The sequence below is a fragment of the Corynebacterium pelargi genome, from assembly GCF_014635485.1.
GTDB lineage: Bacteria > Actinomycetota > Actinomycetes > Mycobacteriales > Mycobacteriaceae > Corynebacterium > Corynebacterium pelargi.
Genome location: NZ_BMCX01000001.1, coordinates 1 through 230686, shown reverse-complemented (window position 1 = coordinate 230686; position 230686 = coordinate 1). Strand labels below are relative to the sequence as shown.

205 protein-coding genes and 2 tRNA genes (1 of these 207 cut by a window edge) are annotated in these 230686 nt (G+C 58.0%); 136 read left to right on the top strand and 71 right to left on the bottom strand.

The features are described from left to right. The 3 genes from IEU99_RS01035 to IEU99_RS01025 form a co-directional block, all read right to left on the bottom strand. A protein-coding gene (locus tag IEU99_RS01035; RefSeq protein ID WP_128889734.1) for an aminotransferase class I/II-fold pyridoxal phosphate-dependent enzyme crosses the window boundary here: on the bottom strand, positions 1–230 show its beginning. The gene continues 958 nt to the left of window position 1, outside the view; the window shows 230 of its 1188 coding nt (coding positions 1–230); the start codon lies at positions 228–230; the stop codon falls past the left edge of the window. Further along, positions 227–940, bottom strand: a complete 714-nt coding sequence (locus IEU99_RS01030; protein ID WP_128889735.1) for a 6-carboxyhexanoate--CoA ligase — start codon at positions 938–940, stop codon at positions 227–229. Before IEU99_RS01030 ends, IEU99_RS01035 begins: the two co-directional genes overlap by 4 nt. A 129-nt stretch (positions 941–1069) precedes the next feature. Beyond that, positions 1070–2272, bottom strand: a complete 1203-nt coding sequence (locus IEU99_RS01025) for a glycosyltransferase family protein (protein ID WP_128889736.1) — start codon at positions 2270–2272, stop codon at positions 1070–1072. Between the two features lie 98 nt (positions 2273–2370). Between IEU99_RS01025 and IEU99_RS01020 the strand changes: the two genes are divergently transcribed. The 11 genes from IEU99_RS01020 to IEU99_RS00970 all read left to right on the top strand — a co-directional run bounded on the left by IEU99_RS01020 (position 2371) and on the right by IEU99_RS00970 (position 15098). Next, a complete protein-coding gene (locus tag IEU99_RS01020; RefSeq protein WP_128889737.1) occupies positions 2371–3252 on the top strand; it encodes an acyl-CoA thioesterase in 882 nt (293 codons plus the stop codon). Between the two features lie 106 nt (positions 3253–3358). Next, positions 3359–4111 carry a YebC/PmpR family DNA-binding transcriptional regulator gene (locus IEU99_RS01015; protein ID WP_128889738.1) on the top strand — a complete coding sequence of 251 codons (753 nt, stop codon included), beginning with the start codon at positions 3359–3361 and terminating at the stop codon, positions 4109–4111. Positions 4112–4238: 127 nt separating this feature from the next. Then, the gene (gene ruvC, locus IEU99_RS01010; protein ID WP_128889739.1) at positions 4239–4766 is read left to right on the top strand and encodes a crossover junction endodeoxyribonuclease RuvC; all 528 of its coding nucleotides are present in this window, start codon (positions 4239–4241) and stop codon (positions 4764–4766) included. A gap of 46 nt (positions 4767–4812) precedes the next feature. Beyond that, positions 4813–5418 carry a Holliday junction branch migration protein RuvA gene (gene ruvA / locus IEU99_RS01005; protein WP_128889740.1) on the top strand — a complete coding sequence of 202 codons (606 nt, stop codon included), beginning with the start codon at positions 4813–4815 and terminating at the stop codon, positions 5416–5418. Positions 5419–5473: 55 nt separating this feature from the next. After that, positions 5474–6559 (top strand): Holliday junction branch migration DNA helicase RuvB, encoded by a 1086-nt coding sequence (ruvB, locus tag IEU99_RS01000; RefSeq protein ID WP_128889741.1) that lies wholly within the window; start codon positions 5474–5476, stop codon positions 6557–6559. Between the two features lie 22 nt (positions 6560–6581). After that, on the top strand, positions 6582–6944 hold the full coding sequence (gene yajC / locus IEU99_RS00995; protein ID WP_128889742.1) for a preprotein translocase subunit YajC: 363 nt from the start codon (positions 6582–6584) through the stop codon (positions 6942–6944). A gap of 232 nt (positions 6945–7176) precedes the next feature. Further along, a complete protein-coding gene (gene secD, locus IEU99_RS00990; protein ID WP_128889743.1) occupies positions 7177–8982 on the top strand; it encodes a protein translocase subunit SecD in 1806 nt (601 codons plus the stop codon). A 2-nt stretch (positions 8983–8984) separates the two neighbouring features. After that, entirely contained in the window at positions 8985–10091 is a 1107-nt protein-coding gene (secF, locus tag IEU99_RS00985; protein WP_128889744.1) for a protein translocase subunit SecF, read from the top strand. 306 nt (positions 10092–10397) lie between these two features. Next, positions 10398–12035 (top strand): ABC transporter substrate-binding protein, encoded by a 1638-nt coding sequence (locus IEU99_RS00980; protein WP_128889745.1) that lies wholly within the window; start codon positions 10398–10400, stop codon positions 12033–12035. Positions 12036–12106: 71 nt separating this feature from the next. Then, positions 12107–12670 carry an adenine phosphoribosyltransferase gene (locus tag IEU99_RS00975; RefSeq protein ID WP_128889746.1) on the top strand — a complete coding sequence of 188 codons (564 nt, stop codon included), beginning with the start codon at positions 12107–12109 and terminating at the stop codon, positions 12668–12670. Positions 12671–12857: 187 nt separating this feature from the next. Beyond that, a complete protein-coding gene (locus IEU99_RS00970; RefSeq protein WP_371869464.1) occupies positions 12858–15098 on the top strand; it encodes a RelA/SpoT family protein in 2241 nt (746 codons plus the stop codon). Between the two features lie 60 nt (positions 15099–15158). Here IEU99_RS00970 and IEU99_RS00965 read toward each other — a convergent pair whose 3' ends face one another. Next, entirely contained in the window at positions 15159–15935 is a 777-nt protein-coding gene (locus tag IEU99_RS00965) for a peptidylprolyl isomerase (protein ID WP_128890811.1), read from the bottom strand. A gap of 263 nt (positions 15936–16198) precedes the next feature. Here IEU99_RS00965 and tpx point away from each other — a divergent pair, with 263 nt between their 5' ends. From tpx to hisS, 3 genes are all read left to right on the top strand, one after another. Then, positions 16199–16696, top strand: coding sequence for a thiol peroxidase (tpx, locus tag IEU99_RS00960; RefSeq protein ID WP_128889749.1), 498 nt, complete (start codon positions 16199–16201; stop codon positions 16694–16696). A 101-nt stretch (positions 16697–16797) separates the two neighbouring features. After that, a complete protein-coding gene (locus IEU99_RS00955) occupies positions 16798–17436 on the top strand; it encodes an MBL fold metallo-hydrolase (RefSeq protein ID WP_128889750.1) in 639 nt (212 codons plus the stop codon). 113 nt (positions 17437–17549) lie between these two features. Beyond that, positions 17550–18830 (top strand): histidine--tRNA ligase, encoded by a 1281-nt coding sequence (gene hisS / locus IEU99_RS00950; protein WP_229718332.1) that lies wholly within the window; start codon positions 17550–17552, stop codon positions 18828–18830. Between the two features lie 77 nt (positions 18831–18907). Here hisS and IEU99_RS00945 read toward each other — a convergent pair whose 3' ends face one another. Genes IEU99_RS00945 through ypfJ form a run of 3 tightly spaced genes read right to left on the bottom strand, consistent with a single transcriptional unit; the run spans position 18908 to position 21000 of the window. Then, positions 18908–19474 (bottom strand): CE1759 family FMN reductase, encoded by a 567-nt coding sequence (locus IEU99_RS00945; RefSeq protein WP_128889752.1) that lies wholly within the window; start codon positions 19472–19474, stop codon positions 18908–18910. A gap of 35 nt (positions 19475–19509) precedes the next feature. Continuing rightward, a complete protein-coding gene (locus tag IEU99_RS00940; RefSeq protein WP_128889753.1) occupies positions 19510–20100 on the bottom strand; it encodes a TetR/AcrR family transcriptional regulator in 591 nt (196 codons plus the stop codon). Positions 20101–20115: 15 nt separating this feature from the next. Beyond that, complete coding sequence (ypfJ, locus tag IEU99_RS00935) at positions 20116–21000, bottom strand: KPN_02809 family neutral zinc metallopeptidase (RefSeq protein ID WP_128889754.1); 885 nt, start codon at positions 20998–21000, stop codon at positions 20116–20118. Positions 21001–21182: 182 nt separating this feature from the next. Here ypfJ and aspS point away from each other — a divergent pair, with 182 nt between their 5' ends. From aspS to nusB, 15 genes are all read left to right on the top strand, one after another. Then, positions 21183–22979 carry an aspartate--tRNA ligase gene (gene aspS, locus IEU99_RS00930; protein ID WP_128889755.1) on the top strand — a complete coding sequence of 599 codons (1797 nt, stop codon included), beginning with the start codon at positions 21183–21185 and terminating at the stop codon, positions 22977–22979. A gap of 342 nt (positions 22980–23321) precedes the next feature. Next, a complete protein-coding gene (locus IEU99_RS00925) occupies positions 23322–24575 on the top strand; it encodes a phosphotransferase (protein ID WP_229718331.1) in 1254 nt (417 codons plus the stop codon). Next, positions 24568–25902: a replication-associated recombination protein A gene (locus IEU99_RS00920; protein WP_229718330.1), complete on the top strand. Its 1335-nt coding sequence runs from the start codon at positions 24568–24570 to the stop codon at positions 25900–25902. Before IEU99_RS00925 ends, IEU99_RS00920 begins: the two co-directional genes overlap by 8 nt. A 101-nt stretch (positions 25903–26003) precedes the next feature. Further along, on the top strand, positions 26004–28679 hold the full coding sequence (gene alaS, locus IEU99_RS00915) for an alanine--tRNA ligase (protein ID WP_128889758.1): 2676 nt from the start codon (positions 26004–26006) through the stop codon (positions 28677–28679). An 85-nt stretch (positions 28680–28764) separates the two neighbouring features. Next, positions 28765–29334, top strand: a complete 570-nt coding sequence (gene ruvX, locus IEU99_RS00910) for a Holliday junction resolvase RuvX (protein ID WP_229718329.1) — start codon at positions 28765–28767, stop codon at positions 29332–29334. 88 nt (positions 29335–29422) lie between these two features. Beyond that, positions 29423–30571 carry an endolytic transglycosylase MltG gene (gene mltG / locus IEU99_RS00905; RefSeq protein WP_128889760.1) on the top strand — a complete coding sequence of 383 codons (1149 nt, stop codon included), beginning with the start codon at positions 29423–29425 and terminating at the stop codon, positions 30569–30571. A gap of 3 nt (positions 30572–30574) precedes the next feature. Further along, a complete protein-coding gene (locus IEU99_RS00900) occupies positions 30575–31420 on the top strand; it encodes a shikimate dehydrogenase (RefSeq protein WP_128889761.1) in 846 nt (281 codons plus the stop codon). Between the two features lie 71 nt (positions 31421–31491). After that, the gene (locus IEU99_RS00895; protein WP_164931154.1) at positions 31492–31923 is read left to right on the top strand and encodes a prepilin peptidase; all 432 of its coding nucleotides are present in this window, start codon (positions 31492–31494) and stop codon (positions 31921–31923) included. Positions 31924–31989: 66 nt separating this feature from the next. Beyond that, positions 31990–33207, top strand: a complete 1218-nt coding sequence (aroC, locus tag IEU99_RS00890) for a chorismate synthase (RefSeq protein ID WP_128889763.1) — start codon at positions 31990–31992, stop codon at positions 33205–33207. Positions 33208–33232: 25 nt separating this feature from the next. Further along, positions 33233–33886 (top strand): shikimate kinase, encoded by a 654-nt coding sequence (locus IEU99_RS00885; RefSeq protein ID WP_128889764.1) that lies wholly within the window; start codon positions 33233–33235, stop codon positions 33884–33886. A gap of 93 nt (positions 33887–33979) precedes the next feature. After that, complete coding sequence (aroB, locus tag IEU99_RS00880; RefSeq protein WP_128889765.1) at positions 33980–35053, top strand: 3-dehydroquinate synthase; 1074 nt, start codon at positions 33980–33982, stop codon at positions 35051–35053. A 148-nt stretch (positions 35054–35201) separates the two neighbouring features. Next, complete coding sequence (gene aroQ / locus IEU99_RS00875) at positions 35202–35642, top strand: type II 3-dehydroquinate dehydratase (RefSeq protein WP_128889766.1); 441 nt, start codon at positions 35202–35204, stop codon at positions 35640–35642. Positions 35643–35754: 112 nt separating this feature from the next. Further along, on the top strand, positions 35755–36849 hold the full coding sequence (locus tag IEU99_RS00870; RefSeq protein WP_128889767.1) for a M24 family metallopeptidase: 1095 nt from the start codon (positions 35755–35757) through the stop codon (positions 36847–36849). A 150-nt stretch (positions 36850–36999) separates the two neighbouring features. Then, a complete protein-coding gene (gene efp, locus IEU99_RS00865) occupies positions 37000–37563 on the top strand; it encodes an elongation factor P (RefSeq protein ID WP_123960144.1) in 564 nt (187 codons plus the stop codon). 10 nt (positions 37564–37573) lie between these two features. Next, on the top strand, positions 37574–38269 hold the full coding sequence (gene nusB / locus IEU99_RS00860; RefSeq protein WP_229718328.1) for a transcription antitermination factor NusB: 696 nt from the start codon (positions 37574–37576) through the stop codon (positions 38267–38269). Positions 38270–38372: 103 nt separating this feature from the next. Here the strand turns inward: nusB and IEU99_RS00855 are convergent, their stop codons facing one another. After that, positions 38373–39758 carry a TIGR01777 family oxidoreductase gene (locus IEU99_RS00855; protein ID WP_128889769.1) on the bottom strand — a complete coding sequence of 462 codons (1386 nt, stop codon included), beginning with the start codon at positions 39756–39758 and terminating at the stop codon, positions 38373–38375. 323 nt (positions 39759–40081) lie between these two features. Between IEU99_RS00855 and pyrR the strand changes: the two genes are divergently transcribed. The 9 genes from pyrR to rpoZ all read left to right on the top strand — a co-directional run bounded on the left by pyrR (position 40082) and on the right by rpoZ (position 50022). Next, positions 40082–40657, top strand: coding sequence for a bifunctional pyr operon transcriptional regulator/uracil phosphoribosyltransferase PyrR (gene pyrR, locus IEU99_RS00850; RefSeq protein WP_128889770.1), 576 nt, complete (start codon positions 40082–40084; stop codon positions 40655–40657). Then, positions 40654–41592, top strand: a complete 939-nt coding sequence (locus tag IEU99_RS00845; RefSeq protein ID WP_128889771.1) for an aspartate carbamoyltransferase catalytic subunit — start codon at positions 40654–40656, stop codon at positions 41590–41592. Before pyrR ends, IEU99_RS00845 begins: the two co-directional genes overlap by 4 nt. Further along, positions 41592–42938 (top strand): dihydroorotase, encoded by a 1347-nt coding sequence (locus tag IEU99_RS00840; RefSeq protein WP_128889772.1) that lies wholly within the window; start codon positions 41592–41594, stop codon positions 42936–42938. Before IEU99_RS00845 ends, IEU99_RS00840 begins: the two co-directional genes overlap by 1 nt. A gap of 10 nt (positions 42939–42948) precedes the next feature. After that, on the top strand, positions 42949–44175 hold the full coding sequence (carA, locus tag IEU99_RS00835; protein WP_128889773.1) for a glutamine-hydrolyzing carbamoyl-phosphate synthase small subunit: 1227 nt from the start codon (positions 42949–42951) through the stop codon (positions 44173–44175). A gap of 30 nt (positions 44176–44205) precedes the next feature. Next, entirely contained in the window at positions 44206–47550 is a 3345-nt protein-coding gene (carB, locus tag IEU99_RS00830) for a carbamoyl-phosphate synthase large subunit (protein ID WP_128889774.1), read from the top strand. A 111-nt stretch (positions 47551–47661) separates the two neighbouring features. Continuing rightward, positions 47662–48480, top strand: a complete 819-nt coding sequence (gene pyrF, locus IEU99_RS00825; protein WP_128890812.1) for an orotidine-5'-phosphate decarboxylase — start codon at positions 47662–47664, stop codon at positions 48478–48480. A gap of 320 nt (positions 48481–48800) precedes the next feature. After that, on the top strand, positions 48801–49121 hold the full coding sequence (gene mihF, locus IEU99_RS00820; RefSeq protein WP_123960152.1) for an integration host factor, actinobacterial type: 321 nt from the start codon (positions 48801–48803) through the stop codon (positions 49119–49121). Positions 49122–49124: 3 nt separating this feature from the next. Continuing rightward, on the top strand, positions 49125–49697 hold the full coding sequence (gene gmk / locus IEU99_RS00815; protein ID WP_128889775.1) for a guanylate kinase: 573 nt from the start codon (positions 49125–49127) through the stop codon (positions 49695–49697). A 40-nt stretch (positions 49698–49737) separates the two neighbouring features. Continuing rightward, entirely contained in the window at positions 49738–50022 is a 285-nt protein-coding gene (rpoZ, locus tag IEU99_RS00810) for a DNA-directed RNA polymerase subunit omega (protein ID WP_123960154.1), read from the top strand. A 147-nt stretch (positions 50023–50169) separates the two neighbouring features. Here the strand turns inward: rpoZ and IEU99_RS00805 are convergent, their stop codons facing one another. Next, the gene (locus tag IEU99_RS00805; protein WP_128889776.1) at positions 50170–50610 is read right to left on the bottom strand and encodes a DUF2231 domain-containing protein; all 441 of its coding nucleotides are present in this window, start codon (positions 50608–50610) and stop codon (positions 50170–50172) included. A 184-nt stretch (positions 50611–50794) separates the two neighbouring features. Here IEU99_RS00805 and coaBC point away from each other — a divergent pair, with 184 nt between their 5' ends. From coaBC to secG, 20 genes are all read left to right on the top strand, one after another. Next, positions 50795–52060, top strand: a complete 1266-nt coding sequence (coaBC, locus tag IEU99_RS00800) for a bifunctional phosphopantothenoylcysteine decarboxylase/phosphopantothenate--cysteine ligase CoaBC (protein WP_128889777.1) — start codon at positions 50795–50797, stop codon at positions 52058–52060. Positions 52061–52260: 200 nt separating this feature from the next. Then, positions 52261–53490 (top strand): methionine adenosyltransferase, encoded by a 1230-nt coding sequence (gene metK, locus IEU99_RS00795; RefSeq protein WP_128889778.1) that lies wholly within the window; start codon positions 52261–52263, stop codon positions 53488–53490. A gap of 72 nt (positions 53491–53562) precedes the next feature. Then, positions 53563–55587 carry a primosomal protein N' gene (locus tag IEU99_RS00790; protein ID WP_128889779.1) on the top strand — a complete coding sequence of 675 codons (2025 nt, stop codon included), beginning with the start codon at positions 53563–53565 and terminating at the stop codon, positions 55585–55587. Between the two features lie 102 nt (positions 55588–55689). Further along, positions 55690–56199 carry a peptide deformylase gene (gene def, locus IEU99_RS00785; protein ID WP_128889780.1) on the top strand — a complete coding sequence of 170 codons (510 nt, stop codon included), beginning with the start codon at positions 55690–55692 and terminating at the stop codon, positions 56197–56199. A gap of 60 nt (positions 56200–56259) precedes the next feature. After that, positions 56260–57198: a methionyl-tRNA formyltransferase gene (fmt, locus tag IEU99_RS00780; protein ID WP_128889781.1), complete on the top strand. Its 939-nt coding sequence runs from the start codon at positions 56260–56262 to the stop codon at positions 57196–57198. Next, positions 57195–58709: an RsmB/NOP family class I SAM-dependent RNA methyltransferase gene (locus IEU99_RS00775; protein ID WP_128889782.1), complete on the top strand. Its 1515-nt coding sequence runs from the start codon at positions 57195–57197 to the stop codon at positions 58707–58709. Before fmt ends, IEU99_RS00775 begins: the two co-directional genes overlap by 4 nt. 10 nt (positions 58710–58719) lie before the next feature. Next, positions 58720–59391 (top strand): ribulose-phosphate 3-epimerase, encoded by a 672-nt coding sequence (gene rpe / locus IEU99_RS00770; RefSeq protein ID WP_128889783.1) that lies wholly within the window; start codon positions 58720–58722, stop codon positions 59389–59391. Then, positions 59381–60451, top strand: a complete 1071-nt coding sequence (ribD, locus tag IEU99_RS00765) for a bifunctional diaminohydroxyphosphoribosylaminopyrimidine deaminase/5-amino-6-(5-phosphoribosylamino)uracil reductase RibD (RefSeq protein ID WP_229718327.1) — start codon at positions 59381–59383, stop codon at positions 60449–60451. The genes rpe and ribD overlap by 11 nt, the downstream gene beginning before the upstream one ends. Then, positions 60451–61092, top strand: a complete 642-nt coding sequence (locus tag IEU99_RS00760; protein ID WP_128889784.1) for a riboflavin synthase — start codon at positions 60451–60453, stop codon at positions 61090–61092. The genes ribD and IEU99_RS00760 overlap by 1 nt, the downstream gene beginning before the upstream one ends. Before the next feature lie 11 nt (positions 61093–61103). Then, positions 61104–62387: a bifunctional 3,4-dihydroxy-2-butanone-4-phosphate synthase/GTP cyclohydrolase II gene (locus IEU99_RS00755; protein ID WP_371869457.1), complete on the top strand. Its 1284-nt coding sequence runs from the start codon at positions 61104–61106 to the stop codon at positions 62385–62387. A gap of 13 nt (positions 62388–62400) precedes the next feature. Continuing rightward, positions 62401–62871 (top strand): 6,7-dimethyl-8-ribityllumazine synthase, encoded by a 471-nt coding sequence (gene ribH, locus IEU99_RS00750; protein ID WP_128889785.1) that lies wholly within the window; start codon positions 62401–62403, stop codon positions 62869–62871. Positions 62872–62984: 113 nt separating this feature from the next. Beyond that, the gene (locus IEU99_RS00745; RefSeq protein ID WP_128889786.1) at positions 62985–63518 is read left to right on the top strand and encodes a PH domain-containing protein; all 534 of its coding nucleotides are present in this window, start codon (positions 62985–62987) and stop codon (positions 63516–63518) included. 13 nt (positions 63519–63531) lie between these two features. After that, positions 63532–65583, top strand: coding sequence for an excinuclease ABC subunit UvrC (gene uvrC / locus IEU99_RS00740; protein WP_128889787.1), 2052 nt, complete (start codon positions 63532–63534; stop codon positions 65581–65583). Positions 65584–65593: 10 nt separating this feature from the next. After that, positions 65594–66493: an RNase adapter RapZ gene (gene rapZ, locus IEU99_RS00735; protein ID WP_128889788.1), complete on the top strand. Its 900-nt coding sequence runs from the start codon at positions 65594–65596 to the stop codon at positions 66491–66493. Between the two features lie 20 nt (positions 66494–66513). Beyond that, on the top strand, positions 66514–67485 hold the full coding sequence (locus IEU99_RS00730; protein WP_128889789.1) for a gluconeogenesis factor YvcK family protein: 972 nt from the start codon (positions 66514–66516) through the stop codon (positions 67483–67485). A 205-nt stretch (positions 67486–67690) separates the two neighbouring features. Next, positions 67691–68677 carry a DNA-binding protein WhiA gene (gene whiA / locus IEU99_RS00725; RefSeq protein ID WP_128889790.1) on the top strand — a complete coding sequence of 329 codons (987 nt, stop codon included), beginning with the start codon at positions 67691–67693 and terminating at the stop codon, positions 68675–68677. A 486-nt stretch (positions 68678–69163) separates the two neighbouring features. After that, positions 69164–70168: a type I glyceraldehyde-3-phosphate dehydrogenase gene (gene gap / locus IEU99_RS00720; RefSeq protein ID WP_128889791.1), complete on the top strand. Its 1005-nt coding sequence runs from the start codon at positions 69164–69166 to the stop codon at positions 70166–70168. Between the two features lie 260 nt (positions 70169–70428). Beyond that, positions 70429–71643 (top strand): phosphoglycerate kinase, encoded by a 1215-nt coding sequence (locus IEU99_RS00715; RefSeq protein WP_128889792.1) that lies wholly within the window; start codon positions 70429–70431, stop codon positions 71641–71643. 67 nt (positions 71644–71710) lie between these two features. Further along, entirely contained in the window at positions 71711–72490 is a 780-nt protein-coding gene (gene tpiA, locus IEU99_RS00710; RefSeq protein ID WP_128889793.1) for a triose-phosphate isomerase, read from the top strand. 131 nt (positions 72491–72621) lie between these two features. Further along, positions 72622–72855: a preprotein translocase subunit SecG gene (gene secG, locus IEU99_RS00705; RefSeq protein WP_128889794.1), complete on the top strand. Its 234-nt coding sequence runs from the start codon at positions 72622–72624 to the stop codon at positions 72853–72855. An 81-nt stretch (positions 72856–72936) separates the two neighbouring features. Here the strand turns inward: secG and pgl are convergent, their stop codons facing one another. The 5 genes from pgl to tkt form a co-directional block, all read right to left on the bottom strand. Beyond that, positions 72937–73650 (bottom strand): 6-phosphogluconolactonase, encoded by a 714-nt coding sequence (pgl, locus tag IEU99_RS00700; RefSeq protein WP_128889795.1) that lies wholly within the window; start codon positions 73648–73650, stop codon positions 72937–72939. A 25-nt stretch (positions 73651–73675) separates the two neighbouring features. Beyond that, a complete protein-coding gene (locus IEU99_RS00695) occupies positions 73676–74644 on the bottom strand; it encodes a glucose-6-phosphate dehydrogenase assembly protein OpcA (RefSeq protein ID WP_128889796.1) in 969 nt (322 codons plus the stop codon). A gap of 70 nt (positions 74645–74714) precedes the next feature. Next, positions 74715–76274 (bottom strand): glucose-6-phosphate dehydrogenase, encoded by a 1560-nt coding sequence (zwf, locus tag IEU99_RS00690; protein ID WP_128889797.1) that lies wholly within the window; start codon positions 76272–76274, stop codon positions 74715–74717. Between the two features lie 89 nt (positions 76275–76363). Further along, on the bottom strand, positions 76364–77446 hold the full coding sequence (gene tal, locus IEU99_RS00685; RefSeq protein ID WP_128889798.1) for a transaldolase: 1083 nt from the start codon (positions 77444–77446) through the stop codon (positions 76364–76366). 144 nt (positions 77447–77590) lie between these two features. Further along, positions 77591–79687, bottom strand: a complete 2097-nt coding sequence (gene tkt / locus IEU99_RS00680) for a transketolase (protein WP_128889799.1) — start codon at positions 79685–79687, stop codon at positions 77591–77593. A 738-nt stretch (positions 79688–80425) separates the two neighbouring features. On the opposite strand from tkt, the gene IEU99_RS00675 reads away from it, so the two are divergent. Continuing rightward, a complete protein-coding gene (locus IEU99_RS00675; RefSeq protein WP_128889800.1) occupies positions 80426–81337 on the top strand; it encodes a heme o synthase in 912 nt (303 codons plus the stop codon). Between the two features lie 124 nt (positions 81338–81461). Here the strand turns inward: IEU99_RS00675 and IEU99_RS00670 are convergent, their stop codons facing one another. From IEU99_RS00670 to mptB, 5 genes are all read right to left on the bottom strand, one after another. After that, positions 81462–81635, bottom strand: a complete 174-nt coding sequence (locus IEU99_RS00670; protein ID WP_128889801.1) for a PLDc N-terminal domain-containing protein — start codon at positions 81633–81635, stop codon at positions 81462–81464. A 214-nt stretch (positions 81636–81849) separates the two neighbouring features. Then, complete coding sequence (locus IEU99_RS00665; RefSeq protein ID WP_371869456.1) at positions 81850–82794, bottom strand: COX15/CtaA family protein; 945 nt, start codon at positions 82792–82794, stop codon at positions 81850–81852. Positions 82795–82968: 174 nt separating this feature from the next. Next, complete coding sequence (locus IEU99_RS00660; RefSeq protein WP_128889802.1) at positions 82969–83748, bottom strand: ABC transporter permease; 780 nt, start codon at positions 83746–83748, stop codon at positions 82969–82971. 4 nt (positions 83749–83752) lie between these two features. Then, positions 83753–84685 (bottom strand): ABC transporter ATP-binding protein, encoded by a 933-nt coding sequence (locus tag IEU99_RS00655; RefSeq protein WP_128889803.1) that lies wholly within the window; start codon positions 84683–84685, stop codon positions 83753–83755. A gap of 6 nt (positions 84686–84691) precedes the next feature. Beyond that, positions 84692–86530, bottom strand: coding sequence for a polyprenol phosphomannose-dependent alpha 1,6 mannosyltransferase MptB (mptB, locus tag IEU99_RS00650; protein ID WP_188358267.1), 1839 nt, complete (start codon positions 86528–86530; stop codon positions 84692–84694). Positions 86531–86765: 235 nt separating this feature from the next. On the opposite strand from mptB, the gene IEU99_RS00645 reads away from it, so the two are divergent. The 9 genes from IEU99_RS00645 to IEU99_RS00605 all read left to right on the top strand — a co-directional run bounded on the left by IEU99_RS00645 (position 86766) and on the right by IEU99_RS00605 (position 96373). Continuing rightward, complete coding sequence (locus IEU99_RS00645) at positions 86766–87485, top strand: helix-turn-helix transcriptional regulator (protein ID WP_128889804.1); 720 nt, start codon at positions 86766–86768, stop codon at positions 87483–87485. Then, positions 87482–88915 (top strand): Fe-S cluster assembly protein SufB, encoded by a 1434-nt coding sequence (gene sufB, locus IEU99_RS00640; RefSeq protein ID WP_123960184.1) that lies wholly within the window; start codon positions 87482–87484, stop codon positions 88913–88915. The genes IEU99_RS00645 and sufB overlap by 4 nt, the downstream gene beginning before the upstream one ends. Positions 88916–88920: 5 nt before the next feature. Next, on the top strand, positions 88921–90105 hold the full coding sequence (gene sufD / locus IEU99_RS00635) for a Fe-S cluster assembly protein SufD (RefSeq protein ID WP_128889805.1): 1185 nt from the start codon (positions 88921–88923) through the stop codon (positions 90103–90105). A 42-nt stretch (positions 90106–90147) separates the two neighbouring features. Next, a complete protein-coding gene (sufC, locus tag IEU99_RS00630; protein ID WP_128889806.1) occupies positions 90148–90906 on the top strand; it encodes a Fe-S cluster assembly ATPase SufC in 759 nt (252 codons plus the stop codon). Further along, entirely contained in the window at positions 90903–92174 is a 1272-nt protein-coding gene (locus tag IEU99_RS00625; RefSeq protein WP_128889807.1) for a cysteine desulfurase, read from the top strand. Before sufC ends, IEU99_RS00625 begins: the two co-directional genes overlap by 4 nt. Positions 92175–92177: 3 nt before the next feature. Then, positions 92178–92630 carry a Fe-S cluster assembly sulfur transfer protein SufU gene (gene sufU, locus IEU99_RS00620; RefSeq protein ID WP_128889808.1) on the top strand — a complete coding sequence of 151 codons (453 nt, stop codon included), beginning with the start codon at positions 92178–92180 and terminating at the stop codon, positions 92628–92630. Between the two features lies 1 nt (position 92631). Continuing rightward, positions 92632–93009 (top strand): metal-sulfur cluster assembly factor, encoded by a 378-nt coding sequence (locus IEU99_RS00615; RefSeq protein WP_128889809.1) that lies wholly within the window; start codon positions 92632–92634, stop codon positions 93007–93009. Positions 93010–93123: 114 nt separating this feature from the next. Then, positions 93124–94755: an ABC-F family ATP-binding cassette domain-containing protein gene (locus IEU99_RS00610; RefSeq protein ID WP_128889810.1), complete on the top strand. Its 1632-nt coding sequence runs from the start codon at positions 93124–93126 to the stop codon at positions 94753–94755. 124 nt (positions 94756–94879) lie between these two features. Continuing rightward, entirely contained in the window at positions 94880–96373 is a 1494-nt protein-coding gene (locus IEU99_RS00605; RefSeq protein ID WP_128889811.1) for a peptide MFS transporter, read from the top strand. A 127-nt stretch (positions 96374–96500) separates the two neighbouring features. Here the strand turns inward: IEU99_RS00605 and IEU99_RS00600 are convergent, their stop codons facing one another. After that, a complete protein-coding gene (locus tag IEU99_RS00600; protein ID WP_128889812.1) occupies positions 96501–97586 on the bottom strand; it encodes a M24 family metallopeptidase in 1086 nt (361 codons plus the stop codon). 65 nt (positions 97587–97651) lie between these two features. Between IEU99_RS00600 and IEU99_RS00595 the strand changes: the two genes are divergently transcribed. Continuing rightward, positions 97652–97882: a hypothetical protein gene (locus IEU99_RS00595; protein WP_128889813.1), complete on the top strand. Its 231-nt coding sequence runs from the start codon at positions 97652–97654 to the stop codon at positions 97880–97882. A gap of 21 nt (positions 97883–97903) precedes the next feature. Here the strand turns inward: IEU99_RS00595 and IEU99_RS00590 are convergent, their stop codons facing one another. From IEU99_RS00590 to acnA, 5 genes are all read right to left on the bottom strand, one after another. Next, positions 97904–99268: a PFL family protein gene (locus tag IEU99_RS00590; RefSeq protein ID WP_128889814.1), complete on the bottom strand. Its 1365-nt coding sequence runs from the start codon at positions 99266–99268 to the stop codon at positions 97904–97906. Between the two features lie 21 nt (positions 99269–99289). Next, on the bottom strand, positions 99290–99559 hold the full coding sequence (locus IEU99_RS00585; protein ID WP_128889815.1) for an ACT domain-containing protein: 270 nt from the start codon (positions 99557–99559) through the stop codon (positions 99290–99292). Positions 99560–99642: 83 nt separating this feature from the next. Next, positions 99643–100368 (bottom strand): glutamine amidotransferase, encoded by a 726-nt coding sequence (locus tag IEU99_RS00580; RefSeq protein WP_128889816.1) that lies wholly within the window; start codon positions 100366–100368, stop codon positions 99643–99645. A gap of 52 nt (positions 100369–100420) precedes the next feature. Beyond that, complete coding sequence (locus IEU99_RS00575; RefSeq protein ID WP_128889817.1) at positions 100421–100999, bottom strand: TetR/AcrR family transcriptional regulator; 579 nt, start codon at positions 100997–100999, stop codon at positions 100421–100423. Positions 101000–101089: 90 nt separating this feature from the next. Next, positions 101090–103909, bottom strand: a complete 2820-nt coding sequence (gene acnA, locus IEU99_RS00570) for an aconitate hydratase AcnA (protein ID WP_128889818.1) — start codon at positions 103907–103909, stop codon at positions 101090–101092. Between the two features lie 359 nt (positions 103910–104268). On the opposite strand from acnA, the gene IEU99_RS00565 reads away from it, so the two are divergent. The 3 genes from IEU99_RS00565 (at position 104269) to IEU99_RS00555 (ending at position 108340) form a co-directional block, all read left to right on the top strand. Continuing rightward, entirely contained in the window at positions 104269–104742 is a 474-nt protein-coding gene (locus tag IEU99_RS00565; RefSeq protein WP_128889819.1) for an Rv1476 family membrane protein, read from the top strand. Between the two features lie 540 nt (positions 104743–105282). Then, complete coding sequence (locus IEU99_RS00560) at positions 105283–107001, top strand: DIP1281 family NlpC/P60 protein (RefSeq protein ID WP_229718365.1); 1719 nt, start codon at positions 105283–105285, stop codon at positions 106999–107001. A gap of 229 nt (positions 107002–107230) precedes the next feature. Then, positions 107231–108340 (top strand): ferrochelatase, encoded by a 1110-nt coding sequence (locus tag IEU99_RS00555; protein ID WP_128889821.1) that lies wholly within the window; start codon positions 107231–107233, stop codon positions 108338–108340. A gap of 10 nt (positions 108341–108350) precedes the next feature. Here the strand turns inward: IEU99_RS00555 and IEU99_RS00550 are convergent, their stop codons facing one another. Beyond that, on the bottom strand, positions 108351–109085 hold the full coding sequence (locus IEU99_RS00550) for an Rv1486c family protein (RefSeq protein WP_128889822.1): 735 nt from the start codon (positions 109083–109085) through the stop codon (positions 108351–108353). Between the two features lie 34 nt (positions 109086–109119). Here IEU99_RS00550 and IEU99_RS00545 point away from each other — a divergent pair, with 34 nt between their 5' ends. The 3 genes from IEU99_RS00545 to IEU99_RS00535 are packed head-to-tail and all read left to right on the top strand — an operon-like array spanning position 109120 to position 111666. Continuing rightward, entirely contained in the window at positions 109120–109962 is an 843-nt protein-coding gene (locus tag IEU99_RS00545; protein WP_128889823.1) for a DUF3097 domain-containing protein, read from the top strand. A gap of 57 nt (positions 109963–110019) precedes the next feature. Next, positions 110020–110448, top strand: a complete 429-nt coding sequence (locus IEU99_RS00540; protein ID WP_128889824.1) for an NfeD family protein — start codon at positions 110020–110022, stop codon at positions 110446–110448. Between the two features lie 3 nt (positions 110449–110451). Then, positions 110452–111666, top strand: coding sequence for an SPFH domain-containing protein (locus IEU99_RS00535; RefSeq protein WP_128889825.1), 1215 nt, complete (start codon positions 110452–110454; stop codon positions 111664–111666). Here IEU99_RS00535 and IEU99_RS00530 read toward each other — a convergent pair whose 3' ends face one another. After that, the gene (locus IEU99_RS00530) at positions 111667–112212 is read right to left on the bottom strand and encodes a MarR family transcriptional regulator (protein ID WP_128889826.1); all 546 of its coding nucleotides are present in this window, start codon (positions 112210–112212) and stop codon (positions 111667–111669) included. It lies immediately after the preceding gene. 20 nt (positions 112213–112232) lie between these two features. After that, the gene (locus tag IEU99_RS00525; RefSeq protein WP_128889827.1) at positions 112233–112934 is read right to left on the bottom strand and encodes a TVP38/TMEM64 family protein; all 702 of its coding nucleotides are present in this window, start codon (positions 112932–112934) and stop codon (positions 112233–112235) included. Between the two features lie 226 nt (positions 112935–113160). On the opposite strand from IEU99_RS00525, the gene IEU99_RS00520 reads away from it, so the two are divergent. From IEU99_RS00520 to meaB, 3 genes are all read left to right on the top strand, one after another. Further along, positions 113161–114972 carry a methylmalonyl-CoA mutase family protein gene (locus tag IEU99_RS00520; RefSeq protein ID WP_128889828.1) on the top strand — a complete coding sequence of 604 codons (1812 nt, stop codon included), beginning with the start codon at positions 113161–113163 and terminating at the stop codon, positions 114970–114972. Between the two features lie 6 nt (positions 114973–114978). Next, complete coding sequence (gene scpA / locus IEU99_RS00515; protein WP_128889829.1) at positions 114979–117189, top strand: methylmalonyl-CoA mutase; 2211 nt, start codon at positions 114979–114981, stop codon at positions 117187–117189. Positions 117190–117302: 113 nt separating this feature from the next. Further along, positions 117303–118406 carry a methylmalonyl Co-A mutase-associated GTPase MeaB gene (gene meaB, locus IEU99_RS00510; protein ID WP_128889830.1) on the top strand — a complete coding sequence of 368 codons (1104 nt, stop codon included), beginning with the start codon at positions 117303–117305 and terminating at the stop codon, positions 118404–118406. A gap of 45 nt (positions 118407–118451) precedes the next feature. On the opposite strand, the gene IEU99_RS00505 is transcribed toward meaB, so the two are convergent. Further along, positions 118452–118537: transfer RNA gene (locus IEU99_RS00505), tRNA-Leu, on the bottom strand. Positions 118538–118738: 201 nt separating this feature from the next. On the opposite strand from IEU99_RS00505, the gene IEU99_RS00500 reads away from it, so the two are divergent. Further along, positions 118739–119275 (top strand): YbhB/YbcL family Raf kinase inhibitor-like protein, encoded by a 537-nt coding sequence (locus IEU99_RS00500; RefSeq protein WP_128889831.1) that lies wholly within the window; start codon positions 118739–118741, stop codon positions 119273–119275. Further along, positions 119268–119621, top strand: a complete 354-nt coding sequence (locus IEU99_RS00495) for a hypothetical protein (RefSeq protein WP_128889832.1) — start codon at positions 119268–119270, stop codon at positions 119619–119621. The genes IEU99_RS00500 and IEU99_RS00495 overlap by 8 nt, the downstream gene beginning before the upstream one ends. A gap of 61 nt (positions 119622–119682) precedes the next feature. Here the strand turns inward: IEU99_RS00495 and IEU99_RS00490 are convergent, their stop codons facing one another. The 3 genes from IEU99_RS00490 to IEU99_RS00480 are packed head-to-tail and all read right to left on the bottom strand — an operon-like array spanning position 119683 to position 122745. Beyond that, a complete protein-coding gene (locus IEU99_RS00490; RefSeq protein WP_128889833.1) occupies positions 119683–120795 on the bottom strand; it encodes a quinone-dependent dihydroorotate dehydrogenase in 1113 nt (370 codons plus the stop codon). 48 nt (positions 120796–120843) lie between these two features. Continuing rightward, positions 120844–121833, bottom strand: a complete 990-nt coding sequence (locus IEU99_RS00485) for an NHL repeat-containing protein (RefSeq protein WP_128889834.1) — start codon at positions 121831–121833, stop codon at positions 120844–120846. A 30-nt stretch (positions 121834–121863) separates the two neighbouring features. Further along, positions 121864–122745 (bottom strand): aldo/keto reductase, encoded by an 882-nt coding sequence (locus IEU99_RS00480; protein ID WP_128889835.1) that lies wholly within the window; start codon positions 122743–122745, stop codon positions 121864–121866. A gap of 52 nt (positions 122746–122797) precedes the next feature. Here IEU99_RS00480 and IEU99_RS00475 point away from each other — a divergent pair, with 52 nt between their 5' ends. The 10 genes from IEU99_RS00475 (at position 122798) to IEU99_RS00430 (ending at position 136161) form a co-directional block, all read left to right on the top strand. Further along, positions 122798–123649, top strand: coding sequence for an undecaprenyl-diphosphate phosphatase (locus tag IEU99_RS00475; protein ID WP_128890817.1), 852 nt, complete (start codon positions 122798–122800; stop codon positions 123647–123649). Positions 123650–124019: 370 nt separating this feature from the next. Continuing rightward, positions 124020–125306 carry a cysteine--1-D-myo-inosityl 2-amino-2-deoxy-alpha-D-glucopyranoside ligase gene (mshC, locus tag IEU99_RS00470; protein WP_128889836.1) on the top strand — a complete coding sequence of 429 codons (1287 nt, stop codon included), beginning with the start codon at positions 124020–124022 and terminating at the stop codon, positions 125304–125306. A 9-nt stretch (positions 125307–125315) separates the two neighbouring features. Continuing rightward, positions 125316–125702 carry a hypothetical protein gene (locus tag IEU99_RS00465; protein ID WP_128889837.1) on the top strand — a complete coding sequence of 129 codons (387 nt, stop codon included), beginning with the start codon at positions 125316–125318 and terminating at the stop codon, positions 125700–125702. Between the two features lie 47 nt (positions 125703–125749). Next, entirely contained in the window at positions 125750–129334 is a 3585-nt protein-coding gene (gene metH / locus IEU99_RS00460; protein ID WP_128889838.1) for a methionine synthase, read from the top strand. Then, positions 129327–130007: an HAD family hydrolase gene (locus IEU99_RS00455; protein WP_164931155.1), complete on the top strand. Its 681-nt coding sequence runs from the start codon at positions 129327–129329 to the stop codon at positions 130005–130007. The genes metH and IEU99_RS00455 overlap by 8 nt, the downstream gene beginning before the upstream one ends. Before the next feature lie 40 nt (positions 130008–130047). Next, complete coding sequence (locus tag IEU99_RS00450) at positions 130048–130311, top strand: phosphoribosyl-ATP diphosphatase (protein WP_128890818.1); 264 nt, start codon at positions 130048–130050, stop codon at positions 130309–130311. Positions 130312–130331: 20 nt separating this feature from the next. Next, positions 130332–131177: an ATP phosphoribosyltransferase gene (gene hisG, locus IEU99_RS00445; protein WP_128889840.1), complete on the top strand. Its 846-nt coding sequence runs from the start codon at positions 130332–130334 to the stop codon at positions 131175–131177. Positions 131178–131379: 202 nt separating this feature from the next. Then, a complete protein-coding gene (locus IEU99_RS00440; protein ID WP_128889841.1) occupies positions 131380–132687 on the top strand; it encodes an anaerobic C4-dicarboxylate transporter in 1308 nt (435 codons plus the stop codon). An 89-nt stretch (positions 132688–132776) separates the two neighbouring features. Further along, entirely contained in the window at positions 132777–134348 is a 1572-nt protein-coding gene (gene aspA / locus IEU99_RS00435) for an aspartate ammonia-lyase (RefSeq protein WP_128889842.1), read from the top strand. 163 nt (positions 134349–134511) lie between these two features. Next, positions 134512–136161 (top strand): formate--tetrahydrofolate ligase, encoded by a 1650-nt coding sequence (locus IEU99_RS00430; protein WP_128889843.1) that lies wholly within the window; start codon positions 134512–134514, stop codon positions 136159–136161. A gap of 41 nt (positions 136162–136202) precedes the next feature. Here the strand turns inward: IEU99_RS00430 and IEU99_RS00425 are convergent, their stop codons facing one another. Continuing rightward, the gene (locus tag IEU99_RS00425) at positions 136203–137024 is read right to left on the bottom strand and encodes a RecB family exonuclease (protein WP_128890819.1); all 822 of its coding nucleotides are present in this window, start codon (positions 137022–137024) and stop codon (positions 136203–136205) included. Between the two features lie 51 nt (positions 137025–137075). Between IEU99_RS00425 and IEU99_RS00420 the strand changes: the two genes are divergently transcribed. The 14 genes from IEU99_RS00420 (at position 137076) to IEU99_RS00355 (ending at position 153081) form a co-directional block, all read left to right on the top strand. Next, positions 137076–138347, top strand: a complete 1272-nt coding sequence (locus IEU99_RS00420; RefSeq protein ID WP_128889844.1) for a M18 family aminopeptidase — start codon at positions 137076–137078, stop codon at positions 138345–138347. Positions 138348–138353: 6 nt separating this feature from the next. Beyond that, positions 138354–139190, top strand: coding sequence for a tRNA (adenine-N1)-methyltransferase (locus IEU99_RS00415; RefSeq protein ID WP_128889845.1), 837 nt, complete (start codon positions 138354–138356; stop codon positions 139188–139190). 52 nt (positions 139191–139242) lie between these two features. After that, a complete protein-coding gene (gene arc, locus IEU99_RS00410; RefSeq protein ID WP_188358266.1) occupies positions 139243–140829 on the top strand; it encodes a proteasome ATPase in 1587 nt (528 codons plus the stop codon). After that, entirely contained in the window at positions 140822–142345 is a 1524-nt protein-coding gene (dop, locus tag IEU99_RS00405) for a depupylase/deamidase Dop (RefSeq protein WP_128889846.1), read from the top strand. The genes arc and dop overlap by 8 nt, the downstream gene beginning before the upstream one ends. A gap of 25 nt (positions 142346–142370) precedes the next feature. After that, the gene (locus IEU99_RS00400) at positions 142371–142556 is read left to right on the top strand and encodes a ubiquitin-like protein Pup (protein ID WP_128889847.1); all 186 of its coding nucleotides are present in this window, start codon (positions 142371–142373) and stop codon (positions 142554–142556) included. 3 nt (positions 142557–142559) lie between these two features. Further along, on the top strand, positions 142560–143990 hold the full coding sequence (gene pafA / locus IEU99_RS00395) for a Pup--protein ligase (RefSeq protein WP_128889848.1): 1431 nt from the start codon (positions 142560–142562) through the stop codon (positions 143988–143990). Continuing rightward, positions 143971–144960: a helix-turn-helix transcriptional regulator gene (locus tag IEU99_RS00390; protein WP_164931156.1), complete on the top strand. Its 990-nt coding sequence runs from the start codon at positions 143971–143973 to the stop codon at positions 144958–144960. Before pafA ends, IEU99_RS00390 begins: the two co-directional genes overlap by 20 nt. Next, positions 144957–145931, top strand: a complete 975-nt coding sequence (locus tag IEU99_RS00385; protein ID WP_128889850.1) for a WYL domain-containing transcriptional regulator — start codon at positions 144957–144959, stop codon at positions 145929–145931. Before IEU99_RS00390 ends, IEU99_RS00385 begins: the two co-directional genes overlap by 4 nt. A 66-nt stretch (positions 145932–145997) precedes the next feature. After that, positions 145998–146270, top strand: coding sequence for a Sec-independent protein translocase subunit TatA (gene tatA, locus IEU99_RS00380; protein ID WP_123960231.1), 273 nt, complete (start codon positions 145998–146000; stop codon positions 146268–146270). 115 nt (positions 146271–146385) lie between these two features. Beyond that, positions 146386–147492 (top strand): twin-arginine translocase subunit TatC, encoded by a 1107-nt coding sequence (gene tatC, locus IEU99_RS00375; RefSeq protein ID WP_128889851.1) that lies wholly within the window; start codon positions 146386–146388, stop codon positions 147490–147492. Positions 147493–147528: 36 nt separating this feature from the next. After that, on the top strand, positions 147529–150276 hold the full coding sequence (locus IEU99_RS00370; protein WP_128889852.1) for a DEAD/DEAH box helicase: 2748 nt from the start codon (positions 147529–147531) through the stop codon (positions 150274–150276). A gap of 23 nt (positions 150277–150299) precedes the next feature. Next, positions 150300–151589, top strand: coding sequence for a precorrin-6y C5,15-methyltransferase (decarboxylating) subunit CbiE (gene cbiE, locus IEU99_RS00365; RefSeq protein ID WP_229718325.1), 1290 nt, complete (start codon positions 150300–150302; stop codon positions 151587–151589). Then, positions 151589–152362, top strand: a complete 774-nt coding sequence (gene cobM, locus IEU99_RS00360) for a precorrin-4 C(11)-methyltransferase (RefSeq protein WP_128889853.1) — start codon at positions 151589–151591, stop codon at positions 152360–152362. The genes cbiE and cobM overlap by 1 nt, the downstream gene beginning before the upstream one ends. Beyond that, on the top strand, positions 152350–153081 hold the full coding sequence (locus tag IEU99_RS00355) for a cobalt-precorrin-6A reductase (protein WP_128889854.1): 732 nt from the start codon (positions 152350–152352) through the stop codon (positions 153079–153081). Before cobM ends, IEU99_RS00355 begins: the two co-directional genes overlap by 13 nt. On the opposite strand, the gene cobJ is transcribed toward IEU99_RS00355, so the two are convergent. Genes cobJ through IEU99_RS00340 form a run of 3 tightly spaced genes read right to left on the bottom strand, consistent with a single transcriptional unit; the run spans position 153078 to position 156381 of the window. Further along, positions 153078–154562, bottom strand: a complete 1485-nt coding sequence (gene cobJ, locus IEU99_RS00350) for a precorrin-3B C(17)-methyltransferase (RefSeq protein ID WP_128889855.1) — start codon at positions 154560–154562, stop codon at positions 153078–153080. The two genes, IEU99_RS00355 and cobJ, sit on opposite strands and share 4 nt — an antisense overlap. After that, positions 154559–155209, bottom strand: coding sequence for a precorrin-8X methylmutase (locus IEU99_RS00345; protein WP_128890822.1), 651 nt, complete (start codon positions 155207–155209; stop codon positions 154559–154561). Before IEU99_RS00345 ends, cobJ begins: the two co-directional genes overlap by 4 nt. Before the next feature lie 11 nt (positions 155210–155220). Further along, complete coding sequence (locus IEU99_RS00340; RefSeq protein ID WP_128889856.1) at positions 155221–156381, bottom strand: ferredoxin-like domain-containing protein; 1161 nt, start codon at positions 156379–156381, stop codon at positions 155221–155223. A 326-nt stretch (positions 156382–156707) separates the two neighbouring features. Here IEU99_RS00340 and cobN point away from each other — a divergent pair, with 326 nt between their 5' ends. The 4 genes from cobN (at position 156708) to IEU99_RS00320 (ending at position 163263) form a co-directional block, all read left to right on the top strand. After that, positions 156708–160364, top strand: coding sequence for a cobaltochelatase subunit CobN (gene cobN / locus IEU99_RS00335; protein WP_128889857.1), 3657 nt, complete (start codon positions 156708–156710; stop codon positions 160362–160364). Positions 160365–160425: 61 nt separating this feature from the next. Continuing rightward, positions 160426–160950: an FxsA family protein gene (locus IEU99_RS00330; RefSeq protein WP_128889858.1), complete on the top strand. Its 525-nt coding sequence runs from the start codon at positions 160426–160428 to the stop codon at positions 160948–160950. A 22-nt stretch (positions 160951–160972) separates the two neighbouring features. Next, entirely contained in the window at positions 160973–162463 is a 1491-nt protein-coding gene (lnt, locus tag IEU99_RS00325) for an apolipoprotein N-acyltransferase (RefSeq protein ID WP_229718324.1), read from the top strand. After that, positions 162460–163263 carry a polyprenol monophosphomannose synthase gene (locus tag IEU99_RS00320; protein WP_128889859.1) on the top strand — a complete coding sequence of 268 codons (804 nt, stop codon included), beginning with the start codon at positions 162460–162462 and terminating at the stop codon, positions 163261–163263. The genes lnt and IEU99_RS00320 overlap by 4 nt, the downstream gene beginning before the upstream one ends. Before the next feature lie 87 nt (positions 163264–163350). Here IEU99_RS00320 and IEU99_RS00315 read toward each other — a convergent pair whose 3' ends face one another. After that, complete coding sequence (locus IEU99_RS00315; protein ID WP_128889860.1) at positions 163351–163743, bottom strand: RNA polymerase-binding protein RbpA; 393 nt, start codon at positions 163741–163743, stop codon at positions 163351–163353. 98 nt (positions 163744–163841) lie between these two features. Here IEU99_RS00315 and IEU99_RS00310 point away from each other — a divergent pair, with 98 nt between their 5' ends. The 6 genes from IEU99_RS00310 to IEU99_RS00285 all read left to right on the top strand — a co-directional run bounded on the left by IEU99_RS00310 (position 163842) and on the right by IEU99_RS00285 (position 170796). After that, positions 163842–164168: a hypothetical protein gene (locus tag IEU99_RS00310; protein WP_128889861.1), complete on the top strand. Its 327-nt coding sequence runs from the start codon at positions 163842–163844 to the stop codon at positions 164166–164168. Between the two features lie 10 nt (positions 164169–164178). Next, positions 164179–164871: a YceI family protein gene (locus IEU99_RS00305; protein ID WP_128889862.1), complete on the top strand. Its 693-nt coding sequence runs from the start codon at positions 164179–164181 to the stop codon at positions 164869–164871. Further along, entirely contained in the window at positions 164868–165041 is a 174-nt protein-coding gene (locus tag IEU99_RS00300; RefSeq protein WP_164931157.1) for a hypothetical protein, read from the top strand. The genes IEU99_RS00305 and IEU99_RS00300 overlap by 4 nt, the downstream gene beginning before the upstream one ends. A gap of 152 nt (positions 165042–165193) precedes the next feature. Then, positions 165194–166342, top strand: coding sequence for a low temperature requirement protein A (locus IEU99_RS00295; protein ID WP_229718323.1), 1149 nt, complete (start codon positions 165194–165196; stop codon positions 166340–166342). A 53-nt stretch (positions 166343–166395) separates the two neighbouring features. After that, positions 166396–169317: an FAD-binding and (Fe-S)-binding domain-containing protein gene (locus tag IEU99_RS00290; RefSeq protein ID WP_128889863.1), complete on the top strand. Its 2922-nt coding sequence runs from the start codon at positions 166396–166398 to the stop codon at positions 169315–169317. Positions 169318–169476: 159 nt separating this feature from the next. Next, positions 169477–170796 carry an MFS transporter gene (locus IEU99_RS00285; protein ID WP_229718364.1) on the top strand — a complete coding sequence of 440 codons (1320 nt, stop codon included), beginning with the start codon at positions 169477–169479 and terminating at the stop codon, positions 170794–170796. A gap of 33 nt (positions 170797–170829) precedes the next feature. On the opposite strand, the gene IEU99_RS00280 is transcribed toward IEU99_RS00285, so the two are convergent. Continuing rightward, positions 170830–172086 carry a class I SAM-dependent methyltransferase gene (locus IEU99_RS00280; RefSeq protein WP_164931158.1) on the bottom strand — a complete coding sequence of 419 codons (1257 nt, stop codon included), beginning with the start codon at positions 172084–172086 and terminating at the stop codon, positions 170830–170832. Between the two features lie 242 nt (positions 172087–172328). Here IEU99_RS00280 and IEU99_RS00275 point away from each other — a divergent pair, with 242 nt between their 5' ends. Further along, entirely contained in the window at positions 172329–173687 is a 1359-nt protein-coding gene (locus IEU99_RS00275; RefSeq protein ID WP_128889865.1) for an NAD(P)/FAD-dependent oxidoreductase, read from the top strand. A gap of 274 nt (positions 173688–173961) precedes the next feature. Here IEU99_RS00275 and IEU99_RS00270 read toward each other — a convergent pair whose 3' ends face one another. Further along, a complete protein-coding gene (locus IEU99_RS00270; RefSeq protein ID WP_128889866.1) occupies positions 173962–174543 on the bottom strand; it encodes a class I SAM-dependent methyltransferase in 582 nt (193 codons plus the stop codon). 82 nt (positions 174544–174625) lie between these two features. Between IEU99_RS00270 and corA the strand changes: the two genes are divergently transcribed. Both corA and IEU99_RS00260 read left to right on the top strand, forming a co-directional pair. Further along, a complete protein-coding gene (gene corA, locus IEU99_RS00265; protein ID WP_128889867.1) occupies positions 174626–175687 on the top strand; it encodes a magnesium/cobalt transporter CorA in 1062 nt (353 codons plus the stop codon). A 113-nt stretch (positions 175688–175800) separates the two neighbouring features. Next, complete coding sequence (locus IEU99_RS00260; RefSeq protein ID WP_128889868.1) at positions 175801–176376, top strand: DUF3887 domain-containing protein; 576 nt, start codon at positions 175801–175803, stop codon at positions 176374–176376. A gap of 103 nt (positions 176377–176479) precedes the next feature. On the opposite strand, the gene IEU99_RS00255 is transcribed toward IEU99_RS00260, so the two are convergent. Continuing rightward, on the bottom strand, positions 176480–176968 hold the full coding sequence (locus IEU99_RS00255; protein WP_128889869.1) for a PaaI family thioesterase: 489 nt from the start codon (positions 176966–176968) through the stop codon (positions 176480–176482). 63 nt (positions 176969–177031) lie between these two features. On the opposite strand from IEU99_RS00255, the gene gnd reads away from it, so the two are divergent. The 5 genes from gnd to IEU99_RS00230 all read left to right on the top strand — a co-directional run bounded on the left by gnd (position 177032) and on the right by IEU99_RS00230 (position 183836). Then, on the top strand, positions 177032–178483 hold the full coding sequence (gnd, locus tag IEU99_RS00250) for an NADP-dependent phosphogluconate dehydrogenase (protein WP_128889870.1): 1452 nt from the start codon (positions 177032–177034) through the stop codon (positions 178481–178483). A 15-nt stretch (positions 178484–178498) separates the two neighbouring features. Next, complete coding sequence (locus IEU99_RS00245; RefSeq protein WP_128889871.1) at positions 178499–179938, top strand: DEAD/DEAH box helicase; 1440 nt, start codon at positions 178499–178501, stop codon at positions 179936–179938. Between the two features lie 9 nt (positions 179939–179947). Then, entirely contained in the window at positions 179948–181378 is a 1431-nt protein-coding gene (locus tag IEU99_RS00240; protein ID WP_128889872.1) for a hemolysin family protein, read from the top strand. After that, positions 181375–182427: a hemolysin family protein gene (locus IEU99_RS00235; protein ID WP_128889873.1), complete on the top strand. Its 1053-nt coding sequence runs from the start codon at positions 181375–181377 to the stop codon at positions 182425–182427. Before IEU99_RS00240 ends, IEU99_RS00235 begins: the two co-directional genes overlap by 4 nt. 68 nt (positions 182428–182495) lie before the next feature. Beyond that, on the top strand, positions 182496–183836 hold the full coding sequence (locus IEU99_RS00230) for a VWA domain-containing protein (protein ID WP_128889874.1): 1341 nt from the start codon (positions 182496–182498) through the stop codon (positions 183834–183836). A 70-nt stretch (positions 183837–183906) separates the two neighbouring features. Here the strand turns inward: IEU99_RS00230 and glpK are convergent, their stop codons facing one another. From glpK to secA2, 8 genes are all read right to left on the bottom strand, one after another. Then, entirely contained in the window at positions 183907–185442 is a 1536-nt protein-coding gene (gene glpK, locus IEU99_RS00225; RefSeq protein WP_128889875.1) for a glycerol kinase GlpK, read from the bottom strand. Positions 185443–185481: 39 nt separating this feature from the next. Continuing rightward, positions 185482–186222, bottom strand: coding sequence for an MIP/aquaporin family protein (locus IEU99_RS00220; RefSeq protein ID WP_128890826.1), 741 nt, complete (start codon positions 186220–186222; stop codon positions 185482–185484). A 5-nt stretch (positions 186223–186227) separates the two neighbouring features. Next, a complete protein-coding gene (locus IEU99_RS00215) occupies positions 186228–187952 on the bottom strand; it encodes a glycerol-3-phosphate dehydrogenase/oxidase (protein WP_128889876.1) in 1725 nt (574 codons plus the stop codon). Positions 187953–188344: 392 nt separating this feature from the next. Then, positions 188345–188908, bottom strand: a complete 564-nt coding sequence (locus IEU99_RS00210; protein WP_128890827.1) for a MerR family transcriptional regulator — start codon at positions 188906–188908, stop codon at positions 188345–188347. A gap of 139 nt (positions 188909–189047) precedes the next feature. Then, the gene (locus IEU99_RS00205; protein WP_164931159.1) at positions 189048–189656 is read right to left on the bottom strand and encodes a bifunctional nuclease domain-containing protein; all 609 of its coding nucleotides are present in this window, start codon (positions 189654–189656) and stop codon (positions 189048–189050) included. Between the two features lie 16 nt (positions 189657–189672). Next, positions 189673–190401, bottom strand: coding sequence for a transcriptional regulator FtsR (gene ftsR, locus IEU99_RS00200; RefSeq protein ID WP_229718322.1), 729 nt, complete (start codon positions 190399–190401; stop codon positions 189673–189675). Between the two features lie 94 nt (positions 190402–190495). Beyond that, positions 190496–190927 (bottom strand): oxoglutarate dehydrogenase inhibitor Odhl, encoded by a 432-nt coding sequence (odhI, locus tag IEU99_RS00195; RefSeq protein ID WP_128889878.1) that lies wholly within the window; start codon positions 190925–190927, stop codon positions 190496–190498. 154 nt (positions 190928–191081) lie between these two features. After that, entirely contained in the window at positions 191082–193376 is a 2295-nt protein-coding gene (gene secA2, locus IEU99_RS00190) for an accessory Sec system translocase SecA2 (RefSeq protein ID WP_128889879.1), read from the bottom strand. A 204-nt stretch (positions 193377–193580) separates the two neighbouring features. Between secA2 and IEU99_RS00185 the strand changes: the two genes are divergently transcribed. From IEU99_RS00185 to IEU99_RS00175, 3 genes are all read left to right on the top strand, one after another. Then, positions 193581–194759, top strand: a complete 1179-nt coding sequence (locus tag IEU99_RS00185) for a bifunctional alpha/beta hydrolase/OsmC family protein (RefSeq protein ID WP_128889880.1) — start codon at positions 193581–193583, stop codon at positions 194757–194759. 1 nt (position 194760) lies between these two features. Beyond that, a complete protein-coding gene (locus IEU99_RS00180) occupies positions 194761–195144 on the top strand; it encodes a YchJ family protein (RefSeq protein WP_128889881.1) in 384 nt (127 codons plus the stop codon). Between the two features lie 78 nt (positions 195145–195222). After that, positions 195223–195296: transfer RNA gene (locus IEU99_RS00175), tRNA-Pro, on the top strand. A 1164-nt stretch (positions 195297–196460) separates the two neighbouring features. Here the strand turns inward: IEU99_RS00175 and IEU99_RS00170 are convergent. Together IEU99_RS00170 and IEU99_RS00165 are read right to left on the bottom strand one after the other, a co-directional pair. Next, positions 196461–196955, bottom strand: a complete 495-nt coding sequence (locus tag IEU99_RS00170) for a helix-turn-helix domain-containing protein (RefSeq protein ID WP_128889882.1) — start codon at positions 196953–196955, stop codon at positions 196461–196463. A gap of 459 nt (positions 196956–197414) precedes the next feature. After that, positions 197415–198326 (bottom strand): hypothetical protein, encoded by a 912-nt coding sequence (locus IEU99_RS00165; protein WP_128889883.1) that lies wholly within the window; start codon positions 198324–198326, stop codon positions 197415–197417. A 280-nt stretch (positions 198327–198606) separates the two neighbouring features. On the opposite strand from IEU99_RS00165, the gene IEU99_RS10955 reads away from it, so the two are divergent. From IEU99_RS10955 to IEU99_RS00115, 10 genes are all read left to right on the top strand, one after another. Beyond that, positions 198607–198963 carry a phosphatase PAP2 family protein gene (locus IEU99_RS10955; protein ID WP_206731204.1) on the top strand — a complete coding sequence of 119 codons (357 nt, stop codon included), beginning with the start codon at positions 198607–198609 and terminating at the stop codon, positions 198961–198963. Continuing rightward, on the top strand, positions 198917–199252 hold the full coding sequence (locus IEU99_RS00155) for a phosphatase PAP2 family protein (RefSeq protein WP_206731205.1): 336 nt from the start codon (positions 198917–198919) through the stop codon (positions 199250–199252). The genes IEU99_RS10955 and IEU99_RS00155 overlap by 47 nt, the downstream gene beginning before the upstream one ends. Positions 199253–199339: 87 nt before the next feature. Next, a complete protein-coding gene (locus IEU99_RS00150; RefSeq protein ID WP_128889886.1) occupies positions 199340–199594 on the top strand; it encodes a type II toxin-antitoxin system Phd/YefM family antitoxin in 255 nt (84 codons plus the stop codon). A gap of 1 nt (position 199595) precedes the next feature. Continuing rightward, positions 199596–199853 carry a Txe/YoeB family addiction module toxin gene (locus IEU99_RS00145; RefSeq protein WP_128889887.1) on the top strand — a complete coding sequence of 86 codons (258 nt, stop codon included), beginning with the start codon at positions 199596–199598 and terminating at the stop codon, positions 199851–199853. A 323-nt stretch (positions 199854–200176) separates the two neighbouring features. Further along, entirely contained in the window at positions 200177–200269 is a 93-nt protein-coding gene (gene kdpF / locus IEU99_RS11055; protein WP_025402953.1) for a K(+)-transporting ATPase subunit F, read from the top strand. Beyond that, positions 200266–201918 (top strand): potassium-transporting ATPase subunit KdpA, encoded by a 1653-nt coding sequence (gene kdpA / locus IEU99_RS00135; protein ID WP_128889888.1) that lies wholly within the window; start codon positions 200266–200268, stop codon positions 201916–201918. The genes kdpF and kdpA overlap by 4 nt, the downstream gene beginning before the upstream one ends. After that, the gene (gene kdpB, locus IEU99_RS00130; RefSeq protein WP_128889889.1) at positions 201915–204008 is read left to right on the top strand and encodes a potassium-transporting ATPase subunit KdpB; all 2094 of its coding nucleotides are present in this window, start codon (positions 201915–201917) and stop codon (positions 204006–204008) included. Before kdpA ends, kdpB begins: the two co-directional genes overlap by 4 nt. A 36-nt stretch (positions 204009–204044) precedes the next feature. Then, positions 204045–204641 carry a potassium-transporting ATPase subunit KdpC gene (kdpC, locus tag IEU99_RS00125; RefSeq protein WP_128889890.1) on the top strand — a complete coding sequence of 199 codons (597 nt, stop codon included), beginning with the start codon at positions 204045–204047 and terminating at the stop codon, positions 204639–204641. Positions 204642–204697: 56 nt separating this feature from the next. After that, positions 204698–207325: a DUF4118 domain-containing protein gene (locus tag IEU99_RS00120; protein ID WP_128889891.1), complete on the top strand. Its 2628-nt coding sequence runs from the start codon at positions 204698–204700 to the stop codon at positions 207323–207325. A gap of 22 nt (positions 207326–207347) precedes the next feature. After that, complete coding sequence (locus IEU99_RS00115) at positions 207348–208070, top strand: response regulator transcription factor (protein ID WP_268234347.1); 723 nt, start codon at positions 207348–207350, stop codon at positions 208068–208070. Positions 208071–208146: 76 nt separating this feature from the next. Here IEU99_RS00115 and IEU99_RS00110 read toward each other — a convergent pair whose 3' ends face one another. After that, positions 208147–209394: an alpha/beta hydrolase gene (locus IEU99_RS00110; RefSeq protein WP_128889892.1), complete on the bottom strand. Its 1248-nt coding sequence runs from the start codon at positions 209392–209394 to the stop codon at positions 208147–208149. Positions 209395–209504: 110 nt separating this feature from the next. Here IEU99_RS00110 and IEU99_RS00105 point away from each other — a divergent pair, with 110 nt between their 5' ends. Continuing rightward, positions 209505–210290, top strand: a complete 786-nt coding sequence (locus tag IEU99_RS00105; protein WP_164931161.1) for a class I SAM-dependent methyltransferase — start codon at positions 209505–209507, stop codon at positions 210288–210290. On the opposite strand, the gene der is transcribed toward IEU99_RS00105, so the two are convergent. The 20 genes from der to IEU99_RS00005 all read right to left on the bottom strand — a co-directional run bounded on the left by der (position 210287) and on the right by IEU99_RS00005 (position 230526). Then, a complete protein-coding gene (gene der, locus IEU99_RS00100; RefSeq protein ID WP_128889894.1) occupies positions 210287–211801 on the bottom strand; it encodes a ribosome biogenesis GTPase Der in 1515 nt (504 codons plus the stop codon). The genes IEU99_RS00105 and der overlap by 4 nt on opposite strands. Then, on the bottom strand, positions 211801–212511 hold the full coding sequence (cmk, locus tag IEU99_RS00095; RefSeq protein WP_128889895.1) for a (d)CMP kinase: 711 nt from the start codon (positions 212509–212511) through the stop codon (positions 211801–211803). The genes der and cmk overlap by 1 nt, the downstream gene beginning before the upstream one ends. 3 nt (positions 212512–212514) lie before the next feature. Next, on the bottom strand, positions 212515–213414 hold the full coding sequence (locus tag IEU99_RS00090; protein WP_371869455.1) for a pseudouridine synthase: 900 nt from the start codon (positions 213412–213414) through the stop codon (positions 212515–212517). Positions 213415–213472: 58 nt separating this feature from the next. Then, positions 213473–214012: an SMC-Scp complex subunit ScpB gene (scpB, locus tag IEU99_RS00085; RefSeq protein ID WP_128889896.1), complete on the bottom strand. Its 540-nt coding sequence runs from the start codon at positions 214010–214012 to the stop codon at positions 213473–213475. Positions 214013–214081: 69 nt separating this feature from the next. Beyond that, a complete protein-coding gene (locus IEU99_RS00080; RefSeq protein WP_128889897.1) occupies positions 214082–215659 on the bottom strand; it encodes a cation:proton antiporter in 1578 nt (525 codons plus the stop codon). Between the two features lie 42 nt (positions 215660–215701). Further along, complete coding sequence (gene bioD, locus IEU99_RS00075) at positions 215702–216376, bottom strand: dethiobiotin synthase (protein ID WP_128889898.1); 675 nt, start codon at positions 216374–216376, stop codon at positions 215702–215704. Continuing rightward, complete coding sequence (locus IEU99_RS00070; protein ID WP_128889899.1) at positions 216373–217659, bottom strand: adenosylmethionine--8-amino-7-oxononanoate transaminase; 1287 nt, start codon at positions 217657–217659, stop codon at positions 216373–216375. The genes bioD and IEU99_RS00070 overlap by 4 nt, the downstream gene beginning before the upstream one ends. 269 nt (positions 217660–217928) lie before the next feature. After that, positions 217929–218543: an AAA family ATPase gene (locus IEU99_RS00065; RefSeq protein ID WP_128889900.1), complete on the bottom strand. Its 615-nt coding sequence runs from the start codon at positions 218541–218543 to the stop codon at positions 217929–217931. A gap of 155 nt (positions 218544–218698) precedes the next feature. After that, positions 218699–219496 carry a segregation and condensation protein A gene (locus IEU99_RS00060; protein WP_128890831.1) on the bottom strand — a complete coding sequence of 266 codons (798 nt, stop codon included), beginning with the start codon at positions 219494–219496 and terminating at the stop codon, positions 218699–218701. A 46-nt stretch (positions 219497–219542) separates the two neighbouring features. After that, positions 219543–220415 carry a ParA family protein gene (locus tag IEU99_RS00055; RefSeq protein WP_128889901.1) on the bottom strand — a complete coding sequence of 291 codons (873 nt, stop codon included), beginning with the start codon at positions 220413–220415 and terminating at the stop codon, positions 219543–219545. 250 nt (positions 220416–220665) lie between these two features. Beyond that, on the bottom strand, positions 220666–221586 hold the full coding sequence (gene xerD, locus IEU99_RS00050) for a site-specific tyrosine recombinase XerD (protein ID WP_128889902.1): 921 nt from the start codon (positions 221584–221586) through the stop codon (positions 220666–220668). A 7-nt stretch (positions 221587–221593) separates the two neighbouring features. Beyond that, positions 221594–222244, bottom strand: coding sequence for an NUDIX domain-containing protein (locus IEU99_RS00045; protein ID WP_188358264.1), 651 nt, complete (start codon positions 222242–222244; stop codon positions 221594–221596). Positions 222245–222336: 92 nt separating this feature from the next. Continuing rightward, a complete protein-coding gene (locus tag IEU99_RS00040; RefSeq protein ID WP_128889903.1) occupies positions 222337–223362 on the bottom strand; it encodes a copper transporter in 1026 nt (341 codons plus the stop codon). Positions 223363–223383: 21 nt separating this feature from the next. Continuing rightward, on the bottom strand, positions 223384–224577 hold the full coding sequence (steA, locus tag IEU99_RS00035; protein WP_128889904.1) for a putative cytokinetic ring protein SteA: 1194 nt from the start codon (positions 224575–224577) through the stop codon (positions 223384–223386). Between the two features lie 153 nt (positions 224578–224730). Further along, a complete protein-coding gene (gene recN, locus IEU99_RS00030) occupies positions 224731–226464 on the bottom strand; it encodes a DNA repair protein RecN (protein WP_128889905.1) in 1734 nt (577 codons plus the stop codon). Between the two features lie 143 nt (positions 226465–226607). Further along, positions 226608–227525, bottom strand: a complete 918-nt coding sequence (locus IEU99_RS00025) for an NAD kinase (protein WP_128889906.1) — start codon at positions 227523–227525, stop codon at positions 226608–226610. After that, positions 227525–228346: a TlyA family RNA methyltransferase gene (locus IEU99_RS00020; protein ID WP_128889907.1), complete on the bottom strand. Its 822-nt coding sequence runs from the start codon at positions 228344–228346 to the stop codon at positions 227525–227527. The genes IEU99_RS00025 and IEU99_RS00020 overlap by 1 nt, the downstream gene beginning before the upstream one ends. A gap of 18 nt (positions 228347–228364) precedes the next feature. Then, positions 228365–228544 (bottom strand): hypothetical protein, encoded by a 180-nt coding sequence (locus IEU99_RS00015; protein WP_128889908.1) that lies wholly within the window; start codon positions 228542–228544, stop codon positions 228365–228367. A gap of 12 nt (positions 228545–228556) precedes the next feature. Then, the gene (locus IEU99_RS00010) at positions 228557–229543 is read right to left on the bottom strand and encodes an HAD-IIA family hydrolase (protein WP_128889909.1); all 987 of its coding nucleotides are present in this window, start codon (positions 229541–229543) and stop codon (positions 228557–228559) included. Beyond that, the gene (locus IEU99_RS00005; RefSeq protein WP_229718320.1) at positions 229540–230526 is read right to left on the bottom strand and encodes a tetratricopeptide repeat protein; all 987 of its coding nucleotides are present in this window, start codon (positions 230524–230526) and stop codon (positions 229540–229542) included. The genes IEU99_RS00010 and IEU99_RS00005 overlap by 4 nt, the downstream gene beginning before the upstream one ends. Positions 230527–230686: the final 160 nt, after the last annotated feature.

The following is a 230686-nucleotide window of genomic DNA, read 5'->3' as shown; positions in this document are numbered from 1 at the left end:
TAGGTAGCGATGGCGTTTTGGGCAGCCCGTTGCAGTGCCGGGTGCATGCCAAGGCCGGCATAATCGGAGGAGGCGAATTGCCAGACCCGCTGGCCGTTGATCTCGCACTGAAGCTCGGTGCTGGAAAAATCCCGGACGTGGCGTTCAAGGCCGCGGGCTTGCCAGGCAAGGTTGCTTGCCTGCGCGAAGGCCTCGATGCTGCGCTGTGTACCTGTGTGCTGTTGCGTCATTGCACCATCACCGCCTGTTGCTCAAGAAATGCGCGTGCTTCCTCTGCACGCTGCTGTGGGTTATTGCCGCCATCGATGATAAAAACTCGACCTCCAGAAGGATGCCCGAAGGCTTTGGCATGAGGGATGCGGAAGTACACCCCACCGCGAGCGAGGTAGCCCGTGGTGTAGGTGGGGTCATCTGAAATGCACAATTCGGCCACCATATGCGGGCAGGCTGCCACTTTGGAGGCCAAGGTAAGCGCCTCGTTGTGGTACTGCTTCGAGCCTGGGTGCGCGGGCTGGTCTGCCTGGGCGCTGCCGAAGGTAGAAGCACGCACTCCTCGTTGAGGATCCGGGTCAAGGCGTTGGCCGGTGTTGGCATCGACAAGCGCTGCACCCCGTAGACGCCGCAGGGCATAAAGCATCTCGATGGCAGTGGGTGCCGCTGGCAGATCTGCCAGTTGCTGCAGCATCCATTGTTGTGCCTGGGCTTGGTCTGCGCAGGGGATTTCTTCTACTTGCAGCCTTGGCACAAAGCGCACCTGATCGTGGATCTGGGTGATCTTGAGGTGGAAGTCATCCGGGCTTCCGTGGGGATGATTGATCGCGCGCAGCAGGTATGCCTGGGCAATGGCATTGGCTTGTTCGAGGTCGGTGCAGATCGTTTCCGCCCCGGAGGTGTGGACGCCCTGTTTACTGGCGCGCATCTTCACGCTATAAAAGCTCACAAAGGCTTAGTCTAGCTTCGTAGCTGACTTGAAAAGGCTAAACGTTGTTCAAGTTTGAGCCTGTCCCAATGAGGGCACCGAAGCGCCAAGGTTTCCAGACGTCGCATTGAGGTCTTCGACACGGCCCTTCTAGGCATGAGCGCCGAGCCTGTCTCGGTCAAGGCCACGCGCGCGCTGCTGGCGAAGGTGGACAGCCGCAACGACGACCATGGCAACAAGCAGGAGATTCCTTAACACCAGCATCACCGCTGCAAACGCACCGTCGAAAGGCACATGATCAATTCGATCGTAGGTCATCGGATACACCAAGGTGGTGCAGGCCTGGCAGAGCAAACACAGCAGCGCCAGCGTTTTTGCCGTACCGCGTGACTGGAGCAGATACCCCACCACAACCAGCGGAGCCAGCCACAGCAGGTACTGCGGAGAAAGCACCTTATTGGCGCACAGCAGCACCAGCAGCACCAGAATCATCCACGCAACCTGCAGTTCTTGGCTGCGCACGCCCTCGCGCAGCACGCTCCAAAGCCACCAGAGCACCAAGATGGCGCAACCGAGCATGAGTAAAGAAGACACCAGTTGCATCGCAGTATCGCCAGGCCCGGTGATTTCAAAGCTTTTCGACGCCGCGTACTCCACCCGATAACGCTCGGGGCTGAACAGCGCTCCCAGCATGAGGGGAGTAGCTGCCACCGACTCGATTTGCAGGCCGCGAGCACCCTGATAATCAAAGGGGCTCAGCAGGCGCGCAAAACCACCGGTGGCGATGGTGAGCAAGCCTAAGATTGCGACGGTACTCAGAAAAGTAGCGATCTGCATCCTGGTCGCGCGTGAATATAAACGCCCGCCAATGGCAGGAATGAGCGCAAAAGGCCATAGCTTCATCATCGCCGCCGTGGCAAGCAGGATGGCGCTGCGTTTGCGGTAGCCGAACAAGGCCGCCATGCCGACGAACACTCCGGGCAAAATATCAAAGCGCCACAGCAGCACCTCCGGCATCAGCACACCGGTGGCGATCCAAAACGCCTTCGGCCCTGCGCTGGTGGCATGACGCAGCACCAGGTGGAACATCAGTGCGTCCACGCTCAGGCACATGATGCTAAACAGCACGATAAACGCCGTCTGGTTGTCTTTGCTGAGCAAAAACAGCAGACGCAAAGGCCACACGGCCACGGCTGGGTATTCTCCAAGCGCAAGTGTTTCGCCGCTGCTGAGTTCTTCAAAGTAGTACTGAGGATCGCCCTGCGTCCAGGGATTTCGGAGGGCCAGTGCTACTACCGCGATGCGGCTGAGCACCCAGAAAAACCACCAGCGTCGATTGGAAATTGCTTGCACCTGGCTGATTCTATCTATAAACCCTGCGTACTTGGATAAGCTTTGGATCAATTGCCCTGTATCGAGCGGGTCATTGTGGAGGAAGGAAGCCGAGAGGTATGAGTGTAATTTTCGATGTGCTTGAGCTTGAGACCATTGATAAGGATATTTTCCGAGGCAGTGTCGTTCCCTCTAACTTCAAGCGCACCTTCGGCGGCCAAGTTGCTGCACAGGCATTGGTAGCAGCCACCAACACGATCGAAGATAAAGCCGTTCACTCCCTGCATGGTTATTTCGTCGGCCCCGGCGACGCTCGTAAACCCACCGTCTTTTTGGTCGAGCGGATCCGCGATGGCAGGTCTTTTGCCTCGCGCCAGGTTCGCGCCATCCAAGACGGGGAAACCATCTTTGTTATGCAGGCCAGCTTTCACCGCACCGATGATCGCGGCATCGAGCACTCTGACCTTATGCGTGAAGTGCCTGCGCCCGAAGCGGTAACGATGGATATGGACCAGATTCCTAAAAGCTCCAGGGTGGTGCTTGAAGAGTGGAGCGATTGGGATATTCGCAAGGTGGCCGATGAAGACTTCAAGCACAATCCCTATACCGCCAGCCAGCAGGTGGTGTGGTTTAAGTCGAAAACGAAGCTTCCCGACGATCCAACCTTCCACGTCTGCACCTTGGCGTATATGTCGGATATGACCTTGCTGCACTCCTCATTGGTGCCGCACCCCAATCACCCGGTGCAAATGGCATCACTGGATCACGCGATGTGGTTCTTGCGTCCCTTCCGTGCTGATGAATGGCTCCTCTACGATCAAGTCTCGCCTTCGGCACACGCTGGTCGTGCGCTCACGCATGGTCGCATCTTTAATCAACAGGGCGATTTAGTGGCGGTCACAACGCAAGAGGGGCTCACCCGCACGCTTGCCCAAGGCAAAGCCGAAATCCCGATCGCCGGGCTGGACAATAGCGAGGATTCCCCAAACCAGGTTGGTTGATGCCCGACGCGCCTGGGTCTGCTTCCTGCATGAAAGCCACTCGGGCGTATAATGGCGCCGGTTCAAAACTTTATTCCGTATTACCGCAGTTATAGAAGGGGAAATTATGTCAGGGCACTCAAAATGGGCTACTACGAAACACAAGAAGGCGGCCAATGACGCCAAGCGAGGCAAAGAATTTGCCAAGCTGATTAAAAACATTGAGGTAGCAGCCCGTACCGGTGGTGGCGACCCCGCCGCCAACCCCACCCTGGACGATATGATCAAGAAGGCCAAGAAGGCCTCGGTTCCCAACGACAATATCGAGCGTGCCCGCAAGCGCGGTTCCGGTGAGGAAGCCGGTGGCGCTGATTGGCAGACCATCTTTTATGAAGGCTATGGCCCCAATGGTGTGGCCGTCATGATCGAGTGCCTTACCGATAACCGCAACCGTGCCGCGAGCGAAGTGCGCACCCGCATGACCAAAAACGGTGGCAACATGGCCGAAAACGGTGCGGTGTCGTACCTCTTTAGCCGCCAGGGTGTAGTCCTCGTTGAGCAAGGCGATCTCAGCGAAGACGATGTACTCATGGCCGTGCTGGACGCAGGCGCTGAAGAAGTGAATCAGGTAGGCGATAAGTTCGAAATCCTGTGTGCACCCGGCGACATGGTTGCAGTAAAGGCAGCCCTGAGCGATGCAGGCATCGAAGTCGATGAAGCCGACCAAGATTTCCGTGCCTCCGTGGAGGTGGATCTTGGCGTAGCGGATGCTCGAAAGATTCTTCGCCTTATTGATGCGCTGGAAGAATCCGATGACGTGCAAAATGTCTTTACCAACATGAGCCTGAGTGATGAAGTGCTCGCTGAGCTTGAAGATTAAGCCCTAGCACTCCACGTACCGGGGTACCGACTACAGCGTTCGGTACCCCGGTTTTCGCAACTCTGTGCTAATTTAAGAGGGATTGTGGCGCCGCAAGCGCCCAAAGCCACACACAGAAAGTGAGTTCATGCCCAAAGGTCTGAGAGTAATGGGGATAGATCCTGGTCTGACCCGCTGCGGGCTCTCAGTAGTAGACGCCGGACATGGCCGGCAGGTCATACCTGTGGCAGTAGGAGTGGTCAGAACCCCGAGCAACGAGCAACTGACCCAACGCCTGCTAGAACTCAGCGAGGCCGTCAATGAGTGGCTCGATGAATACCAACCCGACGTGGTGGCCCTGGAACGCATCTTTGAACGAGGCAACGTCTCAACCGTCATGCATACCGCCCACGGCGTTGGCGTATTAATGCTGGCCGCCGCGCAACGTGGCCTGGAGGTGCATATGTACACCCCCAGCGAAGTGAAAAAGGCCGTGACGGGAAATGGTCGGGCCGACAAGAAACAAATGACCGCAATGATCACCCGCATTCTTGGGCTCAGTGAACCGCCAAAACCAGCCGATGCCGCCGATGCGCTTGCCCTTGGGGTATGCCATTGCTGGCGAGCCTCCACACTGGGATACGAACAGCGACTCCGATCCAATACCTTGAAATAGCGCTACAGCAGCCAACCACCAACTCGACAAAGAAAGCGAAAGCACCATGATTGCCTATCTAAGGGGCACCATCAGCGAGATTGCGCTCGACCGAGCAGTTATTGAATGCTCCGGGGTGGGATATGAGGTGTGGTGTAGCCCCCGAACACTAGGGCGCCTGCTGCGCGGCGAGGAAGCCAAGGTCATCACCAGCCAAGTCATCAGAGAAGACCAGCACCTGCTCTATGGATTCCTGGAGCAGGAAGAAAAAGAGATGTTCATCTTGTTGCAGTCAGTCTCTGGACTGGGCCCGAGGCTCGCGCTTGCTGCCCAGGCGGTGTTTAGCTGCGAGGAGATTGCCCAACACATCCGCAACGGCGATGCCAAGGCCCTCCAACAAATCCCCGGTGTAGGCAAACGCACCGCGGAGCGAATGGTAGTAGACCTCAAAGATAAGGTTGGCAATTACGCCAGCGCCGAAGCCCCAACACAGGCTTCAGTCCAAACCGGCGCGCAGCCGGGAGTGGCCGAAGCGGTATTAGAAGCGCTCATCGGCCTCGGCTTTAGCGAAAAAGTTGCTCAACCCGCCTTAGATGCGGTGCTCAAAGAAACTCCGCAATTGGATGCTTCTAAAGCCCTGCATGCCACATTGAACGTCTTGGGCAGAAGATAAGCTTGAGCCTTAAAGCGCATATTTGGAATGCGGAGAAGGGAAGTACCCGCCAACTATGGCCAATATAGAAAAGACTGAATTCAACATCGCAGGCTCAGCGAATCAACCCAGCCCTGCGCAACAACGTGATGCCGTAGAACCCACGCAGCAAGACGGTGAGCGCGATGTTGAAAGTTCCTTGCGCCCAAAAAGCATCGAGGAATTCATTGGCCAACCCAAGGTGCGCAATCAACTCAATTTGGTGCTCGGTGGCGCGAAACACCGCGGCGTAGCACCAGACCATGTTTTGCTTTCCGGCCCGCCTGGCCTCGGCAAAACCACTATGGCAATGATCATTGCCTATGAGTTGGGGGCAGGGCTGAGAATGACCTCCGGCCCAGCGCTGGAGCGCGCAGGCGATCTAGCCGCCATGCTTTCCAACTTGATGGAAGGCGATGTGCTGTTTATCGACGAGATTCACCGTATGGCCAGGCCAGCAGAAGAAATGCTGTATATGGCCATGGAGGATTTCCGGGTTGATGTGATTGTGGGCAAAGGCCCAGGGGCCACCTCAATTCCGCTGGAATTGGCGCCTTTTACCCTCGTTGGTGCGACAACTCGCTCGGGTATGCTCACCGGCCCGTTGAGGGATCGTTTCGGCTTTACTGCGCAAATGGAGTTTTACTCCACCGAGGATCTGACCAAGGTGGTCTTGCGCGCCGCGAATATCTTGGGCGTGAGCATTAGCAATGACGCCGCCCGCGAAATCGCCTCCCGCAGTCGTGGCACACCGCGTATTGCCAACCGTCTGCTGCGTCGCGTTCGAGACTTTGCTGAAGTACATGCCGACGGGCGTATCGACCTTGGGGCGGCCAAAGCAGCGCTATTGGTCTTTGATGTAGATGAGCGTGGGCTTGATCGCCTGGATAGGGCAGTGCTCGATGCCCTGATTCGTGGCCACGGCGGCGGCCCGGTTGGTGTGAATGCCCTAGCGATTGCCGTAGGTGAGGAACCAAGCACCGTGGAAGAAGTCTGCGAGCCCTACTTGGTGCGAGCCGGAATGATTGCAAGAACACCGCGTGGCCGTGTCGCTACCGCGGCAGCCTGGTTGCACCTCGGGCTGCAACCACCGGAGGGAACCCTGGGCATGCTCGATCTTTAAGGATCTGGCACACTAGAACACTATGAATCTTTTACTTCTGATCCTCCTGCTGGTCGTGCTGATCCTGCCAACGCTGATGATGCAGCGCCGTCAGCGCCGTGAACTGGCTCGTATCCACCAGGTGCAAGAAGAACTGGTGATCGGCGATCACGTGCTTAGCAATTCCGGTTTGCACGCTATTGTTCGTGGCATCGACGAGACCACCGTGGAGCTCGAAACCTCTCCTTCGAACATCAGCGTGTGGGAGAAGGCAGTGATTGTTCGCAACCTCACCCGCGAGGAACGCGATAGCGTCCAAGCCCAGCAGGCCACCCAGCCTGCAGCGCAGCCCGAAGAAGCTGAACTGCAAAGCGAACAGGATCCAGGCGAGCAGCCACAGCGCTAAGCCCAACGTCTTGTGTCATCAGCGGTTGTAGGAAAACTAAAACCTACAGCCGCTTTTTGTATGTCCATTGCGTGTTTCTTTGGTACGCGTGTACGCGGATCTTAGGTCATGTCGTAGTATGAGCCGTTGAGATAACACCGGAACCCACGCAAGTGTGCAGACACCCTAGCTGCGCTTGCGTACAGGTTCCTCGGGCGTTACTGGATAGCGCAAGAACAAGGGAGAATTCGCATTGCCTTCGCAACAACGCGCAGGGGCAAAATGGAGAACATGGCCCAAACGTGCCATCGCTCTTTTTATTGCCGTACTTGCTGTCATCTATGCACTGATCTTTTTCACCGGCGATGGCAGCCCAAAGCCTAAATTAGGTATTGACCTCCAAGGTGGCACCCGAGTCACGCTGGTGCCACAGGGTCAAGATCCTAGCGATGAACAACTCGCACAGGCACGCAATATCCTTGAAAACCGCGTCAATGGCATGGGCGTGAGTGGTGCCACGGTGGTGGCCGATGGCAAGACATTGGTGATTACTGTCCCAGGCACCGACACTTCCCAGGCGCGCGCCTTAGGCCAGACCTCACAGTTGCTTTTCCGCCCGGTTGCACAGCCCCAAAACCCAGATGGTGCGGCAGTGGAAAAGAACATGGTGGACATGGCCAATCGTTGGGTGTCCTTGGGCATTATCACTCCTGAGCAGGCCAATAATGCACTCAAAGAGCAGGCTCGTTTGCTTGCACAAGCTGAGGGCAAAAACGCCGACGAGGCCAAGCCAGAAAAGGTGAGCGCCAAGGAGCCTGAGGAGCCGGCGAACTCGATTGAGGCCGAGCAGCGTCGAAAAGAAATCCTTGAGGTGCTCAAGAAGGATCGCCAATCGACTGATCCCAATGTGCAGATCGCTGCGAGCAGCCTCATGCAATGCGAACCTGGCAAGCCCGATCCGCTCCAGGGTGCCGATGATCCCTCCAAGCCACTCGTGGCCTGTGCCCCCGAGGGAGAGAACGCCGGCGCAAGGATCTACATCTTGGATCCAAGTCCCTTGCTCATCGGCCAAGATGAGCCCAATGGCAAGCGCCTCACCGGTGATGAGATCGACACCAACCGCCCAATCAATGGTGGTTTGAATCCTCAAACCGGCGAGATGGAAATCAACTTCTCCTTCAAGTCCGATAATGGTGACCAGGGCTCGGCTACTTGGGCCAAGCTGACCAGCGACTACCTCAACCAGCAGGTAGCTATCACCTTGGACTCGAAGATCATTTCTGCTCCCGTGATTCGTTCGGCCACCCCAGTGGGCTCCGGCACGAGCATCACCGGTGATTTCACCCAGCAGCAGGCACAGGAACTGGCCAATAACTTGCGCTATGGTGCGCTGCCGCTGAGCTTTGCAGGTGAAAACGGCGAGGCCGGCGGTACCACCACCACGGTGCCGGCATCACTTGGTGCGGCCTCCTTAAAGGCCGGTCTGATTGCCGGCTTAGTAGGCGTCCTGCTGGTGGCGCTGTACTCGCTGGTGAACTACCGATTCTTCGGCGTGATCTCCATGGTGGCCTTGAGCGCATCCTTCGCCTTGGTCTACGGAGCTTTGGTGCTCCTCGGTCGCTGGATCGGCTACTCGCTTGATCTCGCGGGTGTGGCCGGTTTGATCATTGGTATCGGCACCACCGCTGACTCCTTCGTGGTGCTCTACGAAAGAATTAAAGACGAAGTGCGTGAGGGCAGAACCTTCCGTTCGGCAGTGCCACGCGGTTGGGATCGTGCAAAGCAGACCATCGTTACTGGTAACGCCGTGACCTTGATCGGTGCTGTGGTGATCTACTTCCTGGCCGTGGGCTCGGTGAAGGGCTTTGCCTTCACCCTCGGATTGACCACGCTCTTCGACTTGTTCGTGGTATTCCTCTTTACCGCTCCCTTGGTTATCTTGGCCTCCAGAAAGCCCTGGACTGCTCGCCCGAGCGCCAACGGTCTTGGCAGGATGTTCAAAATCAGTGAGCAGAAGCGTCGACAAGCTCAGGCAGCCGACACCGAAAAGGAGCGTTAAATATGAGCAACAACCTGCTAAGTAAGCTCTACACCGGCGACGGCGGCCTCGACTTCGTTGGCCAACGCCGGAAGTGGTACGCCATTACCGCGGGCATTTTGCTGGTGTGCCTTGTCGCCATTGGTATTCGTGGTTTCAGCCTCGGTATTGACTTCGTTGGCGGCACCAAGATGAACATGCCTGCGGCTCAGCTCAATACCCAGCAAGTAGAACGCACCTTTGAGGATGCCACTGGCATCACGCCCGAGCAGGTGCAGATCGTTGGAGCGGGCGATAGCCGCATTCTTGAGATCACCTCTGAGCGGCTCAACCAAGACCAAATTGATGCCGCACGAAATGCCCTTTACGAGCAGTACAAGCCGGAAAATGCCTCCGGGGAGCAAACCCCGGACGCCATTGGTGATTCCACCGTCTCTGAATCCTGGGGCTCGACGATCACCTCCCGCATGCTGCTGGCCATGGGCGTGTTCCTAGCCGCGGTCTTCATCTACATCGCGCTCAGGCTTGAAAGGAAGATGGGCGTAGCAGCCATGCTTGCGCTGCTGGTGGACCTTGTGGTGATCGCCGGCATTTACTCGCTGGTGGGCTTTGAAGTAACCCCGGCGACCGTGATCGGTTTGCTCACCGTGCTTGCCTTCTCCCTGTACGACACGGTGATCGTCTTTGACAAGGTTCGTGAACTTACCGCCGGTTATCTGGGCAATCGCCGTCGCACCTATGGTGAGCTAGCCAATGAGGCCGTCAACCAAACGGTGATGCGCTCGATTTCGACCACCATCATTTCCGCACTGCCGATCCTTGCGCTGATGGTGGTGGCCGTGTGGCTCATGGGCGTTGGCACCTTGAAGGATCTTGCACTGGTGCAGCTCATCGGCGTGGTTGAAGGTACGTTCTCCTCGATCTTCCTTGCAACGCCGCTGCTGGTATCGCTCAAGGAACGCGAAGCGAAGGTAAAGGCACATAACGCCCAGGTGCTTCGTGCCCGCGAGCATGTAGAAGACCCTGAGGATGAGGCTATCGACGAAGCGATCATCCACGATCGTCTCGACACAGAGAAACCTCAGACGCCTCCGTCGACGGGAGCCACCTGGCGCCCAGGTCAAGGCTAACGCCACCTGCTATCTCACCCCGCTTATGCGGGGTGTTTTGCATATGCCAACAGCGAAGTGGTGCAAGGGGATTACACCTGATTCGGGAAGCAGAACTTTTGGGTTTTATACTGAACAGGATTGCTATCATGCGGAGGCTTCGATGGCTTGCACAGCGCTTAGGCTACGACTTGAACACACCAAAAGTGGTAGCAGCTTTTTCGGCCTCGGCGCTGTGAAAGCTCACCGCATATGCGCATTAGCCAAGACGTTGCGCACCAACTGCAACGGCCTTGAGGCCGGGAAAAGAAAGGTGGTTGCCCCTTAGTGACTGTCGTATTGGCATCTTCCACGCGGGCACGCCGGATGCGCACTTCGCTTGCTCTTTTGGCCACAACGCTTGTTACCGCCCTGAGCGTTCAAGCATGCGGCAACGATGAACCCGAAGGTCGAGACACCCCAAGCAATGAACTTTTCGGCTACGCCGTGGATTCGCCACTAGAAACCACCAACGCCGGTAGCTCCCTGGGGGCGTCCATCGATGCGCAGGCCTTAAGCAGCAGACTGTATCCAGGACCTTTTACCCAAGGGCCAAAAGGGCAGTGGATTCCAAACCGCGACCTAGCAGAAGGCCACCTGCTTCCTGGAGTGCAGCAACGCGCTGAGTTCAAGATCAACGAGAAGGCGAAGTTCTCCGATGGTGCGGCTTTGACCTGCGACTCATTCCTGCTCGCTTTCCGCGCTGGAACCATGCCCTCGCTATTCCACTCCTACATGCCGTTGATGAACGAAGTGGAAAGCGTGGAATGCCAACCCAATAGCCGGGTGGTGGACGTGGTGTTCAAACAGGGCTTTGGTCCTCGATGGCGCCAGATTTTCCCCGCTGGAACACTCCTGCCTGCCCACGCGATTGCCAGGGAAGCCGGGCTGAGCATGGAAGAACTCAATGCTGCCTTAATCAATCAGCAATGGGGGATGCTCGAAGGAGTCGCCGAGGCATGGAATAAGGGCTATGAGCTCGAAGATTTCAATCCCTCGCTGCAACAAAGCCTCGGGCCTTATAAGATCCGCTCAGTTGGCGAGCAAGGCGAGGTGGTCCTCGAACGCAACGAGTACTACGCCGGCGCACCTGCTGAGGAACCAGAGTTAGTGGTGTGGCCCAGGGGATCTGATCTGCAACAACTGCGCAAGGATGGCGTGCTTCGCGTTGCCGATACCACCAGCTTGAATGAACTGTCGTGGCTTGACCGCGACAATGTAGAACGCCCAGTAGAAGTCGCAGCGATGGAAGGCGTGATGACGGATTCTCTGCTGCTTTCGGATACGGGGGTGTTTGCAACGGCAGAAAACCGCAAAGCCTTCGCGGCGTGTATCGACCAAGCAGCCGTGGCCAAAGCCTCCGAAAAAGCCAGTGGCGTGGCAGTGACCCCGGTGGTAACTCGGATGCTTCGGGCAGGCGACCCATCGGCATCGCAGCTCAAAGACATCACAGAGCCGCACCTGCGCACCAATATCGATGAGGCGAAGGCCCTCCAAGGCGTCACGATCAATATTGGCTATACCGGACCGGATAAGCGCAAGGCCGATATGGTCAAGGCGATTGCCAAGTCCTGTGAGCCCGCCGGGATCGAAATCGTGGATGCCTCCAAGCAGGGCGGCACCTTTGATCAATTGCGCTGGGTTGGGGCAGATGGCACCGGCGCCTATCACCCCAATGCCACCCTGGACGCGCTGCTATTGGCGGTAGACCCAGTGAGTGACTTTAGCGGGGTAGCGAAGTCGAGCGCAGACATCGAAGGCCTGCGCAAAGACGAAGCCGACTCCTGGGAAACGATCAGCACCGTGCCACTAGCAACCCAACCGCGGGTGCAAATGTATGACCGCGATGTCTTGCACGTTGTGCCCAACACCAATGCCGCCGGCGTTGGTTGGAATATGGATCGCTGGAGCAGCAAGCAGCCATAAGCCCTCTTTTTTGATCAACCACAATGAGCACCAGGCGTAGAACCCACCAAAAGGAAGAAACGGACCCCAAGATGACAAGCAAGGAACCTCGATATAGCAGCGCGATTGACGCACTCAAGCAAAAAACACGCCTGGTGCCTGATTTCCCCGTCGAAGGTGTGCTCTTTGAAGATCTCACCCCGGTGCTGGCTGATCCTGAGGCGTTTCGCTTGATTATCGACGACGTCGCTGCCGAAGCGGCGAAAGCCGAGGTCGATCTGATCGGCGGTTTGGATGCCCGTGGCTTCCTGCTTGGCTCAGCAGTGGCGTATTGCACCGATAGCGGCATTTTGGCTATCCGCAAGAAGGGCAAGTTGCCTCCACCGGTGCATACCCAAAGCTACGATCTTGAATACGGCAAGGCAGCCCTTGAACTGCCCGCTGAAAACCTCGATCTTGATGGAAAGCGCGTGATGGTCGTCGACGACGTGCTGGCCACCGGTGGCACCTTAAGCGCGGCCATTAAGTTGATTGAGCAATGTGGTGGTGAGGTAGTGGGCTGCGCCGTAGTGTTAGAGGTAGCCGGTTTAGGCGGCCGAGAACGTCTAGGGGATGTGCCCCTGTACGTGGTAAACCAGCAAGCAACTGAAAGTTAGCTCCAAAGCAATAAGGAAATAGTGGCGATTTGAGCGCTGTGTGCCACCACACGGTGGTAGCAACACAGCAGGGCATAAGGAAACGAAGGCCGCATCTACGCGGAGTAGATGCGCTCATTTGCCACACATAGCGGGAAGGAGCTTGGGCGTGACGGTGGAGAAGAAGACGCAAAAACAGCCAACCACCATGCGGAGCATGTCGGCGCGTTTGGCTCGGAGTCTTACGGGCACACGCGTGCGTATTAATCCGGTGCTTGAGCCACTGATGGCGATTCACCGCGAATTTCACCCGAAGGCCGACGCCGAGTTGCTGGATCGCGCCTATGCCACGGCAGAGCGCTTGCATGAAGGGGTGTTCCGCAAGTCCGGCGATCCGTACATCACGCACCCGTTGGCGGTTGCCACGATTGCAGCCGAAATTGGCATGGACACCACCACCTTGGTGGCGGCGCTTTTGCACGACACGGTGGAAGACACCGACTATTCCCTCGAAGACCTCACCAAGGATTTCGGCGAGGAAGTAGCAAGGCTTGTCGACGGCGTTACGAAGCTCGATAAAGTCGCACTCGGTGCCGCCGCTGAGGCGGAAACGATCCGCAAAATGATCGTGGCGATGAGCGAGGATCCGCGCGTGTTGGTCATCAAGGTTGCCGACCGACTGCACAACATGCGCACCATGCGCTTCCTGCCCCCTGAAAAGCAGGCAAAGAAGGCGCGCCAAACCCTCGAAGTGATTGCGCCCCTGGCGCACCGTCTTGGTATGGCCAGCGTGAAATGGGAGTTGGAGGATCTTTCCTTTGCCATCCTCTATCCCAAGAAGTACGACGAGGTTGTGCGCTTGGTGGCCGATCGCGCCCCCTCGCGAGATCGCTACCTCAAGGAAGTTTCTGCAGAACTTCAGCAGGCCTTAAAAGACAATCACATTGATGCTGAGGTGATGGGCAGGCCGAAGCACTACTGGTCCATCTACCAAAAGATGATTGTGCGCGGCAAAGACTTCGACGAGATCTTTGATCTGGTTGGCCTGCGCATTCTGGTCGACACCGTGAACAATTGCTACGCAGCCATTGGCGTGGTGCACTCTTTGTACTCGGCGATGCCGGGGCGTTTCAAAGACTATATTTCTTCACCAAAATTTGGCGTGTACCAATCGCTGCACACCACGGTGATGGGCAACGGTGGCAAACCCATCGAGGTGCAGGTTCGCACCCACGAGATGCACTTCAACTCTGAATACGGCATCGCGGCGCACTGGCGCTATAAGGAGCTCAAGGGCTCCAAGGGTGATCAGGCTGAAATTGATCAGATGTCCTGGATGCGCCAGTTGCTGGATTGGCAAAAAGAAGCCGCGGACCCCAATGAGTTCCTCGATAGCCTGCGCTACGACCTCACCGCGAAGCAGATCTTTGTGTTTACCCCCAAAGGCGATGTGGTCAATCTTCCCGTTGATTCCACACCGGTGGATTTCGCCTACGCCGTTCACACCGAGGTAGGCCACCGCTGCATCGGTGCGAAAATCAATGGCAAATTGGTCGCGCTGGAATCCAAGCTCAAATCCGGTGACCGCGTAGAGATCTTCACCTCCAAAGACCCGAACGCCGGCCCGAGCCAGGATTGGCGTGACTTCGTGGTTTCGCCTAGAGCCAAGACGAAGATCCGTCAGTGGTTTGCCAAGGAACGTCGCGGCGAATACCTCGAAGCCGGCCGCGATGCGCTGGCGGCGGAAGTCCAGCGTGGTGGCTTGCCCATGCACAGGCTTTTTACCGCTTCCACCATGAAGCAGGTTGCCACCGAGCTGCACTATCCCGATATTGATTCGCTCTACACCGCGATCGGTTCGGGCAATGTCTCGGCAGCGAATGTGGCACACCGGCTCATGGCACGTTTTGGTGATGCCGATGATGCCGTAGATACGCTCGTCTCGCGCACCCCGCTGAGCGAGCTGGTGCACCCCGAACACAAGGGCACGAACTCGCAGGCAGTGTTGGTACAGGGAAGCCCCGATGTGCTGGCCAAGCTCGCCAAGTGCTGCATGCCCGTGCCCGGCGATGAAATCTTCGGTTTTATCACCCGCGGCGGTGGCGTATCGGTACACCGCGTCGATTGCACCAACGCCAAGAAGCTCAAAGAGGAGCAAGAAAGGCTTATCGACGTCTCCTGGGCCCAAGAAGGCGGCGGCACCGCTTTTGCTGCCACCTTGCAGCTCGAAGCGCTCGACCGCGATGGCCTGCTGATGGATCTCACCCGCGTGATCAATGAGCAGCGCGTAGTGGTGGTGGCGATGAACTCCCACACCGCCGATGATCACGTGGCGGTCGTTCGTTTCACCTTCTCTGTTTCAGACACCAAGCAGCTCGGCACGTTGATGAACCAACTGAGAAACATCGAAGGCGTCTTCGACGTCTACCGCGTCACCGCCGGCGGCTAAGGACGACAGCGCCCCAAGCACCGAGAATGATGCTTGGGGCGTTGTGTTTTTTTGAAAAAGCTACTGCACCTTCGCGGAGGTGATCTTCACTTCCTTCTTCGGAGCGCCTTCGCTACCGCCACCATCAACGCCTTCGGCGGCTACGGCATCAAGGGTGTCGAGGCCGGGCTGCTCGATCTTGCCAAAGTAGGTGTAGGCAGGAGGCAGGGGAGAGTCACCGTAGTTCAAGAAGAACTGTGAACCATTGGTGTCCGGGCCGGAATTAGCCATGGCCACCGTGCCGCGCGGATACACCACGGGGCTTGCTTGATCTTCAGCCTCATCGGTGGGGTACTCATTGGCAAAGCTAAAGCCCGGGCCACCAGTGCCTTGGCCAGTGGGGTCGCCACACTGCAAGATGTGCAGACCCTCGGTGACCATACGGTGGCAGACCGTGTCATCGTAGAAACCAGACTTTGCTAGGTGCTCGATGGCATTGACGGTACAAGGAGAAACCGCACGATCCAGGCTCAGCGGAATCTCACCGGCGGTGGTGTCAAAGGTGATATTGACCGTGCCCGTGGCAGCGACGTCCTTCGTCTTTGGCTTATCTACCTTCTTTGCGGCCTCGCCTGCGTCTGGGTACTGGCAGTCGACGGTATCGCCGAGAGCAGTCTCGCGGCTCAGTGCCAACACATTGCTTTGAGGGGTTTCTTCCTCTTCTTCGTTGAAGTACTGGTAACCAAAGTAACCACCAACCAACAACACGGCGACGGCAGCAACGCCACCAATGGCCATGGGCGTCGAACGTCCCTGTTTACGCTCATTACGCTTTACCTGATGTTCGAGCTTTTCCATCGCCTCACGGCGGCGTTGTTCGTTGCTCACTGTCAACTCCTCTACTTGATTACCATCCACAGGCACTCGCGCTTGGCGCAATTACCCGGGCAAGAATGCCCACCCAGCATAGCCTTAAAGCTCAAGCAAGAAGGCATCACTCGGGCTATTCGCGTGGCGCAGCAGAAGGCACTGATCGGGAATCACCATCGGTGGGGATCTTTTTTGGAGATAAGTGCCAGCTAGAGGTGGCGCGATACCAGCACAGCACCTAGGCTTGGCACATGGCATTGACACATTTCCAAGGCAACGAAGCAAACACCAACGGCAACCTCCCGGAAGCAGGAAGCACGCTTCCCGAGTTCACCCTCGTCGGCACCGACCTTAAGGAACTCGGCAACAAAGATTTCGCCGGCAAGCGCCTGGTGCTCAATATCTTCCCCTCGATTGACACCGGCGTGTGCGCCGCCAGTGTTCGCGAGTTTAACCAGCGAGCAGCGGCACTCGATAACACCGTCGTGCTGTGTGTATCCGAGGATCTTCCCTTCGCACTGGCTCGATTCTGCGGTGCAGAAGGCATTGACAACGTCGTCAGCGCATCTGGTTTCCGCACGAGCTTTGCCCAAGACTTCGGCGTGCAGTTGCAGGACTCTCCGCTGGAAGGCTTGATGGCTCGCGCCGTTGTCGTAGCCGATGAAAACGGTGCTGTACTCCATGCACAGTTGGTAGAAGAGATCGGCACTGAGCCCGACTATGACGCCGCCGTGGATGCCTTAGCATAAGCATCCAAAACACCCTAGGGAGCAACCCCGACGCCTTCGATGGCGTCGGGGTGTTCTCGTTTTCTTCTTGCCTGACGCGCCATACAGCTACAGTGGCAAAGGTGGATATTCTCGGATTCGTCGCAGGACCGTACCAAACCAACTGCTACGTCATCGATGATGGCGCCAAGCTCACCGTCATAGATCCCGGGATGCGTGCGCAGCCCGTCGTCGAGCAATTTATGCGCGAAAAGGGCCGAACGCTTGAACAAGTCGTGTTAACCCACGGCCATATCGATCACACCCGGGACGCAGCAGCGTTGGCTAATGCCTGGAGTGCCCCTGTGTGGATCCACGCTGATGATGCCTTCATGCTTGAGGCCGGGGACGGGGTTTCTGAACAGTCGAAGGTGCTCTTCGAGGCAGCATCAATGCCTCAAGCCAATGATCTGCGATATCTAGAGCACGCCCAGAGCATCGAACTTGGTGGCCAGACCTTTGAAGTGCGCCATGCACCAGGACATTCTCCCGGTTCGGTGCTCTTTGTAGGCCAACAGCTATGTTTTAGCGGCGATGTCGTATTCCAGGGATCGATCGGGCGCACAGACCTGCCTCAATCAGACCCAGCGGCGATGCAGGAGACGCTGCGCGCGGAAGTGTTGCAACTTGATCCGGCGCTGCAAATTCTTCCCGGCCACGGCGCAGCAACGACGGCACGCGCGGAATTTGCCCAAAACCCCTTCCTCCAAGCACTCAAGTAGAACGAGCCTGAACACACCGATGCGCCCCTAAGCTCGTGTCGCAGGCCTGAGCGAAACACCCTTGCTTAAGCCTGCCAACGATGGAAAATTTCCGGGGCGTTAAGATAGTCGGCGTGACTAACGCGAAGAAGCTCCCCACCATTGCCGCCCCCAAAGGCGTGCCCGACTACCTGCCGCCCCAATCGCCTACCTTTTTGCAGGTACGCGATACCTTTGCGCACCAATCGCACCTGGCGGGATACGAGCACATCGAGCTGCCGGTGTTTGAAGATACGCACCTGTTTGCCCGCGGCGTCGGCGAATCCACCGACGTGGTGAGCAAGGAGATGTACACCTTTGCCGACCGCGGCGATCGTTCTGTCACTCTTCGCCCCGAAGGCACCGCAGGTGTGATGCGCGCAGTGATCGAGCACAACCTCGACCGCGGCCAATTACCCGTCAAACTCAGCTACTACGGGCCATTTTTCCGTTATGAGCGCCCTCAAGCTGGCCGCTACCGCCAACTCCAACAGGTTGGTGTTGAGGCCATCGGCGTCGACGATCCTTATTTGGATGCCGAGGTTATTGCGCTTGCCGACGCAAGCCTTCGCGCCATCGGCCTGGAAGGATACCGCCTGGAGCTAACAAGCTTGGGCGATGAAAGCTGCCGGCCTGCCTACCGCGAGAAACTGCAGGAATTCTTATTCAAACTCCCACTCGATGAGGCGACCAAAGAGCGTGCCCGGATCAATCCGCTTCGCGTGCTCGATGATAAGCGCCCCGAAGTTCAGGAAATGACCGCCGATGCACCACTGATGGTGGACCACCTTTCCCCGGAATCCCAGCAGCACTTCGAAACGCTCACCGGCGTGCTTGAGGATCTCGGCGTCGCCTTCACCATTAATCCTCGACTGGTGCGCGGCCTGGATTACTACACCAAGTCCACCTTCGAATTCGTCCACGATGGGCTTGGCGCACAATCTGGCATTGGTGGCGGCGGCCGATACGACGGACTCATGGCCCAACTGGGTGGCCAGGAACTTTCCGGTATTGGCTACGCCCTCGGTGTGGATCGTTGCCTGCTTGCTCTAGAAGCAGAAAACAAGCAGTTTGGCCGGCAAACCCGAGTCGACGTCTACGGCGTGGCCATGGGCGAAGACGCCAAGCGTGCCCTGATGCCAATGCTGAACACCTTGCGTGCAGCGGGGATCCGCTGCGATATGGCCTTTGGCGATCGTGGCCTAAAAGGCGCGATGAAAGGCGCCGACCGAGCCGGCGCTGCATGCGCACTTGTTGTCGGCGATCGGGAATTGGAACAAGGTGTTGTCGCGGTGAAGAACCTTCGCGAGCACACCCAAGAAATGGTGGAGCAACACGCGCTGGTGGACTACGTCCAACGCCTCGTTGCCTCCTAGACATACACCCAATAGGTGAGCCCTCAGCCTTTCGTGGCTGAGGGCTCATGGCGTTTAAAAAGAAAGCGCTTCAAGCATCAGATTTGATGCGTGCCCTTCTGGTACTCGGGGATCATCAACATAGCGAGCTCATTAGCTGCTCGGTGGATGCGGTTATTCAGCGCGGGCAGGGCTTCTTCGGTGGTGTCTTGAGGGGTGACCAAAATTGCCGTGGGAACAATCGCTGCTTTGAGGTAGCTAAACAGTGGGCGGACTGCGTGCTCAAGCACCAAGGCGTGACGCTGGGAGCCTGCATTTGCAGCGATGATTACCGGGATTTGTTTGATGTCTTGAGGCTGCAAGGCATCGAAGAACATTTTGAACAGCCCGGAGTAGCTGGCTTTGAACACAGGGGTTACGGCGATGAGAGCGTCGGAAGACTTCACCTGTTGGATCGCACGCTGCAGCGCCGGTGTGAGCTCACCATTGTGCGTCATGCAGTGTGCGAGGTCGAAGGCAAGATCTTTAAGGCTTAATGCATGCACCTCAAGATCAGAGCCGCAACCTTGCACCGCCTTCTGAGCGGCCTCGGCAATCGTATTGCCAAGTGCGAGGGAGCTGGATGGCTCGCCAAGACCGCCGGAGATAATCGTCAAAGTGCGCATGGCTGCATAGTGTAGGCGCGGGGCTGTGAACAGGGCTAACTTTGCACAGCCTTGGCAGCCACTCCGTGGCGACACCCTGCAAGAAAAATATTCAACAAGTCTTGCTGGTCTGCCTCTAAATCGGAGTGAACGCCACCATCGTGGCTGCCCAATAGGCGCACGATGCCGTTATAAAAGGCCAAGGCCTCAATACTGGGGTGGATGACCTCGACAGCCTTAAGCTCTTGTACCACCTGCGTGAGCAACTCCAGCAACCTTGCCCTCGCATCGAGCGAAGCCTGATTGAGTTCGTGTTCCTCGGCGCTAAGCAGCGTCGGGATCACCGCGTTGAGACCGATGGTGTTAATCAAGGTGAGCAAACGGCTCAGCATCGCCTCACCTTCGGCTGCTGTCTTCGGTTCGAGCTCTACGAGCTGCTCCAGATCGCTAATGCCTTGTACGGCGATATCCAAAAGGATCTGATCGACCAACGCTGCTCGGGTGGGGAAGTGGCGGTAGACCGTGGCGATGCCAACACCTGCTCGCTTCGCCACTGCCTCTAAGGTCATAGCATCGCCTTGGCGTAAGAGCAGGCGTGCGCCAGCAGCAAGAATATTTGAGCGGCGCCGTTGCGCGTCAATTCGCATGCGGTTCTCCTGGTGTCAGCGATACGCGTTGCGATCCAGATAATCGCAACTTGCCATCGAACCAGTGCGGTATCCCTGCAAGAACGCCTCTTGACGCTGTTGAGAAGAGCCGTGGGTAAATGACTCAGGGTTTACATCACGACCAGCTCGTTGCTGAATATTATCGTCGCCTACTGCCCGGGCAGCATCAATTGCCTGCTCAACCTGGCTTTGGGTGATGGGTTCAAGAAACGCATCTTCGCCCTTATCGGCAAAATGACCCCAGACGCCTGCGTAACAGTCGGCCTGTAATTCGATCTTCACAGCATTGGAATCCGGGCCGGGGTCGTTGTAATCAGAAAGCCCCAAGGTACCCTCCAAGCTTTGAATATGGTGGCCGAATTCATGCGCCACGATATATTCCTGGGCAAAGGGAGCATTTTGGCCGCCATAGCGTTCGAGGGAATCGAAGAAGCTGACGTCAAAGTAGGCAGTGTGATCCCTAGGGCAATAGAACGGCCCTGTAGAAGATGAGGCAAGACCACAACCGGTGGAGGTCTGAGCATCAAAGACCACCAAGTTGGGTTTGCTATAGGTGATATCCGCTTGTTGCGGAAGCTGAGCGCTCCACACCTGGTTCAAAGAGATGCCGGTGAATTCGACGCGGCAATCGGCATAGCGGTTCGCGTCGTCGGAGGTCTTGCAGTGCTCCAACTGGCCTGGGGCAGTTTGCTGCTGTGGCTGTTGTTGAGAGTCTGATCCGATGAGCCCGCCGAGCTGGGAAGGGTCGCCGCCCATGAGGAGGAAAAGGCCGACTAACAATAAGGTGCCCACGCCGCCGCCAACAGCAATGCGTCCACCGCCACCGCCGCCGGTACGAGCGAGGTTTTCTGGCTTATCGATGCCACCACGAAAGGTCATGTGCTGATCATGCCACAGCTTGCGCAATATCTAATGTTGCGCCCTCAGCAGTGGATTCGAGGGCTAGAGGCCAGTGGCTGCGACTGAGAGGGTAGGATCAATGCCTTAGTATGCCTTTATGCGCCCGAGTCGCGTGACACGGGGCGCGAGAACACAAAAAAGGGAAAGGATTTGGTGCCGAAGTGCTTCGCACAGATTTCGCGGGTGACCTCCGCAAAGAGGCGGTCGGACAAACCGTTACGCTCAGTGGTTGGGTAGCGCGCCGTCGTGATCACGGCGGTGTGATCTTTATCGATTTGCGTGATGCCTCTGGTGTGGCTCAGGTTGTTTTCCGCGATTCTTCCGTGGCGGAGCAAGCACACCACCTGCGCAGTGAGTTCTGCGTGAAGGTCACCGGTGTGGTGGAAGCACGACCCGAGGGTAGCGAGAACCCCAACCTGGCTTCGGGTGCGATTGAAGTAAGCGCCACTGAACTTGAGGTACTCAACGAGTCTGCGGCGCTGCCCTTCCAGATCGACGATCCCTCCCAGTCCGGTGAGGTAGGCGAGGAAACTCGCCTGAAGTATCGCTACCTGGATCTGCGTCGCAGCAGCCAGAACAACGCTTTGCGCCTGCGCTCCAAGGCCAACCAGGCGGCTCGCCGCGTGTTGGATCGTCACGATTTTGTGGAGATCGAAACCCCCACCTTGACTCGTTCCACCCCGGAGGGCGCCCGAGACTTCCTCGTGCCCGCGCGCCTGAAGCCAGGTTCCTGGTACGCGCTGCCGCAGTCCCCGCAGCTATTCAAGCAGCTTCTCATGGTTGCCGGCATGGAGCGTTACTACCAGATCGCCCGTTGCTATCGTGATGAGGATTTCCGTGCCGACCGTCAGCCGGAGTTCACCCAGCTCGACGTGGAGATGAGCTTCGTTGATCAAGAAGATGTGATCGCGCTAGCAGAGGAGATCCTCAAGGAGCTGTGGAAGCTGATCGGCTACGAGATTTCCACTCCGATCCCTCGCATGACCTACGCCGAGGCCATGAAGAAGTACGGCTCTGACAAGCCCGACCTGCGCTTCGATATCGAGATCACTGAGTGCACTGAGTTCTTCAAAGACACCACCTTCCGCGTGTTCCAAAACGAATACGTTGGCGCTGTGGTCATGGACGGTGGTGCATCCCAGCCTCGCCGCCAGCTCGACGCATGGCAGGAGTGGGCAAAGCAGCGCGGCGCTAAGGGCTTGGCCTACATCCTCGTCGGCGAAGACGGCGAACTCTCCGGCCCTGTAGCAAAGAACATCACTGAGGCTGAGCGTGCCGGCATCGCCGAGCATGTGGGTGCAAAGCCGGGTGACTGCATTTTCTTCGCCGCCGGCGATACCAAATCCTCCCGCGCGCTGTTGGGTGCAGCTCGTGGTGAGATCGCCCGCAAGCTCGACTTGATCAAGGAAGGCGACTGGGCCTTTACCTGGGTTGTCGATGCGCCACTATTCGAGCCCGCTGCCGATGCCACCGCATCCGGCGACGTGGCACTTGGCCATTCCAAGTGGACCGCTGTGCACCACGCCTTTACCTCGCCCAAGCCCGAGTGGATGGATAGCTTCGACGAAAACCCCGGCGAAGCTACCGCCTATGCATACGACATCGTGTGCAACGGCAATGAGATCGGCGGCGGCTCTATCCGTATTCACCGTCGTGATGTGCAAGAGCGCGTATTCAAGGTCATGGGCATCACCGATGAGGAAGCACAGGAGAAGTTCGGCTTCCTGCTCGAAGCCTTTGCCTTCGGTGCACCGCCACACGGCGGCATCGCCTTCGGTTGGGACCGCATCGTCTCGCTGCTCGGCGGCTTTGAGTCCATTCGTGACGTCATTGCCTTCCCGAAGTCCGGCGGCGGCGTGGATCCCCTCACCGATGCTCCCGCACCGATTCCGCTGGAGCAGCGCCGTGAAACCGGTGTGGATTTCAAGCCGAAGAAAAAGCAGGAAGCTGAAAAATAAGCGAGCGCTCATAGTGTAAAGATCCTTGGCCTTTCCTAGGCGCCGGTGCCCCTCGGGGCAGTGGCGCGGCAGCTTTGCTGGTATAGGCATCAGCCAATATGGGTGATAGGGTAGGCCATTGATTGCCGATGGATTTGCGTACGATCGCAATCCACTCAAGGCTCACGGAAGATACCGTGAGCCTTGCATCGTGTTCAGACAGAGCACGTGAGCGTGCCGAGGTTTGTCCAAAGCCGAGGCACCTGCGCACTGAGATTCGGTGCGCCCGGGCTGGCCGCCTGTGCCTTCAGTGGCGCGGTGGCCGCTACAAGCTCGAATTGTCAATGGAGATGGAGCATAGGCGTGCAAGAAGAACAACCGCAGCTCGACGCCATCGTGAGTACCGCCGAGGACTTGCTCAGCAAGCGCCTGGGTGGAGTGCAAAAGCTAAAGGATGTCACCCGTTTAAGTGGCTCGGGCAGTGCCGTGGTGGCTCGGGCGAAAGTAGCGCCTTCACCCTTCTTGCAGGCACGTTCCGTGGTGATTAAACACGTCCCAGAAACCGAGGAGTTAATCGACGCCTCGATGTTTATGCGCGAGGTGATTGCCTATCAATTCACCACATCCCTCAACGCCGATGTGCGCCCAGGTCCGGTGCTTTTGGCCTACGATGTCGATGCCCACATCATCGTCATCTCCGATTCAGGTGATGGAGACACCTTCGCAGAGCTGCTTTCTACTTCCAAGGAGGCGCTGCGAACGGAGATTCTGCGCAACCTTGGTGAGTCGCTGGGCAAAATGCATGCCGGCACGGCCACAAAAGAGCAGCACTTCGATATTTTGCTGCGAAGAATGCTGCAAAAGCACCCGGAAATCCAGCACATGCACAGCTTCCGGGAACACCTCCTCGGCTTGTCCATCGAGGTAGGCATGAAGATTGTGGCTCAAGCAGGCATTGCTGTGCCGGAGATTGTCGCAGAGATGGCCGCCGAGTCGAAGCGCCGCCTAATCCGTGGCCAGCACCGTGCCTTTACGCCATTCGATCTATCGCCGGACAACATCATCGTCTCCGAGAGCACCCACTTCCTGGACTATGAGTGGGCCGGTTTCCGCGATGTCACCTTCGACATCGCCTGCGTGATCGCCGGTTTCCCCCAATTTTTAAGCTCGCGGCCGATTAGCGATGACGAAGCAGACACGCTCATCGATGCGTGGGTGGATGAGGTGGGCGACCTCTGGCCAAATGTTCGCAACCACCAACGCCTCCAGGCACGCATCTTGATCGCGCTCGTTGGATGGGCCTTCTCCAGCCTCGCGATGATGCACATCGGTTCGATGACCACGGCCTTTGGCGATTTGTACCAGCTCGCTCAGGACGAGGGACTGAAGGCTATCGACGCCGATGCAGTGCTTGGCATGCTCGAGCACTACCAGTTCAACATCCTGCAAGAAGCAATTGATGGCCACGAGGATTATGACCTCATCCGCCAGGATCTCTATGAGACTTTCGAGTCCGTCCAGCGCTTTGCTCTCCGAAACGCCGATTATCGTTTCCCGGTGGTGGGAGAATTTGCGGGCGCAGTAGTAGAAGCGTTGCGCGTGGATCGCCGTGGATAGCCTTTTCGACGCCCACCGACCGCAATCCCCAACGCCCGATATAGGCAGCAACGCGCCCCTTGCTGCCCGAATGCGTCCTCAACGCCTCGAAGATGTCGTAGGCCAGCAGCATCTTTTGGGTGCGGGCAAACCCTTGCGCCGATTGATCGAGGGCTCTGGGGATGCCTCGGTCATTTTGTATGGCCCTCCTGGCACGGGAAAAACCACGCTTGCATCACTGATTAGTGCTGCAACCGGGCACCATTTTGTTGGGCTTTCTGCACTTAATGCTGGTGTAAAGGAAGTCAGGGACGTCATTGCTGAGGCCAGGAAGCGCCAAATCCATGGCGAAAAGACGGTCTTATTCATCGATGAGGTACATCGCTTTTCTAAGACCCAACAGGATGCTCTTTTAGCTGCGGTGGAAAACCGCGTGGTGCTCTTGGTGGCAGCCACCACGGAAAACCCTTCGTTCTCCGTTGTGGCCCCGCTTCTATCGCGTTCGCTGATCTTGCAACTGCGTTCGCTTGATGATGCCGATATCCGAAAGGTATTGCAGCGAGCAATCGAGGATGAACGCGGTTATCGAGGCGAGCTGGAAATCAGCGAGGACGCCTTGGAGCAGTTGGTGCGTCTGGCAGGCGGGGATGCTCGGCGATCCCTTACTTACCTAGAGGCCGCTGCCGAAGCGGTGCCGCCTGGGGGTGTGTTGGACGCCGCCACAGTAAGTGCACACATTGATAGGGCAGTGGTGCGCTACGACCGGGATGGGGATCAGCACTACGACATCACCAGTGCTTGGATCAAATCCATTCGCGGTTCCGATGTAGATGCGGCGCTGCACTATCTTGCGCGGATGATCGAGGCAGGAGAAGACCCCCGTTTCTTGGCGCGTCGGCTGGTGATTCACGCTAGCGAAGACATCGGCATGGCAGACCCAAGCGCCTTGCAAAGCGCTATCGCCGCAGCCCAAGCGGTGCAACTGATTGGCATGCCGGAGGCAAGGATCAACTTGGCGCAGGCCACGATCCATTTGGCTACCGCGCCGAAGTCCAATGCCGTGATCCGCGCCATCGATGCTGCATTGGCAGATGTGCGCAAAGGCCATACCGGCCCTGTGCCACCTCATCTTCGTGATGGCCATTACGAGGGTGCGAAGGCCATGGGCAATGCGGTGGGCTATCGCTATCCTCACGATGATCCAAATGGGGTGCTAGCCCAGCAGTACCTGCCCGATGGCCTTGAACAGGCTCGGTATTACCAGCCCAGCGAGCACGGCGAGGAACGAAAGCTTGCTGCGCTTTGGCCGAGGCTGCGCAAAATTATCCGTGCAAAGCATGAGGGCTAATCTGCGGTAGAGTACTGCTGTACTTGCCTGCCTGATAAGAAGGGTGGGCGCTGAATAAAGAACCACTTACGAGAAGAAGAAAGCTAACGAGGCGTTTCGCTGTGCAAACCCATGAGATTCGGGAACGGTTTACTCAACACTTCGTCCAATCAGGCCATGAGGCGGTTCCGAGTGCCTCACTGATTCTTGATGACCCGAACTTGTTGTTTGTCAATGCTGGCATGGTGCCGTTTAAGCCCTACTTCCTCGGGCAGCAAAACCCTCCATTCCCGCAGGGCAAGGCCACCTCTATTCAAAAGTGCGTGCGCACCCTGGATATTGAAGAGGTGGGAATTACTACCCGCCACAACACCTTCTTCCAGATGGCCGGCAACTTCTCGTTTGGTCAGTACTTTAAAAAGGGTGCAATCGAGCACGCCTGGTCGCTGCTCACAGGCGATGTTGAGCAGGGCGGCTATGGCTTAGATCCGGAGCGACTCTGGGTGACCGTCTATCTCGATGACGATGAAGCCGCAGAGATTTGGGAGCAGCACATCGGTGTTCCCAGCGAACGCATCCAGCGTTTGGGCATGGCCGATAACTACTGGTCCATGGGTATTCCCGGCCCTTGTGGCCCTTGCTCTGAGATCTACTACGACCGCGGCCCTGCCTATGGCAAAGAAGGTGGCCCCATCGCAGATGACAACCGCTACATGGAGATTTGGAATTTGGTCTTCATGGAAAAGGAGCGCGGCGAAGGTATTGGCAAAGGCAACTTTGAAATCCTCGGTGATCTGCCGAAGAAGAATATCGACACCGGCCTCGGTGTGGAGCGCGTAGCTTGTATCTTGCAAGGCGTCGACAACGTCTACGAAACTGACCTGCTTCGCCCCGTTATCGATGTGGCGGAGGAAGTCACCGGTACGAAGTACGAGGATCCGAACACCGACCGGATCAATGACATCCGCTTCAGGGTCATTGCCGATCACTCCCGTACCGCCATGATGATCATCCTGGACGGTGTAACACCTGGCAACGTTGGCCGCGGCTATATCCTGCGTCGTTTACTGCGCCGCATTATTCGTTCGGCTCGTCTGCTTGGTGCCCAGGGTAAAACCATGGAACGTTTCATGAACACCATCATGGACACCATGACGCCTTCCTACCCTGAGATCGCTGATCAGCGTGAGCGTATTCTCAAGGTGGCCCTGGCTGAGGAAACCGCCTTCCTGCGCACCCTCGAATCCGGTACGCACCTCTTTGAGCAGGCCGCAGGCCAAGTCAAGGCTCAAGGTGGCGCGACTCTATCGGGCCAAGAAGCCTTTACGCTGCATGACACCTATGGCTTCCCCATCGATCTGACCCTGGAAATGGCCGCGGAGGCAGGCCTTGAGGTGGACGAGGATGGCTTCCATAAGCTCATGGATGAGCAGGTTGCCCGTGCCAAGGCCGACTCGCAGGCCAAGAAGCACGGTCACGCAGATCTCAGCGTCTACCGCCAGTTCGTTGATGAGCACCCCACGGAGTTCACCGGATTCGATGAGCTCAATAGCAACTCGAAGGTATTGGGCCTGATCCGCGACGGACAGCAGGTTCAAGAAGCCGCCGAGGGCGATGAAGTGGAAGTGATTTTGGACGTCACTCCGCTGTACGCCGAAGCCGGCGGCCAGTTGGGCGACCGCGGCACTATTGAAGCCGGTGGCACCCTGCTGCGGGTTGGCGACGTGCAAAAGGTTGGCAAGAAACTTTGGGTACACAAGGCCACCGTGGAGCAGGGCGGATTGATCGTCGGCGATGATGTGCAGGCATTGGTGGACCCGGCGTGGCGCCACGCGGCGCGCCAGGCGCACTCTGCCACCCACCTCATCCACGCCGCCCTGCGCGAGGTGCTCGGCCCCACGGCGGTGCAGGCAGGTTCGATGAATAAGCCTGGCTACTTGCGCTTTGACTTCAACTACACCGATGCGCTGAGCCCTAAGCAGCTTGAGCAGATCCAGGCGATCACCAACCAGGCAGTGGATACCGACTGGCAAGTCAATACCATCGAAACCTCTTTGGATGAAGCAAAGGCCATGGGCGCGATGGCGCTGTTCGGTGAAAACTACGGCGACTTGGTGCGCGTCGTAGAAATCGGTGGGCCATTTTCCATGGAGCTGTGCGGTGGCACTCACGTCTCGCACTCCTCGCAGATCGGCCCGGTGGCGGTGCTGGGAGAGTCCTCGGTGGGATCCGGTGTCCGCCGCATCGAGGCCTATTCCGGTTTGGACTCCTTCCGCTACTTGTCCAAGGAGCGCGCCCTTGTCGAAGGTGTCGCCAGCTCGCTGAAGGCAAAGTCCGAGGAAGTTCCAGAGCGCGTCGCGGCCTTGACCCAGAAGCTCAAGGAAGCCGAAAAGACCATCGCCGAGCTGCACCGTAAGCAACTGTTGGCTGGTGCTAATGAGATGCTGGCCTCTGCAGAAGACGTAGCTGGCACCACGTTCTTGCATCAAGAGCTCCCAAAGGGCACCGAGGCAAAAGACCTGCGCACGCTGGCTACCGAGCTCAAGCAGAAGCTGGGTGGCCAACCAGGTGTTGTGGTGCTTGTGGCTGAAGACGCACGTTCCCGCGTGCCGTTTGTGGTGGGCTTGAATAAGGCCGCTGTGGATCAGGGCTTCAGTGCCAAGGAACTCGCTGGTGTGCTTGGCCAGTACATCAAGGGCAACGGCGGTGGCAAAGCCGATATGGCCCAAGGCTCCGGCAGCGAGATCGCCGGTTTCTCGCAGGCAGTCGATGCCCTGCGCGAAGCGCTTACTCGCTAAGGTTTTCTCGCACGGTCGCTGCTGTATCTTTACAGGCAGCGGCCGTGTTTTGTCGTCATTGTTGTTGCAGACCTCGGGAGTAGCAGTGTTTGATCAATCTCCGCAGCCGGATCGCCCGGGCATCGCCGATCCAGGACCGGGCCGCAGACTCGGCATCGACGTGGGAACGGTTCGCATCGGCGTTGCCGTGTCCGATAGCGATGCGCGCATGGCCACGCCCGTGGAAACTGTTGCTCGTGTCACAGGTTTTCGCGATGAAGACGGTGCCGATATTGAGCGAATTCTCAAGCTGGCGCTGGAATATCAGGTCGTAGAGATTGTCGTGGGTCTGCCACGCACCCTCGGTGGCCAGGGATCTGCCAGCGCCCAGCACGCCCAGCTCATTGCCAAGCGACTTCGCGGGCGCGTCGAAAAGCTCAAACAACAAGGCAGCTTGGCAAAGGGTACAAGGGTCCAGCTTGGCGACGAACGCCTGAGCACCGTAGTAGCCAGCCAAGCCATGCGAAGTTCCGGGGTTTCGGCAAAAAAGGCTCGTTCGCGCATTGATCAAGCAGCCGCTGTGGAGATCCTGCAGAGCTGGTTGGATGAAAGATCGAGCGCAATGCGGAGGCAATCGCCCAAACCCGGACCGATAAAAGGTATCGTTAGAGACTGATCTGCAACATTGCATAGGCGCGACTATGCGTTAAGACCCCGGTGGCAACACCTAGACTCCGGGATGTGCGAAGAAAGGTGCTCCATTAATGCGAATGGAACCGAAGTATGTGAAGCGACGCCAACGCGGTCTAGCCGTTCTGGTTGCTGCCTTAGTGCTTCTTGTGTCCGCCGTGGTGTATATCGGTGTGAATATGAACTCCGGCAAGAGTGACTTCGAAGGCCAAGGCAACGGCACCACGGTGCTCGTTGAAGTCCCAGAGGGTTCCAGCATGTCGCAGCTCGGGCCTGACCTGGAATCCAAGGGTGTTGTGGCAGACGCAGATACCTTCGCCTCAGCCGCCTATAGCAATAAAGCAGCAGCGGAGCTCAAGCCGGGCTTTTATAAGCTTCAAGAGCAGATGAGCGCCAAGTCGGCAGTCAATGCCTTGCTCAGCGATGATAACCGCGTGGAGATGCTCGATATCCCCGGTGGCGCAACGCTCATGGACGTAAAAGTTGTTGCAGGCGATACCCGCTTCGGCATCTACTCGATGATCTCCCAGGTGTCTTGTGGGCAACCAGAAGGCAACTGCATTAGCACCGAAGAGTTGCAGCGCGTTGGTGCCACCGCTGATCTGCAAGAACTCGGCGTGCCCGACTGGGCGATTGAGCCAGTTCAAGCACGCGGCGATGATCCGCGCCGCCTCGAAGGCCTGATCGTGCCCGGCCAATACGTTGTAGATCCCACCGCCGATGCCTTGTCGGTGCTCAAAGATCTGATTAGCCGCTCGGCAAAGTCCTATGCAGACACCGACCTGGTCAATCGCTCCAAGGCAGTAGGCCTGAGCCCTTACGAGATGGTCACGGCTGCATCCCTGGTTGAGCGTGAGGCACCCGAAGGCGACTTTAATAAGGTTGCGCGAGTGATCCTGAACCGCCTGGAAGAGCCCCAGCGCCTCGAATTCGACTCCACGGTGAACTACGACCTCTCCGAGCAGGAAGTCGCCACCACGAATGAGGATCGCGCACGCGAAACCCCATGGAATACCTACGCGATGGATGGCCTGCCGGCCACCCCCATTGCCAGCCCATCGATCCAAGCCATCGAGGCCATGGAAAACCCGGCAGAAGGCGACTGGCTCTACTTTGTCACCGTGGATAAAGACGGCACCACCGTCTTCACCAGGAACTTCGACGAGCACCAAGAGGCCACCAAGGAGTCGCTGGACAACGGCGTGCTCGATAGCAACCGCTAAAAGATGACCCACACGCAAAACACAGAACCCAGCATTACGCACAAGGCCGTGGTGCTGGGTTCGCCCATTGAACATTCGCGATCCCCACTGCTGCACAACACCGGGTATCAAGCACTCGGCATGCACCACTGGCGCTATGAGCGCAAAGAATGCACAGCAGAGCAACTTCCGGGATTGCTCGATCAACTCGACCCAAGCTACCGCGGCTGCTCGGTGACGATGCCGGCGAAATTTGCCGCACTGCAGGCTGCATCCAAGGTCAGTGATCGTGCGCAAGCCATCGGATCGGCCAACACCCTGGTGCGCCAGGACGCCGGCTGGTTTGCCGATAACACCGATGTTGATGGTGTCGCAGGAGCACTCAAAGAGCTTGGCGGCGGCAGTTTTAATGCCAAACGCGCGGTGATCATCGGTGCCGGAGGTACCGCACGGCCCGCTGTATATGCGCTGGCCACCCTCGGGGTAGAAGCAGTGCTGATGATCAACCGCAGCAACCGCGAGGCGGAATTTCGCGATCTTGTGCAAAATCTTGGCATCAGCCTGGATTTTCGCTCAATCGATGAGGTGGCCAAGGCCGTTGAGAGCGCAGAGGTGCTGGTATCGACGGTGCCTTCCAAGGCCATTGCAGACCGTGCCCACACCATCGCACGGGTTCCGCTGCTCGATGTGATCTATGATCCCTGGCCAACACCGCTGATGCAGGCAGCTTCGACACACGGAGTGCCCGTGGTCGGTGGCCATGTAATGCTTGCCGAACAAGCCTACGGCCAATTCGAGCAATTCACCGGCCAACCAGCGCCCAAAGAAGCGATGCGAAGCGCCTTGGAGCGCGATCTCGGTATCGGTTAAGCATCACCTGATCTTTCGCCTTTTTGCCCTTCCGGCTGAGGAACATGGCGAAGCCGGCTACAGTAACGCCCATGGGGATATGGGGTTTGGTGTACGCCTCGTGGGCGATCTATTTAAGTGCGTGGGATATCCAACAGCAGCGTTTGCCAAATCATGCGACGCTGCCCGCCGCCGTCGTTGTTGGGGTGTGGCGGGCAGTGCAAGATCCGGCCTACCTTGTGCCCGGGATTGCCTGGTTTGCCCTCTACGCGATCCTGGCCATGCTCATGCCAGGCGGGGTAGGAGGCGGTGACCTCAAACTCGCACCAACACTTGGGTGGATCCTTGGGCCCCTGGGTTTTCAAACGGTGCTCCTTGCCATCGTTGTGGCGTCCCTTTTGAGCCTATTGCTCGGCATTGCGTATCGCTGCAGTGGGCAAAGAGGAAGCGCAGGTATTCCTCATGGGCCGGGCATGCTGCTTGGAGCGGCCCTGGCCTATGGTTTCAGCGCGCATGGTTTTTAGCTCCCCGTGGGGGTTGCTTGGGGGAGTAATGCCATGCGCATTATCAGACCGTGGCATAATTCCACCATGCTTCGATGGACAACTGCTGGAGAATCGCACGGTCAGGCACTGATTGCCATGGTGGAACATATGCCTGCTGGCGTGCCGATTACGCGCGAAGATATTAGCGCTCAACTCGCTCGACGCCGCCTTGGCTACGGGCGTGGCGCCCGCATGAAATTCGAAGCGGATGAAGTCACGCTGCTTGGTGGAGTGCGCCATGGCTCAACGATGGGTAGCCCCATTGCCATCATGATCGGCAATACCGAGTGGCCGAAGTGGACCACCATCATGTCGGCTGACCCAATTGATCTTGAAGACGAAGACGTAGCCGCAGCGATGGCCTCTGGTCGCGGTGCACGCCTGATGCGTCCGAGGCCTGGGCACGCCGATTTTGCTGGCATGCTCAAGTACGACTTGGACGAGATCCGACCGGTGCTTGAGCGCGCCTCTGCCCGAGAGACAGCAGCACGCGTAGCCGCAGCCACGGTTGCCCGTAATTTCCTCAGGGAAGTCCTCGGTGTTGAGGTCTTTTCCCACGTCGTGTCCATCGGAAACTCCGAACTGCATAATCCGGGTGATCAAGAAGCCCTTCTGCCGGGCGCCTCGGATATCGAGGCTATTGATGCCTCACCAGTGCGCGCCTTTTATGCCGATGCCGAAGCCTCGATGATTGCCGAGATTGAAAAGGCGAAGAAGCAAGGCGATACCCTCGGCGGCATCGTGGAAGTAGTCGTCGATGGCCTGCCGATTGGTTTGGGTTCTCATATCTCAGGTGAGGATCGCCTCGATGCCCAATTGGCTGCTGCACTCATGGGGATTCAGGCCATCAAGGGCGTGGAAATCGGTGACGGTTTTGAGGAGGCCCGCCGTCGCGGATCGCAGGCTCACGATGAGATGGTGCGAGATGAACAGGGTCTGCACCGCGTGACCAACCGAGCCGGTGGCCTTGAAGGTGGCATGACCAATGGTGAGGCTTTGAGGGTGCGCGCCGCCATGAAGCCGATTTCGACGGTGCCTCGTGCCCTCAAGACGGTTGATATGGGCTCTGGTGCAGCCGCAACCGGTATTCACCAGCGTTCCGATGTGTGTGCGGTGCCTGCTGCCGGCGTTGTGGCAGAGGCGATGGTCGCCTTGGTGCTTGCCCGTGCCGTGTTGCAGAAATTTGGTGGGGATTCCCTGGCCGAAACCAAACGCAATGTTGAGTCCTACCAGCAGCGCATCGCGCAACGTTTGAGCTTCTAGCCACCTAGAGCTAAGGAGGAGGCATATGAACCCCAACCCTGGGCCGTCGAAAAGCCAAGGAGCCAGCCCTTTGGTGGTGCTCATTGGGCCTCCCGGCGCTGGCAAAACCACTGTTGGGCGAAGATTAGCGCGAGCGCTTTCCACTACCTTCGTTGATAGCGATGAGCTGATCGAGCAGCAAGAGGGCGAAAGCTGCGCGCAGATCATTCAAACCCGCGGCGAGCCGGCGTTCCGCGAACTTGAGACGCGCAAGGTGGCCGAGGCGCTGCGTTCTCAGGGCGTGGTGAGCCTTGGCGGCGGGGCGGTAGAAACCGCGAAGGTTCGTCGCATGCTCCAACATCACAACGTGGTGTGGATCGATATTTCCTTAGAAGAGGGCTTGAGGCGCACCAACGACCCATCGCGGCCACTGCTGCAAAGCAAGGATCGCGCCGCGACCTATGCTGCGATGCTCCAAAGGCGCGAACCCTTGTTCAGAGAAGCCTCAAAGATTCGAGTCCGCACCCATAATCGCAGCCCACAGCGGGTAGTAGCCGACATTTTGGATGCCTTTGATGATCAGCTCGCCGAGAATAATCAGCTTGCCCGCAACCCAGGATCGGGCTTGGAAGCCGATGTGTTTCCAAACCAAGACCTTGATACACGCCAAACGATCTATCCCAACACCACTGAGGTGTAAGCGAAAAAGCTTCGGGGTGTTTTACACCCGAACGCGAGCCTGAAACACCCACGCCCATTCAAGCGAAAGCACCCCTAGGAAAGGCCATAGCCCATGCAACAGCACATCGACGTCAATGGTGCCGCCCCTTATCGGATTCATATTGGCCAGGCGCTCAGCCAAGCCGTAGCTGCCTGCGCAAAAGAGCAACAGGCGCACAAGGTGGCGGTGATATCGCAGCCGAGCATGCGTGATGCTCAAGAGCGCCTGTGCGCAACGCTGGAAGCCCAAGGCCTGAGCCCGGTAGCTATTGCCGTTCCCGATGCTGAGGCAGCCAAGACCTTGGAAGTGGCAGGCCAGTGCTGGGATGCGCTTGGTGCGGCTGGTTTTAGCCGCCGCGACGTCGTCATTGGGCTTGGTGGGGGAGCCGTTACCGACTTGGCTGGGTTTGTGGCGGCCTCGTGGATGCGCGGTATCAAGGTCATTCAGGTGCCAACCACCTTATTGGCCATGGTCGATGCAGCCGTTGGTGGCAAAACGGGCATTAACACTGCAGCCGGTAAAAACCTGGTGGGTGCGTTCCACGAGCCCGCGGCGGTGTTCATTGACCTTGACTATCTAGCAACGCTGCCCGAAGAGGAATTGATCTCTGGTTCCGCCGAGATTATCAAGACTGGCTTTATCGCCGATGAGGAGATTCTTCGCCTATACGAGTCCGATGCTCAAGCCTGTTTGCGCGTCGCTGGGCACCTGCCCGAGCTCATTCGCCGTTCGGTGGCCGTCAAAGCCGACGTTGTGGGCAAAGACCTCAAAGAATCCAGCCTGCGCGAGATTTTGAATTATGGCCACACCTTTGGCCATGCCGTGGAATTGCATCAGGATTTCCGCTGGCGCCACGGTAATGCGGTGGCAGTTGGCATGATGTTTGTGGCTCAGCTCGCCTATGGGCGAGGGCTTATCGACGCCCCTCTGGTGGATCGCCACGAGAAGATCATTGCATCTGTTGGCCTGCCTACACGCTATGCATCGGGCCACTTTGATGAACTCTTCGATGGCATGACTCGTGATAAGAAGAATCGCGACGGAGCCATTCGCTTCGTTGGTCTGGAAGGCGTAGGCAAGACCACCCGAATCGAGGGGCCAAGCCTCGGGGAACTGCGCCAAGCATACGAGGCCATCAGCGCCTAAAACGTTGAAGCTCTCAGGCTTATAAGGCCAAAGGCGCCGGTGCTAGCTAGCGCTTGAGCAAGCACCCTAGACTGGCAGGGGAGACGGGCAGTGAGCCCGAAGCCACCCGGCTAACGACGTTGCTGTGCCCGCAGTGAAAGGACAGTGGATGAGCAAGAAGATTATGGTGCTCAACGGCCCCAACCTGAATCGCCTAGGCAAGCGCCAACCCGAGGTCTATGGCAGCACCACGTTGGGCGATGTGGAAGATGGCTTAACGCACCTGGCACAAGAGCTTGGGGTGGCAGTGCAATGCCACCAATCCAACCACGAAGGCGAGCTCATCGAGTGGGTGCATCAGGCGGCCGATGAATCCATGGCGGTCATTATCAACCCTGGTGGCTTGACCCATACCTCGGTAGCGCTGCGCGATGCCCTGGCTGAAATCGCCGATGGAGAAGGCTTTATTGAGGTGCATATCTCCAATGTGCATGCCCGCGAGCCCTTTCGGCACCACAGCTATCTCAGCCCCATCGCCAAAGGCGTGATCGCTGGGCTGGGAGTGCACGGCTATGAGCTAGCACTTCGCCACCTCGCAGCGAGCAACTAGCTCTTTAGCTCGCCACCAGGTCAGGGTGTGCGCTTCTTTGGGCACATGCCCATTGCCAGCAGCAGTATCCTTGACTCAGCCACATCTCAACGCTCGAGGAGCCTTTATTTCTATGCTTTCTGATTCTCGTTTTGAAAACCGCCGCCGCGCCCTAGCCTCCCGGCTTGCAGCCAAGCGCATCGACGCCATGTTGCTCACACACCTGACCAATGTGCGGTACTTCTCGGGCTTTAGTGGATCCAATGGTGCGCTATTGGTGCAAAAGGACCTTTCGGCGCAGATTGCCACGGATGGGCGCTACACCACCCAAATTGCCCAAGAAGTACCCGACATCGAGGCGAAGATTACCCGCAAGGTAGCAACAGAGTTACTCAGCGGGCTCCAAGGCCCGAAGCGCGTGGGATATGAGGCAGGCCATCTCAGCGTGGCGGAATTCGAGCGCCTAGAAAAGGCCTGCCCAGAAGATGTTCAATTGATCCCCATCCAAGAGGTCATCGAGGATATCCGCGTGCGCAAAGACGCAGTGGAATTGGAAAAACTGCGCGAGGTAGCCACCCTAGCCAATCAAGCCTTTGAAGAGATGCTTGAGGCCGGGGAGCTGCGCGCCGGTGTACGCGAAATTGATGTGGCAGCAAGCCTCGAATACCGGATGCGACTCAAAGGAGCCGAACGCACCAGCTTCGACACCATCGTTGCCTCTGGACCAAATTCCGCCAAGCCCCACCACGGTGCAAGCGAAAGAATCATCCAAGACGGCGATATCGTCACCATCGACTTCGGCGCCTTTAAAGCTGGCTTTAACTCCGATACCACCCGTACCGTCATGGTGGGCACACCAAGCGACTTCGCCCGCGAGATCTACCAAGTGGTGCTCGAAGCGCAGCGTGCAGGGGTAGCGGCGGCCATGCCCGGGACGCCAACCAAGGACGTGGATAAGGCCTGCAGGGACATCATTCAGGCAGCCGGCTATGGAGAATATTTCGTCCACTCCACCGGTCACGGCGTTGGACTCGATGTGCACGAGGCTCCCTCGGCGGCTCAAAACTCCTCCGGGGAGTTAGAAGAAAACATGACGCTGACTGTGGAACCAGGTATCTATGTGCCGGGTAAAGGCGGAGTGCGAATTGAAGATACCCTCGTCATTCGCGCCGGTGCGCCTGAGAACCTCACCAACCTGGACAAGGAATTGCGCATCATCGAAGCGTGATGCTGCGCTGATTGTTCAGCCGAGAACACCGCACCCTCAAAGCGCACAGGGGAGTAATGCTTAAAAGCAAAATTGTTCCAGGTAGCCTGTGCAGCGTAGCCTTTATAGGCTGAGTCATTTTCTATACGTTCAAAAGGAAGTTGGAAACGCGTGGCAACTACCGCTGATTTCAAGAATGGTCTTGTACTCAAGATCGACAACAAGCTGCAGCAGATCGTTGAATTCCAGCACGTGAAGCCGGGTAAAGGCCCCGCATTCGTGCGCACCAAGCTCAAGGATGTCGTCTCCGGCAAGGTCACCGATAAGACCTTCAACGCCGGCGTCAAGGTGGAAACTGCAACCGTTGATCGCCGCGACATGACCTACCTCTACAACGATGGTCAAAGCTACGTGGTCATGGACGACAAGACCTACGACCAGCTCGAGCTTGCTCCACACCTGCTCGGCGATGCCGGACGCTTCCTTCTGGAAAACACCCGCGTCCAGGTTTCCTTCCACGATGGTGAGCCCCTTTTTGCTGAGCTGCCCGTTTCGATCGACCTGCGCGTAGAGCACACCGACCCCGGTTTGCAAGGCGATCGCTCCACCGGTGGTACCAAGCCCGCCACCCTGGAAACCGGCGCTGAGATCCAGGTGCCGCTGTTCATCGAAACCGGCAACGTGGTGCGCGTCGACACCCGCGACGGCTCCTACCTCTCTCGCGTAAACAACTAACGGCGTGGCAGTGAGCAATACACCCAACCCTTCCAAGCGCGTAGATCCAAAGCGGCGCCACGGCGCACGCTATCGGGCACGGCTGCGGGCTGTCGAGGTTTTGTACGAAGCAGAGCTTCGCGACGTTGACCCTGTGCGCATCGCTGATGACCGCAGGGAACTTGCCCAAGCCAATGTCGAAGGCATCTCCTCGGTTGCGCCCTACGGCAAAGAGATCGTCAAAGGTGCGGCCGAGGAACTCGACCGCATCGATGAGCTCATCGCTGCGCACCTGAACACCGACTGGGAGCTCGACCGCATCTCAGCAGTGGATCGTGCGGTGCTGCGCGTGGCTATCTGGGAGTTAATTTTCAACCCCGAGGTACCTAAAGAAACTGCCATCACCGATGCAGTGGAACTCGCCTCGGAACTCTCCCAGGCCGACTCGCCGAAGTACATCAACGCGATGCTCGACCGTTTGGCTTCACGCATAGAAGAGGTGCGAGCTGAAAGTGCCACACCAACGGGCACCGACGAGGTGCCCGAAGGTGAAGCCGAGGAGGCTGGCGCGGTTGATGCCGTAGATGACGCTTTCGCAACCGATGAAGCCCAAGGCGTTGTTGATTTTGGCGCCATGCAAGGCGCTGAGGACCACGGCACAGATGAAGCGGCGTTGCCCGAGCCCACCGAGCCGGCGCAAAGCCCAGAATCCAATGAGGCCCCTTAGCGCTAAGCGCTGATGCTTGCATCAAAGAAGAACCCACCTTCTGCATGAAGAAGGTGGGTTCACCGTTTTTCTACCCTAGGTATGTTGTGGCTTTGCAGCCTCGTTATTGCACCGGGGGATGCACGAGTTCTTCACCGCCAAGTTCATGGGCCAAAGCCTGAGACAACTCCGGATACCTGAAGGTGTGGCCAAGCTGCTCAGCCACCTTCGCGCTGACTAACTGGTTGGCCAGCGCCAACTCCTTTGCGCCTTCTTTACCCAAGAGCAACTTCGGTCCCAGACTTGGAATGGGCATGAAGGTCGGACGATTGAGCTGCTGGCCGAGAGCCTCGGTAAATTCCGCATTGCGCACGGGATTCGGTGCCACGGCATTGATGGGGCCTGTGGCTCGCTGATCAAAAATAGCGCGACAGTAGAGATCGCAAAGATCGTCAATGGCGATCCAGGAAAACCAGGGCTTACCGCCTTCGAGTTCTCCACCAAGCCCGACCGAAAACAGTGTCTTCATCACCGGCAAGAGGCCACCGGCACCGCTGAGCACAATGCCGGTACGGATAATGGCAACGCGCTTGCCTTCACCCTCGGCCTTGAAGGCTGCTGCTTCCCAGTCCTTCGACACTGTGGCTAAAAAGCCCTCACCCGGTCCTGCTGACTCATCCACGCTTTGATCACCGGTGTCATGGCCGTAATAGCCAATGGCAGAGGCACTCACCAATGTGTTGCAGCGATCAGAAGCCGCAACGAGCTGCGCTAATTGGGCAGTGGGGCCGACGCGGGAATCATAAATGGCCTGCTTATGAGACTCGCTGAATCGACCCATAATTGACTCTCCGGCTAAATGCACCAGCACATCGACGCCGTCGAGCAGGTCGTCTGCCGGGTGCTCTGGATCCCAGAGGCGCTGGCCATCGCCGGGATTTGAGCGAGTCAGCTCGATCACTTCATGGCCGAGGGTTCTTAACTGCGCAGCCAGGGCAGTGCCCACTAATCCGCCTGCGCCGGTCATCGCAATCACCAGCGCTTCGGTATTGCCCTGGTCTTGCCTGAGGGCATCAAAGCGGTTTTTCGCCTCGAAATCCTGGATCAGTTGGTGTTGGCGATAGGCAAAGGCACTGCTAAGTGCTGCTTTGGGCACGCGAGTGTCTAAGGAATCGGTGATCTTGGTCCAGTTTCGATTGCCTTGCTCGTCTTCGGCATCAGCAAATACGTGCACATGGCGCCACTTTGCCAGGGTGGCAATTGGTGCGGTGACACAGCGATCCGTAAAGCGATAGCCGGCAACGTAGCCGGCCAGCTCATGCTTAGCCTCCCATTTCAGGCCTCCAGGCAGGTCGAAAATCGTGGTGCCGTCTGCCAGGTTCTCGGCCTGAGTTCGCGGCTTCATTGCCAAGAATGAGGGAGTGAGGCGAATGACTGCACCCGGCCGCGAGTGCCATTGCCACACGTCCTCACGCGCAGCGGGTACGACATGGCTCATTTGTAGGGTCACGGTGGTGTCACGCTCCTTTAACAGGCTGGCCACGCAGCATGCGGTGGATGAACACAGCACGCATGTGCGCGGTGCAAGTAGTGCTTGCAGTTACCGCCGAAAGCTCCAGGCGGATCCTATTTGCTCGAGTGTAGCCGGAATCACCCAGGCATTGCCGTGGATGAGCGTGTGCTGCGCTCTTGGAGATTCCGGGGGTAGCTGCTCAAGGGAGGTGCTAAGGTGAACACTAATGCTGATTTGGCATGTTCTTGTGCTGCTTGTTGGTGGCATAAGATTCGACATCCTTTAAAGGACCGCACAGAGAGGCGGGGAAGGAGGTCACGATGAGCGAAGACGCACAGGCTACAAGCACGCTGCTGAGCAGCGAAGACGTAGCTCGTACCATCGCACGCATCGCGCACCAGATTATTGAAAAAACGGCGCTCGACGCTGAGGACGCAGCGCCAGTACTCCTCCTTGGCATTCCCTCCGGAGGGGTTCCACTCGCACACCGCTTGGCTTCAAAAATCGAAGAGTTCACCGGCGTGAGCATCCCGGTAGGTTCTCTCGATATCACCTTGTATCGCGATGATTTACGCACGAAGCCGCATCGCGCACTGCAACCCACCAGAATTCCTTCAGTAGGCGTTGATGGCACCACCGTTGTGCTTGTCGACGACGTACTCTTTTCCGGCCGCACCATCCGAGCTGCACTCGATGCACTCCGCGATTTAGGCAGACCAGAGATGATTCAACTCGCGGTCCTCGTCGACCGCGGTCATAGGCAATTACCCATTCGTGCCGATTATGTGGGCAAGAATCTCCCCACTGCACGCGATGAGGATGTGCGCGTACTCATTAGCGACATCGACGGTGTGGATGCCGTCGAGTTGTACCGACAAGGCGGCAATACACAGTGAAACACCTGCTTTCCATCTCGGATCTAAACAAAGACGAAATCCTCGGGATTATGGACGAAGCGGATCGTTTCCGCGAAGCCCTACTCGGCCGGGAAATCAAGAAGCTGCCCACGCTTCGCGGGCGCACCATCTTCACGCTGTTTTATGAAAACTCCACCCGCACGCGCTCTTCTTTTGAAACCGCGGGCAAGTGGATGAGCGCCGATGTGATCAATATTTCGGCGTCCTCGTCTTCGGTGAAAAAGGGCGAATCCCTCAAAGACACCGGCTTAACCCTTTCGGCTATCGGCGCCGATGCCATCATCATGCGCCACCCCGCCTCGGGTGCAGCGCAACAGCTTGCACAGTGGGTCGCCCCAGGTGGTGAGGGACCTTCGGTGATTAATGCCGGCGATGGTGCGCACCAGCACCCAACCCAGGCACTGCTGGATGCCGTCACGATGCGCCAGAGGCTTGGCTCCATCGAGGGCCGCAAGGTCGTCATCGTTGGCGACTGCCTGCATTCACGCGTGGTGCGATCCAATGTGGATTTGCTCAGCACCCTCGGGGCAGAAGTGGTGCTGGTAGCACCACCGACACTCATGCCCTTTGGTGTTGAGCAGTGGCCAGTGCGCACCAGCTTCGATATGGATGCAGAGCTTGGCGACGCCGACGTGGTGATGATGCTTCGAGTGCAGCAAGAAAGAATGCACGGAGGCTTTTTCCCATCCCATCGCGAATACGCGACACTCTACGGTTTATCACCCGCCCGAGAAACGATGCTGCAAGAGCACACCGTGGTGATGCACCCAGGGCCGATGCTGCGTGGCATGGAAATTTCCGATTCTGTCGCAGATGCACCCCGAACTGCGGTGCTGCAGCAGGTCAATAACGGTGTGCATACCCGAATGGCCGTGCTCTTTAGCTTGGTGGCCAGTGGGGAAGGAGCACTGTGATGAATCACGACAACACTCAAGGAGCAGACCCGATGGCAACCTCGCACTCAGAATCCCTTTTGATTCGCAATGTGCGCCCCTATGGCGAAGGCGAACCCACCAGCGTGCTCATTCGCGACGGTGTAATTGCCGAGATCGCCCCTGCTCTGGAATTCGATGGCCCAAGCATCGACGGTGAGGGCGGGGTACTGCTGCCAGGTTTCGTCGATATGCATGTTCACCTGCGCGAACCGGGCCGCGAGGACACGGAGACGATTGCCACCGGTTCTGCCGCTGCAGCCAACGGCGGCTTTACTGCGGTGTTCACCATGGCCAATACCCAGCCGGTGATGGATCAGCCTGTCATCGCCGAGGCCGTGTGGCACAAAGGCCAAGACATCGGCCTCTGCGATGTGTACCCGGTGGGCTCGATTACCAAAGGCCTGGAAGGCAAAGAGCTCACGGAATTTGGCATGATGGCCCGCTCTGCGGCCAAGGTGCGCATGTTCTCCGACGACGGCAAGTGCGTGGATAACCCCTTGATCATGCGCCGAGCCATCGAATACGCCAAGGGCTTAGACGTGCTGCTCGCGCAGCACTGCGAGGATCCGCGTTTGACTGAAGGTGCGGTAGCCCACGAGGGTGAGATCGCCGCTCGTCTTGGCCTGCGTGGTTGGCCTCGGGTGGCCGAAGAATCCATCGTGGCTCGCGACGCACTGCTGTGCCGCGATTATGGCAACCGTATGCACATCTGCCACGCCTCCACTGAAGGCACCGTGGAGCTGCTTCGCTGGGCCAAGCAGCAGGGTATCCCGATGAGCGCGGAAGTAACCCCGCACCACCTTTTGCTCAGCGACGAAAGGCTCGAAACCTACGACGGCGTAAATCGAGTGAATCCGCCCCTGCGCGAGCACAAAGATACTGTGGCCCTGCGTGATGCGTTGTTGGACGGCACCATCGACTGCGTCGCCACCGACCATGCACCCCATGGATCGGAAGAAAAGTGCTGCGAATTCGAACACGCCCGCCCCGGCATGCTTGGCCTGGAAACCTCGCTGGCGATTATCGCCCAGATCTTTGTTGAATCAGGCTTGGCTGATTGGCGCTTCGTGGCCAAAGTCATGAGCGAACGCCCCGCCGAACTGCTCAAGCTGGAGGATCAGGGCAGGCCGATTGCTGAGGGCGAGCCTGGCAACCTCACCATCATCGCCCCACAGCAACCGTGGACTGTTTCGGGCAAAGCACTTGCTTCTAAAGCATCGAATACTCCCTACGAGGGCATGAACTTTGGTGCCAAAGTCAAGGCAACAATCTTGCGCGGCAGGTTAAGCAGCCTGGATGGCAAAGCCTCAGCACCGCTGCGCTAAGCACCGCGAAATGACAACGAGCACAAAGCAATCTTTTGAAAGGCAAGAAGTCTTGAGCAACTCTCAAACAAGCCAAGCGCCGAAGCGCTACCCGGCAGCCCTCGTGCTCGCCGATGGCCGAATTTTCCGGGGCACCAGCTTTGGCAAGGTGGGCACCACCTTGGGCGAGGCAGTTTTTAGCACCGCCATGACCGGCTACCAAGAAACCATGACCGATCCTTCCTATCACCGTCAGATTGTGGTGGCGACCGCCCCGCAAATCGGCAACACGGGCTGGAATGATGAAGATGGCGAGTCCTACGGCGACAAAATCTGGGTAGCAGGCCTGGTTATCCGCGACCTTTCGGTGCGCGTATCCAATTGGCGTGCAAAGCGCTCCCTTGAAGACGAGATGATTGCCCAGGGCATCGTCGGCATCGCAGGTATCGATACCCGCGCAGTGGTGCGTCACCTACGCAACTTCGGTTCCATCGCCGCCGGCGTCTTTTCCGGCGAGGATGCCCAGCGCAGCGATGAAGAGCTCATCGCTGAGGTCAAGGAGCAGCCCTCGATGAAGGGCGCAGATCTGGCCAAGGAAGTAGCCACCGATCAGCCCTATGTTGTGGAGCCAGAAGGGGAGCAGCGCTTCACCGTGGTGGCCTACGACATGGGCATTAAAACCAATACGCCACGCAACTTTGCAAGCCGCGGCATCCGTACCGTGGTGGTTCCGGCCAACACCCCATTTGAAGAGATCCAGCAGTACAACCCCGATGGTGTGTTTGTGTCCAATGGCCCAGGCGATCCGGCCACCGCAGACGAGATGGTGGCGATTGTCCAGCAGGTGCTAGAGACAAAGATCCCCTTCTTCGGCATCTGCTTTGGCAATCAGATCCTTGGTCGCGCATTGGGGCTTGAGACCTTCAAGATGAAATTCGGCCACCGTGGCATCAATGTGCCGGTGCTCAACCACCTCACCGGCGTTATCGATATCACCGCCCAGAACCACGGCTTTGCGCTCAAAGGCGAGGCCGGCAAGCCCTTCCAGACGCCTTACGGCACCGCCCAGGTCACCCACACCTGCCTGAACGACGACACCGTCGAAGGCGTTGCGCTGGAAAATGGGATGGCGTTTTCGGTGCAGTATCACCCGGAATCCGCTGCAGGGCCACACGATGCCAACCCGCTGTTTGATCAGTTCATTGAGCTGATTGAGCGTCATGGGGCGTCGAAAAGCAATGCAGCAGAAGCCAACTAAGCCGAGATCAGGAAGATAAAAGGAAGATTTATGCCAAAGCGTAACGACTTGCAACACGTCCTGGTCATCGGTTCCGGACCGATCGTGATTGGCCAGGCCTGTGAATTCGACTACTCAGGCACCCAAGCCTGCCGAGTGCTCAAAGAAGAGGGTTTGAGGGTCACACTGATTAACTCCAACCCCGCCACGATCATGACGGACCCCGAATTCGCCGATCACACCTACGTCGAGCCGATTCAGCCGGAATATATTGAGAAGATTTTTGAAAAAGAGATCGAGCAAGAGCACCCGATCGACGCGGTGCTAGCAACGCTCGGTGGCCAAACGGCCCTCAACGCAGCGATCCAACTTGATCGCCGCGGCAGCCTGGAAAAGTACGGCGTCGAACTCATCGGTGCAGATATTGATGCGATTGAGCGCGGTGAGGATCGCCAGAAGTTCAAAGATATTGTGGCCAAAATCGGCGGCGATTCCGCACGTTCGCGCGTGTGCCACAGCATGGAAGAAGTCCATGAAACTGTGGCAGAACTCGGCCTGCCCGTCGTGGTGCGCCCTTCCTTTACCATGGGTGGCCTCGGTTCAGGCCTGGCCTTTAATAACGAAGACCTCGAACGCATCGCCGGTGGCGGACTCGCGGCTTCACCCGAAGCCAATGTGCTGATTGAAGAGTCGATTCTTGGTTGGAAAGAATACGAACTCGAGCTCATGCGCGATGGCGCCGATAACGTCGTGGTGATCTGCTCGATTGAAAACGTGGATGCCCTCGGTGTGCACACCGGCGATTCGGTCACCGTGGCCCCGGCGCTTACCCTCACCGACCGTGAGTACCAGAAGATGCGTGACCAGGGCATTGCCATCATCCGCGAGGTGGGCGTCGATACCGGCGGCTGCAATATCCAATTCGCGCTCAACCCCGAAGACGGCCGTCTGATCACCATCGAGATGAACCCGCGCGTGTCGCGCTCCTCGGCACTGGCATCGAAGGCCACCGGCTTCCCGATTGCCAAGATCGCCGCGAAGCTGGCCATCGGCTACACCTTGGATGAGATCACCAACGACATCACCGCCGTGACCCCCGCGGCATTCGAGCCGACCCTGGACTACGTGGTGGTCAAGGCTCCGCGTTTCGCCTTTGAAAAGTTCTCCGGCGCAGATGACACGCTGACCACCACCATGAAGTCGGTGGGCGAGGCCATGAGCCTTGGCCGCAACTACATCGGCGCGCTGAACAAGGTCTTGCGCTCCCTGGAAAACAAGCAGGCAGGTTTCTGGACTGTCCCCGATGAGGCCTTCGCCGGTGAGCGTGCTCAGGACGTCCAGGCGGTGCTCGAAGATCTCAAGCGCCCCACCGAAGGCCGCATCTACGATGCCGAGCTAGCCCTGCGCCTTGGTGCGAGCGTGGAAGATGTTCACGAGGCATCCGGGATTGACCCTTGGTTCCTCGCCGAGCTCGAAGCTTTGGTGCAGTTCCGCCAAGAGCTTATCGACGCCCCCGTGCTCGATGCCGAGCTGCTGCGCAGGGCGAAATTCTATGGCCTATCCGATGCACAGATTGCCGTACTGCGCCCTGAGTTTGCAGGCGAAGATGGTGTGCGACGGCTGCGCTGGTCACTAGGTATTCGCCCGGTATTTAAGACCGTGGATACCTGTGCTGCAGAATTCGAAGCCACCACGCCCTACCACTACTCGGCATATGAGCTGGATCCAGCCGCCGAGTCTGAGGTGCGCGAGCAGCGCGAAAAAGACAAGATCATCATCCTCGGCTCCGGCCCCAACCGCATTGGTCAAGGCATCGAGTTTGACTACTCCTGTGTGCATGCCGCCCTGGAGCTTTCGCGCATCGGCTACGAAACGGTGATGGTCAACTGCAACCCGGAGACTGTCTCCACCGACTACGACACCGCTGATCGCCTCTATTTTGAGCCTTTGACCTTCGAAGACGTGATGGAGGTCTACCACGCAGAATCCGAGTCGGGCAATGTCGCTGGCGTCATTGTGCAACTTGGTGGTCAGACCCCGCTTGGGCTGGCTGAGCGCCTTCGCGATGCCGGCGTGCCGGTGATCGGCACCACCCCTGAGGCCATCGACTTGGCTGAAGATCGCGGTGAATTCGGCGAAGTGCTGCGCAAAGCCAACCTGCCGGCCCCTGCTTTTGGTACTGCTACCTCCTTTGCTGAGGCCAAAGAGGTTGCCAGTGGCATTGGATACCCGGTGCTGGTGCGCCCCTCCTATGTGCTTGGTGGCCGCGGCATGGAAATCGTCTACGACGAGCAAGCCCTCGAAAGCTATATCGAGCGAGCTACTGAGATCACGAGCGATCACCCCGTGCTCGTCGACCGCTTCCTCGATTCCGCCATCGAAATCGACGTGGATGCGCTCTGCGATGGTGAGGACGTGTACCTCGCAGGCGTGATGGAGCACATCGAGGAGGCAGGCATTCACTCCGGTGACTCTGCCTGTGCACTGCCGCCGATGACCTTGGGTAAAGAAGATATTGAACGCGTCCGACGCTCCACCGAAGCCTTGGCACATGGCATTGGCGTGAAGGGTTTGATGAACGTTCAATACGCCTTAAAAGATGACATCTTGTATGTGATCGAAGCCAACCCGCGTGCATCGCGCACCGTGCCCTTTGTATCCAAGGCTACCGGCGTGCACCTTGCCAAGGCAGCGGCTCGCATCATGACCGGGTCTACCATCGCGCAACTTCAACAAGAAGGCATGATCCCAACCTCGCATGACGGCGGATCGCTGCCTTTGGATGCCCCGATTGCTGTGAAAGAGGCGGTGTTGCCCTTTAACCGCTTCCGCCGCCCCGATGGTTCCATGCTCGATACCTTGCTCAGCCCAGAGATGAAGTCCACCGGTGAGGTCATGGGTCTGGCCGATAACTTCGGTGCAGCCTACGCCAAGGCAGAAGAAGGCTCCTTCGGGGCGCTGCCCACCGAAGGCACGGTCTTTGTCTCCGTGGCAAACCGCGATAAGCGCACCTTGATCTTCCCGATCCAGCGCCTGGCCAGCTTGGGCTTTAAGATCCTTGCCACCGGCGGCACCGCCGGGATGCTACGCCGCAATGGCGTGGAGTGCGAGACGGTGCTCAAGCAGACCGAGGCTCGCGAGGGTGAAGGTAGCAAGCGCGCCATCGTCGACATGATCAATGCTGGTGAAGTTGATCTGATCCTGAACACCCCGGCTGGCTCCTCGGGTGCACGCCACGACGGTTATGAAATCCGTGCAGCCGCCGTGAACGTTGGCGTGCCGCTGGTGACCACCGTTCAAGGTGTGACTGCCGCGGTGCAGGGCATCGAGGCACTACGCCAGGGTGATATCACCGTGCGTGCGCTGCAAGAACTCGACCATGCTGTAAACGCCTAGGCCACAGGCTCGAGGCGTACTACGCCCGGTGCTGCTGTGAAGGCACCGGGCGTTTTGCTCTATCCCAAAAGAAAGAAACGGATCATCACTGTGCACACGAACACCTTCGGTATGCGCTTATTGGAAGCCACCCAACGCCACGGCAGGCTCTGCGTGGGCATCGACCCGCACGCTCAGCTTCTCCAGCAATGGGGCTTAGACAACAACGTTCAGGGTTTGGAGGAGTTTTCGCGTCGTTGCGTGGAAGCATTCGCCGGACACTGCGCCTTGGTCAAACCACAGGTGGCGTTCTACGAGGCCTTCGGTGCAGCAGGGTTTGCCGTGCTGGAACGTACCATTGAGCAACTTCGATCAGCCGGAACCTTGGTGCTTGCCGACGCCAAACGTGGTGATATCGGCACCACCATGCGCGGTTATGCCACGGCCTGGCTTGACCCCGCATCACCGCTGTACTGCGATGCCGTGACCTGCTCGCCTTATCTTGGCTTCGGCTCCTTAGCGCCAGTGTTGGAGCAGGCGCATAGCACCGGCACGGGCGTGTTCGTGCTGGCAGCTACCTCCAACCCCGAGGCACGCGAGCTCCAAGATCAACGTGACGCACAAGGCCGAAGCATCGCACAGCAGATCGTAGACGCCGCTGCCGCAGTGAATGCCGAATCAGGTGCTGCTTTCGGCAACGTTGGTGTGGTCGTTGGTGCCACCTTGGATCAGCCTCCGGCATTAGATCAGCTTCGCGGCCCGATCCTGTTGCCCGGCGTTGGAGCACAAGGCGCTACCGCAGCAGACGTGAACAGAATTTGTCGCGGCAATGAGGCACTGGCTATCCCGAATATCTCGCGTGCTGTGCTTCAACACGGCCCGGATGTAGAGGCCTTGCGTGGCGCGCTGGCGAAGGCCTCTGCTGAGTACCCCGGAATCCCAGCGCTGTAATTTCCCAGCTCAGGCGGGTGTGGCGAAGTTTATGAGCCAGGCGTTTTACCTGGGGTTTTGCGGCACATACCCCGGATTACCTAGTGTTTTGCCTTGAGGTGCTAGACTAAGTCGGACGTCAGCGCCAAGCGTTGAATGCTGTGGCCAATGAATGGCAGGTAATGCCTGGCTGCATATGTGCTGTGATTGCCGTGCAGGCACACCTGAGATGAAGCAGCGTGGGATTGTTTCCTGCTTGCAGCATCTGTGTATGGTGGAATGCCGGCGCCCACGCGCAGATCTATAACCAAAACGAACATCTTTTGAATCGGAGGAACCCCGTGGCCCTTCCCAAGTTGACTGACGAGCAGCGCAAGGAAGCCCTCGCGAAGGCTGCAGAGGCCCGCAAGGCACGTGCAGAGCTGAAAGAGCAGCTCAAGCGCGGAGACATCACCCTCAAGGAGGTTCTGGACAAGGCCTCTTCTGATGAGATCATCGGCAAGACCAAGGTCTCCGCTCTGCTCGAGTCCCTGCCTAAGGTTGGCAAGGTCAAGGCCAAGGAGATCATGGACGAGCTCGAGATCGCTCAGACCCGCCGCCTGCGTGGCCTGGGTGAGCGTCAGCGTCGCGCTCTGCTCGAGCGCTTCGGCTTCGAGGGCTAATTCATGCAGGGCGATAACCAACAGGGTCGGCTCGTGGTGCTGGCTGGCCCATCAGCCGTAGGGAAATCGACGGTGGTTCATCGCCTGCGCGAGGAAGTTCCTAACCTGTACTTCTCGGTCTCAATGACCACCAGGGCGCCGCGTCCTGGCGAAGTGCACGGGCAGGACTACTACTTCGTGTCACCGGAGGAGTTTCAAAGCAATATCGACAGTGGTCAAATGCTCGAATGGGCAGAGATCCACGGAGGTTTGCAAAGAAGCGGCACCCCTGCGAAGCCCGTCGACAAGGCAATTGCCGAAGGTCGGCCGGTATTGGTAGAGGTGGATCTTGAGGGCGCGCGCAACGTGGCCAAACTCAAGCCGGAGGCTGAAACCGTATTCCTTGCGCCGCCCTCATGGGAGGTGCTCGTCAGCCGTCTAACTGGGCGGGGGACTGAGCCAGAGGACGTGATCCAGCGCCGACTCGAAACTGCCCGCAAAGAATTAGCCAGCAGTGACGAGTTCAAACATGTAGTGGTCAATGACGATCTCGATGCAACGATCCAGCGTCTGCGCTGTATCCTCGAAGGTCGCTAAAGAACACTGCGTACGAAATAAACTTTCTTAATAAGAAAAGGTGCTTGAAAGCAACGTGATTGAGAACAACGACAGCGTGTTTGACACGCCAACCGGCATCACCGCTCCGCCGATCGACGAACTGCTCAAGCGAGTGTCCTCGAAGTATGCTCTGGTGATTTTTGCCGCTAAGCGCGCTCGCCAGATCAATAGCTACTACCAGGATGACGAGCCCGGAGTATTCGAATTCGTCGGGCCTTTGGTGACCCCCGAGGCAGGGGAGAAACCGCTGTCGATCGCGCTGCGCGAAATCGATGCAGGGCTGCTCGAGCACGAAGAAGGCTAGGACTTCACGCCTTCGACCTCTTCTCTAAGAGACAAGACCCCTGGACCGCAGACGTGGTGCAGGGGTCTTCACTGCTGCCTGGGCGTAGCGAATATCTCAGCGCAAGCGCTGCCAAGGTGCTACTACTGCCGCTTGCTACAAGGTGGTTTAGTGTGTCCAAACCAATTTCGCACCCTCGTGTCCTGCGATAACGATGCTCAACACGCTGGCGAGTGCAGCGAGAATGATCAGCATGCGCGTGAGATTCCAGATCCATGCACCAGACTTCGTTCCTATCGACCGTCCAAAGGTTGAAAACACAGCCAAGGTGGCGATGGAAGCCAGGGCGTAGGTGGCCCAGGTGACGTGATCTGCCACAGGCCCCGGATTATGTTCGCTCAGCCCTTTGGCTTCAAGTAGTCTTTCGCCTGAAATTTTCGCCAGCAGTGTGGCGGCTGCAGCAATCCATGAAACAGCAAGCGATAGTGTAGCCAGGCGTGCTTTGCCTAGGGTCCACACCAGTGCCAGGATCCCTGCGAGGGGAACGGCGACAACTGAGAGATGAACGACGAGTGGGTGGAGTGGAACTCCGTCGATGGTGATATCCATCGCTTCTTTCTAGTTCAGAAAATCCCTGCGAGCTAGCGTGGTATGCCTAACTTTTTCCCTAGGCCATCCCCGGCGCCGTATGCTCAAACCGATACCATGGCTCTTGAAAGAAAAGAGATCCAGTTACGCTCCAAGAGTTAAGGAGCCGGTGGATAGTGGTGCGATGCTATAAGGAAGTACTTTGATGGAAACAGCTTCAAGAAATATCGTCGTTGGCGTTGCTGGTGGTATCGCAGCATATAAAGCCTGCCACGTGATTCGAGCCTTTAAAGAGATGGGCGATGAAGTTCGCGTCGTGCCCACTCAGGCTGCCTTAGAGTTCGTGGGAAAGACGACCTTTGAAGCTTTGTCGGGCAATCCGGTCAGCACCACCGTCAATGATGCAGTCGACCAAGTCCAGCACGTTCGGATCGGTAAAGAAGCCGACCTGATCGTCATCGCCCCGGCAACAGCAGACCTGCTGGCAAGAATGGTGCAGGGGAGAGCAGATGATCTGCTCACCGCCACATTGCTCGTGGCTACCTGCCCGGTCGTTGTTGCCCCAGCCATGCACACAGAGATGTGGGAACACCCTGCAACTCAAGCCAATGTGGCCACCTTGCGGGCTCGGGGAATAGTCGTACTCCAACCCGCACACGGCAGGCTCACCGGCAGCGATACCGGGCCTGGCCGCTTGCTTGATCCAGAGCAGATCGTCGATTTAGCGCTGGCGGCTGCTCAGGGAAGCTCCTTTGATACCTCCCTTGCTGGCACCAAAGTGCTCATTAGCGCTGGCGGTACTCAAGAACATATTGATCCGGTGCGTTATATCGGCAACCACTCCTCCGGGCGCCAGGGCTTTGCCCTTGCAGAGATGGCAGCCCAACGCGGCGCCGAGGTCACGATGGTGGTGGCCAATAGTGACGCCCTTCCCACTCCGGCGGGTGCCACGGTGCACAAGGTCACTTCTGCGCGAGAGATGCAAGCAGCGATCATGGAGCACGCTCCCGGGCATGATGCCGTGATTATGGTGGCGGCCGTTGCCGATGTGCGCCCGGCGCACCCTGCCGATGCAAAGCTAAAAAAGGGTCGCGATGAGGCAGCCCTGGAGTCCTTGGCGTTAGAGGAAAACCCCGATATTTTGCGTGGCTTGGTACAAGCCCGTGAGCGTGGCGAGCTTGACCCCGATCTGGTTATCGCCGGTTTTGCTGCCGAAACTGGAGATGCCGAGCACACCGCCTTGGAGTTGGCTAAGGCAAAGCTTGAGCGCAAGGGATGCGATCTGCTGATGCTGAATGAAGTCTCCGGCAACCAAGTCTTTGGCCAGCAGCGCAACCGTGGCGTGCTCCTAGCTCGGGATGGCCAACAGCGCGAGGTGCCGGATGGCTCGAAGCTGGAAGTTGCTGGGGTGATTCTAGAAGAACTCCTTCGCTGCCTGGAGCGTAGGCGTACAAGTAGTCAAGACAAATAGCTGCGTTTGCTGCCGCGGCGCACGGCGCCCGCGAACTAGTGCGACCTAGTGCGACCTAGGATGCTCGCTATGCGTGCAGCCGTGTAGGCCAGCGTTCTAGGAGTAAGCACAAGGGGAGTAGACCACCCATCTTGCCAAATTAGACAGCTTGGTCTATCTTTGTTCGAAGAATCAAGCATTGCCTACAGAAAGCCAGTACCGTGAACGCCGAAACCTCTAAGCTCAGGCTCTTTACTAGCGAGTCAGTTACCGAAGGTCACCCGGATAAAATCTGTGACTCGATCTCCGACACCATCCTCGACGCACTACTCAGCGTCGATCCCGGTGCCCGTGTCGCGGTAGAAACCGTCGCCACCACCGGATTAGTGCATGTTGTGGGCGAGGTTCGCACCTCCGGGTATGTAGAGATCCCGCGTTTGGTGCGCGAGCGTCTCCGCGAGATCGGCTTTACATCCTCAGACGTCGGATTCGACGGCACCACCTGTGGTGTTTCAGTTAGCATCGGCGAACAATCGGCAGAAATCGGCTCGGGCGTGGACACCTCGCAGGAGGTCCGTGAATCTGGGTCCCAAGACGCCGAAGACCAAGCAGGCGCTGGTGACCAGGGCCTGATGTTTGGCTACGCCACCAACGAGACCCCCACGCTGATGCCGCTGCCCATCGACCTGGCGCATCGTTTAGCTCGCAGGCTGACCCAGGTGCGCAAGGAAGGCATCGTGGATCACCTACGCCCAGACGGCAAGACTCAGGTGACGTTCGCCTATAGCGAAGATGGTCGCCCCGTTGCCCTGGACACCGTGGTGGTGTCTACCCAGCACGATCCAGAGATCACCCAAGAATGGCTCAGGCAACAGGTACAAGAGCATGTGGTGGAGTGGGTCTTAGAGGATTCCGGAGTGGCTCAACGCCTCGATGTCAGCGATTACACCCTGTTGGTCAACCCTTCGGGTTCCTTCGTGGTGGGTGGCCCTATGGGCGATGCTGGCCTGACCGGCCGCAAGATCATCGTCGATACCTACGGCGGCATGGCCCGCCACGGTGGTGGCGCATTTTCCGGTAAGGACCCCAGCAAGGTGGACCGTTCGGGTGCGTATGCAATGCGTTGGGTTGCGAAGAACATCGTGGCCGCCGGTCTTGCTGAGCGCGCAGAAGTGCAGGTGGCATATGCCATCGGACGTGCGAAGCCGGTGGGCCTGTACGTTGAGACCTTCGGCACTGCCCAGCATGGTCTTGATGATGAAGCCATCCAGACTGCGGTGCTTGAAGTATTCGATTTGCGCCCAGCGGCCATTATCCGCGAGCTTGACCTCTTGCGCCCCATCTACGCCAAGACCGCTGCCTATGGTCACTTCGGTCGCGATGATTTGGATCTGCCCTGGGAGCGCACCGACCGCGTGGATGCACTCAAGGCTGCTCTCAACCTGGATTAACCACGTCCTTCGAACAGTGTTTTGGGCATGAGCCCGAAGGGCGATCGGGGGTGCTTCGCTACAATGCGCAGCATGTCCTATGCCCGCGAACCTGCGCCCGAGCAATCGGTAGCCAAAGTGCTGCCCTTGCTCGGGGTTTCGCATCTTGACCGCAGTTTCGAATACCGCCTGAGTGCAGATCAGCATGAGCAGGCGCAGCCGGGCGTCCGACTCAGGGTGAAGTTTTCCGGCAGGCTTGTCGACGCCATCCTCCTCGACCGCAGCGATGATCAAGAGCATAAAGGCTCCCTCGCATGGGTCGAGCGCGTCATTTCCCCAGAGGTGGTGTACCCGCCACAAACTCGCAAGCTGGTTGAGTCACTTGCAGTGCGCTATGCAGCAGTGACCTCCGACCTCATTCGGCTCGTGGTGCCGCCGCGCCACGCCAAAGCCGAGGAATCCGATGTCCGTAGCTCCTGGGAATCACTCGGGGAGGTTTCCGAGCCCGATCTATCAGGCTGGCTCAGTTATCGACACGGCCAAAGCTACGTCGATGCAGTACTCGCTGGCCAACCTGCTCGCGCTGCCTGGCAGATCGCCCCAGGCGACCATTGGGCGCAGCAAATTGCCACGCTGGGCACCCAAGTAGCCATACAAGGTGGCGGCGTATTGGTGGTGGTGCCAGATCAACGCGATGTGGATTTCTTGGAACAGCATTTCCGTGAGTACATGAGCGCAAAACAGGTCACCGTCTTGGGCGCAGCTCAAGGGCACCAAGCCAGGTACCGTAGGTATCTTTCGATTCTTCACGGCCAAGGCAGGGTAGTGATTGGCACCCGCAGTGCCTGTTTTGCGCCGATCCGAAACCTCAGGCTTGCAGTGATCAAAGACGACGGGGATGAAAACCTTGTCGAACCACGAGCACCCTACTATCACGCCCGCGAGGTACTGACCACCCGTAGTGCTCAAGAGCATTGTGCCTTGTTAATCGCATCGCATGCCCGCACCGCAGAGACACAACTGCTCGTGGAATCTGGCTGGTGCCATGATCTTGTTGCACCCCCGGAGGTGCTCAAGGCAATGATGCCTTCAATCCATGCGATTGAGGATTCTGGCTACGCCTTCGCCAGGGATATGCACGCCCATCATTCCCGCGTGCCCTCCATGGCGTTTCGGGCAATCCGCCAAGCGCTTCATCGAGATCGGCCCGTCTTAATCCAGGTGGCCAGAACCGGCTACATGCCGGGGTTGGCGTGTTCGCGCTGCCGTACCCCTGCTCGCTGCCGTGCCTGCAATGGGCCATTGAGCTATAGCGATAGCGAACAGCACCGCGTGCACGTGCTGAGCTGTCGTTGGTGCGGGCGCCCGGAAACAAATTTCTCCTGCGTAAGCTGCGGCAACCATCAGGTTCGCGCGCTTACACGAGGCAGTGAACGCACTGCTGAGGAAATCGGCCGGGCTTTCGCTGGTACTCCAGTAGTAGTATCCGGCGGGCAAAGAGTGATTGACCAGGTTGAAGATAAACCTCAAATTGTTGTCGCAACCCCAGGAGCCGAACCGCGCGTGTGCCAGGCGGGCTACGGTGCCGTGGTGTTATTGGATGCCTGGCTGATGTTATCGCGTGAGGATCTTCGAGCCTCAGAAGATCTAGTGGCTACTTGGGCCAGAGCTATCGCCTTGGCAGAACCAGCCCAACAAGAAGGCACCGTCGTGATTGCCGCAGAAAACGCGTTGCCAGAAGTGCAGGCACTGCTGCGCTGGGATGTTGTTGGTATGGCCCAAAGAGAACTCAAGCTTCGAGCGCAGGTGCACTTTCCGCCCGCATTCCATATGGCTGCGGTGGATGCACCCACCACGGCGCTTGAAGAATTCTTAGCTCTTGCGCATCTTCCACCAAACACAGAAGTGCTCGGGCCTGTGGATCTTCCAAGAGATATTCGCCTGCCCGGTGAATATGATCACGAGCAATTCGGTCCACCCCAAAGGATGCTGTTGCGCACCCCGCTGCAGGATCGCAATGCCTTAGGGGAAGCATTACGAAGGGCCAGGGCCAGCAAAGTGGCAAGGAAAAACGACTTGCCACTCAGGATCCAAATCGATCCGATTCGGGTTGGCTAGTCTAGAAAGCAGCATCCGGGGTGATCGCACCCTGCTGTACGCTGTAGCAACTTGCATGCATGCAGCCAGAGCACAAAGTGGCTAAGGAAAGGTCTAAACGTAGTGACAGTTCGCAATATCCGCATCTTCGGTGATCCCGTACTCACCTCTACCGCAGCAGCAGTGGAGGTCTTTGATCACAAACTCGAAACACTGATCCAAGACATGCTCGAGACCATGGACGCAGCCGGAGGCGTTGGCCTTGCTGCTAACCAAATCGGTGTACTCAAGCGGGTATTCGTTTTCGACACCACCCACACAGAGGGCGGTTTGCGCGGCCACATCATCAACCCCACCTGGAAGGCATTAGGCGAAGAAACGCAAGTGGGTCCGGAAGGCTGCCTGAGCATTCCAGATATTCAATACGATGTAGAACGTGCCCAAGACGTCGAGGTGCGCGGCGTGGACGTTCAAGGCAATCCAGTCAGCATCGTTGCCTCCGGGCTTTTGGCACGTTGCATTCAGCATGAATCCGATCACCTCGACGGCGTGCTCTTTCTCAAGCGCTTGAGCCCAGCACTGCGCAAAGAAGCCATGCGCGAGATCCGAGCAGCAGAGTGGTTCCAGCAATAACCCCACGCCGAATAACCCCAGATCCCATCAGGATTCTTTAGCAACGAGGAAGGCATATCGATGCGTCTAGTTTTCGCCGGAACCCCGGAACCAGCAGCCATTGCCCTAGAAGCGCTCTTGCACAGCGAACACGAAATTCTTGCCGTGATCACCCGGCCAGATGCCAAGCGCGGCCGCGGGCGCACGCTGCACCCATCACCGGTGAAAGCCTTGGCTTTAGAACACGGCATTGAGGTGCTCACACCTGCCAGCCTTCGACCAGGCACAGAAGACGGCGATCATCTGGCCCAGCGCCTTAAAGACTTAGCGCCCGACTGCATCCCGGTGGTTGCCTATGGCAATTTAATCGGGCCAAACTTGCTAGATATTCCACAGCATGGCTGGGTAAATCTGCACTTTTCCGTCTTGCCACGCTGGCGCGGAGCCTCTCCTGTGCAAGCCTCGATCCTCGCAGGTGATGAGCACACGGGGGCAAGTGTGTTCCAGATTGAAGAAGGCTTGGATACAGGCCCCGTGCTCGAGCACTTCAGCGAACCCATGCCACCGAGGGCAACCTCGGAGAGTTTGCTTGAGCATTTAAGCCACAAGGGGGCAACGCTCTTGGTGCACACCATGGATGCCCTCGAAGCTGGAACGGTGCAGCTAAAACCACAGCAGGGAGAAGCAAGCTACGCGGCGAAAATCACCGTCGATGATGCCCGGCTCGATTTCAGTGACAACGCCGAGGTTATCGACCGCAAGATCAGGGCATTGACTCCTCAGCCAGGCGCATGGGCATTGCTGGGGGAGCAGCGCATTAAGTTCGGGCCGGTTGAAGTGCTCGAAGATGAACCAGCATTGGATCCAGGAAGCATCAAGGTAGAAAAGCGTCGTGTGCTCGTCGGCACTGCTTCGCACGCAGTGGTGCTTGGCCATATTCAACCCCCGGGCAAAAAATACATGCCCGCTATTGATTGGGCTCGTGGACAACACGGCCTAGAAAGCAAGGTGTTCGCATGAGCCAGGGAGGCTTTCGTTCTCGTAGCAAAGGCGCAAAAGTACCGAGTACAAAGCGCTCGAACCCTCAGCATCAAGGCAGGGGAAAACAAGGCAAGGGCCAACGCCGTGCTTCCCAATACTCCAAGCGTGGCGGTTTCCTTCGCTCCGTTGATACCCCTCGTGCCGTGGCCTTTGAGGCGCTACGCCGCGTCAGTGATGAGGGCGCCTACGCCAACCTCGCACTGCCGGCGCTGATTAAAGAAGCCAAGCTAAAAGGCCGCGACGCGGCCTTTGCCACGGAACTTACCTACGGAACCTTGCGCAATCAGGGCATCGTGGATGCCGTGATCGACCACCTTGCAGCCCAAGGCATCGATTCGATTAGCCCCGAGGTACTCGATGCGATGCGTTTGGGCGTCTACCAACTGCTCTTCACGCGTGTAGAAGCCCACGCTGCTGTTGATACCAGCGTAAACATTGTGGCAGAACGTGGCCGTGAGCAGGCCAAAGGTTTTGTCAATGGCGTACTACGTCAGGTTGCACGCACCAGCCCTGAGCAGTGGATCGAACGCTTAAGCCCAGCTACCCCCTTGGCAGCCCTGGCGTTTCAGCATGCCCACCCCGCCTGGATTGCTCGAAGCTTCGCACAAGCCTTGGAGCTGGATCCCACCCTGCTAAGCCAAGACGATGCCAAGGAGCTTGCAGATGCACTTGAGGCCGACTCCGAACGGCCGGGAGTGCACCTGGTTGCCCGCCCAGGGGAGATCACTGCTGAAGAATTAGCCCTGGTCAGCGGTGGCGAACAGGGGCAGTATTCACCCTATGCTGTGAAGTTGCCTGGTGGAGATCCCGGAGCAATCGAGGCGGTGCAGCAGGGTATGGCCGCAGTCCAAGATGAGGGCAGCCAGCTTATTGCCAACGCCCTTGTCGAGGCACCCGTCGAAGGCCGCGATACAGGAAAGTGGTTGGACCTTTGTGCAGGTCCCGGCGGCAAGGCCGCGCTCATCGGCTCGCTCGCCCAGATCGATCAGGCCACCGTCGATGCCGTTGAGGTATCCAAACACCGCGCCGGTTTGGTCCGCGGTGCCGTCGAAGGGTTGCCCGTTGAGGTGCATACGGCAGACGGCCGTGAGTTCGGTACCCCAGGAAGCTACGACAGAGTGCTTGTCGACGCCCCCTGCTCGGGCTTAGGCGCGTTGCGTCGTCGGCCTGAAGCGCGATGGCGTAAAGCAGAGCGTGACATTGACGAGCTTCACCCCCTCCAGCTCGCCTTGTTGCGCCGCGCCCTCGAACTCACCCGCGAGGGGGGAGTGGTGGTCTATTCCACCTGCTCGCCGGATATCCGCGAAACTCGCCGCATCGTCGATACGGTGGTGCAGGAAGGTGCGGCTGTTGAACTCGATGCCAAGGCGCTGGTGCCTTCGATGAGCAATACCGGATCAGCCGCCTCGGTACAGATGTGGCCGCACCGTCACGGCACCGATGCCATGTTCTTCGCGGTATTGCGCAAGCCTGTAGGCGCTTCTCGCTAGACTGGGCAGCATGGCTCAACAACGCGCTCCGATCATCGCTCCTTCGATCTTGGCGGCTGATTTCACCGCCTTAGGCAAAGAAGTCGAGGCAATCGCCAGTGCCGACTGGGTGCACGTCGATGTCATGGACGGACACTTCGTGCCAAACCTTTCCTTCGGTGCTGACATCACCAAAGCCGTAGCTCGCGTGACGCAACAACCCCTCGACGTTCACCTCATGATCGAAAACCCAGAACGCTGGGTCGATCTCTACATCGAGGCGGGTGCTGCTTGCGTGATCTTCCATATCGAAGCCACCGATGACCCGGTCGAACTAGCCCGGCACATTCGGGCACAGGGTGTACGCGCGGGCTTTTCTTTAAGGCCTGGCACTCCCATTGAACCGATGCTCGAGCACCTCGAAGCCTTCGACGAGGTCTTGGTGATGAGCGTCGAACCGGGCTTTGGTGGACAATCCTTCATGCCTGATCAATTGGAGAAAGTGCGCACGCTTCGTCGCTATATCGACGAGCACGACCTTGACACCATCATCGAGATCGACGGTGGCATCAGTGAAGACACGATCGCCCAAGCCGCAGCGGCTGGATGCGATGCCTTTGTTGCAGGTTCTGCCGTGTATGGCCAGGACGATCCAGGTGCCGCCGTAGAACGACTCCGAAACCTCGCTGCCAGTGCACGATAATCCGCTCACGCTGCCGCTGAGCAGCCTCCGAAGCCACCAAGCAATTGTGGTGGAGCAACGCGACTGGTTTGCCGATGATGAGCTGCGGCGTGCGCTCGCCTTGGCGGTAGCCGCCGGCGACAAGGCCCAGGGCACCACGAGCCCTAACCCACCAGTAGGAGCCGCGGTTGTGGCCGTCGATGGTGAGATCGCCGGCGTGGGCGCCACCCAACCGGTGGGCGGCCCGCATGCCGAGGTCATGGCGTTGCGCCAAGCCGGTGCTCAAGCTGAAGGTGCCACCATGGTGGTCACCTTAGAGCCCTGTGCGCACACTGGACGTACCGGACCTTGCGTGGATGCCATCATCGATGCCGGCATCGCGCGAGTGTTGTACTGCCAAAAAGATCCATCAGCCTTGGCTGCAGGCGGTGCCAGTGCCTTAGAGCAAGCCGGTGTGGAAACGGAATACCTCGGCTTGGCCGTAAAGGCCCTTGAACCCTGGTTATACGCCCAACAGTGCAACAGGCCTTATGTCGTGGTCAAAATCGCTCAAACTGCCGATGGCTTTGTGGCAGCGGCAGATGGCACGAGCCAGTGGATCACCGGCAGCGCAGCACGCCAGGCAGGGCATCGATTTCGAGCCCAGGCCGATGCCATCATGGTTGGCACCGGCACAGTTTTGGCCGATAACCCCACCTTGAGTGCGCGCGATGCCCAAGGCAATGAGCTAGCAAAACAACCACGCCCCATCGTGGTGGGCACCCGGAGCATTCCAACAGAGTCGATGCTGTGGCAACGCGGCGTAGAGCAGTTTTCTAGCCCAACCAAGGCCTTGGAATGGTTGTGGGACCACGGCCAACGTCTTGTGCTCGTCGAAGGCGGACCAGAGCTGATCACTTCCATGGTGCAAGAAAACTTAGTGGATGAGCTGCACCTTTATCTTGCGCCGCTGCTATTGGGGGCGGGCAAAGGCAGCGTCGGGCAATTGGCTGGAACATTAGAGCACGCAACGCGGTTTTATGTAGAAGCAACCGAAATGGTTGGCCAAGATGTGGCATTGGTAATGAGGAGAGCAAGGTAGTGTTTACCGGAATTGTGGAATGCAAGGGCACAGTGGATCAGATTGAGCATCTCCACGACGCGATAAGGCTTCGGATTTATGCGCCCGAGATCCTCGGCGATGCCCATTTGGGTGATTCCATTAGCGTCGCTGGCGTGTGCCTGACGGTGGCGTCAAAAACTAAAGAGTATTTCGAAGCCGATGTCATGCAGGAATCACTCAACCGCAGCAGCCTAGGCCAACTCGGCATCGGCGATGAGGTGAACCTCGAAAGGGCCATGGCCGCCGGTGGGCGCTTTGGAGGCCACGTGGTTCAAGGCCACGTCGATGGCACCAGCGAGCTCCTCTCGCGCAGCTCAAGCGAGCACTGGGACGTGTTGAGGTTTCGTTTGCCCGCATCGCTCAAGCGCTATGTGGTGGAAAAGGGTTCCATCTGCGTATCGGGCACCTCATTGACGGTGAGTGCCTTAAGCGCTGAAACCGACCCCCAGGCAGATGGATGGTTTGAGGTTTCGCTAATTCCCACCACACTTGAGGCCACCACCTTAGGTTCGCTGCAGCCATCACAACAGGTGAATATCGAAGTGGACGTGATGGCCAAATACGTGGAGCGTTTGGCGATCTTAACCCCCGATCAATTGCTTGCTCACCCTTCGAACTAGGCTAATTCATCGTGACCCAAGCCGAACACGACTCCATCCAACTCGACTCGGTAGACGATGCCATCCAAGCGATTGCCCAGGGCGAAGCCGTGGTGGTGGTAGACAATGTCGATCGAGAAAACGAGGGCGATTTAATCTTCGCCGCCGAGTGCGCCACCCCTGAGCTGGTGAGCTTTATGGTGCGCTACTCCTCCGGCTATATCTGTGCAGCACTCGAAGGCGCGCACCTGGACAGGCTCGCCTTGCCGCCTATGGTTCGCCGCAACGAAGATCAGCGAGGCACCGCCTACGCCGTCACGGTGGATGCAGCCAACGGTTCCACCGGCATTTCGGCCACTCACCGCGCCGAAACCCTGCGCCTGCTTGCAGATCAAGCGGCTCAACCAGAGGATTTCACCCGTCCGGGACATGTGGTACCTCTTCGTGCTCGCGCTGGCGGGGTGCTGGTCCGCGATGGACACACTGAGGCCTCGGTGGATCTAGCTCGTTTGGCGGGGCTGCAGCCAGTGGGTGTGCTATGTGAATTAGTAAGCGAAGAAGATCCCACCGATATGGCGCGCTCGCCGGAATTGCGTGCCTTTGCTGATCGCCACGGGCTCAAGATGATCTCCATTGAGCAGCTCATTGCCTGGCGTGAAGAACACGACCCGGCAGGGGAACGTGAGCAAGAGGATCGCACCTTGAGCAAGGTGGTCAGTACGACCTTGCCCACCGACTACGGCACTTTTGAGTGCATCGGTTTCCGCGATGAGCGAGAGGGCACTGAACACGTCGCCTTAGTGAAGGGCAACGTGACCGGGGCAGAAGACGTCTTGGTGCGAGTGCATTCGGAATGTCTGACCGGCGATGTTTTTGCTTCCCGACGCTGTGACTGCGGCGATCAGCTCCACGCTGCGCTGAAGGCCATTGCAGAAGAAGGAACTGGGATTGTGTTGTACTTGCGCGGCCATGAAGGCCGCGGCATTGGCCTGCTGGAAAAACTGCGTGCCTACAAGCTCCAAGACGAAGGCGCCGATACCGTCGATGCTAATTTGGCCCTCGGACTACCGGCGGATGCTCGGGATTATCGAGCAGCGGCCTTGATGCTCCAAGATCTTGAGGTACAAAGCATTCGACTTTTAAGCAATAACCCCAGCAAGCAAGATAGCCTCGCCGCCTATGGGGTGCTCAGCAATGAGGTGCTTCCCCTCAAGGTGCGGGTGCATGAAGATAATTTGCACTATTTAGAAACGAAGCGGGACCGGATGGGGCATCGTCTACCCTGGTTGCCGGCATCGGATTCCCAAGACACTTAAGAAAGAGGCACTGATGGCAGTAGCAGGATTACCGCAGCTCGATCAGATTCAGACCCCTGGTTATACGGTAGGCATTGTCACCGCAATGTGGAACCAGGAAATCTGCGATCAGCTCCACGCTCGCGCGAAAGCAACAGCACAGCAAGCCGGGGCAAAGGTCATTGAGGTGCGCGTTCCGGGAGCCCTTGAGCTGCCAGTGGTGGCGCAAAAATTGGCTCGCACCTGTGATGCCGTGGTTGCCTTAGGTTGCGTGATTCGTGGCGGCACCCCGCACTTTGATTATGTGTGCGATTCGGTGACTCAGGGTTTGACTCGGGTCGCGCTCGATGCTGAGACTCCGGTGGGCAATGGTGTGCTGACGTGCAATGAGCACCAGCAGGCCGTTGATCGTGCAGGCTTCGAGGACTCCCAAGAAGACAAAGGCGCTGAGGCCACACTCGCGGCACTATATAGCGCCAAGGCGCTCAATGCGCTGCCGGGCTAATACTGGGCAATGAGGCTCTAGGATTTCTCGGTATTAAGATGGATCGGGATATCTTGGCCACCAGGTCCTGCAACGCTGCCCACAGCAATGAACATGGATAGAGAAGCGACGAGATGAGTGACGTGGAAAATTTGAGCAATCGCCGTCTCAGTGACGAGGAATTACAGCGTTATGTTGCAGCCGATGCAGCACTAACCAGCAATAAGCCTTGGACTTTGACGATTGTTTCCCGCAAGATGCGACTCTGGGCAATTATCGCCGCCACGGTGATTGTGCTGCTGCATGTATTCCTCGCAGTGGTCGTCGCCATCGGTGACACTGGCACCACCGTGACCGTGATTGACCAGTGGGGTTATTTCCTCGTTGGCGTGTTGCTTGCAGCTATCGTCTTTATCGCGCTGTGGCGTCCGCGGGTTCAGGCAAATGAAGATGGGGTAGAGGTACGCAACTTCTTGGGCACCAAGTTCTACCCATGGCTGGTTATCTACGGCCTGAACTTCCCCGAGGGCGCAAGAATGGCCCGTTTGGAATTGCCAGATTTTGAGTATGTGGCGTTGTGGGCATTGCAGGCTGCTGATGGAGCCCAGGCCGTTGCCGATGTCCAGGCCTTCCGTGCTCTTGAAGCCCGCTACATGCCAGAAGATTAGAAGATTTGCTCCCGTGACAGATCCGGCACAGTACCGTCCCGCCCCCGGCTCCATTCCCACGGAACCGGGGGTGTATAAATTCCGCGACCCATCGGGGCGCGTGGTGTATGTAGGCAAGGCGAAAAACCTTCGCGCGCGCCTATCGAATTACTTCCAAGACCTCTCGCAATTGCATCCGCGCACTCGCCAGATGGTTACTACTGCCTCCCAGGTTGAGTGGACGGTTGTTGCCAGTGAGGTTGAGGCCCTCCAACTGGAATACACCTGGATCAAGCGTTTTGATCCCCGCTTCAACGTTAAATATCGCGACGATAAAACCTATCCCGTCCTGGCCGTAAGCACAGGCGAGCGCATCCCCAGAGCCTTTTTCTATCGTGGCCCGCGGCGCAAAGGCGTTCGCTATTTTGGCCCCTATTCCCATGCCTGGGCAGTACGTGAAACGCTTGATTTACTCACCCGAGTATTTCCGGTTCGCACCTGCTCAAAGGGGGTCTACAACCGGCACGAGGCGCTGGGTCGGCCATGTCTTTTGGGCTATATCGATAAGTGTTCTGCGCCTTGTGTAGGCAAGGTCAGTGAGAAGGAGCACCGCGAGATTGTGAAGGGCTTCTTGCGTTTTATGGCAGGCCATACCGATGCGGTGGTGCGGGATTTGAGTGCCCAGATGCATGAGGCTGCAGCGGAGATGGATTTTGAACGTGCTGCACGCTTTCGGGATGATCTGCAGGCGGTGCAAAAGATCACTGAGCAGCAGGCCGTGGTGCTTGGCGACGGCACCGACGCCGATGTTGTGGGCGTGTGGGCAGATGAGCTCGAAGCAGCCATCCAGATGTTTCACGTCAGGTCTGGCAGGATTCGCGGCCAGCGTGGCTGGGTAGTGGAAAGAACCGAAGATGGCGACGAGGCTCTCGCAGAATTGCTGCAGACCTTTTTAATCCAGTTCTATTCCGATGCCGTTGAACAAGAAGAAAGTGCTGCTGGTTTAGAAGAAAAGATTGATCGCCGAGGGGTCGATCAAGAAAGCCATCAGGCGTTGCCGTGGACGCGCGATGATGGGATCCACCGCGTGGTGCCCAAGGAAGTCTTAATCGACCGCGAAGCACTGGACCTGGAACGCACCAAGGAGATGTTGAGTCGTCTTCGAGGAGCTAGCGTTGATCTTCGAGTTCCGCAGCGCGGCGATAAGCGCGCGCTGATGCAGACGGTGCAGAAAAACGCCAAGGATGCGCTCAGACAGCACAAGATGAAGCGAGTCGGAGACTTAAGTGCCCGTTCGCAGGCACTGCAAGAACTGCAAGAGGCCTTGGGGCTAGAGCAGGCACCCTTGAGAATTGAGTGCACCGATATTTCGCATATCCAAGGCACCGATGTGGTGGCATCCCTAGTGGTATTCGAAGATGGCTTGCCCAAGAAGCAGGACTATCGGCGCTATCACATCAAAGAGGCCGCTGGAGACGGGCACTCCAATGACGTTGCCTCGATTGCCGAGGTAACACGCAGGCGTTTCGCACGCCACAAAGAAGATATTCGCGCGTTGCCGGATGAGGCTGATGAGGCGCGTTTTGAAGATGAAGCGAATCCCGAACAAGATCAGCAGCGTCGCTTTGCCTATCCGCCGCAGCTTTTCGTCGTCGATGGTGGTGCACCGCAGGTGGCGGCTGCCCAGGCGGTGTTTGATGAACTGGGCATCGTCGATGTGGCGCTGATCGGTATTGCAAAGCGCCTCGAAGAAGTGTGGGTTCCCGGTGATGATGAGCCGGTGATTTTGCCGCGCAATTCTCAGGCCATGTACTTAATCCAGCAGCTTCGCGACGAAGCTCACCGCTTTGCCATCAACTTCCACCGCCAACAGCGTTCGAAGCGGATGCGCGCCTCGGAGCTCGATGCAGTACCGGGTCTAGGCCAGGTGCGCAAAAAGGCGCTGGTGCAGCATTTCGGTTCGGTGAAAAAGCTCAAAGCTGCCAGCGTCGATGAGATTGCTCAGGTGAAGGGTTTTGGAGTGAAGCTCGCCCAGGCCTGTTATGAGGCGCTGCATGGTGCTGATGGCGAGGCGTCGAAAAGCTAGACTGGCCACCATGATGATGAACCTTCGCTCCGATGTTGAACCGCGCACCGAGATTCCGCCGGTGTTGATTACTGGGTTGTCCGGTGCGGGCCTGAGTTCCGCGGCGCGGGTGCTCGAAGATATGGGCTGGTTTGTTACCCAAAATATCCCCCCGCAATTGATCGTCCATCTTGCAGAGATGATCGCCGATCCAACCTCGCCGGTAGACAAAGTCGCGGTGGTGACCGACGTGCGTTCGCGAGAATTTGTGGGCAGCCTCGAACAAATCATTGCGGAGCTTTCCGAACGCGGCATGAAGCCACTGGTGATGTTCATGGACGCCCGCGATGACGTGCTGATCAAGCGCTTTGATAATCTCCGTCGCACGCATCCGCTTCAGGGCAGTGGCACGCTCATGGTGGGCATTGAACGCGAACGCGAAATGCTGTCCGGGGTTCGCGAATCTGCAGACGTGATTATCGATACCTCAGATCTCTCCGTGCATGATCTTCGCCGCGTGATCGAACCGAATTTCTCCTCGATTGCCAATAAACGCCAGCACGTCACCGTGCAATCTTTCGGCTTCAAACACGGATCACCGCGCGATACTGACGTGATGATCGACGTGCGCTTTTTGCCAAATCCGTTCTGGGTGCCAGAGCTTCGACCCTTCCGCGGCGTGGATAAGCCCGTGGCGGATTATGTGCTCAGCCAGGACGCGGCCGAACCTTTCCTTGAGCACTTCATGGAGATGTTCGACGACATGCGCCCAGGGTTTGAGCACGAGGGCAAGAAATTCATCACCATCTCCATTGGCTGCACCGGCGGACACCACCGATCAGTAGCGATCGCCGAGGAAATCGGTCGACGCCTCAGAGATCGTGGTGATTTAGACGTCAATGTGCAACACCGCGATATTTCGCGTAATTAGCCTGCTTGGAGGCTTGAGCAATGAAAGCACTCAACTCGCCGGCTTTCGCCTGCCTTGGTGGCGGCCACGGCCTGTTCCAAACTCTGCGCGCTGTTCGCTCCTTGGAGCATCGCAGCATCAACGCCATCGTCACCGTCGCCGATGACGGCGGCTCCAGCGGGCGCATCCGTAAAGAACTTCGGCAAGTCCCGCCGGGGGATTTGCGCATGGCGCTTGCTGCCTTAGCGCCTTTCGACGACACCGGGCAGGTCTGGGAGGAGACGCTCCAACACCGCTTCGGTGGCCATGGTGCCCTCGCTGGACACGCCGTGGGCAACCTTTTGCTCGCCGGGCTTGTCGACGTCCTCGGTGATGAAATCAAAGCGCTGGACTTATTAAAGGCAACGATCCGCGCCGAAGGCAGAGTATTGCCTGTCTGTGCCCGGCCACTCGACATTGCGGCCGAAGTTTCCGGCCTGGATGATGATCCGCGAATCATGCGAGAGGTACGAGGCCAGGTGGCTGTGGCATCGACCCCCGGAACGGTGCGAAGGGTCCGGTTAATCCCTGAGCACCCCAAGGCGGCACCAGAAGCCCTCGAGGCCATCGAGCAGGCGGATATCGTAACCCTCGGGCCTGGATCCTGGTTTAGCTCCGTGATTCCGCATTTGCTTGTCGACGGTATCACCGAAGCCTTAGCCAAGACCGAAGCGATGCGTGTGGTGGTACTCAACCTCAGTGCCGAACCCGGCGAGACTGCAGGTTTTAGCGCTGAACGTCATCTGCACATCCTCGCCCAACACGATCACCGCCTGCGCGCCGATGTCGTCATTGTGGATTCTCAAATGATTCCCAATCAATCAGATCGCGTTCACCTTGAACGCGCGGCCCAAACACTCGGTGCGCGCATCGGGTTTTATGATCTGCGCGAAGAAGACGAAGACGGCATGCTGCTTGATCGCCACGACCCAGCCAAGCTCGCCTTTGCACTCAAAAGCGAATATCACCGATAAAGCATCGCGGTGCTTTGGAGTTGAGGTAGCCTAAGGCAGCACTATCACTTGCGCCCACCCGCCGCGGTGAAGGTGGGTGCAATGGCGGCAGCCAGGGTGGCTACCCACGACGGCAGCCACAACGGCAGCCAGGGCGGCTGCCCGAAGCCCAAAAAGGCTCAAGCGGGTGGCTTGAACATTTCAGTACTGGAAGAAAGTGAGACTCATGTCGGCGTTATCGGATCAGGCAAAAGCTGAGCTCGTTCGCGTTCAGGCCCAACACGGTGCAGAGCGCCTGGCCGAGCTTGCAGGCATGATCCGCTTCGGCGGCGAGTTAAGTGTGGAACAACACCGGCTGGTGGTGATTTTCCGCAGCGAACTTCAGGTGGTAGCGCAGCGTTTCGCGCTTGAGGTGCAGCATATTGTCGGATCGCTGCCGCATATTGCCGAGACACCAGCACCCAAACGCGGTTACCTCTACGAGGTGCGCGTGGAACGCGGCGCAAAAGAATTGATCCGCAGAACAGGCATGGTAAGCCCCGGAGGCCACCAGATCATCGGGCTGCCGTTGCAAGTGGTGTCCGGAACAGTGGAAGTGGCAGAAGCTGCATGGCGTGGTGCATTCCTTGCCGCCGGCAGCCTTTCGGATCCCAATCGTTCCTCCTCCCTCGATGTGGCAGCCCCCGGCCAAGAGGCAGCATTGGCATTGGTGGGGTGCGCCCGCAGGATGGGAGTGGCAGCGAAAACGCGTGAATCTCGCGGTGTTGAAAAGGTAAGCGTGCGAGACGGCGAAGCCGTAGGTGCGATGCTCTCGCGCATGGGGGCGCACACGGCACGGCTTTTGTGGGATCAAAAGCGCGTGCAGCGCGAGGCCAAGCCGAGTGCGAATCGTCTGGCCAATTTTGATGACGCGAATCTGCGCCGATCCGCTCGCGCCGCCATGCATGCAGCCGCAAGGGTAGAAGAGGCGATGGCGATTTTGGGTGACGACATCCCAGATCATCTCGCTCAAGCAGGCCAACTTCGCCTCGAACACCGTCATGCCTCCCTTGAAGAGCTAGGAAGGCTGTCTGATCCGCAAATGACCAAGGACGCAATCGCGGGGCGGATCCGTCGTCTTTTGCATATGGCGGATAAGCGCGCGGAAGAATTGGGCATCCCGGATACCTCCGCAAGGGTCAAAGGTATGGAAAAGCAGGACGAGTCCTCCTAACCCATAGGCTCCTAGCAACCACGAGTTGCTTCACGGAAGGCGCCGAAGAGTCAATGACTCTCGCGCCTTTTGTTTTTGTTTGCTTGGGTTTTGCTTGGTGTCTGCTTTGCCCGATCGGAATGTGTCTAGATTCACAATGTGCTTGGGCGTGAAGATCAGATCATACGATTCTGTGGAACGTGGTGTGGGATAAGCACCTCCATTTGAGGGGCGAAACCCCCAAACTCTGCCTAGCCAGCGGTACTAAGTTGAACTTTTTAGCAACCACACCGCCGAACGCACCCCCGAATGCATGAGGGCGTGGCGCCCGATTGAGAACCCACAGAAAACAAACTTCTGCACACTTCCGTTTTGCTCGGTACACTTCGGACTTGAGGTTGCGCCAGGAAAAAACGGAAGCAATCCGGATATAAACCAACAAAGTTGGCAACACGGAATCTTCAACCTGGCCTCCAATAACGATCACTCTATTTTGAGGAGACAACAGTGACGATTCGCGTAGGAATCAACGGCTTCGGCCGCATCGGACGTAACTTCTTCCGTGCTCTCAGCGAGCGCGGCTCGGACATCGAGGTTGTTGCCGTCAACGACCTCACCGACAACAAGACCCTGGCACACCTGCTCAAGTACGACTCCACCCTGGGTCGCCTGGGCAAGGAGGTCACCTACGACGATGAGTCGATCACCGTTGATGGCCACCGCATCCTGGTTTCTGCAGAGCGCGACCCCAAGGATCTCAAGTGGGGCGAGAACAACGTAGACATCGTGATCGAGTCCACCGGCTTCTTCACCGATGCCGAGGCTGCTAAGGCTCACATCGACGCTGGCGCCAAGAAGGTCATCATCTCTGCTCCTGCAAAGAACGAGGACGCTACCTTCGTTGTTGGTGTGAACCACACCGACTACGATCCCGAGAACCACAACATCATCTCCAACGCTTCCTGCACCACCAACTGCCTGGCTCCCATGGCTAAGGTGCTCGACGATGCCTTCGGCATCGAGCGTGGTTTGATGACCACCGTTCACGCTTACACCGGCGACCAGCGCCTGCTCGACGCTCCTCACAAGGACCTGCGTCGCGCCCGCGCTGCTGCCATCAACATGGTGCCCACCTCCACCGGTGCTGCCAAGGCCGTTGCTCTGGTGCTCCCGCAGCTCAAGGGCAAGCTCGACGGCTACGCAATGCGCGTGCCGCTGCCCACCGGCTCCGCTACCGACCTCACCTTCACCTGCTCCAAGGAAGTAACGGTTGAAGAGGTCAACGCCGCCATCAAGAAGGCTGCCGAGGGCGAGCTCAAGGGTGTTCTGGCCTACACCGAGGATCCGCTGGTATCCACCGACATCGTCACCGATGCTCACGCCTCCATCTTCGACGCTGGCCTGACCAAGGTCATCGGCGATCAGGTCAAGGTTGTGTCCTGGTACGACAACGAGTGGGGCTACTCCAACCAGCTTGTAACCCTCACCGAGTACGTGGGCGAGCGCCTCTAATCTGACTCAGAGCGCTGCATTAGGTTGCAGTACTCACCTCGAAGCCCGGGGTGTACCTCCGTGGTACACCCCGGGTTTTGTGTATAAAGAGCAACAAGATTGTTCTTTCAGCCTTTGAGGTGCAGCCCACAGCTCCAACACAGTGTGCTGGAGATGACTAGGCTCAAAGGTGTGTGCCCGCATCGCACTCTTGCCCCACGAAGCGAGAGCAGCATGCTTGCACAACAAGACGAACACGATATACAGAAAGTCTGGTTTCAATGACCGCAAAGAATCTGCAGGATCTGCTCAACGAGGGCGTAGAAGGCCGCCACGTGCTGGTGCGCTCCGACTTCAACGTACCGCTCAACGACAACCAAGAGATCACCGACGCCGGTCGTATTAACGCTTCACTCCCCACCATCAAGGCACTGGTCGAGGGCGGCGCTCGCGTTATCCTCATGGCTCACCTTGGCCGCCCCAAGGGTGAATTCAACGATAAGTACTCCCTGGCTCCGGTAGCAGAGGCACTGTCCGAGGCGCTCGATCAGTACGTTGCGTTGGCAGCAGATGTGGTGGGCGAAGATGCCCACGAGCGCGCTAATGGCCTCAACGACGGCGACGTACTGTTGCTGGAGAACGTGCGCTTTGATCCCCGCGAAACCTCCAAGGACGAAGCAGAGCGCGGCGAATTTGCAGATCAGCTCGTTGCTTTGACCGCCGAAAACGGTGCCTTTGTCTCTGATGGTTTCGGTGTGGTTCACCGCGCTCAGGCATCCGTCTATGACGTAGCCAAGCGCCTGCCTCACTACGCCGGCAAGCTCGTTGAGAAGGAAATCGACGTGCTCAAGGCCGTGGTTGAAGACCCGAAGCGTCCTTATACCGTGGTGCTTGGTGGAGCCAAGGTTTCCGACAAGCTCGGCGTGATCGAGGCACTCGCCTCCAAGGCTGACCACATCATTATCGGTGGCGGCATGTGCTACACCTTCCTGGCTGCCAAGGGCATCAACGTTCAGGAGTCCCTGCTCCAGGAAGAGCAGATTGATAACTGCAAGCAGCTCCTCGAAACCTACGGCGAGAAGATCGTGCTGCCCACCGACCTGGTAGCAGCAGAGAAATTCGACGCCAACGCCGAGAACAAGGTTGTAGCGCTCGACGCCATCCCCGAGGGCTGGATGTCCCTCGATGTTGGACCTGAGACCGTGGAGCGCTTTAAGAAGGTGCTGGTTGAGTCCAAGACCATCTTCTGGAATGGCCCGATGGGCGTATTCGAGTTCGAAGCCTTCTCCAAGGGCACCAAGGGCCTGGCAGAGGCCATCATTGAGGCCACCGAGCAGGGTGCCTTCTCCGTCGTTGGTGGCGGCGACTCGGCCGCAGCCGTTCGTTCCCTCGGCCTTGCCGAGGACGGCTTCAGCCACATCTCCACCGGTGGCGGTGCCTCCTTGGAGTTCCTCGAAGGTAAGGAACTGCCGGGCGTACAGGTCCTGGAAAGCTAACACCGCTTTTTCCCAAGTCAAGATGGCGCCTTTGGCGCTATCGCATTGAAAGGAATTCAACACACTTATGGCACGCACTCCCTTGATTGCCGGTAACTGGAAGATGAACCTCGATCACCTCCAGGCCGTAGCCACCGTGCAGAAGCTCGCTTTTGCACTGCCCAAGGACTACTACGACAAAGTCGACGTAGCCGTTACCGTTCCATTTACTGATCTGCGCTCCGTGCAGACCTTGGTTGAAGGCGACAAGCTCCAAATCACCTATGGTGCCCAGGACGTATCGCAGCACGAATCCGGTGCCTACACCGGTGAGGTGTCTGCCCAGATGCTGGCAAAGCTAGGTTGCACCTGGGTCGTTGTTGGTCACTCCGAGCGTCGCGAGTACCACCAGGAAACCTCTGAACTTGTTGCCGCAAAGGCAAAGGCAGCCCTGGGTCAGGGCATGCACCCGATCGTCTGCGTCGGTGAGCCACTCGAGATCCGCGAGCAAGGCACCCACGTTGATTACGTCGTGGAGCAGACCCGCGAATCCCTGGCTGGTCTTTCCACCGAGGATCTGGCCAACACCGTGATTGCGTATGAGCCAGTGTGGGCCATCGGCACCGGCAAGGTCGCATCGGCTGAAGATGCTCAGGAAGTTTGCGCAGCTATTCGTAAGCTCATCGCTGAGCTTGCCGACGCCTCCGTGGCCGAAGGCATCCGTATCCTCTACGGTGGCTCTGTCAAGGCTGAAACTGTGGCCGAGATCGTTGGCCAGGCCGACGTCGATGGTGGCCTCGTAGGTGGCGCCTCCCTCGATGGCGAGGCCTTTGCCAAGCTTGCTGCCAACGCAGCTTCTGCCGTTTAACATTCGGCGCTTTCTCATCCGTGCTCCAGCGAGTCGCTGGAGCACGCTTGGTTCTAATGGGTGTATAGTGTGCACGGTATGGCACCCGACTGTGCCCATTTAGCTATCTACAACATGGCAAGGATCCACCTATGGCTTTAGCTCTTCAGATCGTTCTGGTGATCGCCAGCGTGATCATGACGCTGTTTGTGCTGCTCCACCGTGGCAAGGGCGGCGGCTTGTCCAGCCTCTTTGGCGGCGGCGTGCAGTCCAATCTCTCCGGTTCTACCGTGGTGGAAAAGAACCTGGACCGAGTCACCATCTTTACTGGCTTGATCTGGATTGCTTGCATCGTCGCACTGAACCTGATTCAGGCATACGCATAACGGGCAGCACTAGACCCTAAAAAGCATTCAGCATCCCTACTGCACTTTCGCAGTAGGGATGCTGTTTTTGCTTGCTCAAGCCTATAAAGCGTTAGCAGCCACCTTCAGCACTGTGGACTTGCGTCCACGCGCTCCGGCAGCGGGAAGTTCCTCCGCGGGAGCACCTGCTCGCAACTGGGCCACGGCCTCAGCCTTTTCCTCACCGGCGACTAGAAGCCAGACATGATCGGCTGTGGCTACCGCCGGCAGGGTCAAGGTAACGCGCTGCGCAGGCGGCTTGGGTGAATCTTCAACAGCGACCACCAAACGTTCCTGCTCCTTGGTGGCATAGCTATGGGGGAAAAGAGAATTGATGTGGCCTTCACCGCCCATACCCAGCAGGTGAAGATCAAAGCCTTGGGGTGCAAACTGCGCCAAGACCTCCTCGTAGTCCTGTGCGGCGGTGGCCATATCTACCGAACCAAGCCCATAGCCATGAATATTTGCTTCTGGCACATTGGCTGCGTCGAACAGAGCGCGGCGAGCCTGCCCCTCATTGGAGTCGGGATGATCGGGGGCAACATTGCGCTCGTCACCAAAGAAGAAGTGCGCGCCACTGCGGTCGGTGCCGCGGCGCTGGAGCTCTTCAAGGGTGCCGATGCCCGCGCCACCACCGGTGAGCACGATCCGTGCCATACCGTCGTCGTAGAGGCCTTCGCCACGACGGGCACGATCGAGTACTTCAATCACGCCATCGGCGGCGGAGGAAATAACGGCAGCGAGATCGGGCAGTTCTTGGACTTCAAGCGCAGTCATGCATCATCCTTAAGTGCAATATGGCCTAAGCGCTGGGCTTATCGGCGGCGAATTCGATACGGTTGAGGCTTTTTAGGGTGTTGGCATAGGCGATATCCGGATCCAAGTGTCGCAGTTCCTCGGCCAGACAATCAGATTCCGAGCGGCGGTTGATGGCCACCAGCGCGGTATCGCGACCCGGAATGCTCAAGGCCAAGGTGGCCTGATCTTCTTGCATTTCCAGCACAACGGTGCCCGAAGCGCGGTCGAGTTCCAGGCGCTTTACTGGCACGGCGGCCTGGCCGAATTCATCAATGGCATCGTCCATATCGCAGGTATAGCGGGTTACTGCTACCCCTAGGCGATTCGCTAACCAACCCGCGGCCAACTCCACGCTCGGGTTTTCAGCGGCACCATAAACGCGCACGTCATGGACATCTTCATGCGGCAATACATCCAGCGAGGACGCAACAACGCCACGCCAAGGAGTCAGCCTTGCCCAGCAAAGGTCAGAATCGCCCGAGGTGTAGTTATTCCGGCGGTTATACAGCGCATCTGCGGGCGGATCGTTATAGGTATCGGTGATGCGACGTTGCGCGATCTTGCCAATGGGATCCTCGGCCGGGTCCACGGGAGCAGAAGAAGGCCACCACGCGACGATGGGGGTATCAGGCAACAGCAGGGGAGTGACCACATGCACTAAGTGCTTGGATACCTCACCGGCTAGTTTCATAATCACCAGTTCTGATGCGCCGGCGTCGCCACCAATGCTCACCGATGCGTCAAGGGAGGAGGCTGCATCTTCATCACCAGTGACCAGGAGGATCACCCTGGACGGGTGCTCACGGGAGGCCTCGGTGGTGGCTTTGGTGATGGCCTCAATGTCATCGCGTTCTTTCGCCACAATGATCAAGGTCAGCACGCGGCTGGTGGTGACTTGACCACCGGTTTCCCGTGCACGAACAAGCGTTTTGGAAATTTCGCGGGTATCGGTATTGGGCAATTCAAAGATCATGGTGCGCCTTTAATCCATTGTGAGGGCTACGTTAGCGGGCTTGGTTGGATGCTGGGGTAGCACAGAGCGCTTAGGGCCTGCGCCATGAACGTCCCACACGCTCGAGCATGCGGTCGGCCGAATGCGGCCCCCAGGTGCCGGCGGGATAATCCTCCGGCTCGCCGTGATCGGCCCAGAAGCGCAGGATTGGATCGAGAATCTGCCAACTGAGCTCCACTTCCTCATTGGTGGGGAACAAGCTTGCCTCGTCCAAGAGCGCATCGAGAATCAGACGCTCATAGGCCTCTGGGGATTCCTCGGTGAAGGCCTCGGAGTAGGAGAAGTCCATATTGACGTCACGGACTTCCATCGCAGATCCAGGAACCTTGGAGCCAAAGCGCATCAACATACCTTCGTCGGGCTGCACGCGAATCACCACCACGTTTTGGCCTTGGGTATCCCTGGTGCCGGCGGCGAAGGGTTGGTGTGGTGCATCCTTAAACACCAAGGCAATCTCGGTGACCCTCCGGCCTAGGCGTTTGCCGGTTCGAAGATAAAATGGCACACCAGCCCAGCGACGAGAGTTGATCTCCAGGGTGCAGGCTGCATAGGTCTCGGTCTTGGATTCGGGGTCGAAGCCTTCTTCCTCGCGCAGACCTTTGACCAATTCGGAGCCTTGCCAACCGGAGGCGTATTGGCCACGCGCGGTGGTCTTAGAGAAGGGCTCCACTGGCCGGGTGGCGCGGAGTACTTTGATCTTTTCCGACTGGAGTTGCGAGGGGGTGAAGTCCACTGGTTCTTCCATGGCAACAAGCGCGAGAAGCTGAATCAGGTGGTTTTGGATCACGTCGCGGGCAGCACCAATGCCGTCGTAATATCCCGCGCGCCCTCCGAGACCAATATCTTCGGCCATGGTGATTTGCACATGGTCGACGTAGTGGGAATTCCACAGTGGGTCGAATAATTGGTTGGCAAAGCGCAAGGCCAAAATATTCTGCACTGTTTCTTTGCCCAGGTAGTGATCGATGCGGAATACCGATCGCTCGGGGAACACCGAGTTGATGATCTCATTGAGCTCCCTGGCGCTTTCTTGATCGTGGCCAAAGGGCTTTTCGACGATCACACGTCGCCAACTCTTACCCTTCGCTTCAGCCATACCGGAGCGTTGGAGTTGGTGGCATACATCCGAGAAGAAGTTAGGAGGAACCGAGAGGTAGAAAGCCCAGTTGCCGGAGGTGGCACCGGATTCGTCGATACGCTGCAGCGTGTCTGCCAGGCGGTCGAAAGCCTCATCATCGTCGAAGTTGCCCTGCACAAAGTGCATCCCCTCGGCAAGGCGGAGCCACACGTTTTCCCTGAACTCAGTTCGAGCGCCAGCTTCAACGGCGCTGCGAATATATTCTTCGAAGTCCTCTTTGCTCCAATCACGTCGACCAAAACCAACCAGGGAGAACCCGGCGGGAAGCAGGCCACGGTTGGCAAGATCATAGATGGCTGGCAGTAGCTTCTTTTTAGCTAAATCGCCGGTGACACCGAAGATGACCATGCCTGAAGGTCCGGCAATGCGGGGCAAACGCTTATCCAAGGCACTACGCAAGGGGTTTTCCCAGCCATCGGCTTCATAATGATCGGGTAACGAGGTGTTGCTCACGAGGGGCTAACTTCTTCCTTTTTGCACGGTTGCGAACTCAGCGGAAGGTGGCGATAGCATGACCGCCACCTTTTTCAAGCTGCTAAAGCTTAGCTGAGATTTTCTTGCATCGATTCGAGCAACTCATTCCAGGCATCCACAAACTTCTGCACGCCTTCACGCTCAAGAACATTGAACACGTCTTCAAAGTCGATGCCCACAGCCGACAGCTTGGAAAAGACCTGCTCAGCTTCCTCCGCGGTGCCGCTGAGCGTATCGCCGTGGATATTGTCCGCCTCGATAGCAGCGTCGATCGTGCCCTCCGGCATCGTGTTCACGGTGTTCGGGCCGGCCAACTCGCTGACATAAAGATCGGCGGGGTAATCAGGGTTTTTCACACCAGTTGAAGCCCACAGTGGGCGCTGAACATTTGCACCTTCTGGCAGCTCGGCCTGGTCAAATGCTTCCTGGAATACCTGGTAGGCGCGACGAGCATTGGCTACGCCAGCTTTACCGCGAAGCGCAAGTGCTTCTTCGCTGCCGATGGCTTCAAGGCGGTTGTCCACCTCGGTATCGAGGCGAGAGACAAAGAAGGAAGCAACGGAGTGAATCTTCGACACATCCAGGCCCTTGTCTGCTGCGCGCTGGATACCTTCCTTATAGGCAGCGATGACTTGGCGGTACCTCGCCACAGAGAAGATCAGGGTGACATTCACGCTGATGCCCTCTGCCAGTGCGTCCACGATTGCGGGCAGCGAATCTTCGGTGGCGGGGATCTTGATCATGGCGTTGGGGCGATCAACGCGAGACCACAATTCGCGTGCCTGCGCGATGGTGGCATCGCGATCCTCGGAGATGCGGGGATCAACCTCGATGCTGACTCGACCGTCTTTGCCTTGGGTCTGCTCAAAGACCCCTTCAAATACATCGCAGGCTGCGCGCACATCGTCGATGCTCATGGCATAGACGGCTTGATCCACGCTTGCTTGCTCTGCCTTGAGGGTGGCAATTTGCTCATCGTAGGCGTTGCCCTTGGACATCGCTGCGGCGAAAATCGCGGGGTTGGTGGTAACGCCCGCGATGTGCTTGGTGCTGATGAGCTCGCGAAGGTTGCCGGAGTTAATGCGATCGCGTGAGAGATCGTCTAACCAGGTAGAAGTGCCAAGTTCTGCAAGTTGTTGAATAGCGTTCATTGAAAAAACATCGTTTCTGATTGACTCGTCTTAGGCCTTGAAAAGACGTTGCCCATGCTACCGCGTTTCACCGCGGGCATGGGCATCGTGTGCTAAGTGTGAGCAGCTTCAAGCCTCGGTGTTAAGGCTTGAGGCTTAACCTCACTAGGAGCTTTGCAGTGTTTCCTGGGCTGCAGCGACCACTGCATCGGTGGTGATACCGAACTCCTCAAAGAGCTTTTGGTAGGCAGCAGAAGCGCCGAAGTGCTCCAGGGACACGGCACGACCACGGCAACCAAGCAGTTGGTACCACGGCATAGCGATGCCGGCTTCGACGGATACGCGTGCTTGCACCTCGGATGGCAGCACCGATTCCTGGTACTCGGCATCTTGCTCAAGGAACCAGTCAAGACACGGCACAGACACGACGCGAGCTGCAACACCATCGGCTTCGAGCTTCTTGGCAGCCTCCACTGCAAGCTGCACCTCAGAGCCGGTGGCCATCAAGATCACGTCGGGAGTCTCCTTCGAAGCCTCTACGAGCACATATGCGCCGCGGACAACGCCCTCGCGTGCCTTTTCCTTGGTGCCCTCAAGCACTGGCACGTTCTGACGCGTCAGCGCCAAGCCCTTCGGGCCGGCCTTGTACTGCAAGGCGGCGCGCCAAGCAGCGGCGGTTTCATTGGCATCGGCCGGGCGAATCATGGACATATTGGGAATTGCACGCAGCGAAGCAAGCTGCTCTACCGGCTGGTGGGTAGGGCCGTCCTCACCCAGACCAATGGAGTCGTGGGTCCACACGTAGTAGGCATCCACGTTCATCAGTGCTGCCAAGCGAACAGCGGGGCGCATGTAATCGGAGAAGATCAGGAAGGTGCCGCCATAGGGGCGGGTGCCACCATGCAAGGAGATGCCGTTGAGGATTGCGCCCATGGCGTGCTCGCGGATACCGAAGTGCAGGTTGCGACCGCCGGGTTGCGCGGTCCAGGTATCAGTGGTGATCTCCTTCGGGCCGAAGGAGGGGGAGTCCTTGATCACGGTGTTATTCGAACCTGCCAGGTCTGCACTACCACCCCAAAGCTCCGGCATGGTTGCGCCGAGTGCCTGAAGCACGGCCTCCGAGGCCTTACGGGTAGCGATGCCTTTTTCATCGGCATCCCAGGAGGGGAGGTCGGCGTCGAAGTTTTCGGGCAGCTCGCGGCGCGATAGGCGATCGAAGAGCGCCTTACGCTCGGGATTTTGCTCCGCCCAAGCGTCGAAAAGCTTCTGCCATTCCTCGTGAGCCTGTGCGCCACGGTTTTGAAGCTCGCGGGTGTGCTCAATCACGCGGTCTTCCACGGCGAAGTGAGCCTCGGGATCAAAGCCGAGCTCGCGCTTGGTAGCGGCAACTTCCTCAGCACCCAATGCAGCACCGTGGACGGCGCCGGTGTTCATCATGGTGGGGGCGGGGTAGCCGATGATGGTGCGAAGGCGAATGAAGGTGGGTCGCTGCGTTTCGGCCTGAGCCTCGGCGACGGCCTGCTCGATGGCAGCGACGTCTTCGCCACCGTCAATCTCAATAACCTGCCAGCCATAGGCGCGGTAACGAGCAACAACATCTTCGGTGAAGGCGATCTGGGTGTCATCCTCGATGGAGATGCGGTTGTCGTCCCAGAAGACGATGAGGTTGCCCAGTTGCTGGGTGCCAGCCAAGGAACAAGCCTCGGCGGTCACGCCTTCTTCGAGGTCGCCATCAGAGGCGATGACGTAAATGAAGTGATCGAAGGGGGACTCACCCTCGGCAGCTTCGGGGTCGAACAGGGCACGCTCGCGACGCGACGCCATGGCCATGCCCACTGCGGAGGCAAGACCTTGGCCCAGAGGGCCGGTGGTGATCTCCACGCCGTCAGTGTGGTGGTACTCCGGGTGGCCGGGGGTCTTGGCGCCCCAGGTGCGCAGTGCTTTGAGATCTTCAAGTTCGAGGCCAAAGCCACCCAAGTACAACTGAATGTACTGGGTCAAAGAGGAGTGACCGCAGGAGAGCACGAAGCGGTCGCGGCCTGGCCAGTGCACATCGTTCGGGTCGTGGCGAAGCACGCGCTGGTACAGGGTGTACGCCAGCGGTGCCAGGCTCATGGCGGTACCCGGGTGGCCCGATCCGCAGTTTTCAACCGCATCGGCGGCCAGCACACGCACCGTGTCCACGGCCAAGGTATCCACCTCAGTCCAATCCGAGGGGTAATTGCGCTTGGTTAATGCTTGAAGTTCCGGAGCCAAAGTCACGAAAGGCCGTCCTTAATCATCGTTTAGAACATGGTGTTAGCACGACACCGCGCACCAAATAAGCCTCGCGATAGGCGGTGATCTCCTCGAAGCTCTTCCTGCCCAATGCTCTGGGCATTCGATGCAGAAGGTGACAACTCAAAGAGATCCACACCGCGCGAAGAAAAGGCGCGAAACGAGAATCGCTGCCTCCATAGTAGCGAGCGATGCCAGCTCCTGGGCATACTCCCGCCCAGCCCCGCGAGATTGAGCAGCAACTCACTGTGCGTCTTGTTGGGTAAGCACCAGATACTTCCGGTTCTTGCCCCTAAGACCGAGGCGTCGCTTTGGGTGCGAGGGTGCAACTCGGAGTGGCATTGGGGAAAGTTTCACCCAGCCAGCTAGTATGGGAACCCTACTGACTCAGATGGGTAAGTAGCGACAACCAATGCAAAGCACCACACCGAAGTGGATGCCCATGAGGTGGGTGCTTTGAAGCGGTGGCAAGCATGATCCCTGGCGGCTTTTTGGAGCCTGCAGGGATTTCACGCTGTTGTGGCGAAAGATTTTTGCTTGAGGGCGGAACTTTTTACTCAACACAGCCGACCACTAACTTTGGCCTCCTTTTGCTTCAACGAAGGGATACCAAATGCCCGTAGACTCCACCTGGAGCGCTGCTGGCAACTGCCTTGATGTGGGTACGAGCACGATGGGCACCACCTTTTGCAATAGAACCACGAGCTATGGGAGGGATTTCCCTTGGAGAGAATCAAGGCCTACCTTGCGCTGACGAAGCCACGGGTCATTGAGCTTCTCCTCGTCGCCACCATTCCCGCGATGCTGCAGGCAGATCGTGGTAATATTCACCTCGGATTAATGTTGGGCACCTTATTCGGTGGCTGGATGGGCGCGGCGGCAGCCAACACCTTTAATATGGTGGCCGACTCCGATATCGACCAGAAAATGGGCCGAACCTCCAAACGCCCGCTGGTTCGTCACACCGTGAGCAATACCCAAGCCACCGTCTTTGCCTGGGCACTCACCGTGGCCAGCTTCCTATGGCTTTGGCTTGTCTGTCACTCGCTGATCGCCGCACTGTTCGTGATGGCCACGATCGGCTTCTACATCTTCGTCTACACCAAGGTGCTCAAGCGTCGCACGCATATGAACATCGTCTGGGGCGGAGCCGCAGGGTGTATGCCGGTGGTAGTAGGTTGGGCCGCCATCGTCGATAATCTCCCGGATGGCACCCCTGCTCGTTGGTGGCAAGCCATTGTGCTGTTTTTGATTATCTTCTTCTGGACCCCACCACACACCTGGGCTCTGGCCATGAAGTACAAAGAAGATTACGCCGCAGCAGGTGTGCCCATGCTGCCGGTGGTTCGCACTGAAGAGCAGGTAACCAAGCAGATTGTGGCCTATACCTGGGCTACTGTGCTGGTCACCTTCCTGCTCATTCCCGCTGCTGGATGGCTGTATGCGGCTACCGCGATCATCGCAGGTGTCTGGTTCATTGTGGTCGCCCACAAGCTTCACCGCGGTGTCCAACACGGCACGCACGTGCGCCCGCTTCGCCTCTTCATCCTTTCCAATAACTACCTGGCTGCGCTTTTCGTTGGCCTCTCACTCGACGCGATCTTAGGCCTCGAGCAGATCTCCCACATGCTTTAAACCCCATCGCCTTCCAATGCGGGCAAAGCCAAAAACACCGCCGTTTGATGCTTTCATGCGCAAACGGCGGTGTTGTTTTTCGCCTCTCCATTGGCCTTCTTCGGAGGGCTTTGGCGCTCAAAGCTTAGGCGTTTTTGCGCAGTATGAACCAGGCGATAAAGCCGAGGATAGGAAATACCAAGCAGGCTGCTGCCCACAGTCCAACCTGTGCTGCTGATGCCTCCCTGCGCAATTCGGTGATAGTGACGTACACGGCGCTGAATACGCAAATAAAGGTCAACCAAAATATCCAATCCATAGCAGACACTCTAATGCAAGGATTGCGCTCGATTGATCTGCCTGCACCACCACACACGCCAGCGGAGCGCCGCAGGCGTGCTAAGGACACAACAATGCCGCGCAGCGTGGGTCCTTCTTCCACGCTACGCGGCTTTCGAGTTTGCACCGCAACCCCAAGTCTTCGCTTGAGCCTTCGATGCTGTGCTGCTGTGCAGCCGGCTGGGTGAGGTGTGTTATTGCACGCGAGGCTCTTGGACTTCGCGCACTTTGCCCTGGGCCCACAGCACAGCGCAGCACGCCACCACGAAGGAGCACAGGCCGATGTGAACGGGCACGGTCCAACGTGGCACGCCGAGACGGAACTGCAAAATACCGACGGCGGCTTGGACCACGATCATGATGATGAGCAACCAGCCGTTGCGTTGAAGATTCGCCGGAGCCTTCTTGGCCACCAGGGCACCGACGAGCACGATGGTCACAGCGAGGTACACGTACATCACCCATGCGTGAATATGCGCCATGAGTCCAAGATCAACGTCAAGGCGGCCTTCCATGCCAACCCCGGTATCGCCCGCGTGAACGCCGGCGCCGGTAACCATGGTGCCGGTTACCAGCACGATGGAAAGTAAGAAGGCACCGAACACGGCGAGGGCGCGCAGGGAAGAGGGGATGATGACTCGGGGAGTGCCCTCATCTGGTTGCTTTACCCGTACCCACAGCACTGCGGCGAGCCACACAAGGATCATCGAGGGCAGGAAGTGCAGGGCAACGGCCCACCATTTGAGGTCGAGGTGCACGGAGATACCGCCGATGACTGCCTGTACCACGATGCCAAAGCACTGCAGCAACGCGTAGACAATGATCTCTTTGCGTCGTTGAAGCACCGAGATGAACAAGGCGATGGCAATAGCGATCAGCGCGAAGGTCAGGAGGCGGTTACCGAATTCGATGAGCTGTTGAATCCAGGGAGCTGCACCTGCGACCGGTACAAGCGAGCCTTCGTGACAATTCGGCCAGGTATTACAGCCAAGGCCTGAACCCGTCACGCGCACAATCGAACCGGTTACGGTGATGCCACCTTGAGCCACCATGAGCAAAAAGGCCAGAAGGCTTTGAGTCTTTTGCTGCCTGAGGCGCTCCAACCGAGGTTTTTGAGCAGAAGTAGTTTGTGTAGCCACGGTCAATGATTCTACCTTGCTGCCGCGATGGCCTAGGCCTGCACCCCGGTGGCGCGTCGCGAAGAAGAAAAACTAAGCCTCAAACTCAGTTGAGCTGCGCTGATACCTCATTGTTGGAGTGCAAAAGCGCTCATGCCGGCGGTGCTAGGTTGCAGTGGAATCGGACACAGGTGGCTAATTGAACTTGAACCAGCGGCTGGCTCCAAGGCCACCGATGGCGCAATAGCCGGCCAGAATGACGAGCTGAGGTCCCGGCATTTGGCCTGCAAATGCGGTGCGGAGGCCGTCGGCAAGCGCAACGGAAGGCACCAACTCGAGGCCCATGCTCGGGGGAGTAGGGCCAATCATGGCGATTGATGCCACACCAACGAGGGCGAACCAGAGCAGATTGGCAAAGCCGAGCACGAGTTCGGAGGAAAGAGAACCGCCCATCAGCAGGCCGAAGGTGGTGAAGGTGGCAACGCCGAAGAAGAACAGGATCAGGCCGAAGATGATGCCAATGCCTTCTGGTTGCCATCCAAGGAACATCGCGGTGGAACCAAGCAGCAGCAGTTGCACGAAGCTCACCGCGAGCACGCCGATGATTTTGCCTAAAACGATGGTCCAGGCGGGCACACCACTGGCTCCGGTGCGTTTGAGGGCACCGTAGCGGCGGTCGAAGGCAAGCGAGATGGCTTGACCTGTAAAACCGGAGCTCATGGCTGCCATGGCCAAGATGGTGGGCACGATATTGTCCATCTTGGTATCTGCCACCGGGAAGAAGTAGAGCCCGATAAGGCCGGCGAGTGGGATGATGAAGCTCAGCAGCAATTGCTCGCCGTGGCGCATGAACAGCTTGGCTTCCATGATCCCTTGGGCACGCAGCATGGAGGCGACCGAGGCGCGAGTGGGATTGGGGCTGAAGGTGCCGGGTTCGAAACCTTGAGCATCGAGGGTGCGTTTCGTTGTTGCCATGGTGTTAGCTCCTGAGCTCGCGGCCGGTGAGGTCGAGGAAGATATCTTCAAGGGTGGGCGTGTCGGTATCCAAGTGGTGAATCAGCACATGCTGTTGCGCAGCGGCCTGGCAGATTGCGGCCACAAGCTCCGGGGTGGGGGTGTTGCGAAGGTGATAATGCAGCGGGCGCGTCTGCGAAACGTGCGCTGCGAGTGCATCGGGCAAGAGTGCAAGATCCAAGGGTGCTGTGGTTTGGAAGCTTATCGACGCCGCGTGATTACTCGACTGACGCAATTCATTGGGGGTTCCGCTTGCAACCAATACGCCACGGTCCATGATGGCAACTGCATCGGCAAGAGCCTCGGCCTCGTCCATGAGGTGGGTGGTTAAGACGACGGTGACGCCATCGTTTTGGAGCTGATGAATCAGCCGCCACACCACCAAGCGTGATTGCGCGTCCATGCCGGCGGTGGGCTCGTCGAGGAACACCAGCTCGGGTCGTCCCACCAGCGCCAGTGCGAGCGAAAGGCGCTGCTGTTGGCCACCGGAGAGGCGACGGTAGGTGGTTTTTCTGACCCCGCCCAGGCCAAGGAGCTCGATGAGCCATTCCACGTCGAGTGGATCTTTGCAATAGCTCGCGGTGAGCTTCAGCATTTCTTCCACGCGCACACCCGAATAGGAACCGCCGCCTTGGAGCATGATGCCTACTCGCTGCCTCAACGCATCTGGGCTGCGGCTGGGATCAAGGCCAAGGACTCGGATGTTGCCGCTGGTTGGGCGAAGGAAGCCCTCGCACATCTCGATGGTGGTGGTCTTTCCTGCGCCGTTAGGGCCGAGTAAAGCCAGTACTTCTCCGCGAGCAACGCGCAGCGAAAGCCCGTTCACGGCGGTCTTGGCTCCAAAGGATTTGGTTACCGTGTCTAATTCCAGTGCTATTTCTGCGCTTTGAGCGATCACGGCACACTAGTTTAAGCCCCGACGGCTTGGACGGTTGAATACCCACCGCAAAAACCACCAAGAAACCCCGAACGCGATGGCTGCGAAGAGATAAATACTGAGCACCGTGCCTGGTGGCAGCGAAAGACCACGGGGGAGCACGAAAAAGCTCACGAGCGCCGAATATGCGGTGACTGCCCAGCGGAAAATCACCCGATTGGCCCAGGCCGAAAGCGGGATGATGGCCCAGAGCATGTACCAGGGGTGGACCACGGGGAAGAAAATCACCAACACGAAGGTGGCTACCCCCAAACCGCCGATGGCGGCGATGGTGCCGCGGTAGGTGGCCAACAACATGCGCAGAATAAATGCTGCGGCGACTGCAAGACCGGCAGCGCGAGTTACCTTCAGCATCGCATCGGTGTGGTCGCCTAACTCAAGCAGCATGCCCAAGCCGCCACTGATGACGCCGATAGCGGTCGTAATCGACATCCAGCTTCGGATTGAGACGGCTCCGCCTTGGCCGGTGATCCACCCGAGCGGGATGCCGGTGATGAGGCTGACCAGGGCGATGGTGCACAGCAGCACCGTCGCATACGCAAGGGCGGCCAGCCCAATGGCGGTGATGTGTTTTGAACCGCGTGCGTGCAGGGCTCTGGCAAAGGACATGCCCACGAAGCCGAGGCCGATAAAGCCGGTGACTTTGACCATGCCAGCGCAACTTAAAAGCGCGCCGGAGACGATGAGGAACCACATTGAGCTTCGCACGCGACCAAGGACGATCCGATCGCTTGCCCTGAGCCCAAATTCCATGCCGGCCATGGCAAGCCCGAGCATGATTGCCTCGTTATGGATACCGCCGATGAGGTGCAGGATGGTGATTGGGTTGAGGATGCCAAGCCAAAAGGCTGCCTGCGGGGTGACATGGCACCGCAGCGCTAGTCGATGCACCGCCCAGGCTGTCAGCGCGACTCCGGCGATGGCTAGCAGGCGGTGGGCGGCCACGGCCCACACGATGCTGTCTTGAGTAAGCCAACTAATGGCCGAGGCAAGGCCCAATGCAACGGGGCCATAGGGGGAAGGGGAGTGCGCCCAGATAAAGGGCACACTCCGCGCTAAGACGTCGCCTGCTCCAAGCAGATCGATAGGGCCTGCACTATAGGGATCGAGCCCCATGCGAATGATCTTGCCGTTTGCGAGGTAGGAGTAGATGTCTTGGGTAAACATCGGCGCACTGAGCAGGATTGGAAAGGTCCATGCCACAAAGGTGCGCTTGAGCATGGAAGTAGATACCAGGCCAGCCGCGCGCTGATTTGGCCGCCATAACGCGCCGGTAAAAGGTGCCATGAGTAACCAGGCCGTGACGATCAACCCGATGCCGATGAAGCTCAATACCGTCGATGCCTGGAGCATTCTGCCCATGAGTGAACCGAGCGGAAATCCGTTATAGGGGTTTTCTCGCACCGGAAGCGCGCCGGCACCGAGGGCTCCAAGCCCAAGCAGCAATGCGCCCACTGTGCCCATCCACCGCAAAATGGCGAAACGCCGCAGTTCGGCATAGTTCAACTGCAATGGCTGCGAAGCTGCCCGCGATTTGGCAGCAGATGGGATGGGCGTTGGGTCTTCGTGGTGGGCGGGATCTAGCAGATCCGCGCCGGTGGCGGTTGCTACCAGGGTGGCGTCGGAGCTCGTTGGTGCTTTCTCGGCGATAATGCGGGTGGCTGAACCACTGGGGGCGGCATCGATGTGCAGCGTGGTTGAGCGTGATCCGGCGGAGCCTATTCGGGGTAATTCCCGGCGAAGTGCTCTCAAAGGCCGCAAGAGGGCGCGTTGGAGGGAACCGGGTTTTTTGTGCACGAGGCTCATATTAGCGAATCCCGCATCGCCTTTAGCGGGCGATGACGCGAAGCTGCAAGGCGCACAAGGTGATCGTGGATTTTCGACGCAAAATCGAATAAGGGCACCCTAACCTGCAAGTTTGTTGTTGCAGCTCGGGCGTGTTGCTGTTGGCGGAAGAAATAGCGACATATTAGTGTTGCTAAAAGGTGCACGCAGGAATTGCACCGTCGTGAGTCAAAAGCACCAAGGAGGTGAATGCCCAATGGCGAAGTCAAGTGAGAGCCTGAAAGAAACGCGAAGCGTTGAAGGCGAGACGCGGCGCCAGATCATGAGCGTGATGCTCAAAGATGCACCCGTGAGCGCCTCGACAATCGCGGCCACGCTTGAGCTCACGCCAACGGGTATTCGTCGCCATATTGACGCCCTGATCGAAGATGGCCTTGCAGAAGTTGCTCCGCCTCGCGGAAGCGCACACAAAGGCCGCGGCAGGCCAGCCAAGGCCTTCCGTCTCACCGATCAGGGGCGTGCTCAATTTGGTCATGGATATGACGAATTGGCCTTTCAAGCATTGCAAACCTTGAAGGAAACTGGTGGGGAAGCCGCTGTGCGCGCCTTTGCCCGCAAACGCGCTGAAGAGCTGCTCGCTGGCGTCGAAAAGCCTGAAACAGCAGGGGAATCTGCAATTGAGCAGATTGCCGAAAAGCTCGTCGAGGCGCTCAGCCGCCATGGGCACGAAGCCACATTGAGTAATGCTGGACATAGCGTGCAAATCTGCCAGCATCACTGTCCTATCTCAGGGGTAGCTGCGCAGTTTCCGGAGCTCTGCGAGGCCGAGCACGAAGCCATTGCCGCCCTATTGGGCCATCATGTGCAACCGTTGGCTTCAATCGCCGATGGCCACGACTTGTGTACAACCAATATTCCAATCACCCCGATAGTAAACACCCACGATCATCACCCCACAGAAAGGAGCGGTTCATGACTCAAGCGACGTCACATGCACCGCAGACCGACGACGAGATCATCGAGTCCATCGGCCCATACAACTACGGCTGGCATGACTCAGACGCCGCCGGTGCCTCGGCACGCCGCGGTTTGAACGAAGACGTCGTTCGGGATATTTCTGCAAAGAAGAATGAGCCCGAATGGATGCTTGAACAGCGCCTCAAGGCATTGCGCATCTTTGATAAGAAGCCGCTTCCCACCTGGGGTGCCGATTTGTCGGATATTGACTTCGACAACATTAAGTACTTCGTGCGTTCCACCGAGCAACAGGCCACCACCTGGGAGGATCTGCCCGAGGACATTAAAAACACCTACGACAAACTCGGTATCCCCGAGGCCGAAAAGCAGCGGCTTGTTGCCGGTGTAGCCGCGCAGTACGAGTCCGAGGTGGTCTACCACCAGATCCGTGAGGACCTCGAAAGCCAGGGCGTGATCTTCGTTGATACCGACACCGCCCTGCGCGAGCACGAAGAACTCTTCAAGGAGTACTTCGGCACCGTGATTCCTGCGGGCGACAATAAATTCTCCGCGCTGAACTCCGCAGTGTGGTCGGGTGGTTCCTTTATTTATGTGCCCAAGGGCGTGCACGTAGAGATCCCGCTCCAGGCCTACTTCCGCATCAACACCGAGAACATGGGCCAGTTTGAGCGCACGCTGATCATCGTGGATGAAGACGCCTATGTGCACTACGTGGAAGGCTGCACCGCGCCGATTTATAAGTCGGATTCGCTGCACTCCGCCGTGGTGGAAATCATCGTGAAAAAGGGTGGCCGTTGCCGCTACACCACCATCCAGAACTGGTCCAATAACGTCTACAACCTCGTGACCAAGCGCACCAAGTGCGAAGAGGGCGCCACCATGGAATGGGTGGACGGCAACATTGGCTCCAAGGTCACCATGAAGTACCCGGCTGTGTGGATGACCGGCCCTTATGCCAAAGGTGAAGTGCTCTCCGTCGCCTTCGCCGGCGAAGGCCAATTCCAAGACACCGGCGCGAAGATGACCCACATGGCACCACACACTTCCTCCAATATCGTGTCGAAGTCCGTGGCCCGTGGCGGCGGGCGCGCAGCCTACCGTGGCCTGGTGCGCATCAACGCCAACGCACACCACTCCACCTCAAACGTGGAATGTGACGCACTGTTGGTAGACAACATCTCGCGTTCGGATACCTACCCCTATAACGACATCCGTAACGATCACGTCTCACTTGGCCACGAGGCCACCGTGTCGCAGGTATCTGAGGAGCAATTGTTCTACCTCATGTCCCGTGGCATCGCCGAGGACGAGGCAATGGCCATGATCGTTCGCGGCTTTGTCGAGCCCATTGCCAAGGAGCTGCCAATGGAATACGCCTTGGAGCTCAACCGCTTGATCGAACTGCAGATGGAAGGATCGGTGGGTTAATCCACATGGCCGATGCAACTGTAAAAAACGCAACCGTCCACAACAACAAGGGCGACCTGTTCACCTCCTTTGATGTTGCAGACTTCGACGTGCCTCATGGCAAGGATGAAGTGTGGCAATTCGTGCCGCTTCGTCGCCTCCGTGGGCTCCACAATGGTGAATTCGCCGAAGGCGTAGTCCCGAACGTTGAAATCACCGTGCCCGAGGGTGCTCAGGGTGTAGAAACTGCCGTGCTCGAGCCTCAAGACGAGCGCCTGCGCCGCACCGGTGGCGCCGTGGACCGCGTAGGTGCCCAAGCATTTAGCTCCGCAGAAAAGGCACGCTATGTGCACTTCGAGAAGGATTCTCTCAACACCGAGCCAGTGACCGTGCACGTGCAGGGCAAAGGCGAAGGCGTTACCAGCTTTGGCCACCTGGTGATCGATGTAGCCGAAGGTGCAGAAGCAGTGGTGGATCTTCGCTACACCGGCTCTGGCACTCACGCCGATAACGTTGAGTTCATCATTGGCGATAACGCCAAACTCACCGTGATCGTAGATGCCTCCTGGGATGACGACGCAGTACACCTTTCCGGTCAGGCAGCAGTGCTTGGCCGCGACGCCACCCTGCGCCACAACGTGGCCGTATTCGGCGGCGAGATCGTCCGCATCGTGCCCCGCGTGCGCTTTAGCGCCCCCGGCGGCGATGCCGAGATGCTCGGCGTGTACTTCGCTGATGACGGACAGTTCTTCGAGCAGCGCCTCCTGGTAGACCACGCAGTGCCCAACTGCCGCTCCAACGTGCTGTACAAGGGTGCACTCCAGGCCGATAAGGCCTCCGATAAGCCAGAGGCACGAACCGCCTGGGTTGGGGATGTACTCATTCGCGCCAACGCACAAGGCACCGACACCTACGAGGCCAACCGCAACCTCGTGCTCACCGAAGGTGCACGAGCCGACGCGGTGCCGAACCTGGAGATCGAAACCGGCGAGATCGCCGGCGCCGGTCACGCTGCCACCGTGGGTCGCTTTGACGATGAGCAAGAGTTCTACCTGCGTTCCCGCGGCATTCCCGCAGAAGAAGCACGCCGGTTGATCGTTCGCGGCTTCTTCTCCGAGGTCATTGGACGCATCCCCGTTGCTGATATCCGCGAGGAGCTTGAGCGACGAGTGGCAGAAGAACTCGACACCCTCAAAGCCAAAACGCGCTAACCCCAACGCATCCCCAACAAAGCTGAAAGAAAAACGATACGCATGAGCACACTTGAAATTCGCAATCTGCACGCACAGGTTATTCCCGCTGACGAGAACGCCGAGCCGAAGCCGATCCTCAAAGGCGTGAACCTGACCGTGAATTCCGGCGAAACCCACGCCATCATGGGCCCCAATGGCTCCGGTAAGTCCACCTTGGCCTACACCCTGGCCGGCCACCCTCGCTATGAGATCACCGAAGGCGAGGTGCTGCTCGACGGCGAGAACCTGCTGGATCTCGAAGTAGATGAGCGCGCCCGCGCAGGCCTGTTCTTGGCTATGCAGTACCCCACGGAAATCCCCGGCGTTTCCATGGCAAACTTCCTTCGTTCCGCCGCCACCGCTGTGCGCGGCGAGGCTCCCAAACTGCGCGAATGGGTCAAGGAAGTACGTCAAGCCCAAGACCAGCTCTCCATTGATAAGGCCTTTGCTGAGCGCTCGGTGAACGAAGGCTTCTCCGGTGGCGAGAAGAAGCGCCACGAGGTGCTGCAGCTCGATCTGCTGCGCCCCAAGTTCGCGGTGATGGATGAAACCGACTCCGGTCTGGACGTGGATGCACTGCGCATTGTTTCCGAGGGCATCAACCGCTACCAGGAAGAAACCAACGGCGGCATCATCATGATCACCCACTACAAGCGCATTCTCAACTATGTGCAGCCCGATCATGTCCATGTCTTTGCCAATGGCCAGATCGTGACATCCGGTGGCCCTGAGCTTGCCGACGAGCTCGAGGCGAACGGCTACGACAAGTTCATTTCATGAGCCGCTTTAGCCTTGAAGACGGCACGCTCAACCTTGACGCAATCCGCGCCGAGTTTCCGATCCTTCAGCGCACCGTAAGAAACGATCAGCCCCTGGTGTACCTCGACTCGGGCGCTACCTCTCAGCGCCCCGAGCGGGTCTGGCGCGCCGAAGAGCACTTCGTGCTCCACACCAACGCGCCGGTGCACCGCGGTGCTTATCAGTTGGCAGAAGAAGCCACCGATGCCTACGAAGACGCCCGCGACGCCATCGCAGCCTTCGTCGGTGCCGATGGCGATGAGTTGGCTTTTTGCAAAAACGCAACGGAAGCCCTCAACCTTGTGGCCTACGTTTTAGGAGATACGAGGGCCGGAGATTTGGCGGTGGGCGAAGGCGACACCGTGGTCGTTACCGAGATCGAACACCACGCCAATCTGGTGCCGTGGCAGGAACTATGCCGCCGCACCGGTGCGCAATTGAAGTGGTACCGCGCCACCGAGGACGGACGCATCGACCTTGATTCGCTCACACTTGATTCGAGTGTGAAGGTTGTGGCCTTTACCCATCAGTCCAATGTGACCGGGGCGCAAGCCGATGTGGCTGAAATGGTGGCTCGCGCACGCGAGGTAGGAGCGTTGACGGTGCTCGATGCATGCCAGTCGGTGCCTCATATGCCGGTTGATTTCCACGCCCTTGACGTTGATTTTGCGGCCTTTTCCGGCCACAAGATGTGCGGCCCTCAGGGTGTGGGTGCGCTTTATGGCAAGCGCGAGATTCTGGCGCAGCTCCCACCATTTCTCACTGGTGGCTCCATGATCGAGGTGGTGAAGATGGAGGGATCGACCTATGCACCTCCGCCACAGCGATTTGAGGCCGGCACCCAGATGAATAGCCAGGTGGTTGGCTTAGGTGAAGCGGTGAAGTTCCTCAATGAAGTAGGAATGGAAAACATCGAGGCTCACGAGCACGAACTGTGTGCCTACGCCCTTGAACGCTTGCAAGCGATCCCCGGATTGAAGATCATCGGACCGACCTCTGCGCAGGATCGTGGTGCCGCCGTGAGCTTTGTTGTCGAGGGCTTGCATCCGCATGATTTAGGCCAGGTCCTTGATGATCGCGGCGTGTGCATCCGTGTTGGCCACCACTGTGCGTGGCCAGCCCACAGGAGCCTGAAGGTGCAGTCCACGGCCCGTGCCTCGTTTTACCTATACAACTCCAAGGAGGAAGTTGATGCTCTGGCGGAGGCCATCGTCTACGCCAAGCGCTTCTTCCAAGTAGAGGATGAGTAGATCATGAACCTTGAGTCGATGTACCAGGAAGTGATCCTGGATCACTATAAAAACCCGCATCATGCAGGGCTGCGGGATAACTATGGTGCAGAAGTTCACCACGTCAATCCTTCCTGCGGCGACGAGATCACCCTGCGCGTGCATCTCTCCGAGGATGGTCAGACGGTGGAAGATGTGTCCTATGACGCTGAAGGGTGCTCGATTTCTCAGGCGTCGACCTCGGTGATGGCTGAAGAGATCGTCGGGCAACCCGTTGCCACAGCGATGGAAAAGCTCGCTGAGTTTGAAAAGATGATTACCTCCCGCGGCAAGCTGGAAGGTGATGACGAGCTCATCGGCGATGGCATCGCGTTTTCCGGTGTGGCTAAATACCCGGCGCGTGTGAAGTGCGCCCTGCTTGGCTGGAAGGCCTTTCAAGCAGCAACATCTGAGGCATTAGAAGCACAGGAGCAATAACGTGAGCGAAGACAACGTACAAGAAAACAAAGAGCCTCAACGGCCTGAACAGTCCGAAGCCGATTTGGCGAAGGCGGCAGACGTCGAAGAGTACCTCCGTGATGTGATTGACCCGGAGCTCGGAATTAACGTGGTCGATCTCGGTTTGGTCTACGACATCTGGATGGAAAACGAGACGCAGGCTCATGTGAATATGACGCTAACGTCTCCTGCTTGTCCGCTGACTGACGTGTTGGAAGACCAAGCCCAACAGGCAGTGGTTGGCAATGGGGTAGCAGAGTCGCTGACCTTGAATTGGGTGTGGATGCCACCGTGGGGTCCGCACATGATTACCGAGGAAGGCCGCGAGCAGCTTCGAGCCCTGGGATTCTCGGTCTAGTTCATTTCCCCAAAAAAGCGCCATCGCATTGTGTGTGATGGCGCTTTTTGCTTTGCGACGGCCACTGTACCTGGTGAAACTGCGAATTTTGGCAGCCTGATAGGCTCTTGCCTCGTGATTGTCACCAATGATCTGGAAGTGCGCGTAGGCGCTCGAACCTTGCTGCATGCACCCGGCCAACATCTTCGGGTACAGCCCGGGGATCGCATCGGCCTTGTCGGGCGCAACGGTGCTGGCAAAACCACCACGATGCGTATCCTTTCCGGCGAGACTGAACCCTATGCCGGCACAGTGGTCCGAAGTGGTGAGATCGGCTATCTGCCGCAGGATTCCAGGGAAGGCAATATCGAGCAGACCGCCCGCGACAGGGTGTTATCTGCCCGTGGCCTGGATCAGATCGTGCAATCCATGGAACGCCAGCAAGAGATCATGGAGACCACCGAGCAGCCGAGTAAGCGCGACGCGGCTATTCGAAAGTACTCACGCTTAGAGGAGCGCTACCACGCCCTCGGCGGCTATGAGGCTTCTTCGGAGGCTGCGCGTATCTGCGACAACTTAGGCTTACCCGCCCGAATCCTCGACCAGAAACTCAGCACCCTTTCTGGTGGTCAGCGTCGCCGCGTGGAATTGGCCCAGATCCTTTTTGCCGCCAGCGCAGGTTCGGGAAAGTCGCAGGTTACCTTGCTTCTCGACGAGCCAACGAACCACCTTGATGCCGATTCGATCACCTGGTTGCGTCACTTTCTTACTAAGCATGAAGGTGGCCTGATCATGATCTCGCACGACGTGGAACTTCTCGATGCAGTGTGCAATAAGGTGTGGTTCCTTGACGCCGTGCGTGCCGAGGCTGATGTGTACAACATGAGCTTTGCCAAGTACAAAGACGCCCGCGCTACCGATGAGGCGCGTCGTAGGCGCGAGCGCGCTAATGCCGAGAAGAAGGCTGCGGCGCTCAAAGATCAAGCCGCGCGCCTGGGAGCCAAGGCCACCAAGGCGGCTGCAGCCAAGCAGATGCTGGCTCGTGCTGAGCGCATGATGGGCTCATTGGACGAGGTGCGACAACAAGACCGCGTGGCACATATCAAATTCCCCACACCGGCACCCTGCGGTAAAACGCCGCTGCACGCCAAGGGGCTGACCAAAATGTATGGTTCCCTCGAAGTGTTCGCTGGCGTGGATCTAGCCATTGATAAAGGATCCAGGGTGGTCGTGCTCGGATTCAATGGCGCCGGTAAGACCACGCTGCTGAAATTGCTCGCCGGAGTAGAACGCACCGATGGCGAAGGCGGCATCGTCACCGGCCACGGGCTCAAAATTGGCTACTTCGCTCAGGAACACGACACCATCGATCCCCAAAAATCGGTATGGCAAAACACCATCGAGGCCTGCCCAGAAGCAGGGGAGCAAGACCTGCGAGGCCTCCTTGGCGCCTTTATGTTCTCTGGAGAACAGCTCGACCAGCCCGCAGGCACGCTGTCCGGTGGTGAAAAAACTCGTCTAGCACTCGCCGCACTGGTGTCTTCTCGCGCCAATGTGCTGCTGCTTGATGAGCCGACCAATAACCTCGATCCAGTCTCGCGAGAACAAGTACTCGATGCGCTCCGAAGCTATGAAGGGGCAGTGGTGCTCGTTACCCACGACCCAGGAGCTGTGCGCGCCCTGGAACCAGAACGGGTCATTGTGCTCCCTGACGGCGATGAGGACTTGTGGAACGACGAGTACATGGAGATCGTTGAGCTCGCCTAAACCCAGGGCACCTGCCGGATGAGGAGGTGCCAACCCCAAGGCATAGGAGGGCTAAATCGTGTGCGCTGCGAAGCGGGTGTTATAGTCCGTTCATCTGCACGAACACACAACAAGGGAGTTTCTTGTGCGCTCCGAAACACATGAATCTGACACAGCGGCAGAACATTCTGCCGGTGAGCGCCAGTTTTTCGGTCATCCTTGGGGACTAGCCAATCTATCCGGCGTTGAGATGTGGGAGCGTTTCAGCTTCTACGGCCTCCAAGCGCTCTTGGCGTATTACCTGTACTACTCAGTTGCCGATGGCGGCCTGGGAATGCGGGAATCTACGGCACTATCCATCGTCGGCGCTTATGGTGGTTTGGTCTACCTTACTAGTGTGGCCGGCGCCTGGGTAGCAGACCGCATCCTCTCCGCAGAACGAACGCTGTTCTATTCCGCCATCTTGGTCATGTGCGGCCACATCAGCCTCGCCATCCTGCCTGGCTTCGTCGGCGTGGCAATCGGCCTGGTCTGTATTGCCGTCGGTTCTGGTGGACTCAAGACCACCTCACAGGTGGTGCTCGGCCAGCTCTATGATCGCGATGATCCTCGCCGTGACGGTGGCTTCTCCATCTACTACATGGGTGTGAATATCGGCGGTCTGCTCGGCCCGCTGATCACCAACGCACTGTGGGGCTGGAAGGGCTTCCACTGGGGCTTTGGTGCTGCGGCCATCATGATGGCCATCGGCTTGTTCCAGTACATCACCATGCGTAAGCAAACCATTAAAGATGCCGGACACGAGGTTGCAAACCCGCTTCCCAAGAGCAAGTACCTCCCGGTATTCATCGGCGCAGCCGTGGTCATCGTTGGCTTTGTCATGCTCTTTGTCACCGGCGTGCTGCACATCAATCAGCTTTCAAACATCACCGCCTTGATCGCTTTGATCATCGCCGTGGGTCTGTGGGTTGAGATGTATCGCTCCGATCTCGTCACCGCAGACGAGCGCTCCAGGCTCATTGGTTTTATCCCGATGTTCCTTGCTGGCGTCTTGTTCTTCTCCATCTTCCAGCAGCAATTCACAGTGCTCGCCGTCTACTCCGACCAGCGCCTGAACCGTAACCTCTTTGGCTGGGAAGTACCCCCAGGCATGGTGCAGTCCATCAACCCGCTGTTCATCATCATTTTCGCCGGCGTCTTCGCCTCGATGTGGACCAAGCTCGGTAATAAGCAACCCACCTACGGCGTGAAGTTTGCCCTGGCGCTGCTGGTATCGGGTCTGACCATGCTCATCTTCTTGCCCTTCGCAGGTGGCGAGGCCAACTCCACGCCGTTCTGGGTGCTGGCAGTGATCCTCTTCTTGCTCACCATGGCAGAGTTGCTGTTAAGCCCTGTGGGTAACTCGATGGCCACCCGCCTTGCCCCGGCAGCCTTCCCCACGCGTATGTTCGCGTTGTGGATGCTGAGCGTGAGCCTTGGCACCGCGCTGTCTGGTTCCTTGGCAGCGTTCTACGACCCCAACGATGCCGGAGCTGAGCGCGCTTACTTCCTGGCGCTTTGTGCTGGTGCCGCTGGCGTGGGCATTATCATGTTCCTCATGCGCGGCTGGATCAATCGCAAGTTTATCGACGTGCACTAGGCGGTTGTTCAGGCCTTCACATAAAGGCAGACCCCTTGCTTCTTAGTCCCCAACGAGCATGGCTCAGGGGAGTAGGGCAGGGGTCTGCCTTCTTTTTAATCCTGCGTACAAGAAGCAGGAGTAGCGCTTAGACCTGTTGCAGCTCGTGCGGAGTGAGGTTGATCGGGCGAGCCCCATCGGCTTCAAGGATGACGATGTCTTCAACGCGAGCACCCCATTGGCCAGGGAAGTACACGCCCGGTTCGATGGAAAAGGCCATGCCCTCGCGCAGCACCACGTCATTACCGGCGATGATGAAGGGCTCCTCATGGCAGGAAAGCCCAATGCCGTGGCCGGTGCGGTGGATGAAGTACTCGCCATAGCCGGCTTCTTCGATGATGTCTCGCACCACCTTGTCTACCTCGCCTGCACGCACACCGGGCTTTGCAAATGCCAGGCCGGCTTCCTGTGCTTTTTGGAGCACATCGTAGATTTCCTGCTGTTCAGCCGTGGGCTTACCCACCACGTAGTTGCGGGTGCAGTCGGAGTGGTAGCCGGAATCCAAAGTGCCGCCGATATCGACCACCACGATGTCGCCTTCTTCAATCACGCGATCAGAAAAGTCGTGGTGGGGATCGGCACCATGTGGTCCGGAACCGACGATGATGAAGTCCACCTCGACGTGCTCTTCAAGGATCAGCTCGCGCAGCTTATCGGCCACCTGCCGTTCAGTGATACCGGCGCGCAGCAACCGGGGAACCTCGCGGTGGACCGCGTCGATGGCTTGAGCGGCGCGCGTGAGCTCGCGGATCTCCGCTTCGTCTTTTTGCACGAAAGCTTCTGCCAGCACCTTGGTGGCGTTGACTGCCTCGACACCGCGGCGCTGCAGTTCCAGGAGGTGATCGGCGGTCATCGCTGCACTGACGGCGAGCTTGCCTGCCGGGATGAAGCTATAGGGATCTTCGCCGTCATTCCAACCACGGATCTCAATGCCGAGTGCTCCTGCCACGGAGTTCTTTAAATCGGCCACGTCGACGCCTGGGGCGAACACAAAGTCGCGTTGGCCCAACACCAGACCGGCGAAGCGTTCGTGGGTGTGCATTTTGGAATCCAGCAGGTACTCGAAGTCCGGGCCTGGGGTAATCAGGACACCGTCCAACCCAGCTTTTGCAGCCGCCTGCTTTGCCACTTCGATGCGGGAACGGAACGTGTCTAATGGAAATCCTTCAAACATGTCGCCGAGTCTAGTGCTCCTTGCTTGGCCACGTTGCACCTGCCAGGGGGCGTATCCTCGTCCACATGAAGCTTCGTGCGTGTTCTCAGAAGACTACTTGGGAGGACTTGAGCCAAACACAAAAGGCCGGCCTCCTTGTTATCGGAGGAGCCGACCTTGTGGCCAAGCTGGCTGCCTGGCATTACCTCTACCACCTGCCGGCAGAAAACATTCGTGGCAAGAAGGGCTGGTGGCTGCCCATCACCTTCATCAATGGTGTGGGCTCGCCTGCTTTCTTGATCTTCGGCCGGAAATAGGTGCGCTGAGACGTCGAAAAGCTAATTCCTGAAGCCGTGTACCGGGGCGGGGATGAAGCCACCGCGAGCGATGAATTCTTCGTTGCCAACCTTGGATACGGGAATCACGGGTGCGTAGCCGAGCAAGCCGCCGAAGTTGACTTCATCACCGGGCTTGGTGCCGGGGACAGGGATGACGCGCACCGCGGTGGTCTTATGGTTCATCACACCAATGGCGGCCTCATCGGCGATCATGCCTGAGATGTGCGCTGCGGTGGTATCGCCAGGAATGGCCACCATATCCAGGCCCACCGAGCAGATGGCGGTCATGGCTTCGAGCTTGTCCAAAGAAATATTGCCGGCACGAACCGCGTCGATCATGCCCTTATCTTCAGACACGGGGATAAAGGAGCCGGAAAGTCCACCAATGCGCGAGCATGCCATCATGCCGCCCTTTTTCACTGCGTCGTTGAGCAACGCCAGCGCGGCAGTGGTGCCGTGGGTGCCGGCCTGATCTAAGCCCATGTGCTCGAGGATATGTGCCACGGAATCGCCCAACTCGGCGGTGGGAGCAAGCGAAAGGTCGACGATGCCAAAAGGCACCCCTAGACGCTCGGAGGCCATGTTGCCAACGAGCTGACCTGCGCGGGTGATTTTGAAGGCGGCCTTTTTGATTTCCTCAGCCACTTCGTTCAGGCTTGCGCCCTCAAGCGAGCCAAGGGCACGGTCGACAACACCGGGCCCCGACACGCCAACGCTTACCACGCAATCTGGCTCCTCCACGCCGTGGAAGGCACCAGCCATGAAGGGGTTATCGCCAACGGAGTTAGCAAAGACCACGAGCTTGGCGCACGCGATGGCGTCACGGTCCTTGGTCAGCTCAGCAGCTTCTTTAATCACGAGCCCGAGCTCACGCACGGCGTCCATATTGATGCCTGCGCGCGAAGAACCAACATTGACAGAAGAGCACACCACATCGGTTTGGCTTAGCGCTTCGGGGATAGAAGCAATGAGTCGGCGATCACCTTCGGTCATGCCCTTTTCCACCAGGGCGGAATAGCCACCGACGAAGTTCACGCCTACCTTCTTTGCGGCGCGGTCGAGGGCATGAGCCAGCGGAACCGGGGATTCTTCGTGGGCAGCGGCGATCAACGCGATGGGGGTCACAGAGATGCGCTTATTCACAATCGGAATGCCGAGTTCGCGCTCAATCGCCTCGCACTCGGGCACCAGTCGTGCCGCCAATCGGGTGATCTTTGCTTCTACAGCCTCACAGGTTTCCTCCATGGAACCGCGCACGCAATCAAGCAACGAGATGCCCATGGTGACCGTGCGAATGTCCAGGCGGTATTGCTCGATCATCTCGATGGTGTCGAGGATATTGGAGGAGGAGTGCAAAGTGGTCATAGGTTGTTGCATCGCCGCCACCTAGATGGTGTTCATTGCGTCGAAGATGGCCTGCGACTGGATCCGAATCACCAGCGCCTCCTGCTCTTCCACCTGGTGCATACGCTCTTGGATGGCATCGATGCTGGTGGCCGACTCATCGAAGGAGACGTGCAGGATCATGGTGAAATAACCATCCATGATGGTTTGGGAGACGTTGTTAATATTCACTTCTAGCTCAGCACATGCCGCTGAGACTGCTGCGATAATGCCGGTGTGATCCTTACCGGTAACAGAAATGATGGCAAACATAACGAGCATCCTACTGCTAGTTATGCCTGAGCCCTATCCAGCGTGGGCGGCTTCGGAGCCAAGCCTCCGAAGCACGTAGCCTCTTAGCCGCGCTGAGCTGCGCAAATATCGAGGAAGTTGCGCATGATTTGGTTGGCGGCTTTGGTATCAACTTTGCGGGCGCGATCGGCGACCTGTTCGAACTCGGCGGCGTTGAAGTAGCCGTAGTCTTTATAAAACCCGATGCGCTTGACAAAGCCTTCTGGGGTCAGCTCTGGGTGGAATTGTGTGGCCCAGGTGGTGGCGTTGGCTCGGATGGCTTGAATAGGGCAGTGGGGTCCGCTGGCCAGCAGGGTGACGTCTGAAGATAGTTCCTCGGCACTTTCGGTGTGCCCGCTGAGTGCATAGAAGGACTCGGGCAGGCCTTGAAGGAGCGGATCGCGTTTGCCAGCTTCGCTGAGCTGCACCATGCTCGGGCCTGCTTGCTCAGGGAAGTTGCGACGAACAACGCCACCGGTGGCGTCGGTGACAAAGGAGTTGCCGTAGCAAATAAAAAGCGTGGGAATGTCAGTGGTGATCAAGGCACGCAGCTCGCGGTGCACGGTGTGCTGCCAGGGGCTGTATTCCTCGTTGGTGACATTCAGGGGGCTGCCGCCGACGATGATGCCGTCGAAGTCTTCAACGCTGAGGTCGATGGCGTCTTCTGGGTCGTCGATGATCTGGTGGGTGATCTGTTCAGGGTTGAGCCCGGTGGTGTCGAGGATGTCCTCGTATTCGGCCTGGATCACGCCTTCGCCGGTGCGAACAGAAACTAGCAGCACTTTGAGCATGTGCCCATACTAGACCTCTTGGTCTAGATTGTGAAAGTTTTGCGGGTGTACCTTAGTGCTGCACGGTGGTGTTCAGGCGTATTGATTCCTCTACAAGATCGAGCATGCTCTCAAGTCGTTCACGGCGTTCACCTGCAGCAAGGCGGGAAATGAAGCCATCGAGGACAGTTTCAAGGTAGAGGTGAAGAACGTCGATTGGCACGTCGTCACGCATGCGGCCGAGGGATGCGTTGTGTTCGAGCCTTTCGCGAACCGCTTTGTCCAGAACGCTTTGGTGTTCCTGCCACCGTGTGCGAAAGGCTGGGTCGGTGCGCAGCATGGTGGTGATCTCTAAGCGGGTGAAAAACCAGTCGTAGCGCTCGGGGTGGGCAAGCATATCGCGCATCACGTCTACCAAACCGTGCTGAGCTACCACCTCCGCCATGCGGGTGGCGTCTTCGCGGGCCAGAGCTAAAAAGAGGTGCTCTTTATCTCCAAAGTGGTGGAAGATGGCTCCGCGAGATTTGCCAACGGCCTCTTCGAGACGACGCACCGTGGCACCTTCATAGCCGTGTTCGGCAAAGCAGCGCCTGGCACCTTCGAGAATTTCTTGGCGGCGCGAGCTCAGTTCGGCGTTGCTTACCACGGGCATGGCGGTGGGCTTTCTTCTTTAACTTAGGAGAACTTGAAATAAAAAGTGCAGGGGACCGGTCTGTCCGATCCCCTGCAACGCGATCAGGGTTTAGCCCTTGATCATCTGGCGTAGCACGTACTGCAAGATGCCGCCGTGGCGGTAGTACGCAGCTTCACCGGGGGTGTCGATGCGAACCACTGCATCGAATTCGACGGTTTCACCCGACTCCTTGGTGGCAGTCACGTGAACGGTCTTCGGAGTGGTGCCCTCGTTGAGCTCCTCGATACCGGTGATATCGAAGGTCTCGTGGCCGTCAAGGCCGAGGGACTCGTGGGACTCGCCCTCAGGGAACTGCAGCGGGATCACGCCCATGCCGATGAGGTTGGAGCGGTGAATACGCTCGAAGCTCTCGGTGATGACGGCCTTCACGCCGAGCAGGTTGGTGCCCTTAGCAGCCCAGTCGCGGGAGGAACCGGTGCCGTACTCCTTGCCTGCGAGGACAACCAGCGGGGTGCCGGCTGCCTTGTAGTTTTCGCAAGCGTCGAAGATGAAGGCCTGCGGTGCGTCTTCCTTGGTGAAGTCCAAGGTGTAGCCACCGGCGACGTCGACAAGCTGGTTCTGCAGACGGATGTTGGCGAAGGTGCCACGCATCATCACCTCGTGGTTACCACGACGTGAACCCAGCGAGTTGTAGTCGTTGCGTTCCACACCGTTGGCATCGAGGTACTGAGCAGCAGGGGTGCCGGGCTTGATGGAAGAAGCGGGGGAGATGTGGTCGGTGGTGACCGAGTCGCCCAGCTTCGCCAGCACGCGAGCGCCCTTGATGTCCTGCACCGGCTTGGGCTCTACTTCCATGCCGTCGAAGTAAGGAGCCTTGCGGATGTAGGTGGATTCCTCGTCCCACTCGAAGGTCTTGCCGGTGGGGATGTCGAGGTTCTGCCACTGCTCGTCGCCCTTGAACACGTCAGCGTAGTCAGCTTCGTAGAGTTCGCGGGAGATGGCCTCTGCGATGGTCTTTTCGATTTCATCGGTGGAAGGCCAGATGTCCTTCAAGAAGACGTCGTTGCCATCTTGATCCTGTCCGAGTGCTTCGTTTTCGAAGTCGAAGTCCATGGTGCCGGCGATAGCGTAGGCGATCACCATGATCGGGGATGCCAGATAGTTCATCTTCACATCCGGGGAGATACGACCCTCGAAGTTGCGGTTACCCGACAGCACTGCGGTTGCAGCCAGATCGTGCTCGTTGATGGCGTCGGAAATCTCCTGCGGGAGCGGACCGGAGTTACCAATACAGGTGGTGCAGCCGAAGCCGGAGAGGTAGAAGCCGAGAGCCTCAAGATCCTTCCAGAGGTCTGCGCGCTGGTAGTAGCCATCCACAACCTGGGAGCCAGGAGCACAGATGGTCTTGACCCAAGGCTTTGCCTTCAGGCCCTTTTCAGCGGCCTTGCGTGCGATCAGGCCGGCACCAATCATCACCGAGGGGTTCGAGGTGTTGGTACACGAGGTGATCGAGGCGATGGCAACCATGCCGTGATCGATGGTGAACTCGCCACCGTGCGGCGACTGCACCGTGACCGGCTTGGACTGACGGCCCTTGGCAGTGGTAGCCAGGGTCTCGCCGTGGCCCTCGCGGGAGGAGTTGAAGTTCGGTGCCAGGCTCTCTTCGTCGCCGGACTGATCCTCGCCCTCGGCGCCCATGCGCACAGCCTGCAGACCTTCGTCTTCTTCGCAGATTTCGCCCTCGGCGTAGGTGGGCAGGTCCTTGCGGAACTGCTCCTTCGCCTCCGACAGCAGGATGCGGTCCTGGGGACGCTTGGGGCCTGCAATGGAGGGCACCACGGTGGAGAGATCCAGCTCGAGGTACTCGGAGTACTTCGCCTCGGGAGCGTCCTGCTCGAGCCACATGCCCTGAGCCTTGGCGTATGCCTCGACGAGCTTGATCTGCTCTTCGGGACGGCCGGTGAGGTGCATGTACTTGGTGGTCTCTTCGTCGATCGGGAAGATCGCACAGGTGGAGCCGAACTCGGGGCTCATGTTGCCGATGGTGGCGCGGTTTGCCAGCGGGATGGACTTCACGCCATTGCCGTAGAACTCGACAAACTTCTGCACCACGCCGTGCTCACGCAGCATCTCGGTGATGGTGAGCACCACGTCGGTAGCGGTCACGCCAACGGGGATCTCGCCGGTGAGCTTGAAGCCAACAACCTTAGGAATCAGCATGGATACGGGCTGGCCGAGCATGGCAGCCTCTGCTTCGATGCCGCCAACGCCCCAGCCGAGGATGCCCAGGCCGTTTTCCATGGTGGTGTGGGAGTCGGTACCAATACAGGTATCGGGGTAGGCGAGGCCGTTGTTGTCGAAGACCACGCGCGCCAGGTACTCGATGTTCACCTGGTGCACGATGCCGGTTCCGGGAGGAACCACGCGGAAGTTGGAGAAGTTCTCTGCGCCCCAGCGCAGGAACTGGTAGCGCTCTTCATTGCGCTCGTATTCGATCTCGACGTTCTTTTCCAGAGCGTCGGAGGAGCCGAAGGCCTCAACGATCACGGAGTGGTCGATCACCATTTCGGCGGGGTTGAGGGGGTTAACCTGATCGGGGTCGCCGCCCAAGGTCTTCACGGCCTCGCGCATGGTGGCAAGGTCTACCACGCAGGGCACGCCGGTGAAGTCCTGCATGAGCACACGGGCGGGGGTGAACTGAATTTCCACATTCGGCTCAGCCGAGGGGTCCCACTGTGCAAGCGCCTCGATGTGCTCGGTTGTAATGTTGGCGCCGTCCTCGGTGCGCAGAAGGTTCTCGGCGAGAACCTTCAGGGAGTACGGCAGCTTCTCCAGGCCATCAACAGCATTGAGGGCGAAGTAGTCATAGGACTTATCGCCAACCTCAAGCTTTTGCTTGGCGTTGAAGGAGTTCTTGCTTTCAGTCACAGTGAGCTCCAGTTCCTTATCGTGAATGTTGTTTCAAAACCCGAACCCCCAGCAAGGTGTGCTGGTGTGCGAGCTTACGGGCGCTGCAACATCATCGCCTCGTACCACTAAGCCTAGCGTGTTAGAGCGGGTGCAGCGTCGCCTGACGCGTATTTTAACAGTACGTTCGTTCTGTTTGGGTTTTCTAGCCCCATCTAGGTGATCGTGTCGCCTTCGGCTTCCCCCGGCGTGGTGTGCCACCTTGGCAGGCAGGCTATGCCAAGCTGATTCCAAGCATGCCTATACATACTGTTGATATACGGCACTGATAGTAAGGACGCCCGGTGATAGCCGGGCCGAACACGAGCAGGGGAGCTAGGTTGACCACTCCGCAGGAATACTTCGATCGCTTCAATGAGCCATTGAAGGATCAAGATGTTGTGTTGGAATCTCCTAATCCAGCGTTGCAACAAGAGCTCGAAGAGATCGTCAATCAGATGCATGACCGCCCCTACGGGGACATGGAGGTTTTGGTCCTCGATGATCTAGGCCAGCGCAGTGATATCTATAGGGATCTCGCCACCAAGCTGCAGGATGCTCACCAGGTGGACACGGTGGTGGTGAAGTCGCCGGATCTTGCCGTGATTGTCAGCGATGAACTTACCCGCGCTCAGATTGAATCACTGCAGCCGCCGATGTCGAATGAGCCCAATAGCGCGGTGGCTTTGCGAGCCATGCCGCAGCTTCTCGACGAGGATCCGGTCCCAGGCATCACGATGGTGGGAATTAGCGGCATCGCCATCGTGGTGGCGGCTCTGGTGACCTTCTTCCAGGCAAGGCGAAGCGCCCGCTAGTTCTTTTCAACGATTCCCTCCAATCCCCACAGTTTTAGTCAAGGCTGTGGGCTTTTCTTTTGCCTTTTTAGCTTTTCGACGAACCTCGAATCGGGGTTGCCACGCCGATACTTCCCGAAAATGTGACCAATGATACATTTATGACGATTTGGTAACAGTTTCTGCGGGTGAGCACCATATTGCGAAGTTCCTGTTGGAGTTGAGTACCAATGTTACTCGGGAGAACTACGGGGGAAGATGCAGACAAAGTGGCCAATGTGTTTTATGGTTCACTTATCGGCTCGTGAGTCGACTGTAGAACCTTGACTTTCAACTTCGGATTTCGCGCATGTGGGGAAGCACGCAGTGAGATCTCAAGAATGCAAGGACTGTTCGCGGTTGCCTTAACGAGCTGTGCAACGTGTACGACCTGCTCGGATCCACGCCGAATGCTTCATGCACGCCTGCCGCAAACCTAGGCAAGGCGAAAGTTTCGGCGTGGGGGCCGTGTGAACAGGAGAATTTGTGTCAAGTTTTGCGTCGAAGTACCCCGCGGTTCGCCTGGCGGCAGCACTTACGCTTTCGACCTCGCTCGCAGTGAGCACCGCGTTTCCCGCGGGCGCAGAGCCGAGGAACCCCTCTGATACGGAAATCGCACAGGCCACCACTGAGGCAGGTCAAGCAGAGGGACGCGTTTCCGCTCTGGTCAGCTCCGTCAGCGAATCCGATGCCGAGATCTCTCAGCTCGAAATGGAGATGGGCGGGCTGCGCGAATCGGTAAACAAGGCGCTGGTGGATTACCACGACGCCGAAACCTCCGCTGAGCAAGCTCGCGAAGGCGTGAAGCGCGCCCGTGCCAAGCTCGATCAGACGCAGTCGGAGATCGAAGAGGCCCAAAAGGTTCTCGACGAAATCTCTCGATCCGAGTATCGCCGTCAAGGTGGCAACAACCGCGGTGTCTCCGAACTCGCCGGAGCTGAAACCAGCGAAGATGCGCTCGATCGTCAAACCTTTAAGCGCGTCAACGCTGAAAAGCAGCGGGAGACCGTCGAAAAGCTCGATAAACTGCGCACCGAGCAGGCCAATGAGGAATCGAGGCTTCGCGAGGCTCGCAATATCGCCGAAGATCGCGAGAAGATTGCCAAGGAGAAAAAGGACGAGGCCGAGTCTCGGATCGAAGACACCTCCAAGCAACTCGACGAGAATATTCGCAAGCGCGCGGAGTTAGTCGCAGAACGCGATCGTGCTCAACGCGAGCTGGATAAAGCACGTGGCACCGTAAGCGCCTTGGAATCCGACCGCAAGGAATACCAGGACTACATCAAGGCCGAAGAAGAGCGGAAGAAGGCCGAGGAAGCCGCCAAGGCCGCCGAGGCAGTCAAGCAGAAGGCCCTCGAAGAGCAGCGCGCCAAGGAAGAAGCCGCGCGAAAGGCCAAGCGTGAAGCCGAGGCTGCGCAGAAGGCTCAGGCTGAAGCCGAGGCGAAAAAGGCCGCCGATGAAAAGGCAGAGGCCGAAAAGAAGGCTGCCGCAGCCAAGAAGGCCGAGGCTCAGAAACGTCTTGAAGCTGCTGAAAAGGCCGCCGAAGCCGCCAAGGCCAAGGTTGAACAAGAAGCAGAAAAGGCCGATGAGGCAAAGCAGGCACAGGATGCTTCTGAGGATAAATCCACTGAGGCAGCAGCCGCGCTCATCGAGGCATCCCAGCCCGATCACACCTCGCTTGAAGGCAATGGTGGCGGCAATGCCATCCAAAACCCTGAGGGCACCCAGGCCAGCGGCAATGAAGCTGTTGATAGCGTCCAGGTTGAGACGAACGAGTCGGTGTCCGAGCAAGCCTCTGAGACTGTCAGCGATGGATCGCGAAGCTCGCAGATTGAAACGGTGATTTCCCGCGCCATGTCGCAGCTCGGCGTTCCCTACGCATGGGGTGGCGGCAACGCTAACGGTCCTACCCGCGGTATCCGCGATGGTGGTGTTGCAGACTCCTACGGCGACTACAACAAGGTTGGCTTCGACTGCTCCGGCCTGGTGGTCTACGCCTTCGCCGGCGTGGGTATCGCCCTGCCGCACTACACCGGCTACCAGTATCAACGTGGCACCAAGGTGGCACCTGCCAATATGCAGCGTGGCGACCTCATCTTCTACGGCCCGAATGCTGAGCAGCACGTCGCCATTTACCTCGGCGACGGACAAATGATCGAGGCACCTCAATCCGGCTCCACCGTGCAGATCTCCCCGGTGCGTTGGTCCGGCATGAGCCCATATGTGGTTCGCATGATCTAAGCGAGTGTTTTTGATCTCGCATCTTTCAGCGGGCAGTGACGCGCTATGCGTGCTGCCCGCTTTGTGCTTTTCTAACCCGCGCTATCTTCTAGGCGGCGCCGAGAGTCGATCCCGATGTGGTACTGCGCCCATGAGGCCGCAGGTGCCTCATGCGTCACGGCGCCCTCACGGCGAACCGGCATAATCCAGCGATGTTGGTGTTCGAAGTGACGGTGTTACCCTATTGAACATGCAGCAACCGGACGCGATTTCGCAGGCACAATTTAGCTCTTTTGAGGATATCGATGCACTGCTGGTGCTTTCCTTCGGCGGCCCGGAGGGCGTAGATGAAGTACGTCCCTTCCTTGAAAATGTCACCCGCGGCCGCGGTATCCCTCCTGAGCGCCTGGATGAGGTGGGAGAGCACTACTACCACTTCGATGGCAAGAGCCCTTTAAATGACCTCAACCGTGAGATCATCGCCAATATCGAAGCCGAGCTTCAACGCCGTGAGATCGACCTGCCGGTCTATTTTGGCAACCGGAATTGGAAGCCCTTTGCCAACGACGCCGCCGAGCAAATGGCTCGAGACGGAGTGAAAAAGGCCGCGGTGTTCGCCACCTCTGCCTGGGGTGGTTACTCAGGATGCAGGCAATACGGTGAAGATATTGAGGCGATGCGTGAGCACCTGCAGTCCGAGGGTGTAGCGCCCATCGAGTTTCTGAAACTGCGCCAGTTCTTTGATCACCCCACCTTCATTGACGAAGAAGTCGAGGTGGTGGAAAAGGCCTTCCAGACCTGGGGGCTCACGCCCGAGCAAGCCAAAGATCAAGGCGTAAGGCTTGTCTTTACGGCACATTCCATCCCAGTGGTGGCCAATGAACATTCCGGCACCCAAGCAGACGGCTCCTTGTACTCAAAGCAAATCAAGGAGGCAGCCCGACTAGTTGCCGAACGCCTCGGCTTCGAAGACTACGACGTCGTATGGCAATCCGCTTCCGGCAACGGGCGTATCCCTTGGCTGGAGCCAGACATTGTCGATCACGCCACGCAACTGCGCGAGCAGGGTGTTGAGAAGATGGTCGTATCAGCCATTGGCTTTATCTCAGACCACATGGAAGTGGTATGGGACCTCGACCATGAGCTCCAAGACGCCGTAACTCCCCTCGGCCTAGAAGTGGTACGAGCCGATACCATCGGCCATACCGACAGCTTTGCCGCCATGGTGGTGGACTTGATTGCTGAGTCCCTTGAGGTGGTCAAGCCGAAGCACTTGGGCACTGTGCCTTCAAAGGGCTGCACCATCAATGGGGCTGCCTGCGAGGTGGGCTGCTGCCAAAACCGGAAGCGTCCGGCCTGAGGCTAGGTGCCTAGGCGTACTCGCGACCAAGCTCGATGGAGCAGTACGCCACCGCCGCCATGCGGGCATCGCGGATGGCGTTAGCAGTGCTGAGCAGTTGCGGGTCAAAGCGGTGCTCACCGAAGCCGCTGAGTACCGTCTCTAGAATTGCCGAAGCATAATCGGCTCGTGCAATGAGCTTGGCTGCACGTTCTGGCACCTCCGGTGGCAGGCCGGGGGTCTCATAAAAATCCCTCAGTGTGCCTACCCGCAGCCTCGGTTGCTGCACTCGATCTAATGCCATGCCTTGGGCGGCAATAGCCTCGGCTGCCTGATCAATAGCTCTGCGCAATTGGGTATCTGCATCGCCGGGCATGAGAAAAGACTGCAGATGCATCGGCACCTCTGCTTGCGCGAAATTCCACTGTGTTGCACCGTGATGGTTCTTGGCAATAGCCAAGGTGGCAGGGCTTGCTGGATCGTGGCGAAGCAGCAAGGCCGCCGGTGCATCGAGCTGCGCAAGCAGTGCCTGGCCTGGACCGGGGAGCACCAAGCTCAGCCAGGGATAGCGCGAAGATGGCGTGCAGTGCGCACGAAACTCGCGAAGCACATAGGCAATTTCGCCGCCATCGCCTAGGCGATGCGGGCCTCCGAGTTCGTTGAGCGCATCGATGGTTTCATCTAAAGGCAGCCTGCCGCAGACCCACTGCTGCACCCACAAGGCGATATTTTGGGCAGGGGAGTAGACATAGTGTGGCGAGTGCATAGGCGAGTCATCCTAGCCGATAAAGTAGGCGGCTATGAGCTTTGACGATCGATACAGTGGCGACATCCTAGGTGGGCATCGACGCAAGCAGGCGCCCACGTTCCCAGAAGTTCCAGCTACCCCAGATTTGGTTGTTGAAGTGCTTGCCGACGGCTTCGTCGGAGCGGTCATTGCCTTCGAAAGAACCTACGACGGGGATTTCGTTCGCCTTGAAGATCGTTATGGCCAAGAGCGCCTATTTAAAATGCGCCCGGGGGCTTTTCTTATCGACGGCCAGCGTGTCTCATTAACCCGCTACGTGCCAAAGGCGCAGTCGCAACGATCTAATTCTGGCTCTCGCCGAGTTGAACAGGTAGAGGCAAAAGTGGCCTTGCCTTCGCGCATCTGGGTTGAAGGCGTACACGATGCAGCGATTGTAGAAAAGATTTGGGGGCATGACCTTCGCGTGGAAGGCGTGGTAGTGGAGTACCTCGAGGGCCTTGATAATCTCCAGCAGCGCCTCGATGATTTCCAGCCCACTGCCCAAAGAAGGGTGGGCGTGCTTGCCGATCACCTCATTGAAGGCTCCAAGGAAAGCCGTTTGACCGAGGAAGTAGGCCCGAATGTTCTGGTGACCGGTCACCCCTTCATTGATATCTGGGCGGCGGTCAAACCCCAACGCCTCGGCCTTTCTGCGTGGCCTGAGGTGCCCTATGGCGAAGACTGGAAGCAAGGGGTCTGCCGCCGGGTGGGCTGGTCTGACCCGAAGGAAGGCTGGCGTCGGGTCTACCGCGCAGTCGAGACATTCCGGGACGTCGATGCCTCCCTGATTGGCGCGGTAGAGCGACTGGTTGATTTTGTGTGCAACCCGGAGTTGAGCAAGGAAGACCTGCTCTAAGGGGCAATAATTAGGTAGCCCTACCGCAGTGAAACCCCTGTGCGTATCCTGGCACGTGTGGGAGCACTTATTTGGTTTGTCATTGCATTAGTGCTCGCCGGCCTAGAGATGTTTGCCGGCGAGCTCACCTTTCTCATGCTCGCAGGCGGTGCCTTAGCTGCCAGCGGTGTGGGGCTTTTTGATGCACCGATGTACCTCGAAGTCATCGTCTTTGCCATTGTTTCCATCGCACTGCTAGCGGTGGTCAAGCCTGTGGCTCGCCGCAGACTGCAACAAGCGCCTGCACTCGATACCTCCCCGCGAGCAGCCCTCGGGCAAGCAGCCGAAGTGCTTGAGCCGGTAAACGCCACCGGCGGTCAGATCCGCTTTGATGGCGGCATTTGGTCGGCGCGCACGTTACACGAGGACGAACACTTCGCTGTTGGGGAAGTAGTTAATGTTGTTGATATTGAGGGCACCACGGCTGTGGTGTGGAAAGGGATTTAGTCAATGGAAGGTTTCATCTTTATAGCCGTTCTCATTGCCCTGGTGGTGCTGATTTTGGTCAAGACCATCGTGGTGATCCCGCAGGGTGAGGCAGCGATTGTAGAAAGGCTCGGCCGCTATACGCGCACCATTTCCGGTGGGATTAGCCTGCTGGTGCCGTTTATCGACCGTGTCCGTGCCAAGGTCGATACGCGTGAACGCGTGGTGTCGTTTCCTCCCCAGGCGGTGATCACCCAAGACAACCTCACCGTGGCTATTGATACGGTGGTGACCTTCCAAATCAATGAGCCTGCACGCGCCATTTATGGCGTTGATAACTACATCGTCGGTGTAGAGCAGATCTCCGTGGCCACACTGCGTGATGTTGTCGGTGGCATGACCCTGGAAGAAACACTGACCTCCCGTGAGGTTATTAACCGGCGCTTAAGAGGCGAGCTCGATGCTGCCACCACCAAGTGGGGCTTGAGAATTAGCCGAGTCGAGCTCAAGGCCATTGATCCGCCACCATCGATCCAGCAGTCGATGGAGATGCAGATGAAGGCTGATCGCGAAAAGCGTGCGATGATTCTGACTGCCGAAGGCCGCAGGGAATCCGACATTCGTACCGCCGAGGGTGAAAAGCAAGCAAAGATCCTCGCCGCCGAAGGTGAGAAGCACGCCGCGATTTTGGCGGCTGAAGCTGAACGCGAAGCCACCATTTTGCGCGCTGAAGGTGAGCGCGCTGCGCGTTACTTGGAGGCCCAAGGTGAGGCCAAGGCAATCCAAAAGGTCAATGCTGCGATCAAGTCTGCGCAGGTAACGCCGGAGGTGCTGGCGTATCAGTACCTAGAAAAGCTTCCGGAGCTTGCCCAGGGAGAGGCTTCCACAATGTGGATGATTCCTTCGCAGTTTGGCGATGCGCTTGAAGACTTTGCCAAGAAATTTGCCCAGCGCGATGATGCCGGAGTGTTCCGCTATGAGCCGGCTGAAGTAGATAAGCGCAGCGAGGATATTGCCGCTGATGACGATCACGAAGATTGGTTTAATACCCAATCCAACCCGGAGATCGCAGCGGCCGTTGCTGCTGCTAACGCGGTGGCAAATAAGCCTGTCGACGAAGAGCCGCTTCAGGAACGTCCCAAAGCAGTCGAGATGACCAACGCAGAGGCTCCACGTAACCTCGAAGCACCGCCAAGTACTTCCGCGCAGCCAAGTGCTGAGTTAGAAACAGACAAATAACTAGTGCTGTTCCAGCGCGCGCTGCCAAAGGCTTACGGCAAGCCCATACCCGGCTTGCTCGGCCTGCCAGCCCGCAGCTTGGAGGCGTTGGCTCATCGCCTGCTTGGAGATGCCAAGGGAAGCGGCGGCTTCAATTTGCGTGAGTCCTGAACGAACCAGTGATGTTGCCTCGCGGCCTTCACTGGTTCTTTTTGATAGCAAAAACTGCAGCAGTGCAAAGGTTGCTTGGATATCGGAGGAATAATCCCCGGCTGCGATATAGACATGGCCGGCGCGCGGGCGTGGTCCGAGAGCCATACGCGCTGCATGTTCGGCCTCGACACCACTGGCGGCGCCGATTGCCCAATCGCCGGCGGCAAGCAGCGCCATGGTGGCGTCGACAAGCCCTGAGGCGGTATGAGGTGAGGCGGAGATGTCTTCTACCTGGTGCACCTGGAAGGTGCCTGCGCCTTCGAGTGTGGAAAGCGCCTGAGCTGAACGACGCACCAACTCAGCGCGACGACGCTCGCGTCCTCGATAACGGGCGTAGATGCCGAGCTCATTCATGCCCTAAGACTAACAAAAGTCTATTGTTCAGCCTTGACTGGCAAGCGTGTGTCGAGCAAAATTCCGAGGATTCCCAACATTGCGAGCAAAAGCACGGCAAACAGTGCCATGGGATTGGCGCTGCCCACGAGGGAGTCGCCGAGAATCACGGTGAGCACGGTTCCGGGGAAGGAGCCGATGAAGGTAGCGATGCTAAAAGCGATCACGCCGACGGCACTAAAGGCGGCTGCGTAATTCAGGAAGGAAAAGGGAACTGCGGCAATCATGCGCAGGGAAGTCACGGCGAGCCATCCTCGTTGTTCGAGCCTGGCGTTGATCGTGTCGATTCGCGGATGCTGGAGCAATGGGATGACCAATGGGCCAAAAAGGCTACGGACCAGCAACAGCGAGATTGCTGCCGAGCAGGTGGTGGCGCCCAGCGCTAGGGCGATGCCGAGTTTTGGGCCAAAGAGCACGCCCGCTGAAAGGGTCATCACCGTTCTTGGGATGGGGAATTGGGTGATCAGCACGTAGAGCCAGAAGAAGAGGGCGGGAAACCAAGCGCCGGTATCTGTAGCCCATTGCTGCAAGGTGCCAAGGCTTGGGGCGTCGACGAAGGCCACGATGATGCAAAGAGAAATCACCGCGACGATGGCAGCAACTTGGCGCCAGCGAGGCCACGCGGAAAAAGTGTTTAATCCATCACGGGTGGCGTCGAGAACTCGCCGAAAGAAACTGCTCACGCCAATTCACCTTAGACGCCTGGCTAAAAGAGTCGGCAAATATGCGGGAAGTTCTTCTCCCAGGCGTCTAGACTGTAGCCATGTTGTGAGATGTACGAATCCTTGGCGGATTTAGCGTCTTGCGTCACATAACACCAAAACGTACTCAATAGCATCACAGTGCCGCACCAGAGGCAAGCCTCGTTCGGAGCGGCCGATCATTATGTGAGGGGAGTGGGTCTTACTCGTGACTGAAACACGATTCGCCCGAACCGAAGAATTTGAGGCCAAGGAGCAGGCTTGGTACCAAGCCGTTGCCAAGGTCTTTGCACGCGTACAAAAGAAAGATATTGCCGACGTTCCGCTGGACGTGTGGCGCAAGCTGGCAAAAACCACCTACGACGGCATTGAAGTCAATCCGCTGTATAACCGCGGGCAGGAGTTGGATGAGCAAACCCTTCCGGGCACCTTCCCCTTTACCCGCGGTGGACAGCGAGTAGGCACCGAAGAAGGTGTGGGTTGGGGTGTCACCGAGGCATTCGGCGCCAACGCCACCAATGAGCAGGTGCTCAGCGCACTGAACAATGGCACCACCAATATCGTGGCCTACGGCAACTGCGAACTCTCCTCTCTGCTCAAAGACGTCCTGTTCGAGCACGCTCCCGTTCGCCTGAATGCCGGTAAGCACACCGAGCAGCAGGCAGAAGCATTGCTGGAGCTTGCCAAGGGCCAATCCGGCGCGCCAAAGCTGCTGGAATTTGGTGCTTCACCGCTTTCGTCTGCCGTCGATGGCTCCGCCTCGGTTGACCTGGATGCCGCCATTGCGTTGGCAAAGAAGGCCAATGAGCACGACAACGTGCGTGCCATCTTGGTTGATGCGGTGTCCTTTTCTAACCAAGGTGCTACCGACGCCCAGGAAATCGGCCTGGCCCTTGCAGCGGGCGTGGAGTACTTGCGTGCGCTCAACGATGCCGGTTTGAGCATCGAAGAGGCATTGGACCAGCTTTCCTTCCGCTATGCCGTCACCGATGATCAATTCGCACAGATCGCCAAACTGCGCGCAGCACGCGCGCTGTGGGCTCGCGTGGCAGAGATCCTCGATGCCCCCGAACACGGCTCGGCCCCACAGCACGCCCTGACTGCACCAGTGATGTTCAGCCAGCGCGATCCGTGGGTGAACATGCTGCGCTCCACCGTCTCGGCGTTTGCCGCCGGTGTTGGCGGAGCCACAGACGTGGAAGTGCTCGTCTTCGACTGGGCCATCACCGGTGGCCTGCCCAAGGTTTCTCGCACCTTCGCGCACCGCATCGCCCGGAACACCAACCTGTTGCTGCTCGAAGAATCTCACCTCGGCCACGTCATCGACCCGGCCGGTGGCGCCTACTACGTTGAGCAGCTCACCACTGAGATGGCTGAGAAGGCTTGGGCCATCTTCCAGGAGATTGAGGCTGAGGGTGGTTTGCAAAAGGCCATCGAGGCAGGCAAGGTTCGCAGCTTGCTCGACGAGGCGCACGAAGCGGTACGCAAGGACATTGCTCACCGCGTAAAGAAGCTCACCGCCATTAACGAGTTCCCGAACCTCGCCGAGGCACCACTTCCGGCTGATCTTCGCGTGGAGCCGAAGCACGTTCGCCGTTGGGCTGCCGAATTCGAGGCACTGCGCAACCGCTCCGATGCCTTCATGGAAGTCAAGGGCCATCGCCCACGCGCGGTCTTGATTCCGCTCGGCCCGCTGGCCAAGCACAATGTGCGCACCGGCTTTGTGGTCAACCTCTTGGGCACCGGAGGTATTGAAGCCTTGAACCCCGGCGAGCTCACCCCAGGCACTGATGCCTTTAATGAAGCCGCGAAGTCCGCACCGATCGCCGTGATCTGCGGTACCGATGCAGAATACGAGGCCAATGGCGCAGCCGCGCTGGAGGCACTGCGCGAACAAGGCGTTGAGACGGTGCTGCTGGCAGGCGCACCTGGCCACGGCTTCGAGCCAGACGATTACTTGAACCTCAAGATCGACGCAGCCGCGAAACTTTCTGAGCTGCTCGAGAAGTTGGGAGCCTAAGACATCATGACCAAGATTCCGAATTTTGCAGACTACTCGGCTTCCGCCGAGGCAAAGGATGCTGGCGATGCGCAGGCGCTGCGCGAGCAAGTGTGGACCACACCCGAGGGCATCGATGTGCCGCGCGTGTTTACTCGCGATGACCGCGACGACACTGTAGACGCCGAGCAGCTCGACTCATTCCCGGGCATGCCGCCATTTATGCGTGGCCCATACCCGACCATGTACACCAACCAGCCCTGGACCATTCGCCAGTACGCGGGCTTCTCCACGGCTGCTGAGTCCAATGCCTTCTACCGCCGTAACCTCGCGGCCGGCCAGAAGGGTCTATCGGTGGCCTTCGACTTGGCTACGCACCGCGGCTACGACTCGGATAATGAGCGCGTCGTTGGCGATGTGGGTATGGCCGGTGTGGCCATCGACTCCATCTTGGATATGCGTCAGCTCTTCGAGGGCATCGACTTGGGCGCGGTGTCGGTGTCGATGACCATGAATGGTGCTGTGTTGCCCATTCTGGCGCTGTATATCGTTGCCGCTGAGGAGCAGGGCGTTCCCCCGGAGCAGTTGGCGGGCACCATCCAGAACGACATTCTCAAAGAGTTCATGGTGCGCAACACCTACATCTATCCGCCGAAGCCTTCGATGCGCATCATCTCCAATATCTTCGAGTACACCTCGATGAAGATGCCGCGCTTTAACTCGATTTCCATCTCCGGCTACCACATCCAAGAAGCCGGTGCTACCGCCGACCTCGAGCTTGCTTATACGCTTGCCGACGGCATCGAGTACATCCGTGCTGGTAAGGAAGTCGGACTAGACGTGGATAAGTTCGCGCCGCGTCTGTCCTTCTTCTGGGGCATTTCCATGAATACCTTCATGGAAATTGCCAAGCTTCGTGCAGGTCGCCTCTTGTGGAGCGAGTTGGTGGCGAAGTTCGATCCGAAGAACCCGAAGTCTCAGTCGCTTCGTACTCACTCCCAGACCTCCGGTTGGTCGCTTACGGCTCAGGACGTCTACAACAACGTCCCCCGTACCGCCATCGAGGCCATGGCAGCTACGCAGGGCCACACCCAGTCGCTGCACACCAACGCACTGGACGAGGCACTGGCGCTGCCCACCGACTTCTCGGCACGCATTGCCCGTAACACCCAGTTGCTGCTGCAGCAGGAATCCGGCACTGTACGCCCGGTTGATCCCTGGGCTGGTTCCTACTACATCGAGTGGCTGACCGAGCAGCTCGCCGAGCGCGCCCGTAAGCACATCGAAGAGGTGGAGGAAGCCGGTGGCATGGCACAGGCCACCATCGAGGGCATTCCGAAGCTGCGCATTGAGGAATCCGCCGCTCGTACCCAGGCTCGCATCGACTCCGGCCGCCAGGCACTTATCGGTGTGAACAAGTACGTGGTGGAAGAAGACCAAGAGATTGAAGTGCTCAAGGTTGAAAACACCAAGGTACGCGCCGAGCAAATTGCCAAGCTGGAAAAGCTGCGCGCTGAGCGTGACGAAGAAGCCGTGCAAAAGGCCCTCGATGCGCTGACCGAGGCTGCTCGCAACGAGAATAAACAGCCAGGCGATCTCGAGCAGAACCTGCTCAAGCTCTCGGTGGATGCCGCTCGTGCCAAGGCCACCGTTGGTGAGATTTCCGATGCTCTGGAAAAGGTCTTCGGCCGCCACGAAGCCGAAATTCGCACCCTGTCCGGTGTGTACAAGGAAGAAGTTGGCAAGGAGGGCAAAGTGGGCAACGTTGAGCGTGCCATCGCCATGGCTGATGCCTTCGAGCAGGAAGAGGGTCGCCGCCCCCGCATCTACATTGCGAAGATGGGTCAAGACGGCCACGACCGCGGACAAAAAGTGGTCGCCTCTGCCTACGCGGACCTTGGCATGGATGTGGACGTCGGACCGCTGTTCCAGACCCCGGCTGAAGCCGCACAGGCTGCCGTGGATGCCGACGTGCACGTCGTGGGCGTGTCCTCGCTTGCTGCAGGCCACCTCACCTTGGTGCCGGCGCTGAAAGAAGAGCTGGCCAAGCTTGGTCGTGAAGACATCATGATCGTCGTCGGTGGTGTGATTCCTCCGGGCGATTTCCAGGAGCTTTACGACGACGGCGCTGTTGCTATCTACCCGCCCGGATCCGTCATTGCCGATTCCGCTATCGACATGATGAATAAGCTCGCTGCGCAGCTTGGCATTGATCTGCCTGAGCTCGAGCAAGCCTAGGGCATGACGAGTCAGCACTAAGTAGATGCGCTCCGTGAAAACGGGGCGCATTTACCATTTCAGAAACCTTCGCACTGTTGCACAATGGAAAGTGGAATATAGAAAGGATCGCGATGTCGGATTCCAATGAATTTCTCGAACACCACCTTGGCTCACTGATGACTACTGCCGGTACTGATCTCGGAGAAGTCACCGCAGTTGCCCCGGAGGTAGTCAAGCGTGCAAGAAGAAGGATCGACGTCGACGAGCTCTTCGAGGGAGTACGGGCCGGCAATCGCACCTTGATGTCGCGGGCCATCACGCTCTTGGAATCCACTGCAGCCGCCCACAGGGTGCTCGCGCAGGAACTGCTCGTGCGACTGTTGCCCTTTAGCGGCAACGCGCTTCGCGTGGGCATTACCGGCGTTCCTGGAGTAGGCAAGTCCACCTTTATTGAGGCCTTGGGCATGCACCTGATCGAGCAGCGCAAGAAAGTGGCTGTACTCGCAGTCGATCCTTCCTCCACTCGAACCCGTGGCTCCATCCTGGGCGATAAAACCCGCATGGCCAAGCTTGCCCGCGAAGATGACGCCTTTATTCGTCCCTCGCCTTCAGCGGGCACCTTAGGTGGAGTGGCCAAGGCTACCCGCGAGTCGATGGTGGTGTTTGAGGCCGCAGGCTTTGACGTGATCCTCGTCGAAACCGTCGGTGTGGGCCAGTCGGAGGTGGCGGTGTCGCAGATGGTGGACTGCTTTACCTTCTTGGCGCTCGCCGGCGCTGGCGACCAGTTGCAGGGCATTAAAAAGGGTGTGCTTGAGATGGCCGATCTGGTGGCCATCAATAAAGCCGATGGTCCGAACCTGAAAAACGCCAAGCGCGCCGCCAGGGAGCTGGGAGCTGCCATGCGGATGGTGCGTCAAGAAGATGAACTGTGGCATCCACCGACCATGACGATGTCGGCCGTGGAGCATCAAGGCGTTGATGAGTTCTGGAATCACGTCCTTGAGCACCATCAGGTGATGCTCGAATCGGGTCAGTTTGAACACAATCGTCGCGAGCAGCAGGTGCAGTGGATGTGGTCGATGGTGCATGAGACGCTCTTGCAGCGCCTGAACACCAAGCCGAAGGTGCAGCAGGTTCGCCAGCTCGTGGAGGCACAATTGCGCGATGCGCATATAACACCCACGCTTGCCGCTGAGCGTGTGTTGCAAGCCTTTGATGCGCCAGAGTCTGAATAAGACAAAAGAAAACACCGGAACCAATGTGGTTCCGGTGTTTATTTGTGCCCGAGGGGGGACTTGAACCCCCACGTCCATTAGTAGGACACTAGCACCTCAAGCTAGCGCGTCTGCCATTCCGCCACCCGGGCAGGGTGTGAAGCTTCAGCCTTTCGGCTGGGCACCTGCATTACTATAGGGTGCCTTGCCGATCTATACAAATTGCCTGCTCAATGCCTAAAAATTTAACGTCTGAGCCTTAGTGGGTGTGCACAAGAAATTCCTTGGTGAGCTACGCCAAAGTGGTGCGCGGGAGGTAGTAATCGTCACAATAATCAGGTAGAAAAGGGGCTATGACTTCTTATGACGATCCTCGGTTCCCAGGGCCAGACCCATACGCTCCACTCAAAGATCTTCCCAGCTTTGCGCTGCACAGCGATGACTTCAACGATGGCGACAAGCTTCCAGAAGCACTCACCGCTGAGCACAATGAAACCCCGCACCTGCGCTGGTCGGATCTGCCCGAAGGCACAAAGTCTCTGGCTATCACCTGCTTCGACCCCGATGCGCCCACGGCTGCTGGCTTCTGGCACTGGGCTGTACTCAACATCCCGGTAGAGGTCACTGAGCTTCCTCACGGCAAGGCTGAGGAAGTCTTAGCTCAATACAGCCAAGTCGTCACCCTCGCCGGCGACTCCGGCACCAAGGGCTATTACGGCGCCCAACCTCCGGCTGGCCACGGGCCTCACCGCTACCTTTTTGCAGTCCACGCGGTTGATACCGAGGAGCTTGAGGTAGAAGAGGACAACACCCCCACGGTTTTGGGCTTCAATCTCTATTTCCACTCCCTAGGACGCGCCATCACCTGGGGCTGGTTCGAGAATGAGTAATGCCCTCCGAGTTGGCGGTGCCTTCGTAGCCGTAGGCGCCGCGCTCTTTTTGCTCACGCTGGTGCAGGTACTTGTACAAGGGTGGATGGTGCCCTTCCCGGTGACTTGGTCATTTATCGCAATCATCTTGGCCGCCGGTTTCCTTGGTGCGTTTGCCACCACCGATAAACGCCAGCCCGGATCGCGAATTCAGGTGAGCGCCTTGGCACTTGCTGTAGGCCTGGTCTTCTTAGGCCGGTTACTGCCTCAAGAGCCCTTGATGGTCTGGCAGCAATACTGGCTGCCTGCCTACGGTCTAGCGGCCATCGCGTGCGGCCTGGTGATCCGCCGAAGCACACTTCGCTAAGTACGCCATCAACCATCAACAAAGCCCCCGCTCGAATCAAGCGGGGGCTTTTTGGCGTAGGCTAGTCCGTTTCGATCCACGGCAGCTCGCTGCCGACTGCCTGAGCAATATTCTCAAGGTTGTGGGCGCGGAGTTGCTCGGCAATGCCAAGGTGAATATCGCGAATCCAATCGGGGCCACCGTAAATCATGCCGGTATAGCCCTGCAGCAGCGTGGCGCCAGCAGCAATGCGCTCCCAGGCCTGCTCGGGGGTACTGATGCCACCGACACCGATCAGGACCAACTGCTTGCCCACACGGGCGTAGAGGCGACGAAGCACTTCGAGGGCACGTTCAGCCACTGGAGGCCCCGAGATGCCACCGGCGCCCATGGCCTCTACTTGCTCCGGATCGCTTTGCAGGCCTTCGCGGCTAATGGTGGTGTTGGTTGCAACGATGCCGGCTAATCCGAGCTCAAGGGCAAGATCGGCCACGGCATCGACGTCCTCATCGCTGAGGTCGGGAGCGATCTTGACTAACACTGGAGAGCTTGTTGCCTGCTGTACTGCTTGAAGAATCGGCCTAAGCGAGCTCACCGCCTGCAAGTCCCTCAGCCCTGGGGTGTTGGGGGAGGAGACGTTGACCACCACATAATCGGCGAGATCGCCAAGCAGCGATGCCGAACGGCGATAATCCGCCACGGCGTCTTCGGCTGCAACGACCTTGGTTTTGCCAATGTTGATGCCCACCACATCTTGTGAGGAACGTCGGCGCAGGTTGGCGGCGACTTCCGCCGCACCGACGTTATTAAAGCCCATTCGGTTGAGAATGGCTTTGTCTTTTGGCAGACGGAACAAACGCGGGGCGGGGTTGCCCGGTTGGGGAGAAGCGGTAACGGTGCCGAGTTCTGCATACCCAAAACCGATCGCAGACCATGCATTCGGGGCTTCGCCGTTTTTATCAAAACCGGCGGCGAGTCCGAGCGGGCGCTCGAAGCGCACACCGAAGACTTCCTGGCTTAGGATCTCGTCGCGAACCGGCAGCACCTTGTGCAACAAAGCGCGAAGCGGCGAGGCGCTTTGCACTGCTCCCATGCCCGTGGAGACGATGCCGTGGATTTGTTCGGGCGACATGCGAAACATGCCCTTGAGCAGCAATCCATAGGTTTTTGAACGTAAGGGGTGGGATTGAACCATGGCAATGCAGACTTTCTTTTCAGCGACGTGGCAATAAGGAGGCGGTACCTAGAGTATTTGCAGTCCAGCACCGGATGATGAACCGGCTACGGCAACACCATTATCAAGCACCACCAAGCTGGTGGCGTTGGCCACCGCGTTGGCTTCCCGCTGCAGCTCTAGGGTGCCAGTTTGGGGCGAGTACACCACAACTTTGTTCTTGGCGGTGGAAATAGTCCAGGCCTGCTGATTCTTCTTATCCCACGCCACAGCCCAGGGGCTTTCGGGGGTGGGGATAGTTTGATGCAGACGAATGATCTCTTCAGCGCTATACAAAGCTAGCTGATCACCGACGGTATCGCTGGCAAGCAAGACGCCGTTGGTGCCAGCGGCAATCTGGCCAACGCCGGAACCAACGCGCAGAATGGGACCTTGCTTATCGTCTTGCCAGTGCACATCTTGAATGAGGGAATATTCGCGGTTAATGCGCACCACCGCATCAGGGGAATCGCCATTATCGACGACGATCATCTGGTCGGTGGTTTTTTCCACCCCAACGCTGGTTGGATCCTCGCCTTGGCGGTAGATCCAAACCTCCGATTGTTGATCATCACCGGTGATCAGGGTGCCATCAGAGGTACGCACCGCCACGGTCGCGGGGTGCTCGAGTTGCTGCGTATCGACGTTTCCCTCAGGGGAGATGATTTTCACTTCTTCGCCGCAGGCGCTGACAAAGGCGTCGTGCGCGGCGGTGACGTCACCACACGAGGCATCTAGGTCGACGCTATGAGCTTCGCGGAAGTCCTTATCCTCGATATCGCCAATCAGCAGCTTGCCTTCTGTGCGAATGGCCAGCGTGTTGCCGACATGTTCAAGATCGTCAATGGCCTTCATCGGAATCACCACACCATCGGGGTTATTTTCCGCAGGAGAAGCTGCGGGAGTGGCATTACCGACGGGGGCTTGGTCATCATTGGCGACTTCAGTCACGCTGGTGCCACAAGCAGCCAGCGTAATGGTGCACAGTGCGAGTCCAAGGGTCTTTGCAGCGATCTTCACAGCCGATAACACTACCAGCCGAAAGTTGGATTAGAGGGTGACGTCGTCAAGTGCTTTGGCAATAGCCCGGGGCAGGGTCACATTCTCGGCTGCAATCAGTTCAGCACATTGCTCATCAGTGCGTGGAGTAGCCAAAATGCTGGCCACTCCCGATTGATGGCGCACCCACGCCGCAGCAGCAATGGCCATCGAGATGCCCAAGCCCTCGGCGGCGGTGCGCAAAGCCTTCACCACGGCTTCGCTCCCAGTGAGCAATCCATGCGCTTCGGCATAGCGCTGGGGGTTTTCCTGAGCCTGAACTCCGCGCTCATAGCGGCCACTAAGTACCCCCTGAGCCAGGGGAGCACCGGCGATAATGCCCACGCCTAAATATTCCGCGGCCGGGAAAAGGTCAGTCTCTGGGGTTCGGTGCAAAAGGTGATAGGGAGTAATGGCGGCAACGACCGAGGGGCGGTGGGTAAGCGCAAGCTGCCAACCTTGATAGCCACGAACTCCCGCGTAGCGCACCTTGCCTTGGCGCACCACCTGTTCGAGGGTATCCGCCACCTCAAAGGCGGGTGTGTGCGGATCCCAGAAGCCAACACTCCATAGGTCAATATGGTCACGACCCAAGGCGCGAAGCATCCCGTCGAGCTGAGAGATGAGATTGCGACGCGAGCAATCCACCCGCCTTCCCATCGGCGCTTCGGGGTTTACCCCAGAGGCCACAGAAATGATGTCCTCAGAACCAAGCAAGCGCGACGCCATCTCAACAGCAGCAGGGGAGACGTCGACAAGCGTGCCTCCGGCATCCTTGAAGGTACGGACAATCGCTCGTGCCTGATCCCAATCGGTGCCTTTGCCCCAGGTTTCAGTACCCAGGCCGAAGGTCGAGACCCTTAATCCGCTGGCGCCAATCGTTGCTTCTCTCACGCTTAACCAGATTAGTAGTACGCTGCCCTACGTGATTGAACACAGCCAAACTTTGCATGCCGCTGCCACGAGCGATCTCTCCTGGGCGCAAACCATCGTGCTCTCCATTGTTCAAGGGCTCACCGAGTTTCTGCCTGTAAGCTCCTCTGGCCACCTTCGTATCGTCTCCGAGCTTTTCTGGGGTCAAGACGCCGGCGCCAGCTTCACTGCCGTGGTGCAGCTTGGCACCGAAGCCGCAGTGCTGGTCTACTTTGCCAAAGACATCTGGCGCATCCTCAAAGCCTGGTTCCAAGGCCTTGCCGATAAAAGCAAACGTAACTTCGATTACCGCATGGGCTGGATGGTCATCGTCGGCACCATTCCCGTGTCCTTGATGGGTGTGCTGTTTAAAGACGCCATCCGCGAAGGTGCGCGCAACCTTTGGATCACCGCAAGCGTGCTAGTGCTGTTTTCCTTCGTGTTTATCCTTGCCGAAAAACTCGGCAGCAAGCGCCGCAACTTTGATCAACTCACCATGAAAGACGCGATCATTATGGGCTTTGCCCAGTGCCTCGCACTGATCCCCGGCGTCTCGCGTTCCGGCGGCACCATTTCAGCCGGCTTGTTCGTCGGCCTCAACCGTGAGGTAGCCGCGCGTTTTAGCTTCTTGCTCGCCATTCCCGCGGTACTTGCCTCGGGGCTGTTTTCACTCCCAGACGCCTTTAACCCCGAAGCCGGCCAGGCAGCATCGGGTGCTCAGCTTCTGGTAGGCACCGGCATTGCCTTCGTGCTGGGCTATGTCTCCATTGCATGGCTGCTGCGCTTTGTCTCTCACCACTCCTTTGCTTGGTTTGCGGCTTACCGCATCCCAGTCGGCCTCGGTGTTATGGCACTGCTGGCCACCGGCGTACTGCAGCCGATCTAAGAGCGCTAACATCCCGGCGGCGCACCTAAAAGGCCTGCACCTTCACGCACCTGCGGGCCTGCACGCCCTCAAGCCCTCGCATGAATTCCCGAACAAGGCGATGCGGGGGTTTTGCCGATTTTCGGTGTTGCTTAGAGCGACCACATAGGTTCTTGGGGCAGGAAGGCAGGGCAGCAGGGCTAGAGCAGGGGGCTGGCTTGGCGTGGGGTGTGCGTGGCTTCCAGCGACACCGATTAGCACCGCGCAGTACCGCGCATCAGACACCAGCCGCAAGCACCCCAACCCCAAACCCAGCCCCAAACAGCGCAGCCCCAGGGCCGCCCGGGTCCTCGCTATAACTGTGCAACCCCAATGCAATACAGTGGTTGGCATGCATTCTTGGCCAAAGCCCGAAATAGCCACGTTGGATATCACCATCCCACCATTGCGCCTCTATGATTCTGCCGATCAGCGCATCAAGGAAGTTGAAACGGATCAACAGCCGGTGGGCGTCTACGTTTGCGGCATTACTCCATATGACTCCACTCATCTCGGGCACGCAGCGACATACCTGAGCTTTGATTTAGCCATCCGGCATCTGCTGGCCGCCGGGCACCAGGTGCACTACGTGCAAAACATCACCGACGTTGATGATCCTCTGTTTGAGCGCGCCGAACGCGATGGTGTGGACTGGCGTGAGCTTGGCACCAGCCAGATCGATCTGTTCCGCTCGGATATGGAAGCACTCAGCGTGATCCCTCCGCAGGATTACATCGGCGCGATGGAAAGCGTGGATGAGGTGGTGCGCATGGTCCAGCAACTCTTAGACGCAGGCGCTGCATATATCACCGAAGGCGAGTACGCCGATATCTACGCCTCGATTCAGGCGACGGATCACTTCGGGTATGAGTCCAATTATGATCGCGCCACCATGGAAACGTTCTTCGCTGAACGCGGTGGGGATCCGGAGCGTCCCGGCAAGCGTGATCCCCTGGATGCGTTGATTTGGCGTGCAGCGCGCGAGGGTGAGCCCTCGTGGGATGCGCCCTTTGGTGCTGGCCGTCCTGGTTGGCACGTGGAATGTTCTGCCATTGCCACCAACCGTCTTGGCCGCCATTTCGCTATTCAAGGTGGTGGGGCGGATCTGAAGTTCCCTCACCATGAGTTCTCGGCTGCGCATGCAGAGGCCGCGTTGGGTTGCCCGCGCATGGCCGGCCACTATGCCCATGCCGGGATGATTGCCCTTGATGGGGTCAAGATGAGCAAGTCGCTGGGCAATTTGGTCTTCGTATCCAAGCTCACCGCCGCAGGCCATGATCCCGCAGCCATTCGTCTTGGCGTGTTTGCGGGGCATTACCGCGCGGATCGCGATTGGTCTGACAGCGTGCTCGAAGAGGCGGAGCACCGCCTTGCTCTGTGGCGCGCAGCCTGCGTGAAGGCGGAAAGCGAGCAGGCCGCTGTGGCGCTGTGCCAGCAGGTGGCCCAGGCTTTGGCAGATGACTTGAATACCCCTCGGGCTCTTGAGCTTATCGACGCCTGGGCGCGCACCACCCTTGGCGTTGATAGCAGCGAGGTGTTCGATCAGCACAACGCAACTAGTGTTGGAGGCTCAGACCTTTCAGTTGCTGGCAACAAGGTTGTCGCGTGTGTTGATGCGCTGCTTGGCATCAAACTCTAGGAGGATGGCATGAGCAATACCCCCGAAACTCTCATTGACGCTTGGATCAGCGGCCTGGAGGAATTTGCCACTGGGGCATACCTCAAGGAAGAGGAGCGCACCTTCTGGGAACCACCCTTTCCGGTGGAGGCTCTGGGGCAGCTTCGCTCATTGTTGATGGCTTTTGTGCAGCAGCAAGGCCTAGGCCAAGGTCAGCGCAACGTGGATGCCGAGGTCTTTGATGCTGGGCTTAAGGATTTGGAGCACAGGCTGACTGAATTTAATTCTCAGCACTTCGACGCCGTGATCGAGCCTGAGGAGCATGAAGAATTAAACCAGCTCATCACCCAAATCGCCCGCTACGGTGGGGTAGAGGTGGATCATCTGGATGCGTTTCCTTTATTTGAAGAAGACTAAGCCTGGCTTGAGGTTCAGCCCCATAAACATACTAAGCTGTCTACTCGATGACTACCGCGAGCACTGCACAGCAATCTGAATTCCTCGACGCGCTACAGCGCCACGTTCTCATCGGCGACGGCGCTATGGGCACCCAGCTTCAAGGCTTCGAACTCGACCTTGAACAGGACTTCCTCAACCTAGAGGGCTGCAATGAAATCCTGAACCACACCCGCCCCGATGTGGTGGGCAGTATTCACCGAGCCTATTTCGAGGCCGGAGCCGACTTGGTAGAAACCAATACCTTCGGCTGCAACCTGCCCAACCTGGCTGATTATGACATCGCCGATCGTTGCCGAGAGCTCGCCTATAAAGGCGCAAAGATTGCCCGTGAGGTCGCGGACGATCTCGGGCCAGGCCGCGATGGGATGCGCCGTTTTGTTGTGGGCTCTTTAGGCCCTGGCACCAAACTGCCCTCGCTTGGCCATGCGCCTTTTCATCGCCTGCGCGATTATTACCTCGAAGCGGCACTCGGTCTGGTCGAAGGCGGCGCCGATGCCATCCTGATTGAAACTGCCCAGGATTTGCTACAGGTCAAAGCGGCCGTGCATGGTTGCAAGCAGGCTTTTGAGCAGCTCGGCACCTCCGTGCCGATTATCTGCCACGTCACCGTGGAAACCACCGGCACCATGCTGCTCGGCTCGGAAATCGGCGCCGCACTGACGGCCATCGAACCGCTTGGCGTAGATATGATTGGCCTCAACTGCGCCACCGGCCCCGATGAGATGAGCGAGCACCTTCGTTATCTTTCTCAAAACGCCAATATGCCCGTCTCGGTCATGCCCAATGCTGGCTTGCCTGAACTTGGCCCAAACGGTGCGGTGTACCCACTTGGCGCGCAGGACCTCGCCGACGCCTTGTTCCGCTTTGTAGAAGACTATGGCTTGCGCATGGTTGGTGGCTGCTGTGGCACCACGCCTGAGCACATCTCGGCGGTACGCGATGCCGTGGTGGGCAAGGCAACCCCGGCTCCGCGTAGCACTGCCGAACTAGATTCCGTGTCTTCGCTATATACCTCGGTGCCACTGACCCAAGACACCGGCATCACCATGATTGGTGAGCGCACCAACGCCAATGGTTCCAAGGCATTCCGTGAGGCCATCCTCAGTGGCGATTGGGAAACCTGCATCGACATTGCCAAGCAGCAAACCCGCGATGGCGCCCACATGATCGACCTCTGTGTGGATTATGTTGGCCGTGATGGCACCGAGGATATGGCCAAGCTGGCCTCCTTGATTGCCACGAGTTCCACCCTGCCGGTGATGATCGACTCCACCGAACCTGAGGTCATTCGAACTGGTCTTGAGCACCTCGGCGGTAGGTGTGCGGTGAATTCGGTGAACTTTGAAGATGGCGACGGCCCTGATTCGCGCTATCAAAAGATCATGGCATTGGTGCAGCGTCATGGCGCTGCCGTGGTGGCGTTGACCATTGATGAAGAAGGCCAGGCTCGTACCGCCGAGCATAAGATCCGCATTGCTGAGCGCCTGATCGCTGATATCACCGGCACTTGGGGCTTAAAGGAACACGACATCATCGTCGACTGCCTGACCTTCCCCATTTCTACCGGCCAGGAAGAAACCCGACGCGATGGCATTGAAACGATCGAGGCGATTCGCGAGCTCAAAAAACGCCATCCGAATATTCACACCACCTTGGGGCTTTCGAATATCTCATTCGGCCTGAACCCCGCGGCGCGGCAGGTGCTGAACTCCGTGTTCTTGCACGAGTGCGTCCAAGCCGGTTTGGACTCAGCAATTGCGCATAGCTCCAAGATTCTGCCCATGAACCGTATTGAAGATCGCCAGCGCGAAGTAGCGCTGGATATGATCTACGACCGCCGCACTGAGGATTATGATCCGCTGCAGGTGTTCATGGAGTTGTTTGAGGGCGTATCGGCTGCATCTTCTAAGGATGCCCGTGCGGAAGCGCTCGCGGCCATGCCGCTATTTGAGCGCATCGCGCAGCGCGTGATCGACGGTGAGAAAAACGGTATTGAAGCTGATCTCGATGCCGGCATGGAAGAAAAAGAGCCGTTGCAGATCATTAACGAGGATTTGCTCGCCGGTATGAAAACGGTGGGTGAGCTCTTTGGTTCCGGCCAGATGCAGCTTCCCTTCGTGCTGCAGTCGGCTGAAACCATGAAGCACGCCGTGGCGCACTTGGAGCAATTTATGGAGGCCAAAGACGACTCCGGCTCCAATGGCACCATCGTCATTGCCACGGTAAAAGGCGACGTGCACGATATCGGCAAAAACTTGGTCGACATCATCTTGTCCAATAACGGCTTTAACGTGGTCAATATCGGCATCAAACAGCCCATTGCCAATATCCTTGAGGCCGCCGAAAAGCATGACGCGCACGCCATTGGCATGTCGGGACTGTTGGTGAAATCCACGGTGATCATGAAAGAGAATCTGCAGGAGATGAATGCCGTGGCCAAGGCGCATTTCCCGGTGATTCTCGGTGGCGCCGCCTTAACTCGCGCCTATGTCGAAGACGATTTGGCTGAGATTTATGAAGGCGACGTGCACTACGCCAAGGATGCCTTCGAGTCCTTAAGGCTCATGCAGGAATTTATGGCCAGGATCAATGGCGATGCTCCCGCGGTGGATTCGGCCGAGGCCGCCAAGGCGCAGGAAAAGCGTGAAGAACGCAAGGCTCGTCGCGAGCGTTCGAAGCGCATCGCCGCTGAGCGCAAGGCAAAACTTGAGCCAGTGGAGGTGCCGGAGCGTTCCGAGGTCGCTCGCGATGTGCCAGTGGCAACCCCACCATTTTGGGGCTCCCGCGTGGTCAAGGGCATCCCCTTGGCCGATTATCTGCCACTGCTTGATGAGCGCGCATTGTTCATGGGTCGTTGGGGCCTCAAAGGCACCCGCGGAGGCGAAGGTCCAAGCTATGAGGAATTGGTGGAAACTGATGGCCGCCCCAGGCTGCGCTATTGGCTCGATCGCCTCAAAGCTGAAGGCGTACTCGACCACGCAGCCTTGGTCTATGGTTTTTATCCTGCCGTCTCGGAAGGCGACACGGTGATCCTGTTGGCGGAGCCGGATCCGAAGGCTGAAGAGGTAGCCCGTTTCGAGTTCCCCCGACAGCAGCGCGGAAAGTTCTTGTGCATTGCCGATTTCATTCGGGATCGCGAAGTGGCTGAGGCAACCGGCCAGGTTGATGTGTTCCCCATGCAGTTGGTCACGATGGGCCAGCCCATTGCCGATTTTGCCAATGAGCTTTTCGCCGCGGATAACTACCGCGATTACCTAGAAGTCCACGGAGTGGGCGTCCAGCTCACCGAAGCACTTGCCGAATACTGGCACTCGCGCATTCGCCACGACCTTGCCTTAAGCGATGGCACCTCTGCCGGAGATGAGGACGCGGAGAACCCGGAGCACTTCTTTAACCTGGAATACCGCGGTGCTCGCTATTCCTTTGGCTATGGCTCCTGCCCGAATTTGGAGGATCGCAAGACGCTGGTGGAGTTGCTGGAACCGGAGCGCCTCGGCGTGAGCTTGAGCGAGGAGCTGCAGCTTCATCCCGAGCAGTCCACCGATGCCTTCGTGCTCTACCACCCCGAGGCGAAGTACTTCAATGTTTAGCGCGATCATCTGGGACATGGACGGCACCCTCGTCGATTCCGAGCCCTTGTGGGCACGGGGCACCTACGAGATGAGCGAGGCCATGGGCAAAAGGCTCACCCCTGAGCTTCAGGCCCAAACGGTTGGGGCAAGCTTTAGTTTTACCGCGCGACTCTGCGCCGAGCATGCCGGTTTAGAGCTTTTCGACGAAGCGTATTGGCGCTCATTCGCTTTTAAGAACATGCGAGCACTGTTCGCAAAAGAACTTGAGCTGCGCCCGGGCGTGGCAACGATGCTCCAAGGCTTTCATGCCAGCGGTGTGCCCATGGCCATTGCCACGAATACTGAACGCGAAGTCGCCGATGGGGCCATTGATTTCCTCGGCCGTGACCTCTTTGAAGCCACAGTGTGTGGTGACGAAGTGCCCGAAGGAAAACCAGCACCGGATATCTACCTCAAAGCAGCAGAGCTGCTAGGCGTGGAACCTACATCGTGTCTGGTGTTTGAAGATTCCGTAGCGGGCATGCAGGCGGCTTTGGCTGCGCACACCACAGTTATCGGTTTGCCCGAGGATGAAGAAAAGTTGGTGCCAGGCGCGCACTCCATGCGGGCGTTATGTGGTGGCATCGACTTCGATTTTGAGCAGGCGAGCGATCTGGCGTTTTGGTCCGGTGCCCTTCAAAAGGGGGACTAACGCCTGAAGGCTAGGGGAGAAGGTGGCATACTTAGCCATCGTGAAAAACTTCGATTCCCTGTTTGAAGAGCTCCTCGACCGCGCCGAGACCCGACCGGAGGGTTCTGGCACCGTCAAAGCATTGGATTCAGGCATCCATACCCTCGGCAAGAAAGTGATTGAAGAAGCCGGCGAGGTGTGGCTGGCTGCGGAGCATGAATCAGACGAGGCCCTGGCTGAGGAGATCGCCCAGCTTATGTACTGGTCCCAGGTGATTATGCTCAAGCGCGGTCTGCGCCCAGAAGATATTTATAAATACCTCTAAAAAAGAAAGGCCCGAAGCACGTGCTGAAGGTTGCTATCCCCAATAAGGGCTCACTGTCTGAGGCCGCGACGGAAATTCTCAAAGAAGCCGGCTACACCGGCCGCGGCGAGTCGAAAATGCTCACCGTGCACGACAAAGCCAACGACGTTGAGTTCTTCTTCTTGCGACCCAAAGACATCGCAATTTATGTCGCAGGTGGGCAACTCGACCTCGGTATCACCGGCAGGGATCTCGCCGCCGACTCTAAAGCTGACGTCGAAGAGGTCATGACCCTGGGGTTTGGTGCATCAACATTCCGCTATGCCGCACCAAAAGATCAAGCGTGGGACGTCGAAAAGCTTGAAGGCAAGCGCGTTGCAACCTCGTATCCGAATTTGGTGCGCCAAGACCTCGCGCGCCGGGGGATTCAGGCTGAGGTGATCCGACTCGATGGCGCGGTGGAGATTTCCATCAAACTCGGCGTGGCAGATGCCATCGCGGATGTTGTCTCAACCGGCAGGACATTGCGTAAGCAGGGACTTGAGCCTTTTGGCGAGCCACTGGTTGATTCTGAAGCCGTGGTGGTAGGCCGCAAAGGCGTGGAGGTTGATCAGGAGCAGAAGGTCTTCCTGGCACGTCTTCGAGGCATTTTGCACGCCCAGCACTACCTCATGCTCGATTACAACGTCGATTCCGCGCACCTGGAAAAGGCACGAGCCATTACTCCTGGGGTTACCGGCCCGACCGTTTCGCCGCTGGCGCGCGAAGGTTGGGTAGCGGTGCGTGCGTTGGTGCCGCGTGCGAAGGCAAATCAGATCATGGATTCACTGGTCGATATTGGGGCCGAAGCTATTTTGGCCTCTGATATTCGCATCGCCAGGGTCTAGAGATTCCCCTTTGGTGGGATTGACCACGTTTCCCCCGGTTCCCAAGGCTGGGATCCGGGGGTTTTCGCATGTCACACCGGGTTTTTAGCCACTTCGTAGGGGTCGTTCAAAAGTTGCATGCATAGGTTTGCATGGCGCATGATGGGGGATGAGTGCGTAGTGGCACCAATGCTGCTACCAACGAAGAAAAGGACGCATCCTCATGGTGATCCTCCATATCCTGATCGTGCTTTTCGCGATCATTCTTGGCGTGCGCCTCGGCTCGATTGGCATCGGCTTTGCCGGAGGCCTCGGCGTACTGCTCCTTGGTATCCTCGGCGTACCAGTTACCCGAGAAGACATCCCCTTCGACGTCATCGGCATCATCATGGCCGTGATCGCCGCGATTGCCGCCATGCAACGCGCCGGCGGCATGGACTATCTGGTGCATATCGCAGAAAAAGCACTGCGCAAGAACCCCAAGTACATCACCTACGTGGCCCCGGTCGTGACGTATCTGATGACGCTGTTCGCAGGCACCGGCCACACCGCGTTTTCCACCCTGCCGGTGATCGTCGAAGTATCCAAAGAATCCGGTATCCGGCCCTCGCGGCCGCTATCGGTGGCGGTACCCGCCTCACAAATGGCCATTACCGCCTCACCCATTTCCGCAGCGGTGGTCTTTGTTGCCTCGATCCTCGAACCGATGGGGGTTGGGTATCTCACGCTGCTGGCAGTTGCTATCCCCGCGACGTTCCTATCCATTTTCCCCACCGCTTGGTTGGCCAACCGCTTGGGCAAAGATCTCGACCAAGACCCGGTGTACCAGCAGCGTCTGGCCAAAGGGCTCGTGAGCAAACCCAAGGGCCAACAAGCCTTTCATGCAAGCAGCGCAGGCAAGGCCTCGGTGTGGATCTTCCTGATCGCCATCATCTTCGTGATGGTCTATGCCACCTTGATTTCCGACCAGGTGGGCTTGATCAGCGACCCAGCACTGCCACGTAATGAGGCCATCATGTCGATGATGCTGGCCGCAGCAACCGCGATCGTGCTCTTCTGCAAAATCCCCGCCGATGAGATTCTCAAAACCCAGGTGTTCCGCTCCGGCATGTCCGCCTGCGTGTGCGTGCTCGGTGTGGCTTGGCTCGGTACTACCTTGATCAACTACTACATCGAAGACATCAAGGGCTTTTCCAATGAACTGCTCGGCTCGTACCCCTGGATGCTAGCCGTCGTGCTCTTCTTTGCCGCAGCACTGCTGTATTCACAAGCCGCCACCTCCAAGGCATTGCTGCCGGCTGCTTTGGCCATCGGCGTTTCGCCACTCACGGTCGTCGCCGCCTTCCCCGCAGTATCCGCGCTCTTCCTTTTGCCGACCTATCCCACCTTGCTCGCAGCAGTGGAGATGGACGATACCGGCTCAACAAGGATCGGCAATGCCGTGTTCAACCACCCCTTCATCATTCCCGGAACCCTCGCCATCGTCATTGCAGTGGCACTGGGCTTCCTCTTTGGTTCGGTGATGATTTAAAGAAAAGGCCAATACTTTAGACCTAGAAAGCACATGTGCCCCGTATCATTTGGGGTGCGTACCACTCCCAATACCTTAAGGAGTTCGAAATGGCGTCAAAGGCCAACAACAAAGACGTAAAAGACACCCACGGCGGCGAAGCTGAAGCTGTGGAAGAAAAGAAGTCGGCCGAACAGCAGCAGGACAAAGAACAATCCAGCCAACGTGGGGCTGCGAAAAAGGCGCAGACCTCCAAGAAGCCGAAGGTGAGAATCGAAGAGGACCTCCTCGGCGAGATGGAGATTCCCGAAGACGCCTACTACGGCATTCACACCATGCGTGCGATCGAGAACTACCAAATCTCACGCACCACCATCAACCATGTTCCGGAATTCATTCGCGGCATGGTGGCGGTGAAAAAGGCCGCGGCAAGAGCTAATCGACGCCTCCACGTCCTGCCCAAAGAAAAGGCCGAGGCCATCGAGTGGGCATGCGATCAGATCTTGGTTGAAGGCCGCTGCATGGATCAATTCCCCATTGACGTTTTCCAAGGTGGTGCAGGCACCAGCCTGAATATGAACACCAATGAGGTCGTGGCCAACCTCGCACTGGAGTACCTGGGTAAGCCCAAGGGCACCTATGACGTGATCAACCCCAATGATGACGTCAATATGAGCCAGTCCACCAACGATGCCTATCCCACCGGATTCCGCCTCGGCGTCTATGCCTGCATGTTGCGTCTGATCGACGAGATCAATGAGCTCGAGCGCGCATTCCGCGATAAAGGCTCAGAATTCGTCGACATCTTGAAGATGGGCCGCACCCAACTGCAAGACGCCGTGCCGATGACCCTGGGAGAAGAATTCCAGGCCTTCGCCCACAACCTGGCAGAAGAACAATCAGTGCTGCGCACCGCCGCAGACCGTCTGCTTGAAATCAACCTCGGAGCCACAGCCATTGGCACCGGGCTCAACACCCCGGCGGGGTATCGCCACCAAGTCACCGCAACGCTTTCGGAGGTGACTGGCCTGGAGATGAAGTCGGCTCGCGACCTGATCGAGGCCACCTCGGATACCGGCGCCTATGTGCTGGCGCACTCCGCGGTCAAACGCGCTGCCATGAAGATCTCCAAGATCTGCAACGATCTGCGTCTGCTTTCTTCTGGCCCCACGGCAGGTCTGCACGAAATTAATTTGCCACCACGTGCAGCAGGTTCCTCGATCATGCCGGCGAAGGTTAATCCGGTGATCCCCGAGGTATGTAACCAGGTGTGCTTCAAGGTCTTCGGCAATGATCTCACCGTGACCATGGCAGCAGAAGCAGGACAATTGCAGCTCAACGTGATGGAGCCGGTGATTGGCGAGGCGCTCTTCCAGTCACTGCGCATCTTGGCGAATGCCGCAGCAACGCTGCGCACCAAGTGCGTGGAAGGCATTACCGCCAACGCCGAAGTGTGCCGCGCCTATGTGGAAAACTCCATCGGTATCGTCACCTACCTCAACCCATTTATTGGCCACCACCAAGGTGATCTGATTGGTAAAGAGGCAGCAGCCACGGGGAAAACCGTGCGCGAATTGGTGCTGGAAAAAGGTCTGATGAGCCAGGAACTGCTTGATCAAGTCTTAAGCACCGAAAACCTGATGCACCCCACCTTCCGAGGCACCTTGTACCTGGAAAACTAATTCATTGTCTTGCTTGCGCACCTGCATAGAGCATGCAAGAAGCCCTCAGCGCTTCTGCCGTGCTCGCAGGTGCGTTGGCCTTTGGGCATGATGGAGAAGCAGGCCAGTACATTTTGCGCCACCCATGTGAAAGCCCACCCAAGCAGAAAGGCGTTTGATAACGATGCAATCCGATGTCGCTATTGCGCAGGCACACCAGCTCGAAGCAATTGAAACCATCGCGGCCAAAGTAGATATCCCCGAAGAAGCCGTATTGCCCTATGGACGCTCCAAAGCCAAGGTAGACCCGGCGCTGGTGCCAACCGAGCGCAAGGGCAAGCTGGTGCTCGTCACCGGTATGTCGCCAACACCCGCTGGTGAAGGCAAGTCCACAGTCCTCATTGGCCTGGCAGATGCCTTTAGCCTTCAAGGCCACCGCACCGTGGTGGCCATTCGCGAGCCTTCCCTTGGCCCAGTCATGGGCATCAAGGGTGGAGCTGCCGGCGGCGGATACTCACAGATCGTGCCGATGGAAGACATCAACCTGCATTTCACCGGCGATTTCCACGCCATTACCTCAGCCAATAACACCCTGGCCGCCATCATCGATAACCACATTCACCAGGGCAATGAGCTCGGCATTGACGTGCGACGCATCACCTGGCAGCGCTGCCAAGACGTCAATGATCGCTCGCTGCGCAACGTCGTGACCGGCTTAGGTGGCAAGGCCCACGGAGTACCCGAGCAGACCGGCTTTAGCATCACCGCCGCCAGCGAGATCATGGCCATTTTGTGTCTGGCCACCTCATTGGAAGACCTTAAAGAACGCATCTCCCGGGTCGTGGTGGCGCAAACCTTCGATGGCGCACCTGTCACCGTGGCCCAACTCAACGCCGAGGGCGCGCTGACCGCCTTGCTTCGCGACGCCATCCAGCCGAACCTCGTGCAGACCATCGGAGGCACCCCGGCATTCGTTCACGGCGGACCATTTGCCAATATCGCTCACGGCTGCAACTCCCTGATTGCTACCGACACTGCGCTACGTTTGGGCGATGTTGTACTGACCGAGGCAGGTTTTGGTTCGGATTTAGGTGCCGAGAAATTCTTCGATATTAAAGCCCGCGCCGGTGAACTCAACGTGGATGCGGCAGTCATCGTGGCAACGATTCGTTCCTTAAAGTACAACGGCGGTGCAGCCCGCGACGTACTCAACCAGGAAGACCTTGGCGCCTTGGAAAAGGGCGTGTGCAATCTCGAACGTCACGTGGAAAACATCCGCCAATTCGGTGTTGAGCCGGTCGTGGCGCTCAATGAATTTTCCTTCGACTCCGATGCCGAGCGTGAGTGGATGCATCAGTGGGCTACAAGCGCCGGTGTTCGTTTGGTAGATGTTGCCGCATGGGAGCGCGGGGGAGAAGGCGCTACAGACCTTGCTCAGGCCATCACCGAACAGTGGGATCAGCACTCCCGTAGCCTGTACGACCCAGCCGAGGGCATCGAGGCTTCAATCCGCAGTATTGCCACCAAGATCTACCGGGCCGACGATGTGGAGCTGAGCAAAAAGGCCCGCAAGGACCTTGAATATCTCAAGGCCAATGGTTGGGACACGCTACCGGTCTGTATCTCTAAGACCCAGTACTCCTTCTCGGATGATCCCCAAGCACTCGGCGCCCCCAGCGGCCATGTGCTGCATGTGCGAGAGTTGCTGCCCCGAATCGGTGCGGGCTTCATCGTTGCGCTCACCGGCGATGTGATGACTATGCCTGGTCTGCCCAAGCGACCCGCAGCCGAGAAGATCGACGTCGAAGACGGCAAGATCGTCGGACTGTTCTAGGTTTTTCGCCTGGCTGTTTCCACTGAAGAAAGCACAGCGCGTTATTTCGCCGCCGAACCTGGCCAACCAGGATATTTCGGCGGCGTTCCTCCTTGTTCGGGGCAGTACTGGTGGAAGGAGCACCATCCGCACAGGGCATTCTTCTTTGCCTGAAATTCACCGCTTTCGCCGTCGCGCTCAATGCTGGCCCACAGCTCAAGCAAGTCGCGTTCGAAATACTCCAGCTCCTCCTTGCTGGGCTGCATGTACAAAGAGTCGCAGACCTTGAGGTACATCAAGCGAAGCTGGTGTGGAATCACCCCATAGAGGCGCCAATACACCAGGGCATAAAAGCGCATCTGGAATTTGGCATCGTCGGCGTATTGGGGCTTTGGTTTTTTGCCCGTCTTATAGTCCACCACGCGCACCTGCCCGGTCGGCGCGACGTCGATACGGTCGATAAAACCTCGCACCGGCACCCCATTGGGCAAGGTGGTGTTAACAAATTGTTCCCGCGAGCGCGGATCAAAGCCCAAGGGATTTTCCATCTCGAAATAGCCGCGCAATAGCGTGCGGCACTCGATCAAGAAATCCAGCAATACATCCTCCGGCACGAGCTCGGCTAAGGCTTCGTCCTTCTCGATCATCTCGGCCCAGCGTGGTTTCAGCATCTTCACCGCTTTGGGGTAGGTGCGCTCGGGTTGGGGAAGCTCGAAGAGATCTTCTAGCACTTTGTGCACCAACGTGCCTTTGACCTGCGCAACGGTTTTTGGCTCCGGGATTTTGTCAATGGCTTTTAGCCGGTACTGCAAGGGACAACGCTGGTAGTCGGAAGCCCTCGAAGGTGACAAGGCAATGCGCATGGTTCGGCTCATAGGTTTCATCATGGTACAGGCCTGCACGGACTGAAAGTGAGCAGCGCTAGGCTAAAGACCATGACTGCACAAGCACAGGCATATGCTGATCGATTCTTAGACCTTGTTCAATCCTCGCCGAGTTCCTACCACGCGGTCGCAACCGGCATTGATTTGTTAGAAGCCGCAGGCTTCCAGGCTCAGGAGCAACAACAGCAATGGCAATCGAAGCCTGGTCGCTATTTTCTTCGCCGTGGTGGCGCACTCATTGCCTGGGTGGTGCCCGAAAACGCCGGGCCGACCACGCCTTTTCGCATCCTCGGCTCCCACACCGACTCACCAGGGTTAAAGCTCAAAATCAATGGCGATCTTCAATCAGCAGGCTGGCAACAAGCCGCAGTAGAAATCTACGGCGGCCCGATCCTCGCTTCGTGGTTCGATCGTGATTTGTGCCTTGCCGGAAGGATCGTGCTGCGCGATGGCAGCACCAAGCTTGTGCGCACAGATCCGCTTTTGCGAGTACCACACCTTGCCATCCACCTTGACCCTGAGGCCAATAAAGAGCTCAAACTTGACCGACAGCGCCACATGCAGCCGGTGTTTTCCGTGGGCCAAACTGACCACAGCATCCTCGCAGAGCTCGCCCAGGCTGCCGGTGTCGAGGAGGAGCAGATTTTAAGCCATGATCTGATCACCTGCGATACTCAGCCTCCGCAGCGCATCGGCGCTGACGGCAATTTGATCGCTTCAGGCAGGCTCGATAACTTAGCCAGCTTCTTTCCTAACCTCGATGCGCTCATTGCGGCGGCTGATCAGCCTGGCGATGCCATCATGGTCGCTGCCGCCTTCGATCACGAAGAAGTCGGTTCCCAGACCACCACCGGTGCAGCAGGGCCATTGCTCGGAGAGATCTTAGAGCGCATCCTTTTTGGCCTTGGGGCAGACTTTGAGCAACAGCGACGCTCCTTTGCCGCGTCGAGCTGCGTATCGGCCGATGTTGCCCACGCGATTCATCCGAACTATTCGGACAAACACGACAAAGTGAATTTCCCAGCCATGGGCGAAGGCCCCGTGATTAAAAGCAATGCGTTGCAGCGCTACGCCACCGATGCGCAAACACAGGCCTTGTGGTTGCACGCATCTGAGAAGGCCAAGGTGGCATCGCAGGTGTACGTGGGCAAAAACAGCGTCCCTTGTGGTCAGACCATCGGGCCGATCACGGCAACGCGCCTGGGCATCGACACCGTGGATGTCGGTATTCCGATCCTGTCCATGCACTCTGCCAGGGAGCTTGCACATTGCCAGGATTTACTGGCGTTTTCGCAGGTAGCTCAAGCCTATCTGGTAGGTTAATCGCTCATGGCTTATTCAGGACCTTTCCAACCCGGCGACCGCGTTCAGCTCACCGACCCAAAGCGCAGGCATGCCACCATCACCCTGCGTGAAGGCGAGCAATACTTCACCCACAAGGGCGCGATCCGTCACGACGACATCATCGGCCAAGAAGAAGGCACCGTGGTGAAGTCGGAACAAGGCTACGAGTACCTCTGCTTCCGCCACCTCCTGGTTGATCACGTGCTTTCCATGCCACGCGGCGCCGCGGTGATCTACCCGAAAGACTCGGCACAGATCCTGGTTGAAGGCGATATTTTCCCCGGTGCACGCGTGCTTGAAGCAGGCGCAGGTTCCGGTGCGCTTTCGATGATGCTGCTGCGCGCTGTCGGTGGTGAAGGCGAGGTGTTCTCCTACGAAATCCGTGAAGACCACCTGGAATTCGCAGAGAAGAACGTCGAATGGTACTTCGAGGGCAAGCCGGAAAACTGGCACCCAAGGCTAGGCGACGTGAATGAAGTAACCAGGGGAGACCTTGGTGGGCCTGTGGACAGGATCATCCTGGACATGCTCGCGCCTTGGGAATGCCTCGATACTGCATCGAAGCTCTTGCAGCCCGGTGGTGTGCTCATGACCTACGTCGCCACCGTTCCTCAGCTTATGAAGGTGATGGAAGGCATCCGGGAGCTGCAGTGCTTTACCGAGCCTCGCGCCTGGGAATCGCTTGTTCGCGATTGGCGAGTCGAAGGCCTTGCCACCCGCCCTGAGCACCGTATGAATGCTCACACCGCCTTCTTAGTGTGGGCGCGCAGGCTTGCCGACGGCGTGACGCCACCAAGGCCACAGCGCAAGGCTCGCCGCTAGCACACCGAACCTTAAACAGTGTTCAAGTTAGGCATACATTAGAGTAATTCGCATGGTACATTCCGCGGCAGAGGCAACAGGCGTTCAAGAGCTCAAGTCCGAACTGGCACGAGCAAGCATGGCGCGGGCACGACTGTCTGAGCGCAATTCCAAACTCGCAGAGTTGCTCAAGGCCACCCGCGATAAACTCCAGTTGCTCCAGCAGCAGCTAGAAGAACTCGCCGAGCCGCCGTCAACCTACGGCATCCTTTTAGAGTGGCATAGCCGCGCCGGGACTGCCGAGGTATTTACCGCTAATCGACGCATGCGCCTGCGGGTATCACCGCAGGTGGAAGGCGCGCAGCTCATCCCCGGTGTGCAGGTGCGCCTCGGAGAGGCAAGCCAAGTCGTCGAGGTCTGTGGCTTTGTCCACACCGGCGAATTGGCCACGCTGGTAGAAGACTTGGGCGATCGGCGCGTGCTGGTTGCCGACCACAATGGCGAAGAGCACGTCGTAGCGCTGGCAGGCCCGCTGGGAAGCCAGGGCACTCGTCGGCCTCGCGCGGGCGATACGCTCTTGGTGGATTTACGCGCCGGTTTTTGTTTCGAGGTGATTCCAAAAACTGAGGTAGCCAAGCTTGCGCTTGAAGAGATTCCAGACGTTACCTATCAGCACATCGGCGGCCTGGATACTCAAATTGAGCAGATCCAAGACGCTGTCGAGCTGCCCTTTAGCCACCCCGAGCTCTACCGGCAGTACTCCCTGCGCCCACCAAAAGGCGTGTTGCTCTATGGCCCTCCCGGCTGTGGCAAGACCCTGATTGCCAAAGCCGTTGCACATTCGCTTTCTCAGCGCATTGGCGGCTCCGGCGCTAGTTACTTCATCAACGTCAAAGGCCCGGAACTGCTGAATAAATTCGTGGGCGAAACGGAACGCCGGATTCGTTTGATCTTCGAACGTGCCAGGGAATTGGCCGAAGAAGGCCGCCCCGTCATCGTGTTCTTTGATGAGATGGAGTCGATCTTTAGAACCCGTGGCAGTGGTGTCAGCTCCGATATGGAAACAACGGTCGTGCCCCAGCTTCTGGCGGAACTCGACGGTGTAGAAAGCCTGAGCAACGTCATCGTCGTCGGCGCAACCAACCGCGAGGAGCTCATTGATCCCGCCATCTTGCGTCCCGGTCGCCTCGACGTCAAGATCCGCGTGGAGCGCCCCGATCAAGCCGCAGCGCGCGATATTTTTAGCAAGCACCTCGATCCAAGCATTCCGCTGGATGGCGAATACGCCGATAACCTCGAAGGTTTAATCGAAGCCGTGGCAGCCTACCTCTTTGCCGATAACCCCTTCGTGCGTTTGCGTTTCGACGATGGACGCTGCCAGGTGTTGCACTACCGAGACTTTGCCTCGGGCGCGATGATTGCCAATATCGTCGACCGCGCGAAGAAATCTGCCATCAAAGCTCAGATCCGAGGAGGCAAGTGCGGCATTAGCTTTGAGCACCTCCGCGATGCCGTCGATGCTGAAAACCGCGAAAATGAAGACTTGCCCAATACCGCCAATCCAGAGCAGTGGGGCAGGTTGCTGACCAAGGGCATGACCAGAGGCCGCAGGATCATTGCGGTGGATGTGCTCGCAGGAAAGGATCATTGCTATGGCTGATCGTGCTCGAGTCATCGGTGCCGAAACCGAATACGGCATTGTCACCCCAACGCAGCCTGCATTGAGCCCCATCGTCAGTTCCACTCACGCCGTGGTGGCCTATGCCTTGGCCCATAACCGATCCCAGGTGGCTCCGCGTTGGGATTTTTCTGAGGAATCCCCGCTGCGGGACTCTCGTGGTTTCGATTTGCGGCGCTACCACACGGTGCCGAGCATCGATCCTCATGCCATTGGCGTGGCCAATGCCATGTTGGGTAATGGTGGTCGCTTCTACGTCGACCACGCGCACCCAGAATATTCGGCTCCAGAGGTGACCTCCGCTGTAGACGCAGCGCGCTACGATGCCGCCGGAGATCTCTTCCTGCTTCGAGCAGCGGCACTGCTCAAAGAGTATGAGGCTACGGGCAAGTCAGTGCTGAAAGGGCATGATCCCTGCGGTGAGGTGAAGTTCTACAAGAACAACGTCGATGGCAAGGGCGCAAGTTATGGAGCCCACGAGAACTACTCCTATCACCGCGGCACGCCTTTTGATCAGCTCGCGGCTTCCTTGATTCCGTTCTTCGTTGCACGCCAGGTCTTTATTGGTGCAGGGCGCGTGGGGAAAGGCCCTCGGGGGGAGCGACCGGGCTTCCAGATCTCGCAGCGCGCTGATTATATTGAGCAGGAAATTTCGCTTGAAACCACGATGAACCGCGGGATTATCAATACCCGCGATGAATCGCACACCACCGAGGACTTCGCTCGCCTGCACGTCATTATTGGCGATGCCAATATGTCGCACACTTCAATGCTGTTGAAGTACGGCATGACCTCTTTGGTGCTCGATGCGATTGAACAAGGCGTGGACTTTAGCGATCTGAGCATCAAGAATCCCGTCGGCGAGGTCACGGGTGTTTCTTATGACCCGACCCTGCAACACCGCCTCACCTTGTCCGATGGCACGCAGAAGACCGCGCTAGAGATCCTCGATGTCTATCGCCAGCGCGTGGAGGCTCACAATGAGGACGAGCAGCGCGTGCTTGATACGTGGGATCAGGTACGCGAGGCGCTCGAAGAGGGACCATTAGCCGCCGCACACCTACTTGATTGGTGTGCCAAGTATGCCTTGGTGCGCAACTATATGGCGCGTGGTGTTGCTGAAGACGACCCGAAATTGGCGCTGATTGACTTGCAGTACTGCGATATTGACCCGGCGAAGTCGCTGTACCACGCCTTGGTGCGCAACAAGCGGATGCGCACGCTGTTTAGTGATGAACAGTTGCAGCAGGCCGCAGCTCAACCGCCTCGAAGCACTCGAGCGTGGATGCGCGGTCATGCTGTGTCACATCTTGATGTTCAAGCAGCGTCGTGGGAGCGACTCACCATTGGCAATACCACCGTGCGTATCGCCTCGCTGTTGCACCCGAATGCCCAAGACTGCCAGGGGATTGATTTTCAGGCCCAACCCGATGCGGAGGCATTGCTTGGCGTAGAAGGTGTTGAAGCCATTGAGCCTTCGGGCGAGGGACTACACTAAAGCGAGCGAAGAAAGGAAGTAAAATATGGGCGGATCGCAGGTATATTCCTCCGGCGGGGGCAAGGGTGAAGAGCCTTCGCTTGAGGCGCAGGCAGGCCAGGTGCAGATCAACACCGAGGGGGTTGATGATCTGCTCGATGAAATTGATGGGCTGTTAGAAAACAATGCCGAGGAGTTTGTTCGCTCCTATGTGCAAAAAGGTGGGCAATAAGCAATGAGCCAGCAGGTATTCGCTCGGCGCGTCACTGGCGTAGAAACCGAATACGGCATCACCTGCGTGCACGATGGTGGGGAAAAATGCCTCCCCGCCGAAGAAATTGCGCGCTATATGTTCAGGCCGGTAGTGGATAAGTGGTCGAGTTCCAATGTGTTTCTAGAAAACGGTGCTCGCCTCTATCTGGACGTGGGAAGCCACCCTGAGGTCGCTACCGCCGAATGCGATACCCTTGCTGGACTTATCGCCCAGGAGCGTGCGGGGGACAGGATCGTCGATGATCTCGCACGGCAGGCTGAAGCCAAACTCGCCAAAGAGTCCATCGGCGGCAGAGTGTATCTGCTGAAAAATAATCTCGACTCCTTCGGCAACTCCTATGGCTGCCATGAAAACTATCTCGTTGGGCGCTCCGCCGTACTCAAAACCCTCGGCCAACAATTGCTGCCGTTTCTGATTACCCGTCAGCTCATCTGCGGTGCTGGCAGCATCCAAGACGGACGCTTCCAGATTTCTCAGCGTGCGGATCACGTGTGGGAGGGTGTTTCCAGCGCTACCACGCGTTCGCGTCCGATCATTAACACTCGCGATGAACCGCATGCGGATTCTCATCGTTTCCGCCGGCTGCATGTGATTGTGGGCGACTCCAATATGTCGGAGACCTCCATGGCGCTGAAGGTGGGTGCAACCCACCTCGTGTTAGAGATGATTGAGGCCGGTATTGCCTTGCCAGTGGATGCCTTAGCCCAGGAGATGCAGGCGATCCGCGATATCAGCCGCGATACCACCGGCAGGGTAGAGGTGGCGTTGGCCGATGGCTCCACGCTGAGCGCCCTAGAAATTCAACGTCGCTATTGCCGTGCTGCTCAGCAGTGGCTTGAACAACGCCCCGATCAGGGCACTCCCACCGAAGAGATGCGCAAGGTCGTTGCGCTGTGGACGAAGGTGCTCGATGCGATTGAGGCTGGCGATCTCGATGCGATCAGCACCGAGGTGGATTGGGCCATCAAGTTGAAGTTGTTGCGGCAATTCCAGCAGCGCCTAGGGCTCGAGCAAGAAGATTTCAACCATCCGAAGCTGCAGCAGATCGACCTCGCCTATCACGATATTCGCCCTGGCCGCGGCCTCTTTCTTACCCTGGAAGCTAAGGGCACGCTCGCGCGGTGGATCGACGATGCAGCCATCGAGCGCGCAATGAACAACGCTCCGACTACCACCCGCGCCGCACTCCGAGGGGCCTTCTTGAGCCAGGCGCAGCGCCTCGACGCCCCCGTGGCATGCGATTGGGTACGGCTGAAGGTGCTCAGGCCAGAGCCACAGATCGTTGAGTTATCCGATCCTTTGCAAGCACACAGCGATCAGGTAACTAACCTGCTGGAATACATGCGCACCCATCATGGGCAGAAGGCCGAAGATGGCAGCGAAACACTCTAGCGCCAAAACGAAAAACCAGGCGGTGGCCGAGCGCGTACTGAACTTATTGGCCACCTTGGATCATCACGCCAAGCGCCACGGCGGGCCGGTGGATTCCACCTGGTTGATCGAGCGGCTGCCGGTGTATCAGCAACAACAAGATCCTGCGCGCAGGCTGTACTTGGATGTGTTGCTGCTGATCAAAGCCGGCGCCCCGATTGAGGTGTTGAGTGAATCTGGCAAAGCGCATCAATACCGGCTCAACGATGCAAATGTTCACCGCGAGGCCATCGCCTTTAGCCGTGAAGAAGCCCAGGTGGTAGCACTTGCCGCCAAGCTTGGCACCGGTACTCATATCGCTGCGTTATCGCGAGCCGGCTGGACCAAGATTGCCGCCTCCCAGGAGCATTTGACCCAAGCAAGTCCCTTGCAGGCCTTTGGCGACGATGCCGCCATTAGTGGCGAGGATTATGAGCGGATCTTGCAGGCATTTAGCAAAGATAGCGCGTTGAGTTTTCTCTACCGGCGCAACCCCAACGACCCTGCCGTTGAAAGAACTTTGGAGCCGTGGCACATCATCGCGGTGAAAGATCGCCACTATTTGGTGGGCTTTGATCTTGATAGGCAGGCTCCCAGAAGTTTCCGCATGACGCGGATAAGCCAGGTGCGTCGAAAAGCTGAAAGCAGAACACACCCGGTGCCAAGCAGGCAGGAAGCTGCCGAAATCGTGCAAAGCCTCCTTCGCCAGCAACGAAGCACCACCACCGTGCGGTTTCGCTCCAGCACCAGCAATCCTCTAAGCGAGAAGGCCCTGCGCGAGCATGGAATGTTCAAGCTTGTCGACGCCGACCGTGATGAACTCATCCGCCAAGCCGCGGCACTCTCGCCCGAAGTGGTCATCGTTGAGCCAGAAGACGTGCGCCAAGAAGTAATCGAGCTGTTAAGAAGTGCCTACCAGCATCACAATCAACAGCAAGGGGGAAAGCCATGACCTCGGCGCAATCAACGCATCGCTCGGGCAAGTTGGCGGACCTGGTGCGCGTGCTCAACCTGGTGCAGTACTGGCAACAACACCCTGGGGTGGCGCTAAGCACGGCGGCTGCTGATCTAGGCGTAGATATAGCCCAGCTCAAAGAGGATAGCTATCTGCTTACCACCTGCGGGTTTGGCCAATACCCGGATGAGCTTTTTGATCTGAAGGTGGAAAACCGTGGGGTAGAGGTGATTAATGATCTCGGCCTCGATACCCCCTTGAGGCTTACCTCCTTAGAAGCCGGATCGCTGTTGCTGGCCATGCAGACCCTGCAGCAGATGCCCGGCATGGCTCCAAGTGAGGTGGTGCAGTCGGTATCAGAAAAGCTGCGGCGCTATCTGGGGAATACCGATGCAGGCTTTGATATCTCTGCCTTAGATCAGCCACTGGAACGCAATGAGGTGCTGGCTGCGATTAATCAGGCGCTTGAGCAAAAACGCCAGCTTCGGTTCCAGTATCAAAACTCCATCGGTGAAACCAGGCAGCATCAGGTGAGCGTGGCTGCGGTGCTGAGTGCCAAGGGCGCCACCTATATCAAGGCCTATGTGGCAGATCTGGGCACGCACCGGACCTTTCGCACCGATAGGATGCAGCACGTTGAGCTCAGCGATGCCAAAGCCACCCCGCATCTCAGCTTGGAAAGCGCGCGTTTTTCACCCGAGGATCCCTTCGGGTTGCAGGCAGTACAACAGCGCGCCGAGTTGAGTGTGTTGCCGGAGGCTGCGTGGATTTTAGACCAGATTGAAACGATCGATGTGGCCTATGAAGAGCTCATTCACATCACCGTGCCGGTGGCTTCGGCGGAGTGGTTGGAGCGTTTCGTGTTGAGTAATGCCGACCGGGCGTGGGTTGATTCACCGACACAGCTTTGCCAATCGCTTGCCCAACGCGCGCTTGATGGGCTCAACGCGTATGATGAACAACCATAAACGCGCCAAAAAAGGTGCGTTGTAGCAACAACGTCGATCTGCACTCAAGGCAGAAAGGAAGCCGGCATGTCAATCGGCCCCATGGAAATTGCGATTATCGTCTTGCTCTTTGTGCTCCTCTTCGGCGCGAAGAAGCTGCCTGATGCAGCACGTTCGATTGGTCGCTCGGCCCGCATCTTCAAATCGGAGATGAAGGAAATGAGCAACGACGACGAGCGTTATGAGGCTCAACAGCGCCAAATCGATGCCCCGGCCCCCAGCCAGCAGCAGCCCCAGGTGCAGCCTCCTCAGGCTCAACAGGTGCAACAGCCCCAGAATCAGCACCCATACCAGCAATAAGAATCACCGCAGCGCCTATGTAGCAAAAATGGCTACGTAGTGCGCTCTTGGGCTGCCCGGCATCTGCACCAGGGATGTCGGGGAGCTTTTTGCAACAGCAAAGCGAAAAGAGACGATGAGCACCGGCGAAGGTTTCGAGGCACCGCGCACAAGGCTAAAAGTGGGCAAGCGCAAGGCAAAGCGCAACCCCCAGGCCGATATGTCTTTGGTGGAGCACCTCCAAGAACTCCGCACCCGCGTGGTGCGTGCTTTAATCGCCATCGCCTTCGGCACCGTGCTCGGCTTTATCTGGTATCAACAATCCTTCGGCCCCATCCCATCGCTTGGCGATATTCTGCGCGGCCCCTATTGTTCTTTGCCGGATTATTATCGCGCTGACCTTTCCAACGATGGCGAATGTCGCCTGATCGCCACTGCTCCTTTTGAGATGTTCATGCTGCGTCTTAAAGTGGGCGCGCTCGCCGGCATCGTCTTTTCCTCACCGGTATGGCTCTGGCAGATCTGGGGATTCGTCGCACCCGGCATGCTCAAAAACGAGCGCCGCATCAGCATGATCTTCTTAAGCATCGCCGTGGCCCTGTTTGTGCTCGGCACCGTAATTGCCTACTGGGTCATCGCCATCGGCCTGGAAGTCCTGCTGAGCATGGGCCGCGATGTGCAGATCACCGCGCTTTCCGGTGCGCTGTACTTTAAGTTCCTGCTGAACTCGCTGGTGATCTTTGGCATCAGCTTCGAGGTGCCGCTCTTTGTGGTGGCATTAAACATGGTGGGTGTGTTGCACTACGAGGCCGTGAAGGGCAAGCGGCGCTTTATTATGATGGCGCTGTTTGTGCTGGCCGCCATCGTCACTCCAGGCCAGGACATGGTGGGTATGACGGTGCTTGGTGGTGCGCTCTCACTGCTAGTGGAGCTTTCCTTCCAGTTCATGCGCTTTAACGACAAGCGCCGGAAGATCCATCGCCCCGAGTGGATGGATGTTGCCGATGATGAATCCACCCCGCTTGATGCCGATTCCGGCTACGTTGGCCCATCCGGCAGCGTTGGTGCCTCAGGCCCGATCGGCCCATCTGGTCCGGTTACGTCCTCCGGCAGCATCTATGGATCTGGTTCCGTGCAAAGCTCTGGGCCCATCGCAGCACCAAGTAGCATCGCAAAGCCCAGTAGTACCAGCGGTGGCGCTTCAAGCCTGCAGGATCGAAGCGATTTCGACGACGTGATCTAACTTCTTCTGCCAACACCTTGTAGCCTAAAGGGCATCATGGCTACACACCTCGAGCAATTCCAAGCCCGCCAGTCTTTCCCCCTTGATCCTTTTCAATTTCGCGCCTGTGAGGCAATCGAAGATGATCGAGGGGTCTTAGTCTGTGCGCCCACCGGTGCAGGTAAAACCATCGTGGGCGAATTCGCCGTCTACCTCGCCCTTGCTCGAGGTACCAAGTGCTTTTACACCACCCCGATTAAGGCTTTAAGTAACCAGAAATTCCATGACTTAGTAGAGGTCCACGGCGAGGAAAACGTGGGCCTACTTACCGGTGATGTCTCGATCAACCACGATGCCGATGTGGTGGTGATGACCACCGAGGTGCTTCGCAACATGCTCTATGCGCAATCAAGCACCCTTGATCGCCTGAGCCACGTGGTGATGGACGAGATCCACTTCCTTGCAGATCGCTCCCGTGGCGCGGTGTGGGAAGAAGCAATCCTGAACCTCGACGAGCATGTTCGAGTGATCGGTCTTTCTGCCACCGTGAGTAACTCAGAGGAGTTCGGGCGTTGGTTAAATACCGTTCGCGGTGACACTGAAGTGATCGTGGATGAGCATCGACCCATTCCTTTGCGGCAGTGGATGATGGTGGGCAAACGCGTGCACCCACTGTTTGAAGAAGGCACTCCTTCCGATGTGAATGAGCGTTTGGTTTCGCATATCCAGCGCATTGAAGGCGATGATCTCAAACGCGCATCCAGCGGCGGATTCCGTGCCCGCAGCGGCGCAAAAGCCCAGCACTCCTCACGCAGTGGTGCCCCAAGGCGCCAGGATCGTTATCGCCCGCTTGGGCGGCCAGAGGTGCTGGACATTTTGCAGGAGCAGGACATGCTGCCTGCCATTACCTTCATTTTCTCCCGCGCAGGCTGCGATGCGGCGCTGCATCAGTGTCTGCGTTCTCACCTGGTGCTCACCACCGATGAAGAAGCCAAGCTCATTGGAGAGATCGTGGATGAAGGCGTCGCCGAGATCCCCGAGGCTGATTTGAAGGTGCTTGGCTTCCGCCAATGGAAAGCGGCACTACAGCGCGGATTTGCGGCGCACCATGCCGGGATGTTGCCGGCGTTTCGCCATGTGGTGGAGGCTTTGTTCGTCCAAGGCCTCGTGCGAGCGGTATTCGCCACCGAAACCTTGGCGCTTGGTATTAATATGCCTGCGCGCACCGTCGTGCTTGAAAAGCTGGTGAAATACGATGGCGAAGGGCATGTTGATCTCACCCCTGGCCAGTACACGCAATTAACCGGGCGAGCCGGTAGGCGTGGCATCGATACGATCGGCAATGCTGTGGTGTTGTGGTCGCCTGCGATGGATCCGCACCAAGTAGCTGGTTTAGCTTCCACGCGCACCTATCCTCTGAACTCCACCTTTGCCCCCGGCTACAACATGTCGGTGAACCTTTTAAAGTCCATCGGTTTTGATGCGGCACACCGATTGATCGATATGTCCTTTGCCCAATTCCAGGCCGATGGTTCCGTGGTGGGGGAGGTGCGCGCTTTAGAGCAGGCCAAGCAGCGTCAGGCTCAAGGTCGCGAGAAGTTGCTGGCGCTGGTAGAGCGTCTTTCGCCACCGAGCGAGCAGCCCTTGGAGGAATTAGTCGAGTACGTCGAAATCCGCCAGCGCTTAAGTGCTGAGGAAAAGCGTGCTCACCGCCAGGCCAAAGAGGATCGCACCCTTGAGGTACGCAAGGTGCTTGCATCAGTACAGCTTGGCGACGTCCTCGCCTTACCCGCCAAACGTCGCCCACCACTTGCCGTTGTGGTGCAACCGGCCAAGAGCCAAAAGGATCCGCGCCCATTTATCGTCTTAGAAGACGGGTGGGCAGGCCGGCTTGATATCAGCCAATTCGCCGTACCACCTGTGGTGGTAGGCCAGATGCGAGTACCTCGGCCGGTGGTGGCTAAGCCAAAGAAGCACGCCCAAATGGCGGCGAAAACCTTGGCAAAGTTTGATAAGCAGCGCCCGAAGAGCCTGAAACTTACCCCCAGGCATCGCCCAAACACCGCCCAGAAGCGTTTGCGTGAGCAGATGAAGGCGCATCCAGTGCATCATTGGGCTGATCGCGAAGCCTTTGTGCGTGAAGCCGATGAGTACGCCAGTGCCACGAAGAAGATTGAGGCCTTAAACAGCGCTATTGCCGGCGCCACCGATAGCTTGGGCCAGCAATTCGATCGCATCTTAGGGCTGTTGACGTATCTGGATTATGTCGAGCTTGAGCAAGGCGAACCCCAGGTAAGCGATGAGGGCGAACGTCTAGCCAAGATCCACAGCGAATCCGATTTGCTGGTGGCCCAGTGCCTCAAGCGCGGGATCTGGAATGAGCTCGATCCAGCGGAACTCGCCGGTGTGGTGAGCATGTGCACCTTTGAAACGCGCAGGGAAACCCGGGGAGAACCAGAGGCTGCCACCGAGCCAATGGCTCTGGCCATGAATAACACCGTGCGCTTGTGGGAAGAACTCAGTGTGGATGAGCGAGCCCATAAGCTGCCCATTTCCAAAGAGCCCGACCCCGGTTTTGCTTTGGCGATGCACCAATGGACCTCGGGTGCTCCTTTGGGCTATTGCATCCAGGCAGCGGCAGCCTCGGGTGCCGAGCTTTCTCCTGGTGATTTTGTGCGCCAGTCCCGCCAAGTGATCGACCTGCTTGAGCAAGTACGAAAAACGGCCTACACCGCTGATGTGCAGCGGTGTGCCAGGCAGGCCATTGATGCCATTCGGCGCGGAGTGGTTGCCATTGGCGCCTAAGTCGGTGGGTAATATCGTGCACTATGAATGTGCCCCAGCCCCAGCATTCGACGCGAGAAGTCGAACACGCGATGCAGCCTATGGCGCGTGATCCTCAACAGTGCATCACCATTGTCGGGCTGCCTGCCGCAGGTTTTGCTGAACTGGGCGATAGTGCCCTTGATGCCTTGCGCCAGGCCGATGTGATTATCGGGTCGTGGCGCCAATTAAACCTGCTCGACGATTCGCACACCGCAGAAAAGCGCCCCTGGCCATCGCCGCTTCGTCCCGCCATTGTGCCGATGTTTGAACAACTCACACACAAAAAGGTGGTGGTCTTAGGGTCTGGGGATCCGATGTTCCACGGCATTGGCACCACCTTGCACCGGGAACTCCAAGGCTGGGAGATGCACGTGATTCCACATGCATCGAGTGCCTCTTTGGCCTGCGCTCGAATGGGTTGGGCAGTCGAGCACACCCCCGTGCTGAGCCTGACTACCGAGCCGCTGGAAGCTGTGCTGTTGTTTGCGCGCCAACACCGTCGCAGCCTGGTGCTTGGCCGTGATGAATCCTCGCCGTTGAAGATTTGCCAATTGCTGGCCCACCACGGCATTGAGGCTCGCATCAGTGTGCTCAGTGATCTTGGGAGCCAAGATGAGCAACACCAGCACGGCACCACGCTGATCCCTCCGAAGGTGGAAAGCTCCCTAAATGTCATCGCCATCGAGTTAGCACCGTCGATGCGGCTTGAATCCAAGGCGCCGGGCAGGCCAGATGATACGTTCCAGCACGATGGGCAGATTAGTAAACGCCATGTTCGGGCTTTGAGTGTGGCAGCCATTGCGCCGAGTGCCGGCCAAAGGCTTTGGGATGTCGGCGCAGGTTCTGGCAGCATCGGCATTGAGTGCCTGCGCTTGGAGCCAGAGTGCAGGGTTGTTGCTTTTGAAGCCAATGAGCGCCGCAGCGAGATGCTCAAAGCAAATGCAGCGGCCTTTGGTGTGAGCCATCGTCTGACATTGCTCGGTAGTGCACCGGAGAGCTTTGAGCAGGCTCCTTCACCCGATGTGGTGTTTATTGGTGGTGGTTTAACCCAAGCAGAGGTCTTTGATGCCTCCTGGCGTGCACTCAAGCCCGGCGGCAGGCTCGTGGCAAATGGTGTGACCAACGAATCGATGAGCATGCTGGTTGAACTGCAGCATCGTTATGGTGGTGAGCTGCATACGATCCAGATTGCTACCCAGCACCATATTGGCCGTTTTAGTGCCCAAAAGCCCGCGCTGCCGGTGATGCAGTGGGTGGTAGAAAAAGCAAATGTTGAAGGTGTGAATTCTTAATGACGGTGTATTTCATTGGCGCAGGCCCTGGCGCAGCAGATCTGCTTACTTTGCGTGCCCAGAAGCTCATTCAACGCTGCGAGGTGTGCCTTTATGCTGGGTCAATTGTGCCTCAAGAGGTCTTGGAAGAAGCCCCTGAGGGAGCACGGCTGATTAATACTGCGCGCATGCCCCTGGATTCCATCATGGAAGTGATCCAACAGGCTCACGCCGAGGGCAAAGACGTTGCGCGCCTGCAGTCTGGCGACCCATCCATCTATTCTGCGCTGGCAGAACAGGCCCGGCGTTTAAGTGCAGCCGGAATCGACTACGAGATCGTTCCCGGCGTGCCTGCTTTTGCTGCTGTTGCGGCAAGCCTTGGCCACGAGCTCACCGTGCCCACGGTGGGGCAGACGGTGATTTTAACGCGCATTTCCGGTCGCGCCTCGGCGATGCCTGAAGGCGAGGATTTAGCAACGCTGGCGCAAAGCCATGCCACCTTGTGTATCCACCTTGCTGCACACGATATCGAGCGTGTGGTGGAGGAACTATTGCCTGAATACGGAGCGCACTGCCCGGTAGCAGTGGTGGCCTTTGCCAGCCGCCCCGAAGAGACGATCTTGCGCGGCCAGCTCGGAGATATCGCCCAGCAGGTTCGTGATGCAGGTATTAGCCGCACCGCGGTGATTGTGGTGGGATCGGTACTAGGTGCCGAAGGCTTCCCGGATTCTTATCTCTACTCAGATGATCGCCCCCGCGATGCCGAAGGAAGGACGATTCCGTGCGTGCGTTAATTCTCGGTGGCACTAAAGAAGCCCGCGAAACTGCGAAGTTGCTGCAAGAGCGCGGTTGGCATGTCACAAGTTCTTTGGCAGGCAGGGTGGCCAATCCCGCCTTACCGGTAGGCGAAGTGCGTATCGGTGGTTTTGGCGGGCCTGCAGGCCTGGCGCGTTGGCTGATTACCTCCGGAGTCGAAGTGATCATTGATGCCACCCACCCCTATGCGGAGAAAATCAGCCTTTCGGCCTCTGAGGCAAGCAGAGCCACGGGCATCCCGTTGATTGGTTTGCACCGCAAGCCCTGGCGGGCACAGCCGAAGGATCGCTGGCGTGAGGTCGATTCGGTAGAAGATGCCGCTGCGCTCGTAGCGCGCGACTACCACCATATTTTCTTAAGCATCGGGCGCCAGCACTTGGCTCCCTTTGCCAATGATCCCCATAACCTCTACGTCATCCGGGCTGTAGATCCACCAAAGGTGGCGCTGCCACCGAGGAACCGAGTGATTCTTTCCCGCGGGCCTTTTAGCCTCGATAGCGAAAAGAAGCTCATGGTGGATAACCAAATTGATGTGGTGGTCAGCAAAAACTCCGGCGGCGAGATGACCTACGCCAAAATCGAAGCAGCCCGCATGCTGGGTATCGATGTTGTGTTGATTCGCAGACCAAGCCTTGCGCCGGTCACCGTTGAGGTGCACTCACCCCAAGCTGTGCTTGGGGTCGTCGAAAAGCTCTAGGTGTAGTACCTGGAGGTGTACACCCTGGTGCCCTGGGGTGCTTCATATTGGCGGGTGGTGGAGGCCCCGAAGATGACCATGGTGCGCATATCTACCACCTCCGGGTCGAAGTCGGCCAGGGGCACGATCCTCACCTGCTCGGCATCCGAGCCCACAGCTCTGGCCACGATCACCGGGGTAGAAGGCGCCTGGAATTCAGCCACGATCTCGGCCACCTTGGCTAGCTGCCAACGGCGCTCCTTAGAGGCGGGGTTATAGCAGGCGAAGGCCATATCGGCCCCGGCAAGGGCACGCACACGGCGCTCGACAATCTCAAAGGGCTTGAGCCGGTTGGATAAAGACACCATGCCAAAATCGTGCCCCAGGGGCGCACCCACGCGGGAAGCAACAGCCTGCGCTGCCGTCATCCCCGGAATGATCCGCACGGGAACCTCGATAAATTGGGGGTCTTCAGCTACCTCAAGCACAGCCGCGGCCATGGCAAACACGCCTGGATCGCCGGAGGAAACCACCGCAACCTTGCGGCCACGTTTGGCTAGATCCAAGGCCATCGCTGCGCGTTCGGCCTCAACCTTGTTATCGGAAAGGTGGCGGCGCTGCCCGGCGCGTTCCGGCACGCGGCGCACATAGGTGGAATAGCCCACAACGTCATCGGCTGTGCGCAATTCGGCCAGCACCTCGGGCGTGGTCCAGCGCTGGGCGCCTGGGCCTAAACCAAGCACGACTACTTCGCCTTGGGCATCGGCGTGCTGCGGCGAGGTAGCAGCCACCGCCGATGGCACCACGGCTACGGAGAAATAAGGTACGTCTTCGGCACTTGCCTCAAGCAGGGGGATGATGCGCTGATCGTCCATGGTGGCTCGCACCACTACATAGGCGCGATCGGCCACCTTCGCGTCAATCATGGCCTGGCGCACCGATTGGAATCGCCTGCCCAGTTTCATGACCACTGCTGCATCGACCAGCCTGAGGTGATTGGCCAGGGCTTCGGGCTCCATGGTTCCAGGCAGGATGGCTACGGTTTCTTTGTCTTCGCTAAGTGGCTGGCCGAGCACGTCGGCTGCGGCAGTAACGGAGGGGATACCGGGGATGATTTCTGCGGGGTAATCGGCAGCTAATGCGCGATGGAGGTGCTGGTAGGAGCTATAGAGCATTGGGTCGCCTAGGGCGAGCACTGCAACGGTGTGCCCCTCGGCGAGGTGGTTGGCCAAGGTGTTGGTGGCCTGGGCGTAGAAATCTGCCAGGGCTCCGGCATACCCACCGGGGTGGTCGGTGCTGCCGGTGGTGACAGGGTATTCGAGGACTTCCTGGATTTGATCTTCGCGGATATATTCCGAGGCGATGGCAGCCGCGGTAGAGCTGCCGCCGGGCTTGCAGTGATAGGCGATTACATCGGCTTCTTGGATGGCGCGTGCTGCTTTGATGGTGAGCAGTTCGGGATCGCCTGGGCCTACGCCAACGCCTATAAGCTTGGCGCTCATCGCAGAATCTCCTGCTCGGTAGCCAGGGCATTAATGGCGGCGCAGGTAATGGCTGAGCCTCCGCGACGGCCATGCACGGTGAGGTATTCCGTGCCCAAAGAAGCAGCGACTTCGCTTAGGGCTTGTTTCGATTCCGCTGCGCCAACGAAGCCCACCGGGATACCTAAAATAGCGGCTGGCCTGGGGCGTGAGGCATCGGCGGCGAGGTAGTTCAGCAGGTGGAACAGGGCTGTTGGAGCGTTGCCGATGGCCACCACAGCACCGTCGAGCATCGGTTCCCACAGCTCTACGGCTGCAGCACTGCGGGTGGTGCCGAGTTCTTTGGCCAGGCTCAAGGTGCGTTCGTCTTTGAGCAGGCAGTGCACCTGGTTATCGGCAGGCAGGCGCTTGCGGGTCACTCCGCTTGCCACCATATTCACGTCGCACAAGATTGGCGCACCGGCGTTGAGCGCACCGCGGGCGGCATGCACGAGGCCGTCACTGAAGTCGATATCTGCGGCCAGATCCACCTCTCCTGCGGCATGGATCATGCGAACAGCCACGGTTTGCTGTTGGGGATCGAAGCCATCGAGCTTGGATTCTTCGCGGATCATGGCAAAAGATTGGCGATAAATCTCGTTGCCATCAGTTTCATATTCAAAGCTCAAAGGTGAGCTGCTCATCGTTGGGCTACCTCGTATTCGCCGTCGCCGGTGGCAACGTATTCGGTGTGCGCGGACAGTGGGTGACCGCAGCGGCGGTCGCACCCCGAAAAGTGTACAAGCCCCTCGATTGCTTCACCGGAAGAAACCAAGGCTTTGGCATCGGCTTGGGTATTCGAAAGGGACTTCTCGCATCCCGGCAGGCCGGTGCAGGCGGTGACTTTGAGCCAGGGGGAGTTTGCATCAAAGATCAGCCCCTGCGGAGCCATCACGCGCACGACTGCTTCAGCATCGCCTTCGCTTAACCCGTGGATCACCAACGATGCCCAGGGAGTAATGGCGGTATCGGCGCCGATAATAGCGAGCATTTCGGCGGCCTTGGCGCTTAAGAAGCCGAATCTTAAGCCGGCCCCCAGCGCGACCGTATCGCCATCTTGGATCCATCCCACAGGGCGCGCAGAACCTTCGTGAATAGCCAAGCTGCGCTGGTGGGGTAGAAGATCAAACTCGCTTTGGAGCTTTTCGACGATCCGCTCTCGCACCTCAGCGTTTTCTTGGAGGCGCCAGGTGCGCTGCCTCATCTGCTGCCAGTGTTGTGCTGCCGCCACCATCAGCGGCACGACCTGCTTTGCATCGCCGATGCGCATGCCAGCGTCTTTGCCACCGAGCATGAGATCGAAACCATCCGGGGTGTGTTGGACGCCGAAGTCTGGGCGTTGGCTCAAGATGTCGCCGCTGCCGTTATCGAAACCGAAGAGCGTGCGGCCGGAAAGGCCGGCGACCACCTCATTGGAAAGCAGCGCGTTATCCAAAGCCTCGCTGAATTGCCAGAGTTGGGGGCTGAGGGGAGAGACGAGGATATTGCGGATCTTGTCGTGTGCTCGGGAGGGCAAAAAGCCTGCTGCTTCTACGCGTTCGCCGAAGGCTTGCTCGTCACCGACCCCGCGAAATTGCATGTTGCCACGGGTGGTGATGTGGACGGTGGCGTCGCCAAGCTCCTTGGAAATCGCTGCGATCTCGGCCCAATCCTGGCTGCGCACCCTGCCGCCAGGGAAACGGATGCGGCCAATCGCGCCATCGGCAGCGTGGTGCAGTGTCAAGGCTCCCGGGCACATATCGCCGCGGGTGCGATCTGGATGTGCCACTAATTGCATGGGCTCGCTAGTCATGTCTGCCATGCTAACGCTTAGGCAGGCGTGAGGTGCCACGGTGGTCGAATATGCCGAATACTGCGCTGATCAGGACGTATCTTCACGCAAGGCGCCAAAAAGGCCGGGGGTGAAAACTGACACACCTGAGGTTTCCGCTGTTCAGATCAGGGTGGTATCTAACACAATCTGCACTTCGCTATGCGCTAGGGTAGGTGCTACCGCGAAGCGATAATCAACACCGGTGCAATTCCGGGACGGTCGCGCCACTGTGAAAGTCAGACGATTACGCTGCTCGCCTTTGTCTGTGCATCCAACCGGGCGCGCAACCCGTTTAGAAAAGGACCAAACTCGCTGTGATCACGCTGCTTTCGACCTCCGATACCGATCTTCTTACCGCCAAGGCAGCCAATGCCGCCCCGGAAGTCGAGTATCACTTTGCCAACCCGAACCACCTGAATACCCAGCAATTAGACCAGATCATCGAAGATTCTGATGTGGTGGTGGTGCGTTTGCTCGGTGGCAAACGAGCTTGGGAAGAAGGCCTGCGCCAACTCCAGCAATCGGGCATCCCCCTGGTGGTGGTCTCCGGTGAGCTTGCGGTAGATGCCGAGCTTACCGAGCTTTCCACCCCTCCTGCCGGTGTCGTGACCACAGCGCACACCTACTTGGCTGAAGGTGGTGCCAGCAACCTTGAGCACCTCTACCGCTTCCTCTCCGACACGCTGCTGCTCACCGGCTATGGCTTTGAACAGCCACAGCACCTTCCGCTGTGGGGCACCCTGGATCACCCTTTGGTGGCCGAATCTGCTGCCCAGGCTGATGCTGGCGCGGGTGGGCCTCGCGTTGGCATTGTCTACTACCGTGCCCAGCACCTGGCCGGCAACACCGCCTACGTGGAGGCGTTGGTGGAGGCCGTCGCCGAAGCCGGTGGCCAACCGCGCGCCTTCTTCGCGGCCTCGCTGCGCCAAGCCCCCGAGGCTTTGCTTGAACAGCTTGGGCAATGCGATGTGTTGATCACCACGGTGCTGGCAGCCGGTGGCACCAAGCCCGCAACCGCAGGAGCCGGTGGCGATGATGAAGCCTGGGATGTGGCCAAACTTGCCGAGTTGAATATCCCCATCATCCAAGGCCTCGCGCTAACCAATACCCGCAAGGAGTGGGAGGACAATGATGAGGGCTTGTCTCCTCTGGACGTTGCCACCCAAATTGCGGTGCCTGAATTTGATGGACGCCTCATTAGCGTGCCCTTTAGCTTCAAGGAATACGATGCAGACGGCCTGATTGCCTACGTCCCCGATCAGGAACGTTGCAGCCGCCTGGCTGGAATTGCTGTGCGCCATGGACAGCTTCGCAGCGTGAACAACGCCGATAAGAAGATCGTGCTCATGCTTTCGGCGTATCCCACCAAGCATGCGCGTATTGGTAATGCGGTGGGCTTGGATACGCCCGTATCCACGCTCAGGGTGCTTGAGGCCTTGAGCACGGCAGGCTACGACCTGGGAGATGTGCAGGCGATTCCTGGCTATCGATCAGCCGATGGTGAGCACGATGGCGATGCGCTCATGCATGCCATCATCGAAGCCGGTGGGCACGACCCCGAATGGCTCACCGAGGAAGTGTTGGCCAATAACCCCCTCAAGCTGGCTAAAGAAGATTACTTGGCCTTCTTTAACACCCTGCCTCAAGCAATGCGTGAGGAGATGGAGGAGCACTGGGGTAAGGCTCCGGGCGAGCACTATGTGCACCCTGCGACCGGAGAGATCTACATTGCCGGCCTGCAATTTGGCAATGTTGTGGTGATGATCCAGCCGCCGCGTGGCTTTGGTGATAACCCCGTGGGCATCTACCACGACCCCGATCTTCCGGCCAACCACCACTACTTAGGCACCTACTACTGGCTGCGCGAGGTCTTTGGCGCCCACGCGATTGTGCATATGGGCAAGCACGGCAATATGGAGTGGCTGCCGGGTAAAAACGCAGGCCTTTCCCAGGAGTGCTACCCGGATCAAGCCATCCACGAGCTGCCGCTGATCTACCCGTTCTTGGTCAACGACCCGGGTGAAGGCACCCAGGCAAAACGCCGCGCGCATGCCACCTTGGTAGACCATATGATCCCGCCGATGGCTCGCGCGGAATCCTATGGCGATATCACCCGCCTGGAGCAATTGCTCGACGAGCACCAAAATATTGCCGCCATGGATCCGGCAAAGCTGCCGGCGATTCGCCAGGAGATTTGGACGCTGCTGCAAGCTGCGAAGATGGATCGCGACTTAGGCTGGGATGAGCGCCCTGAGGAAGACGCTTTCGACGATAAGCTCATGGAAATCGACGGCTGGCTCTGCGAGATCAAAGACGCAGCTATCCGCGGTGGCCTGCACATCTTGGGCGAGGCGGTACGCGGTGAAGTTCGCGTGGAGTTGGTGCTAGCCATGCTGCGCGCACGCCAACTCTGGGGTGGCGAACAGGCCGTGCCGGGCCTGCGCGAATCCCTTGGTTTGGACGAATCCGGTGACGCCACCCGCACCGAGGTTGATCAGGCAGAACGCATCGCCTATCAGTTGCTCGATGCCCTTGAGCAGCGCGACTGGACCAGCGATGCGGTAGCTGAAGTGATCGCGGAGCAGACGCTGCCAGAAGGCACCGATGCACAAGCCTTGGAGCATCTGCTGCACTTTGCCTGCCAGGAGATCATTCCGCGCCTTGATGGATCCGCGGCTGAGATTGAGCAAATCCTTCGAGCCCTCAATGGCGAGTTCATTGCGGCAGGGCCTTCCGGTTCCCCGATGCGTGGTCTGATCAATGTGCTGCCAACCGGGCGTAATTTCTACTCGGTGGATCCAAAGTCGCTGCCTTCGAGGCTTGCGTGGGAAACCGGTCAGTTGCTGGCGGATTCTTTGATTCAGCGTTATCGCGATGACCACGACGGGCAGTACCCAAGTTCTGTCGGTCTTTCGGTGTGGGGCACGTCTGCCATGCGCACCTCCGGTGATGATATTGCCGAGGTCTTCGCGCTGCTTGGTGTTCGCCCCATCTGGGACGAGGCCTCCAGGCGTGTTGTCAACCTTGAGCTGATCAGCCTTGAAGAGCTTGGTCGGCCTCGCATCGATACCACGGTGCGCATCTCCGGATTCTTCCGCGATGCCTTCCCGCATGTGTTGGCCTTGATCGACGATGCCATTCAGATGGTTGCCCAGCTCGATGAGCCTGCGTCGATGAACTACGTGCGCGCCCACATGCTCGAAGACCAGCAGGCTCAAGGCGCAGACCAGCAGCAAGCACATGTTCGTCGTATCTTCGGCTCCAAGCCGGGAACCTATGGCGCTGGCTTGTTGCAGCTCATCGAGTCCGGCCACTGGCGAGACGATCACGACCTCGCGGAGGTCTATACCAACTGGGGTGGCTATGCCTATGGCCGAGATCTTCCCGGTGTGCAGGCGGCAGATGATATGCGCAATGCTTATCGACGCATCAAGGTCGCGGCAAAGAACGTGGACTCGAAAGAACACGACATCATCGATTCTGATGATTACTTCCAATACCACGGCGGCATGGTTGCCACCGTGCGTGCGCTCAGCGGTAATGACCCCGAGGCCTATGTGGGAGATTCCACCCGCCAGGAGACAGTCAAGACCCGCACCTTGCATGAGGAATCCCGACGAGTCTTCCGCGCTCGCGTGGTCAATCCCCGCTGGATCGAGGCGATGCGCAAGCACGGCTATAAGGGCGCTTTTGAAATGAGCGCTACGGTGGATTACCTCTTTGGCTACGATGCCACCACCGGGCTCATGGAGGACTGGATGTACGAGACACTCACGCAGACCTATGTGCAGGAGCCTGAAAACCGTGAGTTCTTTGAGCAATCCAACCCTTGGGCGCTGCGCGACATCGCAGAAAGGCTGCTTGAGGCCGCCGATAGGAAGCTGTGGGAAGCACCCAGTGCGGAATCCTTAGACGCATTGCGTCAGGCCTTCTTGGATATGGAAGGCAAGTTGGAAGAAGACGGCTCCTAAAACGACACAGAAAAAGGCTTGGCTCCACACCCCGAAAACAGCTTTGAGTAGGGTAGTGGCCATGCCTTTATTCATCGCACTGCCGTACATGTTGATTGAGGCCGTGGCCTTTTGGGCCGTGGCCAAATGGCTCGGGGTCGGAACAGCACTATTGCTGCTGATCCTGTGCTTCTTCCTCGGCTTATTCCTGGCGGCCTTCGAGATGCGTGGCATTGCCCGAAAGCTTGCTTCTGGCAAGGAAGGCCCTGGCAAAGCCGCCGGCGATATCGGACTCACCGCAGCCGGTGCGATGGGCGTGGCCATGCCTGGGTTCGTCACCACCGTGTTGGGCCTGTTGCTCATCATTCCGCCCACGCGAGCAGTCGTGCGCAAATCCTTGGCAAAGAAGCTGCGCGCCAAGGTGGAAGATCTCGGTGTTCGCTCTTTCGAGGCCACCAATGCCTACCGTCAGCGCGCCAGCTACGGCAGCTTCGATCCTCGGGTCGTTGATGCCAAAGAGGATGCCCCGACCTTAGACGAGCAGTCCTTGAAGCACTGGACAGACAACGTCAGGCCTGAGGATTTCGGCACCTCCGGTGAGCGCTAACAACTCTCTTAGCACCGCACCCGTGCTGAACATTCTTTGGCGCATCATCTGCAGTGCCCTCGCCGGGGTCTGCATCTACGCCTCCTATGAGCCTTTAGGCTGGTGGTGGGCAGCACTGCTGGGCATCGCGCTGCTAATTGCCAGCGTGTACCAGGCGACCTGGCGTGTGGGCGCATTGATGGGTTTTTGCCACGCGATGGTGCTCTACGTGCTGCTGTTGCCCTGGATCGGCGAGTTCGTGGGCATCGGCCCCTACCTGGCACTGTGTGTGTTTTTAAGCCTCTTTTCTCTCGTGCTTGGCGCGGTGGCACCCGCTGTGCTGCAACTTCGCGGAGGCTTTCTAGCCTTTGCCATGGTGTACATGCTGGTCGAGTTCGTCCGCTCCCACGTCCCCTTCGGTGGTTTCGCATGGGTGCGCTTGGCCTGGGGCCAAATTGACGGCCCGGTGGCATATCTTGCCCCGCTTGGTGGCCCAGCATTGGTCAGTGCCACAACGGCGGTGTTGGGTGCGTGTATCTGGAAGGGTGTTCGAGCGGTTTTCGCGCAGCCACGACGCTTCCAGATGCTCGGTGGCGTTGTTGCGGTGTTGCTATTGCTAAGTGCCTGGCCGATGATTCGACCAGAGCGTGCCGATGATCTGGATACTGTGACTGTTGCTGCGGTGCAGGGCAATGTGCCGCGTTTGGGTCTGGACTTTAATGCTCAGCGCATGGCTGTGTTAGAAAATCACGCCAAGGCAACCATGGGCATTGATCAGCCCGTTGATGTGGCAATCTGGCCGGAAAATTCTGCCGATGTTGATCCCTTCGCTGATCCCCGGGCATCGGCGCTCATTGGGGATGCCGTCGCCGAAGTCCAAGCACCGGTGGTGGTGGGGGCTGTCACCAGGGATGACGTTGGTGCCCGCAACCAGGTGGTAGCTTTCGATGCCGAAGGCAACCCGGGGGAGTATCACAATAAGAAGTATCTGCAGCCTTTTGGCGAGTGGATGCCGTGGCGTGATTTCTTCCGCTTGTTCTCCGAGAAAGTGGATCTGGCCGGTGATTTTAAACCGGGCGATGGCGATGGCGTGATCCACGTGGATGCGGCGTTGCTTGGAAAGCGCATCGCCATTGGTATTGCGACCTGCTATGAGGTTGCCTTCGATGCTGCAGGCCGCGATGCCGTCAGGGCAGGTGCCCAACTGTTGGCAACACCGACGAACAACGCCACCTTCGGTTTTAGTGATATGACCTACCAGCAATTGGCCATGAGCCGAATGCGTGCCCTGGAACTCGACCGCGCGGTGGTGGTGCCGGCCACCAGTGGTGTCTCTGCCATCGTGCAACCAGATGGCTCGGTAGTGCAGCAGAGCAGGATCTTTGAGCAGGCTGTGTTAATTGAACAAGTACCGTTACGCAACACACTGACGCCTGCGGTGCATATCGGCCGCGGAATAGAACTTGGGTTAGTTATGATAGGTGCTATCTGTCTGTGTATTCCATGGTTGACAAGGAGCAGGAACCGCCGATGAGCAAACCCAGTGACGCCACGTTGGTGATCATTCCCACCTACAATGAGCTGGAGAATCTCCCGCTGATTACTTCGCGTGTGCGTGAGGCAAACCCTGAGGTGGATGTGCTCATCGTCGACGACAACAGCCCGGATGGCACCGGCGAAGCTGCTGATTCCCTGGCCGAGCACGACGATCACATCTTCGTGTTGCACCGCGAGGGCAAAGGCGGGCTTTGTGGGGCCTATATGGCCGGCTTCCGCTGGGGCCTGGAGCGCGATTATCAGGTGCTCTGTGAGATGGACGCCGATGGTTCCCACGCCCCTGAGCAGCTTCATTTGCTGCTCGAACAGATCGATGATGGCGCTGATTTGGTGATCGGTTCTCGCTATATCCCCGGTGGGGAAGTGGTGAATTGGCCTAAGCAGCGCTGGTTGCTGTCTAAGGGCGGCAATCTGTATATTTCCCTGGCTCTCGGTGGCGGCATTAAGGATATGACCGCTGGCTATCGAGCTTTTCGACGCCAAGTGCTCGAATACCTAGACCTGGATGCACTTTCGAATGCGGGCTATATCTTCCAAGTGGAAGTTGCTTTCCGCGTGATTCAAGCCGATTTTGATGTCCGCGAAGTTCCGATCACCTTCACTGAGCGCGAGATTGGTGAGTCGAAACTCGATGGCAGCTTTGTCAAAGATTCCTTGGCTGAGGTGACCAAATGGGGCGTTCAGCACCGCGCTGAACAGGCACAACACTTTGCCCAGGTGGTTGGCGGCCTAGCCAAACATGAGATCGCGCGTTTTCGCAAGAAGTGGATGATCTAAACTACGAGCGCTGAACACGGCAATGCCGCCTGCGGATTCCGCAGGCGGCATTGCCGTCTTGGTTTCAGATGATGGAGTAGAAGCGGGTTACTCCTTGGATTTCTCCGCCTCTGCCTCTTCCTGCTGTTGCTTCAGCAGACGCACTGCATCACGGCGACGTTTGCGGATCTGCTCGATGCGCTCTTCTAGAAGCACGTCGAGTTCTTCGATGCTGCGACGCTCGCGCAACATGTCCCAGTGCGTACGAGGCGCCTTGGCTGGCTTGGCCTCGATGCCTTCACCTTCCACCAACATGCCCATCTGGCCGTTCTTGCACAGCCAGGTGTTCGGGATTTCGGCGTCATCGGCAAAAGGAACTTCGAAAACTTCGCCTGCGTCGGTTTTGTAGCGAACCATCTGACGTGGTGCGAGGTCGTGGTCTCGATCAGTTTCGTAGCTCACTGCACCCATGCGGCTGCCGCGTAGTACACGATCTGCCATAGTGTTGGTCAGTCCTTTCCTCGACTGGCATTAAGATCTTTTACTATAACGCACGTTCGTACACACTTTGTTCCCGGACGCGCTAAAGTTGATAAGCAATGTCACCCCAAAAAGATGCCACTTGTATTTGGTGCGCAAAGCCAATGGAACCAAATTCGCGTGGCAGGCGTCGAAAATATTGCAGCCATGCATGCCGCCAAAGGGCGTATGAGCAGCGAAGTGGTAGGCAAGGGCAACGCTTGCCGGTTGACGCAGTGGTGCTCTCGGCACAGAAGGCTTCAGGCCTGAAAGATGCTCTTTTCGAGCTTCGCTGTGCAGCCGAGGATATTGCGACGGCGGCACAAGAGGGTGCAAGCTCTGAGGAGCTATCGGCATTATGCGATGAGTTGGTCAGCTTAGCTAAGCAGATTGAACAAACGAGGTAGTAGGGAAGTCATGGAAAAAAGGCGCAAGTCCGTGGTGATCACGATGGTGATCGCCATTGTTGTGTTAGCCCTGTTTGCTGTAGGTCTGGTGCTTTACCAGCTCTTTACCGGCCCCGGCATTAAAACTGAAGAGCTTGATGCCTCGAAGGCTAAGCCCGCAACCACCGACGTCAATGGTGTGTGGCACGTGGTGTATGGGCAGGCGCCTAACCATAGTTCTGTTGGCTTTACCTTCGAAGAATCTTTGCCAGCGGAAGATAAGGTGACCTCGGGCTCAACCACGCACGTTGAAGGCCAAGCGACTGTTGAAAATGAGAAGCTTGTATCCGGCCGTTTTGTTGTTGATATGACACAAGTATCGACCGACGTGGAAAAGCGTGATATCAACGTGCGCACCAAGATCTTCAAGACTGATGAGCACCCGGAGGCAACCTATGAGGTTGCAGGGCCGGTGGATCTTTCGGGCGTCGACGATCAGGCCAACGTGTCCGAGCTGAAGATCCCAGGCACCTTAAGCATTAAGGGCAAGTCTCAAGACGTTGATCCAACCTTCAAGGTGGTCCGCGATGGAGACAAGATCATTATCTCTACGACCATCAGGATCAATCGCAATGACTTCGGCGTGGAAAGCCCTGAGTTTGTGGCAGCACAGATCGCCGAGGAAGGCGATGTGAACGTCTTGCTTACCTTGGAGAAGTCATGAGTGAAAAGATGTTGCCGGCGCTATGGTTTCGTACCGTAGGTTTGGTGATCTGGGCGATCTTTTGCGCCTTCCAATCCATCTGGTGGCTCTTCGCGTTGACGGTGGTGTTCTTGATTATCACCGCGGTGCAACTGAAGAAGGCCTATACACATAAGGAAACGTCACAGTGACGTTAAAGGGGTGACCACTTGGTTGCCCCTTAATCCATTCTTATAGGCCCATCTCGCACCAAACCAGCGTTAATTGTCCGATAATGTACATTATGTCAAAATAGATCGCTGGCGATGCCCGCTCAGACTAGAACCCGGATACACTTGCCAGCGTGATCCACTACCTCAAGCCGATGCGAGCTCGCGATCCAAAGGAAGCTCACCGCACGGCCACACCCCTCGAACTCTTCTTTGATCTCGTCTTCGTCATCGCCATCTCAATCGGCGGCGGACATTTCCATCACGCCCTCATCGAAGGCCACGTCCTTCACGGAGTGATCGGCTTTGTCATGGTGTTCTTGTGCATCTGGTGGGCCTGGATGAACTTCACCTGGTTTTCTACCTCCTTTGATAACGACGACTGGCTCTTTCGCACCTTAACCTTCGTGCAGATGCTCGGCGTGCTCGTACTCGCTGTGGGATCTCAAGCTTTCTTTGACGGAGAAAACCTTCTTATTCCCATCATCGGCTTCGTGATCATGCGCATTGCCCTCGTAAGCCAATGGTTGCGTGCATCACAATGCGGAGGCGATGCAGCAAAGGCGGCCAAAACCTATGCCGCCGGGCTGACCTTCGCCCAAATCCTATGGGTGGCCTGGGCGTTTATCCCAGAGCATACCCGCGTCCCGGTGTTCTTCCTGCTCATGGCACTAGAACTTTGCATTCCGGTCTTTGCTGAGCGCGCAGGGCGAACCACGTGGCATCCCCACCACATCACAGAACGCTATGGGCTTTTCACCATCATCTTGCTTGGCGAATCCCTGCTCGGTTCAGCCCACGCCATCGCCGATGCTATTCAAGAACAACAGCACATGGCGACGTTACTGAGCCTTGCAGTAGCCGGCTTTGTCATTGCAGCCGGCATGTGGTGGGTCTATTTTTGGCCAGCACACCACAAGCAGATCCGCGGGCTTTCGAGCGCACTTCGCTATGGGTACTGCCATGCCTTTATCTTTGCAGCCGCCGGAGCCGTATCGGCGGGCATCGAAACCCAGGTGGGATATCTGAGCAGTCACAGCGAACTTGGCTTTCTCGGATCCAACCTCGCCGTCGGTATCCCGGTGGCCGTGTTCCTGCTCGGTGTTTGGGCATTGCTCCTTCGAGGCCAAACCCCAACTACCCTCCAGTGGGCTATTCCCCTAGCAGCCTTGCTCGCATTACTCTTGCCGGTGTGGGGCATCGCAGCGGTGATGGCGGTATTGATCTATCTGCTCGTTCGCACTGAAGCGGAGCTACGCGCACCCAGCACTACCAAGCACTAAGGTTAGGCTAGGCAAGGCAGCGTGAGGCGCTGGGGCTGATTACCTTAAACACCATGAAACGCTTGCTCAGCCCAAAGCCATCCACCATCGGCCAACCAGTAGGTTCTCACCCCGAACCCGATGCAGCCCCAAGCTCGCTGCGCCACGGCAGCGATGCGAAGCTTTTGAGCGAGCTCGAAGCACTGCTTGGCAAAGACCAGGTGCTTGGCCGGGCAAGCGATCTTATCGCCTATGCTTCCGATGCCTCACCCTATCGGCGTATCCCTGCAGTGGTCGTACAACCGCGCAGTGAGGCCGATATTTCCGCATTGATGCGCTATGCCAAGAAGCATCACCGCACCATGACGTTCCGCGCGGCCGGTACATCCCTCAACGGCCAAGCAGCCACTGAGGACATTCTGGTTGATCTCAAACGGCATTTCACCGGCATGCGTGTGCTCAATCAAGGCGCTCAGCTCTGGGCCAGGCCGGGCGTAATCCTTGGCGATGCGCAAGCGGTGCTGGCTCGAAGCGGCGTGATGCTCGGCCCTGATCCCGGATCGACTGCCGTTGCCACCATCGGCGGCGTGCTCGCCAATAATGCCGGTGGCATGCGCTGCAGCGTCGAACGCGATAGCTACCACAGCGTTGCCTCTATGCGTGTGGTGCTCCCTAGTGGCAATATCGTCGATACCAGCGAAAGTGATGAAACATTCGCCGCAAAAGAACCGGCGCTGCATGCGGCATTAGTGCGTATTCGCGATGAGATCCGCAGCGATGAGGCGCTGTGCAAGCTGCTTAAGAAGAAATTCTCCATCCGCAATACCAATGGCATCCGCCTCGATGCATTTATCGACGAAGAATCCCCCGTGCGGATCCTCAATAAACTCATGATTAGCTCCGAAGGCATCTTCGGGGCTATCACCGAGGCAACGATCAACACCGTTGCCTTACCCAAGCACAAGGCCATGGCCTGGGTGATGCTGCCGGATCTTCGCGATGCAGCACGATTTGTCGCCCCCATTATGCAAGCAGGTGCATTGGCATGTGAATTACTGGTCGCACCCGTCATGCAAAAGGCCGTAGGCAACTTCCCTGCCGCGGATCCAGCATGGGCAGACCTGCCGCCACAGGCCGCGGCGTTGTTGGTGGAACTTGGTGGACGCGATGCTGAAGAGCTTGAGGCCTGCATCGCCGCAACCACCGAAGCTCTCGAAGGTGCTGAGCTGTTATCTCCTTTGAACTTTGAGCGCAGCGAAGCCGCCATGCGTGGCGCATGGCAGATCCGAAATGGACTCTTCGGGCTGCTTGGATCCAACAGACCCCAAGGCACCGCGATGATTACCGAAGACGTCTGCTTCCCGCCAGAACAAGTCGGTGATGGCGCCGCAGATCTGCTCGATTTGCTTGCAGAGTTCGGCTATCCGGAAATGGTGATGGGCCACGCTGCCTTTGGCAACCTGCACTTCTTCCTACTGCCGAATCTGGCACAACAAGAAGATCGCGAACGCTACGCCGAATTCCTCGATCGCATGAGCGCCATCGTGATTGATAAGTACCAAGGATCGCTCAAAGCAGAGCACGGAACTGGTGTGAATATGGCTCCGTTTTTGCTGCGCGAATGGGGTCAGCGTGCCTGGGATTTGATGTGGGAAGTAAAAGAGGCGATCGACCCCGCAGGTGTGTTGGCACCAGATATTAAGCTCACCCGCAATCAACACCTCCACCTTGAGCATTTCAAGAGCCTTCCGAAGGTAGAAGACGAGATCAACGATTGTGTGGAATGCGGCTTCTGTGAGCCTGTGTGCCCCTCCAGAGACGTCACAATCACCCCACGCCAGCGCATCGTGCTGCGCCGAGAAATGGCGCGCCAAGCTCCCGGTTCTCCCCTGCTTGCCACCTTGCAAGAGCAGTTCCAATACGACGGCATTGATATGTGCGCAGCCGATAGCTCCTGCGCAATTGCATGCCCAGTGAGCATCGATACCGGCAAGGTGATGAAGCAGTTCCGGCAGGCCCAGGCCTCACCCATTGCGGCAAAAACGGCCCTAAGTGGCGCGAAGAAATGGGCTGTAGTGGAACAATTGGTTCGCGGTGGCCTGGTCAGCGCCAAGGTCCTTGGATCCCCCACCCTTGATCTAGCCGCCCGTATTGGCCGCAATGTCATCAACCCCGATGTGCTTCCAAGCGTGCCTGGCCCTCTGCCCTTGCCCGCTCAGGCCTTGCCACACACCACTGCTGAGGGAGCCACCGCGGTGTACTTCCCAGCCTGCATCAACCGCATGTTCGGCAATTCCGCCGAGGCCAACCCAGAGCATCTCCCCCTTCCCCGTGCTGTGGTTGAGCTCGGACGTCGTGCGGGCGCGCCTGTGTGGATTCCTGAAGATGTAGCAGGCGATTGTTGTGGCACACCGTGGTCGTCGAAAGGCTATAAGGAAGGCTTCGAATACCAGGCGCGCACCCTCGCACTGGATCTGCTGCGGTGGAGCGATGAGGGAAGGCTGCCGGTGATCGTCGATGCGGCAAGTTGCACCCACGGCATGATCACGCAGATGCAAGATGTGCTGGAGCCTTCTCTGCGTAAGCGCCTCGCAGCCGTGGAAATTCTCGACGTTGTGGAATGGCTGCACCGCACGGTGATTGAGCATCTGCCCATCGTGGAGGATTTCGGCCGAATTGCAGTCCACCCCACCTGCTCGGTCCAGCACATGCAGCAAAGTGAGATGCTGCTTGCCGTGGCGAATCGTTGCGGTCAGGCTGTGGTGCCCGAGGGCGCCGGGTGCTGCGGCAGCGCCGGTGATCGCGTCATGCTGCACCCTGAGCTGAGCAAGTCGGCCACGCAAGCCGAGGCTGAGGCACTTGAAGCCGGGAATTTTGATGCCTTTGTTGCTTCGAATCGCACTTGCGAGATGGGCCTTGAGATGGTGTGTGGCCAAGTATTTGAACATGTGGCGGTGTTGTTGGAACGAGCCTCGAGGCCGGTGGTGTCTCCTTAACGCAGGTGGAACCGGCCGCTCAAGGTGTTTCAATATGTGGGATTGCGTTCCCGGAATATAGGATGCTAATTTCGAGAGCACCCTTGTTCCTCTATCACTTTTTGGAGCACCATAGTGACCACAACCACCAGCCCTGCAAGCCAGCAGGCAGGCGCGACCATGGACGCCTCGATGCGCCGAAAGGTCATCGTCGCATCCACCGTCGGCACCACCATTGAGTTCTACGACTTCTACGTCTACGCAACGGCAGCCGTCGCGGTCTTCCCCATCCTCTTCTTCCCCGCCAACGACGATCCCACGGTTGGTCTTCTGCAGTCCTTTGCCACCTTCGGCCTGGCCTTTATCGCCCGACCCATCGGCTCGCTGCTTTTCGGCCACTTTGGCGACCGCATCGGCCGCAAAGCAACACTCGTAGGCTCCCTGCTCACCATGGGCATCGCCACCTTCTTAATCGCCTTTATCCCGCCCTATGCCCAGGTAGGCATCGTGGCACCGGCACTGCTGGCGCTCATGCGCTTCTGTCAGGGCCTAGGCCTTGGTGGTGAATGGTCCGGCGCAGCCCTGCTGGCCACCGAAACCGCTCAACGCGGCAAGAGGGCGTGGGCTGCCATGTGGCCGCAACTCGGCGCACCCTTCGGCTTCTTGCTGGCCAACGGATTCTTCCTCATCCTGGTAGCGCTCACCGGCTATAACAAAGGTGATATCGAAGGTGCATTCATGACGTGGGGTTGGCGTATCCCCTTCGCCATGTCCGCCGTGCTCGTCATCGTTGGTCTGGTCATCCGCCTCAAGCTGGAAGAAACCCCGGTGTTCCAGCAGGCAGTCGATAGCGGCAAGCGTGTGAAGGCCCCGGTGCTTGAAGTCTTCCGCACTTCGAAGAAGCCAATGATCATCGGCACCTTTGTCATGCTCTCCTGCTACACCTTGTTCTACCTGGTGACCACCTGGGTTCTTTCCTACGGCATCGCTTCGAAGGAGCTTGGTAAAGGCCTTGGCATTCCTTATATCGACTTCCTCAAACTTCAGCTCATCTCCATCTTTGCCTTCATTGCAGGTATCCCCCTGGCCGGGCAATTGGCAGATAAGCGTGGCCGCAGGCGCACCCTGACGGTGATCTCCTTCGTGATGATCGCATTCGGCTTGAGCTTCCGCTTCTTCCTTGATCCCCAAAACGCCACCGAGGCATCGGTATTGGCCTTCCTGACCATTGGCATGTTCATCATGGGCATGATCTTCGGCCCCATGTCTGCGGTGTTGCCAGAGCTGTTCACCACGAATGTTCGCTACACCGGTTCTGGCATTAGCTACAACGTTTCTTCCATCCTCGGCGCCGCGGTTGCACCCTTTATCGCCACTGCACTCGCACAGCAATTCGGTGTGCAGTCCGTGGGCTGGTATCTGATCGTGGTCTCGCTGATCACCCTTGTGGCCGTGAGGATCATGAAAGAAACCCGCGACTACGATCTCAGCGAAATCTAGGAGGCTACCTAGACCGCTCTGCGCGCCTGCAAGCTAGACCGCTCTGCGTGGCTGCAAGGTCGCGCTGATCATCACCGCATCGAGAAGCCCTGCCCTGAGCAGGGCTTCTTTGAGTGCAAGCTGGAAAATCCACAGGCGTCGATACACCGCATCAAAACCCAACGCAGCGGCTTCGCGCTGATGCGCCTCGAAACGCTCGCGCTGAAGCCGCAGCCCTTCTACGTAGTGGCCACCAAACACCAGCACCGATTGCGGCTTTAACCCTGGTTGGGCGTGAATGCTATGCAGCACTTGTTCCATGCTGCGGCCATGCCATCCAGGGGCAAGGTAGGCGCGCAGCACATCAAGCGCACTATCAAGAGGTTTCAAGGCCTCAGTGGCCACTAGCGTTTCTAAAGCCACATGCCCTCCCGGCACCAGTACCTGCTCACAGGTATGCAGCCAGGTTTTCAGCGCGCCTGGATCCATGGCCTCTACCCCATCGACGCTAACCACCGCATCAAAACGGCGGCGCAGGCGCCCCGGTTCAGGCAAAGGCCCTGGAAGGGCACATACTTCAAGAGCACCTTGGGCCTTGGAGGCGACTGCCTCAAGTTCTTCTACAAGCTCTTCATCGCAACTCATCACATCCACGGTTGCGTTGCGTGCAATAGCAGCCAGTGCCACTGCCGGAGTTTGGGCAGGCACGTCGGCAAGATAGGTGCCGGTGCCAACATCGGCCATATCTAAAAGGGTGGCCACAGCCCGCGCCTGTGCGTCGCTTTGATCAAGACGCTCCACCACTGTTGGATCGCTCAAGGTGGTGACCTCAACACCCAGTGGCTGCGCGGATTTCATCTTGCCGCGCCCGGGCGGAGGCAAGGTAATACGTTCGGTGGTGGGAACTCCCGAGCTAAACACCGAGGCATAGCTAAAAAGCCCCTCGCCTGCGCTCAGCCGAAGCAGATCGACTGGGGTGGCGCGGGCGTCGAAAAGCCCTTTGGGCCTGGCATTGCTCTTAGGGGCATAGCCGGTTTCCAAGAGGCGTTGCAGGACGTGGGGAAGGTTTGAACTTAGCCATTCACCGGCCATGTAGCTTTCGGCAAGACCCAACCAACCAGCATCGGCGATGCGCAAAAAGAGGGCATCTTCGAGCACTCGCAGGTCTGCATCTGCACCTTCGAGGCTTAAACCTGCCTGCTCGCAGGCGTAGGCAAACTCGGATTCAGCTTTCCGTGCACGGCGTCGGATACGCCCCTGCTCAGGCACGTTGGCAATAGCTGGCCAGCGCAGCGGATCAACAGTGCTCATGGGCCTCCCTCCTATGCCAAGAACGCGATTTCTCAGCGTAGTGGGCGCCAACATGAAGTGGTGGGAGCCACGCAAATAACACTCGGATCAACCCCGAACTTCGCTAACACATATCCCCAAAGTGCTTTGCTGCTAACGAAGCGCTAACATAATCGCCAATACCCTGGTGGCAATATTCACATCTTTGTGTGGAACCTAAACCTACGCAGGGCAGACGCAATTATTTCGAGGAGAATTTTTACATGTCGAGCACCCCGTTTCGACCCGATGGCGGCCGCCATCATGTAGTGATCATTGGTTCGGGCTTCGGTGGCCTGTTTAGCGCCCGCGAGCTCAAAGACGCAGACGTCGATATCACCTTGATCGACCGCACGAATCACCACCTCTTCCAGCCGCTGCTCTACCAGGTAGCAACCGGTATTCTTTCCTCCGGCGAGATCGCTACCTCCACCCGCCAGATCTTGGGCCAGCAGGAAAACCTCAACATCATGAAGGCCAATGTCACCGACATTGATACCTCCGCCAAGCTGGTCAAGGCCGAGCTGGATGATTATGTCGTGGAAGTTGAGTACGACTCCCTGGTGATCGCCGCTGGCGCCGGCCAGTCTTACTTTGGCAATGACCACTTTGCCGAATTCGCCCCCGGCATGAAGTCCATCGACGATGCCCTTGAGCTTCGCGCCCGCATCGTTGGCGCCTTCGAGCGCGCCGAGCTTACCGACGACCCCGCTGAGCGTGAGCGTCTGCTCACCTTCGTGGTGATCGGCGCCGGCCCCACCGGTGTGGAATTGGCAGGCCAGCTTGCCGAGATGGCACACCGCACCCTCTCCGGTTCTTATACCCGTATCAACCCCTCCAACGCCAAGGTGATCCTGCTCGATGGCGCACCTCAGGTACTGCCGCCATTTGGCAAGCGTTTGGGCCGCAATGCGCAGCGTTCCCTGGAGAAGATCGGCGTCACCGTCAAGCTCAACGCGATCGTGACCAACATCGACGAAAATAGCGTCACCTACAAGTCCACTGTGGACGACTCCGAGCACACCTTGGACTCCTACTGCAAGATTTGGTCTGCAGGTGTGGCCGCTTCGCCTTTGGGCAAGCTGGTTGCCGATCAGCTCGGCGCAGAGGTCGACCGCGCAGGTCGCGTTTCCGTGAACCCCGACCTTTCCGTCGGCTCCGACAAGAACGTCTTCATCATCGGCGACATGATGTCGCTCAATGGCCTGCCGGGTGTGGCACAGGTGGCCATCCAGGGTGGCGAGTACGTTGCTGATCAAATCGCAGAAGAAGCCGAAGGCCGCAGCCCCGAGCAGCGCGAACCCTTCGAGTACTACGACAAGGGCTCCATGGCCACCGTGTCTCGCTTCAACGCCGTGGTAAAGATTGGCAAGTTGGAGTTCACCGGCTTCATCGGCTGGATCATGTGGCTCGTGGTGCACCTGATGTTCCTGATCGGCTTCCGCAACCGTGTCACCGCTGCCTTCTCCTGGGGCATCAACGCACTGTCGCCCAAGCGCTGGAACCTGGCTGCTACCCGCCAGCAGCTCTACGGCCGCAACGCCATGAGCGAGTGGAATAAGAAGCAGAAGAAGGATTCCTAAATCTTCAAGCCTCAAGCTTCAACACTTAGTGCAATCTAGCTGATTCGCACACCACAACGCCCGGCTTTCAAGCCGGGCGTTCTGCGTTTGCTCCCCCACTTCTAGCCGGTAGTGTGGCGCGCCGGGACGAGCTACTGCCGCCACGCCACCATGCCGCCATGTCTGTGCCACCACGCTCGGAGGCCGAGGCGTGGTTTCGTCGACAAGCCTTTGCCACCGATGCTTTGCCACCACACTGGAGCGAAGCTGCAGGCTCAAGCGCACCTTCCAGGTGCTATTTGCTTAACACGGCCACGAGAAAATCGCTGTGCTGGCGAAAAGGTTGCAGATCCCATGAGCTAAAACGCTGTTGTACATCGAAGCCTTCGGCTTGGGCATCCTCAAAAAACGCCGGGAAGCTATAGCCACGGCCTGCACCGAAGCCGACCACAAGCCTTGAAGGCGAGCCCATGACTTGGTACAGGTATTCAAGCGCTGGCCTGCGCTGCTCAGGTGCAAGGAAGGTGAGTACATTGCCTGCGCATACGCCAAGGGTGAAGCCGCCTTGAATTTCAGGTCCTTCGGAAAGATCCCCAACGATCCAGGTGGCATCCGGGTAGCGTTGTTGAGCTTGTTGGATAAGTAGCGGATCGAGGTCTACCCCGGTAACGTCATGGCCGCGCTGTTGCAGATAGCCACCAATTCGTCCTTGTCCACAACCAGCGTCCAAGATCTTTGCCCCACGCGGCGCCATTGCGTCGATGAGTCGTGCTTCGCCAACAATGTCGTTGCCTTGCGCTTCGAGGCGATCCCATCGGGCCGCGTAGTTCTTGGAGTGCTCGGGATTTTGGCTCGTAATTTCTTTCCAGGTTGGCATATCGGCAATTATAGGTACTCGCACCCCCTCAACATTGCTCAATCAGCACCGCCTCGATGCTCTTGGCGCGAAAGGATCCTCCATGGCACGCAAGACCCAACCTCGGGTTGTAGACCGCTCCACGTTGCCCGTTGCAGAAATCACCGATCACCTTCGGGTCTACGTCGATGGCGTGCTGCAGCAGGATCATCAGGCACATCCTCCCACGCTTGAGCACATGCGCGCCCTTGAGGCCGAAGGCCATGAAGCATTTGTGTGGTTGAGCTTGTATGAGCCTTCTGAACGTCACATGATGCAGATTGCCGAGGACTTTCAGATCCACGAGCTGATTGCTGAGGATGCGGTTTCTGCACACCAGCGGCCCAAAGTTGAGCGCTACGATTCCCAGCTTTTCATGGTGGTGCGCTCGATCATTTATCGCGACCAAGACACCGTGAAAGATGCCCGCCAAATCATCGAATCTGGCGAGGTGCAGATGCTCGTTGGGCCAAATTTCATCATCACGATCCGCCACCGCACCAGGCTTCCAGGTTTGGAGTCGAGGCTTGACGACGCCGAAGAGCTCGCCACCTACGGCCCCATGGGCATTGCTTGGGCCATGTCAGACCACCTGGTGGACCACTATCTGCGCGTGGTTGAGGTCTTGAGCACGGAAGTGGATGAGCTGGAAGAGGAAGTCTTTACCCCAAATAGCCGCATCGATATTCAGACCATCTATAACCTCAAGCGCGAGATCTTAGAGATGCGCCATGCCATCGATCCCTTGGCTCCAGCTTTGCGCCAATTGATTGCCTCAAATGAAGACATGATTGGCAAGCAGTTGCGCTCGTATTTCCGCGATGTGCTCGACCACGAGATGCAGGCAAAAGATCTGGTGGCCAGCTTCGATGAGCGTCTTTCCGCGCTTATCGACGCCGGTGTGGCCATCATCAGCCTGCAACAAAACTCCGATATGCGTGCAATTTCTGCATACGTGGGCATGGCTGCCGTGCCCACGCTGATTGCCGGTGTGTATGGCATGAACTTTGACAACATGCCTGAGCTTCATACCGAACACGGGTACTTCGTGGTGCTCGCGGCGATGATCCTGGTGGTCTTGAGCCTATGGATCACCTTTAAAAAGATGGGCTGGCTGGAAAAGTAGCGCTTGCTACAGGCATAAGGAACCGGCGGCGAGGGGTTCGCAACTCGCACCACCTCCCAGTGGGTGTTAACCCTTGGTTGACACGATCTGTCAACTAATGGTTTACTGGCGCCATGGATCAGATACGCCAAGCAGCACTCGAACTGGAACGTGCTCACAAGAACCTCGAAGTAGCCGTCACTGCCGAAAGAGCGCGAGGCCGATCCTGGGCCGACATCGGCCGCACCCTTGGGGTCAGCCGACAAGCCGCTTTCAAACGCTTCGGCAAAATCAACACTCCGGAAGGAGATACCCTTATGCCACGCCCCGTACACCACTTAAAACAGACAGCTCAACGATTCTTCACCCTCGTCTCCGAGGGGCAGGAAGATCTCGCCATGGCAATGCTTAACCCCAACGTGCGCGAGGAGCTGAATTGGGATGTGATCTCACAGGTTTGGCAGACTTGCCTCGAAGAAGCAGGAACGCTGGAACACTTCTCCGACACCTTCATCACTCACCCGCAAGGCACCTCAGCGATCGCACAGGCCGGGGAACCGGAGCAGATTCTCGGGACCGCGGTAGTGGTCACCACCCTAGAACAGGAGGCCGGATCAACCACAGGCCGCATCGCCTTCGATGGCGATGACCTCATCACCGGGATCCTCTACCTCAACCCCGAAGCCCCTCTAGACCCGCTCCCCTTCTGATCTAGTCGGTTAAAAAGATCACCGCCGGGGCATACACCCCGGCGGTGACATACCCGCAAACCTTCGCCGTGATATTTGGAGGAGGTCAAGGCGGGTTTTTGGCTTATTCAGCGAACTTGTCTTTCTTTGGCGGCTCCGCCGGCTTTTGCAAGACCATCGTGCGCAGCATCGCACGAGACACCAACTTGCCGCGGTGATGCAGATGCACCTCAATTAATTGGCTGGAACGCCCAGCGTGTACGAAGCGGGCCTCCAGGTCGATCACACCGGCCGAGACGGTGGCAATGAAGTCGGCGTTGCAATTGACGCCAACGACGAGATCACCGGATGCGCGGGTAAGCCCCAAAATGGAGCCTGCCGTTTCTGCCAGGGATGAATACACACCACCGTTGACGATGCCAGCCGGTTGGAGGTGGTCGCCTGATACGTGCAACTCAGCAGCCACCACCTCGGGGGTGATTTTGGTAAAACGCATGCCGAGGGTCTTGGTGAATCCGGTAACACTTTCATTAAAGCGCTCTAATTCCTCGATGCTCATGCCCTCGGCATCGAGAGAAGACAGTGCCTTTAACATGTCCGATTGTTTGCTCATATGCCCTAATGTATCCGAATGTGTTGGATTGTGAAGCCCAAGCACTGGGGTATTGTTGGCAATATGACTGATCGCAGCAAAAAAGCACAGATTGGCGTGGTAGGCCTGGCCGTGATGGGCTCGAACCTTGCGCGCAACTTCGCACGAAACGGACACACCGTAGCGGTATATAACCGCAGCCAGGGAAAGACCGACGCCTTAATCGAACAACACGGCAATGAGGGTGACTTCATCCCCGCCTCCAGCATCGAGGAATTCGTGGATTCGCTGGAAAAGCCACGTCGCGCCATCATCATGGTGCAAGCCGGTGCCGCCACCGATGCTGTCATCGATCAACTCGCCAATGCCATGGATGAAGGCGACATCATCATCGATGGTGGCAACGCGCTGTTCAGCGACACGATTCGTCGAGAAGCTGATATCGCACAACGCGGCCTGAACTTCGTTGGCGCCGGCATCTCCGGCGGTGAAGAAGGCGCACTCAATGGCCCATCCATCATGCCCGGCGGCCCCGAATCCACCTGGGAGGCTCTCGGCCCACTGCTGGAGTCGGTAGCTGCAAAGGTCGATGGCACCCCGTGCGTGACCCACATCGGCCCCGATGGAGCCGGCCACTTTGTCAAGATGGTCCACAACGGCATCGAATACGCCGATATGCAGGTCATTGGCGAGGCCTACCAGCTCCTTCGCTACGCCGCAGGCTACAGCCCCGCCGAACTGGCAGAGATCTTCCGCGATTGGAACCAGGGCGACCTCGATTCCTACCTCATCGAGATCACCTCTGAGGTGCTCGATCAGGTTGACGCCGAAACCGGCAAGCCTTTAGTCGATGTGATCGTTGATCAAGCCGGCCAAAAGGGCACCGGACGTTGGACCGTGAAGGCCGCACTCGACCTCGGCATCCCTGTGACCGGCATTGGCGAAGCCGTGTTCGCCCGCGCCCTTTCTGGTGCCGCTGCACAGCGCGAAGCCACTGGCGAACTGCCATCGGGCACCATCCGCAGCCTCGAAGATCTCGGCGTGGATCGCGAAGCATTCGTCGAAGATGTGCGCAAGGCACTCTATGCCTCCAAGCTCATCGCCTACGCCCAGGGCTTTGACGAGATCAAGGCCGGCTCCGATGAATACGACTGGAACGTCGACCCCCGCGACCTAGCCACCATTTGGCGCGGCGGCTGCATCATTCGCGCGAAGTTCCTCAACCGCATCGTCGAGGCCTACGACAACAACCCCGAGCTGGCATCCCTGCTGCTTGACCCCTATTTCACCTCCGAGCTCTCCGAGCTTATCGACGCCTGGCGTCGAGTTGTCGTGATCGCCACCCAAGTTGGACAGCCGGTGCCGGTATTTGCCTCCAGCTTGAGCTACTACGACTCCCTGCGAGCAAAGCGCCTGCCTGCCGCCCTGATTCAGGCACAGCGCGACTTCTTCGGCGCACACACCTACAAGCGCGTCGATAAACCCGGTTCCTTCCACACCCTGTGGTCCGGGGATCGCTCCGAGGTAGAGGCTTAAGCTAGACTTCCCTCGATGACCTCTTTTCAAAGCCTTGGCTTGCCCGTGGCGATTGTGCACGAGCTGCAACGCCAAGGCATTACTTCGCCCTTTCCCATCCAAGCCGCAGCCATCCCATCTGCTCTTGAAGGCAAGGATGTGTTGGGGCGAGGCCCTACCGGTTCCGGTAAAACCTTCACCTTTGGCCTTCCCATGCTCGCCCGGCTCCAAGGTGGCGCTTCCAAACCCAAACAGCCGCGCGCCCTGGTGCTCGTCCCAACCAGAGAGCTTGCCTTACAGGTAAGCCAGCGCCTAGCTCCTTTTGCCGCCGTGATGGGCATGCGGGTGCTGGAAGTGTTCGGCGGGGTCAATATCAACCGCAACCTCACCGCTTTGGCCGCGCCGGTGGATATGTTGGTGGCCACACCAGGCCGCCTCCAAGACCTGCTCGACCGCAAGGCCATTTCCCTGGAGTCCGTGCTCATCACTGCACTCGATGAGGCAGATCAGATGGCGGATATGGGCTTTATGCCCCAGGTGCGCAAGTTACTCGATGCCACCCCCGCGCACTCCCAGCGCCTCCTCTTTTCCGCCACCCTCGACGGGGACGTCAATACGCTTGTCAAGCGCTATATGCACTCCCCCGTCACGCATTCGACCGCAGGGGTGCAGCAAGCCGTCGATACCATGACGCACTATCGCTTCGATCTGGATTCCAAAGAGCAGCGCAACGAGCTCGTGCAGCTCATCGCGGGGCGTGAAGGCAAAACCATCATGTTCATGCGCACCAAGCACACGGTGGATCGGCAGGTAAAAAAGCTGCGCCGCCGCGGTATTCATGCCGCGGGTCTGCACGGCGATAAAGGCCAAGGCAGTCGCACTCGCGCCGTCGAAGCCTTCCAATCGGGCGAAATCCCAGTGCTCGTGGCCACCGATATCGCAGCACGCGGCATCGACATTTCCGAAGTCGACCTCGTGGTGCACATCGACCCACCCGTCGAGCACAAGGCCTATCTGCACCGCGCCGGGCGCACGGCCCGCGCTGGCACCAATGGTGCTGTGCTCACGCTGGTGTTGCCGGAACAACGCAGCGATGTCGATGCGATGCTGGCAAAGGCCAAGGTAGACGCTAAGATGCTCGAAGATGCCTCTGCATTGATTGCCCTCTGCGGGGCAAAAGAAACGCACGGAGCACCCCTTCCTCCTTTTGGCGCCCAACAACCAAAGGCCGCAACACAAAAGGCGAAGGGTGCCTCACGCGGTAGATCTGGGGTTAAAAAGAGCACCGGCTCGCGCCGGCGTTCAACAGATCAAGGTCAAGGGTCCCGCAGTGCAGGTCGCCGCACCGGCAGCCTCAAGGGCAAGCAATCCCAGGGTGCACAAAGAGGTAGCCGGGATGCTGCTGGCAAGCAGCAGGGTTCTCAAAGAAAACGTCGACAATCAAGGAGCACTACTCAGGGGTTTCGCCCCAGATAATCGCCCATCATGGACATAGCCATTAGCATCGTATCTCTTATAGGCTTTATCGCTTTAACAGCAAGTACAGGCCTTTTCGTTGCGATTGAGTTCGCACTGACCGGACTAGAACGTTCCACTATCGAACACGACCTTAAAACTCGCGGCGATAACCGCGCCAAGGCCGTGAAACGAGATTTTCACAATCTCTCCTTCGTGCTCTCAGGTGCCCAACTAGGTATCACCCTCACCACCCTTGCCACCGGCTACCTGGCTGAACCGATTTTGGCGAAGTTCTTCACACCGCTGCTTGACCTGATGGGCGTGCCCGAAGAAGCCACCACTCCCATCGCTTTGGTGGTGGCGTTGCTGGTGGCTACCGGGCTATCGATGGTGTTTGGCGAGCTGGTGCCCAAAAACGTGGCCATTACCAACCCCCTTGCCACCGCAAGGACAGTGGTTGGTCCGGTGCACGCCTTTAATACTGTGTTCAAAGGCTTTATCAACCTGCTCAATAGGGCCGCCAACTTCACGGTGCGCCGAATGGGCATTGAGCCGGCAGATGAACTTGCCAGCGCGCGTTCGGCCCAGGAACTCACCGCTTTGGTGCGTAATTCCGCCGAAAGTGGCGACTTGGATGAAAATACAGCCCTGGTGCTTGACCGCTCCCTGAAATTCGGAGAGACCACCGCCGGTGAGTTGATGACTCCCCGCTCGACCGTGGACGCTCTTTCTGCAGACGACACCGTCCAAGACCTCATTGCCCTCGCGATTGAAACGGGCCACTCCCGCTTCCCCGTGATCCGCGGAGATTTGGATGACACCATCGGCGTTGTCACCTACAAAGATGCCTTCTTAGTGCCAGAGTCACAGCGCACGACGGTGACCATGCAGCAGTTGGCTCGGCCCGTGCCGATCGTGCCGGAAAGCCTCGATGGCGACACCGTGCTCGACGAGGTGCGTAAAGCCGGCTCGCAGGTGATCCTGGTCGCTGATGAGTACGGTGGCACCGCCGGGCTGATCACGATTGAAGATTGTGTAGAAGAGATCCTCGGCGAAGTCTACGACGAACACGATGATGCTGAAGCTGAGCGCGATTTCCAACGCTTCGGCTCGAACTGGCAAGTAGCCGGACTCGTCCGCTTGGATGAATTAGCAGAAAAGGTGGGCTATATCGGCCCCGAAGGCCCTTATGAAACCCTCGGTGGACTGGTCATGGCCACCTTGGGCAGGATTCCCAAGGTGGGCGATGAATTGCTCTTGCCCGAAAGCGATAACCCGATGATGGCGGAATTCGAATCCGGTATTAAGGGCCGCTGGCTCGCCAAAGTCACGCTGATGGAGGATCGCCGCGTGGAAAGCGTCATTCTTTCCCCGATGAGTTCCGAAGAGGCGGAGGCGATGCTTGCAAGCCACGGGGTAGAGAACGCCGAGCACCAAACAGGAGGATCTTCGCGATGAGTCTTTTTGTCACCATTGCCATGATCCTGGCCTTATTGCTGGCCAATGCCTATTTCGTGGCCGCAGAGTTTGCTTTGATTTCTTCTCGAAGAGATCGCATTGAAAACCTCATTAGCCAACAACGCCCAGGTGCCAAGCGCGTGCTCTATGCCATCGAGCATCTCTCGATCATGCTGGCGGCGTGCCAGTTGGGCATCACCATTTGCTCATTGATCCTCGGTAAAGTGGCCGAACCTGCGATCGCGCACTTCGTTGAGGTGCCCTTCCATTCTTTGGGGCTGCCAGAAAACCTATTGCACCCCGTATCCTTCGTCATCGCCTTGGCGATGATTACCTTCTTGCACATTTTGTTCGGCGAGATGGTGCCGAAGAATATTGCGCTGGCAGGCCCGGAAACTTTGGCGTTGTGGCTCACCCCTACCCTCTTGGTGTTCATGCACATCACCAGGCCGTTTATCGCCTTCTTTAACTGGGTGGCGCGTTTGACGCTCAAGGCCTTTGGCATCGAGCAAAAAGATGAGCTCGATGCGGGTGTGGATCCTGAGCAATTGGCCTCGATGATCTCCGAGTCGCGTTCGGAGGGATTCTTGGACGCTCAGGAACACTCGCGCTTGTCCAAGGCGCTGCAGGTGGAAGATCGCCTGGTCACGGAAATTCTGATTCCGCTTGAGCGGGTGCGAACGGTGAGCTTTGGGCGCCGCGGCCCGAGGTTAAAGGACGTAGAGGAGGCGGTCGCAGCCACAGGTTTCTCCCGTTTCCCCGTCACCGCCGCCGATGGCGCCTTCTTGGGCTATGTGCACATCAAGGATCTGTTGGATCGCTTTGAGGAAGAAGACCACGACGCGATTATCCACCGTTCTGAGATCCGCCCGCTGACGATCATTCATGCTGGTGGCACCCTCGATGAGGCCTTGCAGCTCATGCACAAGAAATCCGCACACATGGCGCAGGTACGCGACCGTGGCGAGCTGCTCGGTGTCATCACCCTTGAAGATCTGATTGAGGAGTACTTAGGCACCTTCGCCGATTGGACTCACGAACAGCGCTAGTAATCCCACACCTTGCGTCGCGAAGCCTTTAAGCTGGGTTTTAGATATCGCGGAATAAGGAACACAACGTGGGACAACATTCTTCAGGTAAGCCCAACTATCGCCTCTCTCAGGGGCTAGTGATCACGCTGCTGGCGGTGGTCTTAGTCATCGCCGCCGTGCTGCTTTGGTCAAATCAGCGCATCCGCTCCGACGAGGAACATCGAGCCCAAGCCTGCATCGAAGGAGAGCTGGTTGTTCCTATCGCCACTCACGGCATGATTGATGCCGAGTGGTTAATCAAGCGCTTTGCAGATGCCAACCCCCAAACCCAGGATTTCTGCTTAGAACCACAGCTTGTCGACGACCCCGCCCAAGCAGCACTCCTGCTCAGTGCCGAAACCGACCTGACCATAAAGGACGTCCTGGCACGGTCTGATCGCCAAGCCGCAAGCAACCAGTGGCCCATTGTTGCCACCCTCGCCGTGGGTGTAGCCGATAGAAACGGTCAACCCTGGAATCCGGAGATGGAGCTTCGCTACCCCACCTCCCCCGATGCCGTGGCCTCTGCTCTGCTCGCGGCGCAGAAATTCCAGGATTATGACTCGATATACGCGGCCATTGAACAAGATCGTGGCCTCGATATTGAGCAAGCCAGCACCCAGGATCTCCCCTATGCCACATCGCAGGGCTTTGCCGCTGATGGCTGGCAGTTCATGCAGGCAGATGGCGTCGAAATGCCGGTGCGTGGCGTCGTGCTCAACGCCAATGATCAGGTCAGCGAAGATGCCCAACGCGGCGCGGATGCAATAGTCCAAGAATTCCAACAGGATAAGGCCAAGGAACTCGACCCCACCGTGGTGGAAGTACTCAACGCTTTTGGCTCGCCGCTGCAAACCACACAGCGAAGCCAAGACACGCTCTTCCTTTTGGATACCTCCGAGGCCAGTGGCCCTTGGGCGGAACAGGCCCGTGAGGCGATTGCTGATGCCGTGGCAGCCCTCGGCACCGATCACGACGCCGCCTTGCTGAATTATTCTTCGCCCCTAAACCCTGGTGTGGTGCAAGGTTGGCGCCCCAATGTGCTTTTCGACGACGAGCTCTCCATCTCCCAGGCAGTACGAGCACTCGGAATCGGCGGTGTGCCGCAGACGCACGAAGCGCTGCTAGCGGCACTTAATATTGCCCAAGAACACGCAACGCCTACCACCGTGGTGCTGTTGAGCACCGGCAGCGTGGACGATGCTGATGTCCGTACCGCCTTGGCAGACGCCGCTCAGCGCGATATTCACGTCCACCTCATCGAATTAGGTGATCAATCTGATGCGGCCTTGGCACAGGCTATTGAAGAACATGGCGGCAGCGTGACCCGCGTAACGGATCCCGCCGAACTTGATACTGCGGTGCATCGCGCGGTGGGCTTGAGTTAGAGCCTTTTACAGGCCAAGCATAAAGCCCGAACAAGCTGCTGCTTGTTCGGGCTTTTGCCGTGGGGTTAGGCTACTTCTTTTCGCTTACTTCCCAGTCGTAGGTGCGCTCAACGGCGCGGTTCCACTCGCTGTAGAGTGCATCGACTTCTTCTGCATCCATCTTGGGCTTCCACACCTTGGCAGCATCGGTCTGCTGCTGCAGGGCCTGGAGGTTCTCCCAGAAGCCAACGGACAAGCCGGCTGCGTATGCAGCACCGGTCGCGGTGGTTTCGATGTTCTTAGGACGCTGAACGTTGGTGCCGAGCACATCAGCCTGGAACTGCATGAGCAGCTCATTCATGGTCATGCCACCATCAACGCGCAGATCGGTCAGTTCCACGCCGGAGTCTGCGACCATGGCGTCAACAAGCTCCCTGGTTTGGTAGGCGGTGGCTTCGAGCACAGCGCGGGCGATGTGCTTGCGGTTGACGAATCGGGTAAGACCAACGATCACGCCACGGGCATCGGGACGCCAGCGCGGTGCGAACAGACCGGAGAACGCGGGCACGATGTAGACGCCACCGTTATCTTCAACCTCGCGGGCAAGGTTTTCGATCGAGGGTGCGTTGGGGATCAGTTGGAGGTTATCGCGCAGCCACTGCACCAGTGCACCGCCCATAGCGACCGAGCCCTCGAGTGCGTACACAGGCTTTTCGTTTTCAAGCTGGTAGCACACGGTGGTGATCAGGCCATGCTCGGACCACTTGGGCTTCTTGCCGGTGTTCAGCAGCAGGAAGAGGCCGGTGCCGTAGGTGTTCTTGGCATCGCCTGCGCGGAAGCAGCCCTGGCCGAACATTGCGGCTTGCTGGTCACCCAGGATGGCGCGGATCGGCACACCTGCAAGGGTCCCACGCTCGCGAACGTGGCGGTAATCGCCAACGGAGGGGCGGATCTCAGGCAGCATGGACATGGGGATATCCATGGCCTTGCACAGTTCCTCGTCCCACTGGAGGGTTTCGAGGTCCATGAGCAGGGTACGAGAAGCGTTGGTCACGTCGGTGGCGTGGACGGCTGCTTCACCCTCGTCGCCCTCGGCGCCGCCGGTGAGGTTCCACAGCAGCCAGGTGTCGATGGTGCCGAAGAGGAGGTCGCCTGCTTCGGCGCGCTCGCGTGCGCCCTCAACGTTGTCCAGGATCCACTTGACCTTCGGGCCTGCCGGGTAGGAGTTGATGCGCATACCCGTTTTCTTGCGCCAACGGTCTGGGCCTTCTTCGCCAGCGAGTTCCTCACAGATCTCGTTGGTGCGGGTGTCTTGCCACACGATCGCGTTGTACACCGGTTCACCAGTGTTCTTGTCCCACACGACGGTGGTTTCGCGCTGGTTGGTGATACCTACGGCAAGAATGTCCTCGCGTGCGACATCGCTTTCGGCCAAGGCACGACCCACGGCGCGGCGGGTGTTGTCCCAGATCTCCATCGGATCGTGCTCAACCCAACCCTTCTGGGGATAGTGCTGCTCGTGCTCATACTGCCCCACGGCAACTTGGTTGGCCTCGTGGTCGAAGATGATGCAACGGGTGGAGGTGGTGCCTTGGTCAATGGCTGCCACGTACTTGGTGTTACCCATAGATTTGCTTCCTTTTCTCTAGATACCGAGCGTTATTGCTTAGACCAGCGCATTTGCAAGCACGCCGGTGAACACTGCTGCAAGCATGGGCGCCACGATCGGAACCCAGGCGTAGCCCCAGTTTGCACTACCTTTGTCCTTGATGGGTAGGGCCAGGGCGTAGGCAAGGCGAGGACCGAGGTCGCGGGCGGGGTTGATGGCGTAGCCGGTTGGCGAACCAAGCGACATACCGATACCGACCACTACGAAGGCCACTGCGAAGTACTTCAGGCTGCTGATTTCGCCGTTAGCTGGCGCGAAGGCGATCCAGGCCAGCAGGACGAAGGTGCCGATGAACTCAGTGACGGCGTTCCAGCCGTTCTTCGGGTGCGCAGGACCGGTGAAGAAGATGCCACCGGTGGTCTGGTTGGCGTGAGTGATATTGCCTTCTTCGTCGTAGTTGTTGGCGTCGAAGAGCTGCTTGAACGCTGCCCAAGCAAGCACCGCACCGCAGAAGGCGCCAAGGATTTGTCCGAGGAAGTACCAGGGAACGAGATCCCAGCCCACTCCGCCTCGGAGTGCAACCATGAGGGTCACTGCGGGGTTGAGGTGTCCGCCTGAAACATCAGCAACGGACGCACCTACGAACACGCCCATGCCCCAACCGAAGGCGATGATTAACCAGCCGGTGTTACGTCCACCGGAGGTGCGCAGGGCGTTGAGGGCACATACACCATTGCCCAGCAAAAGCAGCAGCATGGTGCCGAGGAATTCCCAGCCAAACGCCTGTGCAGCAGTAATTTCCATTAGAGATCGATTCCCTTCTCGATATTGGAGCGGGTGTCGCCAACGGCGACCATGAGGTCATTTGCGGCTTCGTCGGTAAGTTGACGTTCAGCCTCAAGCTCGGCCTCAACACGCTGAACGAAGGTGTTGAGTTCTGCCTCGCGGGTTTCTTCGTCCCAACCCAGCAGCGGTGCAATGAACTCTGCGACGGCGGGTGCGGCCTTGGTGCCACGGTCGTCGTACTCCATTGCCACGCGCAGGCGGCGGTTCAAAACGTCTTCGAGGTGCAGTGCACCTTCGTGGGTGACGGCGTAGCGAACCTCGGCCCAGATGTAGCCTTCTGCACCGTCGATGGGCTGCAGCAGGGATGCATCTTCCTTGGCAGGAGCAAGCACCTCGGAGTACAGGGATCCATAACGGCCGAGCAGGTGCTCGATGGTCTTTGCCGGAAGGTCGTTACGACGTGCGATCGCCGATACCTGGTTGGCCAGGGCGTGGTAGCCATCGGCACCCAGGATCGGGGTCTGGTCGGTGATGGAATCCGGAACCTGCTTGGGCACGTCCTTGATGGCAAGATCCACAGCGTCCTTACCAATCACGCGGTAGGTGGTGTACTTGCCACCTGCAACGGAGACCAGGCCGGGGCATACATGGGCAACGGCGTGGTTGCGCGAGAGGTTCGAGGTGGAGTCGGAGCTGCCCTCGAGCAGCGGACGCAGGCCGGAGTAGACGCCCACAATGTCGCTGTGGGTGATCTGGTGCTTCACGCGACGGTTGAGCTGGTCCAGGATGTAGTCGATATCGGCACGCGTCGGAGCCGGGTCTGGACGACCGAGCTTGTAGTCGGTGTCGGTGGTACCAACGATCCAGTACTCGCCCCAAGGAATCACGAAGAGCACGGACTTCTCGGTAACGAAGCACAGCGCTGCATCGCACTTCAGGCGATCCTTCGGGATCACGATGTGCACGCCCTTGGAGGCGTGTACGGAGAACTTGCCCTTTGCGCCGGCGAGCTTTTCAATCTCGTTGTTCCATACGCCGGTGGCGTTGATGAACACCGAGCCGCGAACCTGGGTTTCTGCACCGGTTTCGGTGTCGCGAACAACGGCTGCCACGACGCGGCTGCCGTCCTTTTCAAAGCCTACGACCTGGGTGGAGGTGCGGATATCAGCGCCGTATTCTGCGGCGGTGCGCAGCACGGTCATGGTGTGGCGTGCGTCGTCGACAAGCGTGTCGTAGTAGCGCACACCGCCGACCACGGCGTCGTCGTTGAGGCCTGGGGCCATCTTGAGCACGCCCTTGCGGCTGTAGTGCTTTTGCATGGGCACGCTCTTTGCACCGCCCATGAGGTCGTAAAGGGTGAAGCCGCCGAACATCATCACGCGCTCCCAGATGCGGTGAGTCAGCGGGAAGATGAACTTCAGGGGCTTGACCAGGTGAGGTGCAAGGGTGGACATGTTGAGTTCGCGCTCGCGCAGGGACTCTGCCACGAGACGGAAGTCGAGCATTGCCAGGTAGCGCAGGCCACCGTGGAACATCTTGGAGGAGCGGGACGAGGTACCTGCGGCGAAGTCGCGGGTTTCAATCACTGCAACGCTGAGGCCACGGGTAGCTGCATCCAGCGCGGCACCTGCACCGACGGAGCCGCCGCCGATGACGACGACATCGTAGTGCTGGTGCTCGAAGTTGTCCCACACCTTCTCGAAATATTCGGGATTGAGTGGGTGCTTGGTTGTGGACGCCATGAGGAAACCTTTCTCCGTCTGAAAGCTCGCTATGTTGGAAAACCTTCGAACTTTTCGACGGTTCCTACGGGTTGGGTTCGGTGGCGCGAACGCCACCTACTAACTGTTGTGTAGCACACAACAGTGGTGAATGTTTTACCTAGCCAACACTAGCGAATCTTTACAGATTTTTCTGTCATGTCACGCTTGGCTTACAAAAAGCGGGAAAACTTAAGGCATATAAGGCGTGGTGAGGCGCTTTTCCTTTTCCTGACAAGATTTACACTGTGACGTCTTTAACAACATGAAATTGTTTGCGCCCTGCATAAATACCCCCGTAACTACCCCCAAAAGCAGCAACCCCCAACTACCGCGAGTGGTAGCTGAGGGTTTTTTCTTAAGCGAGTGAAAAACTAGGAGGAGCGTCGCATCCTGCGCGCGGCGAGCTCATCCACGCCAATTACATTGTCTTGATCGTGCTGATCAATACGCTCAGAGGGGAATGAATCGATGGTGCCGGTCAGTTCCTTCATGATGCCGGGCAGGGCGATACCGAACACACCCTGGCCTCCGCCGAGCAAGTCGATAACCTCTTCATTGGAACGGCACTCGTACACCGTCACGCCGTCGGATACGAGGGTGATCTCTGCAAGATCGTCTACGCCATGATCGCGAAGTTTCTCTACCGCTAAGCGAATATTCTGCAGGGAAATGCCGGTATCGAGCAGGCGCTTGACAATCTTGAGCACCAAGATGTCCCTAAAGGAGTACAAACGCTGAGAACCGGAGCCGCGGGCATTGCGAATGCTCGGCTGCACCAGGTCGGTGCGCGCCCAGTAATCAAGTTGGCGATACGTAATGCCGGCAACCTGGCAAGCAATGGGCACGCGATAGCCAACCTCTTGGTCTGGCCCCATATCAAACAGTGCACCCTGCACTGCCTTGTGTTGGTTCTCGCTCACGTTTACTCCTTGCATTACCTGGCGCATCGAATGGTGCGTACTCACTGATTTTCTCTTATCGAACCCTAGGGCACAACAGCAGCACCAAAGGCGCGACACGCCGTAACTTAAACCTCAACTTGAAGCTTAGACATACTCCTACCCCATTGTCACCTTATTTACCTTCAGTCACACCCGTATCATCTGCATCATCGTCGGGGTGAGTATCACCATCGTCTTCGCGGAAGAGGTCTGACTCCTTTAAGCCCATCTGCTCCATAAAGGCCGCGAAATCCGCATCAGCCTGATCATCACCAGAAGCAGACACATGCTCTTGGTCCAGATCCTCGGGCGGTTCGATGCCGAAGTACTCTAAAAATTCCTGCGGTGGCACCTTCACCGAGGCATCCACGAGGACTTGCTCATGGACCTGCACAGCAATCGATGTGGCCTGTGAGAGCAAGAGAAGTTGGGAGGGCTTGCAATCAATCTGGACGCCATCGCCAATAACGATGGAGCAGTGATATACGCCCTGATACACGCTGTCGATCCGCAGCGCTTCGATTTTGGCGCCCGTTTTGTCTAGCAGCTCCAGCAACACATCGGTGCTGCTGGGACGGCGCGCATAGCCATCATCAGCGCCATCGCTGAGAGCCTCGCTGGCGTGATCGGGCAACCACAAGGCCAAGACACGCTGATGGGAGGTATCAAATAATAGGGTGCATGGTGCAAGCTCCGGGGATACGGTAGCGACACCAATGAAGCTGACCTCTTGATAGGTCATAGATTCCCTTCGTAATTTAAGAGAGCTCTTCTCGCAGCAAGGCCTTGAGCAGGCTTGCATGCAAAGACACCACGACCGCGCTCATCTGCTGAGAAATTTCTTCTGCGTGTTCGCGGGGGTTGTGGCCACCACGAGAACGAGCCATCGGGGTTGCAGCTCGAGCAATGAGGTCTGCTTGCCTGGAAGCAGCATTGCGCAAGGATTTCAGGTGGCGTGCATCCACGCCAAACTCCAGCAGTTGTGCCCCGAAGGCGACGATTTGCACGTCATCGGCGCTAAAGAAACCAGAAACGTCAGGCTTAATTACACCAGCCTGCACGAATTCTTGGATCAGGGATGGTTCCACGCCGGCCTTTTCGGCAACATCGGCGTCGCTAAGCCTGCGCAGCGTAGCGCCACGGAAATTATCGGCGCTGATCAGCGGCGCGCCAGAAGCCCCTTGGGAAATCGGGGTGACGGCGCCGGAATCCATAGCGTCGAGCTGCTCGCGGATCACCTTCAGCGGCAGATAGTGGTCGCGCTGGGTTTGGAGGATGTAACGAAGGCGATCGACATCTGCCTCGGTAAAGCGACGGTACCCGGATGGGGTGCGCTCCGGGCTGATCAGCCCCTCGGACTCTAAGAAGCGGATTTTCGAGAGCGTCACATCGGGAAATTCGCTTTTCAGCGTCTCGAGCACCACGCCGATGGACATGTTCTTCTTCGGCTTCGCGGTGCTGCGTTCGCGATTCGTCAGTGCACTCATGCTCTTTAAGGGACTGCTTCCTAGAAAGGTGGAAGAAACGCTGGACTGCATAGCAGCCCGACGTCTCCGTTGGGGACTATGAACTACAAGGCAGTTAAGCCTTCGGGCCTTCTAAAAAGACCAGACGGAACTTGCCAATCTGAACCTCATCACCCGTGGCGAGAGTCTCAGCGTTTTTAGGCTCACGATTCACGTAAGTGCCGTTGAGGCTTCCGACGTCGACGACCTCAAAGGATCCATCCTTCATGCGGAATTCAGCGTGACGACGCGAGACGGTCACGTCGTCAAGGAAAATATCGCTTTCGGGGTGACGGCCAGCGGTGGTGGTTTCACGGTCGAGCAAGAAACGAGCTCCCGCGTTCGGGCCTCGCTTCACCACCAGCATTCCGGCACCAGCGGGCGGAGTGACATCCGTGCCGGACTTCGACGCGGCATTCGCCCCGGACTCCATCTCCTTTAACAGGTCAGCCCTGAACACCGAGGTGGTCTCGACCTGCCCTTCGGGAGTGCCAGTGTGCTCGCTCATTCCTTATAACCTCCGAGTTCGCGCTTCTACTGTGCTACGAGCTCTACATAGAACCTGTAGCTTCGATAATGGTTTACATCATAGCGGCTTCAAGGCGATCAAGAGTGCATCGCCAGAATAGAACCCCTATTACCGCAGGCAAAGGGCCGCTTCCCTATCGGAAGATTGCCCCTATTCCGCGCAATACGCTGTTGCCGCCACCGCTGAGCGGATTGTCGCTGACCATATAGGTCCAGGTGGCGCTCGGGCGAGCCAGGCCTGCATCTTCAAGGTGCACACCAGAGGCATCGATCTCAACCGTGTCGAATGTCTCCTGGGCACGATGCAAGGCCGACTGCGCCAATTGCTTAAACTCCCTCACCGCGATGCGGTGAAATTCATCAATGGGAGTCTCACGGGCAATCGCCCGCAAGTGAATCGACTCGCGCACATCATCCATATGGGCAAGGTGATCACTCCAACCCATATCGAGGAAATACAGCAATAACTCACGGGCAGCTTGCACCATCAAGGCGTGCCCATAGCGCTGTTCTAACTCCTCTACCCGCTGAGCATTATGTTCGCGCAGCGCATCAAGGCCTGCTTCAGTATCAAGCAAGCTTGCGCGGCGCTCGTCGATGATCACGCGCTGATCTGCAAGCAGCTTGTTGTACTTCCAAGTCTGCGAGTGGATTTCGAGGAGCTGCCCTTCGGTTACTCGCTGACAGTGCTGAATAAAGTCGTACACACGCTTATCTTCAATGAGGCCATCGGCATCTGGGTGCGCTGTGACGGATTCACCCGCACCGCCAACCTGGACCACGTCGTCGTCAAGCGAAACATAGAACACACTGGATCCGGGATCGCCCTGACGGCCAGCACGGCCGCGGAGTTGTTGGTCCAAACGCTTCGAACGATGCAGCGCCGTACCGATGACGGCAAGCCCGCCGAGCTCTACTACCGCATCGCGATCTCGCTCATCTGCACCACCAAGGCGAATATCAGTACCGCGACCGGCCATCTGAGTCGAAACCGTCACCCTGCCAATATCGCCCGCCTCGGCAATGATGCGAGCTTCTTCTTCATCATTTTTCGCGTTGAGCACATTGGCGGCGATGCCCAACTCCGCGAGGCGCGCCGCAAGCTGCTCGGATTCTGATACGTCATGGGTGCCAACGAGCACCGGGCGACCTACTCGGTGCAAGGAGGCGATGTCCTCGACGATCGCGTCGAATTTCTCCTCGGCTGTGGCGTAGATCCGATCGGGATAATCAATGCGCTGGTTTTCTCGATTGCGCGGAATAACTGATACCCGCAGATCATAGAATTGGCGAAGCTGATCGGTGGCCTCAACGGCAGTGCCCGTCATACCGCACACCCGAGGGTATCGGCCCATGAGTGCTTGGAGCGTGATCGTGTCGAGAATACGGCCACCTTCGGTAACGGCAAGCCCCTCCTTGGCCTCCACGGCAGCTTGCACACCATCGGGCCAGCGCTGCAGTTCGGCTACACGTCCTTTGGCGGTATCAATCAGCGCCACCTTGCCATCACGGACGATGTAGTGCACGTCCCTGGTGAGCATCGCGCGGGCATGCAATGCCAAGTTCACCTGCACAAGCGTATGGCCAACATGCTCATCTGAGTACAGGGAATCAATACCGAGCATCTGCTCGACTCTGCGCGCGCCAGTCTCGCTTAAAAAGGCGTTGCGCTGGTCACCATCAATGGAGAAGTCTTGCTCGGGGCGCAATTTCGCTACCACCTGGGTGATACGACCGGCAGGTGCAGCCCCTGGTTCGTTGCCTGCGAGCACGAGGGGCACCAGCGCTTCATCCACGAGCACCGAATCGGCTTCGTCTACCAGCGCGATATCTGCGCCGTGCTGCACTGCTTGATCGCGGGAGGTGATCAATTGATCGCGCAACACATCAAAGCCGAGTTCTGTGACCGGGGCGTAGACGATCGACGCCCGATAGGCCTCCCGACGCTGCGGGGCGTCCATCGACTCCTCAATATGGGCAACGGTGAAACCGAAGAATTCAACCAGTGGCGACATCCACGCAGCATCGCGGCGTGCCAGGTATTCGTTCACGGTCACGCAGTGGACTGTTTTGCCCATGAGTGCAAAGCCGGTGGCAGCCATGGCACCAACGAGGGTTTTGCCTTCGCCGGTGTCCATTTGAATGACGTCGCCTTCAAGCAAGCGCAGCACCGCCTGCGACTGCACCTCGAATGGGGTGTAGCCGAGGGTGCGCTTACTGGCCTCTGCCAGCACAGCCAGTAATTTCGGGGCGTCGTTGATGCTGCCATCAGCGCAAAGAGCGCGCCCTTGCTGGCTGAGCTCCTCATCGCTGAGCCCGGCAATGCTTTGGTGCAGTTTCGCTGATTGCGCAACCACCTGCTTGCTTCGCTTTTGGTTTCGTCCGGTCTTGCCTCCCATGGCATCCCAGAACCAGCCAAATCCTGCCACTGCTGCACCTTTCTTTTTGGCCTGCTCAAAGGCCTTGTTGCGCTGAGCCGCTCACCGAAAGAGGTGAGCTAGATTGCATACCTGCTCTAGCTTAATCAACGCGACACTGCTGGAGTGTGACCCCACCGCTTTGCCTGCCTTAAGCTAGGTGGCGTTTCATTCCCGTTTAAGATTCTTCTGCGTCCAAGGAGCGTTGATCACCCAATGCATTCCGAGAGCGTCAAGGTGCCCTCTTCGCGGGGTTACCAATTGGCTGCCACCATCGATTTCCCCGACACAGCACCTTTGGCCTTTGCCATGTTCGCTCACTGTTTTACCGGCTCGCGCTTTACTCCCGCGGCCTCAAGGGTGAGCAAGACGTTGGCCGATATGGGTATCGCCTGTTTGCGCTTTGATTTCCCCGGCCTTGGCCAATCAGAGGGCAATTTCCACGAGACGAGCTTTAGCGAAAACGTCGAAGACATCATCGCCGTAAACCAGTGGATCACTGAGCACTATGAGGCACCGCAGTTGCTCATTGGGCACTCCTTAGGTGGTGCGGCCTCTTTGAAGGCTGCAACGCAGTTGAAAAACCTCAAGGGCGTCGCAACCATTGGTGCGCCTTTCGACCCAGCCCACGCGGTGTTGCACTTTGCCGATCGGATTGGCGAGGTGGATGAAAGTGGTGCTGTGACACTGACCCTGGGTGGCCGAGAGATCACGATCTCCAGGGAGTTTCTAGAGGATCTGGCAGAAACCAACCCCGAGGCCTACTTACCTAAGCTCCGCAAGCCGCTTTTAATTCTGCACTCTCCCATCGACACCACCGTGGGTGTGGAAAACGCACAGCTTATTTATCAGCTCACCCGCTACCCCAAGTCCCTGGTGACCTTGCATAAGGCTGATCACCTCGTCACCCGTCAGGGTGCTGCGCAAACGGCGGCGCGTCAGATTCGCACCTGGTTTGAGCAGTACATGGTGCCGAATAGCTCTCCAGATGATCAGGACACGATTCCTGAAGGTGTTGCCGTGGCCCGCTCCATCCGTGCCGGCAAATTTGCCGATCTTGTGCACACCGGTTCCCATACCTTTACCACCGATCGCGAGAAAACCGCGGGTGGAAAGAACCTGGGTTATACGCCAACGCAGATGGTTATTGCTGCCATCGCAGCTTCTACTTCGCAGGCAGTGCGAGAGGCAGCCAAAGCCTCCAAGATCAGCATCGGGCAGGTAGAGGTGCAGGTAAATACCGCGTTGAGCAGCGATGACCAACTGCATTTGCGTCGCAGCATCGCCATCGAGGGCGAAATCAGCCACGATGAGCGCGAAGAATTGCTCTACGCAGGCCGCAATAGCGGCATTGAGCAGCTCTTCGGCCCAAAGGTCACTATCGAGGAGGAATAGCGTGTCTAAGCAATGTATTTGCGGTTCCTCCCAGCTTTTCGACGCCTGCTGTGGCCCACTGCTTAGCGGAGAGAAAAAGGCCCCTACTGCTGAACGCTTGATGCGCTCGCGCTTTAGCGCCTTCGCCACCGGAAACCGCGAATACTTGCTGCAAACGTGGGATCCAAACACCGTGCCCGACTCTCTTGAGCTCGACCCCGACATCACCTTTGAAAGCCTCCAGATCGTAGACACCCACAAGGGTGGGCTCTTCGATGATCAAGGGGTGGTGGAATTTATCGCCGGGTATGACCACGATGGCACCAAGGGCAGCCAGCATGAGCGCAGCTTTTTCCGCCGACTCAAGGGTGCGTGGGTTTATACCTCCGGCATCGTGAATACTTAGCAGAAATCCATACTGACCTGCTGATTGGTCAATTCTGCATTCCTCGTTGTAACCTGTAGCAGTTGCAAAAAGCAATGGCGGACTGTGGCGCAGCTTGGTAGCGCACTTGACTGGGGGTCAAGGGGTCGCAGGTTCAAATCCTGTCAGTCCGACAACCAACCGTGAGGCCGGAAGTTTTAAACTCCGGCCTCACGGTCTTTTTCTCTATTCCACTACTTAAGACTGATTCACTGCCTTGGATGAGCTTTGAGCGGGAAAACCAACGAAATGAACTTTGCTTCCCCGAACATCCGGCGTGTCGTTGCCCGCACTAGTCGCAGGCCCGCTGTATTCTATAAAACGTATATACACATCAAAGGCCTCCTCCTTTGGGGGTTATGGGCAGGGTAGCTTCGCTACCCTGCCCATCCCTTTAGGGGCACCTTTACATTGGTGCTGTTCCATTGCCAGGACCCCGGCATGGCCTGTTTTCCCAAACGCTGTTCTAGGCACCTAAAACCCTTCGGGCGCTTGAATCGAGGATTCGCTGAGTTTGGTCCCGCTTCGGTAATCGCTACGCGTTGCTACTCGCCACCAAGGATCGACACTGAACGCCTACTATTTTCGCCATTATCTAGACGGCGGGTTCATCTTTTCCGCCACTGGAGGCGAGCATTTCGGCCACGTCTCTCGCTACCCAGTGCGGTCCATTGCCCATCTTTACAGCCGACAGATCTGAGTCGTCGATCCTTGAAGCGAATAGCCTCCCGAACCGTCTTAAAGGAAGCGTCGCTTTGGAGGTTGGCCCAACCCTCGGAAGCGATGTCAGTCCGACTACTAGTCGTGCGGTCGGAAGTTTTTAATTCTGGCCCCACGGTCGTTTTCTATATTCCACTGCCACTGATGGATTTCGAATGAGGGAACACAACTCATTAAAATTTGCCCCCTCCACACTTCCGGCGTGTCGTTGCAAGCGATGACCCTAAATCCGGTGTAAACTCCAAATCGGTAAACTGGTTGAGTGTGTATTTACACATGTAAATACTCCCTCTTAGGAAATTGAGCCGGGTAGTTTAATTACCCGGCTCAATTTCTTTTTGGTTCGTGGTACTTCAGCTTTCGATGCGGGATAAACCCAACGTTGCCTTCACCCCTTTTTCATGAACTGCCCAGGCAGAGCTTCGTTATCTTCTCTGGCCGATCTAAACCTTGTGTGGCGTTGCTTGCAGAACTGAGAATCGCACTGTTTTTCGTGGCAACCAAGCATCCTGTTCACGGCTAGAGCGCCTCAGTATGGTCACCGCATTCAAACCCCGGTGTGCCCCCCAGATACCTTCTCATTCGAGCAGCTCTTTGGGCATCTTCCAGATCTTCTTGCCTTCTTCTGTCAACCGAACGCCAGGCTTAATCCGGATCATATAATCCTCATCGCTTTCTTGCCGTGGCACATAAGCGAAGCCTCCAGTCCCAGAAAGACCGGGCATGGGAGGATAGCTAGGGTCGTAGTCGATCACCTGATTGAAGCGAATTAGCTTTCTAAACATCGCGTTGACTTTGTCGCGCGACTTACCTCGGATCTGCTCCCGACCTCCTACGCGTACTCGGGCATGCAGCCTCATGGCCTGAAAAACGACGTTGTCGTCGTGTTCAGAGGAGATATCTTCCCAGGGTAGGTTGTCTCGGACGAGCCTAGAGTTAAAGGGCTGATAACCTGCACGCTTTGCCAGAATGTGAACGTATTGCCTGGTCACGTCGTATTCTTTCGCAATCGCCGTTTGGTTCATGCCTTTGGCTAAAAGCTCCGCCACAATTTCCTTGGTCAGCGCCGGCATACCGCGCCTTTCTTGATAGACAAAAGTGCTTCTTCTAGGTCAATAATCGCCAAACCGGGGGCTGTGCGTTTCATCTCTACCCCAATACCCAAAGCACCCCTCCCTCTATTGGAGTCAGTCTCAGCACTAGGGCTCGGCCAAATGTGCGCAGAACCAGTGACAAGTCGGCGGAGCAAATCTGCCGCAGATGGCGTCGAAAAGCTACCTGCTAGCTCATAATTCGCAGGCCCACAGCACCCCCTGCTTTGCATCCTCGTGGCGGCATTTTGACGGGGGGGTTGTTAAGAAAGCGTTAAAGAGCGCTCTGGGAGCCCCGTTACAGCACACTGGATTTTCTGGTTCGAGAACCAGGGAATCTGCCCCATCCTCAACAAAGTGCGTGAGAGGTAGAAAATAGCCGGCGGGAGCTAAGAATAATTCGGAGCCTCGCTCGCACCCGCCCCCTTCCAACGGGACATCCTAGCTCTTTGGTTCATCGAGCTCTTGCACCGTCGCTGCAGTATCAGCTTGATCTTCGTCAACAACCTCAGCCTCCACGGTTATGATGAGCTCCTCAATGTCTGGCCTTGGAGTTGGCAGGTCAGCGATGACGTCCCGAACTGTTGCATTTGTCGCCTTGATGACGGCCTGCGCCAGTGCGTAGTTCAAACCCGCACCGATGGCCGCGCCTATGCCGAATGGTGCAATCTTTCCAAGGACGACAATCCCCTGCCTGGAACCGTACCTAGTCACGAAATTCCGGCCCAGCACCTTGTTGATCTGCTGAATGGTAGCCCGTGGCGTTTTTTTCGCCACCTTCTTGCCAAGAGTGCCACCCGTTCGTTCAGCAATTCTCGTCACCGTACTCGAGCCCGACCCCCCGAGAAGTACCGTAAGAATGAAGGCCCTCTCTGAATCAAGGTCCTCAAGATCCAGTTCCAAGACGTCCAGGACGGCGTACACGTAGAACATGGTGGAACCCACCGAAACGGCTCCGTCCCCTAAAGCTGCGCCAAGAGCCGCCACGGTGCCCACTCCAGGGAGAGCCGCAGAGCCTCCAACAGCGGCTCCAGTGGAGGTCACACGGCTAACGAAACGCTTCTTCAGCTTACGAAGCAGCTCTTCGGAAGTGATTTCAGGATTTTTCGCTCTGATGTTCCGCACTTCAGCTTGGGCGGCCGCCTTGGCTGGAGCCATCATTTTGCCAAAAGCATCTTCAAACTCGCGGTAGCTGAATTTTCCCTGCACGATGTTGCCGACGTTGACTACGCCATCACGAGCCTGTTTGGCTATGCCACGGATGTCCTTCTTGGGGCCCTTCGCTTCCGAGTCCCCATTTTCACCATCGTTAGGACCTCTAGGATTCGACGTTTTAGATTCTCGGTCGCTCATTTTCCACTACACCTCAAGATGTCCGCCCGGCTAAGAATGATCAGACAAGACGCCCCAGCCACGTTAAACGAACACTAGCACTCCCCAGGTTCCATGCGCTGTATAAACGGTCATTCCTTTCATCATCATCGTTCTCTCCGCCAACTGCCTGCCTCCAAGCCTCACCCGCTTACATCCATTCATCCGCTTTCTCTCTATGAATTAGTTAGCGAGCGTGATCAACACCGGGTTGAGATTTGGCCGAACCCCGTCTGCCATCACCGGGGTAGCCTTGATAACCTTGGCTATCTGCATCGGGTTTCTCATTAAGTGGGATGCCGTCATCATTCGCGATAATGACATCCACCACGGTTTGCTCAATGCCCGTCCTTCGTGGTTCACCACAGTGATGATCGCGGCCACCTCCCTCTTCAACCCCCTCTCGGCCACGATTCTTTCGATGATCATCGGCGTTGTTGTGTGGTGGTGGACCAAGGTGTGGCGCAGCGGTGTCTACATCCTCGCAGCCGTTGCGCTATCAGCTTTCATTACTCAGGTGTTCAAGCGCGTCTTCGAGCACTCTCGCCCACCGGAGCTTCACCAGATTCTGGTTGAAACGCATTTTCGTTTTTCCCTTTGGTCATGCCACTGCCGTTGACGCCCTGGCGAAGAGCATCGTGTTGTTCTTGAGCTATCGGGGCTATCACCGCCGCCTTGAGCTCGTCGTGCTCGCGATCGCGGCTCTCACCATCGCGACAGTCGGGGCGTCGCGCCTGTACCTGGGCGTTCACTGGTTTAGTGGCATTCTCGCGGGCACTCTCCTTGGCGCCGGCACCGCGCCGGCGCTCATCACGATCCTCCCGGCGTCCGCACGCCCCCATGCTCTTTACCGCCGTTCCTCTCTTTCCTCCGACGCCACCAGCCGCCCCACACCCCAGGCGTCTTAGTGACGTCAACGTTCCCGACGACTCGGGCTAGGCCACCATTGTCATGAGCCACATTCTCCCGTACAGTTTCCTGTACAGGAGGCCGCAATGAAAACAATGAACTACACCGAGTCGCGGGCGAACTACGCCAAAGTCCTCGATGACGTGGTGAATGACCGCGAGGAAACGATCATCACCCGCGCAGGCCACGAATCAGTCGTTATCGTATCCCTGGAAGAATACGAATCCCTCAAAGAGACCGCCTACCTGCTTCGATCCCCAGCCAATGCCCGTCGACTTTTCGAGTCGATAGACAGGCTCGAGGCAAACCGAGGCAGCGAGCACTCTCTCATCGAGGAATAGGATGCTCTTAGTCTGGGATGAGAACGCTTGGGAAGACTACCTCTGGTGGCAAACCCAAGACCGCAGGACGTTGAAACGCATCAACCAACTCATCAAGGACATCGACCGCAATAGCAACGAGGGCATCGGGAAACCGGAACCGCTCAAGCACAGTTTGTCTGGCTACTGGTCACGGCGCATCACTGATGAACATCGCCTGGTGTACAGCACAATAGACAGCGAGATTCGTATCGCGTCCTGCCGCTACCACTACGGCTAAGCCCCCCTCTATCGGAGCCAGTCTCAGCACATGTGCCCAGCCCAATGTGCGCAGAACCAGCGGCAAGTCGGCAGAGCAAATCTGCTGCAGATGGCGTCGAAAAGCTACCTGCTAGCTCATAATTCGCAGGCCCACAGCACCCCCTGCTTTACATCCTCGTGGCAGCATTTTGACAGGGGGTTGTTAAGAAAGCGTTAAAGAGCGCTCAGGGTGCCACACTGCTCTGGTTTAGTGTGCCTCATGCTTACTGACATCATTCTGATTGTGGTGACATGCCTGGCGTTCATTGGCGTCCAGGCCGTCGCGAAGGCGGTGGATAACCTATGAGCTGGGAACTGATCATCGGTGCCATCCTCGGAATTCTTGCGATCATCTACTTGCTGGTCGCTTTGATTAATCCGGAGCGATTCTCATGAGCGGCGCATGGACAGGGTGGATCCCTGTAGCAGTGGTTGTCATGGCTCTAGCAGCGGCCTACCTCCCCATGGGTCGCTATATGGCATGGGCCTTAAACAGTCCGAAAGATACAGCAATTGAACGTGGCTTCTACCGACTCATCGGTGTGAAAGCAGACGGCAAGCAGCACTGGGTGAAATACAGCGCATCCGTGATGGCTTTCTCCGCCGTATCCGTCCTTTTCCTCTACCTCCTACAACGCACACAGCAATTCCTGCCACTGAATCACGGCATGTCAGCCGTTGATCCAGACCAGGCATGGAACACCGCGGTGTCCTTTACCACCAACACCAACTGGCAGTCCTACTCCGGCGAAGAAGCCATGACCCAGCTCACCCAAATGGCTGGTCTTGGTGTGCAGAACTTCGTATCTGCGGCTGTTGGTATCTCCGTTGCCATCGCCCTCGTTCGAGGCCTGGCCAACAAGGTGGGAGACGGCACGATCGGTAACTTCTGGGTGGATCTCACCCGCACCGTGCTGCGCATCCTTTTGCCTGTAGCCACCCTCGGCGCCATCATTCTTTTGGCCAACGGCGTCATCCAAAACTTCAACGCACCTACGACCTTCAACACCGTCGCCGGTGGCCAGCAGACCATCCCCGGTGGTGCGGTTGCTTCCCAAGAAGTAATCAAGGAACTGGGAACCAACGGCGGTGGCTACTTCAACGCCAACTCCGCCCACCCCTACGAAAACCCCAACATGTGGACCAACATGTTGGAAATCTTCCTCATCCTTCTCATCCCCGTCAGCTTGACCCGCACCTTCGGCATCATGGTTCGAGATAAGCGCCAGGGCTGGGCAATCTTAGCTGCGATGGCCGTCCTGTTCGTCGCATCCTTCGCAGTGATCGCCTCTGCTGAACACGCACTCAACTTCTCTGAAGGTGGCGGCATGGAAGGCAAGGAACTACGTTTCGGCGTACTGCCTTCTAACTTCTTTGCCAACTCCACCACCATGACCTCCACGGGTGCCGTGGACAGCTTCCACTCCAGCTACGCACCGCTGGCAGGTGGCATGCTCATGCTCAACATGATGCTCGGCGAGATCAGCCCCGGTGGTGTGGGTTCCGGCCTCTACGGCATGCTCATCGTCGCAATCCTCGGTGTGTTCATCGCTGGCCTCATGGTCGGTCGCACCCCCGAGTACCTGGGCAAGCGCATCGGCGTCAAAGAAATCACCAAGGTGTGTCTCTACATCCTGGTCATGCCGGCACTGGTGCTGTTCGGTGTAGGAATCTCCACGATGCTTCCCAGCACCCTGGATTCCGTATCAACCAGTGGCCCCCACGGCTTCAGCGACATCGTCTACGCCTTTACCAGCGCATCCAACAACAACGGTTCGGCCTTCGCAGGCTTCGGTGCGGATACCTGGTGGTTCAACATGGCCCTCGGTTGCGCCATGCTGCTTGGCCGATTCCTGCCCATCGTTATGGTGCTGGCTCTTGCCGGCGACTTTGCTAAGCAAAAGCCTGCACCCGAGACGGCCGGCACGCTGCCCACCCACCGTCCGCAGTTCGTCGGCGTGATCGTCGGTGTGGCCCTCATTATCGGCGCCCTCACCTTCCTGCCCACGCTTGTTCTTGGTCCACTCACGGAGGCCCTGTCATGACAAACTCCTTCTCCCCCAGCCAGCTGGGTCAGGCGCTCCCCCTGGCAATCAAGAAAATGAACCCCGCGTCCCTCATCAACGTCCCCGTGATGTTCTTGGTGGAAGTTGGTGCGGCATTCACACTGGTTCTCGCAATCGCGCACCCATCGCTCTTCACGTGGTCCATCACGGTATGGCTGTGGCTGACCGTTCTATTCGCCACGCTCGCCGAGGCCGTCGCCGAAGGACGCGGCAAGGCACAAGCAGACTCCCTGCGCGCGTCGCGTACCGAAACATCGGCCGTGAAGTTCGTGGGCGATACTGCCCCGGCTGCCCTGCAACAAGCGCTCGACACCCCACAAGGCCGCGCCGGCCACACAGAAGAAGTCGCCAGCGACGCTCTCAGCCCCGGCGATGTGGTGCTCGTTGTCGCAGGCGAGGTCATCCCCGCCGATGGCGACGTGATCTATGGTGCAGCGACCGTGGATGAGTCCGCCGTCACCGGCGAGTCCGCTCCAGTGATTCGCGAATCCGGCGGCGACCGCAGCGCCGTCACCGGTGGTACCCGAGTGCTTTCGGATGCCATCGCCGTGAAGGTCACCAGCCGCCCCGGCGAGTCCTTCATGGACCGCATGATCGGCCTGGTGGAAGGCGCACAGCGCAAGAAGACCCCCAACGAATTGGCCTTGGGCACCCTCCTGCACGTGCTGACCTTGATCTTCCTCATCGTCGTCATCGCCTTGGCCCCCATGGCCGCGTTCAACAATGCCGAGCAGTCTCCCGTGGTGCTCGTCGCCCTGCTGGTGTGCCTGATCCCCACCACAATCGGTGCTCTGCTCTCCGCCATCGGTATCGCAGGTATGGATCGCCTGGTGCAGCACAACGTGCTGGCCATGTCCGGTCGCGCGGTTGAGGCCGCGGGTGACGTCGCCACGCTGCTGCTGGATAAGACCGGCACCATCACCATCGGTGACCGCCAAGCCACCGAGTTCGTCCCAGCCGGTGATACCGACCCGAAGCAACTGGCGTATGACTGCCAGCTCGCCTCCCTCGCCGATGAGACACCCGAGGGTCGCTCCATCGTGACCCTGTCTCAAGAGTCCACGGCCACCATTCCGGAGTCGGACTACGCACAGGCAACATTCATTCCCTTCAGTGCCCAGACCCGCATGAGCGGCATCGAACTGCCTGACCAAGACCGCAAGGTTCTCAAGGGCGCAGCCTCTGAGGTCTGCGGCATGGTGAAGAAGCAAGGCGGCGAGATCCCCGCCGGAACCGAAGACATCGTCAACGACATCTCCAACAGTGGCGGCACCGCCCTGGTGGTGGCAGAGGTGTGCGGCGCCGGGCACAAGTCCTCCCCCAATACCTCCCGCGTGTTGGGTGTTATTCACCTGAAAGACGTGGTGAAGCCCGGTATGACCGAGCGCTTCAAGCAACTGCGCAAGATGGGTATCCGCACGGTGATGATTACCGGCGATAATGCTCTGACCGCACACGCCATTGCCAAGGAAGCCGGCGTTGACGACGTACTCGCAGAGGCCACCCCTGAAGATAAGCTCGAGTTGATCCGCAAGGAGCAGGCCAAGGGTCGCCTCGTGGCCATGACCGGTGACGGCACCAATGACGCACCTGCACTGGCACAGGCCGATGTGGGCGTTGCCATGAACACCGGCACGACCGCGGCCAAGGAAGCCGGCAACATGGTGGACCTGGATTCGGATCCCACCAAGCTCATCGACATCGTGGGAATTGGTAAGCAGTTGCTGATCACCCGCGGCGCGCTGACCACATTCAGTATCGCCAACGACATTGCTAAGTACTTCGCCATCATCCCCGCCATGTTCGTTCTCGCCTTCCCCGGCCTGGACAAGATGAACATCATGCGGCTGCACTCCCCTGAAAGCGCCATCCTCTCTGCCGTGATCTTCAACGCCTTGGTGATCATCGCGCTGATTCCTTTGGCACTCAAGGGTGTGAAGTACCGCGCTGGTTCGGCGGCCTCCCTACTTTCTCGCAACCTGGCCATCTTCGGCCTCGGCGGCGTGATCGTGCCCTTCGTTGGCATCAAGATCATCGACCTGTTGCTATCCGGCGTATTCGGCCTCTAACAGAGCTCACCGGAACTGCACAGAAAGGTTCAAATCATGAAAACATCAACTCGATTACTCTCCACCACGGTGCGAGCATTCCTTCTGCTCACGGTGCTGCTGGGCGTTATCTATCCTTTGGTGATCTTCGGCGTAGGCCGCATCATGCCGGCCAAAGCAGACGGTTCCTACATCAAGGATTCCTCCGGACAAGTCGTGGGTAGTTCCCTAATCGCCCAGGCAGTCACCGAGCCCGGTTATTTCGTGCCACGGCCGTCTGCCGCCGGTGATGATGGATACGACGCCATGTCTTCCTCCGCCTCCAACCTCTCGCCCTTCGACCCGGAGTACCAGGCTCTGGTGGAGCAGCGCCGCGCGGAGATTGCTCAACGCGAAAACGTCTCCCCTGATAAGGTCCCGGTGGATGCGGTGACCGCGAGCGGTTCTGGTCTGGATCCACAGATCTCCCGTGCCTACGCCGAGCTGCAGATTCCCCGCGTTGCTCGCGAAAGCGGCCTCGACCGCGCCACGGTGGAGCAACTGGTCAACGACAATGAGCAGTCTGCTTTTAATGGATCTACCCACGGCACCCCGGTCAATGTGGTTACTCTCAATGTGGATATCGCCAATGCCAAGGCAGGCGCCCAGAACTAAGTGATCTCACGCCCGCTGCAGCTCAAGCGGGCAAAAGACAAGGAGATTCTTCCAGCATGACAAAGCGTGGCACGCTCAAGGTTTACCTCGGCTTCGCCCCCGGCGTAGGTAAAACCTGTGCCATGCTCAACGAAGCCCACGATCTGCAATCGCGTGGCAACAACGTGTTGGTGGGGTTGGTCGAAGACCATGGGCGCGAGCGCACCAAGTCGCTTGTCGACGGTCTACCTGTCCTGCCCCGCAAGGAATTTAGTTATCGCGGCGGCACCTACACCGACCTCGACGTCGAGGCCGCCATTGCCGCCAACCCCGATACCATCCTGGTGGACGAATTGGCCCACACCGTCGTGAGCGCCGAACCAGCGTTGGTGGCGGGCAATTCGGCCGCAGGCAACGCCGGGCGAAGCACCGGGGGCGAAGGTGACGCTGGCAGCGCGCCGGGCCTCAACCACGTGGCGGAGCCGGAAAAGAAGCGCTGGCACGACGTTTATACCCTCTTAGATGCGGGGATCAACGTCATTTCCACCATGAATATCCAGCACCTTGAGTCGCTCAACGACGTGGTCGCTGCCGTCACCGGCACCCGCCAGCGAGAAACCGTACCCGATCAAGTGCTGCGCGACGCCGATGAAATCGAGCTGGTAGACCTCACCCCCGATGCACTGCGCATCCGCCTGGCGCGAGGCGAGGTCTATCGCCAGCAGCAGGCCGAAACGGCGCTGAATAATTACTTCAAAGTTGGCAACCTCACCGCGCTTCGTGAACTGGCGCTGCTGTGGCTTGCAGACAAAGTTGAAGAAGTCCTCGAAACCTACCGCAAGACCAATAATGAACAAAAGCACTGGCCTACTCGCGAACGCGTCGTGGTTGCGGTACAAGGCGATGCCGGTGCCGAGGCGATTATCCGACGTGGCGCGAGAGTGACCGGGCGCGTAGCCGGGCGCGAAATGATTGTGGTGCACGTTGCCGGCGAAGACGATGCACTGGCCACCGACACTCCTAAGAGGCTGCGGCGCCTGCAAGAACTGACCGATTCCCTCGGAGGGCAGTGGCGCGTGGTGGTCGGCGACGATGTTGCCGAAACGTTGCTGGAATTCGCGCGGGCGGTCAATGCCTCGCAGTTAGTGATCGGCCTGGGTGGGCGTATTAGTCGTATCTTCGGCGGTGGCCTCAGCGGACGCATCATCGACGGGTCCGGCCCCATCGACGTGCACATCGTGTCCACCTTGGAGCGGGAGAAGCAAACAGAAAAGAAACGCTCCCGCAACACCGGCCGTTTTAGCGTGATGCGATTGGTCACGGGTTGGCTCATCGCGTTGCTTGGCCCTCCCCTGCTCACCGCCGCGGTGCTGCCACTAAACCTCGAGCCGGAATATCTGGGCGCGCTGTTGCTGGGCTATCTCACCGTGGTGGTGTTCGCTGCACTTGCCGGAGGCATGCTGCCGGCGCTAGCTGCGGTGGTGACCGGCTCCTTGCTGGCCAACTGGTTTTTTACCATCCCAACGCACACCTTTACCGTCACGGAACCCGAAAGCCTCACGCAGATCATTTTCTTCCTCATCATCGCCGCCGCGGTGGCCTGGGTGGTGGAGTTATCAGAGCGCCGGCGCGCCCAGGCAACGCAACGCCTAGGCCAGGCCATGGTGCTGTCCGACCTAGCACGAGGCGTGGTGCACGACGGTGACGATATTCCCCAACTACTCACACGCTTAAGCCAAACCTTCCGCCTGCGTCGCGTCGACCTGCAGCGTTATAGCAAGGAACGAAAGATGTGGGTGACGCTGGAAACCACCGATGAGCAAGGCATCAGCGCACCCTGGGCTGCCGATGGGAAGCCTACGCACGTCGGTGTAGGCGACGGCCTGCGGTTGTTGGTGGGTGGCGCTGAGCTCACCCCGCAGCAGTTCTCCATGATCGAAGCCCACGGCGCCAGGATCACGGCGATCATCGACCGCCAAGAAATCGACGCGATGCGCCGAGCAACCGCAGCTTTAGAGGCCGGCAACCGCGTGGGAACGGCGTTGCTGACTGCGGTATCGCATGATTTGCGCACTCCGCTTGCCGGGATCAAAGCGGCGGTATCTGGTCTGACCATGGATGATATTGAGCTCGATGAGGAGTCACGCCAGTTGCTCATTGAGACGATTGAAAGCTCTACCGACCGGTTGGAAACGGTCATTGGCAACTTGCTGGATATGAGCAGGTTGAATTCCAATACCGTCACCATCCGCAACCGTGCGGTAGATGTAGAAGAAGTGGTCGAAGCCGTATGCACCGAGCTGCCGGAGGCCGCCGGGCACATCAAGGTGGAGATACCAGAGGATCTGCCCCCGGTGCGCGGCGATGCAGGGCTGGTGCAGCGAATCTTGTCCAATATCGTGATCAATGCCCGCAAGTACGCGCCCGATTCCGAGTTATTAATCAAGGGCCAAGGTGTGGGTGAGACGGTGGAGATCTCGGTGATCGACCACGGCCCGGGCATCCCCGACGATAAGATCGACGAGATTTTCATGCCCTTCCAGCGCCTGGGCGACCAGAACGCAAACTCCGTGGGGCTTGGCCTTGGCTTGGCTGTGGCTCAGGGCTTTGCCGAAGCAATGGATGGAAGCGTGCGGGCAGAGCACACCCCGGGTGGCGGGGCTACCCTGGTGCTCACCCTGTCTGTGGCTGATGGAACTGAATAGGTTGATATAAGGAGAATCTTTCGTGAAAGGACACGAGAAACAAGGCCAGGCTCAGGAGGCCGAGCGGGTTCTGCTGGTTGAAGATGACGTTCCATTGGCAAACGCCGTCATGGTGAACTTCAAGGCCAGGGGCTATGAGATGAAAGTGGCCACCACCGCCAGCCAGGCGCTCAAGATCATCGGATCTTGGCAGCCCAGCGTCATTTTATTGGATCTAGGGCTGCCAGATCTCAGTGGTTTGGAAGTGCTGCGTTCTGTACGCAAGTGGAGCGAGCTTCCCATCATCGTCGTCTCTGCACGCCACGACGAACCCGGCAAGATCAACGCTTTGGACGAAGGCGCGGACGACTACATCACCAAACCATTCTCGGTTGGTGAACTGCTCGCCCGGGTGCGCGCGGTGCTGCGCCGCGCTCCGGCGGATAAGGAAGAAGAAAAGCCGGTAATCAGCACTTCCGACGAGCGTGTGGTGTTTAACCTTCAAAGTTCCACCGTGACTGTTGAAGGCCAACAGGTCCACCTCACGCCGCGGGAGTGGGGCATCGTGGAATACCTCTTGCGCCACCGAGGTCAATTGGTGCACAAGACGGATCTGCTCCAGGCTGTGTGGGGGCAGGCGTATTCCAAAGAGACGAATTACCTGCGGGTATATATGTCTCAGCTCCGGCAGAAATTAGAAAAAGACCCAGGCCATCCGCAGTACCTGATCACTGAGCTCGGCGTGGGCTACCGGATGGTGGTCTAGCCCTACACCTCTAACCTGCCTTGGGGGCGTGAGGAATTCGCCGCGTGGGACGTCGAAAGGCTATCTCCATCGCGGACTATTCCAGCTTTCCTTGCTTCGCTACCCAAGGCAGGCTCTGCTCGAAGGCGGTGCGCCAGGTGCCGAAATCGTGCCCACCTTTAATCGTGCGGAATTGACTCTTGATCCCTGCCGCCTCAGCGCGCTTGTGCAAGGCCTGCAGATCGTGCACGGCCTGATGGTCGCGATCACCCGCAATAAACACACCTGACAGGTGGCGATAACGGCCATCATGTTCATGCTTTTGCAAAAGATCGGCCGGATTATGGGCCTTGAACTTCGCCTCTGAGCCCTCAAAGAGCTTGGTCACTGTTTGTTCATGGGTACCGATGCTGGGCTCTAATTCACCAGAGAAATCAAGGAAATTGCCATAGGCTTGCGGGGCATTCGTGGCGATCTGCAATGCGCAGGTTCCGCCATAACTTAAACCGCCAATGGTCCAATGCTGTTGATCAGGATCCACCTTGAGCTTTTGTTGAAGCTGCTCAGGCACGTCTTGTGAGAGATAGGTGGCCACATTGCTCCCGGGGCTATCAGTACAGCCGGGGTTGGCGGTATAGCTTCCGGTGGCATCAACGCTAGCGATAATCGGAGCCACACCACCGTGGGCTTGTTGATATTGATCAGCCGCGCGATCGGCCATACCCGCACCGAACCAATCTTCTGGCCTGCCGGGATTACCCGCCATCATCACCAGCACCGGCAAGGCGGTATCGCTACGCCAATACGCGGGAGGAAGATACACCTGGGCTTTGCGCGCCTTAAATCCAGAGCGGGGTGAATCAAGCTGGAGACTCAGCAGCACCCCCTGATCCCTAGGCAGGGTCTTCTTATTCAACGCCGCCTGGAATTCCTCCCAGCTCATCCGCTCTGCGTGATCATGGGACACCACGCTCCCGACGGTGGGATAGAGCTGATAGACGTTATTGCCCACAAGCAATGTGCTCAGCACACTCAACAGCACAAGAAAGCTCAGCAGCACCCGTTTTTTCGCACACAACAGCGCTAGCAGCCCAAAGATGCACACACCTACACCGGCATAGATCTGCCAAGGGATGGCATCGGGAAATGGTCGCCACCATCCTTCGATGCCCCACCGCATCGCAAACATGATCGCTCCAACACCCATTGCGGCGATGAGCACAAAGCGCAGGCCTCGTCCTTGCAGCAGCCGCCACGTGCTCAGAAGGACGCAGGCACACAGCACTGCTGTTGCCGCCCACACCACCGCCGGGGTGGTCAGGCTGAATTCTTGGACAAGATGCATGAAAGTAGTGTTCAACAAATGCAATGGATTGCCAAGCGGATTCAGTAACTTCCCAGCATTTTCATCCCTGCTTCTCAATCCGGGTATCTGGATCGCTAGAATCAACCATCGTGACGCACCGCCCAATCCCTCCGAAATCCAGGCAGCATGCTCCGAAATTCCGCGATGCCTTGCACCGCGAACTTCAAGCCAAAGCCTTTAGCAGCGAGGTTGATGATTATCACCGGGTGCGCCCCCGGTACCCAGAGCAGGTGTTTTCCCTCATACCGCAGGCCACGCGGATCATCGACGTTGGATGTGGCACCGGGATCTTCAGCGAACAATTGGCTCAAGCCTTCCCCCACGCAAAGGTCATTGGCAGCGATCTCAGCAAAGAAATGCTCACCCAATTTCGCCACCACCACCAATTGCCTTGTATCCAGGCCAAGGCCGAGGCCTTAGGGCTTGTCGACGCCAGCGTCGACCTGATTAGCTGTGCCCAAACCTGGCACTGGCTCGACCCGGTAGCAGCCAGTAGCGAATTCGCCCGCGTGCTTCGCCCCGATGGTGTGGTGGTATTGCTGTGGAACACCCTCGACGTGGCCGTCCCCTGGGTGCACCGGCTTACCCGAATCACCCACGCCGGCGACACACTCGCCGAGGGCTTTGTGCCGAACATCGGCAAGGAGTTTGCCATCGAGCGCACGCTTCGCTGCCGCTTTAGCCAGACGCTGCCGGTTGCTGATCTGCACACCTTAATGCACACGCGCTCCTATTGGCTGCGGGCATCGCCAAACACCAGGGCAAAGATGACTTCGAACCTCGATTGGTATATCGACCACCTTGGCCTAGACCCAGAAGGAGAAGTCACCCTGCCCTATCGCCACGATGCCTTTGTGCTGAGGCGGCGTGCTTAGCGCTTGGAGCGACGTTCGCGCACACGCACGGCGATTTTCACCGGCGAGCCTTCGAATCCGAACTGCTCGCGGAATTTGCGCTCCAAGTAGCGACGATAACCCGCATCAAGGAAGCCGGTGGTAAACAGCACAATCACCGGAGGGCGAGTAGATGCCTGCGTAGCAAAGAGCACGCGGGGGACGCGACCACCCTTCATTGGCGGTGGGTTCTGGGCAATGGTCGCGCGCAACCAGGTATTGAGCTGGCCGGTGGTGACGCGCTTGTCCCAGCTTTCGAGCGCCTCGATCATAAACGGTTCGATCTTTTGCAGCGCACGGCCGGTTTTCGCGGAGATATTCACCCGCTTGACCCAGGGAATATGCGCCAATTGCAGATCGAGTTCGCGATCGAGCTCCCAGCGGCGATCCTCATCCATGAGGTCCCACTTATTAAACACCAGCACTAAGGCTTTGCCGGCTTCCAAAATCATGGCCAGCACGCGCTGATCCTGCTCGGATACCGGCTCGGAGGCATCGATCATGAAGATGCAGATTTCGGCCGATTCGATGGCGCCGCGGGTACGCAGGGATGCGTAGTACTCGTGGCCTTGTGCCTGCTTGACCTTCTTGCGAAGCCCGGCAGTATCAACAAAGCGCCAAAGCTGCTGGTCAAGCTGCACCAAGGAGTCCACCGGGTCGACGGTGGTGCCTGCGACATTGTCCACCACGGAACGATCTTCGCCGGAGATCTTGTTCAGCAGCGAGGACTTGCCCACGTTGGGCTTGCCCACGAGTGCCACGCGGCGTGGGCCTTCCACAATGGAGCTAGACCTTGGCTTTTCCGGGAAGGATGCGAGCACTTGGTCAAGCACGTCGGCGCCGCCGCGGCCGTGTTGCGCAGAAACGGGCCAGGGATCGCCAAGGCCGAGGGCATAAAACTCCGCCATATCGGCGTATTGGTTATCGGAGTCGAACTTATTGGCCACTAGGATCACCGGGACCGTTGCGCGCTGAAGCATCTTGGCCATCACGGCATCAGTTTCGGTGATACCCACCTTGGTGTCTACCACCATGATGATCACATCGGCTGTTTCCATGGCCATCTCGGCTTGGCGCGCGATGGCTGCGTGAATGCCTTTCACATTCGGGTCCCAGCCGCCGGTATCTTGCACCCAAAAACGCTTGCCGCCCCAATCCGCAAGGTAGGAGATGCGGTCGCGAGTCACGCCGGGAAAATCTTCCACCACAGCTTCTCGACGTCCAATGAAGCGGTTGACCAGCGTGGATTTGCCAACGTTGGGGCGCCCAACAATTGCCACGGTGCACAGATCCTCACGGAGGTGAGGTTCGGTGTCGATGCCGAGGGCTGCCTCTAGGGCCGACCAGTCTTCTTCGTCGTAGTCTTCACCGAAGTCTGCATCGGCGAAGTCCTCTTCGTTGATCTCCTGGAAAAACTCCGTCTCATTGTCGAAGTTGAATTCCTGGGAGTCTTCGTGTGCTGCTTCGTTGAAGTTTTGGGGTTCGTCGCTCATTAGCTCGCCCTTTCTGCAGAGGCAATCACCAAGTCGGTGATGCGATCGATCACTTGATCGAGGGTCATATCTGAAGTGTCCACTAGCGTTGCATCATCGGCGGGGCGCAGTGGTGAGGTTGCCCTGGTGGAGTCGGCGGTATCGCGGCGTTGCACATCTGCAAGTACAGCCTGGTAATCGCTTTCGCGGCCAGCGGCAATGTCTTGTTCATGGCGACGCTGCGCACGCACTTCAGCAGACGCGGTGAGGAAAACCTTCAGCGGGGCATCTGCCAACACGTGGGTGCCGATATCCCTTCCATCGAGCACGCAACGGCCCGCTTTGAGCGCTAGGCCACGTTGGAGGGCCACGAGGTTGTGGCGGACTTCCGGGATCGCCGAAACCGCAGACACGTGGGCTGTAACCTCCGGGCCGCGGATCTCTGCGGAAACGTCCCTGCCGGCAAGCAGCACTTCTTTGGACTTCGGATCGTCATTGACTTCAAGTGGCAATGAGCTGGTAGCGCGGATGACTGCGTCGGTGTCTTCGGGGCTGATGCCCTGCTGGAGCACATGCAGGGTGGCAACGCGGTACATGGCGCCGGTGTCGAGGTACTGAGCGCCAAAGCGTTCAGCAACCGCGCGGCAGACCGTGGATTTTCCGGCTCCTGATGGACCATCGACTGCCACGATGAGCCCGGAGGGGCAATTGTTGAGATCTTGGTACTGCATGTTTTACATCCCCACCACTTTGTACAGGCTGCTCAGCTCGGAGCGGTTCAAGGCACGGATACCGCCGGGTTTCATGTCGCCGAGTTGGACGGTGTGCAATTTGGTGCGAACGAGGCGCTCGACTGGGAAACCTGCCTCTTTGAGCATGCGACGCACGATGTGCTTGCGACCTTCGTGGAGTTCCACACGCACCAGCGAACGACCCTCGTACACATCGATGATCTGCACAAAATCTGCTTTCGCGGGGCCGTCGTCAAGCTCGATGCCCTCACGCAAACGGCGAATGAGTGCACGATCAGCTTCACCCTGCACGGTAGCCAGATAGGTCTTGGCCACCTCATACTTCGGGTGGGTCAAACGGTTAGCCAATTCACCATCGTTGGTTAAAAGCAGCAAACCTTCGGTATCGGCATCGAGTCGACCGACGTGGAAGAGACGCTGGCCAGCGGCGATTTTCTCGCTCACGATATCGCCGACACAGGGACGACCCATCTCGTCACTCATGGTCGATTGCACGCCACGGGGCTTATTCAGCACGAAGTACTCCATGTCTTCGTTGACGTTGATGCGAACCCCATCCACGCGAATCACATCGGTATTCGGATCCACGCGAACACCCTGCTTACGAATCACACGGCCATTGACTTCCACGCGGCCTGCGTCGATCAGGATCTCGGAGTGGCGCCTAGAGGCCACACCGGCCTGCGCGAGCACTTTTTGCAAACGAATAGGCTCACCAGCTTTGGCTTGATCCAAATCTGGGGCCTTATGTTGATGACGAGCCGGTTTCGCGTTGGAGATGATCATCTCCGAGGCGCGCTGCTTCTGCGGCTGCTTCGGCGCGGGCTTGTTCTTGCCCCTGCCTTTGTCCGGTGTGCCATCACGGCGAGCGGTTGGTGTCACGGATACTTCCTATCTGTGAGAGGTATGAAAATGTTAAAGAAGATCTAGCCTAGCCTATCTAGAACTCTTCGTCGATGCTATCAACATCAGGCAGCAGCGGCGCCAGATCCGGCAGCGCATCCAGGGACTCAATGCCCATCAATTCCAGGAATAACTCGGTGGTTTCGTAGCGATGGGCCTGCGAACCCTCCCCCGCCTCAATCTCGCGGATCAGGCCGCGAAGCACCAGCGTGCGCACCACGCCATCAACATTGACGCCGCGCACCGCGGCTACTTGCGCACGGGTAGCCGGTTGGCGATACGCAATTACCGCCAGGGTTTCTAAGGCAGCGCGAGAAAGCTTTGATTGGGTGCCATCGTGCAAGAAGCGCTCTACAACTTCCGCGTTATCGATGTGGGTATAAAGCCTCCACCCACCATCAATATTTTTCAAACTCATCCCGGAACCGCGTTGGAGTAATTCCTGCTGGAATTCCCGACAGATCGCGCGCACCTCGTCTTCGGATGCCTGAGTAACGCGAGCAAGCACATCCTCTTGCACCGGCTCATCGGCTACCAACAAGACCGACTCAATCGCGCTGCGTAATTGGCTGATCATCCCAGGTTCGTTCTGAGCTGGTTGTGTGGTGCACACTCGGCTTTTCTTCTTCCTATTCCGGCAGGGTCGTTACTTAGCAAGGCGCTTTTCGGTGGCGACGATTTGGCTGTCTACGTCGTAGAGCACCTCATCTAAAATAACCGGATCAACGTCGCGTTCTCTTCGTGCCCGCAATAGCTCAGCCTGAGAGGCATAGAGCGCCTCGAGGCGAACACGGTTCATCTGCTCGGCCCTTTGAGCAACGCGCTTCTTTCGGTCTTGTGCTGCACCATGATCGGATTCATCCACATCGACGTGGATATCCTCTTCGAAACGGCGGCGCAGTGCCTCTAATTGCTCCGCGGGAATATCGTGGATATATCGCTCAAGCACCTCGCCTGCTGCAAAACGCGCTCGGGCCTCCAGGCGTGCGCGGGCTTGGTCGCCAAAAGCATCCGGCCCTTGCTCAAGGTTGAGCGTCTTCATCAGCCATGGCAGCAACAAGCCTGGAATCACCATGGTGACGACCAGCACCACCAAGGCAATAATCGGCAATTCGGAGTACAGCCCGAACCCTGACGTGGGTGGGATCGAAAGCACCAGCGCCAAGGTGACCAAACCGCGCATACCACCCCAGGTCAGCAGCAAGACCTCCTGCAACCTCAGCGGCGCGCCAGTTCTTCGCCCTTTTCTCCGGTTGTGCAAATACATCATGTACAGCCAGATCGCTCTGACCACGATGGCCACGAAGGAGAGCACCAATCCGATCCAGACCGCATGCCAGATCTGTCCGCCTACCTCATCCATGGCGGTACGCACAGAGACACCGATCAAACCGAAGGCCACGCCGGTAAATAGCAACTCGACTACTTCCCAGAAGGCACTGCCGGATAGACGGTCTTCGGCGCCGGCGCCGTTTCGGGAATTGAACTCGATGGCAGCGACCACGATGGCGATAACGCCGCTGGAGTTCAATTCTTCGGCGATGATGAAGGTGGCAAAGGGGATCACCCAGGTAAATGCGTTGCCTGCCACGGCGGAATCCAGGCGGTTGTTCAGCCATGCCGCGCCTCGGCCGAGGAGGAATCCGATGAGGATTGCAGAAAGGGCCGCGTAGAAGAACGCGATAATGGCAGCCCACCAGGCGATTTCCTCGCCTTTGAGTAAGACGCTCAGCGCGAGGTTAAACACCACGATCGAGGCGGCATCGTTGAAAAGCCCCTCAGTTTGTAAGGTGCTGGTAAGCCTTCGTGGTACACCGGCGGGTTCTGCTACTGCGTCGACTGCTACGGGGTCTGGTGGGGAGATTGCAGCACCGATGACGACCGCGCCGGCAAAAGAAAGCGTCGGCACCAATAGGTATGCGCTTAAGCCAACGGCGAATGCTGTGATGATAACCAGCAGAACAGAGAGCTGGACGACGATCCTCCAATTACGGCGAATCGAGGCCCAACTCGTTCTGCGTGCCAAGGCCCACAACAAAGGCGGGATGAAGATTGGCAGCATCAATTCCGCAGGGATTTGATTCTCGGGGATATTTGGCAGCAGCATGGCTGCACCCGCGAGCACTGCAAGCAGCGGGGGCCAGGGAAGCCCTGTACGGTCACCGATCGCCACCATGGTGACTGTGGCAAATAGGAGCGCTACCAGACCGATGAGTACTTCCATATGTGCCAAAGACCTCCCTGCGACGTTGCAATCGCTTCCATCTTACTGAGGTGACAACAAATTTGGCCGAAGGTGTTCCGTGGCCATGCTTGCAAAAGCCTCCCTGGAAAGCGCCCCACTATTATCCGGCAACACACCCCACAGCGGTACCTGGCAGATCTTGGGCATTTCTTCGAGATTCAGCCTGGTGGCAAGGTTGGGTTCTGCGTCAATGGCGCCACCGATCAAGGCTTTGACCTCAATGCCTCGATACCTGGCGGCCTCCACGGTCAATTCGGCTAGGTTTAATGAACCCAACCCCATGCTGCTCACAATGACCAAAGGCGCGCTTAATGCCTGGACGAGATCGGCGAAGCTTTCCTGCTCATTGATCCGCACCAGCAAACCGCCGGCGCCTTCAACAAGCAAGAGCCGGTCCGGGCGATCAAGGCGGGTGATTTCCTGGGCTAGCTCCCCCACGCCTGCTGGCTCGATGCCCGCGCGGCGAGCGGAAAGGTTCGGTGCCAATGGTTCCGGGTAGCGCCGCAAGCACGTCCCCTGGATTCCTGTGAGGCGCTCGATGGTATCGACATCGCCTTTACCTTCCGGTTCACCTGTTTGCACCGGCTTGATCGGAATAACCTCATAGCCTTGTTGTTGGGCTGCAAGCGCTAAGGCTGCGGTGGCGATGGTTTTGCCCACATCGGTATTGGTTCCACTGATGCATAGGATGCTCATGCTTGCTCCTCAGATTGCACGACCGCCTTGATGGCGTCGCAGATGCGCCTGATCTCGGATGCTTGGCAAATATATGGCGGCATGGTGTAGACAAGCTTGCCGAAAGGCCGAAGCCACACGCCCTGCTCCATCACCGCTTGAGTGGCCTTTTGCATATCAACTGGCTGGCGCATCTCTACCACGCCGATGGCGCCAAGCACTCGCACATCGGCTACCGATGGATGCTCCTTTAAAGGCGCGAGTTCTTCTTGCAGAATCTGCTCAATGCCTGCGACCTGCTCGAGCACCGCGGGGTCACTCGCCAGATCCACTGCGGCACACGCAACCGCGCACGCTAAGGGATTGCCCATAAACGTCGGGCCGTGCAATAACGCTCCCCCGCCTTCGGGACTGCTGATTGCAGTTGCGATGCGCTCTGTAGTCATTGTTGCTGCAAGGGACATGAATCCACCGGTGAGCGCTTTGCCGAGGCACAGAATATCGGGGGTCACCCCTGCAGCTTGGGTGGCAAACAGTGCCCCGGTGCGTCCGAATCCGGTGGCGATTTCGTCGGCAAGCAAGACCAAACCATAGCGGTCGCACAATGCGCGCAGTCCCCGCACAATCGCGGGATCGTGGAAGCGCATGCCTCCTGCACCCTGGACTATGGGTTCGATGGCGATGCCCGCGATGCTGTCGTCGATCAGCGCTTCTACCTGTTCAAGGTAGGCGTCGATGGTGGCTTGAGAGGCGCCGCGTGTTGGAGGGTGTGGTGCGAAGACATTGCTCATCACCCTCGAAGTCCACATCGAGTGCATGCCACCATCGGGGTCGCACAGACTCATTGTGGCAAAGGTATCTCCGTGGTAGCCCCTGCGCCAGGTGAGCATTCGATCGCGCTCTGGGTGGCCAATACCGCGCTGGTATTGATAGGCCATCTTCAAGCCAACTTCCACGGCAACCGAGCCGGAATCGCTGAAAAAGACCTTGTCAAGGCCATCATCGCTGAGGTCTACGAGCTTTTTTGCAAGCTCCACGGCCGGGCGGTGGGTCAGGCCACCGAACATGACGTGGCTCATCTGCTCGATTTGCTTCGTGGCGGCGGCTTGGAGTTTGGGGTGCGAGTGCCCATGCGCTGCGGCCCACCAAGAACTCATGCCATCGATGAGGGCAGTTCCATCTGTGGTGTAGAGATACGCCCCTTGTGCGCGATCAATCACCACTGGGGCAATTGCTGCGGGCATTGGCCCATAAGGGTGCCACACGTGGTCACGGTCATATGTTGCGATGGCTTCAGCGTGCACGAACCTGTCTCGCTTTTCTCTAGTTCTTGCCACATCGATGACAGCGCAGCCTTCGCCAGATAGCACCGAGCCGGAGGTGACAGTGCTTGGGTGAAAAACTGCCGCTGCAATGTTGATTCCGATGGTACTTGAACGTTGTTCAGTTTCTTGACATCGGGGTGATCCAACTCAGCAGATGCAGCGAAACTGCCACAGATCTACTCAAAAGCGCGATGCCGATCAACGCGCCTTCGCAGCGACCCACGGAGCGAGGATCCTGCATTCGGGCGCTACCACGAAGGCGGCAAGGTCACGGTTTTGATGTAGCGCCAAAAGGCCTCCGGCTCGGAGGCGCCGATTCCGTCTGGGAGGCTTCCAAAGAAATCCACACCGGTGCTATTGGATACTTCCATCAACTTCAAACGAGTGCGCAGATCTGCATTGCTTGGCAATTTGCCTCCAACAACACCCACCACGTCTGCGCCGCACATTCGCGCAAAGCGCACAGCCTGGACCGCCAGAGACACAGCACCTTCGGCCATGCCGGAAACCACCACGAGCGGGGCGCCAAGTTCTGCTGCGATATCGGCGATGGTTTTGTTCGCAAGCAAGGGGATGCTGAGGGCACCCGAGCCTTCTACCACCACCGTCTTGCCCTCTGCTACAAGCTCGCGGACTCGCTGCAGCGGGTTGGGATCATCAGACAGATCCAGGCCACGGATACCCGTGAGGCGTTCAATGGTGCCGATATCACCAGCATGGGGATCTTTGAGGCTTCCTTGCAGCCGAGCCACTTTCACGGGCACGACATCGCGGCCGCGAGCTTTGAGCACAGCCACGATGGCTGCCGCTGCCGTGGTTTTACCAACACCGGTGGAAAGACCCGACACAACGATGACGCCCACCGCCTGCCCCTTTCCTCAACCTAGATCCAGTGCATGAATCTTGATACGCAATAACTGCTAACGCCAAACATTGTATAAGGCGCCTTCACAGACCGTGCATCGCTACGTCCTTTTCCGTCCAACACCTACCGCACCGGCATGGCAGCAGGGTCGCGCTACTGCCAATTGGCTGCAGCAACAACGGCCGGATCCACATCCAAACCCGTCCATGCCACTTTGAGTTCTTCGAGTGAGGCTTCTTGTTCCACATCGATCGCTTGGGCCTTGTAGAGCTCAAGTAAGGCGAGGAATCGCCCAACAATTTGCATGCTCATCGTGCACTCACGGTTGAGCACATCGAAGCTTGTCCACGTGCCAGGCCCTAGCAACTTTAAGGTTGCAAGCAGCACGCCGGCCTGTTCCGGCACGCTGACCTGTTGCTGGTGTACGTGATCGGTGGCTACCTGCTCTGGCGGTTTTGGCCTAAATACACTCGCAGCAAGTTGAGCAAAAGACTCAGGCGTATGCCCGATGCTCACTGGGGCTAAGGCATCGACAAAGGCTTCCTCCAGACCCACTGCACGTGGATACTGCCTCCGGGCGTGTTGCTGCCACTGCCTGAACATTTCTGCCACTTCCCGGTAGGCCTTGTATTGCAGCAGGCGCGCAAAGAGAAGATCTCGGGATTCTAAAAGCTCAAGATCTTCAAGGCTATCGACTTCGCCGCGCGGCAGAAGTCGAGCTGCTTTTAAGTCCAGCAGCGTGGCGGCTACCACGAGGAATTCTGTGACCTCGTCAAGCTCTGCCATCGCGCCGAGCTCTCGGACATAGGCGACGAATTCATCGGTGACTTTGGCTAACGCCACGTCGGTGACGTCGAGCTTTTTTGCACTAATGAGCTGCAAGAGCAGATCGAATGGGCCTTCGAAGTTGTGAAGCACAATGCGAAAACCCGTGATCTCGGGCTGCTCCATGGGCTCATGAGGAGGGATAAGATCTGAGCCTTTTGCCATCAAAACGCTAGCCGTTCGTGCGTTCAATAACCTCGCGGGCAAGCTGGCGATATTGTTGCGCGCCTTGAGAATTCGGTGCCCACGTAATGATGGGCTCGCCGGCCACTGATGTTTCTGGGAAGCGCACCGTGCGGGTGATTACCGTGTCGAACACTCGATCTTCAAAGACTTCCACCACGCGGCTCATCACTTCGCGCGCGTGCGTGGTGCGCCGGTCAAACATGGTGACCAAGATGCCGATGATCTCAAGGTCGAAGTTGAGACGATCGCGGACCTTTTCCACGGTGTCGGTAAGCAGGGCTAGACCGCGCAGGGAGAAGTACTCACATTCCATCGGAATGATCACGCCCTGAGAACAGCTCAGCGCATTGACGGTGAGCAAGCCCAGCGAGGGTTGGCAGTCAAGGATGATGTAGTCATAGTCGCGCATCACCGGACGCAGTGCCCGGGCAAGGGTTTGTTCGCGCCCAACCTCGTTGACGAGCTGGATCTCTGCAGCAGATAGATCAATATTGGCCGGCACCAGATCCAAACCGGCGACGTTGGTGGGATGGATCGCCTGGTGGATCGAGGTGTGTCGATCGACTAAGAGGTTGTAGACGGTGATGTCGAGTTCATCGTGCGGCACTCCAAGTCCTGCAGAAAGCGCGCCTTGGGGGTCGAGGTCTACCAACAAGACCTTGCGGCCTGCTTCGGCCAGGCATGCACCAAGGTTGATGGTGGACGTGGTCTTTCCCACGCCGCCTTTTTGGTTGCACATGGACAAGATCTTGGCCGGACCGTGTTGCTGAAGCGGTTTCGGTTCAGGGAAGACACGCAAGGGACGACCGGTGAGCCCGATCTTGCCTTCCGGCTCGTTGAACAACCCGTCCTCAGCCATGTCAATCCAACTTCCTTGACTTTTCCGGTATTTCTTTGCCGATGTGGCGCTTAGCTCCGACCCAGAATACTGCAGCTTGCCGGAGGCCTAAAGCAGCGTGCTCGACAGAGAAATTACACCGCTGTTATCACATACAGTGTAGCGGAGAAGACTCCTTGACGACTACGTCAAGGCCTACCCCTTGCCACCAAGTACCGTCAGCCCGCGTCCATGACACTGCGACACGCAGAGTACTGCGCACGCACGCCACTTAGGCGCGCGGGTGCGTACTGGCCCAAACATTGCGAAGGTTTTCTGCGCTGATGTGGGTATAAATCTGCGTGGTGGTCACCGAGGCATGCCCGAGCAGTTCTTGCACCACACGCACATCTGCCCCACCCTCGATCAAGTGCGAGGCGTAGCTGTGCCGCAGCGTGTGCGGGGAGATCTCTTTTTCTAAACCGGCGCGCTGCGCAGCTTGTTTCAACACATGCCAGGCACTGGTGCGGCTGAGAGCATTGCCCCTTGAATTCAAAAAGAGTGCATGGCTTCGGCCCTTGGCAAGGCTCGGCCTGCCTCGCACAAGGTAGGCCTCGATTGCCGCTTGCGCCTGCCGCCCAACTGGCACGAGGCGTTGTTTATTGCCCTTACCAGTGATCACTAGCAGCCCATCTAAATTTGCTACTTGATCGACATGCAGCGCCAGCAGCTCAGAAATTCTCGCGCCGGTGCCGTAAAGCAGTTCGAGTAATGCTCGATCACGAAGATCCACCGCCGTGGCCGCCTCCGTGTCGGGGATGGACTCAATAAGCCGAGTGACTTCTTGCACGCTCAGCGTTTCCGGGAGGTGTTGCCCTGCGCCAGCCGGTTGCACCTTGGCCGCCACATTATGCTCAATTAGTCCCTCTACGAGGGCAAAGGCGTGCAATCCCCGCACAACAATCAGGGCGCGTGCTGCCGAGCTTTGTGCCAAGGGTGCGCGACCCGCCTCTGGATCACCCTGGCGTAAATACGCCACGTAGTGCTCCACCATTGGTTGATCAACCTGCTGCAGATCACTGATTTTCTGGGCTTCGAGCCAATCAATGTAGCGTGCAAGGTCTCGGCGGTAGTTACTCAGCGTATTGGCGCTCAAGCCTTTTTCTACTGCAAGGTGGCGCAACCACTTTTTCCCCAGTGCTTCCGGAGTCATGGCGATATTAAATCTGCTTCATATCCGGCTGAATGCCTGCTTCGATGCGCCTTTGGGCAAGGTTTGTGGGGCGCAATGCAAAATCGACCTCTGCTGGGCGGGTAGCACCCTGGTGAACGACCACCTGATGCGCCGCCAAAATGCCCGCAACTGCTGTTGCATTGACGATAGTGCCATCAAGCACCGCTGCTACTGCCTCGGATAGGTCAATCCAAGCGAAATCCATGTCCGCTTCTTCATCATGGGCTTCTGGGCGCTCAACCAGGGAAAGATCGCGTGCGAGGTAAATCCGGATGGTTTCTTCGGCAAAACCTGGGCTGCTCACGATGTCGCTGAGCACCTCCCACTGTTGCGCTGCCAAACCGGCTTCTTCCTGCAACTCCCTCTTGGCACAGGTCAGTGGGTCTTCTTGGGCAATATCCAGCAAGCCGGCGGGAAGCTCCCACAGCCTTTGGCCGAGCGAGTGACGGTATTGCTTCACCATTGCTACTTGCTGTTGCTCATTGAGCGCAAGGATTGCCACCGCGCCGAAGTGCTCGACAATTTCGCGCGCCGCCGTGGCTCCATCAGGCATGCGCACGGTATCCCTGCGAAGCGCCAAGATCGGCGACTCAAGCAACACTTCGCTTGCTAGAACTTCGAAATCGTGATGCGCCACCTGAGGCCAACTCCTACCCTATTGTGATTGATCATTTGCAAAAACCCGCAGCTTAGGCCCGATGAGCCTACCTGCGGGTTGTTGGTGTGTTGCTAGCTTGTCGACGCAGCTTCGCTTTGTTCTGCAGTGGAGCTTGGGCTGCTAGCGCTTGGTGCAGGCTCTGAGCCCTCACGCTTTTTCGCTCCTGCAGGCGAAGGCGATGCTGCCTCGGCGCTTTCTGCTGCGCCATAATCGCCGTGATCGCCGTCGAATTGCTCGCGCAGCGCCAAAACGGTGGCAATTTGCGCAAAGGATCGGTCCACGGAGTCCACCGTGGATACCTCATCCTTGAGGTCCTTGGAGCGCAATTGATCAAGTGTCGCCCCATCAGCGGCGGTGTAGATGCCACCGGCAACGACGAAAGGACCACCTTTGGCGCGCATGGCCTGGGCGAAATCCGACTCGGCGTTGGAGCGGTAGCCATTGTCTTTGTTGTCTGAGTTATCCAGCAGCAATACCACGCCTTGAGCAGGCAAGATTGTGCCGTCTTTGTACTCGATGTATTTGTCTTGCTTCAGCGCCTTCAAGATGATGGCGCGGTCGGCAGTAGTGGCCTTTTCCTTGCCATCGGCATCGAGATACAGGGCGGCAGCAAGAGCCTCACCGGCGTGCGTGCCGGCATCGAGTTTGTCCTCGGAAAGCTGAGCACCAGCCGGCAAGGAGTTCGTCACGATGCTTTTCAGGCCATCGGCGCCATTTTGATCAAAGAACGAGTCTGTTAATTCGATGGTGCCGGAATCAATAGCTCCTGCCTCGCCGAGGAGCGTTTTGAGATCCTCGTAGTCTTCATCGGAGCTACCTGGGGCACGCAGCACCAGGATGGGCTTATCTTCGAGCTGTCCTTGCACCGCGGCATCGCCGATGGCCTCGATGAAGGCGTCGGCGGTTTCGGCCTGGGCCTTTGCTACCTTTGCCTCGGCTTCGGCGTCGTTGCGCTGTGCGACCAGTCCCCCGGCTGCTTCGCCGCCATCACCGGCAAGGTTTGGTGCGAGCACGAGCGTACCTGCAGCTAAACCGAGAGCGGCACCAAGACCTAAGCCGGCGATGATCGCCGAAGTGCGTCCTTTATTTCTTGCCATAATCGCTTATTTCCTCAACGCTTAGCTGAACAGTCCTTGGAACCACAAGGCAATGTTATTCCAAGTATCGACAAAGTTTTCCATAAAGCTGCCATCGCCATAAGAACCGGCGATGAGCACGAAGACCGCAGCGGCAATCAACAGACCCAAGATCGCCCACATCCAGCCCAGACCTGCGCCGGAACGAATCGCGTAGAGGTCGATGATATTTGAGGCATCAATGAGCTTGCGATTGACCTTCAAGCGGGTCAGCATCGCCGAAGGGGTGGCTTCTTTGCGTTCGGCAAAGACTGCTTCCAAATCGAAGGGTGCGCCCACATTCACAATCAATTCGGCACCGTGGAATTCTGCAAGCAGCAGCGCCAGATCGGTTGCGGAATCCACCGCGGCCGGGAAGGTGGTAGCACCAATGCCAAGGTCTTGGATGCGCTCAAGGCCAACGGCGTGGCCATCTGGATCCGCGGGCAGCACCACACGAGCACCGCTGCGCAAGGCATCGGCACCAATGCCAGCAGGGTCACCGACGATGAAATCTGGTTCATAGCCCATTTCCACCAGGGTGTCCGCGCCGGCGTCGACGCCGATCAAGGCTGGTTCAAATTCGCGAATGAAGTTACGCAGCTCTTTGAGTTGTTCGCGGTGGTGCAAGCCGGGCGATACAACGAGGACCTTGCGGTCACGCAAAGCCGCCCCGCTTTCGGGCACGCCCAGGCCGTCGATAAGCAAAGGAGCCTCGGAGTGGATGAACTGGATGGTGTTGCCGAAATAGGCCTCCATGCGATCCACGAGGGATTGCTGCGCCTCGGAGAATTTCGCCTCTACCTCAAGTTGACGCAAGACCTCACCTCGCGCGATGAGCTTGTCGCCGTGATACAGCTCGCCATCTTCGGTCAGGCGACCCTTGCGGCCGCTTCGCAGCCCTTCCCACACCGAAGCGCCGACCGCCTCAACCAGGAGGATATCTGCATCGAGCAGCATCTGGGGGCCGTAGTTAGGAATCGCCCCGGTGGTAAACCGTGCGACGTTTACAACGGCTTTGGGCTCAGCCTGGATGAGCTCTTGGGCGAAGGTTCGAGTGATATCGGGTGCATCAATAACGGCAATATCGCCAGCAGACAGACGCTTGAAACCTTTGCTACCTGGCGAGCAATCGCGCAACACAGCGTGCAGGCCAGGCAGATCCTCGGAACGGGAGAACAGACTCATGCGGCTCATTGTGGTGCAAAAACACCCTATGTGCGTGGTGCCACGCGCGGGCAGCCCGGTGTTTTTTCAAGTTCTATTCCGCGAATACTTCGCAACAGCACGCCGCAGCCAGGTACTCACAACCCTGCGAGGTAAGCGCTGTAAGGCAAGCGCTGTAACGAACTAGCCCTCGGCTCGTAATTGCTGCACCTCTTGCTGCGCCCTGTGCAACAGCTCCTGCGCATGGGCTTTGCCGGTGGCAGTATCCTCCAAGCCGGCGAGCATGCGGGCGAGCTCCTCGGTGCGGGCTTCTCCGCGAAGCTCCGAAACACCAGAAGTAACCGTGGTATCACCGACGTCTTTAGCTACATGCAAATGCGTATCGGCATAGGCAGCCACCTGGGGCAAGTGCGTAACCACAATCACTTGATGGTGCGTTGCCAATTTGGCCAATCTTCGGCCAATTTCCACCGCAGCCTTGCCTCCCACACCGGCGTCCACCTCATCAAAGACCAAGGTGGTGCCAGAAGAACTGGTGCTCAAGATCACCTCTAACGCAAGCATGACACGGGAGAGTTCACCACCGGATGCTGAGCTTGCCAGGGGTTTTGGATCCAAAGCGCTATTGGGAGCGAGTCGAAACTCCACGCTTTCCAAGCCACCGATGCTTGGCTCCTCAGCATCGAGGACGGCTTCGAATACGGCCTTGGGCATGGCCAGGCCGTGGAGTTCTTCGCTTACTGCCCGGCCGAGCGCCTTGGCTGCTTTGCGCCGCAAGGTACTGAGCTTTTGGCCTTCACGCATCATCGCTGTGTGAGCTTGTTCTACAGCTTGCTGCAGCGCTTCGAGGGCTTCGGGTGATGCATCGAGCTTGCTAAGTTTTCGCTCTGCTTTTTGTTTCCACTGCAGCACACCGTCAATATCGGGTGCGTATTTGCGGGTGAGCTGCTTAATTTCTTGTTGGCGTTGTAAAAGCTGTTCTAATTGCTGGCTATCGCCAGGAAGTTCGCCTAGGAAACGCCCGAGTTCACCGGATACCTCTGCAAGCTCGGCGGCTACATCTTCGAGCCGCTGCGCAAGGCTTTGTAATAAGGGGTGCTCGCTCGCCTGAAGTGCATGCTGAGCTTGGCCTACCCCATCGGAGGCACTGCTTGATTCTTCGGCAAAATTTCCCAGTGCCTCTGGGCCGTCGATGGCGCCAAGGGCGGAGGTGGCGGCCTCTTGCAGCGCATCGAGATCCTGCAGGGTTTGAATATCTTGGATCAGCGTCAAGTCTTCGCCAGGTTCTGGATTGACTGACTCAATCTCGTTGATGGCGAATTGGAGGCGATCTACCTCTAGCGCCATGTCTCGGCTGGAACGAACTCGCTGCTCATAGTCGCGAGCCAGTTCACGCCAGGCTCGGTAGGCCCCTAGATAACGCTGATATACCGGCGCGATCTGCGGATCAAAGCGATCGAGCGCCTCGCGCTGGCGATCCGGGTTGAGCAAGCGAAGCTGATCGTTTTGGCCGTGAATACGTAATAGTGAATCGCTTAACGCCGCCAACGCCGCGGCAGGAGCAGATCTACCACCCAAATATGCTTTGGATCGCCCCTGGGCGTGGATGGAACGCATGGCGATGATCTCGCCTTGTTCATCGGTGTGTCCGCCTGCTTGATGCAGCACTTCCAGGGCTTGTTCGCGCTCTTGTTCTCCAAGCGAATCGAGGAGGAATCGGCCTTCTGCAATGGCTTTATCTGCGCCACTGCGCACCCTTGAGGCATCGGCTCGTCCGCCACAAAGCAAACGCAAACCGGTGACCACCATGGTTTTTCCGGCACCGGTTTCTCCTGTGAGCACGCTCAACCCTTCGCGCAGCTCAAGCGTGGACGATGGGATGACGCCGAGGTTTTCGATGGTCAGATCCGCAAGCATAGGCAAAATGCTACCGCAGGGCCGGCAAGAAGTCACAGAACGGGTGTTCGAGCTGCTAGGCCTCTGTTTGCTACCTCATGCATGCACCAACCCGCAGCAGGCCATGGGGCAAGCAAGGGGTGCCGTATGGCCACCGCCTTGGGCTATTTAGGTCCGCGCCAGCCTTCGACAGGTAGGCGCAGCTTGGTGACGAGCCTGTCGGTAAACGGCAGGTTGTCTAGGCGCACCCAGCGCACAGGGGTAGCACCTTTTTCGATTTCGACGCGAGAGCCTGCAGGCATAGCTATTCGACGGAACCCATCCATCACCGCCACCGCGGGGAAAGCATCTGGTTGGGATTCGATGGCCACCTTGGAGTGCGGGCTGACCACCAGAGGTTTGGTAAAGAGCGCATGGGCATTATTTGGCACCACCAAAATGGCATCGAGTGCTGGCCATAGCACCGGGCCTCCGGCGGAAAACGCATAGGCCGTCGAGCCCGTGGGCGTTGAGACGATGATGCCATCGCAGCCAAAAGAGCTCACCGGGCGTGCGTCAATTTCCAAGGTGGCATCCAGCACACCTTGGCGCACTTGGTTTTCCACGCTGACCTCGTTTAAAGCCCAGCCGCGGCCAAGTTCATTGCCATCGGCGTCGCGGATGAGCACATCGATGGTCATGCGATCTTCAACGCGGTAATCACCGTGGGTTACCCTGCGCACTGCCTCGTCGAGGGCATCTTGTTCCCACTCGGCAAGGAAGCCAACGTGGCCGAGATTAATACCCAACACCGGCAAATCGGCATCGTGGGCCAAATCGGCGGCGCGAAGGAAGGTGCCATCACCGCCAAGTGCCATGACCAGCTCAACGTCTTTGGTAGCATCCTTGCCTTTGAGCACACGCTTGCACTGCGAAAGCACGGGGTGCTGTGCCACCGTCGTATCGTCTTCGGCGACAAGAACGCGGACGTGGATGCCGGCGTCGGCAAGCAACTCGGCAACTAACCCTGCGGTACTCACATTCGAGGGACGTCCTGTGTGCAGCACCAACAGCACGGAGCGGGGTTGGCCACATGATGCCATCAGGCTGGTCCTTCCTCTACGGCCTGTTGCACGAGCGTATCGATGCGTTGATCATCGAGCGCATTGGTGCCTTGATCTTTGTTCAACCACAAGAAGTATTCCACGTTTCCGGAAGGCCCGGGCAGAGGCGAGGCGACCACACCTTTTAAACTCAAGCCCAAGGTTTGCGCAAAGCGCGCCACATCGGACACAACCTCGGCCCTTAACGCGGGATCGCGAACAACGCCCCCGGAGCCTAAACGCTGCTTACCTACCTCAAATTGTGGCTTGACCATCGGCAGAAGATCCGCGCCATCAGCCATGCACGCCACGATCGCGGGGAGCACTAGGCGAAGGGAAATGAAGGACAAATCGCCCACCATCACCTGGGCTGGTTGGCCGAGCATCTCTGGAGTGAGGTGGCGGATATTGGTTCGATCCAGCACCTCAACCCGAGGGTCGTTTTGTAGACGCCAAATCAATTGGCCATAGCCGACGTCTACTGCCCACACCTTCGAGGCGCCTTCGCGCAAGGCCACATCGCTAAAACCGCCCGTAGAGGCGCCCGCATCGAGGACTCGTTTGGATTCCAGGCTCAGCCCCATGGGAGAAAAAGCAGCAAGCGCACCAAGCAATTTGTGGGCACCCCTGGAGGCATAGTTATCTACCTCGGCGCCTTCTACCCGAATGGACACATCTGGTTCCACCTGGGTTGCTGGCTTTTGCGCTTGGATGCCTTGGACAAAGACGCGGCCTTCGCGGATGAGCTGGCAGGCTTGTTCCCTGGATCGAGCAATTTTGCGCCGAACAAGTTCAGCATCGAGTCTTCTTCTAGCTGCCATGAGTTGAACCTTTCCGCGCTAGTGCAAGGCCTGCTGCAGCACGTCATGTGCCTTTGCCAGCAGTGCTGCTTCGGCTTCGGCATCCTCAACAGGTTGCGCCAACAGCGCCTCTACCTCATCGCGTACTCGCTGAGGATCCTGCTTCGATGCCAAGGTGTTGGGTGTCGCAGGCGATTGGGGGTGCTGTTGTGCGTTCATGCTGCCCTACACCTATGACCACTGTTCGATGGATCGAGATGCCTGCTTGGAGGCTGCACGAACCTCGCCTTCAAAGCCTTCGGGTTGCTGCCAAGCAATCGAAAGGACGGTGCGAAGCGCCTGCACCGCGGTGGCGTCGTCATCGCCGCCTGCCAGCACGATTGCCTCACCTTCGCGGTAGGCCTCGAAGCCGCCTTGCTTACCGGGTTGGAGTTCGGCTTGTTCTTGATCCAAGGCCGCCAGCGTTTCTGCCACCATGGTTGGCCTCTGGCTTTGATCCGCGCGGATCAGCGCCCAGTGCCGGGATACACCGGTGAGCAGGTGCAGGGTGGGCATCTCAGCGGCCACTGCCCCAGCAATGTCGGTATCGAGGCGATCGCCCACAGCTAGCGGTTTGGCGCTGCCAACTCTTTGCACAGCGCTATGGAACATAGCCGGCTGGGGTTTGCCGGCAGCCTTTGGATGCACACCGGTGGCGCTGACAACCGCTGCCACCATGGAGCCATTGCCTACGCACAACCCGCGCTCGGAGGGCAAGGTGGTATCGAGGTTGGAGGCGAAGTAGTGGGCACCTGCGGCAATGGACAGCGCAGCCTCTGAGAGTTCAGCCCAGCCGGTCGCCGGGTTGTGGCCGTGGAGTACTGCCTTCGGTTGATCGTCGGCGCTGGCAACAACCTCAAAGCCGCCCGCTTTTGCCAGAGCCTTGAAAGAGTCGCTGCCTAATACCAGCACCGCAGCTCCTTCAGGCAGGTGCTCTTGGGCCATCTCGATGGCGGCTTGGGCAGAAGTCAGCACCTGATCGGTGTTGGTGGGAATGCCCATTTCGCTTAATAAGCTTGCTACAACCTCTGGGCCGCGAGAGGCGTTATTGGTGATATACACCAGGGATGCCTCAGATGCATTCAATGCATCCACGGCATCTGGAAGCGCCTGGCCACCCTCCCAGACGGTGCCGTCGAGGTCGAGCAGGAGCGCATCGAAGTCTTCACGCAGACTCATGCTTGGCCCTCTGGTTCACCTGCGCCGTTCTCGCCCTGGTGGAGCGCCTCAATGCGTTCCCCAGCGTCGAGCACTTCATCCACGTCCTGCTCTGCTGCGGCTTTAAACCACTCCAAGGCTTCTTCGTTTTCGCCATTGGCCAGCAGCACATCGGCATAGGCATAGGAGAGTCGAGCAGCGCTCAAACCACTTGCCTGCTTGGAAGGCTGCAGGCGTTGGAGCGTGACAAGGGCGGATTCAGGCTGTTCAAGATCGAGTCGCGCGTTTGCTGCCACGATGCCAAGCTCAATGCGAGTTTCTGCATCCAGTGTTTGCGCGTCGACTTCCTTGGCAATCTCGATGGCTTTTTCTGGCCTTCCAAGACCACGTTCCGCATCGGCCATCACGGCTACCAAGCCGGGGCCTGCACTCATACGGCGGGCAGCACGAAGCTCAGACAGGGCCTCTTTCCACTCCCCTGCGTGATAGGCGGCAATGCCAAGCGTCTCACGCACGACGGCCACGCGGCCGGCGCGATCTTTTGCGGCACGAGCATGTTTGAGTGCCAATTCTGGATCATCTTGCATCAAGGTGGCGGCCATGATCATGTGTTGTGCTACAACATGCGCGTTGTCTTTAGAAAGCACCTTCAGGTCTTGCAAGACCATGGGGTCGAGATCGCGAACGTCGATATCGCCTGGAAGGTGCGGTTCGTTCATCCGCTTGTTCAGGCGCTCTTCGCGGAAACCCGAACGTTGAGGGCCGAAGGACTTCCTATCGCTACCGCCGCGCTGGGCATGTTGGCGCTTTGGCCTATCCCCATCTTGAGCTTTTCGACGTCCCCCGCGTTGTCCACCTCGGCGATCCTCTTGATCCCGACGGCGCTCACCACGGTATTTGTCTTCGCGATGAGACTGTTCAAAACGTCGCTTCGAGCCTCCTGCGCGGGAATTGCGTCCGCGCGAAGGGCGATCGTGATGGTTGCCGCGGTCTTCGGATGCCATGGTTTCCTCGTTCGTTTTTCGATATCAGAAATGCAAAAGGAGCGTGGTGTAGGTATCAGGTTCTCACCTTCTATCTCTACACCACGCTCCATCGTTGCACTGTGAAGTTGTTGGTCGGCGGTGTCTTACTCTCCCACACCCTCCCGGGTGCAGTACCATC

What these genes read in the sequence shown, in the direction of transcription:
- IEU99_RS01020 (WP_128889737.1), top strand. Translation starts at nt 2,371, where the DNA reads ATGAGTGTAATTTTCGATGTGCTTGAGCTTGAGACCATTGATAAGGAT.
- IEU99_RS01015 (WP_128889738.1), top strand. Translation starts at nt 3,359, where the DNA reads ATGTCAGGGCACTCAAAATGGGCTACTACGAAACACAAGAAGGCGGCC.
- ruvC (WP_128889739.1), top strand. Translation starts at nt 4,239, where the DNA reads ATGCCCAAAGGTCTGAGAGTAATGGGGATAGATCCTGGTCTGACCCGC.
- ruvA (WP_128889740.1), top strand. Translation starts at nt 4,813, where the DNA reads ATGATTGCCTATCTAAGGGGCACCATCAGCGAGATTGCGCTCGACCGA.
- ruvB (WP_128889741.1), top strand. Translation starts at nt 5,474, where the DNA reads ATGGCCAATATAGAAAAGACTGAATTCAACATCGCAGGCTCAGCGAAT.
- yajC (WP_128889742.1), top strand. Translation starts at nt 6,582, where the DNA reads ATGAATCTTTTACTTCTGATCCTCCTGCTGGTCGTGCTGATCCTGCCA.
- secF (WP_128889744.1), top strand. Translation starts at nt 8,985, where the DNA reads ATGAGCAACAACCTGCTAAGTAAGCTCTACACCGGCGACGGCGGCCTC.
- IEU99_RS00975 (WP_128889746.1), top strand. Translation starts at nt 12,107, where the DNA reads ATGACAAGCAAGGAACCTCGATATAGCAGCGCGATTGACGCACTCAAG.
- IEU99_RS00970 (WP_371869464.1), top strand. Translation starts at nt 12,858, where the DNA reads ATGCGGAGCATGTCGGCGCGTTTGGCTCGGAGTCTTACGGGCACACGC.
- IEU99_RS00965 (WP_128890811.1), bottom strand. Translation starts at nt 15,935, where the DNA reads ATGGAAAAGCTCGAACATCAGGTAAAGCGTAATGAGCGTAAACAGGGA.
- tpx (WP_128889749.1), top strand. Translation starts at nt 16,199, where the DNA reads ATGGCATTGACACATTTCCAAGGCAACGAAGCAAACACCAACGGCAAC.
- IEU99_RS00945 (WP_128889752.1), bottom strand. Translation starts at nt 19,474, where the DNA reads ATGCGCACTTTGACGATTATCTCCGGCGGTCTTGGCGAGCCATCCAGC.
- IEU99_RS00940 (WP_128889753.1), bottom strand. Translation starts at nt 20,100, where the DNA reads ATGCGAATTGACGCGCAACGGCGCCGCTCAAATATTCTTGCTGCTGGC.
- ypfJ (WP_128889754.1), bottom strand. Translation starts at nt 21,000, where the DNA reads ATGACCTTTCGTGGTGGCATCGATAAGCCAGAAAACCTCGCTCGTACC.
- mltG (WP_128889760.1), top strand. Translation starts at nt 29,423, where the DNA reads ATGCGAATGGAACCGAAGTATGTGAAGCGACGCCAACGCGGTCTAGCC.
- IEU99_RS00900 (WP_128889761.1), top strand. Translation starts at nt 30,575, where the DNA reads ATGACCCACACGCAAAACACAGAACCCAGCATTACGCACAAGGCCGTG.
- IEU99_RS00895 (WP_164931154.1), top strand. Translation starts at nt 31,492, where the DNA reads ATGGGGATATGGGGTTTGGTGTACGCCTCGTGGGCGATCTATTTAAGT.
- aroC (WP_128889763.1), top strand. Translation starts at nt 31,990, where the DNA reads ATGCTTCGATGGACAACTGCTGGAGAATCGCACGGTCAGGCACTGATT.
- IEU99_RS00885 (WP_128889764.1), top strand. Translation starts at nt 33,233, where the DNA reads ATGAACCCCAACCCTGGGCCGTCGAAAAGCCAAGGAGCCAGCCCTTTG.
- aroB (WP_128889765.1), top strand. Translation starts at nt 33,980, where the DNA reads ATGCAACAGCACATCGACGTCAATGGTGCCGCCCCTTATCGGATTCAT.
- aroQ (WP_128889766.1), top strand. Translation starts at nt 35,202, where the DNA reads ATGAGCAAGAAGATTATGGTGCTCAACGGCCCCAACCTGAATCGCCTA.
- IEU99_RS00870 (WP_128889767.1), top strand. Translation starts at nt 35,755, where the DNA reads ATGCTTTCTGATTCTCGTTTTGAAAACCGCCGCCGCGCCCTAGCCTCC.
- pyrR (WP_128889770.1), top strand. Translation starts at nt 40,082, where the DNA reads ATGAGCGAAGACGCACAGGCTACAAGCACGCTGCTGAGCAGCGAAGAC.
- IEU99_RS00840 (WP_128889772.1), top strand. Translation starts at nt 41,592, where the DNA reads ATGAATCACGACAACACTCAAGGAGCAGACCCGATGGCAACCTCGCAC.
- carA (WP_128889773.1), top strand. Translation starts at nt 42,949, where the DNA reads ATGACAACGAGCACAAAGCAATCTTTTGAAAGGCAAGAAGTCTTGAGC.
- carB (WP_128889774.1), top strand. Translation starts at nt 44,206, where the DNA reads ATGCCAAAGCGTAACGACTTGCAACACGTCCTGGTCATCGGTTCCGGA.
- pyrF (WP_128890812.1), top strand. Translation starts at nt 47,662, where the DNA reads ATGCGCTTATTGGAAGCCACCCAACGCCACGGCAGGCTCTGCGTGGGC.
- gmk (WP_128889775.1), top strand. Translation starts at nt 49,125, where the DNA reads ATGCAGGGCGATAACCAACAGGGTCGGCTCGTGGTGCTGGCTGGCCCA.
- IEU99_RS00805 (WP_128889776.1), bottom strand. Translation starts at nt 50,610, where the DNA reads ATGGATATCACCATCGACGGAGTTCCACTCCACCCACTCGTCGTTCAT.
- coaBC (WP_128889777.1), top strand. Translation starts at nt 50,795, where the DNA reads ATGGAAACAGCTTCAAGAAATATCGTCGTTGGCGTTGCTGGTGGTATC.
- IEU99_RS00790 (WP_128889779.1), top strand. Translation starts at nt 53,563, where the DNA reads ATGTCCTATGCCCGCGAACCTGCGCCCGAGCAATCGGTAGCCAAAGTG.
- fmt (WP_128889781.1), top strand. Translation starts at nt 56,260, where the DNA reads ATGCGTCTAGTTTTCGCCGGAACCCCGGAACCAGCAGCCATTGCCCTA.
- IEU99_RS00775 (WP_128889782.1), top strand. Translation starts at nt 57,195, where the DNA reads ATGAGCCAGGGAGGCTTTCGTTCTCGTAGCAAAGGCGCAAAAGTACCG.
- rpe (WP_128889783.1), top strand. Translation starts at nt 58,720, where the DNA reads ATGGCTCAACAACGCGCTCCGATCATCGCTCCTTCGATCTTGGCGGCT.
- ribH (WP_128889785.1), top strand. Translation starts at nt 62,401, where the DNA reads ATGGCAGTAGCAGGATTACCGCAGCTCGATCAGATTCAGACCCCTGGT.
- IEU99_RS00745 (WP_128889786.1), top strand. Translation starts at nt 62,985, where the DNA reads ATGAGTGACGTGGAAAATTTGAGCAATCGCCGTCTCAGTGACGAGGAA.
- rapZ (WP_128889788.1), top strand. Translation starts at nt 65,594, where the DNA reads ATGATGATGAACCTTCGCTCCGATGTTGAACCGCGCACCGAGATTCCG.
- IEU99_RS00730 (WP_128889789.1), top strand. Translation starts at nt 66,514, where the DNA reads ATGAAAGCACTCAACTCGCCGGCTTTCGCCTGCCTTGGTGGCGGCCAC.
- whiA (WP_128889790.1), top strand. Translation starts at nt 67,691, where the DNA reads ATGTCGGCGTTATCGGATCAGGCAAAAGCTGAGCTCGTTCGCGTTCAG.
- IEU99_RS00715 (WP_128889792.1), top strand. Translation starts at nt 70,429, where the DNA reads ATGACCGCAAAGAATCTGCAGGATCTGCTCAACGAGGGCGTAGAAGGC.
- tpiA (WP_128889793.1), top strand. Translation starts at nt 71,711, where the DNA reads ATGGCACGCACTCCCTTGATTGCCGGTAACTGGAAGATGAACCTCGAT.
- secG (WP_128889794.1), top strand. Translation starts at nt 72,622, where the DNA reads ATGGCTTTAGCTCTTCAGATCGTTCTGGTGATCGCCAGCGTGATCATG.
- pgl (WP_128889795.1), bottom strand. Translation starts at nt 73,650, where the DNA reads ATGACTGCGCTTGAAGTCCAAGAACTGCCCGATCTCGCTGCCGTTATT.
- IEU99_RS00695 (WP_128889796.1), bottom strand. Translation starts at nt 74,644, where the DNA reads ATGATCTTTGAATTGCCCAATACCGATACCCGCGAAATTTCCAAAACG.
- tal (WP_128889798.1), bottom strand. Translation starts at nt 77,446, where the DNA reads ATGAACGCTATTCAACAACTTGCAGAACTTGGCACTTCTACCTGGTTA.
- IEU99_RS00670 (WP_128889801.1), bottom strand. Translation starts at nt 81,635, where the DNA reads ATGGATTGGATATTTTGGTTGACCTTTATTTGCGTATTCAGCGCCGTG.
- IEU99_RS00660 (WP_128889802.1), bottom strand. Translation starts at nt 83,748, where the DNA reads ATGGCAACAACGAAACGCACCCTCGATGCTCAAGGTTTCGAACCCGGC.
- mptB (WP_188358267.1), bottom strand. Translation starts at nt 86,530, where the DNA reads ATGAGCCTCGTGCACAAAAAACCCGGTTCCCTCCAACGCGCCCTCTTG.
- IEU99_RS00645 (WP_128889804.1), top strand. Translation starts at nt 86,766, where the DNA reads ATGGCGAAGTCAAGTGAGAGCCTGAAAGAAACGCGAAGCGTTGAAGGC.
- sufB (WP_123960184.1), top strand. Translation starts at nt 87,482, where the DNA reads ATGACTCAAGCGACGTCACATGCACCGCAGACCGACGACGAGATCATC.
- sufD (WP_128889805.1), top strand. Translation starts at nt 88,921, where the DNA reads ATGGCCGATGCAACTGTAAAAAACGCAACCGTCCACAACAACAAGGGC.
- sufC (WP_128889806.1), top strand. Translation starts at nt 90,148, where the DNA reads ATGAGCACACTTGAAATTCGCAATCTGCACGCACAGGTTATTCCCGCT.
- IEU99_RS00625 (WP_128889807.1), top strand. Translation starts at nt 90,903, where the DNA reads ATGAGCCGCTTTAGCCTTGAAGACGGCACGCTCAACCTTGACGCAATC.
- sufU (WP_128889808.1), top strand. Translation starts at nt 92,178, where the DNA reads ATGAACCTTGAGTCGATGTACCAGGAAGTGATCCTGGATCACTATAAA.
- IEU99_RS00600 (WP_128889812.1), bottom strand. Translation starts at nt 97,586, where the DNA reads ATGTTTGAAGGATTTCCATTAGACACGTTCCGTTCCCGCATCGAAGTG.
- IEU99_RS00595 (WP_128889813.1), top strand. Translation starts at nt 97,652, where the DNA reads ATGAAGCTTCGTGCGTGTTCTCAGAAGACTACTTGGGAGGACTTGAGC.
- IEU99_RS00590 (WP_128889814.1), bottom strand. Translation starts at nt 99,268, where the DNA reads ATGACCACTTTGCACTCCTCCTCCAATATCCTCGACACCATCGAGATG.
- IEU99_RS00585 (WP_128889815.1), bottom strand. Translation starts at nt 99,559, where the DNA reads ATGTTTGCCATCATTTCTGTTACCGGTAAGGATCACACCGGCATTATC.
- IEU99_RS00580 (WP_128889816.1), bottom strand. Translation starts at nt 100,368, where the DNA reads ATGCTCAAAGTGCTGCTAGTTTCTGTTCGCACCGGCGAAGGCGTGATC.
- IEU99_RS00575 (WP_128889817.1), bottom strand. Translation starts at nt 100,999, where the DNA reads ATGCCCGTGGTAAGCAACGCCGAACTGAGCTCGCGCCGCCAAGAAATT.
- IEU99_RS00555 (WP_128889821.1), top strand. Translation starts at nt 107,231, where the DNA reads ATGCAGCAACCGGACGCGATTTCGCAGGCACAATTTAGCTCTTTTGAG.
- IEU99_RS00550 (WP_128889822.1), bottom strand. Translation starts at nt 109,085, where the DNA reads ATGCACTCGCCACACTATGTCTACTCCCCTGCCCAAAATATCGCCTTG.
- IEU99_RS00545 (WP_128889823.1), top strand. Translation starts at nt 109,120, where the DNA reads ATGAGCTTTGACGATCGATACAGTGGCGACATCCTAGGTGGGCATCGA.
- IEU99_RS00535 (WP_128889825.1), top strand. Translation starts at nt 110,452, where the DNA reads ATGGAAGGTTTCATCTTTATAGCCGTTCTCATTGCCCTGGTGGTGCTG.
- IEU99_RS00530 (WP_128889826.1), bottom strand. Translation starts at nt 112,212, where the DNA reads ATGAATGAGCTCGGCATCTACGCCCGTTATCGAGGACGCGAGCGTCGT.
- scpA (WP_128889829.1), top strand. Translation starts at nt 114,979, where the DNA reads ATGACCAAGATTCCGAATTTTGCAGACTACTCGGCTTCCGCCGAGGCA.
- meaB (WP_128889830.1), top strand. Translation starts at nt 117,303, where the DNA reads ATGTCGGATTCCAATGAATTTCTCGAACACCACCTTGGCTCACTGATG.
- IEU99_RS00500 (WP_128889831.1), top strand. Translation starts at nt 118,739, where the DNA reads ATGACTTCTTATGACGATCCTCGGTTCCCAGGGCCAGACCCATACGCT.
- IEU99_RS00495 (WP_128889832.1), top strand. Translation starts at nt 119,268, where the DNA reads ATGAGTAATGCCCTCCGAGTTGGCGGTGCCTTCGTAGCCGTAGGCGCC.
- IEU99_RS00490 (WP_128889833.1), bottom strand. Translation starts at nt 120,795, where the DNA reads ATGGTTCAATCCCACCCCTTACGTTCAAAAACCTATGGATTGCTGCTC.
- mshC (WP_128889836.1), top strand. Translation starts at nt 124,020, where the DNA reads ATGCATTCTTGGCCAAAGCCCGAAATAGCCACGTTGGATATCACCATC.
- IEU99_RS00465 (WP_128889837.1), top strand. Translation starts at nt 125,316, where the DNA reads ATGAGCAATACCCCCGAAACTCTCATTGACGCTTGGATCAGCGGCCTG.
- metH (WP_128889838.1), top strand. Translation starts at nt 125,750, where the DNA reads ATGACTACCGCGAGCACTGCACAGCAATCTGAATTCCTCGACGCGCTA.
- IEU99_RS00455 (WP_164931155.1), top strand. Translation starts at nt 129,327, where the DNA reads ATGTTTAGCGCGATCATCTGGGACATGGACGGCACCCTCGTCGATTCC.
- IEU99_RS00440 (WP_128889841.1), top strand. Translation starts at nt 131,380, where the DNA reads ATGGTGATCCTCCATATCCTGATCGTGCTTTTCGCGATCATTCTTGGC.
- aspA (WP_128889842.1), top strand. Translation starts at nt 132,777, where the DNA reads ATGGCGTCAAAGGCCAACAACAAAGACGTAAAAGACACCCACGGCGGC.
- IEU99_RS00430 (WP_128889843.1), top strand. Translation starts at nt 134,512, where the DNA reads ATGCAATCCGATGTCGCTATTGCGCAGGCACACCAGCTCGAAGCAATT.
- IEU99_RS00425 (WP_128890819.1), bottom strand. Translation starts at nt 137,024, where the DNA reads ATGAAACCTATGAGCCGAACCATGCGCATTGCCTTGTCACCTTCGAGG.
- IEU99_RS00420 (WP_128889844.1), top strand. Translation starts at nt 137,076, where the DNA reads ATGACTGCACAAGCACAGGCATATGCTGATCGATTCTTAGACCTTGTT.
- IEU99_RS00415 (WP_128889845.1), top strand. Translation starts at nt 138,354, where the DNA reads ATGGCTTATTCAGGACCTTTCCAACCCGGCGACCGCGTTCAGCTCACC.
- arc (WP_188358266.1), top strand. Translation starts at nt 139,243, where the DNA reads ATGGTACATTCCGCGGCAGAGGCAACAGGCGTTCAAGAGCTCAAGTCC.
- dop (WP_128889846.1), top strand. Translation starts at nt 140,822, where the DNA reads ATGGCTGATCGTGCTCGAGTCATCGGTGCCGAAACCGAATACGGCATT.
- IEU99_RS00400 (WP_128889847.1), top strand. Translation starts at nt 142,371, where the DNA reads ATGGGCGGATCGCAGGTATATTCCTCCGGCGGGGGCAAGGGTGAAGAG.
- pafA (WP_128889848.1), top strand. Translation starts at nt 142,560, where the DNA reads ATGAGCCAGCAGGTATTCGCTCGGCGCGTCACTGGCGTAGAAACCGAA.
- IEU99_RS00390 (WP_164931156.1), top strand. Translation starts at nt 143,971, where the DNA reads ATGGCAGCGAAACACTCTAGCGCCAAAACGAAAAACCAGGCGGTGGCC.
- IEU99_RS00385 (WP_128889850.1), top strand. Translation starts at nt 144,957, where the DNA reads ATGACCTCGGCGCAATCAACGCATCGCTCGGGCAAGTTGGCGGACCTG.
- tatA (WP_123960231.1), top strand. Translation starts at nt 145,998, where the DNA reads ATGTCAATCGGCCCCATGGAAATTGCGATTATCGTCTTGCTCTTTGTG.
- tatC (WP_128889851.1), top strand. Translation starts at nt 146,386, where the DNA reads ATGAGCACCGGCGAAGGTTTCGAGGCACCGCGCACAAGGCTAAAAGTG.
- IEU99_RS00370 (WP_128889852.1), top strand. Translation starts at nt 147,529, where the DNA reads ATGGCTACACACCTCGAGCAATTCCAAGCCCGCCAGTCTTTCCCCCTT.
- cbiE (WP_229718325.1), top strand. Translation starts at nt 150,300, where the DNA reads ATGAATGTGCCCCAGCCCCAGCATTCGACGCGAGAAGTCGAACACGCG.
- cobM (WP_128889853.1), top strand. Translation starts at nt 151,589, where the DNA reads ATGACGGTGTATTTCATTGGCGCAGGCCCTGGCGCAGCAGATCTGCTT.
- cobJ (WP_128889855.1), bottom strand. Translation starts at nt 154,562, where the DNA reads ATGAGCGCCAAGCTTATAGGCGTTGGCGTAGGCCCAGGCGATCCCGAA.
- IEU99_RS00340 (WP_128889856.1), bottom strand. Translation starts at nt 156,381, where the DNA reads ATGGCAGACATGACTAGCGAGCCCATGCAATTAGTGGCACATCCAGAT.
- IEU99_RS00330 (WP_128889858.1), top strand. Translation starts at nt 160,426, where the DNA reads ATGCCTTTATTCATCGCACTGCCGTACATGTTGATTGAGGCCGTGGCC.
- IEU99_RS00320 (WP_128889859.1), top strand. Translation starts at nt 162,460, where the DNA reads ATGAGCAAACCCAGTGACGCCACGTTGGTGATCATTCCCACCTACAAT.
- IEU99_RS00315 (WP_128889860.1), bottom strand. Translation starts at nt 163,743, where the DNA reads ATGGCAGATCGTGTACTACGCGGCAGCCGCATGGGTGCAGTGAGCTAC.
- IEU99_RS00310 (WP_128889861.1), top strand. Translation starts at nt 163,842, where the DNA reads ATGTCACCCCAAAAAGATGCCACTTGTATTTGGTGCGCAAAGCCAATG.
- IEU99_RS00305 (WP_128889862.1), top strand. Translation starts at nt 164,179, where the DNA reads ATGGAAAAAAGGCGCAAGTCCGTGGTGATCACGATGGTGATCGCCATT.
- IEU99_RS00300 (WP_164931157.1), top strand. Translation starts at nt 164,868, where the DNA reads ATGAGTGAAAAGATGTTGCCGGCGCTATGGTTTCGTACCGTAGGTTTG.
- IEU99_RS00290 (WP_128889863.1), top strand. Translation starts at nt 166,396, where the DNA reads ATGAAACGCTTGCTCAGCCCAAAGCCATCCACCATCGGCCAACCAGTA.
- IEU99_RS00285 (WP_229718364.1), top strand. Translation starts at nt 169,477, where the DNA reads ATGGACGCCTCGATGCGCCGAAAGGTCATCGTCGCATCCACCGTCGGC.
- IEU99_RS00280 (WP_164931158.1), bottom strand. Translation starts at nt 172,086, where the DNA reads ATGAGCACTGTTGATCCGCTGCGCTGGCCAGCTATTGCCAACGTGCCT.
- IEU99_RS00275 (WP_128889865.1), top strand. Translation starts at nt 172,329, where the DNA reads ATGTCGAGCACCCCGTTTCGACCCGATGGCGGCCGCCATCATGTAGTG.
- IEU99_RS00270 (WP_128889866.1), bottom strand. Translation starts at nt 174,543, where the DNA reads ATGCCAACCTGGAAAGAAATTACGAGCCAAAATCCCGAGCACTCCAAG.
- corA (WP_128889867.1), top strand. Translation starts at nt 174,626, where the DNA reads ATGGCACGCAAGACCCAACCTCGGGTTGTAGACCGCTCCACGTTGCCC.
- IEU99_RS00260 (WP_128889868.1), top strand. Translation starts at nt 175,801, where the DNA reads ATGGATCAGATACGCCAAGCAGCACTCGAACTGGAACGTGCTCACAAG.
- IEU99_RS00255 (WP_128889869.1), bottom strand. Translation starts at nt 176,968, where the DNA reads ATGAGCAAACAATCGGACATGTTAAAGGCACTGTCTTCTCTCGATGCC.
- gnd (WP_128889870.1), top strand. Translation starts at nt 177,032, where the DNA reads ATGACTGATCGCAGCAAAAAAGCACAGATTGGCGTGGTAGGCCTGGCC.
- IEU99_RS00245 (WP_128889871.1), top strand. Translation starts at nt 178,499, where the DNA reads ATGACCTCTTTTCAAAGCCTTGGCTTGCCCGTGGCGATTGTGCACGAG.
- IEU99_RS00240 (WP_128889872.1), top strand. Translation starts at nt 179,948, where the DNA reads ATGGACATAGCCATTAGCATCGTATCTCTTATAGGCTTTATCGCTTTA.
- IEU99_RS00235 (WP_128889873.1), top strand. Translation starts at nt 181,375, where the DNA reads ATGAGTCTTTTTGTCACCATTGCCATGATCCTGGCCTTATTGCTGGCC.
- glpK (WP_128889875.1), bottom strand. Translation starts at nt 185,442, where the DNA reads ATGGGTAACACCAAGTACGTGGCAGCCATTGACCAAGGCACCACCTCC.
- IEU99_RS00215 (WP_128889876.1), bottom strand. Translation starts at nt 187,952, where the DNA reads ATGGCGTCCACAACCAAGCACCCACTCAATCCCGAATATTTCGAGAAG.
- IEU99_RS00210 (WP_128890827.1), bottom strand. Translation starts at nt 188,908, where the DNA reads ATGCAAGGAGTAAACGTGAGCGAGAACCAACACAAGGCAGTGCAGGGT.
- IEU99_RS00205 (WP_164931159.1), bottom strand. Translation starts at nt 189,656, where the DNA reads ATGACCTATCAAGAGGTCAGCTTCATTGGTGTCGCTACCGTATCCCCG.
- ftsR (WP_229718322.1), bottom strand. Translation starts at nt 190,401, where the DNA reads ATGAGTGCACTGACGAATCGCGAACGCAGCACCGCGAAGCCGAAGAAG.
- odhI (WP_128889878.1), bottom strand. Translation starts at nt 190,927, where the DNA reads ATGAGCGAGCACACTGGCACTCCCGAAGGGCAGGTCGAGACCACCTCG.
- IEU99_RS00185 (WP_128889880.1), top strand. Translation starts at nt 193,581, where the DNA reads ATGCATTCCGAGAGCGTCAAGGTGCCCTCTTCGCGGGGTTACCAATTG.
- IEU99_RS00170 (WP_128889882.1), bottom strand. Translation starts at nt 196,955, where the DNA reads ATGCCGGCGCTGACCAAGGAAATTGTGGCGGAGCTTTTAGCCAAAGGC.
- IEU99_RS00165 (WP_128889883.1), bottom strand. Translation starts at nt 198,326, where the DNA reads ATGAGCGACCGAGAATCTAAAACGTCGAATCCTAGAGGTCCTAACGAT.
- IEU99_RS00150 (WP_128889886.1), top strand. Translation starts at nt 199,340, where the DNA reads ATGAAAACAATGAACTACACCGAGTCGCGGGCGAACTACGCCAAAGTC.
- IEU99_RS00145 (WP_128889887.1), top strand. Translation starts at nt 199,596, where the DNA reads ATGCTCTTAGTCTGGGATGAGAACGCTTGGGAAGACTACCTCTGGTGG.
- kdpF (WP_025402953.1), top strand. Translation starts at nt 200,177, where the DNA reads ATGAGCTGGGAACTGATCATCGGTGCCATCCTCGGAATTCTTGCGATC.
- kdpA (WP_128889888.1), top strand. Translation starts at nt 200,266, where the DNA reads ATGAGCGGCGCATGGACAGGGTGGATCCCTGTAGCAGTGGTTGTCATG.
- kdpB (WP_128889889.1), top strand. Translation starts at nt 201,915, where the DNA reads ATGACAAACTCCTTCTCCCCCAGCCAGCTGGGTCAGGCGCTCCCCCTG.
- kdpC (WP_128889890.1), top strand. Translation starts at nt 204,045, where the DNA reads ATGAAAACATCAACTCGATTACTCTCCACCACGGTGCGAGCATTCCTT.
- IEU99_RS00120 (WP_128889891.1), top strand. Translation starts at nt 204,698, where the DNA reads ATGACAAAGCGTGGCACGCTCAAGGTTTACCTCGGCTTCGCCCCCGGC.
- IEU99_RS00110 (WP_128889892.1), bottom strand. Translation starts at nt 209,394, where the DNA reads ATGCATCTTGTCCAAGAATTCAGCCTGACCACCCCGGCGGTGGTGTGG.
- der (WP_128889894.1), bottom strand. Translation starts at nt 211,801, where the DNA reads ATGAGCGACGAACCCCAAAACTTCAACGAAGCAGCACACGAAGACTCC.
- cmk (WP_128889895.1), bottom strand. Translation starts at nt 212,511, where the DNA reads ATGCAGTACCAAGATCTCAACAATTGCCCCTCCGGGCTCATCGTGGCA.
- scpB (WP_128889896.1), bottom strand. Translation starts at nt 214,012, where the DNA reads ATGATCAGCCAATTACGCAGCGCGATTGAGTCGGTCTTGTTGGTAGCC.
- IEU99_RS00080 (WP_128889897.1), bottom strand. Translation starts at nt 215,659, where the DNA reads ATGGAAGTACTCATCGGTCTGGTAGCGCTCCTATTTGCCACAGTCACC.
- bioD (WP_128889898.1), bottom strand. Translation starts at nt 216,376, where the DNA reads ATGAGCATCCTATGCATCAGTGGAACCAATACCGATGTGGGCAAAACC.
- IEU99_RS00060 (WP_128890831.1), bottom strand. Translation starts at nt 219,496, where the DNA reads ATGGAGCAGCCCGAGATCACGGGTTTTCGCATTGTGCTTCACAACTTC.
- IEU99_RS00055 (WP_128889901.1), bottom strand. Translation starts at nt 220,415, where the DNA reads ATGGCTGAGGACGGGTTGTTCAACGAGCCGGAAGGCAAGATCGGGCTC.
- xerD (WP_128889902.1), bottom strand. Translation starts at nt 221,586, where the DNA reads ATGACTCCGGAAGCACTGGGGAAAAAGTGGTTGCGCCACCTTGCAGTA.
- IEU99_RS00040 (WP_128889903.1), bottom strand. Translation starts at nt 223,362, where the DNA reads ATGGCAAGAAATAAAGGACGCACTTCGGCGATCATCGCCGGCTTAGGT.
- steA (WP_128889904.1), bottom strand. Translation starts at nt 224,577, where the DNA reads ATGAGCCGCATGAGTCTGTTCTCCCGTTCCGAGGATCTGCCTGGCCTG.
- recN (WP_128889905.1), bottom strand. Translation starts at nt 226,464, where the DNA reads ATGCTTGCGGATCTGACCATCGAAAACCTCGGCGTCATCCCATCGTCC.
- IEU99_RS00025 (WP_128889906.1), bottom strand. Translation starts at nt 227,525, where the DNA reads ATGGCATCATGTGGCCAACCCCGCTCCGTGCTGTTGGTGCTGCACACA.
- IEU99_RS00020 (WP_128889907.1), bottom strand. Translation starts at nt 228,346, where the DNA reads ATGGCAGCTAGAAGAAGACTCGATGCTGAACTTGTTCGGCGCAAAATT.
- IEU99_RS00015 (WP_128889908.1), bottom strand. Translation starts at nt 228,544, where the DNA reads ATGAACGCACAACAGCACCCCCAATCGCCTGCGACACCCAACACCTTG.
- IEU99_RS00010 (WP_128889909.1), bottom strand. Translation starts at nt 229,543, where the DNA reads ATGAGTCTGCGTGAAGACTTCGATGCGCTCCTGCTCGACCTCGACGGC.
- IEU99_RS00005 (WP_229718320.1), bottom strand. Translation starts at nt 230,526, where the DNA reads ATGGCATCCGAAGACCGCGGCAACCATCACGATCGCCCTTCGCGCGGA.